Annotated in this window: 222 protein-coding genes, 23 tRNA genes, 3 rRNA genes, 3 pseudogenes, 1 riboswitch and 3 other annotated features (2 of these 255 cut by a window edge); of the genes and pseudogenes, 32 read left to right on the top strand and 219 right to left on the bottom strand. The window is 47.2% G+C overall.

What is annotated here, in order from left to right:
• From rseP to KZE55_RS04400, 9 genes are all read right to left on the bottom strand, one after another.
• Window positions 1–348 carry the 5' end (the start) of an RIP metalloprotease RseP gene (gene rseP / locus KZE55_RS04440; protein ID WP_222259586.1) on the bottom strand. The gene continues 927 nt to the left of window position 1, outside the view, so only the first 348 of its 1,275 coding nucleotides appear in the window; it begins with the start codon at window positions 346–348; the stop codon falls past the left edge of the window.
• A gap of 12 nt (window positions 349–360) precedes the next feature.
• Window positions 361–1,146, bottom strand: a complete 786-nt coding sequence (locus KZE55_RS04435) for a phosphatidate cytidylyltransferase (RefSeq protein ID WP_047769130.1) — start codon at window positions 1,144–1,146, stop codon at window positions 361–363.
• Window positions 1,147–1,162: 16 nt separating this feature from the next.
• Window positions 1,163–1,927, bottom strand: coding sequence for an isoprenyl transferase (locus KZE55_RS04430; protein WP_222259584.1), 765 nt, complete (start codon window positions 1,925–1,927; stop codon window positions 1,163–1,165).
• A gap of 164 nt (window positions 1,928–2,091) precedes the next feature.
• A complete protein-coding gene (frr, locus tag KZE55_RS04425; protein ID WP_222259582.1) occupies window positions 2,092–2,652 on the bottom strand; it encodes a ribosome recycling factor in 561 nt (186 codons plus the stop codon).
• A 3-nt stretch (window positions 2,653–2,655) separates the two neighbouring features.
• Window positions 2,656–3,378, bottom strand: coding sequence for a UMP kinase (pyrH, locus tag KZE55_RS04420; RefSeq protein WP_222259580.1), 723 nt, complete (start codon window positions 3,376–3,378; stop codon window positions 2,656–2,658).
• Between the two features lie 73 nt (window positions 3,379–3,451).
• Entirely contained in the window at window positions 3,452–4,327 is an 876-nt protein-coding gene (tsf, locus tag KZE55_RS04415) for a translation elongation factor Ts (protein WP_222259578.1), read from the bottom strand.
• Between the two features lie 111 nt (window positions 4,328–4,438).
• A complete protein-coding gene (rpsB, locus tag KZE55_RS04410; protein ID WP_222259577.1) occupies window positions 4,439–5,227 on the bottom strand; it encodes a 30S ribosomal protein S2 in 789 nt (262 codons plus the stop codon).
• A 150-nt stretch (window positions 5,228–5,377) separates the two neighbouring features.
• Window positions 5,378–5,698 (bottom strand): GIY-YIG nuclease family protein, encoded by a 321-nt coding sequence (locus tag KZE55_RS04405; protein ID WP_047769119.1) that lies wholly within the window; start codon window positions 5,696–5,698, stop codon window positions 5,378–5,380.
• Complete coding sequence (locus KZE55_RS04400; RefSeq protein ID WP_047769117.1) at window positions 5,685–6,446, bottom strand: tRNA1(Val) (adenine(37)-N6)-methyltransferase; 762 nt, start codon at window positions 6,444–6,446, stop codon at window positions 5,685–5,687. The genes KZE55_RS04405 and KZE55_RS04400 overlap by 14 nt, the downstream gene beginning before the upstream one ends.
• Window positions 6,447–6,536: 90 nt before the next feature.
• On the opposite strand from KZE55_RS04400, the gene KZE55_RS04395 reads away from it, so the two are divergent.
• A complete protein-coding gene (locus tag KZE55_RS04395) occupies window positions 6,537–7,175 on the top strand; it encodes a lysophospholipid acyltransferase family protein (protein WP_222259575.1) in 639 nt (212 codons plus the stop codon).
• 230 nt (window positions 7,176–7,405) lie between these two features.
• Here the strand turns inward: KZE55_RS04395 and KZE55_RS04390 are convergent, their stop codons facing one another.
• Together KZE55_RS04390 and KZE55_RS04385 are read right to left on the bottom strand one after the other, a co-directional pair.
• Window positions 7,406–7,630, bottom strand: coding sequence for a YneF family protein (locus KZE55_RS04390; RefSeq protein WP_222259573.1), 225 nt, complete (start codon window positions 7,628–7,630; stop codon window positions 7,406–7,408).
• A gap of 74 nt (window positions 7,631–7,704) precedes the next feature.
• Window positions 7,705–7,956: a DUF896 domain-containing protein gene (locus tag KZE55_RS04385; RefSeq protein WP_047769113.1), complete on the bottom strand. Its 252-nt coding sequence runs from the start codon at window positions 7,954–7,956 to the stop codon at window positions 7,705–7,707.
• A 136-nt stretch (window positions 7,957–8,092) separates the two neighbouring features.
• Here KZE55_RS04385 and lexA point away from each other — a divergent pair, with 136 nt between their 5' ends.
• Window positions 8,093–8,719, top strand: coding sequence for a transcriptional repressor LexA (gene lexA / locus KZE55_RS04380; RefSeq protein WP_047769108.1), 627 nt, complete (start codon window positions 8,093–8,095; stop codon window positions 8,717–8,719).
• A gap of 58 nt (window positions 8,720–8,777) precedes the next feature.
• Here lexA and KZE55_RS04375 read toward each other — a convergent pair whose 3' ends face one another.
• The 10 genes from KZE55_RS04375 to uvrC form a co-directional block, all read right to left on the bottom strand.
• The gene (locus KZE55_RS04375) at window positions 8,778–9,935 is read right to left on the bottom strand and encodes a hydroxymethylglutaryl-CoA synthase (protein WP_222259571.1); all 1,158 of its coding nucleotides are present in this window, start codon (window positions 9,933–9,935) and stop codon (window positions 8,778–8,780) included.
• A 4-nt stretch (window positions 9,936–9,939) separates the two neighbouring features.
• Window positions 9,940–10,647 carry a ribonuclease H family protein gene (locus tag KZE55_RS04370; protein WP_222259569.1) on the bottom strand — a complete coding sequence of 236 codons (708 nt, stop codon included), beginning with the start codon at window positions 10,645–10,647 and terminating at the stop codon, window positions 9,940–9,942.
• Between the two features lie 269 nt (window positions 10,648–10,916).
• A tRNA-Ser gene (locus tag KZE55_RS04365) sits at window positions 10,917–11,005 on the bottom strand.
• Between the two features lie 72 nt (window positions 11,006–11,077).
• Window positions 11,078–11,674, bottom strand: a complete 597-nt coding sequence (locus tag KZE55_RS04360) for a membrane protein (RefSeq protein ID WP_047769102.1) — start codon at window positions 11,672–11,674, stop codon at window positions 11,078–11,080.
• 70 nt (window positions 11,675–11,744) lie between these two features.
• A complete protein-coding gene (locus KZE55_RS04355) occupies window positions 11,745–12,263 on the bottom strand; it encodes an adenine phosphoribosyltransferase (RefSeq protein ID WP_222259567.1) in 519 nt (172 codons plus the stop codon).
• Between the two features lie 18 nt (window positions 12,264–12,281).
• Window positions 12,282–14,591: a single-stranded-DNA-specific exonuclease RecJ gene (gene recJ / locus KZE55_RS04350; RefSeq protein ID WP_222259565.1), complete on the bottom strand. Its 2,310-nt coding sequence runs from the start codon at window positions 14,589–14,591 to the stop codon at window positions 12,282–12,284.
• Window positions 14,592–14,707: 116 nt separating this feature from the next.
• A complete protein-coding gene (locus tag KZE55_RS04345) occupies window positions 14,708–15,541 on the bottom strand; it encodes an SDR family NAD(P)-dependent oxidoreductase (protein ID WP_222259563.1) in 834 nt (277 codons plus the stop codon).
• Between the two features lie 13 nt (window positions 15,542–15,554).
• Entirely contained in the window at window positions 15,555–16,484 is a 930-nt protein-coding gene (gene rnz, locus KZE55_RS04340) for a ribonuclease Z (protein ID WP_222259561.1), read from the bottom strand.
• Between the two features lie 27 nt (window positions 16,485–16,511).
• Complete coding sequence (gene obgE, locus KZE55_RS04335) at window positions 16,512–17,834, bottom strand: GTPase ObgE (protein WP_222259560.1); 1,323 nt, start codon at window positions 17,832–17,834, stop codon at window positions 16,512–16,514.
• Window positions 17,835–17,900: 66 nt separating this feature from the next.
• A complete protein-coding gene (gene uvrC / locus KZE55_RS04330; protein ID WP_222259558.1) occupies window positions 17,901–19,712 on the bottom strand; it encodes an excinuclease ABC subunit UvrC in 1,812 nt (603 codons plus the stop codon).
• Between the two features lie 141 nt (window positions 19,713–19,853).
• On the opposite strand from uvrC, the gene KZE55_RS10230 reads away from it, so the two are divergent.
• A complete protein-coding gene (locus KZE55_RS10230) occupies window positions 19,854–19,991 on the top strand; it encodes an SPJ_0845 family protein (protein ID WP_261313315.1) in 138 nt (45 codons plus the stop codon).
• Between the two features lie 244 nt (window positions 19,992–20,235).
• Here the strand turns inward: KZE55_RS10230 and KZE55_RS04320 are convergent, their stop codons facing one another.
• The 8 genes and pseudogenes from KZE55_RS04320 to rpsO form a co-directional block, all read right to left on the bottom strand.
• A complete protein-coding gene (locus KZE55_RS04320) occupies window positions 20,236–20,541 on the bottom strand; it encodes a nucleoside triphosphate pyrophosphohydrolase family protein (RefSeq protein ID WP_222259556.1) in 306 nt (101 codons plus the stop codon).
• Entirely contained in the window at window positions 20,538–21,134 is a 597-nt protein-coding gene (gene yihA / locus KZE55_RS04315) for a ribosome biogenesis GTP-binding protein YihA/YsxC (protein WP_222259554.1), read from the bottom strand. Before yihA ends, KZE55_RS04320 begins: the two co-directional genes overlap by 4 nt.
• Window positions 21,135–21,154: 20 nt before the next feature.
• Window positions 21,155–22,405, bottom strand: coding sequence for an ATP-dependent Clp protease ATP-binding subunit ClpX (gene clpX, locus KZE55_RS04310; RefSeq protein ID WP_222259552.1), 1,251 nt, complete (start codon window positions 22,403–22,405; stop codon window positions 21,155–21,157).
• Window positions 22,406–22,610: 205 nt separating this feature from the next.
• The gene (gene tig / locus KZE55_RS04305; RefSeq protein WP_222259550.1) at window positions 22,611–23,924 is read right to left on the bottom strand and encodes a trigger factor; all 1,314 of its coding nucleotides are present in this window, start codon (window positions 23,922–23,924) and stop codon (window positions 22,611–22,613) included.
• 187 nt (window positions 23,925–24,111) lie between these two features.
• Entirely contained in the window at window positions 24,112–25,302 is a 1,191-nt protein-coding gene (gene tuf / locus KZE55_RS04300) for an elongation factor Tu (protein WP_222259548.1), read from the bottom strand.
• Between the two features lie 180 nt (window positions 25,303–25,482).
• A complete protein-coding gene (locus KZE55_RS04295) occupies window positions 25,483–26,391 on the bottom strand; it encodes a hypothetical protein (RefSeq protein ID WP_222259546.1) in 909 nt (302 codons plus the stop codon).
• A gap of 149 nt (window positions 26,392–26,540) precedes the next feature.
• A pseudogene (locus tag KZE55_RS04290) lies at window positions 26,541–28,341 on the bottom strand (ribonuclease J).
• A 172-nt stretch (window positions 28,342–28,513) separates the two neighbouring features.
• Complete coding sequence (rpsO, locus tag KZE55_RS04285) at window positions 28,514–28,783, bottom strand: 30S ribosomal protein S15 (RefSeq protein ID WP_003711721.1); 270 nt, start codon at window positions 28,781–28,783, stop codon at window positions 28,514–28,516.
• Window positions 28,784–29,035: 252 nt separating this feature from the next.
• On the opposite strand from rpsO, the gene rpsT reads away from it, so the two are divergent.
• The gene (gene rpsT, locus KZE55_RS04280) at window positions 29,036–29,290 is read left to right on the top strand and encodes a 30S ribosomal protein S20 (protein WP_222259544.1); all 255 of its coding nucleotides are present in this window, start codon (window positions 29,036–29,038) and stop codon (window positions 29,288–29,290) included.
• A 110-nt stretch (window positions 29,291–29,400) separates the two neighbouring features.
• Here the strand turns inward: rpsT and holA are convergent, their stop codons facing one another.
• The 16 genes from holA to pdhA all read right to left on the bottom strand — a co-directional run bounded on the left by holA (window position 29,401) and on the right by pdhA (window position 45,694).
• Window positions 29,401–30,420, bottom strand: coding sequence for a DNA polymerase III subunit delta (gene holA, locus KZE55_RS04275; RefSeq protein WP_222259542.1), 1,020 nt, complete (start codon window positions 30,418–30,420; stop codon window positions 29,401–29,403).
• Window positions 30,390–32,633: a DNA internalization-related competence protein ComEC/Rec2 gene (locus KZE55_RS04270; protein ID WP_222259540.1), complete on the bottom strand. Its 2,244-nt coding sequence runs from the start codon at window positions 32,631–32,633 to the stop codon at window positions 30,390–30,392. The genes holA and KZE55_RS04270 overlap by 31 nt, the downstream gene beginning before the upstream one ends.
• A 27-nt stretch (window positions 32,634–32,660) precedes the next feature.
• Complete coding sequence (locus tag KZE55_RS04265; protein WP_222259538.1) at window positions 32,661–33,152, bottom strand: ComE operon protein 2; 492 nt, start codon at window positions 33,150–33,152, stop codon at window positions 32,661–32,663.
• A 58-nt stretch (window positions 33,153–33,210) separates the two neighbouring features.
• Window positions 33,211–33,834 carry a helix-hairpin-helix domain-containing protein gene (locus KZE55_RS04260; protein ID WP_222259537.1) on the bottom strand — a complete coding sequence of 208 codons (624 nt, stop codon included), beginning with the start codon at window positions 33,832–33,834 and terminating at the stop codon, window positions 33,211–33,213.
• An 81-nt stretch (window positions 33,835–33,915) separates the two neighbouring features.
• Window positions 33,916–34,965 (bottom strand): SepM family pheromone-processing serine protease, encoded by a 1,050-nt coding sequence (locus KZE55_RS04255; RefSeq protein WP_222259535.1) that lies wholly within the window; start codon window positions 34,963–34,965, stop codon window positions 33,916–33,918.
• Complete coding sequence (gene coaD, locus KZE55_RS04250) at window positions 34,949–35,470, bottom strand: pantetheine-phosphate adenylyltransferase (protein WP_222259533.1); 522 nt, start codon at window positions 35,468–35,470, stop codon at window positions 34,949–34,951. The genes KZE55_RS04255 and coaD overlap by 17 nt, the downstream gene beginning before the upstream one ends.
• 4 nt (window positions 35,471–35,474) lie before the next feature.
• Window positions 35,475–36,038 carry a 16S rRNA (guanine(966)-N(2))-methyltransferase RsmD gene (gene rsmD, locus KZE55_RS04245; RefSeq protein ID WP_222259531.1) on the bottom strand — a complete coding sequence of 188 codons (564 nt, stop codon included), beginning with the start codon at window positions 36,036–36,038 and terminating at the stop codon, window positions 35,475–35,477.
• Entirely contained in the window at window positions 36,035–36,319 is a 285-nt protein-coding gene (locus tag KZE55_RS04240; RefSeq protein WP_222259529.1) for a YlbG family protein, read from the bottom strand. Before KZE55_RS04240 ends, rsmD begins: the two co-directional genes overlap by 4 nt.
• Entirely contained in the window at window positions 36,319–37,539 is a 1,221-nt protein-coding gene (locus KZE55_RS04235; RefSeq protein ID WP_396442466.1) for an FtsW/RodA/SpoVE family cell cycle protein, read from the bottom strand. The genes KZE55_RS04240 and KZE55_RS04235 overlap by 1 nt, the downstream gene beginning before the upstream one ends.
• Before the next feature lie 147 nt (window positions 37,540–37,686).
• Window positions 37,687–39,531 carry a translational GTPase TypA gene (gene typA / locus KZE55_RS04230; RefSeq protein ID WP_222259527.1) on the bottom strand — a complete coding sequence of 615 codons (1,845 nt, stop codon included), beginning with the start codon at window positions 39,529–39,531 and terminating at the stop codon, window positions 37,687–37,689.
• Window positions 39,532–39,636: 105 nt separating this feature from the next.
• Window positions 39,637–40,404: an inositol monophosphatase family protein gene (locus KZE55_RS04225; protein ID WP_222259525.1), complete on the bottom strand. Its 768-nt coding sequence runs from the start codon at window positions 40,402–40,404 to the stop codon at window positions 39,637–39,639.
• A complete protein-coding gene (locus KZE55_RS04220) occupies window positions 40,404–40,688 on the bottom strand; it encodes a UPF0223 family protein (protein WP_222259523.1) in 285 nt (94 codons plus the stop codon). Before KZE55_RS04220 ends, KZE55_RS04225 begins: the two co-directional genes overlap by 1 nt.
• 124 nt (window positions 40,689–40,812) lie before the next feature.
• The gene (gene lpdA / locus KZE55_RS04215) at window positions 40,813–42,240 is read right to left on the bottom strand and encodes a dihydrolipoyl dehydrogenase (protein WP_222259521.1); all 1,428 of its coding nucleotides are present in this window, start codon (window positions 42,238–42,240) and stop codon (window positions 40,813–40,815) included.
• 6 nt (window positions 42,241–42,246) lie between these two features.
• Window positions 42,247–43,563 carry a 2-oxo acid dehydrogenase subunit E2 gene (locus tag KZE55_RS04210; protein WP_222259519.1) on the bottom strand — a complete coding sequence of 439 codons (1,317 nt, stop codon included), beginning with the start codon at window positions 43,561–43,563 and terminating at the stop codon, window positions 42,247–42,249.
• A gap of 44 nt (window positions 43,564–43,607) precedes the next feature.
• Entirely contained in the window at window positions 43,608–44,585 is a 978-nt protein-coding gene (locus tag KZE55_RS04205) for an alpha-ketoacid dehydrogenase subunit beta (RefSeq protein WP_222259517.1), read from the bottom strand.
• Between the two features lie 2 nt (window positions 44,586–44,587).
• Entirely contained in the window at window positions 44,588–45,694 is a 1,107-nt protein-coding gene (pdhA, locus tag KZE55_RS04200) for a pyruvate dehydrogenase (acetyl-transferring) E1 component subunit alpha (protein ID WP_222259515.1), read from the bottom strand.
• A 252-nt stretch (window positions 45,695–45,946) separates the two neighbouring features.
• Between pdhA and def the strand changes: the two genes are divergently transcribed.
• Entirely contained in the window at window positions 45,947–46,507 is a 561-nt protein-coding gene (gene def, locus KZE55_RS04195) for a peptide deformylase (protein WP_222259513.1), read from the top strand.
• A gap of 54 nt (window positions 46,508–46,561) precedes the next feature.
• Here def and KZE55_RS04190 read toward each other — a convergent pair whose 3' ends face one another.
• Complete coding sequence (locus tag KZE55_RS04190; protein WP_222259512.1) at window positions 46,562–47,032, bottom strand: hypothetical protein; 471 nt, start codon at window positions 47,030–47,032, stop codon at window positions 46,562–46,564.
• A 137-nt stretch (window positions 47,033–47,169) separates the two neighbouring features.
• Here KZE55_RS04190 and KZE55_RS04185 point away from each other — a divergent pair, with 137 nt between their 5' ends.
• Together KZE55_RS04185 and KZE55_RS04180 are read left to right on the top strand one after the other, a co-directional pair.
• Window positions 47,170–47,382 (top strand): DNA-directed RNA polymerase subunit epsilon, encoded by a 213-nt coding sequence (locus KZE55_RS04185; RefSeq protein ID WP_047769047.1) that lies wholly within the window; start codon window positions 47,170–47,172, stop codon window positions 47,380–47,382.
• A 180-nt stretch (window positions 47,383–47,562) separates the two neighbouring features.
• Window positions 47,563–48,507, top strand: coding sequence for a diacylglycerol/lipid kinase family protein (locus KZE55_RS04180; RefSeq protein ID WP_222259510.1), 945 nt, complete (start codon window positions 47,563–47,565; stop codon window positions 48,505–48,507).
• 76 nt (window positions 48,508–48,583) lie between these two features.
• On the opposite strand, the gene KZE55_RS04175 is transcribed toward KZE55_RS04180, so the two are convergent.
• The 8 genes from KZE55_RS04175 to lysA all read right to left on the bottom strand — a co-directional run bounded on the left by KZE55_RS04175 (window position 48,584) and on the right by lysA (window position 56,638).
• Window positions 48,584–48,790, bottom strand: coding sequence for a hypothetical protein (locus KZE55_RS04175; RefSeq protein WP_222259508.1), 207 nt, complete (start codon window positions 48,788–48,790; stop codon window positions 48,584–48,586).
• Between the two features lie 136 nt (window positions 48,791–48,926).
• On the bottom strand, window positions 48,927–50,336 hold the full coding sequence (locus KZE55_RS04170) for a C40 family peptidase (RefSeq protein ID WP_222259506.1): 1,410 nt from the start codon (window positions 50,334–50,336) through the stop codon (window positions 48,927–48,929).
• 184 nt (window positions 50,337–50,520) lie between these two features.
• Window positions 50,521–51,702: an aminotransferase class I/II-fold pyridoxal phosphate-dependent enzyme gene (locus KZE55_RS04165; protein ID WP_222259504.1), complete on the bottom strand. Its 1,182-nt coding sequence runs from the start codon at window positions 51,700–51,702 to the stop codon at window positions 50,521–50,523.
• 11 nt (window positions 51,703–51,713) lie between these two features.
• Window positions 51,714–52,493, bottom strand: coding sequence for a 4-hydroxy-tetrahydrodipicolinate reductase (gene dapB, locus KZE55_RS04160; RefSeq protein WP_222259502.1), 780 nt, complete (start codon window positions 52,491–52,493; stop codon window positions 51,714–51,716).
• Window positions 52,494–52,497: 4 nt separating this feature from the next.
• The gene (gene dapA / locus KZE55_RS04155) at window positions 52,498–53,418 is read right to left on the bottom strand and encodes a 4-hydroxy-tetrahydrodipicolinate synthase (RefSeq protein ID WP_222259500.1); all 921 of its coding nucleotides are present in this window, start codon (window positions 53,416–53,418) and stop codon (window positions 52,498–52,500) included.
• Between the two features lie 13 nt (window positions 53,419–53,431).
• Window positions 53,432–54,580, bottom strand: a complete 1,149-nt coding sequence (locus KZE55_RS04150; RefSeq protein WP_222259498.1) for an N-acetyldiaminopimelate deacetylase — start codon at window positions 54,578–54,580, stop codon at window positions 53,432–53,434.
• Between the two features lie 2 nt (window positions 54,581–54,582).
• The gene (gene dapD, locus KZE55_RS04145; protein ID WP_222259497.1) at window positions 54,583–55,293 is read right to left on the bottom strand and encodes a 2,3,4,5-tetrahydropyridine-2,6-dicarboxylate N-acetyltransferase; all 711 of its coding nucleotides are present in this window, start codon (window positions 55,291–55,293) and stop codon (window positions 54,583–54,585) included.
• 37 nt (window positions 55,294–55,330) lie between these two features.
• Window positions 55,331–56,638 (bottom strand): diaminopimelate decarboxylase, encoded by a 1,308-nt coding sequence (lysA, locus tag KZE55_RS04140; protein WP_222259495.1) that lies wholly within the window; start codon window positions 56,636–56,638, stop codon window positions 55,331–55,333.
• A gap of 92 nt (window positions 56,639–56,730) precedes the next feature.
• Window positions 56,731–56,915: riboswitch (Lysine riboswitch) on the bottom strand.
• 210 nt (window positions 56,916–57,125) lie between these two features.
• Between lysA and KZE55_RS04135 the strand changes: the two genes are divergently transcribed.
• Window positions 57,126–58,484: an aspartate kinase gene (locus KZE55_RS04135; RefSeq protein ID WP_222259493.1), complete on the top strand. Its 1,359-nt coding sequence runs from the start codon at window positions 57,126–57,128 to the stop codon at window positions 58,482–58,484.
• A gap of 14 nt (window positions 58,485–58,498) precedes the next feature.
• Complete coding sequence (gene dapF / locus KZE55_RS04130) at window positions 58,499–59,506, top strand: diaminopimelate epimerase (RefSeq protein ID WP_222259491.1); 1,008 nt, start codon at window positions 58,499–58,501, stop codon at window positions 59,504–59,506.
• A gap of 36 nt (window positions 59,507–59,542) precedes the next feature.
• Here dapF and KZE55_RS04125 read toward each other — a convergent pair whose 3' ends face one another.
• The 27 genes from KZE55_RS04125 to KZE55_RS03995 all read right to left on the bottom strand — a co-directional run bounded on the left by KZE55_RS04125 (window position 59,543) and on the right by KZE55_RS03995 (window position 86,076).
• Window positions 59,543–60,517 carry a ribose-phosphate diphosphokinase gene (locus KZE55_RS04125; protein ID WP_222259489.1) on the bottom strand — a complete coding sequence of 325 codons (975 nt, stop codon included), beginning with the start codon at window positions 60,515–60,517 and terminating at the stop codon, window positions 59,543–59,545.
• A gap of 75 nt (window positions 60,518–60,592) precedes the next feature.
• Window positions 60,593–62,986 carry an SF1B family DNA helicase RecD2 gene (recD2, locus tag KZE55_RS04120; protein ID WP_222259487.1) on the bottom strand — a complete coding sequence of 798 codons (2,394 nt, stop codon included), beginning with the start codon at window positions 62,984–62,986 and terminating at the stop codon, window positions 60,593–60,595.
• A 20-nt stretch (window positions 62,987–63,006) separates the two neighbouring features.
• Window positions 63,007–63,696 (bottom strand): tetratricopeptide repeat protein, encoded by a 690-nt coding sequence (locus KZE55_RS04115; protein WP_222259485.1) that lies wholly within the window; start codon window positions 63,694–63,696, stop codon window positions 63,007–63,009.
• Window positions 63,697–63,711: 15 nt separating this feature from the next.
• Complete coding sequence (locus KZE55_RS04110; RefSeq protein WP_222259483.1) at window positions 63,712–64,368, bottom strand: histidine phosphatase family protein; 657 nt, start codon at window positions 64,366–64,368, stop codon at window positions 63,712–63,714.
• Between the two features lie 121 nt (window positions 64,369–64,489).
• Window positions 64,490–65,623 (bottom strand): tRNA 2-thiouridine(34) synthase MnmA, encoded by a 1,134-nt coding sequence (gene mnmA / locus KZE55_RS04105; protein ID WP_222259892.1) that lies wholly within the window; start codon window positions 65,621–65,623, stop codon window positions 64,490–64,492.
• A gap of 102 nt (window positions 65,624–65,725) precedes the next feature.
• Complete coding sequence (locus tag KZE55_RS04100; protein WP_222259481.1) at window positions 65,726–66,076, bottom strand: DUF1831 domain-containing protein; 351 nt, start codon at window positions 66,074–66,076, stop codon at window positions 65,726–65,728.
• Window position 66,077: 1 nt separating this feature from the next.
• Window positions 66,078–67,244, bottom strand: a complete 1,167-nt coding sequence (locus tag KZE55_RS04095) for a cysteine desulfurase family protein (RefSeq protein ID WP_222259479.1) — start codon at window positions 67,242–67,244, stop codon at window positions 66,078–66,080.
• Window positions 67,245–67,258: 14 nt separating this feature from the next.
• Window positions 67,259–67,957: a 5'-methylthioadenosine/adenosylhomocysteine nucleosidase gene (locus KZE55_RS04090; protein ID WP_222259477.1), complete on the bottom strand. Its 699-nt coding sequence runs from the start codon at window positions 67,955–67,957 to the stop codon at window positions 67,259–67,261.
• A gap of 14 nt (window positions 67,958–67,971) precedes the next feature.
• Window positions 67,972–68,226: a hypothetical protein gene (locus KZE55_RS04085; protein WP_222259475.1), complete on the bottom strand. Its 255-nt coding sequence runs from the start codon at window positions 68,224–68,226 to the stop codon at window positions 67,972–67,974.
• Window positions 68,219–68,770, bottom strand: coding sequence for an NUDIX hydrolase (locus KZE55_RS04080; protein ID WP_222259473.1), 552 nt, complete (start codon window positions 68,768–68,770; stop codon window positions 68,219–68,221). The genes KZE55_RS04085 and KZE55_RS04080 overlap by 8 nt, the downstream gene beginning before the upstream one ends.
• A 10-nt stretch (window positions 68,771–68,780) precedes the next feature.
• Window positions 68,781–68,984, bottom strand: coding sequence for a cold-shock protein (locus KZE55_RS04075; RefSeq protein ID WP_222259471.1), 204 nt, complete (start codon window positions 68,982–68,984; stop codon window positions 68,781–68,783).
• Window positions 68,985–69,191: 207 nt separating this feature from the next.
• Window positions 69,192–71,987, bottom strand: coding sequence for an isoleucine--tRNA ligase (gene ileS, locus KZE55_RS04070; protein WP_222259469.1), 2,796 nt, complete (start codon window positions 71,985–71,987; stop codon window positions 69,192–69,194).
• Window positions 71,988–72,041: 54 nt separating this feature from the next.
• Window positions 72,042–72,255, bottom strand: a binding site (T-box leader).
• Between the two features lie 24 nt (window positions 72,256–72,279).
• Window positions 72,280–73,044 (bottom strand): DivIVA domain-containing protein, encoded by a 765-nt coding sequence (locus KZE55_RS04065; RefSeq protein ID WP_222259467.1) that lies wholly within the window; start codon window positions 73,042–73,044, stop codon window positions 72,280–72,282.
• Between the two features lie 18 nt (window positions 73,045–73,062).
• Entirely contained in the window at window positions 73,063–73,854 is a 792-nt protein-coding gene (locus tag KZE55_RS04060; RefSeq protein WP_222259465.1) for a YlmH family RNA-binding protein, read from the bottom strand.
• Between the two features lie 4 nt (window positions 73,855–73,858).
• Entirely contained in the window at window positions 73,859–74,122 is a 264-nt protein-coding gene (locus KZE55_RS04055; protein ID WP_047767500.1) for a YggT family protein, read from the bottom strand.
• Window positions 74,123–74,133: 11 nt separating this feature from the next.
• Entirely contained in the window at window positions 74,134–74,556 is a 423-nt protein-coding gene (locus tag KZE55_RS04050; protein WP_222259463.1) for a cell division protein SepF, read from the bottom strand.
• Window positions 74,557–74,632: 76 nt separating this feature from the next.
• A complete protein-coding gene (ftsZ, locus tag KZE55_RS04045; RefSeq protein WP_222259461.1) occupies window positions 74,633–75,892 on the bottom strand; it encodes a cell division protein FtsZ in 1,260 nt (419 codons plus the stop codon).
• 19 nt (window positions 75,893–75,911) lie between these two features.
• On the bottom strand, window positions 75,912–77,279 hold the full coding sequence (ftsA, locus tag KZE55_RS04040; RefSeq protein ID WP_222259459.1) for a cell division protein FtsA: 1,368 nt from the start codon (window positions 77,277–77,279) through the stop codon (window positions 75,912–75,914).
• Between the two features lie 126 nt (window positions 77,280–77,405).
• A complete protein-coding gene (locus KZE55_RS04035; protein WP_261313303.1) occupies window positions 77,406–78,242 on the bottom strand; it encodes a cell division protein FtsQ/DivIB in 837 nt (278 codons plus the stop codon).
• Between the two features lie 16 nt (window positions 78,243–78,258).
• Window positions 78,259–79,365 (bottom strand): undecaprenyldiphospho-muramoylpentapeptide beta-N-acetylglucosaminyltransferase, encoded by a 1,107-nt coding sequence (gene murG, locus KZE55_RS04030; protein WP_222259455.1) that lies wholly within the window; start codon window positions 79,363–79,365, stop codon window positions 78,259–78,261.
• Window positions 79,365–80,741 (bottom strand): UDP-N-acetylmuramoyl-L-alanine--D-glutamate ligase, encoded by a 1,377-nt coding sequence (gene murD, locus KZE55_RS04025; RefSeq protein WP_222259454.1) that lies wholly within the window; start codon window positions 80,739–80,741, stop codon window positions 79,365–79,367. The genes murG and murD overlap by 1 nt, the downstream gene beginning before the upstream one ends.
• A 25-nt stretch (window positions 80,742–80,766) precedes the next feature.
• On the bottom strand, window positions 80,767–81,738 hold the full coding sequence (gene mraY, locus KZE55_RS04020) for a phospho-N-acetylmuramoyl-pentapeptide-transferase (protein ID WP_222259452.1): 972 nt from the start codon (window positions 81,736–81,738) through the stop codon (window positions 80,767–80,769).
• Between the two features lie 12 nt (window positions 81,739–81,750).
• On the bottom strand, window positions 81,751–83,886 hold the full coding sequence (locus KZE55_RS04015) for a penicillin-binding transpeptidase domain-containing protein (RefSeq protein ID WP_222259450.1): 2,136 nt from the start codon (window positions 83,884–83,886) through the stop codon (window positions 81,751–81,753).
• A complete protein-coding gene (locus KZE55_RS04010; RefSeq protein ID WP_222259448.1) occupies window positions 83,886–84,239 on the bottom strand; it encodes a cell division protein FtsL in 354 nt (117 codons plus the stop codon). The genes KZE55_RS04015 and KZE55_RS04010 overlap by 1 nt, the downstream gene beginning before the upstream one ends.
• A 14-nt stretch (window positions 84,240–84,253) precedes the next feature.
• A complete protein-coding gene (rsmH, locus tag KZE55_RS04005) occupies window positions 84,254–85,204 on the bottom strand; it encodes a 16S rRNA (cytosine(1402)-N(4))-methyltransferase RsmH (protein ID WP_222259446.1) in 951 nt (316 codons plus the stop codon).
• A 15-nt stretch (window positions 85,205–85,219) separates the two neighbouring features.
• Window positions 85,220–85,648: a division/cell wall cluster transcriptional repressor MraZ gene (gene mraZ, locus KZE55_RS04000; RefSeq protein WP_222259444.1), complete on the bottom strand. Its 429-nt coding sequence runs from the start codon at window positions 85,646–85,648 to the stop codon at window positions 85,220–85,222.
• Between the two features lie 128 nt (window positions 85,649–85,776).
• Entirely contained in the window at window positions 85,777–86,076 is a 300-nt protein-coding gene (locus KZE55_RS03995) for a hypothetical protein (protein WP_261313302.1), read from the bottom strand.
• 183 nt (window positions 86,077–86,259) lie between these two features.
• Here KZE55_RS03995 and KZE55_RS03990 point away from each other — a divergent pair, with 183 nt between their 5' ends.
• Window positions 86,260–86,379, top strand: a complete 120-nt coding sequence (locus KZE55_RS03990; protein ID WP_222259441.1) for a DUF4044 domain-containing protein — start codon at window positions 86,260–86,262, stop codon at window positions 86,377–86,379.
• Window positions 86,380–86,480: 101 nt separating this feature from the next.
• Here KZE55_RS03990 and KZE55_RS03985 read toward each other — a convergent pair whose 3' ends face one another.
• The 5 genes from KZE55_RS03985 to KZE55_RS03965 form a co-directional block, all read right to left on the bottom strand.
• Window positions 86,481–88,091, bottom strand: a complete 1,611-nt coding sequence (locus tag KZE55_RS03985) for an IS1182 family transposase (RefSeq protein WP_222259439.1) — start codon at window positions 88,089–88,091, stop codon at window positions 86,481–86,483.
• 151 nt (window positions 88,092–88,242) lie between these two features.
• Entirely contained in the window at window positions 88,243–89,622 is a 1,380-nt protein-coding gene (gene ltrA, locus KZE55_RS03980; RefSeq protein WP_181578162.1) for a group II intron reverse transcriptase/maturase, read from the bottom strand.
• A 533-nt stretch (window positions 89,623–90,155) separates the two neighbouring features.
• The gene (locus tag KZE55_RS03975; RefSeq protein ID WP_222259437.1) at window positions 90,156–92,465 is read right to left on the bottom strand and encodes an FtsK/SpoIIIE family DNA translocase; all 2,310 of its coding nucleotides are present in this window, start codon (window positions 92,463–92,465) and stop codon (window positions 90,156–90,158) included.
• A 15-nt stretch (window positions 92,466–92,480) separates the two neighbouring features.
• Window positions 92,481–92,990, bottom strand: a complete 510-nt coding sequence (locus tag KZE55_RS03970) for a tRNA (cytidine(34)-2'-O)-methyltransferase (protein ID WP_222259436.1) — start codon at window positions 92,988–92,990, stop codon at window positions 92,481–92,483.
• A 168-nt stretch (window positions 92,991–93,158) separates the two neighbouring features.
• Window positions 93,159–94,016, bottom strand: a complete 858-nt coding sequence (locus tag KZE55_RS03965) for a methyltransferase domain-containing protein (protein ID WP_222259434.1) — start codon at window positions 94,014–94,016, stop codon at window positions 93,159–93,161.
• Window positions 94,017–94,129: 113 nt separating this feature from the next.
• On the opposite strand from KZE55_RS03965, the gene KZE55_RS03960 reads away from it, so the two are divergent.
• On the top strand, window positions 94,130–95,155 hold the full coding sequence (locus tag KZE55_RS03960; protein ID WP_222259432.1) for a lactonase family protein: 1,026 nt from the start codon (window positions 94,130–94,132) through the stop codon (window positions 95,153–95,155).
• A 72-nt stretch (window positions 95,156–95,227) separates the two neighbouring features.
• Here the strand turns inward: KZE55_RS03960 and KZE55_RS03955 are convergent, their stop codons facing one another.
• Genes KZE55_RS03955 through yjbM form a run of 3 tightly spaced genes read right to left on the bottom strand, consistent with a single transcriptional unit; the run spans window position 95,228 to window position 97,600 of the window.
• Window positions 95,228–96,115, bottom strand: coding sequence for an RluA family pseudouridine synthase (locus tag KZE55_RS03955; RefSeq protein ID WP_222259429.1), 888 nt, complete (start codon window positions 96,113–96,115; stop codon window positions 95,228–95,230).
• Window positions 96,115–96,930 carry an NAD kinase gene (locus KZE55_RS03950; RefSeq protein ID WP_222259427.1) on the bottom strand — a complete coding sequence of 272 codons (816 nt, stop codon included), beginning with the start codon at window positions 96,928–96,930 and terminating at the stop codon, window positions 96,115–96,117. Before KZE55_RS03950 ends, KZE55_RS03955 begins: the two co-directional genes overlap by 1 nt.
• Entirely contained in the window at window positions 96,911–97,600 is a 690-nt protein-coding gene (gene yjbM / locus KZE55_RS03945) for a GTP diphosphokinase (protein WP_222259425.1), read from the bottom strand. The genes KZE55_RS03950 and yjbM overlap by 20 nt, the downstream gene beginning before the upstream one ends.
• Before the next feature lie 155 nt (window positions 97,601–97,755).
• On the opposite strand from yjbM, the gene KZE55_RS03940 reads away from it, so the two are divergent.
• On the top strand, window positions 97,756–98,391 hold the full coding sequence (locus tag KZE55_RS03940; protein ID WP_222259423.1) for a DsbA family protein: 636 nt from the start codon (window positions 97,756–97,758) through the stop codon (window positions 98,389–98,391).
• Between the two features lie 120 nt (window positions 98,392–98,511).
• Here KZE55_RS03940 and KZE55_RS03935 read toward each other — a convergent pair whose 3' ends face one another.
• The 3 genes from KZE55_RS03935 to spxA all read right to left on the bottom strand — a co-directional run bounded on the left by KZE55_RS03935 (window position 98,512) and on the right by spxA (window position 100,777).
• A complete protein-coding gene (locus tag KZE55_RS03935; RefSeq protein ID WP_222259421.1) occupies window positions 98,512–99,531 on the bottom strand; it encodes a competence protein CoiA in 1,020 nt (339 codons plus the stop codon).
• A 41-nt stretch (window positions 99,532–99,572) separates the two neighbouring features.
• Window positions 99,573–100,250 carry an adaptor protein MecA gene (locus tag KZE55_RS03930; RefSeq protein WP_222259419.1) on the bottom strand — a complete coding sequence of 226 codons (678 nt, stop codon included), beginning with the start codon at window positions 100,248–100,250 and terminating at the stop codon, window positions 99,573–99,575.
• A 125-nt stretch (window positions 100,251–100,375) separates the two neighbouring features.
• Window positions 100,376–100,777 carry a transcriptional regulator SpxA gene (gene spxA / locus KZE55_RS03925; protein WP_222259417.1) on the bottom strand — a complete coding sequence of 134 codons (402 nt, stop codon included), beginning with the start codon at window positions 100,775–100,777 and terminating at the stop codon, window positions 100,376–100,378.
• A gap of 196 nt (window positions 100,778–100,973) precedes the next feature.
• On the opposite strand from spxA, the gene KZE55_RS03920 reads away from it, so the two are divergent.
• Window positions 100,974–101,468: an antibiotic biosynthesis monooxygenase family protein gene (locus tag KZE55_RS03920; protein WP_222259415.1), complete on the top strand. Its 495-nt coding sequence runs from the start codon at window positions 100,974–100,976 to the stop codon at window positions 101,466–101,468.
• A 91-nt stretch (window positions 101,469–101,559) separates the two neighbouring features.
• Here the strand turns inward: KZE55_RS03920 and KZE55_RS03915 are convergent.
• From KZE55_RS03915 to KZE55_RS03805, 23 genes are all read right to left on the bottom strand, one after another.
• Window positions 101,560–101,634: transfer RNA gene (locus KZE55_RS03915), tRNA-Asp, on the bottom strand.
• Window positions 101,635–101,639: 5 nt separating this feature from the next.
• Window positions 101,640–101,713: transfer RNA gene (locus tag KZE55_RS03910), tRNA-Met, on the bottom strand.
• 42 nt (window positions 101,714–101,755) lie between these two features.
• Window positions 101,756–101,843 (bottom strand) — tRNA-Ser (locus KZE55_RS03905).
• A gap of 35 nt (window positions 101,844–101,878) precedes the next feature.
• Window positions 101,879–101,950 (bottom strand) — tRNA-Glu (locus tag KZE55_RS03900).
• A gap of 6 nt (window positions 101,951–101,956) precedes the next feature.
• A tRNA-Ser gene (locus KZE55_RS03895) sits at window positions 101,957–102,044 on the bottom strand.
• Window positions 102,045–102,046: 2 nt separating this feature from the next.
• Window positions 102,047–102,121 (bottom strand) — tRNA-Ile (locus tag KZE55_RS03890).
• Window positions 102,122–102,129: 8 nt separating this feature from the next.
• A tRNA-Gly gene (locus KZE55_RS03885) sits at window positions 102,130–102,200 on the bottom strand.
• A 9-nt stretch (window positions 102,201–102,209) separates the two neighbouring features.
• Window positions 102,210–102,282, bottom strand: a tRNA-Phe gene (locus tag KZE55_RS03880).
• A gap of 5 nt (window positions 102,283–102,287) precedes the next feature.
• Window positions 102,288–102,362 (bottom strand) — tRNA-Asp (locus KZE55_RS03875).
• A 5-nt stretch (window positions 102,363–102,367) separates the two neighbouring features.
• Window positions 102,368–102,441: transfer RNA gene (locus KZE55_RS03870), tRNA-Met, on the bottom strand.
• Window positions 102,442–102,449: 8 nt separating this feature from the next.
• Window positions 102,450–102,537: transfer RNA gene (locus KZE55_RS03865), tRNA-Ser, on the bottom strand.
• A 40-nt stretch (window positions 102,538–102,577) separates the two neighbouring features.
• Window positions 102,578–102,651 (bottom strand) — tRNA-Ile (locus tag KZE55_RS03860).
• A 16-nt stretch (window positions 102,652–102,667) separates the two neighbouring features.
• Window positions 102,668–102,741 (bottom strand) — tRNA-Met (locus tag KZE55_RS03855).
• Between the two features lie 25 nt (window positions 102,742–102,766).
• Window positions 102,767–102,840 (bottom strand) — tRNA-Pro (locus KZE55_RS03850).
• Window positions 102,841–102,846: 6 nt separating this feature from the next.
• Window positions 102,847–102,920: transfer RNA gene (locus KZE55_RS03845), tRNA-Arg, on the bottom strand.
• 8 nt (window positions 102,921–102,928) lie between these two features.
• A tRNA-Leu gene (locus tag KZE55_RS03840) sits at window positions 102,929–103,014 on the bottom strand.
• 16 nt (window positions 103,015–103,030) lie between these two features.
• Window positions 103,031–103,102: transfer RNA gene (locus KZE55_RS03835), tRNA-Gly, on the bottom strand.
• 10 nt (window positions 103,103–103,112) lie between these two features.
• Window positions 103,113–103,185, bottom strand: a tRNA-Thr gene (locus KZE55_RS03830).
• A 42-nt stretch (window positions 103,186–103,227) separates the two neighbouring features.
• Window positions 103,228–103,300: transfer RNA gene (locus tag KZE55_RS03825), tRNA-Lys, on the bottom strand.
• A gap of 18 nt (window positions 103,301–103,318) precedes the next feature.
• A tRNA-Val gene (locus KZE55_RS03820) sits at window positions 103,319–103,391 on the bottom strand.
• 6 nt (window positions 103,392–103,397) lie between these two features.
• A 5S ribosomal RNA gene (gene rrf, locus KZE55_RS03815) occupies window positions 103,398–103,514 on the bottom strand.
• An 81-nt stretch (window positions 103,515–103,595) separates the two neighbouring features.
• Window positions 103,596–106,519: ribosomal RNA gene (locus KZE55_RS03810) — 23S ribosomal RNA — on the bottom strand.
• 207 nt (window positions 106,520–106,726) lie between these two features.
• A 16S ribosomal RNA gene (locus tag KZE55_RS03805) occupies window positions 106,727–108,302 on the bottom strand.
• The 16S, 23S and 5S rRNA genes sit together here with 20 tRNA genes alongside, the layout of an rRNA operon.
• A gap of 642 nt (window positions 108,303–108,944) precedes the next feature.
• Between KZE55_RS03805 and KZE55_RS03800 the strand changes: the two genes are divergently transcribed.
• Window positions 108,945–109,634, top strand: a complete 690-nt coding sequence (locus KZE55_RS03800; protein ID WP_222259413.1) for a VTT domain-containing protein — start codon at window positions 108,945–108,947, stop codon at window positions 109,632–109,634.
• Here the strand turns inward: KZE55_RS03800 and KZE55_RS03795 are convergent.
• The 17 genes from KZE55_RS03795 to KZE55_RS03715 all read right to left on the bottom strand — a co-directional run bounded on the left by KZE55_RS03795 (window position 109,566) and on the right by KZE55_RS03715 (window position 121,862).
• A complete protein-coding gene (locus tag KZE55_RS03795; protein ID WP_222259412.1) occupies window positions 109,566–110,195 on the bottom strand; it encodes a TIGR01906 family membrane protein in 630 nt (209 codons plus the stop codon). The two genes, KZE55_RS03800 and KZE55_RS03795, sit on opposite strands and share 69 nt — an antisense overlap.
• Window positions 110,173–110,952 (bottom strand): TIGR01457 family HAD-type hydrolase, encoded by a 780-nt coding sequence (locus KZE55_RS03790; protein ID WP_222259410.1) that lies wholly within the window; start codon window positions 110,950–110,952, stop codon window positions 110,173–110,175. The genes KZE55_RS03795 and KZE55_RS03790 overlap by 23 nt, the downstream gene beginning before the upstream one ends.
• Window positions 110,949–111,512 (bottom strand): YutD family protein, encoded by a 564-nt coding sequence (locus KZE55_RS03785; RefSeq protein WP_222259408.1) that lies wholly within the window; start codon window positions 111,510–111,512, stop codon window positions 110,949–110,951. Before KZE55_RS03785 ends, KZE55_RS03790 begins: the two co-directional genes overlap by 4 nt.
• 51 nt (window positions 111,513–111,563) lie before the next feature.
• Window positions 111,564–112,172, bottom strand: coding sequence for a metallophosphoesterase family protein (locus KZE55_RS03780; RefSeq protein ID WP_222259406.1), 609 nt, complete (start codon window positions 112,170–112,172; stop codon window positions 111,564–111,566).
• A gap of 67 nt (window positions 112,173–112,239) precedes the next feature.
• Window positions 112,240–113,439, bottom strand: coding sequence for an acetate/propionate family kinase (locus KZE55_RS03775; protein ID WP_222259404.1), 1,200 nt, complete (start codon window positions 113,437–113,439; stop codon window positions 112,240–112,242).
• A 15-nt stretch (window positions 113,440–113,454) separates the two neighbouring features.
• Entirely contained in the window at window positions 113,455–114,438 is a 984-nt protein-coding gene (locus tag KZE55_RS03770; RefSeq protein WP_396442465.1) for a class I SAM-dependent methyltransferase, read from the bottom strand.
• Window positions 114,439–114,713: 275 nt separating this feature from the next.
• Entirely contained in the window at window positions 114,714–115,148 is a 435-nt protein-coding gene (locus KZE55_RS03765) for a competence type IV pilus minor pilin ComGF (RefSeq protein WP_222259402.1), read from the bottom strand.
• Window positions 115,145–115,405 carry a hypothetical protein gene (locus tag KZE55_RS03760; protein WP_222259400.1) on the bottom strand — a complete coding sequence of 87 codons (261 nt, stop codon included), beginning with the start codon at window positions 115,403–115,405 and terminating at the stop codon, window positions 115,145–115,147. The genes KZE55_RS03765 and KZE55_RS03760 overlap by 4 nt, the downstream gene beginning before the upstream one ends.
• On the bottom strand, window positions 115,395–115,835 hold the full coding sequence (locus KZE55_RS03755; protein ID WP_047769655.1) for a hypothetical protein: 441 nt from the start codon (window positions 115,833–115,835) through the stop codon (window positions 115,395–115,397). Before KZE55_RS03755 ends, KZE55_RS03760 begins: the two co-directional genes overlap by 11 nt.
• On the bottom strand, window positions 115,832–116,146 hold the full coding sequence (comGC, locus tag KZE55_RS03750; RefSeq protein WP_047769657.1) for a competence type IV pilus major pilin ComGC: 315 nt from the start codon (window positions 116,144–116,146) through the stop codon (window positions 115,832–115,834). The genes KZE55_RS03755 and comGC overlap by 4 nt, the downstream gene beginning before the upstream one ends.
• Window position 116,147: 1 nt before the next feature.
• Complete coding sequence (comGB, locus tag KZE55_RS03745) at window positions 116,148–117,227, bottom strand: competence type IV pilus assembly protein ComGB (RefSeq protein WP_261313301.1); 1,080 nt, start codon at window positions 117,225–117,227, stop codon at window positions 116,148–116,150.
• Entirely contained in the window at window positions 117,145–118,122 is a 978-nt protein-coding gene (gene comGA, locus KZE55_RS03740; protein WP_222259398.1) for a competence type IV pilus ATPase ComGA, read from the bottom strand. Before comGA ends, comGB begins: the two co-directional genes overlap by 83 nt.
• A gap of 98 nt (window positions 118,123–118,220) precedes the next feature.
• Entirely contained in the window at window positions 118,221–118,958 is a 738-nt protein-coding gene (locus KZE55_RS03735) for a YebC/PmpR family DNA-binding transcriptional regulator (protein ID WP_047769662.1), read from the bottom strand.
• Window positions 118,959–119,039: 81 nt separating this feature from the next.
• On the bottom strand, window positions 119,040–119,864 hold the full coding sequence (locus KZE55_RS03730) for a hypothetical protein (RefSeq protein WP_222259396.1): 825 nt from the start codon (window positions 119,862–119,864) through the stop codon (window positions 119,040–119,042).
• Window positions 119,865–119,876: 12 nt separating this feature from the next.
• The gene (gene ccpA, locus KZE55_RS03725; RefSeq protein WP_222259394.1) at window positions 119,877–120,878 is read right to left on the bottom strand and encodes a catabolite control protein A; all 1,002 of its coding nucleotides are present in this window, start codon (window positions 120,876–120,878) and stop codon (window positions 119,877–119,879) included.
• 161 nt (window positions 120,879–121,039) lie between these two features.
• Window positions 121,040–121,429 carry a hypothetical protein gene (locus KZE55_RS03720; protein ID WP_222259392.1) on the bottom strand — a complete coding sequence of 130 codons (390 nt, stop codon included), beginning with the start codon at window positions 121,427–121,429 and terminating at the stop codon, window positions 121,040–121,042.
• Entirely contained in the window at window positions 121,422–121,862 is a 441-nt protein-coding gene (locus KZE55_RS03715; protein WP_047769665.1) for a DUF948 domain-containing protein, read from the bottom strand. Before KZE55_RS03715 ends, KZE55_RS03720 begins: the two co-directional genes overlap by 8 nt.
• A 136-nt stretch (window positions 121,863–121,998) precedes the next feature.
• Here KZE55_RS03715 and KZE55_RS03710 point away from each other — a divergent pair, with 136 nt between their 5' ends.
• Window positions 121,999–122,877 (top strand): mechanosensitive ion channel family protein, encoded by an 879-nt coding sequence (locus KZE55_RS03710; RefSeq protein WP_222259390.1) that lies wholly within the window; start codon window positions 121,999–122,001, stop codon window positions 122,875–122,877.
• Entirely contained in the window at window positions 122,867–123,700 is an 834-nt protein-coding gene (locus KZE55_RS03705) for an HAD hydrolase family protein (RefSeq protein ID WP_222259388.1), read from the top strand. Before KZE55_RS03710 ends, KZE55_RS03705 begins: the two co-directional genes overlap by 11 nt.
• A gap of 102 nt (window positions 123,701–123,802) precedes the next feature.
• Here KZE55_RS03705 and KZE55_RS03700 read toward each other — a convergent pair whose 3' ends face one another.
• From KZE55_RS03700 to murI, 3 genes are read right to left on the bottom strand one after another with little or no spacing between them, the layout of a single operon-like run.
• On the bottom strand, window positions 123,803–124,321 hold the full coding sequence (locus KZE55_RS03700; RefSeq protein WP_222259386.1) for a YfcE family phosphodiesterase: 519 nt from the start codon (window positions 124,319–124,321) through the stop codon (window positions 123,803–123,805).
• Window positions 124,321–124,914 (bottom strand): XTP/dITP diphosphatase, encoded by a 594-nt coding sequence (locus KZE55_RS03695; protein ID WP_222259384.1) that lies wholly within the window; start codon window positions 124,912–124,914, stop codon window positions 124,321–124,323. The genes KZE55_RS03700 and KZE55_RS03695 overlap by 1 nt, the downstream gene beginning before the upstream one ends.
• A complete protein-coding gene (murI, locus tag KZE55_RS03690) occupies window positions 124,911–125,717 on the bottom strand; it encodes a glutamate racemase (protein WP_222259382.1) in 807 nt (268 codons plus the stop codon). Before murI ends, KZE55_RS03695 begins: the two co-directional genes overlap by 4 nt.
• A 142-nt stretch (window positions 125,718–125,859) precedes the next feature.
• Here murI and KZE55_RS03685 point away from each other — a divergent pair, with 142 nt between their 5' ends.
• Window positions 125,860–126,429 (top strand): DUF2507 domain-containing protein, encoded by a 570-nt coding sequence (locus KZE55_RS03685; RefSeq protein ID WP_222259380.1) that lies wholly within the window; start codon window positions 125,860–125,862, stop codon window positions 126,427–126,429.
• Between the two features lie 90 nt (window positions 126,430–126,519).
• Here KZE55_RS03685 and trxA read toward each other — a convergent pair whose 3' ends face one another.
• The 35 genes from trxA to ezrA form a co-directional block, all read right to left on the bottom strand.
• Window positions 126,520–126,834 (bottom strand): thioredoxin, encoded by a 315-nt coding sequence (gene trxA, locus KZE55_RS03680; RefSeq protein ID WP_222259378.1) that lies wholly within the window; start codon window positions 126,832–126,834, stop codon window positions 126,520–126,522.
• Window positions 126,835–126,910: 76 nt separating this feature from the next.
• Window positions 126,911–129,283, bottom strand: coding sequence for an endonuclease MutS2 (locus KZE55_RS03675; protein ID WP_222259376.1), 2,373 nt, complete (start codon window positions 129,281–129,283; stop codon window positions 126,911–126,913).
• A 13-nt stretch (window positions 129,284–129,296) separates the two neighbouring features.
• Window positions 129,297–129,824, bottom strand: a complete 528-nt coding sequence (locus KZE55_RS03670; RefSeq protein WP_222259374.1) for a CvpA family protein — start codon at window positions 129,822–129,824, stop codon at window positions 129,297–129,299.
• Between the two features lie 114 nt (window positions 129,825–129,938).
• Complete coding sequence (locus tag KZE55_RS03665) at window positions 129,939–130,247, bottom strand: DUF1292 domain-containing protein (protein ID WP_047770305.1); 309 nt, start codon at window positions 130,245–130,247, stop codon at window positions 129,939–129,941.
• 3 nt (window positions 130,248–130,250) lie between these two features.
• Window positions 130,251–130,694 (bottom strand): Holliday junction resolvase RuvX, encoded by a 444-nt coding sequence (gene ruvX / locus KZE55_RS03660; protein ID WP_222259372.1) that lies wholly within the window; start codon window positions 130,692–130,694, stop codon window positions 130,251–130,253.
• Window positions 130,691–130,960 carry an IreB family regulatory phosphoprotein gene (locus KZE55_RS03655; protein WP_047770297.1) on the bottom strand — a complete coding sequence of 90 codons (270 nt, stop codon included), beginning with the start codon at window positions 130,958–130,960 and terminating at the stop codon, window positions 130,691–130,693. The genes ruvX and KZE55_RS03655 overlap by 4 nt, the downstream gene beginning before the upstream one ends.
• Window positions 130,961–131,185: 225 nt before the next feature.
• Window positions 131,186–133,840, bottom strand: coding sequence for an alanine--tRNA ligase (gene alaS, locus KZE55_RS03650; RefSeq protein WP_222259370.1), 2,655 nt, complete (start codon window positions 133,838–133,840; stop codon window positions 131,186–131,188).
• A 257-nt stretch (window positions 133,841–134,097) separates the two neighbouring features.
• Window positions 134,098–135,471: a DEAD/DEAH box helicase gene (locus tag KZE55_RS03645; protein WP_222259368.1), complete on the bottom strand. Its 1,374-nt coding sequence runs from the start codon at window positions 135,469–135,471 to the stop codon at window positions 134,098–134,100.
• Between the two features lie 13 nt (window positions 135,472–135,484).
• Window positions 135,485–136,435: a DHH family phosphoesterase gene (locus KZE55_RS03640; protein ID WP_222259366.1), complete on the bottom strand. Its 951-nt coding sequence runs from the start codon at window positions 136,433–136,435 to the stop codon at window positions 135,485–135,487.
• Window positions 136,436–136,597: 162 nt separating this feature from the next.
• Window positions 136,598–137,497 (bottom strand): phosphogluconate dehydrogenase (NAD(+)-dependent, decarboxylating), encoded by a 900-nt coding sequence (gene gnd, locus KZE55_RS03635; protein WP_222259364.1) that lies wholly within the window; start codon window positions 137,495–137,497, stop codon window positions 136,598–136,600.
• Between the two features lie 145 nt (window positions 137,498–137,642).
• Window positions 137,643–138,095 (bottom strand): preprotein translocase subunit YajC, encoded by a 453-nt coding sequence (yajC, locus tag KZE55_RS03630; RefSeq protein ID WP_222259362.1) that lies wholly within the window; start codon window positions 138,093–138,095, stop codon window positions 137,643–137,645.
• Between the two features lie 50 nt (window positions 138,096–138,145).
• Complete coding sequence (locus KZE55_RS03625; protein ID WP_261313300.1) at window positions 138,146–139,222, bottom strand: queuine tRNA-ribosyltransferase family protein; 1,077 nt, start codon at window positions 139,220–139,222, stop codon at window positions 138,146–138,148.
• Window positions 139,222–140,250, bottom strand: a complete 1,029-nt coding sequence (gene ruvB, locus KZE55_RS03620; protein WP_222259358.1) for a Holliday junction branch migration DNA helicase RuvB — start codon at window positions 140,248–140,250, stop codon at window positions 139,222–139,224. The genes KZE55_RS03625 and ruvB overlap by 1 nt, the downstream gene beginning before the upstream one ends.
• A 12-nt stretch (window positions 140,251–140,262) precedes the next feature.
• The gene (ruvA, locus tag KZE55_RS03615; protein ID WP_222259356.1) at window positions 140,263–140,859 is read right to left on the bottom strand and encodes a Holliday junction branch migration protein RuvA; all 597 of its coding nucleotides are present in this window, start codon (window positions 140,857–140,859) and stop codon (window positions 140,263–140,265) included.
• Window positions 140,860–140,878: 19 nt separating this feature from the next.
• A complete protein-coding gene (mutL, locus tag KZE55_RS03610) occupies window positions 140,879–142,909 on the bottom strand; it encodes a DNA mismatch repair endonuclease MutL (protein ID WP_222259354.1) in 2,031 nt (676 codons plus the stop codon).
• Window positions 142,910–142,919: 10 nt separating this feature from the next.
• Entirely contained in the window at window positions 142,920–145,538 is a 2,619-nt protein-coding gene (gene mutS / locus KZE55_RS03605; RefSeq protein WP_222259352.1) for a DNA mismatch repair protein MutS, read from the bottom strand.
• Window positions 145,539–145,711: 173 nt separating this feature from the next.
• A complete protein-coding gene (rny, locus tag KZE55_RS03600; RefSeq protein WP_396442468.1) occupies window positions 145,712–147,235 on the bottom strand; it encodes a ribonuclease Y in 1,524 nt (507 codons plus the stop codon).
• Window positions 147,236–147,630: 395 nt separating this feature from the next.
• The gene (recA, locus tag KZE55_RS03595; RefSeq protein WP_047769753.1) at window positions 147,631–148,701 is read right to left on the bottom strand and encodes a recombinase RecA; all 1,071 of its coding nucleotides are present in this window, start codon (window positions 148,699–148,701) and stop codon (window positions 147,631–147,633) included.
• Between the two features lie 90 nt (window positions 148,702–148,791).
• Window positions 148,792–150,039, bottom strand: a complete 1,248-nt coding sequence (locus tag KZE55_RS03590; RefSeq protein ID WP_222259348.1) for a competence/damage-inducible protein A — start codon at window positions 150,037–150,039, stop codon at window positions 148,792–148,794.
• Window positions 150,040–150,163: 124 nt separating this feature from the next.
• Complete coding sequence (pgsA, locus tag KZE55_RS03585) at window positions 150,164–150,748, bottom strand: CDP-diacylglycerol--glycerol-3-phosphate 3-phosphatidyltransferase (RefSeq protein WP_222259346.1); 585 nt, start codon at window positions 150,746–150,748, stop codon at window positions 150,164–150,166.
• Between the two features lie 18 nt (window positions 150,749–150,766).
• Window positions 150,767–151,858, bottom strand: a complete 1,092-nt coding sequence (locus KZE55_RS03580) for a helix-turn-helix domain-containing protein (RefSeq protein ID WP_222259344.1) — start codon at window positions 151,856–151,858, stop codon at window positions 150,767–150,769.
• An 84-nt stretch (window positions 151,859–151,942) separates the two neighbouring features.
• Window positions 151,943–153,241 (bottom strand): EF-P 5-aminopentanol modification-associated protein YfmH, encoded by a 1,299-nt coding sequence (gene yfmH, locus KZE55_RS03575; protein WP_222259342.1) that lies wholly within the window; start codon window positions 153,239–153,241, stop codon window positions 151,943–151,945.
• A 5-nt stretch (window positions 153,242–153,246) separates the two neighbouring features.
• A complete protein-coding gene (yfmF, locus tag KZE55_RS03570) occupies window positions 153,247–154,494 on the bottom strand; it encodes an EF-P 5-aminopentanol modification-associated protein YfmF (protein WP_222259340.1) in 1,248 nt (415 codons plus the stop codon).
• Window positions 154,495–154,635: 141 nt separating this feature from the next.
• The gene (locus KZE55_RS03565) at window positions 154,636–155,490 is read right to left on the bottom strand and encodes an amino acid ABC transporter substrate-binding protein (RefSeq protein WP_222259338.1); all 855 of its coding nucleotides are present in this window, start codon (window positions 155,488–155,490) and stop codon (window positions 154,636–154,638) included.
• Window positions 155,491–155,511: 21 nt separating this feature from the next.
• Window positions 155,512–156,189 carry an amino acid ABC transporter ATP-binding protein gene (locus tag KZE55_RS03560; RefSeq protein WP_047769768.1) on the bottom strand — a complete coding sequence of 226 codons (678 nt, stop codon included), beginning with the start codon at window positions 156,187–156,189 and terminating at the stop codon, window positions 155,512–155,514.
• Window positions 156,190–156,201: 12 nt separating this feature from the next.
• A complete protein-coding gene (locus KZE55_RS03555) occupies window positions 156,202–156,849 on the bottom strand; it encodes an amino acid ABC transporter permease (RefSeq protein WP_047769770.1) in 648 nt (215 codons plus the stop codon).
• 75 nt (window positions 156,850–156,924) lie between these two features.
• Window positions 156,925–157,274: a binding site (T-box leader), on the bottom strand.
• Window positions 157,275–157,326: 52 nt separating this feature from the next.
• Complete coding sequence (gene mreD, locus KZE55_RS03550) at window positions 157,327–157,863, bottom strand: rod shape-determining protein MreD (RefSeq protein ID WP_056962133.1); 537 nt, start codon at window positions 157,861–157,863, stop codon at window positions 157,327–157,329.
• Between the two features lie 6 nt (window positions 157,864–157,869).
• Entirely contained in the window at window positions 157,870–158,727 is an 858-nt protein-coding gene (mreC, locus tag KZE55_RS03545; protein ID WP_222259336.1) for a rod shape-determining protein MreC, read from the bottom strand.
• Between the two features lie 146 nt (window positions 158,728–158,873).
• Window positions 158,874–159,878, bottom strand: a complete 1,005-nt coding sequence (locus KZE55_RS03540; RefSeq protein WP_222259334.1) for a rod shape-determining protein — start codon at window positions 159,876–159,878, stop codon at window positions 158,874–158,876.
• A gap of 152 nt (window positions 159,879–160,030) precedes the next feature.
• Window positions 160,031–160,657, bottom strand: coding sequence for a JAB domain-containing protein (locus KZE55_RS03535; RefSeq protein ID WP_047769778.1), 627 nt, complete (start codon window positions 160,655–160,657; stop codon window positions 160,031–160,033).
• A 48-nt stretch (window positions 160,658–160,705) separates the two neighbouring features.
• The gene (locus KZE55_RS03530; protein WP_222259332.1) at window positions 160,706–162,022 is read right to left on the bottom strand and encodes a bifunctional folylpolyglutamate synthase/dihydrofolate synthase; all 1,317 of its coding nucleotides are present in this window, start codon (window positions 162,020–162,022) and stop codon (window positions 160,706–160,708) included.
• Between the two features lie 78 nt (window positions 162,023–162,100).
• Entirely contained in the window at window positions 162,101–164,758 is a 2,658-nt protein-coding gene (locus KZE55_RS03525; RefSeq protein ID WP_222259330.1) for a valine--tRNA ligase, read from the bottom strand.
• Between the two features lie 76 nt (window positions 164,759–164,834).
• Window positions 164,835–165,050, bottom strand: a binding site (T-box leader).
• 44 nt (window positions 165,051–165,094) lie between these two features.
• The gene (thiI, locus tag KZE55_RS03520; protein ID WP_222259328.1) at window positions 165,095–166,315 is read right to left on the bottom strand and encodes a tRNA uracil 4-sulfurtransferase ThiI; all 1,221 of its coding nucleotides are present in this window, start codon (window positions 166,313–166,315) and stop codon (window positions 165,095–165,097) included.
• Window positions 166,316–166,333: 18 nt separating this feature from the next.
• Window positions 166,334–167,482 carry a cysteine desulfurase family protein gene (locus KZE55_RS03515; protein ID WP_222259326.1) on the bottom strand — a complete coding sequence of 383 codons (1,149 nt, stop codon included), beginning with the start codon at window positions 167,480–167,482 and terminating at the stop codon, window positions 166,334–166,336.
• 144 nt (window positions 167,483–167,626) lie between these two features.
• Window positions 167,627–169,321 (bottom strand): septation ring formation regulator EzrA, encoded by a 1,695-nt coding sequence (ezrA, locus tag KZE55_RS03510; protein ID WP_261313299.1) that lies wholly within the window; start codon window positions 169,319–169,321, stop codon window positions 167,627–167,629.
• A 125-nt stretch (window positions 169,322–169,446) separates the two neighbouring features.
• On the opposite strand from ezrA, the gene KZE55_RS03505 reads away from it, so the two are divergent.
• Both KZE55_RS03505 and rpsD read left to right on the top strand, forming a co-directional pair.
• Window positions 169,447–169,902: a GAF domain-containing protein gene (locus tag KZE55_RS03505; protein WP_222259323.1), complete on the top strand. Its 456-nt coding sequence runs from the start codon at window positions 169,447–169,449 to the stop codon at window positions 169,900–169,902.
• Between the two features lie 196 nt (window positions 169,903–170,098).
• Window positions 170,099–170,704 (top strand): 30S ribosomal protein S4, encoded by a 606-nt coding sequence (gene rpsD / locus KZE55_RS03500; protein ID WP_047769789.1) that lies wholly within the window; start codon window positions 170,099–170,101, stop codon window positions 170,702–170,704.
• 141 nt (window positions 170,705–170,845) lie between these two features.
• Here rpsD and ltrA (KZE55_RS03495) read toward each other — a convergent pair whose 3' ends face one another.
• From ltrA (KZE55_RS03495) to yaaA, 5 genes are all read right to left on the bottom strand, one after another.
• Window positions 170,846–172,228 carry a group II intron reverse transcriptase/maturase gene (gene ltrA / locus KZE55_RS03495; RefSeq protein WP_222259321.1) on the bottom strand — a complete coding sequence of 461 codons (1,383 nt, stop codon included), beginning with the start codon at window positions 172,226–172,228 and terminating at the stop codon, window positions 170,846–170,848.
• A gap of 543 nt (window positions 172,229–172,771) precedes the next feature.
• Window positions 172,772–174,187: an NAD(P)(+) transhydrogenase (Re/Si-specific) subunit beta gene (locus KZE55_RS03490; RefSeq protein WP_222259320.1), complete on the bottom strand. Its 1,416-nt coding sequence runs from the start codon at window positions 174,185–174,187 to the stop codon at window positions 172,772–172,774.
• Window positions 174,187–174,519: an NAD(P) transhydrogenase subunit alpha part 2 gene (locus KZE55_RS03485; RefSeq protein WP_047769794.1), complete on the bottom strand. Its 333-nt coding sequence runs from the start codon at window positions 174,517–174,519 to the stop codon at window positions 174,187–174,189. The genes KZE55_RS03490 and KZE55_RS03485 overlap by 1 nt, the downstream gene beginning before the upstream one ends.
• Before the next feature lie 17 nt (window positions 174,520–174,536).
• Complete coding sequence (locus KZE55_RS03480) at window positions 174,537–175,742, bottom strand: NAD(P) transhydrogenase subunit alpha (RefSeq protein ID WP_222259318.1); 1,206 nt, start codon at window positions 175,740–175,742, stop codon at window positions 174,537–174,539.
• Between the two features lie 156 nt (window positions 175,743–175,898).
• Window positions 175,899–176,651 carry a peroxide stress protein YaaA gene (yaaA, locus tag KZE55_RS03475; RefSeq protein ID WP_222259316.1) on the bottom strand — a complete coding sequence of 251 codons (753 nt, stop codon included), beginning with the start codon at window positions 176,649–176,651 and terminating at the stop codon, window positions 175,899–175,901.
• An 87-nt stretch (window positions 176,652–176,738) separates the two neighbouring features.
• Here yaaA and KZE55_RS03470 point away from each other — a divergent pair, with 87 nt between their 5' ends.
• From KZE55_RS03470 to KZE55_RS03455, 4 genes are all read left to right on the top strand, one after another.
• Window positions 176,739–177,215 carry a YueI family protein gene (locus KZE55_RS03470; RefSeq protein WP_222259314.1) on the top strand — a complete coding sequence of 159 codons (477 nt, stop codon included), beginning with the start codon at window positions 176,739–176,741 and terminating at the stop codon, window positions 177,213–177,215.
• Complete coding sequence (locus KZE55_RS03465) at window positions 177,216–178,517, top strand: replication-associated recombination protein A (RefSeq protein WP_222259313.1); 1,302 nt, start codon at window positions 177,216–177,218, stop codon at window positions 178,515–178,517. It abuts the gene before it with no gap.
• A gap of 463 nt (window positions 178,518–178,980) precedes the next feature.
• Window positions 178,981–179,274 carry a hypothetical protein gene (locus KZE55_RS03460; RefSeq protein WP_222259311.1) on the top strand — a complete coding sequence of 98 codons (294 nt, stop codon included), beginning with the start codon at window positions 178,981–178,983 and terminating at the stop codon, window positions 179,272–179,274.
• 65 nt (window positions 179,275–179,339) lie between these two features.
• The gene (locus tag KZE55_RS03455) at window positions 179,340–179,831 is read left to right on the top strand and encodes a universal stress protein (protein ID WP_222259309.1); all 492 of its coding nucleotides are present in this window, start codon (window positions 179,340–179,342) and stop codon (window positions 179,829–179,831) included.
• Window positions 179,832–180,167: 336 nt separating this feature from the next.
• On the opposite strand, the gene KZE55_RS03450 is transcribed toward KZE55_RS03455, so the two are convergent.
• From KZE55_RS03450 to KZE55_RS03435, 4 genes are all read right to left on the bottom strand, one after another.
• Window positions 180,168–180,920, bottom strand: coding sequence for a hypothetical protein (locus KZE55_RS03450; RefSeq protein ID WP_222259307.1), 753 nt, complete (start codon window positions 180,918–180,920; stop codon window positions 180,168–180,170).
• Complete coding sequence (locus KZE55_RS03445) at window positions 180,905–181,204, bottom strand: hypothetical protein (protein WP_222259305.1); 300 nt, start codon at window positions 181,202–181,204, stop codon at window positions 180,905–180,907. The genes KZE55_RS03450 and KZE55_RS03445 overlap by 16 nt, the downstream gene beginning before the upstream one ends.
• 62 nt (window positions 181,205–181,266) lie before the next feature.
• The gene (locus tag KZE55_RS03440) at window positions 181,267–182,154 is read right to left on the bottom strand and encodes a 3-hydroxyacyl-CoA dehydrogenase (RefSeq protein ID WP_222259303.1); all 888 of its coding nucleotides are present in this window, start codon (window positions 182,152–182,154) and stop codon (window positions 181,267–181,269) included.
• A gap of 117 nt (window positions 182,155–182,271) precedes the next feature.
• On the bottom strand, window positions 182,272–183,114 hold the full coding sequence (locus KZE55_RS03435) for a helix-turn-helix domain-containing protein (protein WP_222259301.1): 843 nt from the start codon (window positions 183,112–183,114) through the stop codon (window positions 182,272–182,274).
• Window positions 183,115–183,312: 198 nt separating this feature from the next.
• Between KZE55_RS03435 and KZE55_RS03430 the strand changes: the two are divergent.
• A pseudogene (locus tag KZE55_RS03430) lies at window positions 183,313–184,350 on the top strand (IS30 family transposase).
• A 165-nt stretch (window positions 184,351–184,515) separates the two neighbouring features.
• Here KZE55_RS03430 and KZE55_RS03425 read toward each other — a convergent pair.
• From KZE55_RS03425 to KZE55_RS03310, 24 genes are all read right to left on the bottom strand, one after another.
• Window positions 184,516–185,649 carry a D-alanine--D-alanine ligase family protein gene (locus tag KZE55_RS03425; protein WP_222259299.1) on the bottom strand — a complete coding sequence of 378 codons (1,134 nt, stop codon included), beginning with the start codon at window positions 185,647–185,649 and terminating at the stop codon, window positions 184,516–184,518.
• A 120-nt stretch (window positions 185,650–185,769) separates the two neighbouring features.
• A complete protein-coding gene (locus tag KZE55_RS03420; RefSeq protein WP_222259297.1) occupies window positions 185,770–186,069 on the bottom strand; it encodes a glycine cleavage system H family protein in 300 nt (99 codons plus the stop codon).
• Between the two features lie 12 nt (window positions 186,070–186,081).
• Window positions 186,082–187,275 (bottom strand): FtsW/RodA/SpoVE family cell cycle protein, encoded by a 1,194-nt coding sequence (locus tag KZE55_RS03415; RefSeq protein ID WP_222259295.1) that lies wholly within the window; start codon window positions 187,273–187,275, stop codon window positions 186,082–186,084.
• A 55-nt stretch (window positions 187,276–187,330) separates the two neighbouring features.
• Window positions 187,331–187,555, bottom strand: coding sequence for a DUF2969 domain-containing protein (locus tag KZE55_RS03410; protein WP_222259293.1), 225 nt, complete (start codon window positions 187,553–187,555; stop codon window positions 187,331–187,333).
• Window positions 187,525–187,809, bottom strand: a complete 285-nt coding sequence (gene yidD, locus KZE55_RS03405) for a membrane protein insertion efficiency factor YidD (RefSeq protein WP_222259886.1) — start codon at window positions 187,807–187,809, stop codon at window positions 187,525–187,527. The genes KZE55_RS03410 and yidD overlap by 31 nt, the downstream gene beginning before the upstream one ends.
• A 6-nt stretch (window positions 187,810–187,815) precedes the next feature.
• On the bottom strand, window positions 187,816–188,805 hold the full coding sequence (gene mreB, locus KZE55_RS03400; protein ID WP_222259291.1) for a rod shape-determining protein: 990 nt from the start codon (window positions 188,803–188,805) through the stop codon (window positions 187,816–187,818).
• Between the two features lie 119 nt (window positions 188,806–188,924).
• A complete protein-coding gene (gene murA, locus KZE55_RS03395; protein WP_222259289.1) occupies window positions 188,925–190,226 on the bottom strand; it encodes a UDP-N-acetylglucosamine 1-carboxyvinyltransferase in 1,302 nt (433 codons plus the stop codon).
• 17 nt (window positions 190,227–190,243) lie between these two features.
• Entirely contained in the window at window positions 190,244–190,474 is a 231-nt protein-coding gene (locus KZE55_RS03390; RefSeq protein ID WP_222259287.1) for a DUF1146 family protein, read from the bottom strand.
• A gap of 194 nt (window positions 190,475–190,668) precedes the next feature.
• On the bottom strand, window positions 190,669–191,103 hold the full coding sequence (locus tag KZE55_RS03385; protein ID WP_222259285.1) for a F0F1 ATP synthase subunit epsilon: 435 nt from the start codon (window positions 191,101–191,103) through the stop codon (window positions 190,669–190,671).
• Window positions 191,104–191,115: 12 nt separating this feature from the next.
• Complete coding sequence (gene atpD / locus KZE55_RS03380; RefSeq protein ID WP_047768008.1) at window positions 191,116–192,543, bottom strand: F0F1 ATP synthase subunit beta; 1,428 nt, start codon at window positions 192,541–192,543, stop codon at window positions 191,116–191,118.
• Window positions 192,544–192,566: 23 nt separating this feature from the next.
• Window positions 192,567–193,523: a F0F1 ATP synthase subunit gamma gene (locus KZE55_RS03375; RefSeq protein ID WP_222259283.1), complete on the bottom strand. Its 957-nt coding sequence runs from the start codon at window positions 193,521–193,523 to the stop codon at window positions 192,567–192,569.
• A gap of 34 nt (window positions 193,524–193,557) precedes the next feature.
• Window positions 193,558–195,090 carry a F0F1 ATP synthase subunit alpha gene (gene atpA / locus KZE55_RS03370; RefSeq protein ID WP_222259281.1) on the bottom strand — a complete coding sequence of 511 codons (1,533 nt, stop codon included), beginning with the start codon at window positions 195,088–195,090 and terminating at the stop codon, window positions 193,558–193,560.
• Between the two features lie 32 nt (window positions 195,091–195,122).
• Window positions 195,123–195,665 carry an ATP synthase F1 subunit delta gene (gene atpH / locus KZE55_RS03365; protein ID WP_222259279.1) on the bottom strand — a complete coding sequence of 181 codons (543 nt, stop codon included), beginning with the start codon at window positions 195,663–195,665 and terminating at the stop codon, window positions 195,123–195,125.
• Window positions 195,655–196,173: a F0F1 ATP synthase subunit B gene (atpF, locus tag KZE55_RS03360; protein ID WP_047767999.1), complete on the bottom strand. Its 519-nt coding sequence runs from the start codon at window positions 196,171–196,173 to the stop codon at window positions 195,655–195,657. Before atpF ends, atpH begins: the two co-directional genes overlap by 11 nt.
• Before the next feature lie 43 nt (window positions 196,174–196,216).
• Window positions 196,217–196,435, bottom strand: coding sequence for a F0F1 ATP synthase subunit C (atpE, locus tag KZE55_RS03355; RefSeq protein ID WP_047767997.1), 219 nt, complete (start codon window positions 196,433–196,435; stop codon window positions 196,217–196,219).
• Between the two features lie 24 nt (window positions 196,436–196,459).
• Window positions 196,460–197,167: a F0F1 ATP synthase subunit A gene (gene atpB / locus KZE55_RS03350; protein WP_047767991.1), complete on the bottom strand. Its 708-nt coding sequence runs from the start codon at window positions 197,165–197,167 to the stop codon at window positions 196,460–196,462.
• 416 nt (window positions 197,168–197,583) lie between these two features.
• Window positions 197,584–198,612, bottom strand: coding sequence for an IS30 family transposase (locus KZE55_RS03345; protein WP_222259277.1), 1,029 nt, complete (start codon window positions 198,610–198,612; stop codon window positions 197,584–197,586).
• Window positions 198,613–198,736: 124 nt separating this feature from the next.
• A complete protein-coding gene (locus KZE55_RS03340) occupies window positions 198,737–199,504 on the bottom strand; it encodes a YibE/F family protein (protein ID WP_222259275.1) in 768 nt (255 codons plus the stop codon).
• Window positions 199,501–200,556, bottom strand: coding sequence for a YibE/F family protein (locus tag KZE55_RS03335; RefSeq protein WP_222259884.1), 1,056 nt, complete (start codon window positions 200,554–200,556; stop codon window positions 199,501–199,503). The genes KZE55_RS03340 and KZE55_RS03335 overlap by 4 nt, the downstream gene beginning before the upstream one ends.
• A 175-nt stretch (window positions 200,557–200,731) precedes the next feature.
• Entirely contained in the window at window positions 200,732–201,367 is a 636-nt protein-coding gene (upp, locus tag KZE55_RS03330) for a uracil phosphoribosyltransferase (RefSeq protein WP_047767987.1), read from the bottom strand.
• Window positions 201,368–201,458: 91 nt separating this feature from the next.
• Window positions 201,459–202,487, bottom strand: a complete 1,029-nt coding sequence (locus tag KZE55_RS03325) for an L-threonylcarbamoyladenylate synthase (RefSeq protein ID WP_222259273.1) — start codon at window positions 202,485–202,487, stop codon at window positions 201,459–201,461.
• Between the two features lie 5 nt (window positions 202,488–202,492).
• The gene (prmC, locus tag KZE55_RS03320; RefSeq protein ID WP_222259271.1) at window positions 202,493–203,362 is read right to left on the bottom strand and encodes a peptide chain release factor N(5)-glutamine methyltransferase; all 870 of its coding nucleotides are present in this window, start codon (window positions 203,360–203,362) and stop codon (window positions 202,493–202,495) included.
• Window positions 203,355–204,443, bottom strand: coding sequence for a peptide chain release factor 1 (gene prfA / locus KZE55_RS03315; protein ID WP_222259269.1), 1,089 nt, complete (start codon window positions 204,441–204,443; stop codon window positions 203,355–203,357). Before prfA ends, prmC begins: the two co-directional genes overlap by 8 nt.
• 2 nt (window positions 204,444–204,445) lie before the next feature.
• Window positions 204,446–205,033, bottom strand: a complete 588-nt coding sequence (locus tag KZE55_RS03310; RefSeq protein WP_222259267.1) for a thymidine kinase — start codon at window positions 205,031–205,033, stop codon at window positions 204,446–204,448.
• Between the two features lie 186 nt (window positions 205,034–205,219).
• Here KZE55_RS03310 and KZE55_RS03305 point away from each other — a divergent pair, with 186 nt between their 5' ends.
• Genes KZE55_RS03305 through KZE55_RS03295 form a run of 3 tightly spaced genes read left to right on the top strand, consistent with a single transcriptional unit; the run spans window position 205,220 to window position 207,574 of the window.
• On the top strand, window positions 205,220–206,566 hold the full coding sequence (locus KZE55_RS03305; RefSeq protein ID WP_222259265.1) for a Mur ligase family protein: 1,347 nt from the start codon (window positions 205,220–205,222) through the stop codon (window positions 206,564–206,566).
• Entirely contained in the window at window positions 206,559–207,266 is a 708-nt protein-coding gene (locus tag KZE55_RS03300; protein WP_222259263.1) for a type 1 glutamine amidotransferase, read from the top strand. Before KZE55_RS03305 ends, KZE55_RS03300 begins: the two co-directional genes overlap by 8 nt.
• 11 nt (window positions 207,267–207,277) lie before the next feature.
• The gene (locus KZE55_RS03295) at window positions 207,278–207,574 is read left to right on the top strand and encodes a hypothetical protein (RefSeq protein ID WP_222259261.1); all 297 of its coding nucleotides are present in this window, start codon (window positions 207,278–207,280) and stop codon (window positions 207,572–207,574) included.
• 57 nt (window positions 207,575–207,631) lie between these two features.
• On the opposite strand, the gene KZE55_RS03290 is transcribed toward KZE55_RS03295, so the two are convergent.
• The 6 genes and pseudogenes from KZE55_RS03290 to KZE55_RS03265 form a co-directional block, all read right to left on the bottom strand.
• A complete protein-coding gene (locus KZE55_RS03290; protein WP_222259259.1) occupies window positions 207,632–208,702 on the bottom strand; it encodes an NAD(P)-dependent alcohol dehydrogenase in 1,071 nt (356 codons plus the stop codon).
• Window positions 208,703–208,796: 94 nt separating this feature from the next.
• Complete coding sequence (locus KZE55_RS03285) at window positions 208,797–209,255, bottom strand: arginine repressor (RefSeq protein WP_222259257.1); 459 nt, start codon at window positions 209,253–209,255, stop codon at window positions 208,797–208,799.
• Between the two features lie 157 nt (window positions 209,256–209,412).
• Complete coding sequence (locus tag KZE55_RS03280; protein ID WP_222259255.1) at window positions 209,413–210,429, bottom strand: serine hydrolase domain-containing protein; 1,017 nt, start codon at window positions 210,427–210,429, stop codon at window positions 209,413–209,415.
• A 68-nt stretch (window positions 210,430–210,497) separates the two neighbouring features.
• A pseudogene (locus KZE55_RS03275) lies at window positions 210,498–212,343 on the bottom strand (ABC transporter ATP-binding protein).
• Window positions 212,309–214,069, bottom strand: a complete 1,761-nt coding sequence (locus KZE55_RS03270) for an ABC transporter ATP-binding protein (RefSeq protein WP_222259254.1) — start codon at window positions 214,067–214,069, stop codon at window positions 212,309–212,311. The pseudogene KZE55_RS03275 and the gene KZE55_RS03270 overlap by 35 nt, the downstream one beginning before the upstream one ends.
• The gene (locus KZE55_RS03265) at window positions 214,062–214,538 is read right to left on the bottom strand and encodes a MarR family winged helix-turn-helix transcriptional regulator (protein WP_222259252.1); all 477 of its coding nucleotides are present in this window, start codon (window positions 214,536–214,538) and stop codon (window positions 214,062–214,064) included. Before KZE55_RS03265 ends, KZE55_RS03270 begins: the two co-directional genes overlap by 8 nt.
• 209 nt (window positions 214,539–214,747) lie before the next feature.
• Here KZE55_RS03265 and KZE55_RS03260 point away from each other — a divergent pair, with 209 nt between their 5' ends.
• The gene (locus KZE55_RS03260; RefSeq protein ID WP_222259250.1) at window positions 214,748–215,275 is read left to right on the top strand and encodes a hypothetical protein; all 528 of its coding nucleotides are present in this window, start codon (window positions 214,748–214,750) and stop codon (window positions 215,273–215,275) included.
• 678 nt (window positions 215,276–215,953) lie between these two features.
• Here KZE55_RS03260 and KZE55_RS03255 read toward each other — a convergent pair.
• The 5 genes from KZE55_RS03255 to KZE55_RS03235 all read right to left on the bottom strand — a co-directional run bounded on the left by KZE55_RS03255 (window position 215,954) and on the right by KZE55_RS03235 (window position 218,091).
• Window positions 215,954–216,026, bottom strand: a tRNA-Glu gene (locus KZE55_RS03255).
• 73 nt (window positions 216,027–216,099) lie between these two features.
• Complete coding sequence (locus KZE55_RS03250) at window positions 216,100–216,429, bottom strand: hypothetical protein (protein ID WP_222259248.1); 330 nt, start codon at window positions 216,427–216,429, stop codon at window positions 216,100–216,102.
• Between the two features lie 57 nt (window positions 216,430–216,486).
• Window positions 216,487–217,350, bottom strand: coding sequence for an NAD(P)-dependent oxidoreductase (locus tag KZE55_RS03245; protein ID WP_222259246.1), 864 nt, complete (start codon window positions 217,348–217,350; stop codon window positions 216,487–216,489).
• 121 nt (window positions 217,351–217,471) lie between these two features.
• Window positions 217,472–217,544: transfer RNA gene (locus tag KZE55_RS03240), tRNA-Gln, on the bottom strand.
• Between the two features lie 67 nt (window positions 217,545–217,611).
• The gene (locus tag KZE55_RS03235) at window positions 217,612–218,091 is read right to left on the bottom strand and encodes a DUF7679 family protein (protein WP_222259244.1); all 480 of its coding nucleotides are present in this window, start codon (window positions 218,089–218,091) and stop codon (window positions 217,612–217,614) included.
• A gap of 140 nt (window positions 218,092–218,231) precedes the next feature.
• Here KZE55_RS03235 and KZE55_RS03230 point away from each other — a divergent pair, with 140 nt between their 5' ends.
• Together KZE55_RS03230 and KZE55_RS03225 are read left to right on the top strand one after the other, a co-directional pair.
• On the top strand, window positions 218,232–218,963 hold the full coding sequence (locus KZE55_RS03230; protein WP_222259242.1) for a matrixin family metalloprotease: 732 nt from the start codon (window positions 218,232–218,234) through the stop codon (window positions 218,961–218,963).
• Between the two features lie 93 nt (window positions 218,964–219,056).
• Entirely contained in the window at window positions 219,057–219,968 is a 912-nt protein-coding gene (locus KZE55_RS03225) for an EamA family transporter (RefSeq protein WP_222259240.1), read from the top strand.
• Window positions 219,969–220,068: 100 nt separating this feature from the next.
• On the opposite strand, the gene KZE55_RS03220 is transcribed toward KZE55_RS03225, so the two are convergent.
• Window positions 220,069–222,276, bottom strand: a complete 2,208-nt coding sequence (locus KZE55_RS03220) for a glycoside hydrolase family 3 C-terminal domain-containing protein (protein ID WP_222259238.1) — start codon at window positions 222,274–222,276, stop codon at window positions 220,069–220,071.
• Window positions 222,277–222,434: 158 nt separating this feature from the next.
• Between KZE55_RS03220 and KZE55_RS03215 the strand changes: the two genes are divergently transcribed.
• On the top strand, window positions 222,435–222,932 hold the full coding sequence (locus KZE55_RS03215; RefSeq protein ID WP_222259236.1) for a DUF1440 domain-containing protein: 498 nt from the start codon (window positions 222,435–222,437) through the stop codon (window positions 222,930–222,932).
• 43 nt (window positions 222,933–222,975) lie between these two features.
• Here KZE55_RS03215 and xylB read toward each other — a convergent pair whose 3' ends face one another.
• A complete protein-coding gene (gene xylB / locus KZE55_RS03210) occupies window positions 222,976–224,484 on the bottom strand; it encodes a xylulokinase (RefSeq protein WP_222259234.1) in 1,509 nt (502 codons plus the stop codon).
• Window positions 224,485–224,663: 179 nt separating this feature from the next.
• Window positions 224,664–226,013 carry a xylose isomerase gene (gene xylA, locus KZE55_RS03205; RefSeq protein ID WP_222259232.1) on the bottom strand — a complete coding sequence of 450 codons (1,350 nt, stop codon included), beginning with the start codon at window positions 226,011–226,013 and terminating at the stop codon, window positions 224,664–224,666.
• 216 nt (window positions 226,014–226,229) lie between these two features.
• On the opposite strand from xylA, the gene KZE55_RS03200 reads away from it, so the two are divergent.
• Window positions 226,230–227,384 (top strand): ROK family transcriptional regulator, encoded by a 1,155-nt coding sequence (locus tag KZE55_RS03200; RefSeq protein WP_222259230.1) that lies wholly within the window; start codon window positions 226,230–226,232, stop codon window positions 227,382–227,384.
• A gap of 65 nt (window positions 227,385–227,449) precedes the next feature.
• On the opposite strand, the gene KZE55_RS03195 is transcribed toward KZE55_RS03200, so the two are convergent.
• Together KZE55_RS03195 and KZE55_RS03190 are read right to left on the bottom strand one after the other, a co-directional pair.
• Window positions 227,450–229,492 (bottom strand): right-handed parallel beta-helix repeat-containing protein, encoded by a 2,043-nt coding sequence (locus tag KZE55_RS03195; RefSeq protein WP_222259229.1) that lies wholly within the window; start codon window positions 229,490–229,492, stop codon window positions 227,450–227,452.
• Between the two features lie 31 nt (window positions 229,493–229,523).
• Window positions 229,524–230,686, bottom strand: partial view of an MFS transporter gene (locus KZE55_RS03190; RefSeq protein ID WP_222259227.1) — the 3' portion only. 304 nt of this gene lie beyond the right edge of the window; only the last 1,163 of its 1,467 coding nucleotides appear in the window; the start codon falls outside the window, past its right edge; the stop codon is at window positions 229,524–229,526.

Raw genomic sequence — 230,686 nt, 5'->3', positions numbered from 1 at the left:
GTCCACTAGCTGAAGGGGGATACCCTGAAACAGGGTCGACTTCGAACTAGTGTTGATGGTGACAACCTTATTTTGGCCGTTTAATTGTAAAGTGAGTGGGGTCCCTGGTCGCATCTCCTCTTCGTCTTCATCGTCATTTCCCGCCAGGCGAACATAGCCACCAACCGGAAGAATGCGGACGGTATAGGTCGTACCATTTTTTCTCTTCCACCAAATTTTGGGGCCCATCCCGATTGAGAATTCACGAACCAGGATACCAGCCCGTTTGGCAAAGTAGTAGTGGCCAAATTCGTGAACAAGCACGAGAACCCCAAAAACGATGATAAACGTAATAATTGTTATTATCACAGAATCCCTTCCTTAAATAATACCAACCATGTGCAGAAGTGGCATGACGATTAACATACTGTCAAAACGGTCCAGTATTCCTCCATGACCGGGTAGAATCTTCCCGGAATCCTTAACGCCATAGTATCGTTTTAATGACGATTCAATCAGGTCACCCAATTGCCCCATAATTGACAGGATCAGTGTCAGGATAATCATGGTAACAAAGCCATCACCAACCGGGAACAGGTAAAGGTAGATTGCCAAAATAATGGTTGCCGAAATGGTCCCACCAATCGACCCTTCCAAAGTCTTGTTGGGACTAATCTTCGGTGCTAGCTTATTTCTCCCGAGCTTTCTACCAATCAGGTAAGCGCCACTATCAGTAATCCAGACAATCAGCATCCCGTACAACAGGGTCTGGAAATTAATCGCCCGGGCGGCTACAAAGTAGTGGAATCCCATCCCAATGTACAACATTGCCAATGTAATTACTCCCGCATCGTCAAAGGTAAAGCGTTGCTTTCGCAAGACGGTGTGGAGAAGTAATAAAACGACCAACAAATAGAAGCCAAACCAGCGGGTAGCCACACTAGGTAAGAAATCCAGCCAGTTATCTGGCAAGATTAATAGGGCTACTCCCAGGTAGCTAACAATCGCCTCAAAAGAAATTACAAACATCCGCTTCATTACAAGTACTTCTGACATTGCAATGATTCCTAACACAACTGCAGCAATCGTTAACGGCCAACCACCATAAATTATCAGTGGGATAAAGATGGCTAGGGCAATCACCGCCGTGATAATTCTCGTCTTCACTTTTAAAACATCCTCCCTATTGGTTCTCTAATCCGCCAAAGCGACGGTGACGTCCTTGAAACTCTACAATAGCCTGCTTTAATGATTCAGCATTAAAGTCTGGCCAGTGTTTTGGCACAAATTCAAGTTCACTATAAGCGATTTGCCATAGCATAAAGTTACTAATTCGTTCTTCGCCACTGGTTCGAATCAAGAGATCGGGGTCGGCAAGTGATCCCAGGCTGCCAGACATAAGATGGCGGCTAATTGTTTCTTCGTTAATATCATCTGGTGAAAGTTGGCCTTCTTTTACCTCACCGGCAATCTGGCACATGGCCCGCGTAATTTCATCACGACTCCCATAGTTTAAGGCAAAGTTAAGCACCATCCCATCACATTTGGCGGTGTCCCTAATGGCATTGCGGACCGCTTGCTGGGTCTGAACAGGCAGCTTACTTGTATCGCCCATCACCATTACCTGGACGTTGTTTTTAATCAGGTCCGGAACAAAGGTTGAGAAAAAGCGAATCGGCAGTTGCATCAGGTAATTGACTTCACTGCTCGGCCGCTTCCAATTCTCGGTAGAAAAAGCATATAGGGATAAGACCTTGACTCCTAATTTACTAGCCGCAATAGCAACAGTCTTGACGGTCTGCATTCCCTGCTTATGACCGGCAACCCGGGGCAGGTGCCGTTTTTGGGCCCACCGTCCATTGCCGTCCATGATGATCGCAATATGTTGTGGAACACGCTGCGGGTCTAATTCTGGCTCATCACCAGCGGTTTTTCTTTTAGAAAACAAATTTCTCCCTCCATACTATGGCAAATGAATATTTTTAAACAAAGCGCTAATTAATTATAAAGCTCCCGTCGATGAATTATCAACTCACGGCCGCTTTTTAGCAAAAATTTATATCTAATAACAAAAAAAGGGACAGCGCGGGCCATCCCCTAGCAGGTAAATGTTTATTGGAGCAATTCCTTTTCCTTATCTGCGGCAATTGATTCCAGGTTATTAATTCCAGCGTCCGTTTCGTCCTGGACCTTCTTTTCTAGGTCGTGGAATTCGTCATCATTGAAGTCACCATTCTTGTTGCCCTTCTTCAGGTCATCCATGGCTTCACGACGAACATTACGAACCGCTACCTTAGACTTTTCCAACTCCGCTTTAACGTCCTTAACCAGTTCCTTGCGCCGGTCTTCAGTTAATTGCGGAATAATCAAACGAATCGCACTGCCGTCGTTTTGTGGCGTCAGGCCAAGGTTAGAGGCATAGATTGCCCGCTCAATTTCCTCCAAAATGCTTTCGTCGTACGGGGTAATCAGTAACTGCCGTGCTTCCGGAATCGTGATCGAAGCAACTTGGTTCAGTGGCGTTTCTGCCCCATAGTATTCGACCTTAACAGAGTTCAAGAGGCTGGCATTGGCTTGCCCCGCCCGGATATTAGCTAGGGTTCTTTGTAATGCTTCCCCTGACTTCTTCATCTTTGTTTTTGCGTCATTTAAGATTTCTTTACTCGATGCCATAATTTAGTCTCCCTCAATAGTTGTTCCAACTTGCTGGCCAGTAACAACCTTCATAATATTTCCGGCCGTGTTCAAATTAAAGACGACGATTGGAATGTGATTGTCCATCGACAGCGAACTAGCGGTGGTGTCCATCACGTGCAGGTTCTTTTCAATCAGGTCCATGTGGGTCAAGTGGTCAAATTTAACCGCGCTACTATCCTTATTCGGATCTGCGGAGTAAACACCATCGACCCCATTCTTCCCCATCAAAATTGCGTCAGCATTGATTTCTGCCGCCCGCAATGCTGCAGTCGTGTCGGTTGAGAAATAAGGGCTCCCGGTTCCACCGGCGAAAATTACAATCCGGTCCTTTTCCAGGTGCCGAATGGCCTTCCGCCGGATGTAAGGTTCAGCGATTTGCCGCATTTCAATTGACGTTTGCACCCGGGTTGGCACATCAATTGACTCAAGGGCGTCCTGTAAAGACAGGGCGTTCATGATTGTTGCCAGCATCCCAATGTAGTCTGCTTGGGCACGTTCCATACCGAGCTGGGCACCGGTAACGCCCCGCCACATATTTCCACCGCCGACAACGATAGCAATCTGGACTCCCTTATCGTGAACTGCCTTTAATTCTTTAGCAACATTCTTGAGCACCGGCGGGTTAATACCGAACCCCTTTTCGCCGGCAAGTGCTTCTCCACTGAGCTTCAAGATAACTCGATTATACTTAATATCAGCCATCATGTTCCTCCTTATCAACCTTGTAAAAAAGGACGCACTTAATATAAGTACGTCCTTTTCGCCAATCGAACGCTTAGTTCATTTGGTCCTTAACTTCTTTAGCAAAGTCGTCTTGCTTCTTTTCGATTCCCTCACCGACTTCGTAACGGATGAAGGACTTCAGTTCACCGTTGTTAGCCTTAACGTATTCGGCAACGGTCTTGTCAGAATCCTTAACGAATTCCTGGTCAGCCAAGCAGATTTGGGACAGGAACTTGTTCAAACGACCTTCAACGATCTTGTCAACGATCTTAGCAGGTTTTCCTTCGTTCAACGTTTCTTCCTTGAAGACAGCGCGTTCGTGGTCAAGACGTTCCTTGGAAACATCGTCACGAGTCATGAATTCAGGATTGATGGCAGCAACGTGCATTGCAACATTCTTAGCAGTAGCTTCATCAGCACCCTTCAGAACAACTAAGGCTGCAATTTGACCACCTTGGTGGAGGTAAGCACCGAAGGAATCCCCATCGTCCTTTTCAACGACTTCAAAACGCCGCAGACTAACCTTTTCACCAGTCTTTTGGGTGGTACTAATGATATCATCCTTCAGGGTACCATTATCGGTCTTAATTGCCAAAGCTTCGTCAACATTGGCAGGCTTGTTTTCACTAATTAACTTAGTAATCTTCTTCAGCAGGTCCTTGAATGGGTCACTGGCAGCAACGAAGTCCGTTTCGGAGTTCAGTTCAACGATTGCGGCCGTGTTGCCGTTAACTGCGATATCTGCTAAACCTTCAGCAGCAACCCGGCTGCTCTTCTTAGCAGCCTTGGCGATTCCCTTTTCACGAAGGTAATCCATTGCCTTATCCATGTCACCATCACTTGCAACCAATGCCTTCTTGGCATCCATGATTCCGGCACCGGACTTCTTTCGTAATTCCATAACTTGAGCAGCTTTAATTTCAGCCATGACAGAGTCTCTCCTTTAACAGTTAATAAGTTTTACAAAAAAGGACTGTTTGTACTCAGGGCCACAATGGTCCATAACACAAAACAGCCCAAGTATTAATCGTTTTTTAAATTACTTGCCTTCAACACTGTTCTTAAGGTTCTTCAGAGAATCTTCACTAACAGTAGTGTCTTCAGCAGTTTCTTCGGCATCCGCATCTGCTTGTTGAGCTTCATCTTGACCTTGCTTACCTTCAACAATTGCGTCGGCCATCTTAGAAGTAATCAGACGAACGGCACGAATTGCGTCATCGTTAGAAGGAATTATGTAGTCGATGTCATCTGGGTCGGTGTTAGTATCAACCATGGCAACGATTGGAATGTGCAGCTTTTGTGCTTCCTTAACAGCGATTTGTTCCTTGTGTGGGTCAACGATGAACAGTACGTCTGGAATCCGTGGGATGTCTTCGATACCGCCAAGGAATCGTTCCAGCTTTTCACGTTGCTTAGTCAGAACAGCAACTTCCTTCTTTGGCAGAACATCAAAAGTGCCATCTTCAGACATCTTCTTCAATTCCTTCAGACGAGCGATCCGGGATTGGATAGTCTTCCAGTTGGTCAAAGTACCACCTAACCAACGGTGATTAACATAGAATTGGCCTGCACGGGTAGCTTCTTCTTCAATGGAGTCTTGCGCTTGCTTCTTGGTGCCGACAAAGAGAACAACCCCACCATCAGCGGCAACGTTCTTCATGTAGTCGTAAGCAGTATCGATCAGCTTAACAGTCTTTTGTAAGTCAATGATGTAAATACCGTTACGTTCAGTGAAGATGTATTGTTCCATCTTTGGGTTCCAACGACGAGTTTGGTGACCGAAGTGGACACCTGCTTCAAGCAATTGCTTCATAGTAACAACAGACATAAAAATACCTCCAAATTGTTTTTCCTCCCCATGAGTCGTCTAAGAATGGGAACCACTATTGGCACATCCCTTCTTATCGTCACAGGTGTGTTATATGTTATTAAACACCGTTTAATAGTATACAAAAAAGCTTGTCTAATGACAAGCTTTTTAACCTTTTCTTTTGGCGCTTTGATGGTTTAAGGCAAAATAGTGTGCCACGTCGATTCCATGCGCCTTCAAGAACCGATCCTTTTTCCACCGGGGCTGGTGCTTAAAATGGTATTCCGCACTGAGGGCAGCGTTCTTACTGTTGAATTTTTGATGGTAAATCAGTCGGAGGGGGTGACGGCTCTTTACACGGGTGTACTTAGCCCCCTTATAAGCCTGGTGCTGGTCAAAGCGCCGTTGGACATTGTCGGTGAAGCCACAGTAAAGGCTGTCGTCGGCACAGTATAAGACGTAGATATAGTAAGGTTTATTCTTTGCCATATAAAAGCTTCCTCACTGCCGGAAGGTATTCCCCATCGTCCCCGTTGACAATAATTGGCGGGACGACCTTCATCCCCCCCGGCTTTCCATCTTTGATCACTTCAATCAGCATCATATTCGCTTCTCGTCCGGGCTTTGGATAAATAAAACGCAACCGTTTGGGAACCAGGCGATGTTCCTGAAGGGTCGTCATGATTTCTGTTAATCGGTCTGGACGGTGAACCAGGTATCCGTGCCCGTTCATTTTCAACAGGCCACTCATTTGTTTTGCGACCATCATGAAGTTCGTCTTAATCTCGTGGCGGGCAATTGCAAGGTAGCGGTTGGGGTTACGTTGACTCTTTTCTGTAACGGGAAAATAAGGTGGGTTGCAGAGGACCACATCGACGGAATCCTTCGGCACCTGGTTAAAGACATCAGCAATGTCCATATTCAAAACGCGGTAACGATCATCAAGTTGGTTGAGTTGAATACTGCGGGCGGCCATATCCGCTAGACGCTCCTGGATTTCCACTTCAGTAAAGGTCCCGCCCAACTTGTTATGAAGAAAGAGGCCCACTGCCCCATTACCGGCGCACAAGTCGACTGTCTTCAGGAGGTGGCGGTGATTGGGTCGGACAAAGTCGGCCAGTAAAACTGCATCGAGGGAAAAGGCAAAGCAAGTCGGACTCTGAATAATTTTGACATCCTGACTATATAGTTGGTCAATTCGCTCGTCGCCACGTAATAATTTCGTTGGTTCATTCATCGCTATTTCCCCTTTTCTCCTTGCAAGTTAGTCTTTTTTTAGTCATACTTTAGCTTTGAAGTATCATTTAAACAGATTGGAAGAATAAAAATGCTCTACACATTCTTAGTAAAAATCGTCAATCCATTTTTAACGTTAATTAACGGGCGTACCCGTATCTATAATCGGGAAAACCTCCCCGATGGTAACTACATTATTGTAGCACCCCACCGGACATGGATGGACCCCGTTTTATTGGCCCTTGCCGTCTGGCCAAAGGAATTTAGTTTTATGGCCAAAAAAGAGTTATTTAAAAACCCGATTGCGGGTCGGTTTTTGAGGTCCCTAAATGCCTACCCGGTAGACAGAAAGCACCCCGGCCCATCAGCCATTAAAACACCGGTGAAGTTTTTACGAAACGGTAACCTTTCCACAATTATTTTCCCTAGTGGCTCCCGTTACTCAGCCAAGCTCAAGGGAGGTGCAACCCTGATTGCTAAATTGGCGAACGTGCCCCTCGTTCCGGCAGTCTACCAGGGGCCCCTCAAGTTTGGGCAACTCTTTACCCGGAAGCCACGTCAGATTGCTTTTGGCAAGCCGATTTACGTTGACCGGAAGAAAAAGCTAAATGAAGAGTATGAGGCTGAACTGGAAAAAAAGATGCAGGAAGCCTTTGATGACCTCGACAAGCAAATTGACCCCAACTTCGTTTACGTTATGCCCCCTAAGCCCAAAGACGATGATTTTTAACTAAAAATATAGGGGCTCTGACGACATAAGTCTCCTATATAGTTGAAAATGCTGCAGTACAGTACACAAAGGGACTCTAGTGTACGGAAATCCGCACACTAGAGTCCCTTTGTGCTTTCTAAAGACTTGCTTCGACGGGGTGGTCCCTACAGGCTAGCTTTGCGTCGAAAAACGAACTAGCAAGCTAGTTCTGTCGCACTCCCATTCTTTTATATAAGTCACCCGACCAATTACTTATTAGCCTTTCGTGCTTGTGCCTTCATCGTTTGCATCATTTGATGTAACTTCCGGCTGGATGGCTTCTGCCCCATCTGGAGCATCATTGTCCGCAACATTTCCTCAGAAATCGGGGGATTATTACGAAGATAGTTTTCCATGTACTTACGAGCACCGAAGAAGCCGATTAATAAACCAATCAGCAGCGCCAGAATGACAAATAAAATCGTCATACCCAAGATTGCTTCCTCCTTTGTTAAGTTACCTTTTCATCTTACACGAATGTTTAACACTTGAAAAGTAGCAAATTAAATTAATCGTCGCGGAGACCTTTCTTTCGCTGAATCTCCTTCACCTTTTCAGGCGTAACTTCCTTGCCCTCATCATTGTAGATCCGCATCATCTCAATGTTGCTCCGCATGGTCTCGCGGAAGTTCTTGATGTATTCACGGCGCAGGCGTTCGCGTTCTCGTGTTTCGGCCTCAGTAAGGCCTTCCTTCTTATTTTTGTGGGCAAGCTCATTGATCCGCTTTAATAGCTTTTCCTGTTCCTTTGATTCTGTCATTAAGCTGACCTCCAGTCCTTTAATTCACAATATCATTTTAGATTAATCACTTTTTTTGTCAATCACGAACGTACGTTTGAAATTCCGGTAAGCCTATGATATCCTTAAAATAATAATATATTAATGAGGTGCTATAATGGCAAAACCGGCAAAAAATAAACAAATGGCTGTTCTGAGCTTTATTCACAAGCAGGTCACTGACCACGGTTACCCACCAACCGTTCGTGAGATTTGTAGTGCGGTCGGTCTTTCATCAACTTCAACCGTCCACGGTCACATTAACCGTCTAATTGAAGGAGGCTTTTTGGAAAAGGACCCTGCTAAACCACGGGCACTGGAAATCACGCCGAAAGGGCTGGACCTCCTGGGGGTAAAGCCACGACAGACGAAGATTCCCCTGTTAGGGGTGGTTACGGCGGGCCAACCAATTCTTGCCGTAGAAGACGCCACGGATTTCTTCCCAATTCCACCTTCCATCCAGGATAATAATGACTTGTTCATGTTGACCATTCGGGGAACTAGTATGATCAAGGCCGGCATCTTAAACGGTGACCAAGTAATCGTCCGTAAACAGTCTACCGCCAAGAACGGTGATATTGTCATCGCAATGAACGATGATAACGAGGCAACCTGCAAGCGATTCTTTAAGGAAAAGAACCGCTTTCGCCTCCAACCCGAAAATGACACCATGGACCCGATTTTTCTTAAGAACGTTAAGATTCTGGGAAAGGTTGTCGGTCTCTTCCGCGATAATATTTTCTAACAACTTAGCGTTTAAAGAGCGTCAAGACTCGTAGATACGAGTGCTGGCGCTCTTTTTATTATTGTCGTTTATAGATTCGCTGGTGGTTTTTTTGCCCAGCGAGAACAAAGGGGGCATGGTCATTGCTGAGGTCAAATTCTACGTCCTGCTCATCCATTCCCAGCTGGTGGTTAAACATGTCCTCATACTCCGTAATCGAGACCTGGTGCCGCTTTTGAAGCATTGCTTGGACATCATTAGTGTGGTCCAAGAAGTGCGGTTGAACGATTCCCGTGTAAAACTCACCTTCGGCACCAGAACCATAACTAAACAACCCTAGCCGGTCGCCAGCATTGACCTGCCCATTTTGCAGAAATGAAAGGAGGGCGAGATAGAGTGAACCAGTATACACGTTGCCGACCTGGCGGCAGTACAATTGACTGGCGGTAAGTGCCGTGCGCAACCGAGTTGCCACTTGATCATGCCGGTCACCGAGGGCCCCTTCTAAGGCTTTCTTCCCCATTTTGGTGAATGGTAGGTGAAAAATTAGGCCCGTAAAATCATTGAACTGGCGACCAGTCATCATTTGATAACGGGTAAATACCTGTTTGAAGAAGTCAACGTAAACGTTGGTTGAGTATTTACCATCCACCATTGCCTCAGTGGCGTACAGGGGACGCCAGAAGTCCATCACGTCTTTTGTCAGGTTCACGCTGGTCGGTTCAATTGCTAGAATGTGGGGGTTTGCGCTAATCAGCATGGCGACGGCACCTGCTCCCTGGGTAACCTCCCCCGCCGTTTGCAAACCATAACGGGCGATATCGGTAGCAATGACTAGCACTGTCTCTTGGGGGTGTAGCGCTACCAGGCCGCGGGCAAATTGAATTCCCGCCGTCCCAGCGTAACAAGCCTCCTTAAGTTCAACCGCCCGTACATAGTCGTTGAGGCCTAGCAATTCTTTGATGTTAATCGCACTTGCCTTAGAGTTGTCGACCCCCGATTCAGTAGCCACGATAATTGTCGAGAGGTGGTCGCCAACCTGCTTGGTCATAAGCTTCCGGGCAGCGGCTGCTCCTAACGTGACAATGTCTTGAGTGGGCGGAACGACGGCCTGCTGGTCTTGGCCAATTCCAATTGTGTACTTATTAGGATCAACACCCCGCACCTTAGCTAATTTGCGGAGGTCAATATATTCATTTGTCGTGGCGAAAGCCATCCGGTCAATACCAATCTTCATACAATTATTCCCCCATTTTATCCATCGTTTTGTTTAGTAATTCATCAACCGTGTTGTTACCAGAGTTGTTGGCGTGCCCCTTCGTCCAGGTAAAGTGCAGCGCAGAGAAACGCGGTAACAGGCCTAAGATTTCCTGCCATAATTGCTGATTTGCGACTGGTTTGCCCGTTGAGGTCCGCCAGTTACGGCGCCGCCAACCGTTTAACCACCCCTTCATGATGGGGTCCAAGACGTAATGTGAGTCGAGGGTTGCCACAATCTTTTTATCCTGCCAACTAAGTTCAAGAAGTCTGTTTAGGGCATTAATTAGCCCCAGTAACTCCATCCGGTTATTGGTACTGCCCCACTCACCACCAGTTCCAGTAAGCCGGCGACCAGCGCCCTCAATGAGGTAAGCCCAGGCAGCCTTGTCAGTTTGCTTGACGTGCTGACCAAGTTTGTTTCCGTGGTTACGTGAGCCACCATCTGAGTACAAGCGGACTTCAGGCTGGTCGGTAGTTTCTTGTTGGTCCCCCAACGCTAACTGCATCTGTTCAGGTTGCCGCATTGACCGTTTAGATGGGGCCGCGAGCCAAGCCTGCGCTTCACTTAAAGTCGAAAAGCCCCGGTAAACTGCACCAGCGTAGCCACTTACTTGTTTTTGACACGCCGGCCATGAATTGTATATTCCCGGCTGACGACCTTCTTTTACGACGTAATATTTTTTTGCCATAGTGCTCCTGCTTTTGATTTGATCTAAGAATAACCGTACCGTAACGCTACTACCATGACTAATATCTATTACAGAATAGTAACTGTTAAGGTTCTGAAAGCCTTCAAACTACATAAGTTAGTAGCATTTTGATGTACGATTTAAGTAAATTTGCCCATTCCGTGCACCAACTTTATCTTTATAATGTTTCTTCATACCTAATAAAAAGCACGAACCCTTAATATTAAAAGGTTCGTGTTTTTCTGTGTTTCCACATTTTTTATATATAAAGGAGAGTACAGGATTTGAACCTGCGCGCCCGCTCTACACGGGTTCGCCGGATTTCGAGTCCGGTGCATTACCACTCTGCCAACTCTCCATCGTCAACTTCTATATTGTATCAGATAAGCCCTGAAAGGTAAAGTGGTCTCCTTAAAAATCCCGTGTCTAGTTAATTATCTGCAATATTATAGGTGGTCTTACCATTTTTGGCACTATAAACCGCCTGGTCAGTGTTGTCTGGGTTAACAATTCGAATCGTGTAATCACCATTCAAAGCAGTCGAAACCTGGCTGGAATTCTTCTTGATCGAATTGGTCAAGTTTGACCACCCCATCTGACTAGCCTGGCTAGGGTCACTTACGATTGCCTTGACGGCTTGAACCGTATTGTCCGCCGTTGGTTTGATCGTATAAGTATTGTTCTCCTTGTTAAACGAAACCGTTCCTAACTTGGAATACCCTTTTTGAAGCTGACGCAAAACAGCCATTTGGTGGTTAGGACTCCCCTGCTGACCACCATTGATTGTGCTGAAGCCATTCGAAAAACTGCTCTGACTAACCTGTTGACTTGAAGAACTAGATTGGTTTGAAACCTGTTGATGCCCCTTAAAGACCGGCAGATTAATTGTCCCAAAAATCACGGCAATTAGACTCAAAACAACAATAACCGTTCCCGACTTCCATTCACGGTAACGTTGCCATGAGTTTGCTAAATAGAAGCCACCGAGAATCAACATCAGGCCGCCAAAAATAACCAAAAAGATCATTGTTAAACTCCTTTTCAAATATCCTTGATATAAAAATAAGGGTGTGACTGTGATGCCTCACCCTCTATTTTTAAAATTCCATCAGTGCCTTAACGTCGTAGTCCTTAACCTTTTCACGTCCATGAAGAGCTTTCAACTCAATCAAGAAAGCACAGCCAACGACAATTCCGCCCATTTCTTCAACCATCTTGATTGTCGCGGAAATAGTCCCACCAGTCGCCAGCAGGTCATCGACAACGAGAACCCGTTGTCCTGGTTTAATTGAATCGTATTCCATCTGCAAGGTTGCACTTCCGTACTCCAAGGTGTAACTAGCACTGATTGCTTTGCGAGGTAGCTTCCCCTTCTTCCGTGCCGGTGCAAAACCAACACCTAATTCACGGGCAATTGGGCAACCAACGATAAAGCCACGGGCCTCAGGGCCTACGACCATATCAACATTCTTATTTTTGGCGTAATCAACCAACTCATCAGTTGCTTGCTTGTACGCTTCACCATTTGCCATCAACGGTAAAATATCCCGGTAGATAATCCCCTTTTCTGGATAATCTGGGATACTGGCAACGTATTTATAAAGGTCTAAAGTCATAACCAGAAAATATCTCCTTTAATCTTCCTTCAGGCACTGTAAAACCCATTTGGCGAGTGCTCCGGCATTACTGTAAAGGAGCGTCTGTTCAGCCTGGTAACGGGCAAGCTGCGCCTGATAGTGGTCCGTTTGTTTTAAATCGGCCTTTTGCGTATTCTTGGCAAGGTTTAAAACACCATTACTAATTGTAACAAATCCTACCTCAGAAAACACATTAATCATCAAATTTAACCGAACTTCATTAATTCTTAAATAACGACTAACCGCTGTCCGCTGGCCTGGCCACTGGATATTTGCCTGTCGAGCCAGAAAACGGTAAAGGGCGGCAAAGTCATCCCGGGTGGGGAGCCCGGCAAGATAAACACTGTTGTTTTCAAACAGTAATAGGCGAACCAGGGCGGGGCTTGCGCTATCCTTTTCGAAGATCTTGGTAAAGGCCGCTAAGCTCTTTGGGCAATCAACAACCGTCACTGCCTTACCAGCAAAGTCAGTCGTGGCCGCCTGGTCAATCGATAGGGCTTTTCCGTCCCCAACGTGAGGTGCAATGTTTTCCCGTAACCGAGTATCTTCGACAACATAGAAGCCCGCTTGGCCAAAATGGTTAGCGGTCAGGTGGCTTGTCCGCTGGTCGAGGATAACTGTCCCCCGGACACGGATATCGGTGAGTAGTAGCTGGACTGTCCGCTTCCCCTGCCATTCATTAACACTCAGCTTAGCAACCAGGTCAACTTGGCCGCCTTGGCCCTCGAGGATTGGTGCCAGTTTTCCCTGGTTAAAGGCAACAACGGTCACCTGACCGTTTAGGGAAAACTTAAGGTGGTCATTGTTTTTTCCCATCGTGCGAACGTCACTGGGCTGGACATCATTAAATTCGAAAATGGGTTCCTCATTACCAGGGCCAAAGGGGCCGAGTTTTTGAATTTCCTGGTACAGTTGCTCATTAACATCCCCTGCCCGCAGCTGGGCATCAACCACCAACGGAATTTGTTTATGGCTATCAAATTGCTGCTTTTGCGCCTCCGCAAGCAACGCCGCCCGCAGTTCGTCAGTCTTACTTAATTCAAAGGATAAGCCACAAGCAGCGGGGTGCCCCCCAAAAGTCGTTAAGAGGTCACGATGAGGATCAAGGGCATCAAAGAGGTTAAAGCCAGCGATACTACGCCCGGAAGCCTTGGCCACTTCACTCCCGTCATTAGCACTGGCAACAATGGTTGGCTTCCCCGTCTGGTCCATGATTCGACTAGCAACAATCCCTAAGACGCCTTGATGCCAGTTATGACCAACCAAGAGAAGGACCGGCTGATCTAGTGCATGGGCTGCCTGCGCACTTGCTTCCCCCATAATTTGGTCAACCAGTTCGCGTCGTTTCTGATTCGCCGCTTCAACCTGCTGGGCAAGCCGGCTACCTGTTTGCTCGTCAACGGTTGTCAGTAGTTCGACCCCGGCATTAGCATCGGCAATACGGCCCAGCGCATTAAGACGGGGGGCAATCGTAAAACCAATGTCGGTGGAGGTCAGCTGTGCTTCATTCACCCCTGCCGCTTGCAGGAGGGCGTGAATGCCGGGACGCATCCCCTGACGCAGAAGTTGGATACCGGCCCCAATCAGGGCCCGGTTTTCATCGGTCACGCTCACAACGTCGGCAATTTCACCAATTGCCAAAAGGTCCAGCATTTCTTCCGGAAATTCATCCTGCAAGGCCCAAACCACTTTAAAGGCCACTCCCACTCCCGATAGGTCAGGAAAGGGGTAATTGCTCCCGGGATAGCGGGGATGGACGATGGCGACCGCGTTTGGTAGTTCCCTCGGGAGCTCGTGGTGGTCAGTCACCACCACATCAACCCCCTGGACCATTGCGTTGTCGATCACGTCTTTTCCACTGACCCCATTGTCAACCGTGATAATGAGCTTTGTGCCAGCCGTAATGATGCGTTGGTAGGCGTCTGCATTGGGCCCGTAACCATCCTTAAAGCGATCCGGAATATAGTAGTCAACGTTTGCCCCAATTTCGTTTAAGGCTTCGTACATGACCGCGGTACTTGTTATCCCATCAGCATCATAGTCGCCGTAAACGGTTATCTTTTCGTTTGCCGCAATCGCCTGTTCAATCCGCTCAACCGCCTTGTCCATGTCATGCAACTGGTGGGAATCGTGAACCGTCTGCAGGTCGGGCTGAAGAAAGGCCTGTGCAGCATCAGCTTCTTTTAGGCCCCGGTTAGCAAGTAACTGCGCCATGGTCGGCGAAACATGTAGCTGACTGCTTAAATCATGGCGGACCTTCTCATCCGCCACTGGCTGAAGTTGCCAAGCATAATGTGAATTAATCATTTCTATCCCTCACATCTATCCAGAAAATAATAAAAGGCGGTGTTCTTCCACTGCCTTTGTCCTTTCCCTTCACGTCTCAGGCAGTTGCACCGCCATCGTCCGCATCCGGGTATTAATTACAGCTCTTGCTTGTTTTGTTGGAAATCAAAGAACTTCTTAATTGCCCAGTCGCCTAGGCCAGGGAAGACTTGGTATGCCCAGCCAAGGTAGGAAACATAGCTGGGAACATTGATTTCTCGCGTCTTGTATCCGACGTTGTTCCATACCCGCCGGGCAAGCTCATCCGCCGAAATAAACATCCACTTTGGTAAGTGACTACGGTAGTTGCCATTGTGGTCTGCCTTATCAAAGAACGGCGTATTAACCGGTCCAGGATTAACCGTCAGAACCTGAACGCCGTAGTCAGCCACTTCCATCCGCAAGACATTATCAAACTGAATAACCCCAGCCTTAGTAGCGGAGTATACCGCACTGTTGGGCGTCGGGATCTTACCGTCCGCCGATCCTAAGTTAATAATGGCTCCATAACCCTGGTTCATCATCTGCTTGGCAACACAGCGACTGATGTACATCAAAGCCAGCAGGTTAACTTCGTTCATTCCCTTCAACGTCTTGTAGGACTGACTAGCAGCCGGAGCGAACTTCCCCAATCCGGCTGAGTTGACCAAGACGTCGATGCCCCCAATTTGGTGGGAGATTTTATTAAGGACCGCATCGATTTCATCGGGCGAAGTCACGTCCATTTGGTAGGCAAATGCCGGCCGACCAGAGAGTAGGAGACACTGTTTGGCAACCGCGGAAACCCTTTCCTTATTGCGGGCAGTTACTACCACAATTGCTCCCCGCTGGGCGGCTTCTAATGCCAACGCCTTGCCAATTCCACTGGAACCTCCGGTGATTAAAACCACCTCGTTTCTTAGGAAACGTAAAGTTTTCACTCTTCTCATCATTGCAACCGCCCCTTTATTTATTAAATGGAATGTCGATGATATCAAAATCGTTGACTACTCGTGTATTCGGGAATACATCCCGGACCTGGTAGGCCAGCTGGTAGGCCGCTTTGCCGGTGTAGCGGGCCGAAATATGGTTCAACAGCAACCGCTTTGCCCCTGCCTTTTTGGCGATTTCCGCTGCTTGGAGACTGGTCGAATGGTAGTAGTTTTTAGCCATTTTGTCCTCCCCCTTGGCAAACGTGCTCTCGTGGACCAGAACATCAGCATCTTGAGCAAGGGTCACCGCGTTAGCTGTCTTCCGCGTATCACCAAGGATAGCAACAATTCTGCCCTTTTGAGGGTTACCGATGAAATCATGGCCATCAAGAATACGCCCATCATCTAGGGTAACCGTCTTGCCGGCCTTCAACTGACCGTAGATTGGACCAGATGGAATGTTCATCTCCCGCAGTTTAGCAACCTGAAGTTCGCCGGGATGGTTCTTTTCAACAACCCGGTAGCCATAGCAGGCAACTTTATGGTCCAACTTTTTTGCAATCACTTTAAAACTACCGTCGTTAAAGACTTCCCCTTCGTGGTCAATTTCCACAAAGTGAAGGGGGTAGCTTAGCCGCGATTCACTGACCTGTAATGCCGTCACCACAAAACGCTTAATCCCCACTGGCCCATAAACGGTCAAGGGCTCGTGCCCTCCTTGAAAGGAGCGCGAACTCAATAAACCAGGAAGGCCAAAGATATGGTCACCATGCAGGTGGGTGATAAAGATTTTCTCAATCTTCCGTGGGCGAATCGTTGTTGACAGGATTTGGTGCTGGGTGGCCTCACCACAGTCGAATAACCATATTGCGTTGCGTTCTTCCAGTAGCCGTAGTGCCACACTAGATACATTCCGCTGTTTACTTGGCGATCCCGCGCCAGTTCCTAAAAATTCAAGTTGCATTATATTCCCTACCTTCTGAACACACAATTACTGAATAAATTCAAAGACAAACTTTCTGATCCTTACCAGGTCGCCATCCTTAACCCCACGTTCACGGAGGGCATCGTCAACCCCCATCTGCCGCATTTGCCGGGCAAACCGTAGCTGACTTTGCTCGTGATTAAGGTCCGTCATATCAAAGAGATGGAGTAACTTAGTACCACCAAGGACCCAGGTGCCGTCTTCGTCCCGACTGATCGTGAAGGCTGGCTCCTTATCTTCTTTGTACTCCTTCCCGGCCGCTTCATACTTAGGAGTAAGTTTTTCATCATGACTCTCGCTGTCAAATGCCGGCGTCTGGTCTAAGAGGTCGGCCGTCAGTTGCATCAGCTGTTGGATCCCCTGGTGCTTAACCGCCGAAATTGGAAAGACCCGGGGAGTTTCTTCCAGCGTATCGTCCGTTGCTAACTGAGCCTTAAAATGTGCCAAGTTCTTTTCCGCGTTTGGCATATCCATCTTGGTAGCGACCACGATCTGGGGACGCTTTAACAGTTCTGGATCATAGTTAGCCAGCTCGTGGTTAATTTGGCGGAAGCGAGCAATTCCCTGATCCGCGTCCTCGCTACTCATGTCAACCAGGTGCAGAAGGACCCGCGTCCGTTCAATATGCCTTAAGAACTGGAGTCCCAAGCCAATCCCCTTTGAAGCGCCCTCAATTAGTCCGGGCATATCAGCCATAGCGAAGTCCCGACCATCAGGCAGCATAACCATTCCCAGGTTCGGGACCAGGGTGGTAAATTCATAGGACGCAATTTTGGGCTTTGCACCAGTAACTACCGATAAGAGGGTCGATTTACCAACGGATGGAAAGCCAATCAAGCCTACGTCGGCCAGCATCTTCAGTTCCAATTCCAGGTAGCGGTCCTCACCGGGTTCACCGTTTTCGGCAATCTCCGGTGCGGGATTCTTGGCACTAGCGAAGTGGATATTACCGCGACCGCCACGACCGCCCTTGGCAATTACCAATTCTTGACCCTTTTCCACCAGGTCACCAATGATTTCCCCAGTATCAAGGTCCCGAACAGTCGTCCCCTGAGGTACAGCAATGACCGTATTTTCAGCGCTTGGCCCCGTCATCTGCTTATTCATCCCGTTACCGCCATTTTTGGCTTTAAAAATCCGGTGGTAACGAAAGTCCATCAGGGTCCGTAACCCCTCGTCGACTTTTAAAATAATACTTCCGCCGCGACCGCCGTCACCACCGGCTGGGCCACCATTAGGAACGTACTTTTCCCGGCGGAAGGCTACCATTCCGTCGCCACCCTTACCGGCATGTGCTTCAATCTTGATTTGATCTACAAAGGTATTCATGTTTATTTCTCCGATCTGTAATCTATATACTACCTAGTATATTTTAAAAATGAGGGACCGTCAAAATCAATTGTGACTGCTTCCCTTCGCCACTTCTGCGTTCTTTTGAAGGGAAACCTTAATCAGTTGGGCGGTCGGCCGGTTAATACCCAGAGAATGAATCTCATCAACTGAAGCCTGGGCAATTTTGGTCACCGAACCGTATTTCTTTAACAACTTCGTTCGGGTCCGCGGGCCAACCCCCTTAATCTCGTCCAAACGAGAACTCAAGGAGTGCTTGGTATGAACATTTCGGTGGAAGGTAATTGCGAACCGGTGGACTTCATCTTGAATCCGCTGAACCAGGTAAAAGCCCTGACTTCGGGGGTCCAGGTTGACATGCTGGTCCTCATCACCAAACAAGAGGTCCGCGGTCTTGTGCTTGTCGTTTTTGACCATTCCCACAACCGGAATATCCAGGTCAAGTTCGTTTTCTAAGACGTCCTTAACAGCGTTCATTTGGATATCGCCACCATCCATGAAGATCATATCCGGCATTGGCTTATTTTCACGCAAAAGGCGACTGTAGCGCCGCCTGATTACTTCCCGGGTACTAGCGGCCTCATCCGCATGGTTAATGACCGTCTTGAGCTTATACTTACGATAGAGCTTCTTTGCCGGTTCCCCGTCGATGAATACAACCATCGCACTCACTGGGTCGGCTCCTTGGATGTGGGAGTGGTCAAAGGCCTCAATCTTGTGGCCAACCGGTAACCCGAGGGCGTCAGTAATCTCTTTCATGGCGCCCGTCGTCTTCCCCTTATCCATTTCTAAAAGGCGGAATTTTTCGTCAAGGACCAGGCGGGCGTTCTCTGCCGCCATCGCCATTAGGTCACGTTTTTCGCCCCGCTTGGGGGTCCGGACCGGCACCCCGAGGATTTCACTGATTTCCTTATTGGGGAGGCCCTTGGGAAGGAGAATTTCCTTAGGCAAGATATTATTTCGCCGGTTATAAAACTGAAGGATGAAGCTGGTCATTTCTTCAATCGCCGTATCGACCACGGGAAAGAGCCGCTTTTCCCGCTTCATCAACCGCGCCTGACGAATGAAGAAGACCTGAATCGATAGCCACCCCTTATCCATGTAAAAGTTAAATAGGTCCCGCGGAGTCTTGTCGTTGGAAATAATCTTCTGTTTTTCAACTGTGACTTCAATGTAGTGAATTTGGTCGCGGATTTCCGCTGCCCGCTCAAATTCGAGGGCTGCCGCAGCCTTATCCATCTTTTCCGTCAACTGCCGTTTGACTGTCGCGGTGTTACCGTTCAAGAAGGACTTAATCTTCTTGATTTGCCGGTCGTACTCTTCTTGGGGAACCTTTTTAAAGCAGGCCCCGAGGCACTGCCCCATATGGTAGTACAGGCACGGCCGTCCTTGGTAGCCGTTACACCGCCGCAGCGGGTAGACCTTTTGGATAAAATTAACCGTTTCTTCCGCTGCATAGACGTTAGGGTAAGGTCCGAAGTAGTAGGCCCCGTCCTTCTTGATTTTGCTGACGATTTTAACCTGGGGGTCGCGCTCATTGGTAATTTTAATGTATGGGTACCCCGTCCCCCGTTTAAGTTTGATATTGAAATAGGGTTGGTGTTTTTGAATCAGGGTAATTTCCAGCAGGAAAGATTCTTTATTGGTCGATGTAATAATGGTTTCAAAGTCGGCAACTTCAGAAACCATTTTAGCAACCTTACCCGTGTGGCTACTTTTAAAATAGGAGCGAACCCGATTTTTCAGATTCTTGGCCTTGCCAACGTAAATAATCTGTCCATTGATGTTCTTCATCAAATAACAGCCGGGCTTATCCGGCAGTAATGCTAATTTGTGTTCAAGATAATCGCTTGCCATCATAACCCTCCGTAAGAAATGCTAGTATAATATTATAATTGAAGAGACTAGCAGATGGCAAAAATTGTGACTGCTTCCCGGTCATTTATTTGCAGATTTAATCTTGCCTATGCTATGATACACAAAAAAGGAGCGAGTAGAATGGGTTTAGTTACCAGACGAAGTGAGCAACTGGACCGACTTTTCGACCAGTTTGCCATTGATCCGAAGAAGAAACTTCCTAAGGATAAAAAATCTAAAGAAGACCAAGAAAAAGAAAACAAGGTTGAGAAAAAGTAACTATATTTAACAAAAGGGTGAGACCAAACTAGCTTGTTAGTTTGTTTTTCGACGCGAAGCAAGTCTTTAGAAAGCAAAAAGAGGGCTCTAGTGTTCGGACCTTTCCGAACGCTAGAGTCCTTTTGTGTACTGTGCTGTAGCATTTTCAACTATATAGGAGGCCTATGTCACAACAATCTTTTCTGTTCTCAGGTGTTATGCAGCCATTGAAAAGAGTGTGCTCTTACCGGCGCCTTCCCTGCTTCTATTCGTTAACCTGCTTTTTGAAACCAGTAGGATACCGCTTATTTAATTCAGCGATATTTTCGCTCGCCACTTCGTCAAACGGGATATCGGCCCACTCAGCAATTTGTGACAGGTACCACAAAACATCACCCATCTCGTGAATAAGCTCCTGGCGGTCGAGCTTCTGTCCCCGAAAGGCATAGTTCTTAACTAAATCCACCACTTGCCCTGACTCACCTGCTAAACCAAGGGCACAGTTCGTCAAGACCTGCTCATTACCATAAAGCGTTCGTTTGGCTGCATTTTGGTATTCGTTAAAGTTCACTTCTCGCTCACCCCCGTTTGCTTTTCTATCCACTCCCAGACGGCCACTTGGCCATGTTTCTTTACCGCTGAAAAAAGAATCAAGGGTGTTTGTTTATCTAAGCCTAATGTCTTCTTAACCAAGCTTTCCTGCCGGTTCCAGGCGTTGCCCTTGACTTTATCAATTTTTGTGGCCACCACCAGAGTTGGGACATTGTAGTACTGGAGCCACTGGTACATACTGATATCATCATCAGTTGGGGCGTGCCGACCATCAACTAGAAGAATTGTTCCCCGTAACTGTTCCCGCTGGGTCAAGTATTCCTCAATCATTTGGCCAAACCGCTCCCGCTCCTTTTTAGAAACCTTTGCGTAACCGTAGCCCGGAACGTCAACAAAGTAGAGCTGGTCCTCAACATTATAGAAATTCAGTGTCTGGGTTTTACCTGGCTGGCTGGAAGTGTGGGCAAAATTACGCCGGTTAATTAATACGTTCGTCAGTGACGATTTGCCGACATTGGAACGACCAACCAGGGCAATCTCCGGGTAATTGGTCTGCGGATACTGGGCCGGTCGAACCGCACTGATCGTCAAGTCTACATTGTGAACCTCCATCGTTGGTTGCCCTCCTTTACTTACGAGGCTTGTTCGTTTTTCATAATGTACTTGGGCTCAGTGTGGTGCGTAACACAACGCTTGTCAATCACCACTTTGGCCACGTCACTACGACTTGGCAGGGCAAACATAACGTCCTGCATCACGTCTTCAATGATTGATCGTAGTCCCCGGGCACCGGTATTCCGTGCAATCGCCAGTTTAGCCATTGCACGAAGGGCACCTTCCGTAAAGCTTAATTCACTGCCATCAAGGCGAATCAGTTCTTGGTACTGCTTTACCAGTGCATTCTTAGGTTCAGTTAAAATCCGGACGAGATCATCTTCATCAAGCTTTTGTAATGCCGTCATAACCGGCAGGCGGCCAATAAACTCCGGAATCAGGCCGAATTTTAACAGGTCCTCTGGAATAACGTGCTGCAAAATGTTCTTTTCAGTAATGTTATCCCGCTCTGCGGAGCTGGTCCCAAAACCAATCGTTTTTTCACCGACCCGTTCCTTAACAATGTTTTCGATTCCGTCAAAAGCTCCACCAACGATAAAGAGAATATTGCTCGTATCAACCTGGATAAATTCCTGTTGGGGGTGCTTCCGACCACCCTGAGGCGGAACATTAGCGATCGTTCCTTCAAGAATCTTTAGCAGGGCTTGCTGAACCCCTTCACCGGAAACATCTCTGGTAATTGAGACGTTTTCGCTTTTCTTAGCAATCTTATCAATTTCATCAATGTAAATAATGCCCTTTTCGGTACGATCAACATCAAAGTCCGCCGCCTGGAGAAGCTTCAAGATGATATTTTCAACGTCCTCACCAACGTATCCGGCTTCGGTTAAGGTTGTCGCATCCGCAATAGCAAATGGAACATTCAGGATCCGAGCCAGGGATTGGGCTAAGTAGGTTTTTCCCGAACCAGTTGGGCCAATCACGGCAATATTACTTTTTTGTAGTTCCGTATCGTTATTATCACCGGTGACCATTGCATTAACCCGCTTATAGTGGTTATAAACGGCAACCGCTAGTGTCTTCTTAGCATCACTTTGGCCGATTACGTAGTCGTCAAGTTCCTTAACAATCTCTGCCGGTGTTGGGACGCGAAAAGTGTTCTTAGCACCATCTTCGGCTAATTCTTGCGTGATGATTTGCTTGCACAAGTCAACACATTCGTTACAAATATAAACGCCTGGTCCAGCTACAATTTTTTTAACTTCATCCTGTGACTTACCACAGAAGGAGCAGTGAATTGAATCCATATCACTGGTATCTTCAAACATTTATAAACCTCCTCTAAAACTTATGAAACCATCATACCAAAATTTTACCGCGAATTCGAATATTCTGTTCGCTATTGTGAAATCCGCTTAAAAATAAAAAGGTTCCCAACATTCGATAGTTCGAACACTAGGAACCCTTTTACAAGAAGTATTGATAATCTACCAATGGATATTACTCCACCAGTTAGTTACCCTACTTGTCGGCCTACTTGTCGGCCTTCTTATCATCTGTCTTAACTTGCTTTGCGGAGTCCGCAACCAAGTCAACGGCCTTCTTAATCTTGATATCATGACTCAGCATGTCCTTAGACAATGCTTTTTCAACAGCATCTTCTTCCATGCCGTATTGCTTTGCCAAGTCTTTGATTTCATCCTTAATTTCGTCGTCGCTGGCTTCAATCTTAGCATCATTAACGATTGCTTCCAGAACCAGGTTAGTCTTAACCCGTTGTTCAGCATCCTTAGCGAATTGCTTCTTCAGGTCTTCTTCCTTAGTACCAGTGATTTGGAAGTACATCTTAGGGCTAATTCCCTGTTGTTGCATACCGGCAAGGTATTGTTGCATTTGCCGATTGGTATCTTCATCCAGCATTGCTTGTGGGATGTCTTCAATTTCGGCATTGGCAACCGCCTTTTCAATAGCAGCGTCTTCGATGGCGCCCTTAGCTTGGTTGTCCTTTTGTTCTTGAAGTTGCTTTCTGGTCTTGTCCTTTAGTTCATCCAAAGTATCCACGTCTTCGTCAACATCCTTGGCAAAGTCGTCGTCCAAGTCTGGCAGTTGCTTTTCCTTGATTTCGTGAACCTTAACCTTGAAGGTTGCGTCCTTACCAGCTAAGTTCTTTGCATGGTAATCCTTTGGGAAGGTGACCTTAACATCAACATCGTCACCGGTGTTGTGACCAATCAATTGGTCTTCGAATCCTGGGATAAAGGAACCGGAACCTAATTCAAGGGAGTAGTTATCGGCAGAACCACCGTCAAATTTCTTGCCATCAACAGTTCCTTCGTAGTCGATAACAACGGTGTCGCCCTTAGCAGCTGGCTTATCTTCCTTAAGAACCAATTCAGCTTGTTGTTGACGCTTCTTCTCAATTTCAGAGTCAACATCAGCATCAGAAACAGTCGTGTCTTGTTCAGGTACTTCCATCCCCTTGTAATCGCCAAGCTTAACTTCTGGTTCAACCGCCACTTCAGCAGTTAAAGTCCAAGGTTGACCCTTTTCCATGCTCTTAATATCAATCTTTGGTTGATCAACCGGCTTGATTCCAGTTTCTTTAACAGCATCACTGTAGGCAGCAGGCAATACCTTGTTTAAAGCATCTTGGTACAAGGATTCTTCACCGTACATTTGGTTAAAGATTTGACGAGGAACACGGCCCTTCCGGAAACCAGGAACCGTAATCTTCTTCCGGGTTTCATTAAATGCTTCGTCAATTCCCTTGTTAATAGTATCGACATCAATTTCAAAAGTCAATGTCCCCTTGCTGGCATCGCTATCGCGTTCCCATTTCGCTGACATTTTATTTCCTCCAATAACAATCAATTTGACCATTACTCTATCAAGTTGGTCTTTACATACTTTATTAGTTTACCGTACGGCTGGTACAATTGCAACTAAATGGGCGTTTTCCGGCCCTGATTTCCCATAAAATTTAAAAGAAAAAAGATCCGGATAAACCGGACCCTTTAATTAGCCTGACTAAAAATTAGTCTAAGACTTCGGCTACCACACCGGCACCAACAGTGTGTCCACCTTCACGGATGGTGAACTTCAGACCCTTTTCAAGGGCAACTGGCTTTTGAAGGTTAACAGTGAAGGTAACGTTATCACCAGGCATAACCATTTCAACGCCATCTGGCAATTCAATCGTACCAGTAACATCAGTAGTGTGGAAGTAGAATTGTGGACGGTAGTTGGAGAAGAATGGAGTGTGACGGCCCCCTTCTTCCTTGGTCATAACATAAACTTCACCCTTGAAGTTCTTGTGGGTTTGGATCGAACCTGGTTCTGCCAGAACTTGACCACGTTGTACTTGATCGTGAGAAATACCACGAAGAAGGATACCAACGTTGTCCCCAGCTTCACCAAGGTCAAGAGTCTTGTGGAACATTTCCAAACCAGTAACAGTTGACTTCAGAACATCTTCAGTCAGACCAACGATTTCAACTTCGTCACCGATCTTAACAGTACCACGGTCGATACGACCAGAAGCAACAGTACCACGACCAGTGATAGTGAAGACGTCTTCGACAGGCATCATGAATGGCTTGTCAGTAGGACGCTTTGGAGTTGGGATGTAATCATCAACAACATCCATCAAGTGAAGGATAACCTTTTCTTGTTCTGGGTCACCTTCAAGAGCCTTGAGGGCAGAACCACGAACAACCGGAATATCATCACCAGGGAAATCGTATTCGTTAAGAAGGTCCCGAACTTCCATTTCAACCAAGTCAACCAATTCATCATCGTCAACTAAGTCGGTCTTGTTCAGGAATACAACGATGTACTTAACACCAACCTGACGAGCAAGAAGAATGTGTTCACGGGTTTGTGGCATAGGACCATCGGTAGCAGCGACAACCAAGATAGCACCATCCATTTGGGCAGCACCAGTGATCATGTTCTTAACGTAGTCGGCGTGACCTGGAGCATCGATGTGTGCGTAGTGACGCTTTTCAGTTTCGTATTCAACGTGAGCAGTGTTGATAGTGATACCACGTTCCTTTTCTTCTGGAGCGGCATCGATATCAGCGTAATCTTCTTCCTTTGCCAGACCCTTAGCTGCCAGTACCTTAGTGATAGCAGCAGTTAAAGTAGTCTTCCCATGGTCAACGTGGCCAATAGTACCAATGTTTACATGGGGCTTTGTACGTTCATAATGTTCTTTTTCAGCCATTAATGAAAACCTCCTGATAATTTACAAGTATAATGCCAGCTGTTTCTTTACGAAATAACTGACACACCCTTATGTGTATTGTACTACTTCTTTTCGCCAATTGAAAGCTTTTGTATCAAAGGCTTGAAGAAGAATTCTTAAATATCATATCAACTATCTAACGATTTGTAAATAATATTGTTAATGTTTTTCACTTAAATCATCAATTATCTTTGTCAAGCTGTCTTGGAGCCGAGCTAGCGGGGTCTTTTCGCCCTCCTCATTTCCGGAAATCGTATCAATCAGGTAGTTAATCCATTCAGCTGGTGAAGTTATTTTCTCATCGATCAATGGGTAAAGAATCATTAGTTGTAACTGTAGCTCTTGGCTTGCTAGTTGAAACTGGGTAGGATTCTTACTCCCCAGCCGTCTGTTAAGCTCCTGACGGAGTTCCTTGACAGTTAAAAGATCATCAATTGCTTGCAACCGGCTGGGGTTAATTTGGTAATCCCGTTTGTCAATCCACCGTAAGGTAACTACTTTATTGACCGCCGCCTGGCGCAGGGTATCAATTATCGACGCCTTGATCAGTTCATGGGTAAACGGGTCACGCAAGAGAAACTGAGCACCAATGAGGTAGTCGTTGAGCGGTAGCTGCTGTGCTTCACTAAGCCGCTCCTGCTGCTCACTCAAGGAGCAATCACCAAGGTGATAAAAGGAACGAAGAAGTGTGTGAATCGTTGCCCGATACTTTTGGCCGGCAACCATCTCCGTTTCTTCAACATCCCTTCGTAAAGTGTTTTGCCAAGTGGTTGGCAATTCGACAATGAATTGACGAGCCGCCATATATGATTGGTTGTGCAACATTAAACGCACCGCCAAACGGGCTTCGTTAAACGTCTCCGTGAAAGCTAATGGCTGCTCAATAAAGTACACAAATGCCCGTTGGTACTGTCTTGCTTCATAGAAGGCACGGACCAAGTGGCGACTTACATCATCGTTTGGTAATTCATTAATCAGGTCTTCTAGGATAGTAGCGCCATCTAGCCACTTTTCTTCCGTCATCAAATGAAGTGCCTTCTGATATTTCTCACTTTGTTCTTTATTCATTGTTTCCTCCTTAGTCCCTCAAAGGAGCACTTTTTCTTCTTCAAGGCAACAAATGAATGTATTTACCTTTCCCTAATAAAGTAGGAAAGACTGAGAAAAAGCGAAAGTTCTTCTCAGTCTCCAACATATATTTAAGTGTTTATTCACTACTACTTTGGGTGGTTCTTATTTTCATTTGCCGCCTGATGTTTGCGCCCACGACCCCGACCGCGGTGTTGTTTTTTCTTTGTGGCCAGCTTTTTCTTTCTTCCCCTTATTTTCAGGTGTTTTTTTAGCCTTTTTCTTGGCATGCTGGTTGATTTCCATGATTACCGGCAGAATCACCGGGTGTCGTTTGGTCTGATCAAATAAGAAGCGGTTGAGTTTCTCACGAACATCTTGTTTAAGGTGTCCCCAGTCAAACTCCTTCTTGTCCAAATTATCTTGAACAACTTTTTCAACCAAGTCGGCACTTTGCTTCATCAATTGCCGGTTAGTCTTTACAAAGACAAATCCGCGGGAAGTAATCTGTGGCCGGGCAACGATTTTCTTCTTCTTTCGATCAATAGTGGCCACAACCACGAAAATCCCGTCTTCAGAAAGAACCCGCCGATCACGGAGAACAATATTACCAATATCGCCGATACCGGTACCATCAATCATGGTGTTACCCACATCAATGTGTTCACCCACGTGGAATTCACCGTTCTTGTAATCGAGGACATCCCCCTTATTAGTAATGAAGATGTGGTCGGCAGGAACACCGACTTCTTCAGCTAGTTGGGCATGCCGGTCAAGCAAGCGGTATTCTCCCTGGATGGGGATAAAGTACTGCGGCTTCATGAAGTTTAACATCAACTGTTGATCATTTTGGTTAGCGTGGCCGGACGGGTTAAGGTCATCCGAAATAAACTTTACCTCAGCCCCGGTCCGGTAAATCATGTCCTTAGTCTTTTGAACTTCCGTTTCCTGAGCATAAGATGGGGTTGTCGTCACGAAGACCAGGTCACTATCGCTCAGCTTGATCTTAGGATTATCACCATTGGCAATCTGTTGCAGGGACTTAATTGGTTCACCCATCTTCCCCGTTTCCAAAATTACTACTTGGTTCGGCTCAAGCTGGTCGGCCTCCTTCATACTGATTAACAGGTCCTTAGGTAGCTTCAGCTTGCCTAAGTTCATCGCCGTGTCAATAATCTGCTCAATGTCACTTCCGGACAAAACTAGCTTCCGATTAACCGCTACGGCAGAGTTAATAATTTGCTGAACCCGCAAGATATTAGAAGCGACACTGGCAACGATAATTCGACCATCCTGGTATTTAAAAGTCTCTTTGATATATTCACCAATATCTTTCTCCCGGGTTGAGGCACCGGTAATCCCTGCGCCTGCTGAATCACTTAGGAGCGCAAGGACACCCTGGGAACCCACTTCCGCCAGCCGGGCCAAGTCGGTTTGATAGCCCTTTGTAGCCGTTTGATCAAACTTGAAGTCACCGGTATAAACAATGTTGCCTTCATCAGTACCCACAACAATTCCAAGGGTTTCGGGAATCGTATGAGTTGTCTGGAAGAACGAAACGGTAACATCATCAAAGTCAATTGCTGTTGCTTCATCAACAACGTGAAAGTCGCTAAAATTTTTAACTTCTTTATGCTTTTTAACGGCAAGCTTAGCCAAGGCAATTGTCATCTCGCTCCCAAATACAGGAACATTAAAGTCCATTAAGAAGTATGGTAAAGCACCGATTGAATCGGCGTGACCATGGGTCAGAAACGCCCCCACAATCTTATCTTTATGCTTACGAAGATATTCCCAATCAGGGATCACGACATCAATCCCCATCAGTTCATTTTCCGGGTACTTCAAGCCAGTATCTAAAATGAAGATTTGGTCATTAACTTCAACAGCATACATATTCTTACCATTTTCACGTACCCCACCAAATGGGATAATTTTAATTCTACTCATTAACTAATATGGCTCCTTTATTTAATTGTGTCTCACTGCTTAATTGGCAACGAGAATTTATTTCGATCCTAAATAACTATTAATATCTTACCACATTCAATGTTAACTATGGGAACCAAAGCAATTTAAACTAAAAAAGCACCCCATAAATGGGGCACCCTTAAAACTGAAATTACCGACGTAATCCCAATTCCTTAATCAACTCACGGTAAGCAGGAAGGTCAGTCCGCCGCAAGTAAGCCAAGAGGTTACGACGGTGACCAATCTTCTTCATCAGACCACGTTGTGAGTGGTAATCGTGCTTGTGAGTGCGAAGGTGTTCGTTCAGTTCGTTAATATCAGCGGTTAGTACTGCTACTTGAACTTGGGTAGAACCAGTATCGCCTTCGTGTGTTGCAAATTGCTTAATGATTTGATCCTTACGTTCTTTAGAAAGAGCCATGATCAATTTCCCACCTTTCAAAATTATATATGCCTAGTTCTAAGTACGACGTCGGTGAGGATCGTCAAACTGAGAAGAGGCAGGACACTAAACGTCTTTAATACTATACGTCATTTACCCGATGTTTGCAACTTTTTTCGTCAATTGCCGTGCTATTACCGGTAAACTATTGCAATAAGGCCCAGTCTTTTGTATAATGACAAATGTTGAAAATTCTGGTCAACTGAATACCGGTTATCGGAGGTGAATCTCATGCCAATTATTAAATCAGCGATCGAACGTGTTAAGACTAGTGAAAAGGCCGAAGCACGTAACGCTTCCCAACTAAGCCACATGCGGACCGCTATCAAGAAGTTCGACAAGGCCAAACTTGCTGGCGAAGGTGACCTTGATCAATTATACAGGGACGCTATTTCAGCAATTGACCGTGCCCACTCAAAGGGTCTTATCAAGGCTAATAAAGCAGCTCGGGATAAGTCCCGTCTCTCTGCTCGTTACAACAAGTAGTGAGTTTTTTGTTAAGGCAACTTGTGTGAAGTTGCCTTTTTTCTTTCTTCAACATACACCAAAAGGCCAACAGGTTTCTGCTGGCCTTTTTTCTATACCTTAAATTCTGATTAGCGTTGACTATACTTTAACATAAAAAGTTGGAAGAGAAGCTCGGGATCGCGTTGGGTAGTCTTTAATGATCGCTCAATATTAATTAAGCCAAGATAGGCATTCTCTAATGCCGTCATCGAAAACTGTCGAACAGTTCTTAGGCCCAATTTTACCCGGTATGGGTGAACATTTAGTTGACTCGCCATACTCCCCTGACTCAGGCCCCGATGAGCAAGAACCTTAAGCTGAATCAGCAGGCGGAATTGGCTTACCAGCACGGCATTTATTTGCAACGGTTGCTGTTGTCCCGCCAGCAGCTGCTGGTAGAGACTTAAAGACCGTGGTTGGTCGTGCCTTAATACCGCCGTAACCAGGTCAAACACGTTTTCATCAAGGGACTGTGGCACTAAATTCTGTACCATCGCCGAATCAATATGCTTCTCTTGGTAAGCAAGGATCTTTAATTTTTCCACATTTGCTTTCATTAGTCCGTAGTCCGCATTGGTCCGTTGGACAAGCTCATCCATTGCCGCCTGGCCGATGCTGAACCCCGCCGCTTTTAACTCGCGGACGATTTGCTGTCGTGCCTTTCGTTCATCTAATGGCGCAGCGTCAACCACTACCGCACTTTTTTTCAGTTCCTTTACAATTTTCTTTCGTCCATCGAGTTTCTCATATGGTGCCAGAAACACTAACGTTGTCGACGGCTCAGGATGTTGAAGGTACGCTAAAAGGCCGGGAATATCATGGTCAATTTTCCCCTTTCCCCTTTCGTTAGTTAAAAAGAAAGGTTTATTGACTAACACTAGGCGCCGCTTCCCAAAGAAGGGCGCCGCCATTGCATCATCAAGCGCCGTTGCGATTGGAGTTGTTTCCATGTCGTAGCGGCCAACATTCATGACCCGTTGTTCAGGTGGAACCAGCTTAATGAACTGCCGGACCGCTTCATCTAAGAGAACTTGTTGGGTTCCTAATACCAGGTACACCATCGCCGGTGTTTTCGTTTTTAATTGCTTAGTGAGTTCGGCAACGTCCATTTTAGCTCGTCTCCCCTTAATTTAGTCTGCCACTTTCCACTTTGGCCGCGATAATTGTATTTTATCATCCCATACTGCTGGGTGGAAAGTGGTCTTATACTTCTGCACTTTAATTCTTCAACAACATCGTCATTGGGGTGGTGATATCGGTTGAACCGACCAGCGGAAATGATCCCAATTTGGGGACGCAGGGCATCTAAGAACTGAGGGGCACTAGCGGTCCGACTCCCATGGTGCCCTAATTTAAGGACGCCAATCCGCAAATCAGGATAGCGTTGTAAAACAGCTTGTTCACCCTGACGATCTAAATCGCCGGTAAAAATAAATGACTGTCCACCAAAGTTACCGGTTAAGACCATTGAGTCCTCATTCTTACCCGCTCCCCGATTAAAGGGGTGAAGTATTTTCAGCTCTGGGTCCACTTGGTCATGGTCAGTAACTCCCCGAAGCTGTCCCGTGAAGTGACCATCATTCAACCGTTTAATTAGCTGTGTCTGCCCTTCCATTCCCGCTGGAACAGCGATCTTACGCACCCCCATTTCTTTTAGGAAAGTCGGCAAATAGCCAATATGATCCGCATCATGATGGCTAAGGTAAATCGTGTCAATGGTTGTAATTCCCTTACTTTTCAAATAACTGATTGTTGCCCTTTTAGCACCATCACTACGCGTCTTCATTCGTGCCCATTGCGGCTCTTTAAAATTCAATTTTCCCCCGGTATCAATCAGCATCACCCGCCGATTAAAGGGGGTCCGAACTAAGATACTATCACCTTGACCAATATCAACAAAGGTAACTTCCCCCGTGAGCGGAAGATGAATTGTCATGAAGCATACCGTGTAGGCGACAAGTAAGCACCCATATTTCTTGAACGATGGTCGTTCAAGAAGCCAGAGTGTCAAAATAAAAAGGATAAGGGCCCAGACTAGCGATGGTTTCCCAAAAGGGATCATCCCCGGAAAGTGTCCAACAGTACTTAAAAATTGCTGAAAAATGATCAGTACCTCGTTAGTAAACTGTCCAATCAGGGGGAAGCAGCCATAGGTAACTGCGCTGACCACCACCAGCGGAAAAATAACGACAGAAAAGAATGGGATCATAACGAAACTTGCAAAAAAGCTTAACCAGTGTACCTCATAGACATTCGCTAATATCGACGGTAAGCTCACGAGACTAAGCCACCAACACCGCTTAAAACTACTTACCCGGGGATTAATCACGTGAAGAACTAATGATAATAAATATGTCAGTTGCCCACCCAGGTCTAACAGTAAATAGGGGTTCCAAGCCATACCAATAAGAAGACTGATTGCCCACCCGTCCAAGGAGTCGATTTTTAGCATTCGGTGGCCAAGAATAAGCTCCATCATAATTACCGCCCGAATAAGGCTGACTGAGCCTCCACCAATTATTAAATAAGCTGGTAAGAAAAATAATAAACACCGGTTAACCATTTCCAGGTCGAGCCACAAGTAAGTTGCGGCCATTCGCACCAACGTAACCAATAGGACAACGTGCATTCCAGAGATACAGAAAAGGTGAATAATTCCCAGCCGTTTTGCATTTTCCATCAACTCCCCATTGTCCTGGGTTTGCTCGCCAATTACCAACTGTTGACAATAACTGGCGAGTGGTCCGGGCATCCGGTTAAAAAACGTAATTAGTTGCCGACGGATGACGTGGCAGGTAACTGCAACGTTATTCCGGCGCAACGGTTGAATCGTTTTAACCTCTTTGATACGAAGTTCATTGCAAATTCGTCGCTGATTATAGTAGCGCTGGGGATCAAATTGGTTATCATTGGTCGCTGGAATAATGGGTTGCCGGTCACCCGCTACCTGCCAAACCGTTGGTAGTTTTGAACCAGTAAAACGAGATAACTCTTCTGGCGTCCGTGCCCGAACCATTGCGGCATCCTTTTGCTGCGTGTCAGGATAGCGAGCCGTTAAAAAGACTAAACTCCCATTATGCCTAACCTCGTCTGGATAGACGACTATCCGCCAGGTTCCTGTTTGCACATCATGAAGTGTATGGGTACCAACCCAGTAGTTAAAGTATCCCGTTAAAAGGACTAGTCCAAGAGCGACCAGAGTGCTTATCACAAGAACCCGTCGTTTACGTAATTTAAAAATACGCCAGAAAAGATAACCAGTTATCAGAAGAAGCCACTTATTTTCTGCCGCAATTGCCGTTGCTAAAGTTCCCGCCAACATTGCCGGGAAAACCCAGTAATGACGGATTTACTTTTCTCCAGTACCCGGATCGATGTACTGGTCCAGGTGTACTTCATCAAGAATATTGGTGTCTAATTTAATTTGGCGTAATTTGACATTCTTCATCTTTATTAACTTCATCGCATAATCATCGTTGTGGTAGTTACGAATGTAGTTAATCTCCTTAATACCCGCCTGGAGGAGGCTCTTCGTACATTGCAAGCAGGGAAAATCAGTGACGTACAGGCTGGCACCATCCATTGACATGCCAAACTTAGCACATTGAAGTAAGGCATTCATCTCGGCATGAATCGTCCGAACACAGTGCCCCGCGCGGAGGTAACACCCTTTGTCAATGCAGTGGTCATCACCGGAAACAGACCCATTATAACCACCAGCAATGATTCTTTTATCACGAACAAGTACTGCCCCCACCGAAAGCCGTGTGCAGGTGCTTCGTGAGGCGAGTAAAGCCGCTTGGATCATAAAATACTGATCCCAGTCAATCCGTTTTTTCACTTTATCACTCCCTTAATTTAAGTTTAGTATAGCAAAAAATGTTCATTAGCCAAAAAAATTAGACAGATAATTGATCTTTTATTTTAGCAACGGTTTTCTCACCAAATCCCGAGACTTGGTTCAACTCATCAACACTCTTAAATTGGCCATGCTGTTGGCGGTACTCCAAAATCAAATCCGCTTTCTTATCACCGATCCCCGAAATTTGACAAAGCTGCTCCTTACTAGCTGAATTAAGATTGACGATTGGCTTGTTATCGTTACTTCCGCTGGCGGCGGTGCTACTTTCTGCCGCCAATTCTGCTGGTACCTTCTCACCCTGGGTTGGCACATAAATTGCTTGTTGGTCAGCAAGTTCCTTTGCCAAATTAACCTGGCGCATGTCCGCCGTGGGCAATGGTCCGCCAGCGGCACGGAGCGCTTCATCGACCCGTGCACCCCCGGCCAAGCGATAGACGCCGGGACGCTTGACCGCACCTTTTACATCAACGCAAACACGACCGGTGTGCAGCGAACTAGTGCTTATTGATGACGTACTAGCAGGCGTTGTGAATTTTTGATCAGTACTTGCTTCGCGACTAGTTACCGAACGGCTAACAAAAAAGAGGAAGAGGAGAACAACAATTGCTCCACCAATTAGCTGACTGCGGTAGTTCATCCATAGTTCTTTTATTCTTTCCATTTCATCCCCTCCCCCTAATAAATACGGTAATAAACAAAAAAGAAACGAAAAAACTTAATTTTCCGTTTCTTTTTAAAATCGTTAACGGTGACTTTCCAGGTAGTTAACCGCCTGCTTAAAGCTGGTCACCGGAATAACTTTCATGTTTGGTGCGTATTTTTTGGCCGTCTTCTTAGCCATCTGGTAATTCGTCTGATGACCCTCCTCATACTTTAAGAGTAACTTAGAAGGCTTAACATATGGTGCAAAAAAGGTCGTTGCCCCGGCACGGTGTGCAGCGATAACCTTTTTATCGATTCCGCCAATTTCGCCGACCTGACCAGCAGAGTCAATTGTCCCGGTACCAGCAATCTTACGCCCCCGTTGCAGGTCTTGACCACTAATCTGCTGATAAATCTGCAAAGTAAACATCAGTCCACCAGAGGGCCCACCCAGTTGTCCCGGATTAACCTTGACAGCCGGTTTCGTGTGAACCTTCATATTATTGGTCAACATGATTCCAATTCCGGCCCGCTTTCTGGTTAACCGGACGAGTTTCCTCGTTGCAGTATGTTCTTCCCCGTCCCGTTTGAAAGTCACCTTCAACGGACTACCCACTTTTTGCCGACCAATGTACTTTTGGTAGCCCTGGGCCGTGTTGAAATGCCGGCCATTTACCTTGGTAATCGTGTCACCAACGTGAATAACCTTTTTAAACTTTGAAGATGGTTGAACCTGCAAAACGTAAATTCCTAGGTACTTCCTACTTACCGGATAGTGAGCGGCCTTATAGGCAACCGCAATGGCTTCATTTATTGAGCTCTCCATATAAAACCTCTGCACCCGGTCAAAGGTTGCGTTATTTTGTCCGCCCGTGACGTCATCGGCACTCTCAATCGATAAATAAGGGACCATTTTTGCCATGAGGTAGGTTGCTGGTCGCGCTTGCTGGAGGGCAACTGAAGTGATCATAAAGCTTCCTTTCCCCGGGTCCGGATGTCCCTTAATTTTTACAAACGAGCGGAGATTACTGGCGTTGCCGGGCGCCTCAATGTAGGAGTTGAGTGGCCACAGAAGCGACCACGCAACGAAGAGAACGGCAACCAAGACAACGCCAATCCACCGTAGGACCTTTTTATCTTGTCTTTTCATTGTTTTCCTTCACCTGCATCAGTTGGCGTTCTTCAAGACGTTTTTTCAATGCTGTATTAATATTGGCAGGGAGGTAGGCTGAAATATCACCGCCAGCCGCGGTAACTTCCTTCAGTAAACTACTCGACAGGTGCTGGTATTCCGGCTTTGCCAAGAAGAAGACCGTTTCACACTGGTCATCAAGGTAGTTATTCATCGCTGAAATATCACGTTCATAGCGAAAGTCTTCGGTGTTTCGTAGTCCCCGCATCAAGTAATCTGCCCCAATTTTATTCATTAGGTCAACTGTCAATCCCTGAGCAGTGATGACGGATACATTAGCGAGCCCGCTAACCGCTTCTTTCACTTGGGTGACACGTTCATCAACGGTAAATAGTGGTTTCTTACTCTCGTTGGTCATTACCGCCACCGCGAGTTGGTCAAATAGAGCGCTCCCTCGCCTAATGAGGTCCAAGTGGCCCAGCGTCAGGGGGTCAAAGGTTCCCGGAAATAATGCAATTTTCATATTCCTACTGCTCCTTTTCGTATTGGTAAATTGTTAAGACGGTGATCCCATAGGACTGCCGTTTGCAGAACTTAAAATGATCCCAGTCCTGGTCAGGCAACTTGGCTTCCTGATTTGTCTCGGCAACAATAACTGCTCCCTCTGCCAATAAGTCATTTTCCACCATCAGCGACATATCCTTAACGATTTGCTGCTTGGCGTATGGGGGATCAAGAAAGACCAGGTTAAAAACCTGCCCTTTTTTACCTAAGAGCTTAAGAGCCTTGTGAGCGTCCATCTTGTAGACTTTGAACTGGGCCGTGTGCCTAGTGGTCGCAATGTTCTTTTTAATCGTTTTAACAGCTTGGTATTGACGGTCAACCAGTACCGCCATATCGATCCCCCGGGAAACTGCCTCGATGCTCAGGCCTCCACTCCCGCCAAACAAGTCCAAGCTCTGTCCACCATCAAAGTAGGGGCCAATAACGTTAAACAGGGCTTCCTTGACTTTGTCAGTAGTCGGCCGGGTCGCCATCCCCGGGACCGCACTAAGCCGGCGACCACCAAATTCTCCTGCAACTACTCTCATTCTTTATCATCCTCATCATGTATTTTATATATTCCCGTCATTTCTAGATCGGTAAGGGTTGGGTCAAGGTCTGGCCGATAGGACTGCTCAATTCTACGGACTGCCCGCAGCTTCTTTAGCCTGTCAGTGACAGCTGTTATTTGGTCTTGATCGACGTACAGGACAACGTAGTGCATTCGACGCGAGACATAACGAACCATTCCATAGTGGCGGAGAGTCCGAATAACACGGCTACCATTAATGTAAATAATTAGAGCGCGCCGTGCGGTTAATTTGAACATTAATAATTACCCCTTTCATTCGCCACAAACGGCCTTCCCATTTGGAGGCGACCCTTATTTTGTTGGATACTGATGTTCATGATGATCCCCACTGCGCTGGATAACACTAACATACTAGATCCCCCGTAACTGATGAAGGGAAAAGTAACCCCGGTGATTGGGAGAAGGCCCAAGACACCACCAATGTTAAAGGCTGTTTCAATGATCATGAATGTCGTTGTTCCGTAACAAATCAATGTTTGGTAAAGGGAATCACTCCGCACACCGACCAGGATAATTCGACAAATCAGGCATAGCAGAAGACCCAGAATAACCGTTACCCCGACCAGTCCTAACTCCTCACTCACGATTGACATGATGAAGTCGGTATTCGGCTCGGGAAGATATCCCATCTTTTGAATACTGTTACCAAGGCCTACACCAAAAATTCCCCCATTACTAATGGCATAATAGGAATTAACTAGTTGGCTCCCCGAGCCACTGGCATTACCAAAGGGGTTCATAAAGGCAATGAATCGTTGAGCTCGGTAACCACCGTGAAAGAGTCCCGATTCAATCGCCTTTTCCAAAAGAAAGTAGCATACAGTTGGCACACCAACGATGAGGCCGATACCGAAACCCCAGCGGAAGTCACAGGCAAGCAGCATCACCGCAATAATTGCAAAGTTGATCGCAAAGCCCCCGGTATCGGGCTGGACGAGGATTAGTACCAAAAACACGCCCGCAAACAATAAGGGACCAGCGGCAGCACCCGAGTCTAAAAAGTGGGACCCACTCTGTCGCGCCCGAGCCATGCGGTCGGCGAGGTATAAAATTAAGTACAGCTTACAAAATTCTGCTGGCTGAATATTAATTGGTCCTAAGGAGATCCACCCCTTGGCCCCGTTAACTGCCCGACCGACGACCAAGACAAATAGCAGCAAGAAAAGCATTATAAAGGTCGAATCGCGCAGAAAGCGACGTGTTCGTAATCGTTTCATCGACAGGTTAGCGAAGAAGAAAACACAAGTCATCCCCAATATAGCGTAGACTGATTGTTTTATTAAGTAGCCTTGTGGACTCCCCCCATTTTGCATCTCAATACCCGCACTGGAAGAATAAACCATGATTATTCCGGCCAAGCAAAGTACTAGGAACGGAATAAGTAAGTAGTAATCCCAGTAGCGCATGTCATGCCATGCGCTTTTCAGTGGAAGCCGCCGGAGTCGTAATTTTCTCATTTTAATTAACTGCCACCTACCTAACCAATAAAATACAGATTTAATTATAACATCAATCGCCAATCGTAAACTTAGAAAAGCCCCCGTGGAGAAAAAAGGAACTGAGCAAGGACTAATGTCCTTTCCAGTTCCCTCCGTAATTAGTAACTATTTCCGGGAAGCAGCACGACGACGCTTTGCTTCCTTTTCACGTGCATTGGTATTCAAGATCTTCTTCCGTAAACGGATGTTTTCTGGAGTAACTTCACAGTATTCATCCTCATTCAAGAATTCAAGCGATTCTTCAAGGGAGAAGTGGGTTGGGGTCTTGATGTGGGCCATTTCATCAGAACCAGCTGCCCGAACGTTAGTCAAGTTCTTACCCTTGGTGATGTTAACAGTAATGTCATTTTCACGACTGTTCTCACCAACGATCATTCCTTCATAAACTTCCGTACCGGGGTCGATTAAGAGGCGGCCACGACTTTCAATTCCCATCATTGCGTAAGTCGTTGCCTTGCCGGCATTCATTGAAACCAGTGTTCCCTTTTGCCGACCAGGATTCCAGTTCTTAATAACTGGAGCATACTTTTCAAAGGTATGGCTCATGATTCCGTATCCCCGAGTAAGAGTCATGAATTCAGTGGAGTAACCAATCAAGCCCCGTGAAGGTGCAAGGAAAATCAAGCGTGTCTGGCCATTTTCACCGGGTTCCATATTCTGCATTTCACCCTTACGCTTGGATAAGCTGTCGATAACGCCACCGGTGTATTCATCAGGAGTATCAATCTGGACTTCTTCAAATGGTTCGCACATTGTTCCATCAACTTCACGGTAAATAACTTCTGGCCGTGAAACAGACAATTCATAACCCTCACGCCGCAAGGTTTCAATCAGAATCGAAAGGTGCAGTTCACCACGACCAGAAACAGTCCAGGCACCTGGATCATCCGTATCTTCAACCTTCAGCGAAACATCCGTCTGCATTTCACGCTTCAAGCGGGTTTCCAGCTGACGGGCAGTAACAAACTTACCCTCCCGACCAGCAAATGGTGAATCGTTGGTCCGGAAAGTCATCCGCAATGTCGGTGGATCAATCCGTAGTGGCGTAAGTGCTTCTGGGTGGTTAGGGTCAGCAACCGTTTCACCAACGTTGATGTCTTCCATCCCGGAAACAGCAATTAAGTCCCCGGCTTTGGCTTCCTTGATTTCCAACCGCTTAAGGCCGAAGAACCCAAACAACTTAGTAACCCGGAAGTTCTTCTTAGAACCATCAAGCTTCAAGAGGGTAACATTATCGCCGACCCTGATAGTGCCCCGGAATACCCGACCAATACCAATCCGCCCAACGAAGTCATTGTAGTCAAGGATGGCAACTTGGAATTGGAGTGGTTCATCGGAGTTATCAACGGGTGCCGGAATGGTCTTGATAATTGTATCAAACAGTGGCTTCATAGTGTGCTTCTGCGTAGAAATGTCAGAATCGTAACTAGAAGTCCCATTCATGGCAGAGGTGTAAACAACTGGGAAGTCGAGTTGGTCTTCATCGGCCCCTAATTCAATAAAGAGGTCCAGAACTTCGTCAACTACTTCTTCCGGACGAGCACCCTTACGATCAACCTTGTTAATAACAACAATTGGTGTTAAGTGTTGTTCCAATGCCTTCTTTAAAACAAAGCGGGTCTGTGGCATCGTCCCTTCAAAGGCATCAACAACCAGTAGGACACCGTCAACCATCTTCATAACCCGTTCAACTTCACCACCGAAGTCGGCGTGTCCTGGGGTGTCCAGAATGTTAATTTGGTACTTGCCATACTTAACAGCAGTGTTCTTGGACAGAATAGTGATTCCCCGTTCACGTTCGATTGCATTAGTATCCATCGCACGGTCTTCGATTGAGAAGTGTTCTGGTAAAGTATCTGATTGCTTCAGCATTTCGTTAACCAGGGTCGTCTTACCGTGGTCAACATGGGCAATGATCGCAATGTTACGAATGTCGTCACGTCTTTTCATTGCTTGGTTCTTCCTTTCATTTAAACAATTATTCCTGGATAAGTATACACTTTTCCAGCTTCGATTTCACAAAAAAACTGTGACAATTTAGTCACAGCTTAACAGCTAACCAGTAATCTTTGCAATATCCTCACTGGCTTGTGTTGTAGCTACCAATACAAGGTTAGATGATAGCACATCCGGCGTAGTGCCGTCAATTGATTTAACAACGAGGCCCAATTCTTCGGCTAAAACACGTCCTGCGGCCAGGTCCCACGGCCGTAAGTGCGAAATATAGCCTACTAGCTCACCACTTAAGACACCAATCATTTCTTTGGCAGCACTGCCGTACATCCTAAGGCCACTAGCCGCCTGAGCAACAGCTGGCAAGTGGTCAACGTCAGCTAAGATTAGGGGACTGCTAATCGCCACCAGACCATGATGGAGGTCTAAATTAAGCGGTGAGTCGATTCGTTTTTCATTAACATAGACACCCTGTCCCCTGCCACCATGGTACAGGCGACGGTTAACACAGTCCATGATATATCCCAAAGTCGGTTGCCCATCAACATAAAGGGCTAACATAATGCCAAAATTATCATGCTGACGAACAAAATTGAGTGTGCCATCAATTGGGTCCACAATCCAAACATGACCATTAAGACTAGACAGATTATGAGTACCAAATCCTTCTTCACTTAGGATCTGACAGCCTGGATCAATTATTTTTAGTTGTTGGTCAATAAAGCGTTCGTTTTCCTTATCAACAGTGGTTACCAGGTCATTATAATTGGTCTTCTCAGCAATATGATAGGGCTCGTTCATTCGCTTTAGAGTCATTTCGTTAACGTCCTGAATCAACTTAATAACCGCCACATTGATTTTTTCAATCATTAATCATTTGCCACCTTAATCATTTTCTTTTGACTCGTTGATGCAAGTTTCACAACAGTGTAGAGCTGATAGCCAGAACTCTTGGCAAATTGCCGCCCTAGTTGTTTCTCCCCTGCTTTACTTCTGACGACCTTTTTAAATGCTCGGTATTTTTCTAAGATTTTGCCCCGGGGAGCGCCAATTTCATATGCATCCTCAACCGTCCGTAAAAAAGCAATCACCGTCTCCATCTCATCCGTTGTCCAGTCAGGATCAAGTGGATATGAGTAATTTTGCTGCCTCATGAATCTTCCTCCCCCTTCAGCGTTAACTGGCTATATTATAACCTGCCTACCAAAAGATGGCGAGACAAAAAAAGGAGTTACAACATTTGTCATAACTCCTTGTTCGTTTATATTAAACATAGCTTTAGATGTGGGTTGGTAAGCCAAGCGCAACATCAGCAGCTTCTTGGATTGGCTCATTAAGGGTTGGGTGTGGATGAATTGTCAAAGCAACATCTTCAACATTCATACCACAGTTAACAATTAATGACAATTCACCTGCAAGTGTACTTGCTTCAGGTCCAACGCACTGAGCTCCAATAACGTTTTTATCATCTTTCGTGTAAACAAAGCGTACGAAACCATCTGGTTCATCGAGCGATACCGCACGAGCATTACCGGCGAATGGGAACTGTGCAGTAGCAACTTTGATTCCCTTTTCCTTGGCTTGATCAGCAGTCATGCCAACTTCTGCCATTTCAGGATCGGTGAAGCAGACAGCAGGAACACCTACCCAGTCGTTAGCAGTGTTCTTTCCGGCAATCGCACCAGCAGCTGTCTTACCCTCAAAGAAGGCTTTATGAGCCAGAGCAGGGCCCGGTACAATATCACCAACAGCCCAGATACCATCAACGTTTGTCCGACCTTGTTGGTCAACAATAACTTGATTGTGGTCATTAAGCTTGACACTTGTCATATCAAGGCCGAAGTTGTCGGTGTTTGGCTTCCGACCAACGGAGACCATGCAGTAGTCAGCCTTAATGGTGTGTTCCTTACCATCAACTTCATAAGTAACGGTAACACTGTTGTCGTCTTGTTCTGAGTTCTTAGCCATTGCACCCGTAACGATGTCAATACCCTTCTTCTTCATATGCTTCTCGACAACCTTAACCATATCTTTGTCAAAGCCGTTCAGAATTGAAGGAAGGCCTTCAATAATTGTAACATGAGAACCAAGGTTAGCGTATGCACCAGCTAATTCAGAACCGATGTACCCACCACCGATAACAACAAGTTCTTTAGGAATTTCCGGTAAGTTCAGACCACCAGTAGAGTCGATAACCCGCCCTTCAAACTTGAAGTTAGGAATTTCAATTGGACGGGAACCAGTTGCTAAGATAAGGTTCTTCCAGGTAATGGTCCGACCAGCATCGTTGTCCATGAACTGCTTTGGGCCAGGCTTAACAACTCGAAGTTGATGGTCATTGTCCATGATGGCTTCACCATTAATAACTTCGACTTTATGCTTCTTCAAAAGCATTTGAACCCCACGGGTCATCCGGTCAACAACCTTCTTTTGCTTCCATTCCTGGGTCTTCTTAAAGTCAATTGTGGCGTCGGTCTTGGAAATACCATAAGTTGAAGAGTCCTTCGCTTCTTGAAGGCGTAATCCAGCCGCAATTAATGCCTTCGATGGGACACACCCAATGTTTAGACATACACCACCTAAGCCTGGGTCACCCTTTTCAATTAAAGTAACCTTTTGACCTAATTCTGAAGCCCGAAATGCGGCAACATATCCACCTGGGCCTCCCCCAACAATAACCGTATCCTTTTGTTCAACATCTGCCATATTCTATTAACCCTCCATCATAATTAATTCCGGATCATGAAGCATCCGCTTCAGGTAATTCATTGCGTTTTGGGCAAGTCCACCATCAATCAAACGATGATCAACGGTTAACGATAACTTCATCATGTGGCCAACAACGATTTCACCCTTATCATTAACGACTGGCTCAGTGGCAATCGTACCAACACCCAAGATAGCAACTTCTGGTTGGTTAATGATTGGAGTAAACCACTTACCACGCATTGAACCAACATTTGAAATGGTGATGCTACCACCGGTCATCGAAGAGGGACTCAACTTGTCATCCTCAGCGGCTTGAGCATTATCAGCAATCTCCTTGGCAATTTCAAACATGCCTTTCTTATCAGCATCCTTGATGTTAGGGTTGTACAGGCCATGATCAGTGTTCGTAGCAATACCAATGTTGTAGTAGTGCTTTTGAACAAGTTCTTGAGTGCTATCATCAATGGAACAGTTTAGTTCAGGGAACTTCTTCATAGTAGCAATTAAAGCTTTAACAACGTAAGGAAGGAAGGTTAAGTGAATACCCTGTTCCGCAGCAACAGCTTTGTATCGTTTACGTTGTGCCATCAGCTTAGAAACTTCAACGTCATCAAACATTGTAACCATTGGACTAATGTCAACAGAGTCACGCATGTTCTTGGCAATAATCTTCCGCATGTTAGAAAGTGGTTCCCGGGTTTCAGCATCTTCACCAGCGCCCTTGTAAGGCTTAATGGTGTTACCAGCGGCCTTAGCTGGAGCAGCGGCAGCGGCTGGTGCAGCACCCTTAGCTGGTGCAGCAGCACCATTGAAGTTGTCAATATCTTCCTTCAGAACTTGACCGTGCTTACCACTTGGTTGAACAAGTGAAATGTCAACGCCCTTGTCACGAGCGTATTGACGAACGGAAGGCATAGCCATAACAAGCTTGTTAGGTTCAGCCAGTGGTGCTACACCACCCTTGGCAGGAGCAGCGCTTTCCTTAGGAGCCTCTTCCTTCGGTGCTTCCTCTTCTGCTGGAGCTTCGTCTGCATCATCGTCGCCGCCGTCTTCGGCTTCAACGTTGGTGCTTACCCCGTCCTTACCATCATCAATTAAGAGTAGGTCATCACCCTTTTCAACGTGGTCATCTTCCTTAACGTTGAGGGTCTTAACGGTCCCGTCAACTGGTGATACCAATTGAGTAGTTGACTTATCAGTTTGAATTTCAATTAATGGGTCGTCGGCCTTAATTTGGTCGCCTTCCTTTACCAACCAAGAAGCGACATCCCCTTCGGTCAGACCTTCACCCATTTCTGGTAATCTAAATTTGTATGCCATATCGAATTAACTTCCTTTCATAACCAATAGCAATCTCGCTATGATTAATAATTAACTGTGTCGCGCGCAGCTTCTTCAATGTCGTTAGCAGTTGGGAGCCAAACATTTTCTGCTTGTGGGAATGGGTAAACAGAGTTTGGTGCAGCTACCCGGCTAACTGGTGCGTCGAGGTACATAATTGCACCTTCAGAAATGGCAGAAGCAACTTGTGCACCAACACCAGCTTGCTTCTGAGCTTCTTGAACAATGACAACGTGGTGCGTCTTCTTGATAGAAGCAAAGATTGTGTCAGTGTCAAGTGGGTAAAGCGAACGAAGGTCAATAATTTCAGCAGAGATATTGTCCTTAGCCAACTTCTTCACAGCCTTTTGAGCTTCCGATACTTCACCACCGTAAGCAATGATAGTGACATCCTTACCTTCTTGAACAACGTTAGCCTTGTCCAACGGAACGGTGTACTTGTCATCAGGAACTTCACCCTTAACTGAACGGTAAAGACGCAGGTTTTCAAGAAAGACAACCGGGTCGTTGTTTTCAATGGCAGAAATAATCAGGCCCTTAGCATCGTAGGCAGAACTTGGGGTAACAACCCGCAGCCCTGGTACACCAACGAAGAAGTTTTCAAAGTCATCCCCGTGGAGTTCGGCGGTGTGAGTACCACCACCGTATGGAGTCCGGATTGTAATTGGCGCATTCTTGGTGCCATTGTATTGGAAACGAATCCGTGACATTTGGGCAACGATTGAGTCTAAGGCTTCAAAAATGAAACCAGAGAACTGAATTTCAGGAACTGGACGCCAGCCAGTAACCGCTAAACCAATTGACATCCCAAGGATACCAGATTCAGCCAATGGGGTACTGAATACCCGGTCAGCACCGTACTTCTTTTGTAAACCGTTAGTGGCACGGAAGACCCCACCGTTTTTACCAACATCTTCACCGAAAACGAGGGTCTTAGGATCTTCAGCTAAAGCAATGTCAATACCTTCAGTAATAGCTTTGATATAAGTCTTTTTAGCCATGATTACTTCGACTCCTTTGCTTCGTACTTCTTAATTTGTTCTTTAATATCAGGGGTTGGTACTTCAAAGGTCCGCTTCAGCATATCTGTAACCTTTTCAGGCTCTACAGCGTCTGCTTCCTTCATGGCCTTCTTGAAGTCGTCCTTGCATTCATCAGCGTACTTCTTTTCTTCGTCTTCTGACCAGAGGCCCTTGTCAGTCAAATACTTGCGGAGACGAATCAGTGGGTCCTTGTCGAACCATGGCTTTTCTTCTTCCTTAGTCCGGTAACGACTAGGGTCGTCACCAGCGGAACTGTGGGCACCGAACCGGTAAGTCAAGGTTTCAATCAAAACTGGACCGTTACCAGCAGCAGCAAATTCACGAGCTTCCTTGGCAACTTCGTAACATGCCAGAACATCCATCCCATCAACTTGGACAGCTGGAATACCAGCAGCAACACCCTTTTGGGCAATTGTTTCAGCATGAGTCTGCTTCTTACGTGGGTAAGAGATAGCCCAACCGTTGTTTTGAATAATGAAGACAGCAGGTGATTGGAAGGCACCGGCAAAGTTCATTCCTTCGTAGGTGTCACCTTGTGAACTACCACCTTCACCGGTGTATGCGAATGCAACGGTATCCCTTTCCTTGTTCTTCTTAATACCTAAAGCAGCACCGGCCATTTCAACCATTTGTGCACCAATGATAATTTGTGGACGAAGAGCACGAGCATCGAACAGGTTACCCTTAACGTGACCTTTTGACCATAAGTACATTTGAGCAACAGTAGCACCGTGTTGAATCAGTTGTGGTAAGTCACGGTATGCTGGGAACATAAAGTCTTGCTTCTTAAATGCGGATACTGTCCCCATTTCGGATGCTTCTTCACCCCAGGTAGGAGCATAGAATCCTAAACGACCTTGTTGTGAGAATGACATGGTTTGTTCGTGAAGTGCACGTTCCCATACCATCTTCTTCATCAGGTCGACTAATTGGTCATCAGTAAAATTAGCCATTAAATCCTTGTTAACGACTTTACCATCGTTATCAAGAATTTGAACGGGCTTTGCAAATGCAGCGCCTTCTTCGGCTTTAATCTTAGCAAAGTCTACAGCTTTGGCTTCGGCCATTATAAACATCCCTTTCCAAATCCAATTAACATCATATATAAGCGATTGCCTACTTACAGTTTCTAGTATAACTAATTCTGGACATAATACAAGCGCTTTCATAGACTTTTTTATTACGTTTTGACTAGAAGTTGCACATGTGAAAACGCTAACTTAATAATTTTGTATAATTAATGGGCTTAATTTTGGGCGTTGTCATCGATAGGCATTATGATAGACTAGAATTAATAAATACTAATGGAGGCGGAAAAAGTGTATTTAATGAAGGATATTGTTCGTGATGGCGACCCGGTATTAAGAAAACGGGCTGCCAAGGTTGAATTCCCTCTCTCAGAGGAAGACCAACAGTTAGCGAAAAAAATGATGGAATATTTAGAAGTTAGCCAGGATCCCAAGCTTTGTGAAAAATATAAATTACGCGCCGGCGTTGGTTTAGCTGCACCACAAGTTGGCGTTTCAAAACAAATGGCTGCTGTTTTAGTTCCACCACTAGAAAAGGATGGTCAGCCAGAATTTAAGGATGTCATTATTAACCCAGTAATTGTCAGCGAATCTGTCCAGTATGGGGCATTAACTGAGGGCGAAGGTTGTCTCTCCGTTGATAAGGATGTGCCCGGCTACGTTCCGCGACACGACCGGATTACTCTTCGTTACCAGGATACGGACGGCAAGAAGCACCAGGTTCGGTTAAAGAATTACCCAGCGATTGTTTGCCAGCACGAAATTGACCACCTCCACGGCGTCTTATTCTACGACCACATTAATAAACAGGCCCCATTTGAGGCCCCTGCTGATACAGTGATGATCAGCTAAATGTTTAAAAGCGACTTTTGACATCCGCTATCATGGATGCCAAAAGTCGCTTTTCTATTTACTGTGTTGCTTAAGTTTCTTCAGGTCAGCAACATACTCCGCCGTGGCTTCATTTAAAATATAGGCAACATCAATATGAAGAACACCTTCATATTGCCACCAGTCCGTAACCCTAAACACGCTGAAACTTTTGTTGACCGCTGTTAACTGGTGGGCATTAGCATACTTGCCTAGTTGTTCATTGAGATTCTGGGGCGTCAGTTTGGTATCCCGCTTTTCATTTCCATCAAAATGATATTCAAAGGCTAAGACGCCCTTACCCCAGACATCGGCAACTAGCTGTGAGTTCAGGAACCGGTCCCATCCTAACAGTTTCTGCAGACTAGCATTAACAGCAGCATCAGTCGTTTCTTGAGCACGACGACGTAGCATTATTGTTGCCCGGTTAATCAGGATGCGGTGAACAACTGTATATAGGCACGCCACCACCACCACGGCAATTATACAAATTATAATTATCTTCATCTCGTCACCCCCATGAGAACCTCTTTATTAAATTAATCATACCATGTTGCTAATTCTGAGGACAGTTAAACTTAGATGTGCTAAAATGGATAAGGTAAAAAACTGAAAATAACATCTTCTAAGGAGTTTTTAGTAGAATGATCTTTAAAGTATATTATCAACCAGATAGTACCAAGCGTCCCGTTCGCGAAAATACGAAATCGCTTTATATCGAAGCTGACTCCGAACCAGAGGCTCTTTTAATGGTTGAACATAACACCGACTACAGTATCGAATACGTCGAACAACTCGATGAAAAGGCGCTTGCTTACGAAAAGCAAAATCCAAACTTCAAGATGACGAGTTTCTAATTTTCAGATCAGGGGTCAATGGGTGTCCCACATAATGATGTTGAATATCAATGAGGTCCAACATTCGGATGAACCGAACGCTGGACCTCATTGCATTTATACAAAACAGAGCTCATTTTGAAGATTATTTAACTTCTTTATCCTGTTATATAGCTATTAAGATCAAGAAGGAAGACCACTATGCATTACTCAATCATCCTTAACCCAGCTGCCGGTAACGGTAAAGCGCAAAAAGAATGGCAACTAATTGAGCCCCAACTAATCCAAGCGCAAGTTAGCTTCGATGTCCACATAACTAAGAACCGTTCTAGTGCTGAATATTTTGCAACCCGTTTTGTCCAAAGGCGCAAAGGGGATATTGTTATGGTGATTGGTGGTGATGGGACCCTTCACCAAGTCTTAAACAGCCTTATTAAAGAAAGTCACCGTCTCCACACTAATCCCCTCCCACTAGCCTTCATTCCAGCAGGTATTAATAATGATTTTGCCCGTGCTTTTGGAGTACCATTTCAGCCGCTTGACGCCCTGCAACAAATTCTAAATACCACGACATTAACTAGTGTTAATGTCGGCCACTACCATGAGGCCATTAAGGGCGAAGAAGGCTACTTCCTAAATAATATTGGGATCGGTTTTGATGCCGCAATTATTAGTCGGGTCAGCGGAAAAAGCGCTAAAAAACAGTCTACCGCATTCCATCTTTGGCACCCTGATTACCTTCGTCAGGCTTTAGGGGTCGTTTATAACCAGCAGCCCTTCCAGCTAATGGTCCAACAAGGTAGCTCACGGAACTTTTATCCCCGGGCATACATTGTCCTGCTAGTCAACCATCCCTTCATTGGCGGCGGCGTCAAAGTTGCTCCCACAAGCAGCCTGGAACAACCACAATTAGGCCTGCTTGTAGCGGAACAAAAGGGCTGGCCAATCACCTTTTGGCAACTAATTCAGTTTTCCCGAGGGAAGCTGCCAAATTCCCGTTTTGCTAAGCATTTAACGGGGGCCCGCTTTCATTACACAACTACCTCCCTTGAATTTGGGCAAAGTGATGGTGAGCCGTTGGGCAACCGCTTTGTTGACCTCAGTACAGACGTTACCCAGTACCCATTCTGGCAAACGACTAAATAAAACAACTCCCGCACACTCGACAATTCTCAAGTGTGCGGGAGTTTTGTCTTAAAATTAGAAAACTTTGCCAATCAAGCTAATCCTCAGAAGCTTCCATTGCCTCGAGAATTATCCGCAATTGGCTGCATTCATCCCGTAATTTTTGCATTTCATCGCCACAAGTTGGCTGAATTGTAACCGTCTGCCCATCAGTGGCATCTGTCACGTTTTCTGACCGACAAAGGTTCGCCAATCGATCCTCTGCTCGGCGTAAATCAGTTTCGATCTCATTCTTATTGCTCACTTTAAACACCCCTCATACATGGTAAATATTTAAAGCAATTTCAATAATTGCATACTGACAAAATATCATGAAACTGACCAAAAGTTAACCCTTTGAGTGATTACATCTCGGTTACTTTATGATGAAAATTCTCTAATCACTTCACAGTCCCGGCAAAGCTTGGTGCAAAATAAGGGCTTAAGGTGTAGATTGACACGTTCGTTCCCGGTTGCGCTGCCGCTGCGTACCGGTTGTTACCAGTGTAAATTGCAACGTGGTAAGAACTACCATGCTGACCCCAGAAAAGAATATCACCTGGTTGAGCCTGGCTAACAGCATGCTGGTTTACACAGCTCTCCAACGCAACTGAATTATGTGGCAATTGTTTATTTTCAGCGTGAGCGTATACATAGTCCACAAATCCAGAACAATCCATCCCACTCAGTGAATTACCGCCCCAGACATAAGGAACACTGTTAGAGTTAGCAACCTTAACTGCCAGGCTGACAACAGAGCCAGACTGCAAGTCAGTCGTTGAAGTAGCCTGATTATTGGTTGCTGGCTGTTGCGTCGCTGCCTGACTAGCAGGCTGTTGAGGCTGACTAGCGTTAACAGGAGCAGTCGAAGCAGTTGATTGTGCAACCGAGCCAGCAGGGGTAGCCTGACTTTGAACTGCTACCGCTGATGAAGTAACCGGAGCCGGCTGTTGACTAACGGGAGTAACGTAAACTTGCTGTTGACTGGACTGGACGGCCTGGCCAGTAGCGGTTTGACCAGCACTTCCTTGCGTCGTAACCGTATTTGCCACTGTTGTTGGTTTGCTAACAGCTACTTGAGAAGTATTGATAGCAGAAGTCGATACTGGCTGCTGAACATTAGTAGAAACGGTCGGTACTGTCGCAGCTAGGGCTTCACTAGTTTGCACGGTTTCACCACTAGCTGTTGACTGGATGCTTGTCTGATTAGTGGTATTAGCCGACGACCGAACACTAGTCTGGTTAGTAACTGGTTGGGTAACCTGCTCCGGCATACCTGTATTAACCACTTGTGGCTGGGTTGACTCAACTGGAGCTGCACTAACGGAACTAGTAGTGCCCACTGCTGTGGTGGTGTTAGTTGCCGATTGGTTGGCCCCGTTAACTGTTAAGTGCTGACCGACATAAATTTGTGGCGTTGTCAGATTATTCCAGGCAACAATCTGGTTAACACTCACATTAAAATGCTGGGCAATACTATTCAGGGTATCACCGTTATTAACGGTATACATTCCTGCCACCGAATGGGCCGCAGTTTGAGTAGTCTGGCCATCCGGTAAGGTTAGCTTTTGCCCCACCTGAATCAGGTCAACGGTATTGCTGATCTTCTTAATCGTGGTTGGGTTGGCCTGTTCAATTGACTGGACCGTCAACTGGTGCTGTTGGGCAATCCCCCAAACGGTATCACCTGATTTAACTGTGATTTGACTTGCTGAGGCAAGCTGCGACGTAATCGCCAAGAACCCAAACGCACTTAAGGTTCCCGTTACGGCATGCCGTAAGTGGTGACTCTGGTAATGCTTCTTAGTCATGCTGAATAAACACCTTCTCAATAATCATACAACATCATAATAAATACAGCGCTTCGTCAAGAATGCGCTCTCATGCTCCTTATTTTACCATTATTTTTATAATTGGTATAGCGAACATTTGGTTGGCCCGGATAAAAAAGGGCTGTCCAGCACCGTTAAGGTAACAAGGCAGCCTAATTTCAGCCTAATTTTTCTCCATAAAGGTGGTCAAACGTTCAATTGCCTGATCAATGCTCGAATCAGCAGCCGCGTAGGAAAGGCGAACATGCCCTTCTCCACCAGCGCCAAAAGCACGGCCGGGAATCACGCCGACCTTGGCCTCATGTGCTAACCGACGCGCAAAGGCAAAGTCATCACTGCCAAATCGTTCTGGAAGCTTTACAAACAGGTAAAAGGCACCGTCTGGGGCAGCAAAAGAGAAGCCCATCTTCTGCAAAGCATTCGCTAACTTATCCCGCCGCTTTTGGTAATGAGAACGGAAGGCAACGGGATCTGCCGAACCATTCGTCAAGGCCTCAAGAGCTGCGGCCTGAGCGGTATCATTAGCGGCAGTAACCATGAACGAATGCATTTTCGAAATCTGCTTGATAGCATCACCCGGCGCCGCAACGTAACCCAAGCGGTAGCCAGTCATCGCGTGCGATTTTGAAAGGCCATCGATCAGAATCGTTTGGTCAGGTAGCAAACTGGCCAACGAGGTAAAGGGCTGGTCGTAAATCAGTTCACTGTATATCTCATCAACAATTGCGAGCAGGTGGTGCTTCTTGATAACCGCCGCCAGTGCCGTTAGCTCCTCCTTGGAATAGCAACGGCCTGTAGGGTTATTGGGGTAGTTAAGAATTACCGCCTTAACCGCAGGACCACCCTTTTCAATTTCTGCTTCCAGGCGGTCAGCCGTTAATAGGAAGTTATCGTTAACGGTATTTACCGAGACCGGTTCCGCCCCTGTCAAGGCAACACTTGGAAAGTAAAGCGAGAAGATTGGCGTCGGGATGATTACCTTATCACCAGGGTTGAGCAGGGCGAATGTCGTGGCCGTAATTGCCTCCGTGGCCCCCACCGTCACAATTAGTTCTGATGCGGGATCATAGTTAACCTGGCGGGTCTGCTTAAGATAATTACTAATTGCCTGCCGCAGGGCGATTGTTCCCCGACTGGCAGAATAATGGGAATCATTCTCCTGAATGCTTCGCACTGCTGCTTGCTTGACATGGTCAGGAACATTAAAGTCCGGTTCGCCAAGAGTTAACTTGACGATTCCCGGAATCGCGGATATTTCGTCGTCGAACGCCCGAATCTGTGCCGGTGGAAGGGCAGCCACCCGGTGGTTAACAATTGTTTTCATTTCACTTGGTAAGGTCGGCATCTTGTCACTTCCTATAAAATATTCTCGAGTCCAACTACTAACTTGTCAAGGTCCAGCACCTTTTCTAAGGCAACTTTGACCCCACTCATGAACGATTGACGATCAAAGGAATCCTGCCGAATCGTTAGTGCTTCACCCGCGCTCCCAAAGAGGACTTGTTCGTGGGCAACGTAGCCCGGCAAGCGAACTGAATGGATTTTAATCCCGTGGTAGTCGCCACCACGGACATTATCCAGGGTGCTGACCTCATCGGGGCTACTCTCATGTGCTGGCCGCACCTGGTCAATCAGCTTGGCGGTGCTCAATGCCGTGCCCGATGGAGCGTCCTTCTTGTCAGCATGGTGCATTTCAATAATTTCAACATCCGGGAAGTATTGCGCAGCCTCCTTAGCGAACTTCATCAACAGGACTGCCGACATCCCAAAGTTAGGCGCAATCAGCCCCCCTTGGTGACGCGCAGCGCTGGTCTTAATTAATTCATCCTCCTGGTCATCCGTTAACCCCGTGGTCCCCACAACCGGTGCGAAGCCGTGATCGATGGCAAATTTGACGTTGTCGTACACGACTGCTGGAATCGTAAAGTCAACCCAGATATTGGCCGCGCCTTCAGGGACCTCATTTAATGAGTGATAAATCTGCACTTCAGGTCCAAGGTGAAACTTAGCACGTTGGTCATCGGCCATGTGCGGGGCCAGGACGGCGGTCAATTCAACATCATCCATCCCGTTTACCAGGGCAACGGCTTTTTGGCCCATTGCTCCGGCAGCGCCGGCAATTAAAACTTTTTTCATCTTATTATTCCCCCAAGTTCAATGGTAGTTGCTTATTTAATAACTTATCGCTCGGCAAGCCGAGAGCGTTTGCCAAAGCCTTCTTCTCGTCATCGTTAAGTGGCAAAATCGGCAAACGGCAACTACCCGTGCTAAATCCCTGGGCGTTAAGGAGCGTCTTAACTGGTGATGGTGACGGGTACATGAATAGCGCTGCCATCTTTGGGGTAAGCCACCGTTGCAGCTTTCCGGCCGCCTGGTAGTCACCCTTGTAGAGTGCGTCATACATTGCCCGCATCTGGGAAGCGTAGCTGTGGGAGGCAACCGAGATGACCCCGTTAGCCCCGAGAACACGAGCGGTCAGAGCCTGCGCATCTTCACCAGTGAAGACGGCAAAGTCCTTGTTCTTTCCTTCAACAATTTCTTCAAGTTCCTCCAGGGAAGCACACTGCTTAACGGCTGCAATGTTTGGGTTTGCGGAAAGTTTAATGATTGTTTCTGCCGCCATCTTAACTCCTGTTCGACCAGGAATGTTGTACATCACAATTGGTATCTTAACCTGGTCCGCAACTGCAGTAAAGTGGGCAACCATCCCCCGCTGGTTAGGCTTATTGTATGGCGGAACAACTACCAGGGCATAGTCAATGCCTGGGATTTTTGCCACCTCATTGGTAAAGGCAATCGTTTCGGCGGTGTTATTGCTCCCTGTCCCGGCAATTACCGGAACCCGACCATTAACGATCTTACCGAATTCTTGGTAAAGACTAATTTTCTCGTCGTGACTAAGTGTCGGGGTCTCACCGGTTGTCCCACCGATTACAAAACCATTACTACCCTGGTCAATTAGGTAGTTCGTTAACTTCTTCAAGCTTGCAAAGTCAATCTGCCCCTTATCATCAAAGGGAGTGACAATTGCTGTTAAGAGATCTGCATCTGCTAATTTCATTTTAATTCCTCCATTACTTTGCCATCCGCGCATTCATAAAGCCAGTGATTGCATCAACGCCCCGCTTAATTGCCGCCTCATCAGGTGTTAGAGTCGCGGAGTGGAGCTGCGAATCATCATCAACGCCAAGCCAGAACATCGTCCCCGGAAACTTCGCCAGTAAAAAGCCAAAGTCTTCGCCGGTCATTGCCGGTGCGGTTTCAATAAAGTTGACGTCGGGGGTCTTTTGCATGTAGTCAATAAAGAACTTCGTTAATTGCGGGTTGTTTTCAACTGGCCAGTAACCACCCTGGTTGAGGCCCAGCTTAACATCCATATTAAAGGAGCGCCCAACTCCTTCACAGATATCCTGAAGACGACCATCAATCTTTTTAATCATCTTCTGAGTCAGGCCGCGAATGGTTCCTTCGATCCGGGTATGGCCAGCAATTACGTTGCGAATACTGCCCCCGCGAATTTTGCCAAGGGTGATAACGCCGCTATGAATCGGGTCAATACTCCGGGAGATAACCGTCTGCACTTGCATTATTAATGCTGCAGCCGCAACGACCGTGTCATTGGCATCTTGGGGGTAGGCAGCGTGCCCACCCTTCCCATTTAAATCAATGTTAACTTCTGTGGTCCCCGCAAACAGCGTTCCCATCCGGCAGCCAATTGCCCCAGCGGGAAGGTCCGGATTATCATGAAGACCATAAAACTCGTCCGGACACCACTTACCGGAAAACAAACCGGCTTCATAGGCCCGCTTACCACCATAATCACTCTCTTCTGCCGGTTGGAAGAAGAAGAGCAAGTTGTCCTTGGGCTGGTTTTCAGCAAAGTAGTTGAGCACGCCAAGGGCGACCGTCATGTGGATATCATGGCCACACGCGTGCATAACACCCGGGTGTTGGGACTTGAATGGTAGTCCCGTCTTTTCCTCTACCGGTAAAGCGTCAATGTCTGTCCGGTAACCAATCGTCCGTTGGGGGTTACTCCCCTTAACAAGGACAAACAATGCCGTCGGTAGTTCTGGTGTCTCACGAATTTCGAGGAACTGTTGGTTAAAGCCCTTGATTACTGAAAGGAGGTACTCATGGGTCTGCGTTTCATGAAGGGCCAACTCCGGAATCTGGTGGAGGTGGCGACGGATTTGAATAAGTTGCTCGTTTGTTAATGTCATGATCACAACTTCCTCAAGTCACCCTGCAGGGCCGTCTTGTCACTAGTCTGTTGGTCAACGTTCTTAATAAACTTGGCTGGTACCCCGGCCACCATCGTATGGGGAGCAACATCGTGGGTAACAATTGCCCCGGCAGCTACGACGGCACCCTCACCAACGTGGACACCTTCAATTACAACAGCGTTTGCCCCAATTAAAACGTTGTCATCAATCCGCACTGGTCGGGCACTTGCCGGTTCAACTACACCTGCTAAGACGGTTCCTGCACCGATGTGGCAATGCTTACCAACAATGGCACGGCCACCGAGGACCGCTCCCATGTCAATCATCGAGTCAGCACCGATCTCAGCACCAATGTTGATAATTGCCCCCATCATAATAACGGCATTATCACCGATTAGGACCTTCTCACGAATGATTGCCCCTGGTTCGATTCGGGCGTTAATCTCCTTCAAATTGAGTAATGGTACGGCTGAATTACGGGCGTCATTTTCAATATGGTAGTCGGTAACCTTCTCCTTATTTTCTTCTAGGAAAGGCTTAACATCAGCCCAGTCACCAAATAGCGTGGCGGTCTGTTTTTCCGGAAATACCTGCAGGCTCTCTGGAAAAGTTAGTCCGTCAATATCTCCCTTTAGAATCACCTTCACTGGGGTTTTCTTGGGAGCATTACCAATGTAGTTAATGATTGCTTGTGCATCTAGTTTTGCCATTTTTTATTCCTCTTTCTTCCTATATAATGGATTAATTTTATTCGTAAGGTTGGTCCAGGTGAGTTAGGTCCGCAAAAGATTCTCTTTTAATAACCACCTGCGAATGACCGTTTTCCGCAAAAACTACGGCCGGACGTGGGTTCCGATTATAGTTTGAGGCCATTGAATAACCGTAAGCACCCGTATCTAGCATGGCCAGAATATCACCCGGTTTAGTTTTCGGCAGAGCTTGGTCTTGACATAGGATATCGCCAGATTCACAGTACTTGCCGGCTAAGCGCACGTGCTCAGTAAGTGGTGCTTGCGGATCACTGGCCAGAACCGTTTCATACTTGGCCTGGTAGAGAGCTGGACGAATGTTATCACCCATTCCTCCATCAACCGTGACGTACGATTTCAGTCCGGGGAGGTCCTTCCTTGACCCCACCGTGTAAAGGTTATAACCGGCTGGCCCAACGATTGACCGTCCCGGTTCAATCCAGATCGCTGGTTTTCCCAAGTTTGTTGGCTTAACAGCCTTCTTAATTGCCTTGATGATGGCATCAACAAATTGCTCAGGACGGAGGGGCTGGTCATCCTTAACGTAGCGAATTCCAAAGCCACCACCCACATTGATTACCTTTGCCTGGTAGCCAAACTTCTTTTGCCAGTGGTCAGCAACCTTAACCAGCTTATTCGCCACCCCTTCAAAGCCCGCGACTTCAAAAATCTGCGATCCAATATGAGCGTGCAGGCCAATGAGGTCCATCCGCGAATTAGCTAATACCCTTTGCAGGGCTTCATCCGCTTGACCAGAAGCAAGGTCAAAACCAAACTTACTGTCGACTTGGCCGGTCTGAATGTACTTATTAGTGTGGGCAGAGATACCAGGCGTGATTCGAATCATTACCTTTGTCCGAGCACCCAGCTCGTTTAAAACCTGACTTAGGAGGTCAATTTCGTGAAAGTTGTCAACGACGATTACCCCCACGTGGTTCTTAACCGCCATCACCAGTTCATCATATGACTTGTTATTGCCGTGAAAGCTAGCCCGTTCCATGGGGAAACCAGCCTGAATAGCGGTATACATTTCACCACCAGAGACCACGTCAATGTGAGCGCCCTCCTGGTTAACCACCTGGTACATCGCGACGGCGGCAAAGGCCTTGCTAGCGTAAGAAACCGCGTATGAAACATCGTTTTCTTCAAAGACTCGTTTAAAGGCGCGAATCTGTTGGCGAATCTGGCTAACATCATAAACGACCAGCGGTGTCTGATACTCATGAGCTAACTCAATCGCATCACAGCCCCCGATTAGCAAGTGCCCTCTTTCATTGAGCTGATCAGCAGTAATCTGTTCATTCATAATCAATTCCTCCAATTCATGTTGCCGGGGAAGTCGACCAATAAAAAATCCACTGTTTGCGCAGAACAAACAGTGGACTAAGTTCCATTCTCATTTGTCGATAGCGCAACGCAGGCTGATATTCGTCCTGCGACAGTCCATGGCTTATTCAACCACGCCCCAGTTAACCTGGCTCCTGTCAAGTCAAGCACTTCGGCAACCGCCCTGTTGAGGTAACTTCACTGCCCGACAGTGGCTCCATTACCCTACTTGTGTTGGCTGCACCTCTTCGATTTGTATTAAGCTTATAAAAAAATAATGAGAAAGTCAATAGGGATAATGAGGTCTGGAAAGGATCTCCTCATTTTCATCATTTAGTAAAACGTTTAATCATCATCATGCCAAAATTATTTTACTTGCATGTTTGGCGAAACATGTTAGAATTCGATTAAAATTGTTTACGGAAAATTAGCATTTACTAGCGTTTTCCAGAAGGAGTTCTTAAGAAATGAAAGTTGTAAAGTTTGGTGGCAGTTCGCTCGCTGATGGCGAACACTTTACCCAGGCAATTAATATTATCACTGCTGACCCCCAGCGCCGTGTCATCGTTACTTCTGCCCCCGGAAAGCGAAATAGCAAGGATACGAAGGTTACCGACCTTTTAATTCAGTACGCTAATCAAGTCCTAAACAATAAGCCATACCAGCAAACGGTTGGCCAAATTATCAATCGCTACGTTGAAATTGCAAACTACTTTAACGTTCCCAAAGAAAAACTGACGTCCATCATTGACCGCTTAAAGGAGTTGCCAAGCTGGCACTTTCCCAACCATAATTACCTGATGGCAACGTTTAAAGCCCATGGCGAACGGTCGAATGCCGAATTGATGGCCCTGATCCTTCAACAACAGGGGTACGAAGCCCGTTTTGTCACCCCTACAGAGGCTGGTATCCGGGTTACGGGGACGCCAAATAACGCATCCGTGATGCCCGAAACCTACTCTTTATTGGACCACTTCTCTTTTAACGACAGCGAGCTCCTTGTTTTCCCTGGCTTTTATGGCATCACCCTGGCTGGTCACATTGCGACCTTCTCCCGGGGGGGTTCAGATATCACGGGAGCCATCCTTGCCCGGGGCTTGCACGCAACAATGTACGAGAACTTCACCGATGTTGATGCTATTTATGCGGCTAATCCCGCCGTCGTTGACCACCCACAGGCAATTGCTAAGATGACTTACCGGGAAATGCGAGAATTGTCTTACGCGGGCTTCTCCGTCTTTCACGATGAGGCTCTGATCCCTGCTATCCAGGGTAATATTCCGATTAACGTCAAGAATACCCAGCACCCGGAAAAACCGGGAACTTTAATTGTTCCCGACAAAGGCTTCCAACCGGCTGACATCGTTACCGGGGTCGTTAGTGGTAAGCACTTTGCTGCACTCTACCTGCATAAGTACCTCCTGAATAAGGAAGCCGGATTTACTCTCCGGATTCTGAACATTCTCGCCCGGCATGGTATTTCGTACGAGCATATGCCATCCGGGATTGATGACATCACCCTGATCCTAGACCGAAACCAGCTAGATGACGAATTGGTCGACGTTATTTGTAACGAAATTCAAGAAGAGATTAACCCCGACCAGCTGGAGTGGATTGATAACTACGCCATTACGATGGTGGTCGGTGAGGGGATGCGCAACCGAACTGGCGTTATCAACGACATCCTAACGCCCCTAACGAAGGAAAACATCCCCGTCCCAATGATCAATCAGGGGGCATCCCGCATTTCAATTATGATTGGTACCTATGACCGCGACGCTGATAAGGCAGTCCGGGCAATATACCACCGCTTCTTTGCAAACTAGGAGGAGATTAACAAATGGCAAACTTAATAAAAGTCCACGGATCACAAAATAGTTTCTTCATCTTGGACCAAACCAAATTAAAGACGGTATTAACTGATGATCAACTGCGTAAGCTTGCTCAGCACCTTACCGACCACCAAACGGGACTCCTTGGTGGGGCTGATGGCCTCTTGGTCGTTAATAAACCGACCCGGTCTGGTGCCCTTGCCCAAATGCGGGTAATCAACGCAGACGGTAGTGAAGCCTCAATGTGCGGTAATGGCCTCCGGACCGTTGCCCGTTACCTTGCAGAACGAGACCAAAAGAAGTCCTTTAAGGTGGACACCATGAACGCAAGTCTCCAGGTGCGCCGTGAAAAAGACTTCGCTCCAAATGTTCCGGCCTTCGCCGTGGAAATATCACCCGTTCGTTTTAACAAGGAAGCCCTCCCTTTTGACAATCTTGGTCACGATCGCCTTTTGGGAACCCCAGTACCGGAGCTTGCTCCGCAGCTGACTTTCTCCGCAATTGCGATTCCTAACCCTCACCTAATCTCGTTCGTGAGTCAGAAAGTAATTGAGGGCCCGCTTCTCGGTGAATTGGGGCCCTACTTAAACGGTGATAACCCCTACTTCAGCGATGGTGTGAACGTCAATTTTGCCCATATTCTAGGTCCAAACCGCCTCTTTGTTCGGACCTATGAACGAGGTGTCGGGTTCACCAATGCTTGCGGGACTGGGATGTCTGCCACTAGCTTAGCCTTTGTTCTTTTGCACGGTGATCAAGGAGCCTTTGATGAACCAATTACTGTTTATAATCCGGGCGGAATGGTCAAGACGGTTGTCCACTACCAGGAGCGTCGTTACTGGGTCGAACTGGTCGGTAACGCCACTTTCACCCACCATATCGAGGTTAAAGAAACAGACCTCCACCAGGCAAGTGTAAACGCGGAAAACTGTACGATTACAGCAACCGGCGAGCAAGGTGCTTATGAGCAGTTCATTAATTGCCTGCCAAAGTTTAATTTGAGTCAAAGAAACTAAAAAAGACGCGGAAATGAATTCCGCGTCCTTTTTAGTTTACCGGTTAAACAGCGTATCAATTGATTGGTGGTTATGAATCCGCACAACTGCTTCCTTCAATAGGTCTGCAACTGATAACTGAACCAATTTATCAAATTTCTTCTTCTCGGGAAGATGAATCGTATCAGTCACGACTAACTTCTCAAGTTGAGAATTCTGCAAGGTTTGAACCGCATTACCAGAAAGGACCGCGTGGGTGGCAACGCCGTAAACGTCTTTTGCCCCGAACTTCTTCAGTGCTTGAGCAGAAAGTTTCATCCGTACCCCGGTGTCGACAATGTCGTCAACAACCAGGGCCGTCTTACCCTTAACATCACCAATGACGTATTCGGGAACTTCCTGAACTGTCTGTTCCCGAACTTCATCGGCCCGGTTATCGATAATTGCAATTGGGGCCTTAATTCTTTCCGCAAACTTACGAGCAAAGCTGACACCAGCGTGGTCGGGAGCAACAACAACGGTGTCATCGTTAACTAGCCCCTGTTTGTCAAAGTAATTGGCAAACAAACTCGTTGCTTGCAAGTGGTCGACCGGAATATCAAAGAATCCTTGCACCTGAGCAGCGTGGAGGTCAATCGTAACCAGCCGGTCAATTTTGTCCATCTCCAGCAAATTAGCAACCAGCTTAGCGGTGATTGGTTCCCGGCCGCGCGCTTTGCGGTCCTGACGCGCGTACCCATAGTAAGGCATGACCACATTGATTTTAGCGGCACTTGCCCGGCGAAGAGCATCCACCATGATCAATAGCTCCATTAGATTGGTGTTAACGGGATCGGATACGGACTGAATTACGTATACCTCACACCCCCGCACACTTTCGTCAATTGTAATCTTGATTTCCCCATCCGCAAAGTGGCTATCAGAAGCCTTACTCAGGGGTAGGCCAACCTTCTCGGCAATGGCCTCTGCCAGCGGGTAATTTGAATTTAGTGCAAACAAACGGACATTTTGAGCATTCTTGATTTGCGTCATTATTGTACTCCCTTTGATTTTCTAGCTATTTAAATCTTATTATCGCAACAAATGGTGGCGCAATCAAGCCTTAGTTTAAAGGTCAGACGGACGGAGCCCATCCATGCCAATCAGCGGGTCAATCGTGCCTTGCTCAATTAGTGCCGGTGTTAAGACCGTTTCTCCGCTAGTCGTTGGTGAAGTTGATTGAACATCCCCTGCCGTTGGCTGTTTATGCCACTTTTCATTTAACCGTTGCAGCAGGGTCGTTTGGCGATTAGTACCAACATTGCGGACCGCCATTGCCATTGCTTGGGCCTCACCCATCATGATCAGCTTATCAGCCGCCCGTGTAATCGCGGTGTAAATCAGGTTTCGCTGTAACATCCGGCTGAACTGACGCACCACCGGTAACAGAACCATCTTAAACTGGCTCCCCTGCGACTTATGAATTGAAATTGCGTAAGCTAACTGTAGCTGGTTCCATTCCATCCGGGAATATTTAACCTCGTTCCCGTCAAAGTCAATCGTCATATTCGGGTTCTTTTGCCCCTTTTCCGTGCCTTCAATGGCAACAATCTTACCAATATCCCCGTTAAAAACATTGTTCTCTGGACTATTGACCAGTTGCAAGACCTTGTCACCAACCCGGAAGGTCTGCCCCCGGTACTCAACCGATTGTTTAGATTGACTAGCGGGATTATAGACATCCTGAGCAAGCTCATTTAAGTTATCCACACCAGCCATCCCCCGATACATTGGTGCCAAGATCTGCACATCTGCAGATGAATAGCCCCGTTCCTCACTCTTTTCAATAATCTGATGAACGACGTCCGGAACCTGACCCGCACGGCAGGGAATGAAGGACCGGTCCGCCTTCTTGGCCATCAAATCAGCGGGTAAGTGTCCTTCCTTAATTGCGTGAGCAAGTGGAATGATTGTCGAATCGGCCGCTTGGCGGTGAATATCGACCAGCTCAATCTTGGGTAACTCCTTAAAGGACAGGAGGTCATGGAATACCTGTCCCGGGCCCACTGACGGTAGCTGGTCCTTATCACCCACTAGGACAACGTGCATCGCGGTTGGAACCGCTTGAATTAACGTTTTAAACAGGAGGGTGTCCACCATCGACATCTCGTCAACAATCAGCAAGGAACCCTTCAAATCACGGGCACTGATATCCGTTGGCATTTCCCGACCATTCAATCCCAGCAACCGGTGAATTGTACTTGCCGGCAGGTCGGTAGTATCACTCATCCGCTTAGCAGCACGGCCAGTCGGTGCGGCAAGAAGGATGGGAAAGACCTTTCCCTTGTAATCATTGACCTCCAAAGACAGTTGGTGAACCTTGGCATAGCATTCAACGATTGCCCGGATAATGGTCGTCTTTCCTGTACCTGGGCCTCCGGTCAACAACATGACCTTATTGTTTAGGGCGGTCTCCACGGCCTGGACCTGGACCCGGTCATATTTGATGCCCGTTTCCTCCTCGGTCCGTTTCAGCGTTGCCATGATTGTCTCATCGGCAATCCGTTCTTCACCCGTGCCCATCAAGCGCTGTAAGTGATCAGCAATCTGGTATTCAGCCCGGTAGAGACTAGTCGGGTACAGGTGGTCATCCTCATAGTTAATTTGGTGCTTTTTCTCCATTGCAACAATCTGATCAGCAACGATATTACTGTCCGCCGACCGACCATCTCCATTGAGGAGCTGAAGGCTGTTAGCGAGAAGGGGCTTGATACTGGTGTAAGTGTCTCCCGTGGCCATCGTGAGGTCGTCTAAGGACTGGACAACCGCTGCGTTGATTCGGCGGGGGTCGTTGCCGGCAATCCCTAATTTGGCAGCAACTTGGTCAGCCCGCTTGAAGCTGATTCCATCAATATCCGCCGCAAGCTGGTAGGGATTCTCCTTAATCACCTGGAGGGCATCCTCACCATAGCGATCGACAATAGAAGAAATCAGGTTGCTTCCGAAGCCAAAGTCATTAAGGCCAATTATTACTTGGTCAAGCCCCTGGTTTGCCTGGAGGTTTTCAACCAGTGAATCACGGACAGCCTTGCGAAGGTTTAGGGGATCTAAGACATGGGGATCAGCGTTAATCTTGTCAATGGCGTTAGTACCCAGGGCGTCGACCACTTTTTCGGCCGTCTTTTGTCCGACACCCGGGAACTGCTTGCTGGCCAGAAATTCCACCAGGCCCCCTCGACTGGTCGGCCGGTTAACGTGGTAAGACTTAGCCTGAAACTGCCAACCATAACGGGGATGTTCAACAAGTTGGCCCTCAAAACGATAAGTCTGGTCATCACTCAGGTCACCGAAGCTCCCCGTTACCGTGATCTCGTTTTCGTCCCAATCAAAGTTAGCGTCTTCCACAGAGACCGCCAACACTTTATAAAAAGAATCCGGGCTAGTAAAAATCTCGGATTGAACCTGACCAACAAAAAAAGACGGCTCCTGTGGCGTCTTAAATAAATCCATTTCTGTTGCCATTGAAGTCATCCTTTCCAGCACTATTTATTCTTTTTTGATTGTGTTTTTTGGAGCGTCTTTTCAATATCCGCTAACCGTTGTTCACTCTTTTGGTAATAAGTTGGGTTTAACTGTTTAGCCTGCGTTAAGTAGTCCGTGTAAGGTTCGCCCAGCACCATTGCGACCAGTCCCCGGTTGAACTGGGTATCTGCACGGCCAGGATGACGTTTCAAAATGGCGTCATAGTATTTTTTAGCCTCCGCAAATTCACCAAGGGCCAATAGGGAATCACCAATGACCTGGTTGATTTCCGGATCCTGAGCCCGTAACTCATGAGCCGTTAAGCCGTAAGCAACTGCCTGCTTATGCTGCCCCTTTTTCATATAACTTTGCGCAAGCATCAGGTATGAGTCCGCCTTTAGCTTGTCATCATCGATCTTATTGTAAAGCTTAATCGCCGCATTTGGCTTTCCCACTTCGTAGTAAAGGTTACCAAGTCCGTAGTTTAACAGGTTGATTGCGGACTGATCCTTTTTAGCCTCAAAAATCCCAAGGGCCTTCATAAACAGTTCTTCAGCCTGTTCATAGTCATTTAAGCGGGTCAGTAAAGAACCGAGATCATAGTAGTTATTTACCTTTTCTGGATGTTCATCAATTGCTTGAATCAGTTTGTGGACTAACTTTTCCGTTTCCCGTTTTTCACTTTGCTTTAACTCATTCTTCTCTGTCATCACTGCCACCCCTTACTAGATTGTATCAGTTGGATCGACCTTGGTCTTATGCAGATAAGTTGTATCATTCCACTTCTCAAGTGTGAAGTGTTCGGCATCATCCGTCTTTAAAATAGTTGTTGAGGTATTACTCAACCCACCCCGATCCTTTAAATGCGGAAGGGGGGTCCCAATCAAGGCGTTTATTGTGGCGTTCAATGCGGCCCCGTGTGAAACAATTAGGATGTTGGCTTCCGGATTAACACGACAAAACTCTTTAACAGCTGAGCCCACCCGGTCTATCACCTGCTGGAAACTTTCACTGCCCGTGACTGCTTCATTATAACGGTCAGGATGATGGCGGAAATTATTTAGCTCGTCTGGCCACTTCTTAGCAACGTCATCGAAGTGCATTCCTTCCATTTTTCCCAGATTAAACTCCATCAGGCGGCTATCAATCGTTAACGGAATTGGTTGATCAAGGTGACTAATTAATTTTTGTGCGGTTACCCGTGCCCGCCGTAAGGGGCTCGCATATGCATGGGCAAAGGCCACCTTCTTTAGGGATTGGGCAAGCAGTTCAATTTCCTGGTAACTTGTCTTTAAAAGTGGTGAATCGCCATGGCCCCCCTGGTAGCGGGATTCAAGATTCCATTCTGTTTTTCCATGTCGAATTAGATAAACTTTTGTCATTGTTAATCGCGGACCTTTTTTATATATTATCTTACCAAAAATATTATGAATGTTCACATTGATTGTGAAATATGTATAAGCAGGCAATAAGGATGCCCGCTTGGATTAAATCCTATGTTAATTAAACGTACTGTAACTGCCGTTCATTGTTGTATGCCCGGTCAATAATAGCGCTCCCCAGACACTCTTGACCATCATAGAAGACAACCGCTTGTCCCGGGGTGATTGCCCGCGCTGGGTCATCAAATTCAACCGTCACATGCTGGCCATCTTCAGCGATGTGGGCAGTTACGCCGACATCTTTTTGCCGGTAGCGAAACTTTGCCGTGCAGTGGAAGTCATGTCCATAACGGCTGACAACATCGTCAACCCAGTGGATATCACTGGCTTCCAGGTGGGTGGCATAGAGGTGCTCATTGTGGTAGCCCTGACCGACGTAGAGGATATTCTTCTTAATATCCTTGCCAATCACAAACCAAGGCTCGTTGCTCTTCTTATTACCCCCCAGGCCGAGGCCCCGGCGTTGACCAATCGTGTAGTACATTAATCCCATGTGTTGGCCAACAACTTGGCCATCAACGGTCTCCATGTTTCCTGGCTGGGCGGGAATATACTGACTCAAGAACTCACGGAAATGGCCGTCTTCACCAATGAAGCAGATTCCAACGGAGTCCTTTTTATCCGCCGTGGCCAGGCCGGCTTCCTTGGCAATCTGACGAATCTCCGGCTTAGTGTAATTAGCCAGGGGAAACATCACCTTATCCAGTTGGTGGTAGTCCAGCTGACTTAAGAAGTAGGTCTGATCCTTATGCTGGTCCTTTGCCCGCATCAAGTGCATCCGTCCATCGGCATCCCGCTTTAAATCGGCATAGTGACCGGTAGCCACGTAGTCTGCACCCAACTGGTTAGCATAGTCGATGAAGGCCTTGAACTTGATCTCCTTGTTGCAAATAACGTCTGGATTGGGCGTCCGTCCCTTTTTGTATTCTGCGATGAAGTACTTAAAGACCCGGTCCCAATATTCCTTCTCGAAGTTAACCGAGTAGTAAGGAATACCAATCTTGGCCGCTACCTTGGCGACGTCCTTATAGTCTTCAGTCGCGGTACAGACACCGTTTTCGTCCGTATCGTCCCAGTTTTTCATGAAAACGCCAACGACATCATAGCCTTGCCGCTTTAACAACAGCGCGGTCACTGAAGAGTCGACACCCCCACTCATCCCGACAACGACACGAGTATGACTGTGGTCAGTCATCATTAATCACCATCATTTCAAATAGATTCTGGAATAATCTACGATTGAAGGTCGCATGCATCCAGTATCGTACATTGTACCAAAGTCCTTTCGGGACTGCACCTATTTTTGTCCCTCACTTTTAAATACGTTTCTTTTGAGCATTTCATCTAAAATAAAGTGATATTGCTCAACAAATTCTGCTGACCGTTGGTGGTTAAAGATATTGATTCTCCGTGCCCCGTTACCAGTAACGGTTTCCATCTTGAACCCCGTCAGTTCGACATTAATTAAAATTCGAAGCCGGGCCACCGGCTTAAAGGGGTTATCAGTATCAAGACTCCCCTTGTACTCGAAGTTACCCCGCTTGGTTTCTTCAAACCCGAGGTCAATCAGGGTGTACCGCTTGACTTCTGGGCTTAACGAATACGTTGTCTGGTCCCCCGGTACCTTAACCCTTTTAGCAAAATCCACTTTAATTTGCCCCCTTATCAAGCTTGTTAAGCTTATGAACAATTTTGACAATTGCTGCAATTAGCTTATCAATATCCTCATCCGTGTTCAGTGCCCCAAAACTAATCCGGATTGATTCACTAATCCGCGGACTATCAGGGCCAAACATTGCTGTCAAGACATGGGACGGTTCGATGCTCCCCGCCGTACATGCAGACCCACCGGAGACCGCAATGCCATCCAAATCCAAGTCAGTCTGCATGACGTAGGTCGAGATGCCCTTGAACCAGATATTCAGGACGTGGTTTAGATTATCCGGACTGATTTGGCCATTTACGGCAAAGGGGATGTGGTTATCCTTAAGTCCCTGCACGATTTTCTTTTTGAAGTGGTAATAGCGTGTCTGCCGGGCTTGTTTTTCATCTGGGGTATCGATTGCCACTGCCTTGGCAAAAGCCGCAATTGCAGGAACGTTTTCGGTCCCTGCACGACGCTTAGTTTCCTGGTCCCCGCCCTTGATGAAGCTTGGAAAACTGATTCCCTCGCGGCGGTACAGGAAGCCCATCATTTTCGGCCCGTTTAACTTGTGAGCAGAGGTTGATAAGAGGTCAATGTGGTCCTTTTTTACGTCAATCGGTAACAGGCCATAAGCCTGAACGGCATCGGTGTGGAACCATGCCTGGTGGTTCTTTAAAATCTCACCAATTTCATGAATTGGCAACCGACTACCAACCTCATTGTTCCCCATCATGACTGTAACGAGAATCGTGTCATCGCGAAGCGCCGCTTTAAAATCATTCAGGGAAATATTACCATCCTCATCAACGGGAAGGTAGGTTACCTCAAAGCCGTGTTGTTCAAGAAAATGCAATGGCTTGAGAACTGCCTCATGTTCAATAGCCGTTGTGATGATGTGTTTTCCCAGTTTTTGTCGCGCAAAGGCGGTCTGAATGATGGCGGTATTGTCACTTTCCGTTCCCCCGCTGGTAAACACGATTTCGTTATCATCGGCGTTAATGCTCTGGGCAATTACATGGCGACTGTTTTCCATCACTAACTTAGCGTGCCGGCCGTAGGAGTATCCAGTTGACGCATTCCCCCATGATTCCTTCATCTGTCTAGTCATTTCATCGATGACTTCCGGAGTCATCGGCGTCGTTGCCGCATTATCGAGGTAAATTTCGTTCACGACCAACCTTCCTTTCACTGTGCAGCCCGGTCAGCAAACAATTGCAAAAGCATCTTGGCTGACCGCTTCCCTGCGTCAACAATAAAGTCATCAAAGCTGACGCCGGCATCCTCATCGCCAGTATCAGACATTGCCCGGACGACAACGTACGGGACGTCATGGTCAGTAGCAACTTGACCGACCGCAGCCCCTTCCATTTCACTGGAGAGGGCATCGGGGAAGTGGGTAAGGATTTGGTCAATTGCTTTTTTACTGGCGATGAACTGGTCGCCGGAAACAATCAAGCCTTGCTTGACATTCAAGCCAGTCTTTTGACCGGCTCCCTTCAGTGCTGCCCCCCACTCTTTTGAGGCTATAAAGCGGGGTTCCTTACCCGGAAGCTGGCCGTACTTGTAGTTAAACGCCGTGGCGTCAACATCATGGTAGGCGGTTGCCGTAGAAATCACAACATCCCCCACGTGGAGCCCCTGGCCGATTCCACCGGCAGAGCCTGAGTTGATCACCACGTCAGCATGGCAGTCCGTAATTAGGTGTTCAGTTGTAATTCCGGCCTCAACCTTACCAATTCCGGATTCTACAAGAACAACATCTTGACCGCTAATCTGTCCCATGAAGTAATCCTTGCCACCGATTCTTTTGGCAACACCACCAACCAACTGGGCCTTTAATTCCTTGATTTCCTCTGGCATCGCACAGATAATTCCAAAACGCATTTTAAATAACTCCTTTACCCGACAAAAAATAAAACTAAATAGACGGCAATGATTGCCACGATGAGTCCAACAATTGCAATGTTAAGTTTCCGCTTCAGAACAGCTGTTTTGTCTTCACTGCTTTGTTCCTCCTGATCTTCTACGGTGCGCTGGCGGGTTTGTTCTCCGCCTTCTTGTTCCTGTCCAGCAGCCCTGGTGCGTGCAATCTGCTCACGGTACTGCTTTCGCGAAAGTTTTTCTTCAGAAAACGGCGACTTTTGATTATCCATTGGACTTCATTCCCTGCCAATAATAAATGGCCATAATTGTCTTAGCATCTTCAATTTCACCGGAAGCAATCATCGCTTGTGCTTCATCCAAACTAACTTTTCTTACCACTAACTCTTCGTCTTGATCTTTGGGAAGGGCGTTTACAACTGGTGACAGTTCGGTTGCCAAATACAGGGTCATGTATTCGTCCATGCACCCAACCGAAGTATAGAAGCTAGAAAGCTTCTCTAGTTTACCGGCCTGAAGACGGGTTTCTTCGTTCAATTCCCGTCTTGCAGCATGGTCCGCACTTGCCTGGTCCCGGAAATCAACCTTCCCAGCCGGAATTTCCAAGGTTGTCTTCCCAATCGGGGCCCGCCACTGTTTTTCCAACAACATCTTATTATCACTAGTGATAGCCAAAATAGCCACAGCTGGTGCGTGGTGAACAATTTCTCGTTGGGCGATGTTGCCCTCAGGGGTTTTTACCTGTTGAACTTCAACGTTGATCAGGTGGCCGTTAAATACCTCTTTGCTACTAAGCGGTTTTTCCGTAAAATCCATCGTATTCCTCCTAGCTAATTACTTTAATGTGGGCGGCTTGCGGGCCCTTATGTCCCTGAACAATCACCAGTGAAACATCTTCACCGGCCTGAAGGACCCGGCGCCTGGTACCCTCAATACCACTGTAATGAACAAAGATATCTCCTTCGTGGGGGACGGTAATGAATCCCCACCCCTTTTGTTCATCAAAACTTTTGACTTTTCCTTTAAGCATATTTTCACCTGCCAATAAAAATAGGAGTTGTGGTAATTTCCCGCAACCCCTATTAAAAATAAGTCTGATTGATATATCACTACTCAAGTAACCTTGCGGGGTTAAGATACGAAAGGTCGCCCTTTTTCATTATCTCTTCCCATTTTACACCGCAAGAAAATCAATGTCACCGTTTGGCTTCTTGAGCAAGAAATTATATCACTTTTTTTACTTTTCCAGTCCGGTCTCCACTGTCTCAGGGAAGTTCGTCCGGACAATCTTGGCACACCGTGCACAAAGCATTGGGTAAGCATCATCGGTACCCACATCTGCCTTGACCATCCGACAACGTGCACAGGTTTCACCCGTTGCTGGTGAAACCTTAACAGCAACCCCGTCTTCGTACTTGTCAGCATCCACCGGTGCTTCGTCAAATGGGTGCAGGTGCAAGGCAGAGACCCCAAGCAAGAGCGCAACGTTTTCGTTTAAGCTATCAACCAGCTTTTGTTGGTTGGCGTCTAGGTAAAGATCGACCGCTGCTTCAAGGGACTTACCAATCTGCTTGTCATTCCGGGCTTCTTCTAGTCCCTTCAGGACATGAGAACGGACCTCCATGAACTGTTCCCACTTGTCCAGTAGTTCAGTCTCATTAGCAAAAGACCGGGCATCAGGAATTTCCGTCAGCTGGGCAAACTGTTCCGGTTCGTCCATGTATTCCCAAACCTCTTCAGTGGTGTGGGGAAGAATTGGTGTCAAGAGCTTGACCATCGTCAGCAAGATGTTGTAGAAGACCGTCTGCATTGACCGCCGTGCGTGTGAATCGGCTGGTTCAATGTACAGGACGTCCTTCGCCAGGTTCATGTAGAAGGCGGAAAGGTCATTGTTGACGAAGTTGATGAGCAACTTGTAGGCATCCAGGAAGTCATACTCGTCAAAGTAGTCCCGCATTTTCTTCAAGAAGTGGTTCAGCTTGACCATCATGTACTGGTCGACACTGGCCATCTTCTCATAGGAGACTGTGTTTTCTGCTGGTTTAAAGTCACCCGTGTTGGCTAACAGGAAGCGGAAGGTATTCCGCAACTTCCGGTAAGCCTCGGAAATCTGCTGGAAGGTTCCCATTGAAACCCGGACATCGGCAGAGGTATCAGCAGACATTACCCACAGACGGATAATTTCGGCCCCCATCTGCTTGACGACCTTGTTCGGGTCAATAACATTCCCCATTGACTTTGACATCTTCTTACCCTTTTTATCAAGAGTAAAGCCTTGGGAAACAATGCCCTTATAAGGGGCCTTACCAGAGCAAACCACGCTGGTAATCAGACTAGAGTTGAACCAACCCCGGTACTGGTCAGAACCTTCCAGGTACAGGTCAGCAGGGTAGGTCAGATAGTCCCGTTCTGCCAGAACACCCTGGTGAGAAGAACCGGAATCGAACCAAACATCCATGATGTCCGTTTCCTTAGTAAACTTACCGTGTGGTGAATGTTCATTAGTGTAGCCATCTGGAAGCAAGTCCTTAGCATCCCGGTCAAACCAGACGTTGGAGCCATACTTGGCAAACAAGTCAGCAACGTGATTAATAGTCTCTTCTTCCATGATTGGCGTCCCATCTTCAGCGTAGAAGATTGGCAATGGAACACCCCAAACCCGTTGCCGGGAAATTACCCAGTCGCCACGATCCTTGATCATGTTTCTGAGACGAACCTTCCCCCAGGATGGCTTGTATTCAACATCTTCCAGGGCGTTCAGGATATCCTGACGCATCTTGTCAATGGAAACAAACCACTGGTCGGTGGCCCGGAAGATGATTGGCTTCTTAGTCCGCCAATCGAATGGGTAGGAGTGCTTCAATGGCTCTTCAAGCAGGAGGGCACCATTTTCTTCCAGTTTCTTCAAAGAAACATCATCCGCATCCTGGTAGAAGACACCATCAAAGTCGGCGCCATTTTCCTTAGTCAGGACCCCTTGGTCATTAATTGGGGCAAAGATTGGTAAGTTGTGTTCCAAGCCGAAGTGGTAGTCATCGTCACCATAGCCAGGAGCCGTGTGAACCAAACCGGTACCAGCATCAGCAGTAACGTAGTCAGCCGTCCCTACCAGGATGTCGCGGTCGAGGTAAGGATGCTTGGTAACCATGCCATCAAGATCTGTTCCGGCAAGGTGTTTAACAACCTCATAGTCCTTCCAGCCGAGCTTTTCAGCAACGCCATCGAGTAATTCAGTGCCAATTACAAATTGACGGTCATCATCAGCTGGCTTCACAACCGAGTAGTCAAACTTGCCATTGACCGCCACGGCTTCAGAAGCGGGAACGGTCCACGGCGTCGTCGTCCAAACTACCAAGTAGGCATTGTCATCAAGAATGCCTTTACCATCCTTTACCTGCTCAGCAAAGAAGGCTGTCTTAGCAACAACATCGTGGTATTCAACTTCGGCTTCCGCCAGTGCTGATTCTGAAGACCAGGACCAATAAACGGGTTTTTTAGCTTGGTAGAGTAAGCCCTTCTTGGCGAACTCACCGAAGACCCGAACCTGCGCAGCTTCAAATTCCTTATCCAGGGTCAAGTACGGGTGATCCCATTCGCCACTAACCCCCAGTCGTTTGAAGTCGGTCCGCTGCTTGTCAACCTGCTCTAAGGCGTACTTGCGACATAGGTCCCGGAATTCGGATGTGGACATTTTTTTACGGTCATAGCCGGACTTAGTCAGTTGGTGTTCGATTGGCAGCCCGTGAGTATCCCAACCAGGAACATAGGGTGCCCGATAGCCAGTCATTGACTTGTAACGAACAATGAAATCCTTGGAAATTTTGTTCATGGCGTGGCCAATGTGAATATTACCATTGGCATACGGTGGGCCATCGTGAAGCACAAAGGTTGGCTTCCCCTCATTCAATTTTTGTCGTAATTGGTAAACTTTATTTTCTTCCCAAAGCTGTTCACGCTTAGCTTCGGTCACCGGCAACTTACCCCGCATGGGGAACTTAGTCCGGCCAAGATTTAACGTATCTTTAACCCGCATAACAACTACTCCTTTCTCTTTTCTAGTGAACTGAAATAAAAAAGCTCCATCCCTAAAAGGGACGAAGCTATCGTGGTACCACCCATTTTCAAGGCCAATTTTGGCCTCCTCTTGTCATTGATAACGGTCATGAACCGGTCGTACCTACTACAAGTTGAGTACAACACTCAGAGTCGATCAGGACTAAACACCGATCATCAGTCTCACACCAAAACTACTGACTCGCTGGGGTCGGGTGGTAAAATCCACTTCTCTTCAACGTTTTTATTTAAGTTCACTAGTTAATTTATCCCTAGTTCTTTTCCTCGTCGCTGTCTGGGAAGACAACTACCGTTTCCCCTGAATCAGCGGGAACAACTGGCTGCTCACTCGCCGCAGGTTGTTTTGCTGGCTCTGGGCCGGTTGGTGCAGATGATTCAGGCTCAACAGCTGGTTGGTCAGCGAAGTTCTCATCTGCTGGGGATGCGGAACTAATTGCTGTTGATTCTACACTTTCCGATGAATTCTTGTCAAGGTCATTTCCAAACATCTTTTGAATTTCATCATATTGTTCTGGATTATCATCCGCCAGTAGTTTGTCCCACTCATCACTTTTAACAACCTCAAGCTGAGATTCAAGCATAACCTGTAACCGTTGTCGGAAGATTCGGGTCTGCTTCTTCAAATCATTGGTTTCGGTCGTCAGTTTCCGAGCTTCTTCAGTCGTGTGGTCAATAACTTGGTTGGACTTTTCGTTTGCTTCAGAAACGATATCAGTAGCTTGCTTCTGCGCTTCACGGACCATGATGTCTGCTTCCCGCTTAGCATTGCTCTTTACCTTGTCAGCCGCTTCTTGGGCAACCAGGATTGACTTGTTAAGGGAGTCCTTTAATTCACTAAAGTATTTCAACTTTTCCTCGTCCGCCTTAACGGTCTCTTTCAATGCATGATTTTCTTCAGTTAATTCTTGAACCGTTTGGGAAACTTCTTGAATGAAGTTCGTAACTTCCTCCTGGTTGAAGCCCCGCATTTTAGTTGAAAAGTTTTGTTTATTAATTTGTTCCACAGTTAAAGCCATTTTTATTTCCTCCAAATACTATGCATGCACAACTGACAGTCTAATTTTATCTTTACCCTTCCGTGTCTTGCCATCATCTTCATCTAGCCGTATGCGACCAGCATGGCGGACCGAGATTAGGTCATGGACAACGACCTGCTCATCCGGCCGGGTAATGTCCTCCCAATTAAGCCGGACCATGCCGTGCTCAATCAACGTCTTCGCCCGGTTACGAGAGTAATTAAAGCCGGCCGCCACGATGCTATCCAGGCGTAAAGAGGTTACAGTGGTCGTCACCGCTTCCCAATCTTCAACGGGAGTTAACACCGCTGCCAAATCGGTTACCGGTAGCCACTTAACTTTTGTCCGGCCAACATGGTGCACACTTGTCCGTAAATACTGGGCCATGGAAGTTGTCACCACAACTTGCCATCGTCCCTGGTCGCCTAAAATATCGCCAAAAGCATTACGCGCCATTCCTTCGCCGATTAACGTTCCCATAATCTGCCGATGGTTAAGTTCCACAAACTTAGTCGGATAGTTAACCTCTAAAACTTGAAGATCAAAGTCACTATCCTGGGGCTTGTAATAGGGCGGATAAAACAGGAGTCGTTGCATTTCGGCACCGCTCCAACCACCATTACTAGTCACTCTGACCTGATCATCGTGACGATTGGCAATCGTTTGTGCGATGTAACGTTGTCGGGGGTTTAAAAAGGAAGTGAGGACCGGTCGGTACTGGGCAATTGCCGTGCTGATCCAGTCCGCTACTTGATCGATAAAGGGTCCTTCGTTCGGTCGAAAATGCTGCTTAATATTTTCTTCTTTCATTTTACTAACCAAACATTCCTGCTAAGGCAGAAAGACCTGACTGTGCGAGGTAAAGGACAAAAATCGCCACGACCGGTGAAAAACTAATTCCGCCCAGTGGTGGAATAAAGTTAAACCAGCTCATGTACGGTTCGACCAAGCGGTCAATGATTTCACCTAGGCGTGTCCCCCGTGCATTGGGAAACCATGATAGGAGACACCAAATCACGATTACCCAAATATAAGCATCAATTAAGCTGTTTAAGACCCAAAAAATAAAGCCAAGCATGCTTTTTCTCCTTAATTATTAAAATTATCTGTCTCCGCCTTTAAGTTACTGGACAGATTTCCCGAAAGTTCAAAATTATTCGGGGCACAAAGGAAGATTTCCTTTCCAATCCGTTTCATCTCGCCGTTGATGGCGTATACCGCCCCATTTAGGAAATCAACCATCCGAGCCGCCGCCTTGCTGTCCATTTGGGTAAAATTGACAACGATTGCGCGTCCCGCTAGTAGCTGGGAAGCAATTTGTTTTACATCTGCATACATCCGCGGCTCGTACAGAGAAATTTGACTGATGTTCTGACTGCCCCGTTTGGCGCGATTTTCGTTAAAGGAAACAACCTTATTATTTTCCTTTTCTGATGCCGCAGACGCATTATCATAGTATTCTTCTTCAATTCCATCATCGCCAAAAAGGCTTTTGAGAAATTTTGCAGCCATTATAAGACCTCCTTATTAAATACTAAAAAGAGGTGCAATCTAACTCGCTCGTTAAACCACTCCTCCTTAGTTTTAACTATTTACGACGATTTTTAAAGAATGGTGGCGTCGATAAATTAGTGTCATCGTTATCATCGGAATTAGCTGTATCATCATTAAAAACATTAAACTCCGGCTTATCAACATGTGAAAATTGGTTATCACTGTTTTCCCGTTGGTCATCGGCAGTTGCCGTTGGGTCATTCCAACCATCAAACGGGTCACTGTTCTCCTCTTGGTCACCATTACTTTGGTTGGCAGGCCGATCAGTGGTAGCCGGACGACTTGGCCGGTTGAGCGGTTGAGCCTGCTTAACTTGCGGCTGACTCTTCTTTGGTTTGTCAATTCCAGTAGCAATGACTGTAACCCGTACTTCATCACCCATATTCTTGTCCAAGGACATCCCAAAGGAAATGTCAACGTTGGTACCAGCAGCCTGTTTGATTACATCAGAAGCTTCCTGAGCTTCGTACATGGCCATGTCTTCACTACCAGTGATGTCCATTAAGACGTGCTGTGCTCCGTCAATGGAGAGTTCTAGGAGGGGAGAGGAAATTGCCTTCTTAGTTGCCTCAGTAGCTCGATTTTCACCAGTGGAAGACCCAACCCCCATCAGCGCTGCTCCTTGATTAGACATCAGCGTCTTAATGTCGGCAAAGTCCAAATTAATGTACCCGGGAGTAACAATCAGGTCCGAAATCCCTTGGACACCTTGACGCAGAACATTATCTGCTTCCTTAAAGGCTTCCATCATTGGTGTCTTCTTATCAATCATTTCTAGCAAACGATTGTTAGCAACAATAATCAGGGTGTCAACATTAGATTTCAATTTTTCCAGTCCTTCAACCGCAAACTTGCCCCGCCGTGGGCCTTCAAAAGAGAACGGCCGGGTAACAACGCCGACGGTTAAAGCACCACTGTCCTTGGCAAGCTTAGCGACAACCGGCGCCGCACCGGTCCCGGTTCCACCGCCCATACCAGCGGTGATGAATACCATGTCTGCACCTTCAAGGACCTTTTTAATTGCCTCTTCACTTTCTTGGGCTGCCTTTTCACCGACTTCTGGATTAGATCCCGCACCAAGTCCCTTGGTAAGTTTAGGTCCTAATTGAATCTTCGTGGAAGCCTTAGAACTATTAAGAGCCTGAAGGTCAGTGTTGGCAACAATAAAGTCAACCCCTTGAACCTTTTCGGTGATCATGCGGTTAACGGCGTTTCCACCACCGCCACCGACACCGATGACCTTAATACGTGCCCCAGCAAATTCGTTTTCCGTTGTGCTTGTATCGTTATCCATTTAATTCTCCTCCGTGATTTTAATCAAATAGGTTATCAAACATACCCTTTAGCCGGTTACCAAACGTATGCTTAGTCTTTTTTGGCGTTGACCGTTTTTCTTGCCGCAAATGGTTAGCTTCGCGTACTGGCTGAGCCTGCTTGTTTGACCACTGGTGAACCATTTGGCGCCCACCACTGGTTGACTGCTCGTCTTCCTGTGGGCTTTCTATTATATCAGGTTGCTGGATTGTCTGCTTGATAAGTTTATCAACATCCGACAGCTGGTTTTCGTACATCGCCAGTGCCAACCCGGCAGCATAGCCGGGGTGACGAATTCCCATCTGCTCGGGTGCATAAATCTTGATGCGACCCGCAAAGTATTGCTGGGCCAACTCCTTTATGCCGGGCATTGCTGCACCGCCACCAATAATCGTGACGCCACCTGGCAGTTCTGGAGCATGAATGCTTTGGAGACGCTGGTGAATTCGTTCGAAGATTTGCCTCATCCGGGCCTCGATTACTTCGGCCAGATATTCTTCAGTAAACTGAACGGGTTCATTCTTGCCGACAACATTAACATTGATCTCTGCCTCTTCGTCAGCAAGTGTGTGGTCAGCATAACCATGGTTAAGTTTTAACTGTTCGGCATTCTTTAATGAAGTATTTAGAACCGTTGAAATATCCTTAGTAACGTACTGACCACCTTCCAGATCAACGAATGTATACTTCAACTGGTGATCATGAATGATACTGGTAGTTGTTTGACCACCACCAAGATCAATCACAACCGTGCCAAAGTCCTGCTCACCGTCATTAAGAAGGTTGAAGTCCGTTGCAATTGGTTCAATCACAAAGTCTTTAATTTCATAACCAGCTCTTTGAACCGCCTTTTTGGTGTTATGAATAATGGTTTTAGGACCGGTGTAAAGTGTTGCTTTCATTTCCAAGCGGACACTAACCATTCCTCGTGGATCCTTAATCCCGCCGAAGCCATCAACAGAAAACTCAGTAGGAATCAAATCTAAAACTGTCCGCTCTGGTGGAATATTTTGCGTTAAGGTTTCTCTGGCAACATCATTGACATCACTGTTCACAATCTCACGTGACTGTCCTTGTGATCCAATGGTAATCATTCCATGAACCTTCTGCATTTGTAAGTAGTTGGCTGGGAGACCAACAATAAGTTTTTTGATACTAAGATTGGATTTTTCCTCTGCTTTAGCAACCGCTTGTGAGATAGCGTGGGCGGTCTTATTGATATCAACGATTACGCCATGGTTAAGTCCGGTGGAAGGAGCAATTCCCACCCCGACAACTTTTAATTGCCCTTTAACACTCTCGCATACTAATGCCTTAATCGAGGTGGTTCCAATATCCAATCCAACAAATACTTCTGAATTATCCATCTGAACGGCACCTTCCTAAAACTATTAAATATACTCATTAAAAATTTTGTATTTTAAATTATACCTAAATAAGATTTTACCACATCTTATTCACTTCAAAAATGTTTTCCCCAATCTTTTCTAAAATCATTTGTCATGGGACCCGTAGCTATACGAATAAGCACCCACTTGAAGGTCAATGATCCCAGGATCTTTCATTGTCGCCGCAATTCCAGGGTAATAGGCCAATTTCTTACCGACCGTCTTATAGTCTGCATATACGGTATTGCCATCCCGCATGTAAATAACTAACCGCCGTGGCGATACCTTATTAGGGCGATACGCGATTGCTGAAATACCATTCCGAATCACCGGTTTGACTTTACCTATCTGCACCGCGGTCTTCCTTAACGCTGTACGATCCTTATAAAAGCCCTGGTACGTGATCTTACTCTTATCGCTCTTCGCCGCTTGCAGCTGTCCATTTGCCAAGACGTCATAATCGCGCTGCTTGATCTCAACTATCCCGACAACCGGATTTTCCTGAACGGTAATCTTAACCGCTTGCGGTCCGGTGACACGCACCCGAATGCTTTTAACCTGGGGGTTCTTATTGTGTGCACTTTGACTAAGGGCATTCCGGTTGGCGTAGACCCCCCAAATGTAACGTCCCGGGTGAATCTGCGTTGCTTCTTCAATTTGACGGATGCCTAATTCACTATTACCCGTCACTTGGACCTGTTTTATCTTGCTCAACGGTGAAAGAACGTAAAGGGCGAGCAGGAGGACCCCACCAAACAAGCAAGCTAGCTTGGCAACTCGTTCACCATTCGTGAAGTAACGATACCACTTAATTTTATGAACTTTATGGCCAATTTTTTTGCCACCCTTATGGGGATGGTCAGCTTGGGCACGACGTTCTTCAATGGCCGTTAAACGCTGTGCATATTGTTGGTGCTCTGGGATAAAATGGGATTTATCCAAGCTAACCTCCTCCTTACTATTTTTGGTGGTCATTGATTGCCTTATGCAGGACCTTAATTAAGTGGTCAGCAGCATCTGGCTTCCCTAGTTTCCGCGAAGCTGCTGCCATCTCGTTACGCAAGTCAGCATTCTCCATGATTTTATCCGCCTGAACCATCAAAGAGCGGGCATCAAGGTTATCTTCCGTAATCATTACGGCAGCGTTTTTACGGACCAGAGCCTGGGCATTTTTAACCTGGTGGTTAGCCGTAACATAGGGGCTCGGGATTAAAATCGTTGGAACGCCAAGGGCAGTAACTTCTGCAATTGTTGTTGCCCCTGCCCGTGATACCAGTGCCGCCACCTTTGGCATTTTTGCCGGCATATCCTTAATGTAAGGAACAACCTTCACGTTATCCGCAATCTGAACGTCTTTAAGCAGTTCCTTTACCTGGTCATAGCGCTTTTGACCGGTGGCAAAAATGACCTGGTATTCCCGCTCATTAAACTGCGGAATGGCGTCAACCACTGTCTTATTAATTTTCGGTGCTCCCTGGCTCCCCCCGAAGATCATCAGGGTCGGAACATCGTCTTTAAGGCCGTAACTCGTCCAGGAAAACTGGCTATCCGTTTGCGAAACCACTTGTTGGGCCCGGGGATTACCAACCATTGTTACCTTTCCTTTAGGAAACTGGCTTCGTGCCGCCGCAAAGGCGATCGCAATCTCGTCAACATAACGACTCAAAAACTTATTAGTGACTCCGACAACACTGTTTTGCTCGTGAATAACCGTCGGGATATGGTGCTTGGCTGCCGCGTATAAAACGGCTCCGCTAACGTAACCACCGGTTCCCAAAACAACGTCGGGTTTAAAATCCCTGATGATCGATTTAGCATGGTGAACCGACTTCAAGAAGAGGTAGATGGTCTTAAAGTTTTCCAAGGAGAGCGACCGCTTAAAGCCCTGCATCTTCATCGTTTCCAGCTTAATTCCCGCATCTGGAACAATCTTATTTTCTAAGCCACGGGTCGTTCCCACGTACAGAACCTCGGTTCCCGGTTCAACCTGTTTAAGACGCTCAATTAATGCAAGGGCCGGATAAATGTGACCACCTGTTCCGCCTCCAGAAACTAGTAAACGCATCAGTTATTCTCCTTTCGTCCTGTCAACTTTTCAACCGCCTCAATGAAGCGGTCCCCCCGCACTTCAAAGCTCGGGAACTGATCCCAGCTGGCGTTGGCCGGTGAAAGAAGGATCACATCCCCCGGTTCACTAACCTTCCAGGCTGCGGGCACCGCCGTAATGGCATTCTCACTTTCCAGGATTGTTGGGATGCCAGCTTGTTCAGCCGCGTCCTTCATCTTATCCTTACACTGTCCAAATACGATAATTGCTTTAACGTGTTTCTTAAAGTAAGGTACAAGCCGTTCAAAAGTATACCCCCGGTCTAAACCACCAGCTAACAGGATTACCGGCTGCTCAAAGCCCTGCAAGGCAACCTCGGTGGCCTCAATATCGGTGGATTTTGAATCGTTATAGAAGCGCCGTCCCTTGTAATCAAGCACGTACTGAAGACGGTGACGGACCCCACTGAAGGTTGTTAGAACACTGACAATGTCCTCGTTGGAAACCCCGCTTAACTTGGCAGCCGCAATCGCTGCCAGCGCGTTTTCAACGTTTTGCGGGCCAATCAGGCGGATATCCTTTGCTGCCATGATTCGTTCACCCCGCCAGTAAATATCACCATTTTCTTCGTACGAACCCTTATGACTCTTGTCTTGCCGTGAGAATGGGACAATGGTGGCCTGGCTACGGCGGGCAATTTCTTGCCACTCGTCACGGTCCCAGTTCATGATCAAGAAGTCGTCCTTGGTCTGGTTCCGGGTAATATTTAATTTAGCATTAATGTAGTTCTCACGGGTCTTATGATAGTCCAGGTGATTAGAAAAAATATTAGTAATAATCGCGATATGGGGATGGATTGTCGGCGTCCCCAACAGTTGGAAACTAGAGAGTTCCGTGACCAAGGTATCGTCAGGCCCTAATTCTTCGGCCACCTTACTGAAGGAAACCCCGATATTTCCGGCATATTTCACCTTATGGGTGGAACTTTTGGCCAGCATCAGTTGTGTTAAGGTCGTCGTTGTCGTCTTACCATTACTTCCAGTGACACTCACCAGATGTCCGTCAAAGATTTCCCAGCCTAACTCGGCTTCAGTGATGATTGGCGTTTTTTTCTCAACGAACTTAGCAACCAGGGGATTATCATATGGAATCCCCGGGTTCTTAACCACCAGGTCAAAGTCCTGATTAGCTAAAGACAGGGGGTTACTCCCGGTGATAACGGTAATACCGTCCGCTTTCAAGTCAGTAACCACTTGCGGATCCTGTGGTGTCTTCATGTCATTTGCCGTTACCTGAGCACCGAGCTTAACAAGTAAGTGGGCGGCGTTTAATCCACTAATTCCAAAGCCAATTACGAGGACCATTTTCCCTTGATAATCTTTAATCTCTTTCATCGTAACTCATTCTCCCGTTTTAAGTTTAACCAACTAATAAAATCGTGCTGACAGCAATAACTGCCCCAATTAACCCAACAATCCAAAAGACAATATCAATTTTCCATTCACTCCACCCACACATTTCAAAGTGGTGGTGGATTGGACTCATCTTGAAGATCCGCTTACCGGTTAACTTAAAGGAAGCTACCTGGAGGATCACACTTGCCGTCTCACAAACATAAACAATTCCGATGACCAGCAGGGACCATTCGTGGTGAAGAAGTAAAGAAACAGCTGCCAAAGAAGCACCAATCGCTAATGACCCCATATCACCCATGAAAATCTTAGCCGGCTTGTGGTTATAAGGGAAGAAGCCTAGCAAAGTCCCAATCATGGCCAGACAGAAAAGGGCAATTTCCGGATAGCCCGGTTGGTTCAAGTTAACCAGGGCAATTACCAGGTAAGCCAAGAAAGAAATGATTGACAGACCACTAACCAAGCCATCCAAACCATCGGTCAGGTTAACGGCATTAGAGAAGCCGACAATCCAGAAGATAATGAAAAGGCCATACAGCCATCCGTACTGATCAGTTCCAAACCCCATCTGAAAGCCTTCGTGCTGATAGATCACAGTAAAGACCATTGCCGCAATCACCTGACACAGAGCCTTTTGCCATGCTTTAAAACCTTCGTTTTGGTGGTGGAAAATCTTAATACTATCGTCCCACATTCCAATTAAACCGTAGACAACAAGAATTAATAGGAGGGCCCAGAGGGTATTGTCAACCAACCCCTGCCAAACGGCCACCCAGAGAATCGTAATCACTGCCGAAATGATAAAGAGGAGCCCTCCCATTGTTGGAGTTCCTGCTTTCTTGGCGTGCCAAGTTGGACCCTCTTTTCTAATCTGTTGGCCTTCCTTCTTGGACCGAAAATATCGAATTAACGACGGCATTAGTAGAAAAGTAATTAAAAACGCACTGATGAGCGTTAAAACACCACTTAATAGATTCATATTGTCCTCCTATTACTGCTTATTTTGGTACTCAACGGTAAGGGTTTGATGATCGCTAACCTTACTGTTGGCTTTGATGCTTTGCTTACTTACGTAGCCACTTCCGTGCTCAACCAGCTTAACATTTAATTCTTTGGCCAGTTGCTGAACATCGGCCGCACTCCAACCACTTATATCAGGCATTTGGTACTTACCACCCGTGTTAAGGATCACGCGTTGATTCTTGAGTACCTGTTTACCTGGCACTATGGACTGGTGGTGAACCTTCTTGCCATTGCCAATCACTACCGGCTGAACATGAAGCTTATTCAAGCGGTCGGATGCCGCATCGGGCGCTTGACCAACCACGTTGATCATCTTAATAACACTGGAACTAGCCTCCTTATCTTCGAGCAAGCTCTTTATTACCGGTTTAAAGATCGATGCCATCTGCTTTGTTGCCGGCTGGCTCAGGTTCTTTGGTTGCCGTAATGTGATGTATATGACGTAACGTGGATGTTTTGCAGGCGCCATCCCCGCAAAGGAGTAAAGATAATTGGTATCCCCATTGCTGTACCCGTTGGCTCCCCCAATTTGGGCGGTCCCGGTCTTACCAGCAATCCGGTGGCCCTTTAACTGGAAGTCATGTCCCAATCCTTTCTGGTCATAGACGACACCTTCCATGTAACCACGAACCTGTTTAGCCGTTGACGCCTTAATGGGGTGGCCAACAACCTGGGGCTTGACACTCTTAACGACCTTACCATCAGCATTAACAATCTTCTTGACAATGTATGGCCGCATCATCTTACCATTATTGCTGACCGCACTAAACGCTTGTAACATTTGCATCTGGTTAACCGTAATCCCCTGACCAAAGGCGGTGTTTGCCTGTTCAAGAATCCCTTTGAACTGAGTAAAGCCAGAAACCTCATTCCCCATTCCCAACACGTTGACCTGCTTAAGAAGGCCAAAGCGTCGGATATACTTCATCCATGTCTTCGCTCCCATGTTTTGTTCAATGTGAGCAAAGCCAACATTGCTGGACATATCAAAGGCATCCTTAAAGGAAATCATCCCCCATCCACTAGAGGACCAATCAACAATTTTTCCACCGCCCATGGCCCAGGTTCCGGAGTTAAAGGTGGCATTCGGATCAAAGTGCCCTGAGTCGATTGCTGCACTTAAGGCTAGAATCTTCATTGTTGATCCTGGTTCATAGGCATCCTGAACGAACATATTTCGCCATACCGGGTTCTTCGAGCGGAGGGTTGGCCGCTGGGTTGCGGCAACAATTCTCCCCGTCCTAGCATCCATCACAATCGCGGTGACGGCGTTCGGGTTAGCAGTCTTATATACATTGTTGACCTTACTCTCTAGCAGGTGCTGGGCCTGAGCGTCAATGGTAGTATAAATATCTTTACCATTAACAGCTTGCCGGGTAACTCCCTTCGAGTTAGCCAGCCGGTAACCGTAAACATCCCGCTTATCTTGACGCATCCCGTTTTTTCCAGTCAGTTCCTTGTTGAAATAACCCTCGAGACCTAACTGACCAGAAAGGGTCGTCTGCCCGGTCTGACTATTGACCTTGGGGCCTGCCATTCCAATAATTTGGGAGGCAAATTCGCCTTCTGGATATTGGCGAGCAGGAGTCGCGACAAAGTTAATTCCCGGCAAGTGTTCTTGCTTAATTTTTTCCATTGTCGCCACTGATAAATTATTACCGGCCGAGCCAAACTCAACTTGGTAGGGCTGATTTTTGGCATCCAGATGTTCCTCAATTTGCTTGGAAGTCAGGTTTAAGTACTTGGCTAACACCCTGGCAGTTTTGGCCTTATTCGTAACATAGAGCGGCTTTCCCTTTGAGGACCGTTGGTTATGGTCCAGAACCGCATAGATTGTGTATTTGCTTGTATCCGTTGCAATAGCAGTCCCCTTGCTATCGTAAATATTTCCCCGCTTAGCCTGGATCACTTGCCGCTGAGTGTAGATCTGCTCTGCTTGTGATTTAAGGTTAACGTGCTGGACATCTTTATTAATCGCAATGTAAGCAAAACGAACGAAAAATAAGGAAAATAATCCAATCGTGATTAGGAAAAGCCATTTCCCAAAGTTCCCCTGATTGCTATTATTTTTCTTATTCCTCGTTCGCTGTGGCTCTTTATTCATTATTTATTAATGTTCCTTACGTTTGAATTTTTATCAGATAAACCGTACTTGTGAGCGGCCCGCTTCAGGCTGGACTGACTAGTTAAAGCAGCAATTTCTTGACGGTCACTCGAATTACTGTTCTTTACTCGCGAAATACGGGCCTGCAGATCCTGCAAGTTGTGCTGACGATTATTAATAGAAATTTTAGTTGAAAGTAAGGTAATTATTAACAGCAGGCTAATGGCACCACCCACAACCATCAGGGCCCGTTCTAACCGGTTCCACCTTTTCGGTTGCTGCCGTAAGACCGGTATCTGCCTAACCTGCTTACCCTGTTGACTTTCGTATTTACGTGCTGCATTCGAAACCATTGTATCCACTGTCCTTAATCTTTAATTTTTTTAATAATGCGCAACTTGGCACTGTGTGCCCGATGATTCTTAGCTAACTCCTGCACACTAGGTAGAATTGGCTTCTTATTAACTAGTTTAAATTTCGGCGTCATCCCGGCCGGAATAACCGGTAGGCCTTGCGGAAGATTGGCAGCTAAAGACGACTTCTCGCGAAACATTGTCTTTACCAACCGGTCCTCAAGTGACTGGAAGGTGATTACGCTAATCCGGCCCCCGACATTCAAAATATCAAAGGCTTGTTCAAGTGACTCCTCCAGTGCACCGAGTTCATCGTTAACCGCGATCCGAATTGCCTGAAAGCTTTTCTTCGCTGGATGCCCACCGTGGCGCCGCGCCGCCGCTGGAATTCCCTCTTTAATGACGTCAACCAGCTCAAAGGTCGTCCGAATCGGTTGATGACTGCGTCGCTGTTCAATTTTACGAGCAATCTGCTTGGCAAAGCGCTCTTCACCATACCGGTAAAGAATGCGCACCAGCTTTTCATATGGCCAGTCATTCACCACTTCCATTGCCGATAGCTCCTGATCCTGGTTCATTCGCATATCCAGGGGGGCATCCAGCTTATAACTAAAGCCCCGCTGGGCATCATCAAACTGGGGTGAAGATACCCCCAGATCATACAGGACCCCATCAACTTTAGTGACCCCCTGTTTAGCCATCGCCCTCTTGAGGTGGCGGAAATTATCCTCGACTAGGGTTAGTTTTCCCGCGTTAATCTGGTCAGCAAGTGCTGTCTTGTTATAGTCAATGGCGGTTCTATCCTGGTCAAACGAAAAAAGGTGGCCAGAATTAAGTTGTTTTAAGATTGCGCTGGTATGACCGCCCCCACCGAGGGTCGCATCAACATACTTTCCGGCTGGGTTAATATTTAATCCAGCAACGGCTTCTTTTCGTAGAACCGTTATATGTTTGAACTCGGCCATTTAATCCACCTCATCTTAAAAATCAATCTCTAAGTCCTCAGCAATTTCATCAAAGTTTTCGGCCGTATCACCAGAGTAACTTTGCCAACGAGTCGCACTCCAAATTTCAAAGCGGTTTGATACCCCAATAATCACGCAATCCTTCGTCAGATCAGCATGCTTACGTAATACTGGTGGGATATTCACCCGCCCCTGCTTATCAAGAACACATTCTGTAGCCGCTGAATAAAGGAAACGCACAAATGCCCGCGCATCCCGCTTCGTTAGTGGTAACATCTTTAACTTGGCCTCTAAATTCTGCCATTCGGTTTGGGGGTAACCAAAAAGACAACCGTCTAATCCCCTTGTGATGACAAACGGTGTCCCTAATTGATCACGAAATTTAGCAGGAATAATCAAGCGCCCTTTTGAGTCAATAACATGCTCGTATTCACCCATTAGCACGGTAATCCCTCCTAAAACCACTTTATAGGAACAGTCTACCACATTCCCCCACTTCTCACCATGGTATTTTCACAAATAAAAAAAGCAACTAGCAGATTTTACCAGTTGCTAAAATAAAAATTTAATTATCAAACTAATGGTAGTGCACCGGCAAACAACGATAAGGCAAACGTAACCACCGCGATTACCATTGATGAATACCAGAACGGCGGCCAGAAACGACGGTACAAGAATTCATGGTTATGAACGACCTGAAGGATAATCAAAATCAGCGACCACAGCATCCAAACGGCAATGGGAAAAGCAATCCAGTAGTATCCCAGGTTCCAACACGCCAAGGCCCAAAAGAGAATTACCGTACAGATTCGCCATTCTTGACGGTGACGCTGGGCATGAAAGATCCGCCGTGCTAAATATCTTACACCCACATAAATTAAGATTATAAGAACTTGTAAGAATACCTTACGATAATTAATAAACAACCCTACTTGATCCTTTCCAGCGATGAGATAATTCAAGTTTACCATAAAAGGACCGTCTAGAGTTTGAAATCTATCTTCAACTTGCGTTAAACTACATACAGTCAACAAAGCTGAAAGGCAGGAATATATATGCAACGGAAAAAGAAAAGGCGCTTCCAAAAAATTACCATGGTTGCAATCTGGTTAATGCTCATTGCTATGCTGGGCTCGCTTATCTTCGGCGCCATTGCTTCACTGAACCTGATTTAAATCATTAGAAATGATTAAAGAAACAGAGGCTGGGAATTAACTATTAATTCTTGGTTCTCTAACAGTAAAATCCGGACTATAATTTTTGATCGATTCAAAAATCATAGTCCGGATTTTAAATTATTTATAAAATTAGTCGCCAATCGACTAATTGATTGACCAAATTTCGTTAGATTTAATGCCATCAAGGCTAGCCCAATGTCATTTTCCACAGCCCGTTGTCCGCGTAGATGAGTTCGGCGTATGCCAAAATCCCTCTTCATGTGACCAAAGACTGGCTCAACGTCGAACTTTCGTCGACGATAAATTGCCTTGCCTTCGTCACTTGAGAGGGTTGCTTTTACTTTAGCCTTGTAATAATTCCACGTTGGGTTAACCTGCATATAGCGTTGCCGACCACTTGGTGTTTTTGCCAACTCATCCAATTGTTCTGACAGTTGGTGCTTATCCGCTCGGTAGAGTTTGAAATCACGTTCGAAACCATATTTATCGGTTCGCCTACTATACCGATAAAAGCTAAAGCGAACTCCTAAATGATCGATGTAGTAATCATCTTCGGCATTATACTGCCAATTTTGTGATTTAGTTGGATCGTTTTTAAATTTATGTTTCTGTTCCTTTTGATAAGTTGTGTATGGAATAACAGGCTGCTTTTCAAACTGATCAAGAATCATTGTGTAATTGTACTCACTACCATAACCGGCATCGGCAACGATATGCTTAAAGAAATCTAAAGCATGAAACTGGGGAAGGAATGGCACTAAGGTCCTGGTGTCAGTTGGATTTGAAAAGAGCCCGTAATCAAGGACAAATTGCTTATGTGTAGCGATTTGCAGGTTATAGCCGGGCTTTAACTCCCGATTCATCATCGGATCTTCCTTCATACACATAAAAGTCGCATCATGATCAGTCTTGGAATAGCTATTACGACCTTGGAAGATATCTTCGGCACGTTCATACTTTTTGGCACGCGGAATTAGGTCGTTGCTTAATTGATGGCGAAGTTTTTTTAGAAAACGACGGCGCCGTTTTCTAACTGAACCACCTTTGATGATTTTTGGTTCTTGCTTAATCTCTTCATCTAACTTAGTGATTTTCTCCGCAAGTTCTTGTTCCATTACTTCCATGCCTTCGGCAGAAGTAACCAGCTCGGGTGCCATTTCTTGCACCACTTGTTTTTCTACTAGTTCCTCATAAAGCTTACTCGTCTTTTCTCTTAACTTAGCGTGATACTTTTCAACTGCCCGTCGCCAAGTAAATGAATATTTATTGGCATCGGCTTCTACCTTGGTCCCATCGATAAAAACTGCATCATTTTGAATTAGTCCGTGATCTTTCAAAGCCATGGTAAAGTAAACAAAGGCATGTTTAATTAGCTTACTAGCGTGCTGACTGCGTCGAAAGTTATTAATGGTATGGTAGCTATAAGCATAATCATGAGCTAACCAACGCATTGGCAGGTTCTCATCCAACATCATTTCAATCTTTCTTCCAGAATAAGTTTGACGTGCGTAGGCAAACAAGAGAATCTTAAGCATAATTGCTGGATGCGATGAAGGGCGGCCGGTAGCCGCTCCTGAATCTTCTAATAGCACATTTTGTGGAATCGAGTCGACAAAATCACTAATTAGCCGCGCAATATGATTTTGTGGTAAATCATAGTTATAGCTTAGTACGAATTCGGTTTGTCCTATGGTATAATTTTGATACATGAAAATCGCTCCTTTGGGTTGTTTTGTGGTAATTACATCATATCAGGAACGATTTCCTGTGTAATCGAGTAGGAGGTAATTGATTAGTTCAATTACCGACCTCTCACACCACCGTACGTACGGTTCCGTATACGGCGGTTCGACAATTTAATCACTTTTGAATTAACTGGAGCGTCTTGGACATATTTATTAGTCCAAGGTGCTCCAGTTTTCTATTTGTTAGAGAATAATTTAGTGTCTTACTGTGTGCAGTTCGCCAGTAACCCTTTCGGGTACTAGCGAAGACGAACGCATCATGATAAGACAAACCTAACTTCTGTAGGTGTACAACTTTAGTTTTGAATTTCTTCCATTGCTTCCAGATATATTGTCTTATTCGTGCTCTTAACCATTGATCAAGGCGGTGAATAAAATTGGCTAACTTCCCAATTGAGTAATACTGAAGCCAGCCACGCATCTTTTGGTGGATTTCTTCAAACATCTTGGTAAGAGAAACACCCCGATTACGCTTAGTTAGAAGCCTCAATGCTTGTTTTACTCGTTGTTGTGATTGTTTGGCTGGTCGGGCATAGGCACCATTACGGTCTACACCGAGTGAGAAGCCAAGAAACTTCAACCTCAAGGGACTACCAATTTTGGTTTTATCTGGATTAACTTTAACTTTCAATCGCTTTTCAAGAAACTGAGTAATACTACGCATTACTCGTTCTCCGGCCCGCTGACTTTTAACATAGATGTTACAATCGTCCGCGTAGCGCACAAAGTGGTGACCACGTCTGGTCAGCTCTTTATCCAACTCATTTAAATAGATATTCGCTAGCAGTGGCGATAGTGGTCCTCCTTGCGGAGTTCCTTTGTCGCTCCTAACGAACAGCCCGTGGTCCAAGATTCCGCTAGTCAAAAACTTACGGATAAGTCTTAGTGTCCATGGGTCATCAATATATTGTTGGAGGTATTTAATCATCAAATCATGGTTGACATTATCAAAATAGGCCTTAAGGTCTAAATCAACTACCCGTCGATAACCTTGATTATATAGCTTAACTACCTTTGCGATTGCGTCTTGGGCTCCACGATGAGGGCGGAAACCAAAACTATTGTCAGAGAAAACTCGCTCAAAGATGGGCGTGAGTACCTGGGCAACTGCTTGTTGGACCAGGCGGTCCACTACCGTTGGTATCCCTAGTTTTCTCACTCCACCGTTGGGCTTGGGAATTTCCACTCGTTTAACCGGTGCTGGCTTATAATTGCCCTCACGTAGGTTGGTGATTAATTCCGTTTTATTTTCCCTGAGGTAGGGCAGAAGGTCATTGACAGTCATATCGTCAATACCCGCCGCTCCTTTATTTCTCTTAACTCGCAAATAAGCCTGATTAAGGTTATTGCGATCCAAGACTAAGTCTTGGATAGTGACACTCATACCTTTACCTTCACCATAATCGGTACTACGCGCCCTTGTGTACTTTCGGTTTTCCAAACCTATCCTCGACAAGCGGTCAGCTTGTGTTTCTGTTTTCTGCGATTGTCGCACCTGATTACACCTCCGATATAATTTATGAGTTATTGTCGTTCAGTCCTTCGTCTGACTAATCAGACTACTATGACCTCGGCTGACTTCTGACTTACTCAACACCACATCACTGTCGTGCTTGTTTCTGTGGAATTTCATTTATTCCTCTTGTCGGAAACGTGTAAGCCAGACCTCCCCGGGTAAGAATATTAACTTTCGTACCATGTCACCGTTAGCTTTACTGAAAGCAACTTCGAGTAGTATTGGACTTTAGTTTGTATGGCAACCTTATCCAGTTACTCTCAGCCTTATAGCTACTTCTTGTTCATCGGTGCAGTACTTTGCCTTAGACTTCCTTCAGATTCCACCTCACAGTGGACACCCTTGTCGTCAGCTCATGGTTCCGACTACTACGGCCCATAGTGGACTTTCACCGCCTAGTTAATACCCATGCCGGGCGCACCATAAAAACCGGATGATGAATTGTTCAAAAAATTCATCATCCGGTTTTTGCTTTGGACTAGGAGTTTTTTCCCAGCCTCTGTTTCTTTTCATTATTGCTTATCCGTATTCTCACTGTCGTCTTGCTTAAACACTTCACGCGGCTTAGACCCGTTGGCCGGGCCAATATAGCCCCGCTGTTCCATATCATCAATTATCCGCGCAGCACGGTTGTAACCAATCCGGAAGCGCCGCTGAATTAAGGAGGTCGAGGCCTTCTGTTCCTGAACCACAAACTTAAGGGCATCAGGGAAGAGGTCGTCTTCTTCCTCGTGTTCCTCCTCGTTTTCAATTTCCTGATCCGTAACCACCATATTCTCGTCGTACTCAGCCGGCTGTTCCTTTTTAATAAAGTCCACAACCGCTTCGACGTCCTGATCAGAAATGAAGGCCCCCTGAACCCTCGTCGGCTTATTCTGATCTATCGGCTCAAACAGCATGTCCCCGCGGCCAAGTAGCTTTTCCGCACCGTTCGTGTCAATGATCGTTCGCGAATCAATTCCACTAGAGACCGCAAAGGCAATCCGGGACGGCACGTTGGCCTTAATCAGCCCCGTGATAACGTCTACCGATGGCCGCTGCGTGGCAAGAATCATGTGAATACCGGCAGCCCGTCCCATTTGGGCAATCCGGACAATGGAATCTTCAACATCATTTGACACGGTCATCATCAGGTCCGCTAGTTCGTCGACAACAACCAGCACTAGCGGGAGGGTTGGCTGTTCGTCGTTTTCCTCTTGGGCATTATTATTTCGAACAAGCTTATTGTACCCTTTAAGGTTGCGGACACCAAACTTAGCGAATAGTTCATACCGCCGTTCCATTTCTGCGACAACCTTAGCAAGGGCCCGGGCCGCTTTTTTCGGTTCAGAAACGACAGGGCTCAACAGGTGAGGAATACCATTATAGACACTCAGTTCAACTTTTTTGGGGTCAATCAATAATAGTTTAACCTGGTGGGGCTTAGCCTTGAGCAAAATACTGGTCAAAATAACGTTGATTGCTACTGACTTACCGGACCCGGTAGCACCGGCGATCAAAAGGTGGGGCATCTTTGTAAGGTCCGCCATCTCAACATCCCCCGTAACGGTTCGGCCAAGGGGAACATTTAATGGACGGTCGTCACTAGGAGCCGCCTCAAACATATCACGGAAGCCAACCGTTGCCACCTGCTTGTTGGGGACTTCAATTCCGATTAACGACTTGCCCGGAATGGGAGCCTCAATCCGGATGTCCTTTGCAGCGAGGGCGAGGGCCAAGTCATCTGCCAAGTGGGTGATTCGACTTACTTTCACCCCAACCGCCGGCCGCAGCTCATACTTCGTTACCGAAGGGCCCAGGTTGACGTTTTCAACTGTTGCATCCACCCCAAACGACTGCAGTGTTGTTTGCAAGGTATGGGTATTCTTCTTGATGTTTTTGAGGTCGGCCTGTTGGTCAGCAGCCTTCACCTTGGTTAGCAAGTCAAGGGGCGGTAGCTGGTAATCCTTATCTTCCTGGGCGACAACCCCGGTAAGGGGCATTGGTTCGTCCTCCTTTTCCGTGACTGGTTGGCTGTCTGCTGCCGTCTGCTTACTGCTAGCAACAGTAATTGTGGGATCTGGTTGGGCAGCAACACTTTTTGCCGCTGTCTTCTCTTTTGCCGTGGTTGGTGGCACTGCTGATTTCATCAGTGCTGGATCTTTTTCTGGCTCCTGACTACTCAAGTGGGGGCTAACAGCCGGTTGGTCAACGTATTTGTGAAGACGCTGACCCGCGCCTCTTACCCGGTTTTCCGCCTTCTTCAAGCCAATCCCAACGGCCGCCAAGAATTTCCGCCATGGTAAGGCAAAAAAAATAACGATCCCGAGAATCATCAGTACCCAGGAGAGGATTGCAGTCCCAATGTGGGCAATTAGGAGGTTACTAGCGTTGTATAGGTAGGCACCCATCATTCCCCCACCAATAGGAACTGTTGTATCCCCATTAAAGATGACCTTACCAAGGTTACTCCAAGTTACCTGAATAAACTTAGCGTGAACTCCTTGCTGGTTGACCATTAGGACATGCAGCCACACCAGCAGGCCCAGGTAAAAGACTATAAAGCCGGTTATCCACCGGCCCTTCAGACGTGGCCAGTGGGCAAAGAAGGTAAAGGACAAGGAAAAAATCATCACCACGATGATTGCAACCTGATAACTTGTTCCACAGAGAATTCGAAAACCATTCGCGATGACCGTCCCCAAAACGCCTAAGTTTGTTAACCCCAGAAGCATCAAAAGCGTCACAATTAGGCCCAGGAGGTTATTGATAAGCTGGTCATCCTTCTTACTACTTCCCCGCTTCTTTGCTTTACGTGTTGCCGGGCGCCTTTTTCTTGCCATCCTTAATCCTCCTTGTTACTTTAATTTATCAAAGTGGTAGGTATGAACCCGGGCAAGATTCGGAAAGCTTTGCTGCCGCAGGGCTTCATAAATCACAATTGCCGCACTATTGGACAGGTTTAGTGCCCGAATATTATCATCATTTTGGGGAATTCTGATTGCGTTATCAGGATACTTACGCATGAACTGTCCCGGTAACCCCGTCGTTTCCTTACCGAAGAGGAAGTAGTGGTCCCCTTCCCCAGTATAATCGACGTCCGTATAGTCATGGTTGGCGAACTTGGAAACGATGTAAAGTTTACTCATATCTGGAATTGTGGCAACGAATGACGGCAGATCATCATGGTAGGTAATTTTTACCTTATTCCAGTAATCCAGTCCGGCCCGCTTCATGTGTTTATCATCAGTTGAAAAGCCCAGGGGCTTAATCAGGTGCAACTCGGTATTGGTCCCCGCACAGGTCCGGGCAATATTCCCGGTATTGGCAGGAAAGAGCGGTTCAAAAAGTGCAATGTGGTTTGTCATCTTACTATATCTCCTAAGATAAATAAAAAAGCAGGGTCTCGGTGTGGGCACGGCGAAACGCTGCTTTAGTGAAGTACTCCTTAGCAATTACTAACGACACTGTTCGATATCAATTGCTAAACGATTTCTGCAATATAATTTAGCACGATTTTTTAAAAAGTGCAAACATTATTCTGATTTTTTGGCAATTAATAAACTGACGTCAACCGTCACTTGGCCTAACTTTGCATAGTCAGCGGCGGTTAACTGGCGTACCCCCCGTCCCCAGTGTAAAGGCGTCATTTCCACCAGGGCCTGTTTCATATCCTGGGGAACAGTGAATTGGTAGTGAATCGTTTGCTGCTGGCAGTCAGGATAGTGCTGCTTAAAAAGGTCAAGGACCCGGTGATTGTCGTAGCTCGACTTTTGCTGGTGGTCCCCATACAAAAGCTGCCGCACTTCTTTAAGGTAACCAGCGTCAGGAACAACTTTTATCAGGTAACCGCCCGGTGCCAAAACCCGGTTAAACTCAGCGTAATCAGACGGTGAGAATAGCTCTATCAGGGTATCAAATGATTCCCCGTTAAACGGCAACTGTCTTAAGTCAGCAACGCAGAAAAACGCTGTTATCGGTAGTTGGGTTGCCAAGGTAACGCCTGCTTTAGCGATGTCAAAGCCCACTAATGTATCGGCAGGTGATTGCCGAATCTTGGCCAACTGCGCTAAAGGGGTTCCCTCTCCGGTACCAACGTCCAAAATCCGTAACGGTTGCTCCGGTAGGTTTTGGCTCACCGCTTCAATGATTGGCTTAAAGAGCCCAGCAGATAATAACCGCCGTCTGGCAACAAACATTTCCCGCCCGTACTCGGTATCCGCAGCTCCATTTAAGAAATGAAGGTAGCCGTGGCGGTTAAAGTCAATCCGGTGCCCCCGCCAGCAAATAATACTATTCTGCGCGACCTTTTCCATTGGTGCTTTACACACCGGGCAACGAAACAGGCCAATGTGTTCTTGAACAAATTGACGCTGACGTTCACTTTTCTTCATTTTTGATCTTCCCCTCGCATTTCTGATAATAGTTTAACATACGCTAGAATTAATCATGGTGAATTGTTATATTAATAGGGTAAGCATTTTCAGAAGGAGGAAAATGATTAACCATGACTGAACAATTTTTAATTGGTACATATACATTGAAAGATAGCAAGGGAATCTACAAGGTAACCCTTGATACTGATGAAGGAAAGCTAACCGATGTTAGTCTCGCTGTCCCTTCTCAAAAGCCAGCTTACCTACAGGTTGGTAGCGACAAACGCATTTATGCGGTTAAGCAAGATGGCGATTCTGCCGGCGTTGCTGACTACTCCCTTGCAGACGGCACTGCCAAAACCCTGAGTACCGTTCTCGCCACTGGTCCCGCACCAGCATATGTTGGCTTGGACGAAAAGCGACACCTCCTGTACAGTGCCAACTACCACACTGCCAATGTGGAAGTATTTAAGATTAAAGATGACGGCCAGCTGGTCGAAACCGATAAAGTTACTCATCAGGGTGAAACCGGTCCTGAACCAGAGCAAGAAGCACCGCACGTTCACTATGCCGACCTGACACCCGACCAACGGTTGATCGTTTGTGACCTGGGGATGGACCTAATCGTGGTTTACAACGTTAGCGATGACGGAAAGCTGACGGCCGTTTCCCGTTACCAGTTCGAACCGGGCTTTGGGACCCGTCACCTAATCTTCCACCCGAACGGCAAATACGTCTACGTTTTAGGGGAATTGTCCAGTAAGCTGGCTGTCCTCAAGTACAACGCTAATGATACCAGCTTCACTCACTTGCAGACACTGAAGACCATTCCGGCCGATTGGACCGCCCACAACGGTGCTGCCGCCATCCGGATGTCTAAGGACGGTAAGTACATCTACACCTCCAACCGTGGTGAAAACACTATTGCAGTCTTCGCCGTCCAACCTGACTTCACCGTCAAGCACATTCAGTCGATTTCAACTGAGGGCGACTTCCCCCGTGACTTCAACCTCAGTGCGGACGAGTCGTACCTGCTTGCTTCAAACCAAAATACCGATAACCTCACCCTCTACAAGCGCGACTCAGCGACTGGTAAGCTGACCCTGCTACAAAAGAATGTAACCTGCCCCGAACCGGTCTGCGTAATGCGGTTCTAGGTTCTGGACAACAGTAAAAAAACAAGCGCCACCACTTGAATTCAGCCAAGTGGTGACGCTTATTTTTGTTGTTTATTTAATATGCAAAACCTGGCGAAAGTCAGCAGGTAACGGCGCTTCAACAGTGATTAATTTCTCCTTAAAAGGACTGTAAAATTGGATCCAGTAACAATGTAAAGCCTGACGACCAATCAAATCAGTTGACCGACCATACATTGCATCCCCGATTAGTGGGTGGTGAAGGAATGTGAAGTGAACCCTAATCTGGTGCGTCCGTCCCGTGTGTAAACGGATCTTTACCAGCGACCAGTTCGGGCGTTGTTCTTTCAACCAGTATTCAGTCACTGACGCCTTCCCCCCTGGCGCTACCTCACGCTTAACAAATGATTCTGGATTCCGCCGAATGGGCGCATCAACGTAACCATGTGCTGTTCGCAATTGACCGCTGACCAGGGCCAGGTAATTTTTCTTAACCTCATGGCGTTTTAACTGCCGGTCCAAGACGGCGTGGGCAAAGCGGTGCTTAGGAAAGATTACTAAGCCGCTGGTGTCCTTGTCTAGGCGGGTAGCAACGTGGGTCACCTGGTTTTCGTAACCTTGGTGGTGGTAATAGTATTTAACACGGTTGACCAGGCTATCTGCCATGGTAACGTTATGGGCGGGAACCGTGGCAACACCCGCCGGCTTATTCAGGACAAGGAAATCCCGGTCCTCATATGCGATGTTGATTGGTGCCGTGCTTTCGTCAACCTGGTCATTCGCCATTTCCGGTGGGAGAACCAGCGAATAGGAATCACCGTTATGGACCATGTCAACTGCCCACTTTTCCTGACCATTGATGAGCATCTTGCCACCATGATAAATAGCCACCTTCATAAGGGTCGAAGTAACCCCACTCATTTTAAGGGCCGAACGTAATTTGCGTGGTGTCTGATGATTGTACTGCCAGGTAAACTGCATTATTTTGCGCCACCAATGAACGAGTCCTTGACCCGGTTCCAGAAGTTGCTGTGCCGGTACCGTGCAAAGTAGATTTTCTTTTGGGAAACTTGGAACGACAGCTCCATTAGGTACCGGCTCCCCTTTTTAACCTTCAGGCGGAGTTTTTCACGGTCACAGGTCATTACGTGATCATTAACATCCCTTAAGCGCAGCATCAATTTGGTCTGGGCGCCGAAGATAATTGGTGAACCCAGTGTCCGAAAAACCCGGTTATTTAGTGAAGCCATCTCTGCTAACTGGAAGCCAATACTATTCGGGTCCATAATTGCCCCACCAACGGACTTGTTATAGGCCGTCGATCCAGTAGGAGTCGAGATACAGAGTCCATCTCCCCGGAAGTTTTCGAACAGTTGGTTGTTGATGTACACATCACACACCATTGTCCTGATAATATTACGAATTGTGGCTTCGTTAAGGGCAATGTACTTGTCAACCGTTCCATCCGAATAGATTGCCGCCATATCGAGCAACGGGTAGGAGACGGATTGCCCACTATCTTGAACGAGGCTATCGACAAGGTCATCAATTTCGAAGTTGCGCCAGTCAGTGTAAAATCCGAGGTGACCAGTGTGAATCCCCACAAAGCGAATCTGGTCAAGCTTATCGACGTAGTGATGGAAAGCAGAAAGGAGGGTCCCATCACCGCCGATGGTAATTACCACTTCCGGATGGGCAGCATCGTATTCCAGCCCCACTCGGTCAATTTCTGCCCGGAGAAGCTTAGTAACCCGCTGGGACTCATTAGTTTCATTATTAAATATTGCGACTTTCACTTTCTTCCTCCTCTGGTCGGCGGCCTTCAGCACTGGTCGTACCTTGTTCAGCATTCTTCTTATACGAAAAGAGGGTCTGGGCCTCCTTGATTTCTTCACGAATCTCCGACATTTCATTATCAAGTTTGAAGGCTGCCTCCGCCGCACGCTGCAGACGGGCTGATAGCTCTTCGGGGAAAGCACCCTTGTACTTGTAGTTCAGCGAGTGTTCAATCGTTGCCCAGAAGTTCATCGCCAGCGTTCGAATCTGAATCTCAGCGAGTATCTTCTTTTCACCAGTCACTAACTGAACCGGGTACTCAATCACGATATGGTAAGACCGGTACCCACTCGGCTTAACGTTTGAAATGTAATCCCGTTCTTCGAGGATTGTCATATCACTCCGCTGGCGCAGCAGGTCAACAACCTTATAGATATCCTCAACGAATTGGCACATGATTCGCAATCCAGCAATGTCTTGCATGTCCTGTTCGAGACGGTCCTCCTGAACGTGACGACGAACCATCTTCTCCTTAATACTCTCGACCGGTTTTACCCGACCCGTGACAAATTCAATCGGTGAATGCTGTTTTTGGTCTTGATATTGTTTGCGCATCCCCCGTAATTTAACTTTCAGTTCATTTACGGCTTGTTGATATGGCAATAAAAAGTGCTGCCAATTTTCAATCATAATCTAGCCTCCTGTTAAATCTCGCTCTTATTTTAGCATACTTTAAAACATTCTCGAATGCTTTTATCTCGGAAACAAATTACTTTACAAAGGCCGGGCAATTTGTCACAATAACAAATGTTAATGTTACTATTTCTTGATCGGAGGGGCAGTTAATGCTTGAGATTCATCTATTTGTCAATCCTTTGGGAATGCGTTGCTTTCGGTGTGAAAATGACGTCTTACGGGTTGATCATGATTTGAATACAAAGATTAGTTACCAATTTATTCCGCTCTTTAACATGCAGACGATTACGGATACAATTGATCTTTACCATCTCGATGCGTGCAGTCTTAAAGTTCGTCAGGAAGTCAGTACCACTCTCAGTCAGACAATTTTAGATTATAAAGCAGCACTTTTTCAGGGTGGCCGGCGTGGTCGCCAATACCTCTTGCGTTTGCAAGACGTAATGACCAAAAAAGGGTGGCATTATTCTGACCACCTTGCCAAAAGGGTGGCGGAAAAGAGCCAGCTAGATTTGGAAATGTTTATGGAGGACCGACATTCCGCAATCGCCAAGCAGGCCTTCAAAAAAGACCAGGCAATTGCCAACTCGTTAGGCATTACAACCACGGCCACTGCCGTTATTTATGATTCAACAGAACCGGACTACGGTTATTTGATTCCCCAGTTTGATTACGAGACCCTGATTGAGTCATATCGTAACCATACCTTAAACCCTGAGCAGTCTGTCCAGGATTTTGCTGTCCAGTACCATTCCTGCCCACTCAGGATTATTAAAAGTAATTGATGAATAAGGAGTTTCATTATTCGTGTGTTGAATAGTGAAACTCCTTTTATTTTAAAAAGTATTTGCCGTCAGTTTAACTAGTACCTCGTTGCTAATGAGGAATGTTATTACAAGCGACTATTAACTAACTAAAATCTTATCGCTGACCCGTTCAAACCATTGGGGATGCTTGATTAATACATACTGGTGATCGACCGGGACGATAATCCTCCACTGGCAAAGTTCCCGCGTAAAGGCAGTAATCACCTGCTGACGAATTAAACCGTCATTCACTAAACACGGGAAACTTAACCATTCCCCCCGACCAATCTTTGCCAAACAAGCACCCCAATCATTATACGACCAGGCTGTAAAGAGCGGTTGGCAATCGAGCCAATCAACAACCTTAATTCGCCAATAAATAATCGGCTGTCTCGTAACGGGCCAAGTGGGATTAACATCGTGGCAAACCAGTGGGCAACAATTCAGTGGAACCTGGTGACGCTGCCAGACTCGTGCGGCCAGCTGGCTAGCCGGTGACCGCTGGCTAGTAATGAACATGAGCTTTTGCACCTGGTCATTTATTATTGCCCTTGTCCCCCTAATGCGGCGTGTCAATGAGCAATGATAGTGATTAAAGTCAGCCTTTAGTCGACCCTGTTTGGTATCCCAGTACCAGATTCCGGGCTGTCCATTAATTAACTGCGTGAACTGTGCTACCTTCTCGTTGCCTAAACGGCGTTGATAAGGACTGCCAAGGTACCAGTAAGGATGGATTCCCAAAGAATGATACCCCTGATTACGTTCGCTTATTCGCTGAATACTTAACGGACTGCACTGAAATTCTATTACGACTGGTTGTCGTCGCCACTGGAACATGATGTCTGGACGTTGGGCAATTTTAGGTAAGTAGTACTCCACCTGGACTTGAATTCCCCGCTGGGCCAGCCATTGATAAATTTGCACTTTTCCTAGCAGGTGTTCTTCGGTCTCCCCTTCGCCGTAGGAACACCCTGCACCCCGACAGTGGGCAAAGTGAGCAACCTTGATTTGTCCCCGGCGAAGGCGAACCTCTTGATCACAAATTGGACAAGAGTACTTCAGGCCGGGGTCCGCTATATTGGCCATCACTAACTGACCATTATGTTTTGCAACCAACAAAAAAAATCCCCCACTTTTTAAAAACGGGAGATCTCTGAAAATTAATTAAAATAGTGATGAATAGTATCCAAAGCTGAACCCGACATAATCTTTTTCGCGTGTTCGCTAAGGAAGTCAATTGTCGTAGCTGTCGGATTACCGTACTCGTAAGCCACCGCCAAATTATCCTTAACCACATTATCGTTTGCCAAATCTTGGTTATAGCGCAGAGCAAGGTAATAATGGTAGTTGTACTTATAAAGCTCACTAGCAACGTCAGAATCCTCGGGAATGCGGGCAAAATCAACTAAGTCTTCAAATGAAGGGAAATCAATAATCTGCCAGCGAACAGTTGGCGAGGCTGGTACCGCTTCGGATTTCCCCTGGACATTAGTACGCGGCCGTCCGGAACTTTCACCTTGCTTGCGGTGCGCTTCCATCACACGCTTTTGAATATATTTGGCAACCTGTTGACTATCGCCTACGTTTTCTTTACCATCCGAATTATTTTTGCTGATAAAGAGTTCTAAACCATTTCCCGTCGGCATCACCTGAAAAGTTACGGAGTCATTGTCAGCAAATTGGTGGTCAGTGTCTACTTCTCTCAAGATGCTGTAAAAGAAATCTTCAATCTGCTGGTGGTCACCAAGCAAGTCGAGAATTGTTATTCCCCGGGCATCTAGATCTTCATTACTGATTAACACCCGGATGGTATTCTCATTGATTCTTTCCATTTCCATTCTGCAGCACCTCCTTAATTACAAATACTTACTATTATTCTAAATGTTTTCAACTAAATGTAAAGCCGGGTAATCTACCGGTGGAAAAAAGAAAAAGCCGAGAATCATTCCCAGCTCTTATTATTTTAGATTAAATCAGCTTTGCGTTGTGCTTCGGCTAGTTCAATTTCGCGAACTTTCCGGGGCAGGAAACGCCGAATTTCATCCTCATTGTACCCAACCTGCAGTCGCTTGTCATCCATAATAATTGGCCGGCGGAGCAGACCCGGATTTTCACTAATTAATTGATATAGTTTTTTCATCGGTAAAGCGTTTAAATCAACTTTTAGATTGTGGTAAGCTTTTGAGCGCTTGGAGATAATGTCTTCGGTTCCGTCTTCTGTCATCCGTAAAATATTTTTAATTTCATCAACGGACAGTGGATCGGAGAAGACGTTTCGTTCCTTATAAGGAATGTTGTGTTCTTGCAACCAAGCGCGAGCTTTCCGACAAGAGGTACAACTTGGAGACGTATAAAGAATAACCATTAAGTAAAGCCTCCCTCTTAAATTACAACCACATTCATCAATACAACTAGTATTATACTATGTATTATAGGCTGATAAAAGGGTTCCCAACAATTTTTCTTAACTTTTTGTAAGTAGCATGACTAAAAAATACTTTTAATGGGGATTTAATTATGTACTATAATTAAAGAGACAATTATTATGAGGAGGAATTTCAGTGTTAACGAAACTCAGTTTTACATTTGGGTCACATCAAATCCTGCAGGGAATTATGAGTAAGCACCCAGATCGGAAGTTTAAACTAATGCAGGCATCTACCCACAGTAACAAGTTAGCTCTCTTTGACCTTTCAAGCCAGGAGACCATATTTAAGACTCCCGTTATTTTAAACGTCCTTGACGAAACGATGAACAGTAATTACAATGGCCTTTTTTACTACCAATCCTTTGAGGTAAACGGTGACCGTCAACAGGTTCTTTACAACAGTTTACAGAAGGTTGTTAATGATAAAACAGGCAATATGAATGCCGGGTTAATGATGTCAGTCGCTAACAAGGCAGAAAGTGCTACCCTTATATTGCTGACTGTCTGGGATAGCTTCGAAGACCTGACTGCTTGGAAGAACAGTGATTCTTTTGCAGCACTGACTAACTTCACCAGCATGGGATCAGACAACTACTACTATGACGAAACTTATCGTCCAATTGCATAAAGGTAAATACTTAAAATGCCCTAGAGCTTCATATAGTTCTAGAGCATTTTTGATTCAATAAAAAAAGCAGTTCAACCAGAACTGCCAACGACGGTCCGTACGAGACTCGAACTCGTGATCTCATCCGTGACAGGGATGCGTCCTAAACCAACTAGACCAACGGACCAAAAATTGCGGGGGCTGGATTTGAACCAACGACCTCCGGGTTATGAGCCCGACGAGCTACCAGACTGCTCTACCCCGCGATAATATTATAAGACACTGTTGAGATATCTCAATGTGCCAAACGGAGAATGAGGGATTTGAACCCTCGCGCCGCTTTCGCGACCTACACCCTTAGCAGGGGTGCCTCTTCAGCCACTTGAGTAATTCTCCATAAACAAAAACGATAATACTAACCTACAAAAAGATGACCCGTGCGGGATTTGAACCCACGATACCAGCGTGAAAGGCTGGTGTCTTAACCACTTGACTAACGGGTCATAAAACGGAGAATGAGGGATTTGAACCCTCGCGCCGCTTTCGCGACCTACACCCTTAGCAGGGGCGCCTCTTCAGCCACTTGAGTAATTCTCCAATGGGCCTAAATGGACTTGAACCATCGACCTCACGCTTATCAGGCGTGCGCTCTAAACCAGCTGAGCTATAGGCCCAAAACAAAAGCGGGTAACGAGAATCGAACTCGCGACAACAGCTTGGAAGGCTGTGGTTTTACCACTAAACTATACCCGCATTTATTTATGGCGCGGGACGGAATCGAACCGCCGACACACGGAGCTTCAATCCGTTGCTCTACCAACTGAGCTACCGAGCCAATTACGGTCCGTACGAGACTCGAACTCGTGATCTCATCCGTGACAGGGATGCGTCCTAAACCAACTAGACCAACGGACCAAAAATTGCGGGGGCTGGATTTGAACCAACGACCTCCGGGTTATGAGCCCGACGAGCTACCAGACTGCTCTACCCCGCGATAATAAAAGGAGGATGAGGGATTCGAACCCTCGCGTCGTTCTCACGGCCTAGCGGTTTTCAAGACCGCCCCCTTCAGCCACTTGGGTAATCCTCCATGATAAGAATGTTATGATTCATCAAGGCATAACGCCTGATGGACCTTGTAGGACTCGAACCTACGACCGGGCGGTTATGAGCCGCTTGCTCTAACCAACTGAGCTAAAGGTCCAAAACAGCCAGCCAAATCGCGGCGGGGGGGATCGAACCCTCGACCTCCCGGGTATGAACCGGACGCTCTAGCCAGCTGAGCTACACCGCGAATGCTAATATTATTATATTAGAAATCGGGAAAACAGGATTCGAACCTGCGACCCCCTGGTCCCAAACCAGGTGCTCTACCAAGCTGAGCTATTTCCCGAAAAAGTGCACCCAGAAGGAGTCGAACCTTCAACCTTCTGATTCGTAGTCAGACACTCTATCCAATTGCGCTATGGGTGCATAACAAGTGCCGAGGACCGGGATCGAACCGGTACGGTTATCACTAACCGCGGGATTTTAAGTCCCGTGCGTCTGCCAATTCCGCCACCCCGGCATTATAGAATTGACAAAGCGGAAGACGGGATTCGAACCCGCGACCCCCACCATGGCAAGGTGATGTTCTACCACTGAACTACTTCCGCATCATACAAGTGCCGACTAGAGGAGTCGAACCTCCGACCTTCTGTTTACAAGACAGATGCTCTACCAGCTGAGCTAAGTCGGCATGCACAACAATTATTATACCAAACCATTAGTCATTTAGCAATGAGCCGTGTGGGGGTCGAACCCACGACCCTCTGATTAAAAGTCAGATGCTCTACCAACTGAGCTAACGGCTCATGAGCATTTGTGCTCAATGGAGGATACAGGGCTCGAACCTGTGACCCTCTGCTTGTAAGGCAGACGCTCTCCCAACTGAGCTAATCCTCCATGGATGCGTGGCAACGTCCTATCCTCGCAGGGAGCGATCCCCCAACTACTTTCGGCGTGTTGAAGCTTAACTTCTGTGTTCGGCATGGGAACAGGTGTATCCTTCAAGCCATCATCACCACACTTCGTCTCTTCTGAGACGAGAGCTTGCGCTCTCAAAACTAAACAATATCTAACCTCACCAACAAACCTAACCGCTCTTCCTTGGTTAAGTCCTCGACCGATTAGTAATGGTCCGCTCCATGCATCACTGCACTTCCACTTCCATCCTATCTACCACATCATCTTTGTGGGGTCTTACTTCCCCGAAGGGAATGGGAAATCTCATCTCGAGGCGAGTTTCACACTTAGATGCTTTCAGCGTTTATCTCGTCCATACATAGCTACCCAGCCGTGCTCCTGGCGGAACAACTGGTACACCAGCGGTATGTCCATCCCGGTCCTCTCGTACTAAGGACAGCTCCTCTCAAATTTCCTACGCCCGCGACGGATAGGGACCGAACTGTCTCACGACGTTCTGAACCCAGCTCGCGTACCGCTTTAATGGGCGAACAGCCCAACCCTTGGGACCGACTACAGCCCCAGGATGCGATGAGCCGACATCGAGGTGCCAAACCTCCCCGTCGATGTGGACTCTTGGGGGAGATAAGCCTGTTATCCCCAGGGTAGCTTTTATCCGTTGAGCGATGGCCCTTCCATACGGAACCACCGGATCACTAAGCCCGACTTTCGTCCCTGCTCGACCTGTCTGTCTCGCAGTCAAGCTCGCTTGTGCCTTTACACTCTGCGAATGATTTCCAACCATTCTGAGCGAACCTTTGGGCGCCTCCGTTACCTTTTGGGAGGCGACCGCCCCAGTCAAACTGCCCACCTGACACTGTCTCCCAGCACGTTCAGTGCTGCGGGTTAGAGTGGTCATAATGCAAGGGTAGTATCCCACCAGCGCCTCCAGCGAAACTAGCGTTCCGCTTTCTATGGCTCCTACCTATCCTGTACAAGCAGTACAAACACTCAATATCAAGCTACAGTAAAGCTCCATGGGGTCTTTCCGTCCTGTCGCGGGTACCCTGCATCTTCACAGGGATTTCAATTTCACCGAGTCTCTCGTTGAGACAGTGCCCAGATCGTTACGCCTTTCGTGCGGGTCGGAACTTACCCGACAAGGAATTTCGCTACCTTAGGACCGTTATAGTTACGGCCGCCGTTTACTGGGGCTTCAATTCTGAGCTTCGCTTACGCTAACCCATCCTTTTAACCTTCCAGCACCGGGCAGGCGTCAGCCCCTATACTTCATCTTACGATTTTGCAGAAACCTGTGTTTTTGATAAACAGTCGCCTGGGCCTTTTCACTGCGGCTGGCCTTGCGGCCAGCACCCCTTCTTCCGAAGTTACGGGGTCATTTTGCCGAGTTCCTTAACGAGAGTTCTCTCGCTCACCTTAGGATTCTCTCCTCGACTACCTGTGTCGGTTTGCGGTACGGGCAGTTGAATACTCACTAGAAGTTTTTCTCGGCAGTGTGACATCAGCGACTTCGTTACTATAATTTCACTCCCCATCACAACTCGTCAACCCGCAACTAAGCATTTGACTCAGTTACTGACTCGTTGCTTGGCCGCACTCTTCCAATCATGCGGTTCGCTTAGCCTCCTGCGTCCCTCCATCATTCAAACGCATTCAACTGGTACAGGAATCTCAACCTGTTATCCATCGCCTACGCCTCTCGGCCTCAGCTTAGGTCCCGACTTACCCTGGGAGGACGAGCCTTCCCCAGGAAACCTTAGTCATTCGGTGGACAGGATTCTCACCTGTCTTTCGCTACTCATACCGGCATTCTCACTTCTAAGCGCTCCACCAGTCCTCACGGTCTGACTTCGCCGCCCTTAGAACGCTCTCCTACCACGTGCACGTAGTGCACATCCACAGTTTCGGTAATATGCTTAGCCCCGGTACATTTTCGGCGCAGAATCACTCGACTAGTGAGCTATTACGCACTCTTTAAATGGTGGCTGCTTCTGAGCCAACATCCTAGTTGTCTATGCAACTCCACATCCTTTTCCACTTAGCATATATTTAGGGACCTTAACTGGTGATCTGGGCTGTTCCCCTTTCGACGGTGGATCTTATCACTCATCGTCTGACTCCTGAGGATAAATCGATGGCATTCGGAGTTTATCTGAAGTTGGTAACCCATGACGGGCCCCTTGTCCAAACAGTAGCTCTACCTCCACGATTCTTTTCCTCAAGGCTCCCCCTAAAGAGATTTCGGAGAGAACCAGCTATCTCCAAGTTCGTTTGGAATTTCACCGCTACCCACACCTCATCCCAGCCATTTTCAACTGACACGGGTTCGGTCCTCCAGTGCGCTTTACCGCACCTTCAACCTGGACATGGGTAGGTCACCTGGTTTCGGGTCTATAACTACATACTTCATACGCCCATTTAAGACTCGCTTTCGCTACGGCTCCGGTTTTCCTACCTTAACCTTGCATGCAATCATAACTCGCCGGTTCATTCTGCAAGAGGCACGCCGTCACCCATTAACGGGCTCCGACTGCTTGTAGGCACATGGTTTCAGGAACTATTTCACTCCCCTTCCGGGGTGCTTTTCACCTTTCCCTCACGGTACTGGTTCACTATCGGTCACTAGGTAGTATTTAGCCTTGCGAGATGGTTCTCGCAGCTTCCGACGGGGTTTCACGTGTCCCGCCGTACTCAGGATCCTGAACGGAGAATGTGACGTTTCGTCTACGGGGCTATCACCCTCTCTGGCACAGCTTCCCAGCTGTTGCGACTACGTCGCATTTTGGTAACTCCATTGTTCAGTCCTACAACCCCAGTAAGCAAGCTCACTGGTTTGGGCTCTTCCCCTTTCGCTCGCCGCTACTCAGGGAATCGATTTTTCTTTCTCTTCCTGCAGCTACTGAGATGTTTCAGTTCACTGCGTCTTCCTTCTGCTAGCTATGAATTCACTAGTCAGATAACCAACGACTAAGTTGGTTGGGTTTCCCCATTCGGAAATCTCCGGATCAAAGTGTACTTACCACTCCCCGAAGCATATCGGTGTTTGTCCCGTCCTTCATCGGCTCCTAGTACCAAGGCATTCACCATGCGCCCTTCATAACTTAACCTTGATGATCACTTCGTGATCACCTTGATTAATTGAGTTAGCGATTATTTCGTTAATAAAACTCAAATAACGCGGTGTTCTCGGTTTATTGTTTTGATTAATAAAGAAATTAGATATTATTTAGTTTTCAAAGTACAAGCTCTGAGGGTAAACCCCTCAAAACTAAACAAAGTTTCAACTAATGTGTAGGTTCCGTTTTATTCCTTAGAAAGGAGGTGATCCAGCCGCAGGTTCTCCTACGGCTACCTTGTTACGACTTCACCCCAGTCATCTGCCCTGCCTTAGGCAGCTCCCTCCAAAATGGTTAGGCCACTGACTTTGGGCATTGCAAACTTCCATGGTGTGACGGGCGGTGTGTACAAGGCCCGGGAACGTATTCACCGCGGCATGCTGATCCGCGATTACTAGCGATTCCGACTTCGTGCAGTCGAGTTGCAGACTGCAGTCCGAACTGAGACCGGCTTTAAGAGATTTGCACACCCTCGCGGGTTAGCTGCTCGTTGTACCGGCCATTGTAGCACGTGTGTAGCCCAGGTCATAAGGGGCATGATGATCTGACGTCGTCCCCACCTTCCTCCGGTTTGTCACCGGCAGTCTCACTAGAGTGCCCAACTGAATGCTGGCAACTAGTAACAAGGGTTGCGCTCGTTGCGGGACTTAACCCAACATCTCACGACACGAGCTGACGACGACCATGCACCACCTGTCATTGCGTCCCCGAAGGGAACGCCTAATCTCTTAGGTTAGCGCAAGATGTCAAGACCTGGTAAGGTTCTTCGCGTAGCTTCGAATTAAACCACATGCTCCACCGCTTGTGCGGGCCCCCGTCAATTCCTTTGAGTTTCAACCTTGCGGTCGTACTCCCCAGGCGGAGTGCTTAATGCGTTAGCTGCGGCACTGAAGGGCGGAAACCCTCCAACACCTAGCACTCATCGTTTACGGCATGGACTACCAGGGTATCTAATCCTGTTCGCTACCCATGCTTTCGAGCCTCAGCGTCAGTTGCAGACCAGACAGCCGCCTTCGCCACTGGTGTTCTTCCATATATCTACGCATTCCACCGCTACACATGGAGTTCCACTGTCCTCTTCTGCACTCAAGTTGCCCGGTTTCCGATGCACTTCTTCGGTTAAGCCGAAGGCTTTCACATCAGACCTAAGCAACCGCCTGCGCTCGCTTTACGCCCAATAAATCCGGATAACGCTTGCCACCTACGTATTACCGCGGCTGCTGGCACGTAGTTAGCCGTGACTTCCTGGTTGAATACCGTCACTGCATGAACAGTTACTCTCATGCACGTTCTTCTTCAACAACAGAGTTTTACGAGCCGAAACCCTTCTTCACTCACGCGGTGTTGCTCCATCAGGCTTGCGCCCATTGTGGAAGATTCCCTACTGCTGCCTCCCGTAGGAGTATGGACCGTGTCTCAGTTCCATTGTGGCCGATCAGTCTCTCAACTCGGCTATGCATCATTGCCTTGGTAGGCCGTTACCCTACCAACTAGCTAATGCACCGCGGGCCCATCCTAAAGTGATAGCCGAAACCATCTTTGATACGAAAACCATGTGGTTTTCGTAGTTATGCGGTATTAGCACCTGTTTCCAAATGTTATCCCCCGCTTTAGGGCAGGTTGCCCACGTGTTACTCACCCGTCCGCCGCTCACTGGTAATCCATCGTCAAATCAATGCAAGCACGTCATATCAGTTGGGCCAGTGCGCTCGACTTGCATGTATTAGGCACACCGCCGGCGTTCATCCTGAGCCAGGATCAAACTCTCATATAAAATATAAGAACTTGAATAGCTCTAATTCAAATTAATTAAGCGAATTGACTTCGCAAATGTTTTGCTCCAATCACCAAAGTGATTAGAGACCCTACACATTTGATTCGTCGAAACTTTGTTCAGTTTTCAAAGGTCTACCAGTTAGTTAACTAAGTAGTCAACTAACGTTTAATATTTTATCAAATTTGTCCATCAAAGTCAACAATTAATTTTAATTAATTAAGTCAACTTATTAGCAAACAGCTTTTATAATATATCATGTTGTCAAGAAGCTGTCAATCACTATTTTGATTCAATCAACTTGCAAGAAGTAATCAAACTCTTGCTGACAACGTTAACTACTATACAAGACTTAGTATTAAGTGTCAACAACAAATTAACAGCAATATATCCCCTAAAATCGTATAAATGAACATTGTTGCTAAAGAATATCGATCAGTTTGATGTATTCACCAAATTTCTCAGTTACACTACCTTATTCTGATGGAAGCAACACCTAAATTACGAACTATCACTCGAATTGTTTTATACAGTAAATATTACATTTATACTAATTTTGCCTTTACTATCTTAACAAACACATTATTACTTGCTAAACTTCATCATTGTTATACAAATATCTACAACTAAAGGAGAATTTAAGTGGCAACTTTAATCGATTTCATACTGCATATCGACGTCCACATTGTACAGATTGTCAATCAATTTGGTGGATGGACCTACTTAATACTACTGGCAATCGTATTTATTGAAACAGGAGCCGTCGTCCTACCCTTCCTACCTGGTGACTCCCTCCTCTTTGCGGCAAGTGCAATTGCAGCGGACCCTAGGTACCATTTGAACATATGGATCTTCAGCATCCTATTTTTCTTTGCTTGCCTCGCTGGTGACTCACTCAACTTCTTAATCGGTCATAAAATTGGCAAGGGATTAACAAATCACTCCCTATTTGGCCGTTTAATAAATAAGGAAAACCTGGCTAAATCGGAAGCCTTCTTTGAAAAGCATGGTGCTTTGGCAATTATTTTGGCTCGCTTTATGCCGATAATTAGAACATTTGCTCCATTTGCAGCAGCCGGTTCTGGTTTCGCCTACCATCGTTTTATTCCATATAGCTTAATCGGTTGCTTTTCATGGGTGCTCCTCTGTTGCGCATCAGGTTACTTCTTTGGAAACCTTCCCTTCGTGCAAGAACACTTTTCTTTAATTATTCTGGCAATTATATTTGTAACTCTACTGCCAGCAATCATCGGTTTCTGCCGCTCAAGGTTTCAAAAAACGCAGGGACATATAAATCCCACTCCACAATACGAGGAGAAGAGTAAAGAATAACCCGCCCCATAAAAGAAATGCCTGAGTAAAGAAGCTTAGCGGAAGCATTAGGATAATCGGATCAGTATTAGTTTTAAAAACCCAATCATGATTAGCAAAAATTAGATAATGAAATCTGACGAAAAGCGTTGAAAAATTAACGAGCACCATCGAAAAGCTAATTATCAACACGGTCATAATTATTTCCAACGGTTTTAATAGTTGCCAGGCCATCTTACGCCGGCAAATTTCCTTTAAAAGGATAGACACTAAGCTACCACTAACGATTATCACAGTTTCATTCAGTATCATGATTAACCGAACGTCTTTAAAATGACGGTAGCCAACTTTTGAAAGGGGAACGTGATGTAACAACAATTGATGGTTACCCGGATCTTGGAGATACCAGAGCAAGCGCAAGTAGTCATTACGTGTTGCAGCAACGCTGATGTTCCAGTGCGGATAATGAATAAGTAAAACGGATAGGTTAAGGGTAAGGAAAAGAGCAACACTCATTGCCATTATGGTGTAAACCGCAATGGTAAGAATTGCTCTTTTTTTACTCATATATTTTCCACTCATCAAGTGACCTCACAGAATACGTTGGCTGAATTGCCTCACAACCAACATCTGCTGGCTTCGAAAGGCCAGTATAGACCAACAAGCTATCCATTCCAACATTGATTGCAGCTTTAATATCAGTGTGATAGTTATCACCAACCATCACCACTTCCGTACGACTTAAACCGACCCTTTGTAGTGCCATCTCCATTATTATTTTTTCCGGTTTACCAATCATTAGCGGTTTCTGTTGGGTTGCATATTCTACTAACTTAACAATTGAACCTGCCCCGGGGACCATCCCCCGTTCGTTTGGTAAATTACTGTCCGCATTCGTCCCAATGAACTTGGCCCCATCCCTAATGAGTAACACGGCAGTTTCCAGCTTAGCGTAGGTGACCTGCGAGTCAAGGCCAACAACCACAAAATCAGGCTGCTGGTCGGTAATTTCAAAGCCACACGCTGCTAGCGCATCTCGCAACCCACTTTCACCAACAACGTAAACCTTTCTCCTCTTACCGGCAATTCCATCGAGGTAGTCTGCGGTTGCCAGAGCCGTTGTATAAACATTTTCTGGTTTAACATCAATGTTATGGTTTTCCCGTAGGTTATTGGCAACAAACTCTGGGGACCGTGTGCTGTTATTAGTAACAAATAGGATTGTCTTACCGGCCGCCTTTAATCGCTTAATAAACCGTGCGGCCGCCGGTATTTGCTCTTTTCCCTTATAAGTTGTCCCGTCTAAGTCGATGAAATATCCTCGGTAGTTCTTACTCATTTGTGCTTCTTTACTCCTTGTTTACGTTGACGAATAACAAACTTTTGTTGGTGCTTACCAGTTTTTACCCGTTCCGCATGCTGATTTTTACGGTGCCGGACACTTGGCTGTTTAACTTTACGTCGTCGTTCTTTTATTACTGGCCCCTTTTTGCCAGAATGGTTACGCCGTCTTCTGCGATGGTGTGGGTGCCCTACCTTAACATCTTCATTATGGATAATGAAATAGGCACAACCAAAGTTACAATCCTCAAAAAGATAATCTTCAATCGTTTCAACACTCTTCTCAGGGGTAAAGCCCGGATTTTCTTTTACATAGAATCCCTTAAGCCTTAACTGGTCGTATCCCCAGTCACCAACAATATAGTCATACTTACTCAATACCGAGCTGAAGCGCTTAGCTAATTCTGCTGGATTAAAGCCATCGCGATAATCTTTGACCAATTCATAGGGGTGACCATTTAACCGAAAATGATTCTCGTCGTCACGCTCAATATGGTAGAGGTCTGCCCGCTGTTCTTCACGTTGATCAATATAATCTTGAATTTTCGCTCGATTCATTCACTCGCCTCCATGAAAAGCTGGTCTTAATCATCATAACATACATTAACCCTATTTTTGCTTAGCAAGGGCGGCTGTCTTTGCCGTAATTATTTCTTCCACCTCAGAGAAACTAATCGGGGTCCCAAAGGCAGGTTGAGGACGGAGAAACGCCATTTCAGGCGCATCAACACCAACATTAATGTTTTCCTTAGTTGGCACAGAGTAATGGTGAATGTGACCGTGGAGGTTAACAATCTGGGGAGCACTCCCCAGCATCATTGGATAGTGAGTCAAATAGTATTGACGGTGATCATATTTTAGTAAAATGCCCACATCATGAAAGGTAAACTTGGGGTGCCCATCTACCATGAAATTATGGGCGGCCAGATACTTAAATAAGGCCCGACTGTCATGATTACCCTTCACTAACTCCAGTCGGCCATTGAGTTGGCAGAGCACTTTGTAAACCGCTTCGTATGATTTTCGTGGTGGTCGAGTAAAGTACAGAGCAATGTCGCCAAGATGGTAGACAATATCATGCTCACCTACCCGGTTGTTCCAGTTATCAATAATGGTCTGGTTCATCGTTGCCACATCCGGAAAGGGCCGTGGGGCGAACTTATCAATCCCTAATAGGTCACTGTGGAAGAAATGGGTATCTGAGGTTACAAATTGCATTGATTATCCTCCTTTCAAAAAAGAGGAACCGCATCCCCGGTTCCTCTCCTATTATATTTTTTAACGATTAGTTTGCTTGTTCTTTCTTTAACCGTTCAATATCACGAACAATCATCAGCTCTTCGTTAGTTGGAATTAACAAGGTCTTGACCTTCGCATCAGGAGCTGACAAGTCACGTTGGACACCATGGCACTTATTCTTTTCTTGGTCAATCTTAATGCCGAAGCAATCCATGTTATCGGTAATTAGTTTCCGTACTGGAATACTGTTTTCACCAACACCAGCAGTGAAGACAATGGCATCAACACCATCCATTTCAGCAATGTAAGCACCGAGATAACGTTTGATTCGGTTAACATAAATATCAAGTGCCAATTGGGCCCTTTCATTCCCCTTATCAGCAGCATCCAGAATATCCCGCATATCAGGTGAAAGTTCTGAAATACCTAGCAGACCAGACTTGTGGTTTAAGGTATCAATCATTTCGTCAGAAGACATCCCCGTCTTCTCCTCAACAAAGGCAACCAGTGATGGATCAACATCCCCGGAACGCGTTGCCATTGTGATCCCAGCTAATGGTGTGAAGCCCATTGAAGTATCGTAAGACTTACCATTCTTAATTGCGGTGATTGAAGCACCGGCCCCAATGTGCATCGTGATTAACTTAAGGTCTTCTAGTGGCTTGCCCAGCATCTTGGCTGCTTGTGCAGCAACATATCGGTGACTAGTACCGTGGGCACCGTACTTCCGAGCACCGTACTTTTCATACCATTCGTAAGGAATACTGTAAAGGGCATTCTTCTTTGGCATGTTAGCATGGAAGGAAGTGTCAAAGACAGCAACAGCAAATGCATTTGGCAGAGCCTTCTTGAAGGCCTTGATGCCCAGTAATTCGGCCGGGTCGTGCAGTGGTGCATATTCGGCGAGGGAATCGATCTTCTTAATAACGTCATCAGTGATCACTGCGGAATCCTTGAAGTATTCACCACCCGCAACAACACGGTGACCAACCGCCGTAATTTCGTCGTAGCTCTTAACAATTCCCAGGGCAATCAGCTGGTCTAATAAGTACTTAATTGCTGCCCCGTGGTCAGCAAATGGCTTTTCATCTTCATGCTTGTGACCATCATACTTGATCTTAGCGTGGCCCATTTTTTCGCCAATCCGTTCGATGGTTCCTTCTGCAACCACGTTCTCACTTGGCATATCGAAAAGCTTAAACTTTAATGTTGAACTACCGGCATTAACTGCAATTGACTTTGACATAACAATGTCTCCTTTTTAACCTAGATTTGTCTTAACCCATTGATCAATTTCTTGCATGAATGCACCAAATTCCTTTGGCTGCTTGAACGATGGGAATTCACCTAATAACACTTTCACCGCTTGCTTACTATTTCCACCATGACGCTGCAAAAGCAAAATTGCTTTCTGCGCATTTGGGTTAGCAAATAATTCACTGGGGAGGTTAATCAACCCCTGAAGGTACGCAACTGACTGAATCCATTTAACAAAAGACTGTGACTCCTTTGTTTGGAAAATGTTGCTCGGAACCAAGAACACACCAAAGCCCCCCGGTCTAAGATAGTTCATTGCTTGCTCAACCAGTAAATGATGAACATACGAATGCCCCTTTTCGGCCCGCGTTTGGTAGTTCTTAGTATTTTCATCCAACGGATAATAACCAATTGGTAAGTCGGCAACCGCAATATCACACTCTGGAATGTCCAAAGCATTGATAGAGTCTTGGTGGAAAAGATCAACATCCAGCCTTTGAAGGGCAACACTGGCACTAGCTACCTCCAGCATTGCCTGGTCGTTGTCAATCCCATAGCCCTTTACTGATTGCGAGTTACTTTTTTTTAGTTGATTAATAACCGTCGTCAGTAAGTTACCTGTCCCCACGGCAGGGTCAAAGATCGAATACGGCCGCTTGAGATTAACGATTTTTTCAATCAGGTAGGCCATCAAAAAGCCAATTGTGTCAGGTGTCATTTGATGATTAGCCTGAATTGCATCCTTTCGAATGACCTTAAGGAAACTGAGCTGAATCACTTGACGAATCGTCTCGGCATCTGCATCCTTCAGTTTCAACTCTCGATAGAGCTTTTGCAGCTTATCAACAGTCTCCTTATCTGGGACACCGTCCTCAACAGCTACCTGATCATCAATGATGTTTTCAGCGTTCTCCAGCATGGCATCTAAATAAGAACTCCGCAATGCCGACTGCAGGATTTCTGTTCCTTGATCAAAAACTTCGAACAATTCTTGTGGTGTTCGACTTGACGTAGTCGTCGCCTCCTAACGGTGTAAATATTACAGTATTAGTTTACCGATTATCGCTACTAAATTCAAGATAACGCTTACTAGAATCATTAGCTGATTGTAAATTATTCTGCGTCTGCTGGACCATTTCACTTGTTAGCCGCTGTTCAATCGTTCTCTGTCGACCATAATAGTGGTACTGAAAAACAATTACCAAACAAATACAGGATAAGATTACCATACTGGTCCCCAACACATACCCTGCTGACCTCTTCTTAACTATCTTTTCTAAAACACAAAAATCCCGTAAGTACTTCACCATTAGTTCGCTCCACCTTTATGTATACCCGTTGCTGATCTAGTTGCTTAAATACCGTTTTTTGATCGCGAATGTCGCTAAATACGGGCATATAACCACCATCCTTTTTTGCACGAAGATAAAGGCGCTTTTGGGCACATAATTCATATAGCCGGTCCGTATGTTGATCCCGCAAAACGACTGCATTACTTTCGACATTAACTAAGGCGTAGGCATGGCGTGGTGACTCTAGTTCCTGTAAACAGATTATCCAGTCAATTGGCTGATCCAACGACTGGCGGGTTACTGACCGTAAACTGTTAATCGTCATCCCGGCGAGGACGATAACGACCGTGGTCACCAGTAGGGCCGCAACACACTCGATGAGGGTAAAAGCTAATCTTTTTTTCATCCTGTAATCCTTAAAATCCTATCCTGTTGAAAAGTCACTTCGGCGTACCCCTTTCTGGCTACTGCAACATAAGGTCCCCGCTTAATTGTTGTCAATCGGTGAGTACAGCGGTAACCAGCACTGGCCTCCTTTGCCAAACGGGCCGCAGTTAATTTAACTATTAACTGCCGTTGCTGCTGGTGCAGCTGGATCTCACAAACGCTGAAGGAGAAGATCCCCAAACTAATTATTGCCAGCGCCACCATACTATCCGCCATTACAAACGCACCTTTCCCTTTTAACATCATACTCCCCCCGTGCCATCTGAATTGTTAGACGGTAGTCGCAGTGTTCCGTAGCCGAATGAAATACCTTTGTCTGCGGACAGACATAACCGTCAGCCTTGATTTCAATATCATCAAAGTCCATTACCTGAATCGTTGCTGGTATCTTTACCAGTCGTTGGCGATAGTTACATATGAATGAGATTGCCCCTTTTTCCTTCGCATAATGAATATCAGTTCCATAGTGGTTTACCTGGGTTTGAACCTGAGCATAGCGCCACTCCTGGCGAAACTGCCGCCAGAACTGTTGCTCATTAATACGGTTTCGACTGGTGGTCATCATCGGCGTAACCAAACAAAAGATAAGCGCTGTTAGCCCCAGGACAATGATCATCTCCAGAGCTGTAAAACCATCCCTCTTCATCGTTGACACGCTTTGCCGTTAACGATCACGATATGTTCATTCCGCGCCTTTTGTACCTGTGACTTGGTGAGGTAGTTTCCGGCCTGAAGCTCCTCAAAGTTGGCAGAATCAACCCCATTGTCGTTTTCGTAAGCGTCGACTTGTGTCTGGACAACCGCAACCATTGCGTTGCCGTGAACCTTGTTGGCATGCTTCCTTTGCTGGGCAAGGTTGGGAATTACAATCAGAATCAAGAGACTGATAATGAAGAGGACAATCGACATTTCAAGCAGTGTGAACGCCGAACGTGGCGGCAATAATTTCTTATTCATTTTAATAGACCCCCTGTAACGAGTGGTAAATTGGTAAGAGAATACTGAGGTATAGGCCCACAATAACTGCGGCAATCACAATAAAAATGACGGGTTGGACCAACGAAAACAGCTGTTCCAGGCGGGCCAAAAGGTGCTTAAATTGGATTTGGGAGAAGGCTGTCAGATCCTTACCTAATTCCTTAGGAGTCGCACCCTTACTGATAAAAATCATTAGTTCGTCTGGCAAGAAAATGGTCCGTTTGATAAAGTTATCCAACTGACCGCCAGCAGCAAGGTTATTCTGGACTTCTGCTCCCAGTTGATACAGCATCGTCCGATCAGAAAATTTTTCAATGGTCGTCATCATTTCTTTAAGAGGCATCCCCGCACGAAGAAGGACGGCAAGGGCACTCGTAATGTAGTAGGCATAGTAGAGGCGGTAACATTCACCAACAAGCGGTAAGCGACACAGGCGCTGGACCTGCTGCAGCTTGGTAAGGTGGCGCCAAGTAATTAACTTACAAATCCCGCCAGCGCTAAAAATTAGTGAGCCGAACACGAGCGTCCACTTGAGGTATGGCAAGAACTGGGGAACTTGCTGGCGACCATTACTAGCTTGCCATGACGCCAACTGGGGAAACACGAATGTGGCTAAGCCGACCATCATCACCCCCAGGAGACAAAGCAAAATCAATGGGTACTGGAGCAGTTGTCTCAGCTTTTGCACCTGTCGTTGACGGGTCACCAATAACTGACCAGTTTCAGCAAGGACCTCAACCAGGTCACCATGCTTTTCTGCTAATAAGAGCTGATAATATAAGTCGACCTTAATAAAGGGTCGGACACTATTGGCAAAGGTATTCCCCGCCAACAAGTTGGTCCGCACCTTAGATAAGACGCCAGCTTCTTTAGCCATCGTAGTTGTTGTAAAGTCAACAGCCCGCTGGAGGGAGAAGCCAACTCTTAAAAGGTCACTCAGCAGCAAGAACCACTTTGCCTGCGCTCTTGGATTAAACTTAACCTTCCCAGAACGCTTCCTTGACCTGGGCAGATATTTTCCCCACCGCCACTGCTTTTGATAGTTGCTTCCCCCATTCATCTGTCATCCCTCCCTTTTCCCCGTTTTCAATGGCCCTATTAAGGTCATCACCACGCAACGAATCAAACAACACTGCCTGGCCCCCGCCCATTACTGGTAACAGCCGCTGGTAGCACACGCCCGTAAGTGTCTGCGCTAGGTAGTATTCCGCAACCCCCAGCTGCCTGAGCCGGGCAACCGCGCCATAGGCATTTTGGGCATGAATTGTCCCCAGCACAAGGTGGCCACTCAGCGCTGCTTGCACCGTCATCTTTGCCGTTTCCGGGTCACGAATCTCACCAATAATAAAGATGTCTGGACGGTGGCGCAGACCAAGGCGCAAGAGAGCCTGGTAATCCATCCCCGCCAATTCGTTCACCTGAAGCTGGATAAAGGCCGGTTCATGAATTTCAACCGGGTCCTCAATCGCCATGACAACCTTCTCGTCCGCTAGTTCCCGGACAAGCTGGTACATCGTCGTCGTCTTTCCCGAACCCATCGGGCCCGCAAAAAGGTGCAGGCCCCGCCTCTTGAGAATTTGCTTCAAGGCTTGCCATTGGTTAGGAAAGAGTAAGTGGTAATTTTGGCTCGTCAAGTGGTAGATAAACCGGACAACCAGCGACTCGCGGCCTTGATAGTCACCGACACTGGATAGGCGGAGATTAACCACTTCGGGCCCATATTGCCACTTCATTGCACCCAACTGAGGCCGGCGGTGCTCACTGACGGCCATGTCAGCCTGATATTTCAGATATGAAATCAGTCGTTCCGCATAATCACTGGGCACCTCTTTTATCTGCTGTAATGACCCCTGGCGCGTTACCAACAGGCGGTAATATTTTTTAAATGGCAAAATGTATAGGTCTGCGGCGCGCATTCCAATGGCAACCGCAATTTCTTTCTCAAAATTCTTCATAACGACAAAACCCCCTTTACCTAAATAAGACGGTAAAAGGGAGCGTTTAAACTAAAAAACTAGGAAAATCCTAGCTTTTTATTACGAATATTTAAATGTTAATCTTCGTCATCTGGCAGGATACCAGTTTCGTAGATGTCGGCAACATCATCGTTTGCGGTCAATTCATCGATTAAATGACGGTATTGCTTAGCCTTGTCTTCTGGAACTGCTGTCCGGTTTTGTGGGATCATCGTTACTTCAGCAGTGTCCAAGTCGTAGCCCTTGCCTTGCAAAGCATCACGAACAGTCGTTAAACTGCTTGGATCAGTGAAGATTTGGAACTTCTCATCGGTTGCTTTCATGTCGTCCGCACCGGCATCCAAAGCATCCATTAACATGTCGTCTTCACTCTTGTCAAGACCGTCCCGGAGGATTTCAATTAATCCCTTCCGGTCAAACATGTATGAAACAGAACCACTCGCACCTAACGAACCACCTGCATGGGTGAAGGCGGAACGAACGGCAGAGGCCGTCCGGTTCTTGTTATCGGTTAAGGCGGAAACCATTACGGCCACCCCACCTGGAGCGTACCCTTCGTAAGTAACTTCTTCGAACTTTGCACCACCGATACCAGAAGCCTTAGCAATGGCCCGGTCGATGTTCTTCTTTGGCATGTTAGCTGCGTGCGCCTTATCAATTACCAAACGTAACTGGGCGTTGTTAGCTGGATCAGGATCACCTGCTTTAGCTGCTTGGTATAAATCACGGGAAATCTTTTGGAAGATCTTTCCACGCTTAGCATCTTGGGCGTTTTTACGTCCCTGAATGTTATGCCATTTTGAATGTCCTGACATTACTGACTCCTCTTTTCTTTACTTAATGTGATAAACAGATAAAGTTTAGCAAAAAAACATTATTAATTCAAGGTGAATACACTACTTAAACCTCTTAAATCCCCGGATGGCCCAGCAAATAACTGCTAAAATCCCCGTAACAGCAATCACGGGCATTGCGGTTTGACCAAAATCACCCGCGCACTGAACCGCAAATGTGCTGTAGTCAGGGTAGGGTTGTACTAATTGTGGGATAACTGCCCGAACCACTTCAATAATCAGCCAACTAATCACCGTACCAAAAAGGAATATCCAACTGAAGCTGGTTGCAAAATGACGCCTAAGAATGGCAAGGACAATTAGGACAAGCAAGCCGCAAGCACTGACAATTAGACAGATATTTGTGGCTACCCGGGCAACCTGAAGGCCATTAATGACCGCCGTTACTTCTGGTGTATTGATTTGTGAATTAACCGTGCTGTTTACCTGACTAGCTACCGCTGATGGTGTACCTGACGGCAAAATGTCGGTTGAAAGGCCAAACTTTGATAGCTCATCATTGGCCTGATTCTCCACGTTATTCGTGATTGGACTAAGATCAAGCTTAAGCCGCTGACCGGCAAAGGCCTGGTTAACAACCGTCCGCACAATATGGTCAGTATCCGCTTTAGTGACGGCACTAGTCGGGATTCCATACTGCTGTAGTCCATCATCAACTTCATCTAAAATTGTTGATTCCAGTGCCGATGACGTAACTTCATGCATGATAAAAGACTTATTTAAAATCGTCCGCTCAACAATAAAACTGATGGTTAAAACCGTTAACAAAACCACCCCTAAGATTTGCAAACCGATATGGTGGCTTACCGTTTCCCGGGGCTTCTCATCAGTACTTGCTTGATGGTAAAGCTCACTTCTTGTTGGCAATAGTCAAATCCCCTACTTACGAGTAGACTGACGAGCCTCAAAGCCATGGTCTAAGATAACATCGTTTTTTTCATCATCATTGTCTTCCATAAGTTTTGTTAACAGCCGCATCGATACCGCACCGATATCGTAAAGGGGTTGGGTGATGGAAGAAAGGGTTGGCCGGCATAACCGGGTGTAAGTAGTGTCATTAGAAGAAATAATTTCAAAGGCTTCTGGGACCTTAATCTCGTTATCTCCTAAACCGTTTAATAAACCAACGGCAAGGTGGTCGTTAGTAACGTACGCAGCTTTGACACCATTTTGGGCAATTTCTTTAGCCCGTTCGTAAATTTGCTTGTAACTACCATCAGTTTCAATTACCAGGTCACTACTGTATTGAATACCCTTTTCACTTAGCGCTTCCTTGTAACCAGCTAGCCGCGCCTGGTTGATTGCGTAGCCCAGTGAGCTGGTTACCAAGGCAACATTCCCATTGTTGTGTTCCAAAAGCTTTAGGGTTGCTTCCTTTGCTGCCTTTTGATAATCAATCCGGACGGTTGCCAGGCCTTTGTCATCAACAACTGAACCGGCAACAACCACCGGCGTGTTGGCGCTCTTAAATTCCGCCTGCAAGTCCGCCGAGATATCGTAACCCATGAAGATAATCCCGTCGACTTGCTTAGCAAGGAGGTTACGAACAACCTTTAAGATCTTGTCATTATCATAGTCGGAGTTAGCCAGAATAATATTGTACTTGTACATCGAGGCAATGTCGTCAATTCCCAGTGCCAACTCAGCAAAGTAAGGATTTGTAATGTTAGGGATAACAACCCCCACGGTCGTTGTCCGCTTAGATGCTAGGCCCCGGGCCACCGCATTTGGACGGTAGTTAAGACGTTTAATGACGTCAAGAACTTTTTGACGGGTTGCTGGTTTAACATTCGGATTACCATTAACAACCCGAGAAACAGTTGCCATGGAAACGCGTGCTTCACGAGCAACCGTGTAAATAGTGACTGCTTGTTTTTCCATAAGATAGCCCTTTCTTTATTGATATATCAGTTTTTCATAATTTTTCATAACTATACTAATATAGCAAATTTCCCAAGACATATCAATAATTTTAGTTATTAAAAATGCCTGGTAGACAGTTTTTAGTGGACTGTCTATCAAGCATTCTTTTAACTGTAAACTTACTCTTCATGCGTTGCGTCGATAACAATGTCATCGTCTGCATCGTTCTCTTTTTCGTGAGCCTTAGCCAACTTCTTGCGGATTGCAGCGGTTTGCTTGTCAAATTCGTCGTTTGTCAAGTGGTCTAGTACCTGGTCCTTTGTCTTTTTGACCTTCTCGGTGGCCGCTTTGACGTTATCAGTCACGCCATTATCATCCATTTCGGCCAACTTTTTGTCAACAATATCAAGAGCATTCAGTGCGTAGTCGGTGACGTAATCAGCAATGTCACCCATCTTAGCGTTTGCCCTTTCCTTTAGCAATTGGCGTTTCCTTTCTGGAATGAGCGCCCAACTGGCTGCGGTGGCTGCTCCGCCTAAAATAATTCCGGCAAATAACTTCTTACTCATTACTGTTAACTCCTTTCTTATTAGCCCGGTGTGTTCGATAACGACCAACAGCACCAATAATTGCCGCCTTTCCGGCACTCTTCAGCAAACTAATCCCCAACTTATTTTTCTCCCGTTGGGCATTTGCCTTATCAACCATGGTGTGCAGGTGGTCATTAATGTCAACCACACTTTGGCTCACATCCGCCACAGCCTGAACTGCCGGGTTGAGCTTATTGGACTTTTTATTAATGTCCTCTAACAGTGAGTTCGTGTTACCGAGAACTTCTTCAACTTCCTTACTCAGGTTATCCATATCGCGGGTCAGCAGGGAGATACTGTGGTTGGTCTCCTTCATGGTCTTACTCAGTTGGTTAACCAGGATGCACAGAAAAACAACCAAGATCAAAAAAGCAATTGCCGCAATCAACCCTGCCAATTCACCAAACGTCATTAAGTGCCGCCTCCTTTAATTTCTTTACTTAATGACTAGAATAGCACAACTGACCGTTAAACGACAATTCCCCTATCGACATTAATACCCAGAAGTTGTTACAATTGAGTGGATTCATTTAAAGGGGGAAATTCTTATGATTGTTGGTGCGGGTAACGCCCAATTCAATAAACAGCTGGAACAGGTTCGCCGAGCGTTTACCGACCTGTCCTGGGAACAGATTTCGCGGCAGATTCTCAACAAGCTGCTCCTTATCTTCATTACTGCCGCCTTATTCTTCATTATCTTGTGGTTAGGGCGCGTAATTATCAACCACCTGTTTCGTGAGTCCAATAAATATCAACTGCTAAGAAACAAGAACCGCCTGGCAACTATTCGGGCCCTGACCCTTAACATCTATCGTTACACTTGCTACTTCTTTTTCCTGTACGCCATTCTTTCTGAAATTGGTGTCCCCGTGGGTACCCTCATTGCCGGAGCCGGTATTTTCAGCATTGCTCTTGGCCTTGGGGCCCAGGGCTTCGTCAGCGACGTTGTTAACGGCTTTTTTATCTTGCTAGAACAGCAACTTGATGTTGGTGATACCGTTGAACTGGGGCAAATAAAAGGAACCGTAACCGCCCTTGGTATCCGCACAACCCAGATCACCAGTGCGGACGGGACTTTAAACTTCATCCCCAACCGACAAATTACCATTGTCCGCAACTTTTCCCGCAATGATGTGGTCACCAATGTCGACATTTTTATTGCTCCTAACGCCAAGATCGACCAGGTGAAGGCTATTGTTGACCGGGTTAACACCCAATTAATCGACACCACCCCCGACCTGCAGACGGAACCAGTAGTTGTTGGTCCCGTCACTGTCAATGCACAACTTGTCTTCCGGGTGACAATTACCGTCACAAGCGGTACCCAATCAAAGGTTTCCAGTAAGTTTCTCGCTGCTTACCTGCGCGAACTTCATGCTGCCAACGTGCCCCTTTCCTGGGAAGGGAGGGGACACCATGAAAATTAAGATGATTGCAACCGACCTCGACGGAACATTTCTGCGTGACAACCACACTTATAACCACCGCCTCTTCAAGAAGGTCTTTCGCCAACTACAAAAAAGGGGGATTCGCTTCGTTGCCGCTAGCGGTTCTAGCTACCCCCGTTTAAAACGTGAATTTGCCCCCTACGTTGACCAGATGGGCTTTGTCTCCCAAAACGGTTCCGTAATCCACCTGGGCGATAAATTGATTCAGGACTACCCAATTGACTCTCGGGCCCTGGCACGGGTAATGCACGTGCTGGACCGCTACTACGGTCCTCGTGACATCAACCAGTTAGTAGTTTCGGGGCCCATTCATTCCTATGTCGACCAGACGATGGACGACCATAATTTTAAAATCGTAAAAACCTTTTACGAAGAGGTTCACCGGGTTCCAGACATTCGCCACATCTTTGTAAGCTCCCCTGATGAGGAGTTCACCAAAATTTCCATCAACTTTGCTAACCATGTCAACCTGGCACGGGTGGCGGCTACCCTGGATAACTTTCTCCCGGCATCGCTTATCATTGAAAATTCTGGATTTAACACCGACCTGATTGGTAATGCCCACGGGACAGAGCGCAACGGACTCGCCCTGTTGCAGGACTACTTTGCTTGTGCCCCTAGTGAAATCGTGACCTTTGGTGATAACGAAAACGATCTCGGGATGTTGGCAATGACCGCCCAGAGTTACGCAATGCAAAATGCCCACCAAGTTATTCGGATGCAGGCTGGTCACGTTACCACTGCTGATAACAACCATGATGGGGTTCTAAAAACAATTCAACAGATTCTTAAAAATAATTAGCTGCTATGGTGAGGTATCCCCAATCCGCCAGTAAACGTAAACGGCCTTCAGTGTTTGAAAACCCAAACACTGAAGGCCGTTTTCTATCTTCCTGGATGATTTCTAACGCGAAAACTCAACATGTAAGTCGGGAACGCGGTGCATCTGCCGATCGTAAAAATCAACTACAAACGCATGCGGGTCAGCATCGATGACTGCAAAGGTTCCACCAATGTCACGATACGGTCCCCGCGGCAGCGAAATACTCCCGGGGTTAATAACCAGCATTCCGTGGTCAACCATGGCCCCCAACTGGTGGGTGTGACCATAACAGATTACGTCCGCCCCAGTTGATGCTCCCTTTAGCATCAACGGAGTCATAGTAAAGTTGACCCGGTAGTGGTGACCATGGGTAATAAAAAAGTGCTGTCCTGCCTTTTCAATAACCTGGTCTCCCGGATAGCCGAGGTGCCAATCATTATTTCCCGCCACCCCAACAAAATTTTTCATCAATGAGTCAGTTGAATCAATTTCTGAATCCCCACAGTGAATCATCAGGTCTACCTGCCCCTGCCACTCATTGACAATCTGGGAAAGGATCTGTCGATCACCGTGATTATCACTTACTACTAACGCCTTCATTATGCCTGCCACCATTCTGCAAACTGGTCCATAAAAACCCGGAGTGCCCGGCCACGGTGACTGATTTGGTTCTTTTGATCAGCGGTCAATTCCGCCATTGAACAGTCGTAACCGTCCGGCATAAATAAGGGATCATACCCAAAGCCGTTGTTGCCGCGTGCCTTTTGGAGAATTTTACCGTCAACTCGGCCCTCCGTCACCAGCTTTGCCCCGTCCGGCTTGAGGGCCAGAATTGTGGTATGAAAATGAGCCGTCCGTTGTTCACCTGGAACATTGGCTAACTCACGTAGTAATTTGGCGTTATTAGCGGCATCGTCATGGTCACCTGCATAGCGGGCAGAATGAACTCCTGGAGCGCCATTTAAAGCGTCTACCACTAGGCCGGAGTCATCGGCCATCACGGGCAAATTAAGGGCTGCTACGGCTGTCTGGGCCTTAATCAAGGCATTTTCTGCAAAGGTTTGCCCATCTTCATTAATCGTAATTGGCGGAAAATCGGCAAGCGTCTTGATTTCAACATCAAAGGGGGCAAACATCTTTCGGTATTCACGGGCCTTACCGGCATTTTTCGTCGCCACTACTAACATCTTCATCTCGTTACCTCCAAATCAATGTGACTGCAGGAATCGTACTGACCGCCGAGCCATAACTGAGCCCCGTTAACCAGGTCCGTGGTCTTACCGGTCGTGTACAATTCAACGACTGGTGCGCGGCCAGTATTCTCACCATCACTAACCTTCAACGCTGTCTGGACATGCTTAACAGTTTCAAAGGCCGGATCAACCAGTTTTACTGCTGGACCAAGGGTGTGTTCAATCTCTTTTCTCAGAAACGGGAAATGCGTACACCCCAGGATCAAGGTTTGAACGCCCTTTCCCTTAAGTGGTGCTAACTCTTGATCAACCGTCCGTTGAGCCGTCGTGGTCCCCGTTTGACCATGTTCAACGATTGAAACTAGTGGCTGGGCTGCCTGACTGACAACCCGGATATTTGCCGCCGTCAAGCCCTTGATGGCATGGTCATACGCGCCATTTTTAATGGTCGATTCGGTCCCGATAACACCAATTGTCTGGGCCCCACTTGCTAATGCCGCCTGGGCGCCCGGCTTAATGACCCCAATCACGGGAATTGACAACTGCTTTTGAAGGGTTGGCAATGCCGCTGCCGTTGCTGTATTGCAAGCAATCACCATCATCTTCGCACCCTTTTCCTGTAAAAAGCGGCCAATCGCTGATGCCAACTGCCGGATTTCTGCCTGACTTTTGGTTCCGTAGGGAAAGTGCCCCTGGTCACCAACAAAAATCAACGACTCACCTGGCATCTCCCTTTGTAATACCCGGAGAACCGATAAACCGCCTAAGCCAGAATCCATCATTCCGATGGGTCGTTTATCCATTTCTGCCACCTCACTGTTTTATTTAGAAATACTTGAAACTACATTATCGGTTTAATTTGTAAGTTTTGCAAGTTAAGGCTGCTAAGGTCCCGGTTTTTAAGTATAATAGTAACTGATTTTAAAAAAGGAGCAAAACGAGATAATGAGTCAAAAACTTTACGACCAACTAATTAACAGCCCCCAGGGCTTGAATACAGGAACGTTTCGTGACGTCATCCTTCCCGCCATTCTGGGGAAAGAGACCGATGAGATGCTCTACTGGATTGGTAAGGACCTGGCACGGCAATACCCCGTAGCCACAACTAACGACCTTATCACTTTGACCCGGCAGCTCGCCTTTGGTGACCTTACCCTGGTAAAGAAAACCACTACTAGTCAAATTTGGCGACTTGGTGGTCCGGTGATCGTCAACCGGATCAGTCGTGATGACGAAGAAACCTCCTTCGGTTTAGAATGCGGTTTCCTCGCCCAGGAGGTTGAATTTCAGCTGAATACAATTGTTGAGGCTAAGGTTAACGACCGTCACCATGACTATGTTGAAATTCTCCTGGAAAACGACCCCCAAACTAAGAGTAGTTCTGAACGAAACGAGTTAGTCACCTTTATCCAACTCCAGGGCGCCCCAGCAGAAAAGCAGTCCGGGGACGAAAAAGAAAAGCCATCCCGTCTGCAACGGTTAAAGCATGGTAAGAAAAAGTCAAAGGAAAAGTAGGACACCCTGAAAATAAACGAAACGGTCCTGACCGTCTGGCAGATGCCAAATGGCTAGAACCGTTTTTTGTATCGTATTTAAGATAAATTACTAGTCAGCGTATTGTTGCAAAATCTGTTTGAGTTGTTCTGCCGGGTGATAGCCGACAATTTGGTCAACAACCTGACCGTCTTTTTTAACCATCAGTGTTGGAATACTCATGATTTGGAAGTGGCGGGCAGTTTCCGGGTTTTGGTCAACGTCCATCTTAAAGAAGTTGATGTTCGTCATATCCTCTGATAAAGCTTCGACAACTGGTGACTGCATTCGGCATGGTCCACACCAAGTTGCCCAAAAATCAATTAGCACAACTCCATTTGCCGTATCTTTTTCAAATGTTTGATCGGTTGTAACGTTTACTGCCATTTTGTTAACTCCTCTCGTTTTCTATACACCTATTCTACCAGAGCTCATTTTTAAAGTCACCACATTTGCTTACTTATTATAAGTTAACAATAGTGGCGCCGTCACCACCATTATTTGGTGAGGCATACGAAAAAGACTTAACACGGGGGTTGCTCTGCAGGTATTGCTGGGTCCCCTTTCGCAAGGCCCCTGTACCTTTACCGTGAATAATCGTTACTGAGGACAGATTATTCAAGAGGGCGTGGTCGATGAAGTTACTTAATTCACCCATTGCTTCCTCATAACGATGACCCCGGAGGTCAAGCCGGGCAGAAGTCCGCCGCGTTTGGGTTGTCCGCACCGCTGGCTTTTGCGGCTGCGTCGTCTTATCCTTAGGCAGGTCTTTTTTAGCAACCTTCTCAAGGTCTCGTTCATCAATCTCCATCTTCAGGATTCCAATCTGAACTTCCCACTTATGGTTTCCCCGCCGGTTAAGCAGTTCGCCATACTGGCCATATGACTTTACAAGGACACTGTCGCCCTTGTGAAGGTCATGCTTGGCCTTCGCCCGTTTAAGGACGGAATTATTTTTTAGCCGGGGATTCTCCTGGTGGAGGGCGTTAAGGGCCCCCTGGGCGTCAATTAATTGGTTCTCCTTGACGTTGGCCCCTTGCTGAACCTCTAACTGGCGGAGGTGGTGAATGATCCGGTTAGCCTTGCGTTTAGCCATTGATACCTGGTGGTTAGCCTTTGAGCGTGCTTGGTCAAACAGCTTGTCACGTTGTTCATTGAAGCGATCAAGTTTCGCGGTTAATTCCTTTTCCTTTGCCTGGTTTTGGGCAACTAGCTTAGTCAACCGCTCGTTTTCTTCCCGGGCCGCACGCCGTTGTTCGACCAAGTCACCAATCATCTTATTCAAATCCTGACTGTCATCACTGACCAGTGACCGGGCCTCATCGATGATTGTCGTTGAGATACCAAGCCGTTGGGCAATTTCCAGTCCGTTTGACCGTCCCGGAATGCCAAGCAGGAGGCGGTAAGTTGGCTTCAACGTTTCCTGGTCAAACTCCATGCTGGCGTTAATTGTCTTGGCCCGGTCATAACCATAGACCTTGAGTTCTGGATAGTGGGTAGTGATTACCACCATGCTCCCCTTGGCCCCAATGGCATCGAGAATGGACATTGCTAGTGCCGCCCCTTCTTTCGGGTCCGTCCCGGCACCTAGTTCATCCAAGAGGACCAGGCTGCGGTTGGTGATTCGGTCAAGAATTGCCTTCACATTATCCATGTGCCCGGAAAAGGTACTCAGATTTTGTTCCAAGGATTGTTCATCCCCGATATCGGCAAAGATATTGTCGAACACGGCAATCGTACTCCCCTCTTCGGTCGGAATAAACAATCCCGACTGACCCATCAGCTGAATGATTCCCAAGGTCTTTAGAGTAATAGTCTTACCACCGGTATTGGGCCCCGTGATGATAATCACCTGGTAGTCTTCACCAATCTTAATGTCATTAGCGACCACCTTATCACGGGCAATCAGGGGGTGACGGGCCTTACGAAGGTTAACCACGTTATCTCGTGAGAGTAACGGTAGGCTAGCCTTCATCTGGTGGGCCAAGGCGGCCTTCGCATTTACGAAGTCCAGGTGACCCAGCAGTTGCTCGTTATTTAAGATGTCATGCCGGTAGGGTGTGATGAGCGCCGACAGCTCGGCGAGGACTCGCAGAACTTCCTGCTTTTCCTCAATCTGAGCCTGCCGCAAGCGGTTATTATCCTCCATCACTGCCCCCGGCTCAATGTAGAGGGTCTGGCCACTCGCACTCTGGTCATGCACCACCCCACCGAACTTATTCCGGTAACGGGCGAGGACGGGAATAACGAACCGGTCATTACGTACCGTCACGATTGGCTCGCTCAAATACTTAGCGTTCCTCCCGGTGGTGTAGTGGTCCATTTGCTGGCGAATCTCATCTTCTGTCTTCGTAATCAGCTGACGGATACCGTGTAGTTTGGGGGAGGCTTCATCCGTAATTCGCCCGTCCGGGTCAACCGATTGAATTAGCCGCCGTGTTACGGAAGGAATGGTTACGAGACGGTCGACAACCCCTTCAAGGACCCGTAGTTTAATCTTCTTCTCCCGCATCTGGTCAAAGAAGTTCTGCACACTCATGCTGGCTTGAAGGACCCTTGTCACCTGTGCTAATTCGGTCCCGTTTAGGTTGGCACCAATCCGCAACCGCTTCATTTGTGGCTTAACATCTGCTAATTTAGGAAGGGGGATCCCACCTTCTAGACGCAAGATATCGGCCCCATCGGTGGTTTCTTCCAGCATCTGGTGAACCGTGTCAAAATCCGTTGCCGGCATTAATGCTGCCAGTTCCTGCCGGCCCGCTGCGGAAACCAGGTAGTTGGCAAGTGACGCCTTGATCTGATTAAACTCAAGTGTTTCAATAATTTTGTGATTCATACTTAACTTCCTTTTAGCCAATTGTCTGTAATAATAAATGAGCTAAAACTGGTGTCTGGTTAATAATCAACCGGGCCAAGCCGGAGTTAGCAATCTGCATTTGCCACCACCCTGCTGGCCACAACTGGGTAACCGCCAGAACCAGGAAAATAATGATGTAACCAATTACCAGGGACAGAACCCCACCGGCGAGGCGGTCCACCGTCCCAATAATGGGTACCCGCTTAATCCAGCGCAGTTGGCGGATCCCCCAGTGACAAATGATGGAAACTGCGGTAAACACCAGGAGAAAGGCGATCCCCCGGCTGAAAAAGGCACTCGTATCGACCGCCGAAAGAATTGCGCTTGAATAAGAGGCCTCATCCGTAACATTTGGCAAGAGGTGGCTTAACCATGCCCCGAGCATTGGTGCGACCGTCTTGGCAGCAAGCCAACTGACAATATATGTCCCGGTATACAGGACCATCATGATTAAACCCTTGCGGTGTCCATTTATAAAACAACCAATCAAAATTAAGATAATTAACGTGGTTAAAATCATTTTCCTGCCCCACTAATCCGTGGGAGAATCCTCCCACAAGTATAAAGAGGCTTCTAGTGTTCGACGGTGCCGAGCGCTAGGAGCCCTTCTTTATTCTTTATTATCACCATAAATTTATGCGTTGAAGTTACCGTCATCGTCAAGGAAGGTATTCAAGACCTGCTCAACCATATCCCATTCTTTGTCGTCTTCAATTGGAACAAGGTCTTGGCCGTCGCCATCTTTGTTATCAGCAACAATGTAGGCCTGGATATCCACTGAGTCATCATTTTCCTGTTCTGCTGGGTAAATAAAGATATAGGACTTGCCATAATCATCCGAATCGAAGGTGAACAGTTCCTTAAAGAGTTGTTCGTTACCATCCTCATCGATCAAGGTAATCAGGTTATCGTCGTTATTTTGCTTTTTACTCACTCTAATCATCCTTTATTTTAGTTTTTGTACTAGTCGGCCGTGACGATCAAGGTAACTCTGCAGGATAAAGGTTGCGGCAACCTCGTCAATAACTTTTTTTTGCTTTGCCCGTGAGATATCAGCTTCCTCAACTAGCATCCGGTGGGCTTCAACCGTCGTTAAGCGTTCATCCTGGTAGTCAACAGGGATATCTGGGAAACGTTTCTTTAATAGGTCACCGTAATGCTTAGAAGCATCTACCCGGGGGCCTTCCGTATTATTCATATTCTTTGGCAGACCGAGAACAAAACCAGCGACCTGTTCCCTGCTGACTAACTCAGCAACCCGGTCAATACCAAAGACCTCTTCATCCTCATTAATGGGGATGATTTCCACCGCTTGTGCTGTCCAGCCCAAAGGATCACTAACGGCAATTCCAACAGTCTTTGAACCAACGTCTAACCCCATTAACCTCATTTAGTCTCACCGTTATTCTTCAGGTACGACCGAACTAATTCCTCAATAATTTCATCACGTTCATGTTGACGAATTAGGTTCCGCGCATCATTTAACCGCGGAATGTATGCTGGGTCTCCAGATAGCAGGTAACCAACGATTTGGTTAATCGGGTTGTAACCCTTCTCCTCTAAAGACTCGTAAACCGTCTTTAGCGTCTGCTTAATATCTTCTTGACGTTCTTGGCCGAAGTCAAAGAACATCGTCTTATCATTATTGGTAGTCATCAATCGTCACCTCCACGTAGTCTCTTAAATGAATATTTTACTATAATAACCCATAAAGCACAATTATAGTGTTTATTGGAAATTAGCTTTCTCCCGTTCAGCCCGACTAATTTAGGGGACCACTTATATAAAGCTTTCAGCGGGCAAAAAAGTTCCTTAAGAAGCGCGAAGAGGTCTTTAGTATTCAGAATTTCCGAATGCTAAAGACCTTTCGCATACTGTAATTTACTTGTTCAAATATTCCTTAGCCAGCTTAAGGGCGTCTTGAATTCCTTCTGGCTTCTTACCACCAGCTTGGGCGAGGTTTGGTCGACCACCGCCGCCACCGTTAATTGCCTTGGCAATAGCTTTGATCAGGTCACCGGCCTTTAAGCCAGCCTTAACCCTATCATCACTGACCGCAACCAGTAGGTTAGCCTTACCGTCGTTTGCGGTCCCTAAGACAAGGACGTCGGAAAGCTTCTTTGCCCGCCAAGAATCAGCCAGTTGCCGTAACTGGCCCATTCCAGCAACCTTGACTTCGGCAGCAATCAGTGTACCACCCTTTGTTTCCTCAACGTTATCAAAGACGCTGTTGGCTTGCTGGGCAGCAATCTTGGCTTGCAGAGCTTCAACCTGCTTATTAGCCTGCTTTAACTCGTTCTGCAAACTAGCAACCTGGTGAGGGACTTCCTTAATTTGGGCCACCTTCAAATCACTAGCGACTTTTTCCAGCATTGTGTTCCGCTTTTGTAAGAAATCGTAGGCGTCACTTGAAGTAACTGCTTCAATCCGCCGAATACCGGCACCAACGCCCCCTTCAGAAACAATCTTAAAGAGGCCCAGTTCGTTGGTGTTCTTGACGTGGTCACCACCACAGAACTCGGTGTTGTAATCACCAATCTTAACAACCCGGACCTTATCACCGTACTTGTCGGAGAAGAGAGCAATAGCGCCCATTTCCTTGGCAGAGTCAATATCAGTTTCAATGGTCTTAACTGGAATCTCCTTAAAGATCTGCTCGTTAACCATCTTTTCCACCGCGGCCAAGTCCTTGGCTGTAACCTGGCCAAAGTGGTTGAAGTCAAAGCGGAGGTAGTGCTCTTCAACTAAGGAGCCGGCCTGCTGAGTATGCCCACCGAGGACATTCCGCAATGCTTGGTCCAACAGGTGGGTTGCCGTATGGTTCTTTTCAATCTTCAAGTGACGAAGACGGTCCACAACCAGCTTGTAGCGGGCACCCTTCTTTAGTGGGGACTTCAGCTCAATTCGATGCAGGTTTTGCTGGTTTGGTGCGTGCTGAACATCGACAACCCGACCAACCGTGTTTCCGTAGTTATCAATAATGTCACCAGTATCGGCAACCTGACCACCCATCTCGGCGTAGAATGGGGTCTTGTCAAAGATAACTTCGATATCATTGTCACCTGGTTGGGCGCTGTCGGCCTGCTTGCCGTCATGGGCTAGGCCAATCACCTTGGCATCATTGACCGTCAAGTCAGTGTAACCAACGTATTCGCTAGGGTCCTTAAATTCTGTCCACAGGTCGGTCTGAACACCCATCCCGTTATCCATGTCACGAGCATTTCGCGCCCGGTTTTGCTGTTCAGTCATTGCGGCTTCGAAGCCCTTCTGGTCAACGGTGAGGCCTTCATCGGCAGCGTATTCCTTCGTCAACTCAATTGGGAAGCCATAAGTATCGTAAAGTTTGAAGGCGGTCCGCCCATCGATTTCGTTCGTCCCATCCTTTTTGGCCTGCTCGATAACGTTATTCAACAGGTTGAGTCCACCATTCAAGGTCGCACTGAAGCGGTCTTCCTCAGACTTGATGACAGAGGAAATGTAGTCAGCGTTCTTCAATACTTCTGGGTAATAGTCCTGCATAATCTTACCAACGGTTGGGACCATCTTAGCCAAGAATGGCTTATCGATACCCAGCTTCTTGCCGGCAACAACTGCCCGCCGTAACAACCGCCGGATGACGTAACCCCGTCCCATATTGGATGGCAGGGCCCCATCACCGATTGCAAAGGTAATCGTCCGAATGTGGTCCGCAATGATCTTGAATTGGATATCGTCAGCCTTATTGGCCCCGTACTTCTTACCAGCGGAGAAGTCTTCCGTCTGCTTGATCAGCGGCATAAACAAGTCGGTCTCAAAGTTGGTTGGGGCGTTTTCAAAGATTGAAACGACCCGTTCTAGCCCCATCCCAGTATCAATGTTTTTGTGCGGCAGTGGTTCGTAAGTGTTTTCTGGCGTGTGGTTGAACTGACTGAAGACAATGTTCCAGATTTCCAGGTAGCGTTCGTTTTCACCACCAGGATAGTTTTCGGGATCATCATCTGCTAAGTTATTGAATTCCTGCCCCCGGTCATAAAAGATTTCCGTATCTGGACCAGAAGGACCCTGACCAATATCCCAGAAGTTATCTTCGTCCGGAATCAGGTGGTCCTTTGCAGCACCAACTTCACGCCACTTGTTATAAGCATCGTGATCCTTTGGGTAGTAAGTAATATAAAGACGTTCAGGGTCAAAGCCAAACCACTTGTCACTGGTCAGCAGTTCCCAGGCCCAGGGAATAACTTCATTCTTGAAGTAATCACCTACTGAGAAGTTCCCCAGCATTTCAAACATGGTGTGGTGCCGCGCCGTCTTACCCACGTTTTCAATATCGTTAGTCCGAATACTCTTTTGTGAAGACGTCATCCGCGGATTTTCCGGAACGACCTTCCCATCGAAGTACTTCTTCATCGTGGCGACCCCAGAGTTGATCCATAGCAAGGTTGGGTCATTAACTGGCACCAAGGATTGACTTGGCATAATCTTGTGACCATGTTCCTTAAAGAATTCCAGATACATGCGCCGTACTTGCGCACTGTTAAGCTTCTTTAGCTTTTTCACTGTCCTCTTCCTTTCCAAAAACAAAATCCACCCTTGCTAACAGAGACGCCCAACTGACGCGGTACCACTCTGCTTGCAACGATGGATTTCGTTTACCTCTTTAATCCCGGTTAAACCGGGTTATATTCAAATTATTAAGAATGGGGAGCACCACCACAATACTCTCGACTGTCACAGCACCCCAGTCGTTTCTGAAAGTAGTATTTGTAATGGCATATCCCAAACGAACCATATTATAGCGAACCCGGCAGAAAAAATCAACGGCCGTTTCGCTCCCGGCGGTGTTGACGTTGTCGCTGCCGTTTAACCTTCCGCATCTTGTGACGCATCTCAAGCTTCCGCTTTTGCTGTTCATCCTCTTTGATTGCCCGCTTGATCCGTTTCTTGTAGCCCGGCTTGACTTTCCGCTTGGCCTTCTTGACATAGCTCTTCATGGACGGATCAAGTTCTTCTTTCCGGTGCTTAAACTTTTTGCGCCGGTTCCGGTCGTGGGTCGTGACAATGCGACCACCCTTTAATTCTTTAGGAACAAAGGTGATCCCACGATCTTCCAGCTTAGCAATTAGGTCGTCTTCGGCGGGCTCGTAAAGGGTAATTGCGATTCCCTTCATCCCGTTTCGGCCCGTCCGGCCAACCCGGTGAACAAAGTACTCTAGATCAGTTGGCAGGTCGTCATTGATCACCAAGGAGACCCCGTCAATATCGATTCCGCGGGCCGCCAGGTCGGTCGCCACAACATACTGGAAGTCGAGGTTACGAATCTGTCGCATGGTCCGCTTTCGCCGTCGGGGCTCAAGGCCCCCATGAATCATTGCCACCTTTAGGCCCTGCTCACTCAGGTACCGGGTTAATTCTTCCACCCGTTCCTTCGTGTTAGCAAATACCAGCGCCAGATAAGGTTCACCAAGGGTCAAGAGACGATAGATCAGCTGGTTCTTATTCTTTCCCTTGGTAGACATTAACCAGTTCTCAACATCGGGATTGATCACCGTCGCGGTCGGAATTTCTTCCATCACTGGATTTTTCATGTACTTTTTCAAAAATGGCCGTAGCTTTTGGGGAATCGTTGCCGAAAAGACCATCATCTGGAGGTCTTCTGGAAAGTGACTAGCAATTTGGTCAACCGGCTCCAAGAATCCCATATCAAGGGTCATATCAGCTTCATCAACCACGAACATCGTCGCTGTGTGGATATCAAGGAACTGGGACTTAATCAGGTCAAGTATCCGACCTGGCGTCCCAATCACTAGTTGTGGTTGCTTACGCTCCAATTGGTCAATCTGGTGCTGCTTATCCGTACCCCCAACATAGTTGTGAATTGTCAACGGCTGGTCAGCAAACTTATTTAGCTGCTTGGCGGCATTGTAGATCTGGTAAGCTAACTCACGACTAGGGGTGGTGATCACTGCCTGGACACTTTGGTCGCCTTCTTGAATCCGTGAAAAGATCGGCAAGAGAAAGGCGTGAGTTTTCCCGCTCCCGGTCGCCGACTGACCGACGACACTCTTCCCCTTCATAATTTCCGGGATCACCCGTTCCTGAACAGTTGTCGGGGTATGAAAATTAATAGCCGTAACGGCCATGACCAGGTAGGGTTTCAAATTAAAGTCGTTAAATGTTTTATCTGACATTGGTAATCCTCTCTTACTTTTGGGTTTGGGTCAACTGGTCCAGTTCCGCAATTACCTGCTTAATCTCTGCCTCATCCTTTGCCTTGGCCCCACTGGCAAGCGGGTGGCCACCACCATCATGATGCTTAGCTAGCTCATTGATAACCGGTCCCTTTGACCGTAGGCGGATTCGGTAGTGGTCGTCCTCCTGCTGGACAAAGACTGCCCAGGCACTAACGCTTTTAACCCGGCCCGGTAACGAAACCACGGCAGACGTTCCTGCCTCAGTCAAACCAAACTTTTTCAAGATTTCATCCGTCAAGACAACATAGGCCGCCCCGTGGTCGAGGATTGTTAAGTGCTCATAAACGTAGGCCGATAAACGGGCAACTGGCAAACTAATCTCGTCCTCGCGCCGGCTGATAGCTGCTGCATCAGCCCCGGCAGCCATCAGGGCACCAGCCACTAACATCGTCCGCGGGGTCGTTGCCGGGTACAAGAAGCGTCCAGTATCACCAATGATTCCCGCATAAAGGGCGTGAGCCGCCTTCTTCGGTAAGGTCAATTCGTCAGCAAAGCGCTGGTAAAAGTCGTAAATCATCTCTGAACAACTGGATGCTGCCGGCTGAACCCACATTAAATCACCGAATGGTTCATCATTCGGGTGGTGGTCGATCTTGATCAACTTATCCCCGTTATTAAAGCGGCGGTCATCGATTCGCGGTGCATTAGCGGTATCCGTGACAATCACTAGAGCGTCATCAAAGGTGGCACTGCTGATGTCGTCCATCGTCCCAATCCAGTCAAATCCCGGGATGTGTTTACCAACTAGGTAAACTTGCTTGTAGGGAAACGATGCCTTGAGGATTTCTCCCAAGCCGACCTGGGAGCCAATTGCGTCCGGATCGGGGCGCTGGTGACGGTGAATAATGATTTTGTTGTACTTCTTGATTTGCTTAAAAATTTCGCCAAGTTGATCAGCCATGGTTATTTCTGCTCCTTAAATTTGAAATATCTAACAATTAAGTATACCAAAAAAAGACTGTTAACCAAAATCTGATGGTGTAAAGAAAACCCGCTTCATTCGAATCGACCGAACAAAGCGGGTTATTTTCGTCAAGCACTGGTGCTTAACAATATTAAATTACTAATTCTTATCAACAGCGTGACCACCGAAACCGTTCCGCAGAGCGGCAACGACCTTACCATCAAAGGTGTCTTCTTGCATTGACTTGAAACGTGCACAGAGGGCTTCATAGATAACTGGTGTTGGAACGCTGTGGTCCATGGCGTCGGCAATCGTCCAGTGCGCTTCACCAGAACTGTGCATCCGACCTTGAATCTTATCCAGGTGCGGGTCCTTTTCAAAGGCATCTTGAGCCAGTTCCATCAGCCAAGAACGAATTACGGAACCGTGGTTCCAAAGCTTGGCAACGGCAGCGTTATCGTAATTGAAGTCAGAAGCTTCCAGAATTTCGAAGCCTTCACCGATGGCTTCCATCATCCCGTATTCAACACCGTTGTGAACCATCTTCAGGTAGTGACCAGAACCAGCCTTACCAGTGTAAAGGTAACCATCCTTTTGAGAAATACCTTCAAAGAGTGGGCGAATCCGTTCAAAGACATCCTTGTCATCGCCACCGATCATGAAGTTACCACCTTCAAGGGCACCACGCCAGCCACCTGAAGAACCACAGTCAAAGTAGTGGATCCCCTTTTCAGTCAGCATCCGGTTGTGCTTCAAGGAGTCCTTCCAGAAAGTATTCCCCCCGTCGATGACAACGTCGTCAGCGGAAAGCTTAGCGGCAAGTTGTTCCATCGTTGCATCCGTTGGCTTACCAGCTGGAACCATCACCCAGATTGTCCGTGGAGTGGCTAACTTTTCAACCATTTCGTCAAGGGTGGAGGCAGTTTGGGCACCGTAAGAACCGGCTTCCTTAACTGCGTCCTTGTTGAGGTCAAAAGCAACGACATCGTTGTCATTACGCAACATATTTTGAGCAAGGTGAATACCCATCTTACCCAAACCAATCAATCCAATTTGCATCTAAAATTCCCTCCTGTGATTTAACAGTCTTGTCAAAGAAATGCTGGCTTTGACAAGTGTAAAGAAACTAAAGGGCTTTCAAAAGAAAAGCCCTCAACTAATCAACAGTTAAGAGTTTCGCACGTTTTCACAAATTAGTCAATTATTATTTTGCTTGCTCACCAGCATCGCTGTCGTCAGCCGGCTTGCTGTCAGCTTTTTCTTCCTCAGCAGGTTTTTCAGCAGCCTTTTCTGCGGCAGAATCTTCACTTGCAGTCTTCTTTTCAGCGGGCGCAGCGGTTGAGCTCTTTACCACCCGGGCAATTGCAACCATGTCGAAGGTCAAGTAAATTCCTTCACAATCTAAAGTAACTGTGCGGTCTTCCTTGTTGATGCTGTCGATCTTACCATGGAGACGACCGATGGTGACAACTTCGTCCCCCTTGTGCATGTCATTCATCATTTCTTGGTGTTGCTTCCGTTGCTTCTGTTGTGGCCGAATCATGAAGAAGTACATTAACGCAATCATCAGGATGATCAGGATAAAGCTGGAGAAGGTAGCACTAGAAGAAGATGCCCCCAACGTTAAGAAGTCTAAAATGTTCACGATTATTTCCATTCCCTTCAAAAATTTTCATATTCAACTGTAACAAACTTTCAGTAAAAAAGCTACTCTAGCTCGTCAATCGCCCATTTAGCAGCCAGATCATGGACCACGTCAGCGCTGATCGCCTGTCGAGCTGCACTCGCAAGTTGGTTCAGGGTATAGAGGTTATGGACCATCAAGAGGCGGTCACCAAGAGCTGCCCCCTGGCCACAAAGCTGGTGAAGGTAGGACCGGCTATAGCCTGCCTGGCAAACTGGGCACTGACAACTGGCATCAATTGGTCGCTGATCAGTGACAAAGTGCTGTTTGTCAAGATGGAGTCGTTTAGTCTGCACAAAGGCAACATGGTGGCGGGCCTCTACTACGGCACAGTCACTATCAACCAGGTCGTATCCCGCCAGCATCGCGATTAGGGTGCCCTCCAGCGAGTTGTTTCCGGTCAAGTAATGAAGCCCCTGCTCCGGCAGCATGGTTAGTACCTCTTGCAATAGGCGAACCTGTTCGCGCAGCTTCACGTTGTTACCAATTCCTTTCACTGCGTACCCAGCACACGACTGACGACTAGCAGCCTGGGCACTTATCATTCGGACCCGCTTTAATCCGCCACCAACAACCGACGCCAAAATGCCATCTGTTGGCTTCCCCAGCCAGGAAGCCGTCTGTGTTGCTGCCGCTTTTAAATCATCCACCGGCGCATAGTAGTCACTCCAGCGATCAAAGCTTGTCACAAAGTCACAACCCAGCTCTTTTTGCCATTCTAGCGCCGCTTCAGGCGTGTAAAACTTTAACTGCCCTAATTGGGGGTCATGAAAACGTACTCCATCCTTCTTTTTGCCCCGTGGTTTGGCCCATTGGTAGGCCTGGCTAGTCCCCGGGTCACCGATAATTAGTCCCGACCAGTGCAAGCGCTGGTGGAGGTCACCAAACTCAGCGGCCTTCGTCCCACTTAACCAGTAGTCAAAGGCCTCCTGCTTAATTGCCTGACCACCGAGTTTGGCAATTTCTTGGGCCAAAAGGCTTTTCACTGTCAGCCCGGCATGAACCACCAGCGGTGTCTGCAGCGCCTGACACCTAACCTGCAGCTGTCCCGTGCGGCCCATCCTAGCCCGGTGTTTAATCGTAAAATTAATTTTTTCCATCATCCCTCCCCCTTTGAATCAGGGTAGTTGATTCTCAAGTGCGCGTAGGCCGCTGGCGTAACCATCCGTCCTCGCGGTGTGCGACTGATAAAACCAATCTGTAAGAGGTAGGGCTCATACATCTCCTCGATGGTGCTCGTCTCTTCACCAATGTTAGCCGCAATCGTCTTTAGGCCAACCGGTCCTCCGTGATAGTAGTTGATCATTGTCAAAAGCATTTTGCGGTCAACCTCGTCCAAGCCGTGGCTATCAACTTGCAGCAAGTCAAGGGCCTGTTTAACCGTTGCCGAATCAATACTAGGCTTTTTGGCTACTTGTGCGAAGTCACGGACCCGTTTTAAAAGGCGGTTAGCGATCCGGGGCGTTCCCCGTGACCGCAGAGCCAACTCGTGGGCACCGGCCTCCTCGATCTTGCTGTTAAAAATCTTGGCAGACCGGAAAATAATCTGTTTTAGCTCGTCCTGGTTATAGTAGTTCATATGTTCAACAATTCCAAAGCGATCACGTAGCGGTGCGGACAACATCCCCGCTCTTGTGGTAGCCCCAATCAGGGTAAATGGTGGCAGGGGGAAGTGCACCGGGTGGGCGGTCGGTCCCTCGCCGACCACGATGTCAATGTAGTAGTCCTCCATTGCCGAATAGAGCATTTCCTCAACCACCTTGGGGAGGCGGTGAATTTCGTCAATAAAAAGAACATCCCCCGGTTGTAGCTCGTTAAGCAGGGCAACCAGGTCCCCCGGCTTCTCAATCGCCGGGCCACTGGTGGTCTTAATGTTGACGTGCATCTCGTGGGCAATTACCATCGCCAACGTGGTTTTCCCCAGGCCGGGTGGGCCATAAAGTAAGACGTGGTCAAGCGCTTCTTCCCGCTCCCGGGCAGCCTCGATATATACCCGGAGCTTTCCTTTTACCTGCTCTTGACCAATATAGTCATCCAGGTTTTGGGGACGGAGGGTCAATTCCATCTGCTCCTCGGCCTCGTCTTGGGCATGGTCAGATAAAACTTTATTTTTATTATCTTCGCTCACAGCAAAATCTCCTTAGTTGAGTAATCGTAAGGCACTCCGTAAGTACTCATCCGTTGTTTTCTGCTTATCTTGCAGGTGTTTTTTAACTTTCTTTACATCCCGCTCCTTGTATCCCAAGGCCTTCAGGGCGGCTAAGGCATCGGCAAGGGCAGGATTTTCATCAGCCACTTCCTGGTCATCAGTCGCAAAGAGCGGCCCAGTGGTTGCCACCGCCGTAATCTTGTCCTTCAGGTCGAGGACAATCTGAGAAGCGGTTTTCTTCCCGATTCCCGGGAACTTAGTTAGGTAGCCGATGTTGTTATTAGCAATCGCATCAATTAGCCCCTGGTGGTCCGGATTGGCCAGGATCGCTAGGGCACTCTTAGGGCCAATTCCGGAAACGTTAATTAGCTGCATAAACAGTTGCTTTTCGTCCTGGTCATTAAAGCCAAAGAGGGAGATATCATCGTCGCGGACAGCCTGATAAACGTAGACCCGAACCTGCTTTTGGGGGTCTTCATTAAAGCGATAAGGGTTGGCAACAAGCAGCTTGTATCCTACCCCGTTAACGTCAATTACGATGTATTGGGGGGCCACGATACTAACCACCCCGGTTAAATATTCATACACTGAAACTATTCTCCTTTAGTTAAAAGTCGTGATCATCAAAATCATCCGCATACGGAACGTGCGATTCCTGAATTCGTTTAAACATCTTCTCTAAGTCCCGGTCATTGAAGTGAACCGTCACTGGCCGACCATGGGGGCAGTTGAAGGGATTCTCGCACTGGGGCAAGCGCCTTAATAGGGCCCGCGCTTCCCGGTCATCCAAGTGGTGGTTAGCCTTAATGGCCCGCTTACAGCTCATCATGATCGCCGTCTTCATACGGAATTGACGAACCGTTAACTTCCCATCCTTGAGCAACCAGTCAATCATTTCCTTGACCGTATCCTCTTCTTGCCCCTCCTTAAACCAGGTCGGGTGGGAGCGAAGAATGAAGCTGTTCTGACCAAAGGATTCCAGGTGGAGACCGACACTAGCCAAAAGGTCAATGTGGTTATTGATGCTCATCGCATCGACCGTTGAATAGTTCAAGACCAGGGGGACCAGGAACGTCTGCTGGTCCGGACTCACCTGACCAATCTCCTTTCGGTACCGCTCGTAGTTGATCCGTTCCTGGGCTGCGTGCTGGTCCACAATGTAGAGACCGTCACTAGCCTGAGCTAATAGAAAAGTCCCCTGAAGCTGACCAATATACTGAAGGTCGGGAAAGCGTCCCTGTGCTCGGTCACTCTTATCGTGAACGTCCAGTTCCATGTTTTCGGCCTTAGCTGACGGTGTCGGTTGGGGTTGCGGGTCGGTTTCACCAAATGGGACGGCTGCACCTTCGTTTTGGTAGCGCGCATCAAACTCCCTCATTGGAGCGGAATTTAATTCTCCGGCCTTATGAATGATCACCGGGGCGCTAACTTCCCCATCGGTATCTTCGGCATGGGCAACCGCAGCCTTACCATCATCCATACTGGGCGCTTCCTCGCGGAGGGCAGGTTGCGAAACAGTAGCCGTACTTGTCGATCGCGGTTGGGTAACGTTGTAGGGATGGGCGGCCTCTTTTAAGCGGCGCTGCAAATCACTAACCACGTCTTTGACTGGCGGCGTGAAGGCCTGGGCGTCGACATCGGGAATCAGATTCTCGGTCGCAATCCGGTTACGAATTGTTTGTGAAATCAGTTTGGTGAGTTGGGGCTCCTTACTAAGACGTACCTCCCGTTTAGCGGGGTGAACGTTGACATCGACGAGGACTGGATCTAAATCAACGTTAACAACCACAACTGGATAACGCCCCACCATCAGCTTTGATTCGTATCCCTGAATAATTGCCTTGGTGAGTTCAAAATTCCGAATATAGCGGTGGTTAATTGTAATGGTGATGTACTGGCGTGAAGCCCGGGTCAGCTCCGGAAGGGAGACATAGCCCGTCACCTTAAAGTCATCATCTTCCCCACTGATTGGTAGCATCTTTCTTCCGGCCTGAATACCATAGATTGCAGCAACTACCTGTTGGAGGTTCCCGTTGCCGGCAGAACGAAAAATTTCCTTTCCGTTATGGGTAAAACTGAAGGCCACGCCGGAATTTGCCAGCGCCAGTCGGTTGATAATGTCAGTAATTCGGGCTAGTTCAGTATGGGGAGACTTTAGATACTTTAAGCGGGCGGGCGTGTTGTAAAAGAGGTCGGTAACCCGGACGTCCGTTCCCCGCCGGGCTGGGGCAGGCTTATTAGCGAGCGTTTCCCCACCCCGGATGTGGATCATCGCCCCCGCATTTTCCCCTTCCTGGGCGGTTGTTAATTCAACGTCTGCTACCGAAGCAATGCTGGGCAATGCCTCACCACGAAAGCCCATCGTCTGCACGCGAAAGAGGTCCTTGCGGCTGCTGATTTTACTGGTAGCGTGCCGCCGAAAGGCCAGCGGCACGTCATCTTTTGCGATTCCAATTCCGTCATCGATCACCCGGATACTATCGAGACCGGCGTTTTCAACAATAATGTCAATCCGCTTGCTGTCGGCATCCAGTGAGTTTTCAACTAGTTCCTTAACAATTGAGGCCGGGCGTTCAATGACCTCCCCGGCAGCAATCTGGTCCGCTAAGACACTATTTAATTCGTGAATCTGGCCCATTTTATCCACCTCACTTTAGCTTTTGCTGCCACTCATAGAGCTGGTTCATAACTTCCATCGGCGTCATCCCCATCAAGTTCAGTTCCTTTAACTGGTGAAGAATCTTTTGCCCCTTGCTATTAGTTTTACGGGTAGGTTGCGGTTGGAAAAGCTCTAGCTGACCATTAGCTTCTACCGCTGGTGCCACGGGGTTTTCTTGGGCTGGGGCTTCCTTGACCTGGCCTTTATGATCGGCCTTTTTAACCGTCAACTGAACATCCTGGTGTTCTAGCCCCTTCAGAATCTCATCGGCACGGTTCAACAAAGTTGGTGGCATACCCGCAAGCTTGGCAACGTGGATCCCGTATGATTTATCAGCCGGGCCCGCACTAACCTTATGCAAGAAGACAAGCTCACCATTTTTCTCGGTTGCCCCAACATGGACGTTCTTTAACCGTGGCAGGGTCTTTTCCAAACTAGTCAATTCATGGTAGTGGGTCGAAAAGAGGGTCTTGGCGCGAACGCGCTCATGCAGGTATTCAATAATTGCCTGAGCGAGGGCCATCCCATCGTAGGTAGCGGTCCCCCGGCCAATCTCATCGAAGAGGATTAGGCTGCGGTCGGTCGCGTGACTGAGGGCATTATTAGCTTCCATCATTTCCACCATGAAGGTACTTTCCCCGGAGATTAGGTCATCAGCCGCCCCAATCCGGGTAAAAATCTGGTCAAAGATTGGTAATTCTGCCCGGCTAGCGGGCACGAAGCAACCAATCTGGGCCATTACCGCAGTTAACGCCAACTGGCGCATGTAGGTGCTCTTCCCGGACATATTAGGGCCCGTAATGAGTAAAACGTCCGTCTTGTCATCCATTTTAACGTCGTTGGGTACGTACTCCTGGTGCCCCATAAACTTTTCAACGACTGGGTGACGGCCATCCTTAATCTGCAAATTATGGCCAGTGTTCATCTGTGGGCGAACAAAGTGGTAGTCTTCACTAACAACCGCAAAGCTCTGTAAGACGTCCAACTCAGAAAGAGCCCTGGCGAGTTTCTGGAGCCGCTTGATCTGCCCCTTGACCTGTTCACGAATTTTGACAAAAAGATCGTATTCCAGGGCTACCGACTTCTCTTGAGCGCCTAAGATGAGGGCTTCCTTTTCTTTTAATTCTGGGGTTGAGAATCGTTCAGCATTAACCAAGGTCTGTTTACGCTCGTAACGGTCTCGCGGAATCTTATCAAGGTTAACCTTGGTGACTTCGATATAGTAGCCGAAGACATGGTTATACCCAATCTTCAGGTTATTAATACCGGTAATTTGCCGTTCTTGAGTCTGCAAATCGGCAATCCACTGCTTGCCATTATTCATGGCGTCCCGGTATTTATCAAGTTGCTCGTTATAACCATCCTTAATCACTCCACCGTCAGTAACCGCAATTGGTGGTTCTTCCACAATCGCCTGATCAATCAGACCGGCGATATCACTCAAAGGGTCCAAACGGGTGGTCAAATTTTCAAAGACCGGCAAATCCAAGGTTTCAAGGACATATTTAATCTTGGGGACCTGCTGTAAAGAAGTCTTTAGCTGAATCAAATCCCGACCATTGACACTCCCATAAGCAACCCGACCGGCAAGCCGTTCAAGGTCATAAACCTTGATTAGTTCCTGCTGGATATTGCTCCGCTCAAAGTAGTGGTTTAACAGTTCCTCAACCTTATCCTGCCGTTTAGCAATTTCCTGGGGGTCAATTAATGGACGGTCAATCCACTGTTTCAAAAGTCGGCTCCCCATGGCAGTCTTCGTTTCGTCAAGTAGCCACGACAGGGTCCCCTGACGCTTCCCGCTACGCATATTCGTCATTAATTCCAGGTTAGTTTTGGAATAGTGGTCAATCTTCATGAAGGCGTTCGCACGGTAGGAAATTGCTCGTTGCATGTGCGCAAGCGACCGCTTTTGGGTTGTTAGCAAGTAAGACACGAGGAGGCTGACAACGTATTTCTGCCCCGCATCCTGAAGGTCCTGAATCAGATAACTGATCTCCGATTGTTTGAGGATTTCTTCCTGTTTGGACAAGAGAATGTGGCGCTTCTTGAAAGCTGCGAGCAGTTCATCCGGTAGTTCACCAGCGCTGACAACTTCCTTACTCTGCAAATTGATCAACTCGTTGAGGACCCCGTTGACGCTATCAAAGGTGGTCGTCTTCAGCTCCCCCGTCGAAAGGTCCGTATAGGCCAGGCTAAACTGACCATCTTTTTTGCTAATTGCCGTCAGGTAGTTATTATTACGGGCCTGGTCACCGTTCAAATCCATCTGGGTTCCAGGAGTCACCAGCCGGGTTACGGCCCGTTTTACCATTCCCTTAGCCTTCTTAGGGTCCTCCATTTGTTCACAAATGGCCACCTTATAACCCTTGTCAATTAAGATATCAACATAACTGTCAACCGCCCGGTGCGGGACCCCGCACATGGGGATCGGGTTCTTCGCGCTGTGGTTCCGGGTGGTCAGCGTTAATTCTAATAGCTGGGCTCCCTTAACCGCATCATCGTTAAAAAGCTCGTAAAAGTCCCCGAGACGGTAAAAAAGGAAGGCGTCCGGGTACTGGTCCTTCACTTTTTGGTACTGCTCCATCATCGGTGTTAATTTTTTGACCACAAAGGTTCACCTCATTAATGTATTTTACTCGTTCGTTCATATTCACACAGTCTAATTATATTTTTTGACCCTGACCAGTGCAAGCATCCGCAGACAAACTGCCCTTATTTTAAACTCAAAAGAGGCTGGGGAAAGTCCACAACCTCTTTTCAGTCTGCATAACGGGTACAGCCCTATTTAGCATAATCAATTGCCCGTACTTCACGAATAACGGTCACCTTGATGTGACCAGGATATTCTAGTTGCTGTTCAATTTTCTGCTTAATATCGTGGGCCAAAGTCGTTGCCTGAAGGTCCGAGATTTTCTTAGGCTTAACAATTACCCGTAATTCACGACCAGCTTGAATTGCAAAACTATGGTCGACACCGTCATAACTATTAGCTATGCCTTCCAGCTTCTTCAACCGCTGGATATATTGCTCCAGGGACTCGCTCCGTGCTCCTGGCCGGGCACCAGAAATAGCATCGGCGGCTTGAACAAGGACCGCAATTACTGAACCCGCTGGAACATCACCGTGGTGGGATGCAATCGTATTGATTACAACCTTGTTTTCCTTATACTTCCGGGCTAACTCGACCCCCAACTCAACGTGGGAGCCATCGACTTCGTGGTCAATTGCTTTTCCAATATCGTGAAGGAGTCCGGCCCGTTTGGCAAGGGCAGCATCCTCACCAAGCTCACTTGCCATAATTCCCGCAAGTTTAGCAACTTCAATCGAGTGGTCCAGGACATTCTGACCGTAACTGGTCCGGTACTTCATCCGGCCAACCGTTTTAATCAGGTCCGGATGCATCGAATGGATTCCGAGGTCAAAGAGGGCCTGCTCACCAGTCTCCCGAAGCTGGCTATCCATCTGCTTTTGCGCCTTTTCAACCGCCTCTTCAATCCGTGCTGGATGAATCCGGCCATCCTGAATTAGCTTTTCCAATGCAATCTTGGCAATTTCACGCCGGACAGGATCAAAACCACTGAGGACCACTGCTTCCGGAGTATCATCAATGATCAAGTCAATCCCGGTTAAGGTTTCTAGAGTCCGGATGTTCCGGCCTTCCCGACCGATTATCCGGCCCTTCATGTCATCATTTGGCAAGTTGACGACTGAAACTGTCGCCTCAGACACAACATCCGCAGCGCTCCGCTGAATTGCTTCCACAATCAGTTTCTTAGCGTTCCGGTCAGCAGTCATCTCTGCCTGCTGTTCACTGTCCCTAATCATGACCTCACGTTCAGTCTTCAACTTATCCTTCATCTCATCCAAGAGTTGTTGCTTGGCATCGTCGTGAGACATTTGCGCAACTTTTTCCAATTCCACCTGCCGTTGGTCGACTAAATCGTCGGCGGCCTGTTGTTGACGGTGAAGTTTTTCCGTCAACTGGTCAACCTTGTGTTCTCGGTTGCCAAGTGCGGTCTCCCGCTTTTCCAAGGCGATATCCTTATGGTCAAGGCTGGTCTCACGCTGGAGCAAGCGGTCTTCTTGCCGTTGGATTTCGTTCCGTCGTTGCTTTAGTTCATTTTCAACGCTTTCACGGTAGCGGTGACTCTCGTCCTTTGCTTCCAGGATTGATTCCTTTTTCGCCGTTTCCGCTTTCGTCTTGGCTGTAGAAATAATTTCTTCAGCAGTCTGGTGTGCTGCCGCCAGCTTCTTTTCATAACTGGCTTTACGAACAATATAGCCAATAATAAGACCGACAACCATAGAAAGCGCGGCGAAAATTAATAACTGCACTATTTCACCCCCGCTTCAACTATTTTGTTGTTGGTTGGTTAATTAATTTCACCGTGTCGTGCAAAAATTACACCACACAGAATAAATTTTAAGCTTGCAGAAGAGTAATTGTCAACTACTTAACATTAATAAGCCGTCAAAAAATAAGTTTCATGCCAGCCGGGATGCCAAACTTAAAACGCTGATTGACACCGAAAGTAGCAGTCGTAGTTCGTATTCAGCCAACTTACTACATGACATACATTTCCCCGTAACCAGGTTGCATTCTCTAGAAAGCAAAAGTGGCTAGCGAGAAAATATCGTTTTCTCTCAGCCACTTAAATTCGCGCGTTCTAACTAGTTTGCCAACTGCTTACTGGTCCTAGTTAGTTTTTACTGGCTTTTTCAATTGTTTCCTGCTGGTTAGAGCCCTTAGTATCCTCACCATCAGTATTCTGATCATCCAGTGGCTTCATTCCGTAAGCAACCCGGACCTTATTCATAAGTTTATTCATACTTTCTGGGTGGTCTGCTAGCCACTTTTTGGCGTTTTCACGTCCCTGACCAATCCGCTCGTTGCCGTATGAGTACCATGCACCACTCTTGTTGACAAGGTCCTTTTCTACGGCCATGTCGAGGAGTTCCCCGGTCTTGGAAATCCCTTCACCGTACATAATATCAACTTCGCACCGCTTGAACGGGGGCGCAACCTTGTTCTTAACGATCTTTACTCGGGCTTTGTTACCAATAACGTCTGTCCCGTTCTTAATCTGTTCGGCACGCCGAATCTCCATCCGGATGGTGGAGTAGAACTTCAGGGCCCGTCCACCAGTTGTCGTTTCCGGATTACCAAACATTACGCCGACCTTTTCACGGATTTGGTTGATGAAGATTGCAATTGTCTTCGTCTTGTTAATCTCACCCGACAGTTTCCGCAGGGCTTGTGACATTAACCGTGCCTGCAAGCCGACATGGGCATCTCCCATATCACCGTCAATTTCAGCCTGGGGAACAAGGGCCGCAACCGAGTCAATAACGACCAAGTCAACCGCCCCACTGGCAATCAGAGCATCCGCAATTGCTAACCCCTCTTCACCGGTATCTGGTTGTGACAATAATAGGTTATCTACATCAACACCCAATGCTTCGGCGTATTGTGGGTCAAGGGCATTCTCGGCATCAATGTAAGCTGCCGTGCCCCCCTGCCGCTGGACTTCCGCCACCGCGTGCAGAGCAACCGTTGTCTTCCCCGAACTTTCGGGACCGTAGATTTCAACAATTCGACCACGGGGGTAACCACCAACACCAAGGGCCTTATCAATGGCTAAAGAGCCACTAGAGATTGTGGCAATCTTCATGTCGGCGGCATCACCCATGCGCATGATTGAACCTTTTCCAAAGTTCTTTTCAATTTTTTTCAGTGCAACATCCAATGCTGCCTTACGCTGGTCTGCCAAATTAAATTCCTCCTTTACAAGGTCTTATCTGTCAATTAACAATACCAGTTTTTGGGCTAAAAAACAAGAAAAATGCGAACAGCGGTTCGATTATTCTCGTAACTGTTGGTAAATCATCTGTAGTCCGTACTGAACACTAAGATTTCGAATCTCCTGCCGGCCACTGTATTCAGGTAGGTGCAAAAGCTTGGTTTGCGTTTGTTGCCCCCGAACCGCCAGGCCGAGCCAAACCGTTCCTGCTACTTGGCCTTCAAGCGCATCGGGGCCAGCAACGCCCGTGAAGGCCAGTCCAAAGTCCGCATCAAGCTTTTCCCGACTATTTTCGGCCATTGCCTGGGCCGTTTCAGCACTAACAACCCCGTGTTGGTTGATGATTTCCGATGCAATGCCGAGCAATTTCTCCTTAGCACTAGCTGCATAAGTAACAAAGCCCCCGTTAAAGACATTCGATGCGCCGGGAACGGAACAGATTGTGCTTTGGAACATCCCCCCAGTCAGACTCTCCGCCCCCGTAATCGTTTTCCCCTGTTTTTTGAGGAGACTGACAACTTGGTTGACCAACGAACAATTATCACCAAAGCCGAAGAAGTATTGGCGATCAACTTTCAGGATAGCGTCCGCCGTTGCCCCCAACACCCGCTCGGCTTCACTGGCAGATAAATCAGGAACTGTCAATCGGACCTGAATCCGACTCGGCTGGACATAGGAAGTCACGGTAACCTGGCTAAACTTCTTTGTTGCTTCGCCAATTTCTTCCATCAGGGTCGATTCCGGCCGACCAAGAAAATTCATCGTCCGGCTAGCAATCCGCTGACCGCTACCAAAGGTTGCAACCAGGCGCGGTTCAACGCTCTTTTCCAGCATCGCCTTAAACTCTGCCGGTGGCCCGGGCAAAACTACCACGACACGGCCATCAGTTGAGTACCAGCTACCTAACGCTAGACCAGCAGGATTTGCCAGCGGCTGGCCACCGGTTAAGTAACGGGCCTGCTGAATATTTTCATTAAGCAACTTAATCTGCCGTCTCTTAAAGACCTGCTTAATCCACTGCCAGTGTTTTTGATCCGTCGTCAGACTCGTATTAAGGGCAGCTGCAGTACTTTTTAGCGTCACATCGTCAGCCGTTGGTCCTAGGCCCCCACATACAAAGATCAAGTCGGCCCGACGCCAGGCCGCCTCAATTGCGTCTTCAATTTGCTGGCGCTCATCCTTGATTGTCACCTGGTATGGAGCAGCAATATCAAGTTTTGCCAGTGTCTTAGCTAATAGGGGGACATTCGTGTTGACAACTTGCCCCAGTACCAGTTCCGTTCCCACAGAAATAATCTCGGCATTCATTTTTTAACCTCCTAAATATTAAATACGCAAGCGGGTTGCTTTCTCACCAATAATTGTCAAACAGCATGAATCAAAAAAGGGACTGGAGAAAGAATCACTTCCCCAGTCACCTCCAAAAATACGTTTATTTAAATCCGTCAGAAAAGACATCCCGCCCCTGGATGAAGTAATCAACACCCGAGTAAACGGTGAAGAACAAGCAGATGTAGAGCATGATTTGACCAAACGGGATATTCCAAATAGCAAAAATCACGTTATTTAAGAGCAAGAAGATAATTGCTATAAATTGGGTGGTCGTCTTGATTTTCCCCGGCATCTTAGCGGCCAAGACTATTCCGTCCTGTTCAACCAGCAACAATCGGAGACCCGTAACCGCAAGTTCTCGCCAGATGATGATTGACGTTACCCAGGCAGGGACGACCTGGTTCCCTGTTAAGACAATAAAGGCAGTCATTACCAGGAGCTTGTCAGCCAAGGGATCGGTGAACTTTCCAAAGTTAGTAACCAGGTGGTTCTTTCTGGCAATCCGGCCGTCCAGGTTATCAGTAATTGTCGCCGCAATAAAGAGGATTGCCGCAATTAACTGCGCCAACGGTATTGTTGCTCCCAAAAATGTGACGCTCCCCCAGGAAAGGGGCAGGACCATCAACAACAGGAAAAACGGGATAATTATCAAACGGACAACAGTTAACTTATTAGGTAAATTCAATTTTATTCCTCCATAATTTTAACGCGTGGTCGTTGTCGTAGTGGCTGCCGGCTGCTGGGGCTGTCTAGTCGTAGTGTTCGTTGTTGACCGGGTCGTTGCCGGTGCCGCATTAGTTGTTTGCTGTTGACGGTTGCCAGTATTGACTGATGAGGCACCAGTACTAGTCGTGTTAGTCGTCCGGTTATTTGTTACCACACTACCAGTCCGGCTAGCCGTACTTGACGAACTACTGCTCGTTGATTGCTTACCAAAGTTAATCGTAATCGTCCGGACATTTTGGTTACGGCCACTGTTAGTAAAGTTAATTGTTTGATTCCCAATCTTGATCTTAGTAGCTGCGGGGTTAGTAACGGTAATCACTAAGGAGTTCGTATCGCGGTTAACGGCAACACTAGCCTTCCCGTTAGTGTTTAATGTCCGGTTCAGAACGGTATTGTTATTATCCAAAACCCGGACAACTGAGCTAGCGTTAGTCTGGAACTGCAGGTTAACCTTGCTCTTCAGCTTATTAGCGTTATAGACAACACTCGTTGCGGTCCGACTAGTTTCTTTAAGCTTAATCGACGCACTGGTCTTCTTTGGTGCCGCCTTCTTCTTAACGGAAGAAGAGTGTTTCTTACTTTCGCCGGAAACGGAAACTGAGCTGTTGTCAATCCGCGTTGAGTTATCACGGTGACTACGAGCAATGGCGGTTACCCAGATTGCCGCGAGGACAACAATAATCACACAGGCAATAATGACGGTCGGCAAATACTGGCGCGCCTTGCTAACACCGTTACTGACGGTTTTGCGCTGGCTGGCCCGCGTTTCGACGGCTTGCGAAATATGGTCAGAGTATTCGGCCGTCTTTGTCTTTGGCAGGTCATCGTCATATTCACGAAGCAATTCATCGCCGTTTAACCCCACAGTATTAGCATACTGCTTGATGAATGCACGGACGTAGAAGTCGCCTGGCAGTTCATCAAATTTTTCGTCTTCAATCGCAATTAAGTACCGCTTTTGAATTTTAGTAATTTGCTGCAGGTCATCTAGTGTGTAACCCTTTGCTTGACGAGCACTCTGCAGCTTTTTACCAATTTTTACTTGTTGTTTGCTGTCATTTTCACTCATTATCTTATCTCCAATTAAAAACAGTTTTTACCTCATTGGACATTATATCATGATGGTCCAAATGTAAAAGTTAAGAAAAATATATTATTGGTGCTGGGGCATGATTTGGTAAACCGACATGCCATCTGGATTAATGAAGTCAGCAGCGGCCGCCTTTAAATCGTCAAGGGTAATTGCCCGCATTATTCGGACCTCATCCATCACGTTAGCCCCATCAAATAACCGACCGGCATAACGGTTGCCAATTTCCTCCGGTGAATCGAGCAGGCCAATCAGTCGTCCCAATTCACCCCGTTTGACCCCTTCAAAACGTGCTGCGGCCTGGTCAACCTGCTGGTCGGCGTCCTCCAGAATCCGCATGACCTCATCGGCAAACTTCTCCGTCTGGTCCGTATTCGTGCTGAAGTACGCGAAGTAAAACGCCCTTTGCATGTCCAGGTTATAGCTAAACGAGTCGTCAATAACCCCTTCATCATAGAGGCGCAAATAGTTATCGGACGTGTCATCCAGCAGGACATCCAAAAGTAGGTCAACCGCCAGCTTATACTTTAACCGGGCCCGCCCATCGTCAAAGGATTTCAGCCCGCGAATGCCGACCATCACCTTAGGCCGGTTAACATTCATCGTTAAGGAACGAAAGGGAATTACATCCTTACCGGTCGGGTCGTTGAGTTTAAACCGCCGGTCCGGCTTTTCCTGGGGAGCAAAGTCCTTTTTCTCCTGGTTAGCCACTACCCACTTAATCGTCTCCTCCGGATCTAAGTTACCAACCAGTAGTAAGGTCATGTTGCTGGGCTGGTAGAAAGTCCGGTAATTCTCCATCAAGATTTCCGGTGTAATTTTACTAATGGACTCCACGGTCCCGGCAATGTCAATGTGCATCGGGTCATGGGGGTAAAGGTTGCCCAACATCCCCAGGTAAAGTCGCCAGTTTGGATCATCATCATACATCTGAATCTCCTGGCCGATAATCCCCTGCTCTTTTTGGACCGTCTGGGCAGTAAAGTAGGGCTGCTGAACAAAGTCGAGGAGAATATCAATGTTTTCATGGAGGTGGCTAGTCGTGGAGAATAGGTAACTAGTCTGGGTAAAGCTCGTAAAAGCGTTCGAGTCCGCGCCGAGTTTGCCGAACAGGTCAAAGGCGTCGTAATCCTTCTTTTCAAAAAGCTTATGTTCAAGAAAATGTGCCACCCCATCGGGAACGTGGATGGGTTCCTGACCACTATAAGGGACAAAACAGTTATCAATTGAGCCGAAGTTGGTCGTCATCATTGCGTAGGTTTTGTTAAAACCAGGCATCGGCATTAGGACAACGTTTAACCCGTTTGCTAACTGCTGGTGGTAGGTTGACCGATTAAAGTCTTGATAAAAATACTTTTCCATATAACTTAATTTTCACCACTTAATAAATATACTGCTTGTTGCTTCAGTGACCGGGCGACCCGTTGGATTTCTGCCCGGGTAACGGCGTTAAACGCTGCCGGAATATCGGCCTGCTGAACACCCAGGAGGTTGCGAACTAGTTGGCGCTCCAGGAGGTTACCGGCAAGGTCATTACCGGAACGGTACTGGTTGATGAGCCCCGCTTTAACTTCGTTGAGTCGTTGGTCACTATAATTATCTTCTTGAACCTCTTTGAGTTGCGCATTGATCAGTTCCTCAACCCGGCGGGCGTCGCTAGACTTAATCCCCGTTTGTACCGTCAGTAAACCATTGAAAGGCATCAACCGACTTGAGGCATAGTAAGCAAGACTTGCCTTTTCACGAACATTTGTAAACAACTTTGAGTACGGGCTGCCCCCGAAAAGGCCGTTAAATACCAGGCCGGCGTAATACAGGGCGTGCCCATAATGAATCGGTAGCTGGTAACCAAGATTTAGCTTGGCCTGGCTCAGCTGCTGATACTCAACCTGACGCTGGATTTGGCGATAAGGACGCTGGTCATAAATAATCTGACCGAGGTCAATTTGACGATCGTTAAATGGCAGCTGCTGGATGGCCCTGATAACCTCCTGTTCGTCAAGGTCCCCAATGATCAAGATATCAACCCGGTCATCCTCAATCATTGACTGGTAAACCGGGTAGAGGTTTTGCGCCGTCAGCCCAGCAATCTCACTAGCCTTACCGAAACTCGGTGTTTGCATTACCGAATCATCGGCGTAGTAAAGGTCCAGCAAGCGACGGGCTGCCCAAAATTGCTTGTCATCATAGTAGCTGTTGATGGTGGCACCCAGGTTATGGGCCTGCCGCGCAAAGGTTGCTTGGTCAAAGGCCCCATCGGATGCTAGGGGGTTAAATAAAATTTCACGGATTAGGGCGATCACCTGGTCGAACAGGTTAGTGTGGGCCAACTGGTCATTAATAAAGCCGGCCTTCAAGCGAACCGTGTGAAGTAGGCCAACCCGGCCAACCCCCATGCTGATGTATGTCCCATACTGTTGGGCGAGGCGACGGGCAAGGGCCGTCTGAGTCGGGTACTTCTTGCTACTTGTCTCCAGCACGTTGGCCACGAGGCTACGGGCGGTGGCATTAGTGTGCGTCTGGGGCGTCGTAAAATTAATGAGAATCTGATTTGCCTTAAACTGTTTCGTCGGGATAACGTCAAGGTTAACCCCACGAGCGAGATTATAATGCACGAGTATCGTTCCCCCTTTATTAAAGCTCGTTTGCATACTGAATAATGATACGTTAAATGGCCACAAATTACAAACGAAGTCAGCACTAATAAAAAAGGCCCCCGCACAAGATGAATCACCTTGTGCCAAGCGCCGATTTCGTTACTGCCGATAATTGTCTGGCCCTAAGAAATTACTGTCTCGTCCAAACCACTTTTCATTAATCTTCCGTAACTGGCCATCCTTTTGCAGGTTTCCCAGCCCCCGGTTGATCTTATTACGGAGGGTCTTGTCACCCTTCCGCATCCCAACGCCGAAGTATTCTACCGGCAACTTCTTGCTGACGTATACCTTGTAGGCGTTCCTGTTCTTTTGGTGTTGAACATAGTAGTCTGCGTAAACCTCATCCATGAGGATTCCTTGAATTCGGTTGGCGTTCAGGTCAATGAAGGCGTCCGGGAAAGTATCGTACAGGACCGCACTCTTCCCCTTTATCTTATCCTTTAACAGCCGTGGCTTCTCATCCAAAACCGCCGCCCCGGTTGAACCATTCTGGACACCGAGGGCCTTACCGGTCATTCCGCTCAGGCCATTGATGTGACTACTACGCTTGGTAACCAGGACCTGGCGGTTAGCAAGGTACGGGCGACTAAATGCAACCTTCTTTTCTCGGCTGGAATTAATCGAATAGCCGTTCCATAAAAGATCGATGGTACCGTTCTTCAACTCGGTCTCTTTCATTGACCAGTCAATCGTCTGAAAGTCTGCCTTAATTCCGTACTGCTTAAATACCGCCTTAGCAAGGTCAATATCATAGCCAACCAGCTTACCGTTCTTTTGCCGGTAACCCATCGGGACAAAGCTATCGTCTAGCCCAATGACAACCCTTTTTCGTCGCTGGATTCGTGACCAGGTGTCCTGCGTATTGGCCCGTGTTGTTACACTTTCACAACCGCCGAGAAGAAACAGCGGAACAATGAGAAGCATCAGCAACCAGATTGTTTTAACCTTCTTCATATGCTTCTTCCTCTCTATTTCCTAATTCTTTTCCTGGTCAAGGTCTTGCACCTGCTTGAATGAGTCATCCAAGGCCTTTACTTTCAAAATGTCATCGGCAATCTTATTGGCAAAGTCAAAATCGTGGGTAACAACCAATTGGGTCATCCCGTCCTTTTTCAGGCCTAGGATAATCTTCGCAACTTCTTGCCGCATCGTCGGGTCCAAAGCGGAGGTTGGTTCATCATAGCAGAGGATTTTCGGCTTCATCGCCAGGGCCCGGGCAATTGCCACCCGTTGCTTTTGTCCCCCGGATAGCTGGTAGGGGTAAAGGTCGCCCTTATCGTCCAAGCCCAGCTCATCTAACAAATTCTTAGCAATCTTTTGTGCAGTCGCCTTATCCTTCTTCAGGACCATCACCGGCGCCAGGGTAATATTTTCCATCACGGACAAGTTAGGAAACAGGTTATAGTCTTGGAAGACAACGCCAATCACCCGGTCTGATTCCGCCGTTCCCTGGGGGTCAAATGGCTGCCCATCGATTAGGAACTGGCCACTATCCGCCGTTTCCAAACCGGTAATGCATCGGAGCAGGGTTGTTTTCCCCGCCCCAGAGGGACCAACAATACTTAAGATCTCGCCATCCTTAACTGTCAGGTTGACGTTGTCGAGAATTACCCGACTGCCAAAACTCTTTCGTAAATTTTTAACTTCTAACATATTCGACCCCTCCTACTTGAAGTATGCGTATCGCTGTTCAACTTTCCGCAATACCAACGTGCAAATGCCAACTAAAATCAAGTAAATCAGACCAACCAGCAATAGTGGGACAAGGGTGACGTCCCTTGACGTTGCAACGTTTCCGGCCCGTAGTAAGTCGCCAAGCCCGATGACGTAAACTAATGAAGAATCCTTAACCAGGTTGATGACTTCGTTCCCAATTGATGGGATAACGATCTTGACCACTTGGGGGATTACAATCTTACGAAGGGTCTGCCAGTAACTTAACCGCAGCACCCGGGCAGCTTCAAACTGACCCTCGTCAATTGCTTGAAAACCACCGCGGAAGATTTCTGCAAAGTAGGCCGCGTAGTTAAGGATGAAGGCAACCAGGGCCGCGTCATAACGTTGGAAGACGATCCCAATGATTGGTAAACCGTAGAAAACAAAGATCAACTGTAGCAGCAGTGGTGTCCCCCGCATCAGCCAAACGTAAATTTCCAGAATCCATTTCAAAGGCTTGATTTTGGAGATCAGCCCCAAACTAACTAGGATTCCCAGTGGTAACGAACCAATTAGCGTCCAAAAGAAGATCTGGAGGGTTAACGACGCCCCCTGGAATAGTGATGGTAAAATTTCTGAAACGTAGTGCAAAGACATATTATAATTCCTCCTTCTCCACTGTCGCAAACGGCACTAAACAAAAAATCCTCTAGAACTACCAAGCAGGTAATTCTAGAGGACGAATCATTCGTGGTGCCACCTCATTTCGTAGTTGCCTCACAGCAACTACCTCACTAAGTTCATTTGTTGAACCCCGCTAAACAAAAAACACCCCCGAGCCATAATGGCTACGAGGGCGTTTCCGCGGTTCCACCTCATCTTACCAACTTTCTCGCAAAAGCTGGCCTCAGTGAGTTCAATAAATAAACTCTGTGCTGTAACGGGCGACCCCGGACCTTCCTACTTTGGTTTCAGAAGGTCAACTCACAGATGTGATTCAAGTATTTTAATAGGTTCCTTCCCATCAACCGGAACTCGCTTAGCTATTAAAGATGCTTTACTAGTCTGTTCATTGTCATTCGCTTGATTGATTGTTAGTATACTACAATCACTTTTCTCCTTTGTCAAGGGTAATTAAACTTTATTTTCAGTCGTTGCCCAATTGAATAAGGACTGAATCGGCCAGTATAAAACCACAAAGTAAACCAGGTTGAGGGCCAGTGTAGGCGCCAAAGAAAAGGCCAAGAAGTCACCAAAATTAGTATTTGTGACTCCTACCATGTAGTAGGCCCAGTAGTTAATCGTAGCAAACGCAACGACGTCAACAAAGAAAATCATAATCATTGATAAAAATGACCCACTGAAATACTTTGCCAGAAGCTGGGTCAAAGCGACAATGCATGGATAAAGAACCATGTATAAGCCTAAGATCCCAGAAGAGTACATATCGGCAACTACTCCCGCCGCAATGGCAAAAGGAATTAGCGGAATATCAATCCCATTTTCAAAGAAATAGGCCAATACTAACCACAGCAAAGCCAACTCACTCATCATCGAATATGGGTACCGGAAAAACAGGGGCGCCCAGACGTGACTCAAAGCCCCATCAAGAAAGAGACTTACAAATAGGCCGAGCGGGAAAACGTATTTTAATCGTGATAATCGATACATAAACGGTCACTCCTGAGAAGCACTCTCTGCAACCGTAACAATGTTAATGTCGTTAAAGTTAGCTGCAGGGGTAATGTAAACCTTTTGCGCCAGGCCATAATCGTCTTTGCCAATCCGTGATACCTTACCAACATAGAGACCCTTGGGGGTGATACCACCCATTCCGCTGGTAATCACTTTGGTACCGACCTTGATTTTTGCCTTTGAGCTGACCTGTCCCATTATTATTTCATTGCGGTTTGCGTTATAGCCGGTAACGATTCCATTGACAACTTGGTCCCCCTTATTGCCAATGGAAATGGCAAACCGGCTGGAAGCCTCATTGGTATCACTCAGCAACTCAACTTTGCTGTTGGTCTTATTAACTTCAATGATCCGACCAATTAAGCCCCCGTCACTCATTACCGGCATGTTCTTTTTAATTCCACTTGACTGTCCCTTGTTGATAACTAACTGTTGCTGCCAAGAAGATGGTGTCCGCATCAAAACGGCGGCCGTGACCGTATCATAATCCGTCATTGATTTACCAAGTTTCAATTCCTGTTTTAACTGTTTGTTCTCGTGAGCAAGGGTTTGGTCCCGCACCTTTGTCTGGGCCAGTTCGGTCACTTGTTGTTTTAACTCCCGATTTTCCGAATAAGTATTCATCAAGTCATTAACGGAACTGAAACTGGTCTGCAACCAATTAACCGGCAAGGCGACTGCACTATCTGCGAAGCCGACAATGTCATTACCGAATTGTTGAATCAACGGTGGCGTGTTCCGCCGATTCCGCAATGAAATCGACCCTGCCATCAAGCCAAAGCAAACGACCAGAATTATCACAATGATAACCAACTGACGATTGGAAAAAAACTTGTGCATGATAATCCTCCATTATAGGCAAGATAATAAAAGGGGGCTAGACAAAACAAATCGTTTTGCGACCAGCCCCGCCTATCACTAGCCAATTCTAATGATACGTATTTTCCGCTGCAATATGCAGCTAGTCAATACTCATTTCTCTTTTCTTACTTTTTCTTCATAACATCGATACTCTTCAAGGACTCCCCTGTCCCGATAGCTACACAGTCTAACGGGTCATTGGCAATAAATACTGGTACTTTAGTAGCATCAGCAATTACGTCTGGCAAGTTCTTCAGAAGGGCACCGCCACCGGTTAAGACAATCCCGTGGTCGATAACATCAGCAGCAATTTCTGGTGATGTTTCTTCCAGGGTCCCCTTAATAGCGTTGATGATGTTTTCAACAACGTCTTGCAAGGCGGTCGAAACATCCTTAGCAGAAACCTGCATCGTCTTTGGCAACCCGGTTACCAGGTCCCGACCACGAACATCGGTCGTTCCCATTTCTTCAGCTGCCGTAACGGAGGCAGAACCAACATCCCACTTAAGTTTTTCTGCTGTTCTTTCCCCAATCAAGAGGTTCATATTTTGCCGTACGTATTGGACGATGGCATTATTCATCTTGTCACCAGCCATCCGGATGGAACGACTTGAGACAATGCCTCCTAAGGAAATGGTAGCAACATCTGTGGTTCCCCCACCAATGTCAACAACCATACTCCCGGTAGGATCCATGACCGGCAGGCCCGCACCAATTGCGGCCGCAAATGGTTCTTCGATGACATAAGCATCCCGGGCACCAGCAACACGGGTAGCGTCAATAACTGCCCGCTTTTCAACTTCAGTGATACCACTTGGAACACATACCATGACGTAAGGTTTGCCGTTACTGTTCCCCAGCGCCTTGTTGATGTAGTACTTCATCATTGCCACGGTCGTGTCGTAGTCAGCAATTACACCGTCCTTCATTGGACGAATAGCAACGATACTCTCTGGCGTCCGGCCAATCATGTCCCGTGCGTCGCTACCAACTGAAATCACTTCGTTTGTTTTAGTATTCCGAGCGACAACTGATGGTTCACGGAGAACGATGCCCTTACCTTCGAGGTAGACAATCGTGTTGGCGGTTCCCAGATCGATTCCAAGATTTTTGGTTCCGATTCCTAGCAATCTGCTTCTTCCCTTCGTTTTTAGACTAATAATCAATTTTAATCAATATCGTGGATATTATACCATAGCCACGCGTCACATACGAACTTTAATATACATTATTAGCCTTCCCGGGCACAATTTTAGTTCACATATTTACCTTTTCTTTACTTTTAGGGATGAACCTGCTGCTTTTCCCGCCAACTGTAGTAACGGTCCCGTCCAACAATTATGAAGTCAAGCAGACGGAGTCCTAACAAGCGGCTCCCCCGGTCAAGCCGTTTTGCAAATGCTAGGTCCTGTGCGGACGGGTGCACATCCCCAGACGGGTGGTTGTGGATCATGATAATTCCACTAGCCGACCGCCGTAGGGCATAGCTGAAGATCCGGTCGGGGTATAATACACACTCGCTCTGCCCACCGACAAAAAGGGTCTTCAAGTCAATGATCTCATTGTGGACATCAGTACACGCCAGAGTGACCCCTTCCTGGTCCTCACCCAAAAAGTAGTCAATCATTTCCCGTCCTAAAGCCATGCTGGAATAGGCGTGGCCCAAAATTTCACGGTGCCCTTTTAGTACCAGCTGACCAAGCTCCATCGCTGCAAGTAAGCATCGCATCTCTGGTCCCCAGGATAGGACCGCCCGCCGCTCATCATCAGTCATATTTTTGATGCTCGTTAACGTTGGAAACATCTCCCAAAACTTCATCACGAGTTCCTGATTGCGTTCCGGCGTATTGGCACAAATCCCCTTCGCCAACAGGTCTAAGTAATGGTCATTGTGTATTACTTCTAACATATCTACTCAGCTCCTTAAGTGTCTTACTGAATAAATACGGAAAGGGAACTAATTGTCACTAAATAAGTGCCGAACTTCAGAAATAAAGTAGAGCGACCCCGTAACAATCATCACGTCATCCTCACTGAGCCCTTGTGCGACCTGCTGAAAGGCAAGTGGCCACTCTTTGGTAACCTTAATTGGGTACCGGCTTTTAATCTTCTTCGCGACCGCCGCCAAGTCCGCACTCGGCCGCTTGGGACCGGGGCCCGCAAAGTTGGTGACGGTAATATGGACATTGCCGAGACTCGCTAACTCGCCCATCATCAGCTCGTACTGTTTGTCAGCTAAAATTGCGACCAAAAGGTAGACATCCCGACCGGCGAAGTCACCCTGGATTGTTTTAACCAGGGCCTGAATTCCGGGAAGGTTGTGGGCCCCATCCAAGAGGACCAGGGGCTGGGGATTAACTACCTCCAGTCTCCCCGGCCAGTTAACCGTTGTCAGTCCCTTAATGACGGCGGACCGGTCAAGCGGTGAGACCTGCTCTTTCATGAAAAGTTGAAGAGCAGTAATAGCAATCGCGGCATTTTCTACCTGGTAGTCGCCCCCGAGACCGAGTTGACACTTAAGGTGGCGAAGCTGGAGTCCCTGGTAATCAACCTTAGCAAAAAAGTGGTGGTCATCAGCCTTCTGGATAGTAAAGTCAGTTCCCAGCTTATAGAGGGGGGCCTTTTTACCAGCCGCATCCTCGATAATTGCCGCCTCCGCGCTTGATGGCAACTTCCCAATCACCACCGGAACATGGTCCTTGATGATTCCCGCCTTTTGCTGGGCAATCTCTTTAAGGGTGTTGCCGAGGTACTTCATATGGTCCCAGCCAACCGTAGTAATGACACTGACTGCCGGGACAATGACGTTTGTGGAATCAAACAGGCCGCCAATTCCGACCTCCAGCAAGACAACGTCCGGCTGCTTTTCTGCCATGTAGCAAAACATGATGGCAGTATCGATCTCAAACTCGGTTGGTCCCCCCATGGGAAGCTCCTGGTCCAACTTAGCGACAACCTTGCTGACCCGGTTGGTTAACCGGACTAAATCGGCGTCACTTATCTGCTGGGCGTTGTATTCGATGCGTTCATTGAACCGGGTGATGAACGGGGACGTAAAGCTGCCGACGCTCAGGCCACTCGCCAACAGCATCGACCGCAGCATTGCTACTGTCGACCCCTTACCATTGGTCCCCGTCACGTGAATATACTTCAGTCCTTTTTGGGGGTTACCAAGTTCATCGAGAAACCGACGCATTCGTTTTAGTGTCGGCACCTTTTTAAACTTGGTCCGCCCGTGAATGAAGTTCAGAGCCTCTTCATAAGTTGAAATCATCTTTCCATCCCCTTAGCTAAACAAAGAGCCCCCGTGTCCGGTAATTCCGGATACTAAGGACCCTCTTTCTAAATTACACTATGCATTTTCGAGGGAAGCAAGCCGGTCCTTAGCAGCGGCCAGTTTTTGCTGCCATTCAACGGCCTTTTGCTTCTCAGCTTCAACAACCTTTTCAGGTGCGTTTTCAACAAACTTCTTGTTACCAAGCTTCTTTGAAGAACGGTTGACTTCCTTCTCCAACTTGGCAATTTCTTTTTGCATCTTCGCCTTTTCTTCATCCAGGTCCACCAGTTCGGCCATTGGGATGAAGACTTCCGCGCCGGCAAGGATACTTGACATGGCCAGCTTTGGTGCGACCACATCGGCACCAATTTGCAACTCAGCCGGATGACAGAAGCGGTCGATGTAGTCACGGTTATTCTCCAGCATCCCCTTCAGGTGGTCGTTCTTGGTCTTAACCAGGATGTCCACCGGTTTAGACATTGGGGCGTTGGCCTCGTTTCTGATACTCCGCACCGCCTTGATCATTTCAATCAAGCTGTCCATCTGTTCCGTGGCGTCCTCATCATCAAGGTCAGCGTTAACCGTTGGGTATGGTGCGACCATGATTGACTTACCCGTGTGCGGCATTGATAGCCACAGCTTTTCAGTAACAAACGGCATGATTGGGTGCAAGAGCTTCAAGGTTTGGTCCAGGACATAACCCAGGATGTTCTTGGTATTCGTCTTTTCCTCGTCCGTCCCGTTATTCAACTTTTCCTTGGTCATTTCAATGTACCAGTCACAGAAATCATTCCAGATAAAGTTGTAAAGGGCCCGGCCGACTTCACCGAATTCAAACTTCTCGGACATTTCGGTAACCTGCTTGACCGTGGCGTTTAACCGGCTTAAGATCCAGCGGTCGGCCAGGTCCCATTTATCCTGTGCGGGCAGGACTGGTGCCGGCATTTCGCCCAGATTCATGATGACATATCGGCTGGCGTTCCAAATCTTGTTGATAAAGTTCCAGGCAGCGTCCATCTTGGTGTAAGAGAAACGAATGTCTTGACCCGGCGTGGAACCATTGATGAGGAACCACCGTAAGGCATCGACCCCGTACTTCTTGATGACGTCCATTGGGTCAATCCCGTTCCCCAAAGACTTACTCATCTTCCGTCCCTGCTCATCACGAATCAAACCGTGTAACAAGACGTTCTTGAACGGTGCCCGACCAGTAAATTCAAGTGACTGGAAGATCATCCGCGAAACCCAGAAGAAGATGATGTCGTAACCGGTAACCAGGGTATTAGTTGGGAAGTAGCGCTTAAAGTCCGCGGAATCGGTATCCGGCCAGCCCATCGTGGAGAATGGCCATAGGGCACTAGAGAACCAAGTATCAAGGACATCCTTGTCTTGCTCCCAGTTTTCCGCATCCTTTGGTGCTTCCATTCCAACGTAGACTTCCCCAGTCTGCTTGTTGTACCAAGCAGGAATCCGGTGACCCCACCAGAGTTGCCGGGAAATAACCCAGTCATGAATATTTTCCATCCACTGGGTGAAGGTGTGTTCGAACCGTTCCGGAATGAAGTTGACCCGGTCGGCCGTCTTTTGGTTCTTCAATGCCATTTCAGCAAGTGGCTTCATCTTGACAAACCACTGGGTCGAAAGCCGGGCCTCCACTTGGACCCCGGTCCGTTCGGAGTGACCAACGGAGTGGACAATTGGGACTACCTTTAACATGTAGCCCTGGTCCTTCAAGTCAGCAACAATGGCTTTCCGGGCCTCAAAGCGGTCCATTCCCTTGTACTTACCGGCGTTCTCGTTCATCGAAGCGTCTTCGTTCATGGTGTTCAATTCCGGCAAGTTGTGCCGCTTACCAACCTTAAAGTCGTTCGGGTCGTGAGCCGGTGTGATCTTAACCATCCCAGTTCCGAAGTCCGGCGTTACGTAGTCATCAGCGATGATCTCGATTTCCCGGTTAACGAGCGGTACCATGACTTTCTTGCCGACTAATTCCTTGTAACGGTCGTCATTTGGATTAACGGCAACCGCTTCATCACCAAACATGGTTTCTGGTCGGGTAGTGGCAATTTCAATATAGTCCTTACCGTTGAAGGTAGTGCCATCAGTAAATGGATACTTAACGTGGTAAAAGGCACCCTTATCATCCTTGTGAATGACTTCGATATCAGAAAGGGCCGTCCGTGCTTGTGGGTCCCAGTTGATAATGTAAGTTCCCCGGTAAATGAGGCCTTTCTTGTAGAGGTCAACGAAGACCTTCCGCACCGCCTTGTTCAACCCCTTATCAAGGGTAAAGCGTTCTCGATCATAGTCGACGGAAATTCCCATCTTTGCCCATTGCTTATGAATGATGTCGGCGTATTCGTCCTTCCAGTCCCAAACCTGTTGAACGAACTTTTCCCGACCAAGGTCATAACGGGAAATTCCCTGCTTCTGCAAGCGGGCTTCGACCTTCGCCTGGGTAGCAATCCCTGCGTGGTCCATCCCCGGAATCCATAGAACATCGTAACCCTGCATCCGCTTTTGACGAATAAGGATATCCTGCAGGGTGGTATCCCAGGCGTGGCCCAGGTGCAACTTACCAGTTACGTTCGGCGGCGGAATAACAATTGAATATGGGTGGGCCTTCTTATCACCACTCGGCTTGAACAGGCCCTGATCAATCCACCATTGGTAGCGGCCCTTTTCGACTGCTGCGGGATCATACTTAGTTGACATCTCTTTTTCAGTGTTCATCGTACAATCGCTCCCTTCATGCTTCATAAAATAAAATCAATTAAATTGACCTAAATAAAAAATCGCCCTATCAAACAGATAGGACGATTAGCTCGCGGTACCACCTAAATTGAACAGTCCAATCGACTGCTCCACTCAACATTAGGTAACGGTAATGAACCGGATGCGCTTACTATTGGTTCAGCTCATCAGCTCCCGAGCTACATTCGTGAACCGGTGATCAGGCCTTCACACCTCCGGGCCCTCGCTGGTGGTCTGCCGCGTTCATTACTATTTCGGTCAATGCTTATTATGCTTATATCATAGCTAAATAATTCCTGGCCGTCAAGGACTGTTTTACAGTAATTCCGCAAAGACGTCCTCGTTTTGGTTCAAGAAATCCTCACCAGGATGAATATCAGTGATCTTCACCCCATCTAGTGAACGTTGAATTAAGCCATCAATGTCTAAGTGCTGCTCGTACTTACGAGCCTTCTTAACACTTGGCTTCGTCTTGGGCGACGGTGGCGTGAAAACGGTACAGCAGTCTTCGTACGGCAAGATTGACAGGTCATAAGTATCAATTTCTTTAGCAATCTTGATAATTTCGGTCTTATCAAAAGACAGGACTGGTCGCAATACTGGATAATTAGTCACGTCCTCAATTGCCAGCATACTCTCCATTGTCTGGGAGGCCACCTGCCCTAGCGACTCACCGTTAAAGATTGCGAGGCCGTGTCGTTTCTCCATTAAGGCCGTTGCCAAGCGAAGCATCATCCGCCGCTGGATGGTCATTAGGTATCCCTCCGGCACCTTCTCCTTGACCGTTTCCTGAATCTCGGTAAACGGCACTTGGATAAACTTGATGTGGCCACAGTACTTAGCCAGCTTTTCCGTTAGCTGCTTGGCCTTGGCCAGAGCTTGGGGACTAGTGTACGGCGGACTGAAGAAGTGAACCATCTCCATGGAAACGCCCCGCTTCATGCCAAGGTAGGCCGCTACTGGGGAGTCAATCCCACCGGAAAGCATCATCATACCCTTTCCGGCCGTACCGACTGGTAAGCCACCGGCCCCCTTGATGGTTTCACTGGACAGGAAAATACCGTTCAAGCGAATCTCGACACGGATAGTGAGGCCGGGATGGTGAACATCAACCTTCAACTTGTCGGGGAACTTATGCAAGAGGTCCCCACCAAGTTTATCGTTCATTTCAAAGGTATCGATTGGGAAGTGGTGGTCAGACCGCCGGGTTTCAATCTTAAAGGTGATTGGGTGGTCAACCTGCTCTTCTACCATCTCCTCAGCGGCTTTGGCAACCGCGGCAAAGTCCTTTGCCACCTTGATTGATGGGGAGAAGGTTTGGATACCGAAAACATTCTTTAACTGCTTCATTACCTGGTCATAGTCGGCCCCATTCAGTTGAACGTGCAAGCGATCTTGCTGAGCGTGAACCTTGACCTGGTCAAATTGGTGGAGGGCATGACGAACGTTCGTCCCGAGACGGTCAATAAAGGACTTTTTGTTGCGTCCCTTGGTGGACAGTTCCCCATACCGAACCATAATTTCTGTGTACTGCACTTAATCTCCTCCTTCCTACTAGTCAATAATCTTCTTGAAGCCGGCATAAAGGTTGTCAAAGACCTGGTTGAATTTGTCAGCTTCTTCGATGGTATTTTGGTCACCAAGACTGATGCGGACCGCACTCGTTGCCTCGTTTTCCGGCGCCTTCATTGCGGCTAGTGTCCCCGCCTCTGCATGCTTCTTGGAAGAACAAGCGCTGGTCGTGGAAATGTAGATACCTTGTTCCTCAAAGGCGTGAACAATCGTTTCTCCCCGGACACCGACAATCGCAAAGCAGAGAATGTGGGGGGCAAAGCCCTGGTCACGGCCAGAAAAAATCTTAACATGATCAAACTTCTTCAGGTGGTCGTAGATCCGCTCTTTGATTGCCTGCTCTTGCTGAACCGCCCGTTGCTCGTTTTCCTTTACAAGACGGATGGCCCGGGCCATTGCAACGTCACCCGGGGTATTCTCTGTTCCACTCCGTAGGGTCCGTTCCTGGCCCCCACCGGAGATCAACGGCGCAATTTTTCGGCCACTCTTCATGTAAACAAAGCCAGTGCCCCGGGGCGCATGGAACTTATGCCCGGAGAAGGTGGCAAAGTCCACCCGGTCACTGAAAATCGCACTGTCGAGGCCCTTGCCGATTGCCTGCACCGCATCAACCATGTAGTGGACGTTAGGATAGTCCTTCAGAATCTCACCAACTTCTTTAATTGGCTGAACCGTCCCAATCTCATTGTTGACGGCCATGATTGATACTAGGATTGTATCTGGACGAAGGGCGGCCTTCACATCTGCCGGATTAATCCGTCCTTCACTATCAACTGGCAAGTAGGTCACATTGAAGCCCAGCTCTTCTAATTGGGCCATTGAGTTCCGTACCGCCGCGTGCTCCACTGCCGTTGTGATAATATGCTTACCAAAACGACGCTTGGCAAAGGCCGTCCCCTTAATCACCCAGTTATCGCCCTCAGAGCCACCGCTGGTAAAAATAATCTCGCTCGTCTTGACTCCAAAGAGCTTGGCCACTTGCTGACGGGCTTGTTCAAGCAGATTCCAGGCTTCTTCACCAAAATTATGCAAACTGCTTGGGTTACCCCAAATCTTTTGACTAACTGTATCGTACGTTGCTAAGACTTCCGGAGAAATCTTCGTCGTTGCACTATTATCGAAATAGATCATCACTCTGCTCCTCTGACAATATAATCTGATGGTCAGTAGCCAGCAAATAATCGCTGACAGGTTGGTTCGACACTTTCTTAAAGCAACTTTATATTATAGCAAAAAAAGACCAGAGGCAAAATCTTTTGTCCCTGGTCCAATCAATTAATTATTTTCACTGTAATAGCTGTCCTCAATCCGCTTGAACGAACCCGGCTCAACTTTCTCAAGGGCCGTACCGATGGCCTCAAGGCTCTTGGTATATTCATACTTGCTAAAGAACTTTTGTGATTTTTCCGCTGCCTTTTCAATCTCCTCATTATCAGAGAAGCGGTTAGCATACTGAAGAAGCCGTTCCGTTAATTCTGCACTATCACGTAAGTCGTTGGTCTTCACTTGAAGGCTTTCCAAGTCGGACTCAACCATGATCAGTTGCTTAGTGACATCATCCATATTGATCTTGTACTCATGCAATTCGGCGTTTAGCTTTTTAACCTCATCGCTAACGCCCATAAAGTAGTCCACGTAGTCCTGGGAAACGCCCGGCAAATTCAACTGCTCAACTTGGCGCTTAATTGTCCGCAGGTCTACTGAATATTTCTGCAACATCTTGCGTGCCCGCTGTTCATCAGTTTGCAGTTTGGCAACCTCGTCGTTAATTTTTTTCTGCTTCTCCTCAACCGTCGTGAGTTCCTTTTGGTTAGCCTTTTGCCGGTCAACAACCTGACTATAAATCACGGTCTGATCAGCAAAAGCCTTCTGGTCCTCTTGGAACTGCTTGTTGATGGTCTTAATCTGCTCATTTAATTGCCGGGCCGCTTCAATCTCATTGTTGTTAAAAGTATAACTGAGGTTTAATCGCCGCAGCTCAGCAATTAATTCTTCATTCTGGTGTTGAGCATGGGGGATAAATTGGCCCATCACATCCATCAGGTGCTTGGCTTCCGGCTGAGCATCAATTTCCTTTTGCATTACCCCATAGAGACTATCAATTTCGTCAGCCAGATCCTTATTTGACTGGGTAACGATATCAATTTCTAAGTCATTCAGCTGGACAACCGTTTGCTTCAATTTTTCCTGTAGCTGTTCAATCTTAATATCCAGCTTCTGCTCAGTGAAGTTAAAGTGGTCCTTCTTTAAGGTAGCGTAACCCTTTTGCAATTCATCCAGTTGGTCTGGAAACTCGGTGACCAATGGCTTATATAGTTTGGGAACTGTCTTTAAAAGGTGATCAAACTTTTGGTTATCGTTTTGTAATTCAGAGAGAATTTCCTGGGCCGCTTCCAAGTCTCCTTTATTAGTAAGATCAACAAACTTCGCAAACCGTTGTTCCAGGTCATTAAGTTGCTGGCTCAGTTTCTTAATGGTATCCCCGTATTCAAAGTTCTTTTCATCCAGCTGCTGGTGAAAATGACGGTACTGCCGACGCAGGTGATCAATTGCCTGGTGGTGCCGCTGTTCTTGTTGTTGAAGGTCCTGTAAGGTCTTTTGAATTTTTTGTGCTTCATTACTGATCCGGCCAACCAGGGTCCGGTAATCGTTGATTGCTGAATTGATGGTAAGCAGTTGGCTGGTCTTAACCGCAGCCTGTAATTCCTTGCCGCGTGTCTCTACCTGCTTAAGCTGTGGGATCAGCTCCTCTTGGTACTTTTTCTCTAGCCTATTAAAGGTTTCCTTAGCATCACCAATCAGTTGCATCTTTTTTCCCTGCGCCAATTGACTAGCAAGGTCTTCCTTCTTCAAGTGGTCACCAACGGCCTGCAACTCCTTGATTTGGCTAATTGCCCGGTGTTGAAACCAGCTAATTCCAATCAATAATACTAAGATGACAACTAAAACTGCGATTAAAATTTGAAACATCAATTTCCCCACCTAATTATTTGGTCAAAATTGACAAATTCGCCATTTTGGCCATAAACTTCTAGCTAAAATTATACCATAATCACTATTGATTGCTGGCAGTAATTACAAAGGAGTTATAAGCATTGACAGATTTTAAACTAATTTTGCAACAATTATCAGCCCTGTTAGCTGGTGAACACCAGTCAATCACTGTCATGGCCAATACCAGCGCCCTGGTTAACCAAGTAGTTTCCCAGCTTAACTGGGTGGGATTCTACCTTTACGACCATGATAAAGATGACCTCTTTCTCGGACCGTTTCAGGGTAACGTTGCTTGCATGCACATTAAGCCGGGCCATGGGGTATGCGGAACCGCTGCTCAGCATCGCCACATGGTTAACGTTGAAGACGTCAGTAGGTTCCCTGGTTACATCTCTTGTGATGCCGATTCGCAGTCTGAACTCGTTGTTCCCCTCGTTATGGATGGTAAACTGATTGGTGTCTTTGACATTGATGCCCCGGTCAAGGGCCGTTTTGATGACGACCTGACCAAATTTCTTATTGATGTAGCCGCAATTGTGGTCAAAAGCATTGACTAGCGGTGGTCAGACATGGTAAACTATTCTTTGTGTAAAATAATGCAGCAGTGAGGAGCAAGCTCGTCAACAGACTGGTGCCCAACGGCGTTTTTAGTAACCCAGCTGCAAGGGTGAAAAATTCAAATCAGCCTGCACGAATGTCAAGCTCACAATCGGATTATTTTACTCCAAGAAAATTTATTGGAGGAATTTATTTATGTCTCGTTATACTGGTCCAAGTTGGCGTGTATCACGTCGCCTTGGCGTTTCACTTTCAGGTACTGGTAAGGAATTAGCTCGTCGTCCATACGCTCCTGGCGACCACGGTCGTGACCGTCACGGTAAGCTTTCTGAATATGGTACGCAACTTCGTGAAAAGCAAAAGCTTCGTTTCATGTACGGAATGACTGAACGTCAATTCTACAACCTCTTCTTACGTGCCGGTAAGATCAAGGAAGGTACCCACGGTGCTAACTTCATGGCATTGCTGGAACGTCGTCTTGACAACATGGTTTACCGTCTTGGTTTGGCTACTACTCGTCGTCAAGCTCGTCAATTGGTTAACCACGGCCACATCACTGTTGATGGCAAGCGGGTTGACATTCCTTCTTATGAAGTTGATGTTAACCAAGTAATCGCCGTTCGTGAAAAGTCCAAGAACCTGGACATCATCAAGAACGCGGTTGATGCGGTTGTTTCTCGTCCTTCTTACGTTGACTTTGATGCCGATAAGCTGGAAGGTAAGTTAAACCGGATTCCTGCCCGTGAAGACATGGATGCTGATATCGACGAAGCCCTTATCGTTGAATTCTACAACAAGTAATCTTTAATGGTTGCTTATACGAAAAGCACTGCTTTGGCGGTGCTTTTCGCTTGTGCAATCGAGTAGGAGATAATTGATTAGTTCAATTATCGACCTCTCACACCACCGTACGTACGGTTCCGTATACGGCGGTTCGACAACTTAATCACATTGAATTGACTGGAGCGTCTTGGACATATTCATAAGTCCGAGTTGTTCCAGTTTTCTATTAGTTAGAGAATAGCTCAAGGTCTTACTATGTGCAGTTCGCCAGTAGCCCTTTCGGGTACTAGCGAAGACATATGCATCATGCTGGAACAGCCCCAACTTCTGTAAGTTAGTTACCTTAGTTTTAAACTTTTTCCATTGCTTCCAAATATACTGCCTTATTCGGACCCTCAACCACTTGTCAAGGCGTTGAATAAAGTTAGTTAGTTTCCCAATTGAGTAGTACTGAAGCCACCCACGCATTTTTCGGTGAATTTCTTCAAACATTCTTGTCAGAGATATTCCACGATTACGTTTAGTTAATAACTTCAGTGCTTTCTTTACTCGTTGTTGCGATTGTTTAGCTGGACGGGCGTAGGCCCCATTGTGGTCTACACCCAACGAAAAGCCAAGAAACTTCAACCGTAGCGGGCTACCGACTTTGGTTTTATCTGGGTTCACTTTAACTTTCAAGCGCTTTTCTAGAAACTGGGTAATGCTTCGCATTACTCGTTCTCCGGCTCGTTGACTTTTAACATAGATGTTACAATCATCCGCATAGCGCACAAAGTGGTGACCACGTCTAGTCAACTCTTTGTCCAACTCATTTAGATAGATGTTCGCCAGTAGTGGTGACAATGGCCCTCCTTGTGGGGTTCCTTTTTCACTCTTAGCGAAAAGCCCATGGTCTAAGACTCCGCTAGTTAGAAACTTACGAATGAGTCTTAGTGTCCATGGGTCATCAATATATTGTTGGAGATACTTAATCATCAAGTCATGATTAACGTTATCAAAATAGGCTTTTAGGTCTAAGTCGACAACTCTTCGATAACCTTGATTATAAAGATCTACTACTTTTGAAATAGCGTCATGGGCCCCACGGTGGGGACGGAAGCCAAAGCTATTATCAGAGAAAACACGCTCAAAGATAGGCGTAAGAATTTGGGCTACAGCTTGTTGAACCATTCGGTCCACCACCGTTGGTATTCCAAGTCTTCTTACTCCACCATTAGGCTTCGGAATTTCTACCCGTTTGACTGGAGCTGGTTTATACTTGCCCTCACGCAAACTAGCGATCAGTTCCGTCTTATTTTCTCTGAGATATGGCAGAAGGTCATTGACTGTCATATCGTCAACACCTGCTGCTCCTTTATTTCTCTTAACTCGCAAATAAGCCTGATTAAGGTTATTGCGATCCAAGACCAGGTCTTGGATAGTGACACTCATACCTTTACCTTCACCATAACCGGTACTACGCGCCCTTGTGTACTTTCGGTTTTCCAAACCTATCCTCGACAAGCGGTCAGCTTGTTGTTCTGTTTTCTGCGATTGTCGCACCTGATTACACCTCCGATATAAGTTACAAGTTATTGTCGTTCAGTCCTTCATCTGATTATTCAAACTACTATGACCTCGGCTGACTTCTGGCTTACTCAACACTGCATCACTGTACCGCTTGTTTCTGTGGGAATTAAACTTATTCCTCTTGTCGGAAACGTGTAGGCCAGATCTCCCCGGGTAAGAATATTAGCTTTCGTACCATGTCATCGTTAGCTTTACTGAGACCAACTTCGAGTAGTATTGGACTTCAACTTGTCTAGCAGCCTTATCCAGTTAATTTCAGCCTTATAGCTACTTCTTGTTCATCGATGCAGTACTTTGCCTTAGACTTCCTTCAGATTCCACCTCACGGTGGACACCCTTGTCCTCAGCTCATGGTTCCGACTACTACGGCCCATAGCGGACTTTCACCACCTAGCTAATACCCATGCCGGGCGCACTAGAAAAGCGGCTGGTGAGGAAATCTTGTTTCCTCACCAGCCGCTTTTTTGTACAAAAAATGAAGCCATCCGATAGATAGCTTCATTTTATGCTTATCAACTATTCATCCAAGTATTCCTTGGTAGCTGCAATGATGTCCTTCAACCCCTTCTTAGCATCGGCGAAGAACATGTGGGTCTGGTCGGCACTAAACAGTGGGTTAGCAATCCCGGCATAACCAGGGTGCATGGACCGCTTAATGACAACAACGGACTTCGACTTATCAACGTCTAGAATTGGCATCCCAGAAATGGCGTTACCGGACTTCCGGGCCATTGGGTTGGTAACATCGTTAGCACCAATAACCAATGAAACATCAGTGTTTTCAAACATTGAGTTAGCTTCATCCATTTGCTTCATTTGTTCGTAAGGAACGTTAACATCGGCCAGCAAAACATTCATGTGACCAGGCATCCGTCCGGCAACCGGGTGGATAGCGTAGTTAACATTAATCCCATGGTCAGTGAGGAGCTTAGCCAGTTCCGCAACTTCATGCTGGGCCTGGGCAGCAGCCAAACCATAACCAGGAACGATCATAACATTGTGAGCGTAAGCTAATTGCAGGCCAACATCATCAGCAGAAGTTTCCTTAACATTAACCGGAATATCATCAGAAGCACCAGAATCGCTGGCACCACCGCCGAAACCACCGGCAAGGATGTTAGCAACAGACCGGTTCATTGCTTCGGCCATTTGCAGGGTTAAAATCGTCCCAGCAGAACCAACAAGGGCACCGGCGATAATCAAAACTTGGTTATCAATAACGAACCCGGCAAAGGCAACCGCTAAACCGGTGAAGGCGTTCAAAAGAGAAACAACAACTGGCATGTCGGCACCACCAATTGGCAAGGTCATTAACAGACCGAATACCAAGGCAGCAACTAATTCCAGAACAAGTGCCCAATAATTTTGTGGGTAACCGATCATCCAAACGGCACCAACAATCATGGCAATAATTGCCAAGCCATTGCAAAGTCGGCTGCCGGGGAAGGTAATTGGCTTACCTGGAACGTGACCAGCCAGCTTACCAGCGGCAATCAAAGAACCTGAGAAAGTCGTACCCCCAATGATAACGTCGAGGACAACTGGAATTGACAAGATCAGTTGAAGACGGGTACCCGCCGCAACTTGTAAGTAGTCAAAAACACCAATTGTTGCGGCAGCACCACCACCGACGGCGTTAAACAGCGATACCAGTTGTGGCACATCGGTCATCTTAACCTTACGAGCCTTAACGACCCCGTAACAAATCCCGATTGCTAGACCGGCAACAAGGGCAATCCAACCGGCAGCGTCGATTTTACCACCAACGATAATCGTGATGATAATCATAATCACAGCAAGAGCCATCCCGACACAGGAGAGGCCGTTACCTTTCCGGGCCGTCTTTGGTGACCGCATCAAGTGGACACCGACAACGTAGCAGATAGCTGAAATCAGGTAAATCAAAGAAGAACATGTTTGTAAGGCACTCATTATTGTTCGCCTCCATCCTGCTTATTATCTTTTGCAGGTGCTTTACCACCCTTAGGACGGTCAAACATCCCCAGCATCCGGTCAGTTACGGTGTAGCCACCGGCAACGTTAACTGCGGCAAAGAAGGCACACAGGAATGCCAGGATATAAAATCCCCAATTATTAGCTTCCGCGGCAACAACGAAGGCACCAACGACAACAACACCGTGAATGGCGTTCGCACCAGACATCATTGGCGTTTGCAGGGTTGCTGGAATCTTGCTCATAACTTCAAAGCCAACGAGGAGACTTAAAACAAAAATTGCTAAATTAGAATATAATTGTTGACTCATATGATCGCTCCCCTTCTCTACTTTTGCGCCTTAGCATCAGGCTTAGCAGCTTCTTCATCCTTTTGTGGTTCTGGCTTCTTAATCTCAGGCAGACCCATTTGTGAACGAAGCCGACCGGAAATAATCTTGCCTTGGTAAGTAGCAACCAATTCGGACATAACATCATCTGTCGTGTCAATCTTGATGTTACCTTCCTTATCAAGGAGGGCCTTAATAACTGCTTGAATGTTCTTTGAGTACATTTCAGAAGCACTCGTGGCCAGTTCACTTGGCAGGTTATCGGCACCGACGATCTTGGCCCCGTTGTCAGTCGTAACGACTTCGCCCGGCTTAGAACCAGCAACGTTACCGCCGAGTTCACTGGCCGCAATATCGATAAAGATTGAGCCCGGCTTAGCGTTTTGAACCGACTTTTCAGTTACTAACATTGGCGGCTTCTTACCAGGAACCCGAGCCGTTGTGATCACAATGTCACTGTCCGCAATGAAGCCAGCAAGTTCATCTTGCTGCTTTTGCTGTTCTTCCTTCGTCAGTTGACGAGCATAACCACCCTTACCGGCAGCAGATACAGAACTCGTCAGGAACTTAGCACCCAAGGATTCAACTTCACCCCGTGATGCCGGACGAACATCGTAACCAGAAACGATTGCACCAAGTCGCTTGGCAGTACCAATAGCTTGCAGGCCAGCAACCCCGGTCCCTAAGACAAGGACCTTAGCTGGCTTGGCGGTCCCGGCCGCCGTGATCATCATTGGGAAGTAACGCATGAAGTGGTCGGCAGCAACCAATGCAGCCTTGTAACCAGAAACAGAAGACTGTGAACTCAAGGCATCCATTGTCTGGGCCCGTGAAACAGTTCGCGGCAGTAGTTCAAATGACAATGCCGTGACCCTTGCATCGGCTAACTTCTTCGCAACATCATGATCAACTGACAAGGACAAAAGTCCTAAAAGCATTTGGTCAGCCTTCAGCTTACCTAAAGTGTCATCGTCCGGACGGTTAACAACCGTAACGATGTTTGCCTGATCAATTGCCGCTTGCCGGTCAACGACCTGCGCACCAGCATCAACATACTGCTGATCAGCGAAGTTGGCTTTTGCACCGGCGCCTTTTTCAATTAAGACCTTATTGCCTTGCTTGACAAGTCTCTTAACGACACTCGGTACCAAAGAAACCCGGTGTTCACCATCGGCCTCCTTCAGCGCTGCAATTACAATTGCCATAATTATTCCTCCTTACTATTCACTTAACCGCTTTCACTCTTTATCATAGTCTAATTTGTGTTTTAAATCACATCTTTTTGGACATTTTTTTAAATTTAAGTCTTTTTGCAATGCAGAAATAAGCATTAGCTACTACTCTGCTAAGCTTTTAGGACGTTATAATTTTTTAAGAGCAAAAGCTAGGACCTCATTACTGGACAACTCCGGGTAGTAGTGAAAACCACCAACCTGGAATTGTTTGACACCCGCTAAATCAGTAATCTGATTTTCCGCAATGTAGCGAACCATCGTCCCCCGAGCCATTTTCACCTGAGTAGTCTTTTGTTTAATTCGACCATCAATAACTTCGCCGAAACGGCACTTAACGAAGTGACGGTTATTATTTAAATACGGCAAAATGGCCTTTTCGTATTCTGCTGAGGCCAAATCCAAGACTAAATTATCGTTGGTAAACAGGTCGTTAGCAAGCGTCTCACCCCAAAACTGGTAAAGGTTCTTAGTTCCTGCAACATGGGCACAATCACCCATCCCCAATCGGTAGGGCACAATTCCATCAAACGGCCGAAGTAGGCCATAAAAACCGGACAAAATTCGTAGGTGTTGTTGGATATATTCCAAACCCGCATCAGTAAAAACGTCCGGTGCCATGTGCTGGTACTGAAGTCCCGTAAAAGCGATGATGGCCGGGGTAAGGTGCTGCCTTAGGTCCATTTTCTGCAGCCACTGGTAGTTCTTATCCGCTAAACGAGTACTACAATTCCACCACAGCTGGTGAAGTTGATCATAGCTAAGACTCCGCATCCACTCAAGAATCTTGGTCGTTTTGGCCAAGTACTTTGGAAGGTCCTGGTAGGAAAATGAATCCTCGTCAACAGTTATCGTTCGTGCTGGTGAAATTACAATCTGCATTTTGCTTACCCTCCTGATTCATTGTTTAAGCTTCTCACTGTGTTAATGGTACAATAATAACAATATCCTTTTTAAGGAGGAATTTTAGTGGTAGAAGAAAAAAAGTCTGCTGTCCAACAACGACTCGATAACGGCATCTATGGGGCCAAAAAGATCAAGCCAGACGAACAGCGCAAATACCTAGGTACCTTTCGTGAACGAGTCTGCTTAACTATTTCCGTTGCCGAACTCCACGAAAAAAATTGGCAACCTGAACTAGCAGCTGAACTAGCGAAAGGGATTGGTAACCTTGTATCTGTTAACGGCAACCTCCCCCACGAAATGGTTCACGGCTACATCCAGACCGCAGCCAAGGCGGGCGCTGAGTTTACGATGAAGACCGACCCAGAATATAGAGTTGAGCCCGCATCCTTAGCGATTGTTGTTGCCGCTAAAAAGGCGGTTTTCCAGTCACCCGTTGACGTTAAAAAGCGTTACCCCCAACAGGATAATAACCAGCAAGAATCAAATAAAAAGGAGGACGGGGGCTTTTTCCACCGTCTCTTTCACCGGGAGGGTCGTTAAATGCAACCACTAGCATACCGAATGCGTCCCCGAACGCTCGATGAAGTAGTGGGCCAACAGCACCTCGTCGGTCCCGGCAAGATTATCTACCGGATGGTCAAGGCCAGAATGCTTTCGTCAATGATTCTCTATGGGCCACCGGGCACAGGAAAAACTAGTATTGCCAGTGCCATTGCCGGGTCAACCAAGTACGCTTTCCGCAAGCTAAACGCCGCCACCGATAGTAAAAAGGACCTTCAAGTGGTTGCCGAAGAAGCCAAAATGAGTGGGACCGTCATCCTATTACTCGATGAAATTCACCGCCTCGACAAGGCGAAGCAGGACTTCCTCCTTCCCCACCTGGAAAATGGCCGAATCATTCTCATCGGGGCGACAACGGAAAACCCTTACATCAGTATTAACCCGGCCATCCGCAGTCGGGCCCAGATTTTTCCGGTCCACCCCTTGAGTCCTAACGACATCAAAGTAGCGATTGGTCGGGCATTGACGGACAAGGAGCGCGGGCTTGGCAAAATGCCTATCGTCCTCGCGGCCAATGCAGAAGAGGAATTGTCTCAGGCAACTAATGGCGACCTGCGAAGCGTCCTAAATGGTCTTGAACTTGCCGCCAAGTCAACCGACCCGGGCTCCGACGGTAAAATTCACCTGACCCTGCCCATCATCGAAGAGAGCGTGCAGAAGAAGGCCCTCAGCGCAGACAAGAACGGTGATGGTCACTATGACGTTATCTCCGCCTTTCAGAAGTCCATTCGGGGGTCCGACGTTGATGCGGCTCTCCACTACCTGGCTCGGCTAGTTGAGGCCGGTGACCTGACATCGATCGTTCGCCGACTGATGGTTACCGCCTATGAAGACATCGGGTTGGCTAACATGCCAGCGGTCCAGCGGGCGGTAACAGCCGCCCAGGTGGCCCAACAAGTTGGTCTTCCGGAAGCGCGAATTCCCCTTGCCGACGTGGTGATTGAACTTTGCCTATCACCGAAATCGAATTCGGGAATTAGTGCTATTGACGAGGCCCTCGCCCAGGTAAAGGAAGGCGGCTTCGGCGATATCCCACCCTATCTCAAGGATGCCCACTACAAGGGCGCCGTAAAGCTTGGTCACGGGGTTGATTACCAATTTCCCCATGACCATCCCCAAGACTGGGTCGCTCAGCAGTACCTTCCTGACCGAATTAAGGGGGCCCAGTACTACCAGCCAAAACAAAATGGCCGGTTCGAGCAGGCACTTGGTAACCAGTACTGGCAGCTGAAGCGCGCCCAGCGCCAAGGACTAAAAGGTCACCACCACCCCACGAACTGATTGCCTATTTGACCAAATGATGCTAAGATAATAGTGAAAATTCTGTAGTGTACGCGTTGTCTAAACGCAGGTTTGCCTTACAGTCTTTTTACTTTGGGACTAGTGTCTTGTCCTTTTTACAACATGCCTTTTCACTTGGTAGTTGGCGACTGGACAGCCATGCCCCACCTGTTTAACATACAGGTCAACACTGAATGACAATTAACGGCACCAACGGAGTTTTCGTACATAGTCAAAATTAGAGGGTGAGAAAAAGCTACATTTTTCTCACCCTCCTTTCAGTCTTCAAATATTACACAATAATCGTGGAAAAACCACAGGTTAGTGTCTAGCGCCGCGCAGCAAGCCCATCGATTACGAAGAATCTCCGGCTTGTACCGTATCCTATACTAGCCAAGGATGTACTCCGATGCTTCTTCTAAGTTTTTCTCACAAATTCTACACTGATAAGGAGAATTTCATAATGCTTTTACCGCTTTTTGTGACCCTCTTTGGCCTGATTGCCCTCTTTGAAGGGGCCTTCTTTTTAACCCACCTCCATAAGCCCTTTATGATCTTCGACCCCCTGAAGAGTAAGTTTGTCGCTAGTCAGCTTAAAATCTGGGGGATCATCATGACTATAATTGGTATCGTTACCGTCGTAGCGGCCTGGACTAATAGTGTCACGTTCATTGTCATAATGGTAGTGATTGGTTGCATTTTAGAGACCCAGATGGCTTTTTCAATCACCAGCGAATTCCGCGCAAAGTATCGCTAGATTGCTTTACCCCCCTAGTCTGAAAAGTGTATAATAAAGGTAAACAAGCTTAAGGAGGCACTATTATGGCACAAACATACAAACACATCTTGGTTCCAGTTGATGGATCTGCGGAAGCTGAATTAGCCTTCAAGAAGGCCGTTGCCGTTGCTAAGCGGAACGGGGAAGATGCCGAACTGCGTCTATTGCACGTTGTCGACACCCGGGCTTTCCAAAACATTTCAAGCTTCGATACTTCAATGGTTGAACAGGTTACCGACACCGCCAAGAAGACCCTTGACCAATACATTGAATACGCCAAGAAGCAAGGTGTTAAGAACGTCAGCTACTCCATTGAATATGGTGCACCAAAGGCCATCATTGCCCGTGATGTCCCAAAGGAAATGGGTGCTGACCTAATCATGATCGGGGCTACCGGTCTAAATGCGGTTGAACGGATTCTGATTGGTTCCGTTACCGAATACGTTACTCGGACTGCCCTCTGCGATGTCCTGGTTGTTCGGACCGACTTGGAAAACAAGCCCGTTGTCAACCCAAAGAAGCGGAACAAGCGTTAAAATAAAAATCTTAAAATAAACAACGAGGCTGGGAGAAAACGAAATTTTCTTCCAGCCTCCTTTTCAGTTTTCAAATATTACACAATAATTGCGGAAAACACGGACTAGCTTCGGGTCGAAGTGTGCCCCACGTGTCTAGCGCCGCGCATCATGATCATGATATTGATGGACCCGTGCCGTACCGATGATTGGTCCTATACTAGCCAAAGGTACACCCCAATGTTTTTCCCACGTTACTTTTCTAAGTCACACATCAATTACGAAAATAATTAAATATCTATGCAACTTCACACAATGAGTGAGAATTTCCCGCAACCGACTAGCAAAATTATTTAACTAAACTAACGGTAACATCGTCGGTTGATCAAGAACGTGCTGGTAGCCTGCGGGGGCTTCAACACACTGGGGGATGACATCAACACTTGGTGCCGCACTCGTGACGTAACTTTCCTCTAGTGGGATCATGTTCTGGACCTCAACATCAATGGTTGGAATACCAGCAATATAGATATGATTATCAATTGCTGGTTTCTTAACAATATCGTTGCAAATCTTGTGGACGTAAATCAGGCTAACCTTCTTCTCACCACCAACATAACCACTCATGGTGAAGCGGTGCCCCATCATTGTCCCCTTCTTAATCAATCCAAATGCCTTTGGATGAAGATCCTGGGGAGCGGTAAATACCTCGTGCGTAACTTTAACATCATCAAACTTGAGTCCCAACCGGTCGCCCATCTCGTAAACGGCAGCAATGTAATAAGCGGCAATGCCGGCCTTTAACTTATCCTGAGGGAATTTAGCAGGATCCATCCCGTAACCAAAGACCTTAACCCAAGAAGAAGTGTTGTTCTGATCGTCCTCACCAGACTGAACGGTGAGCTGGTCAACATGGTCAACCAAGTTACAAAGGTACAATGGCAGGTGTGAAGCATAGAAGCCCGGCAGTAAACCACTCGGCATGAAGGTGACACCATTCTTTGCAGCGGCATCGTTAATCATTTTGTACAGGTCCGGAGTGGTGACTTGTGAGTAGTAAAGCGGAATGGTCGTGATACAGTTTTTCTTAGCGTTTAAGACCTTAACCATGTCCTCCGCACTTGGTGTAAAGGCCCCCCCGTCTTTGGCTCGTGACGAAGCGGCGTGTATACTAAGACTACATCGGCATCCAGCTTCAGCGCTGCATCGATATAATCCGTGACCTTAACACCAACGTCCGGAAAGCCAAATAGCCCGGCAGCATCTTTACCAACCTTCTCCGGGTCATTATCAACCGCAGCAACCAACTTCACTGACTGGCGTTCACCAATCATTCGCACGGCAGCGCGACCGACATTTCCAAGTCCCCAAATAATAACACGATACTGTTTCATAGAAACTACTCCCTTTCTAGGTGCATGGGTAACCACTGGTGCAGAGCTATTTTCAATCTTAGTTACTTAAAAAAGTCCGGATTCTTATACTCGGGATTAGGGTAATGGTAGAATCCCTGCCCCGCTTCGACACCCGTATGACCGGCATCAATCATTGACTTCAGTTTGTCGGCAATCTTTTTAAATAGTTCATTATTCGTTTGCTGGTACTGGTTCAGAACTACGGCATAGGTCGTCCGGAGACCCACAATATCCTGAATCATGAACGGACCAAGTGGGGACCCGTTGGAAATCATCCAGTCCTTATCGATGGTGTGCGGGTCAGCAACCCCGTTTGCCCATAGTGCCATCCCCGCATTCAATAGTGGGACCAGTAAGGCATTCATAATGTAACCGTGCTGCTCCTTTTTCAGGACCACTGGTACCATCTTAATTGACCGGGCAAAGGTAGTCAGGTCTTCAATAACTGCTGGGTCGGTCTTCGGATTACCGACGATTTCAGCAACGTTATGCTTCCAAATGTGGTTGGCAAAGTGTAAGTGGGCAAACTTGCTTGGCCGGTCAGTAAAGCCAACCAGTTCACTCGGAATGAAGGTAGATGAATTACTCGTTAAAATCGTTTTCTCCGGGAGAAGCGGGCAAAGTTCCTCATAGAAGGCCTTTTTGATCTCGACCGACTCAGAAACAGATTCAATTACCAAGTCTGCATCAGCCACGGTCGCCTTTAAATCGTTACTAATATCAACAATGTTGTCCATTGCGGCCTGGTAATCAGTCGCGGATGCCTTCATCTCCTTCATGAACGGATCCTTAATTACGGCCAACCGCCGTTCTGCCCGATCAATGTGCCGGTTCCAGATTTTGGCCTGGTAACCACACCGGGCTGCTTGAAATGCAATTTGACTGCCGAGCACCCCTGCTCCAGCAACCACAACGTTTTTTATTTCCATAACAACGCCTCCTCATAATTCTCTGCACATTTTAATTTTATCATATTTTGGCAGCGCTTTCAGACCAAGAGAAAATAAAACCCACCCCCTAATTAGAGGTGGATTGGTGCCTTGTTACTATTGCAGTTTTTCCAAGTCCTTAACAATACTCTTCTCCATTACATTCCCGTGACGGGCGATGGACAAGCTCTTAGCAACTTCCAAATTTTCCTTGGCTTTCTCCTTATCACCAAGTTCAATGTAGCTCCGGCCGACATACATGTAAAGTTGGTCAAGCAAAAAAAGTGATTCCCGTTCCCGGCAAAGCTTGATCCCCCGCTCAGCACATTCAATTGCTTTCTCAGGTTCACCTAGCCGCCAATAGAGTTCGGCAGTCTGGCAGTTAATCGAGGCCCACTGGTGGAGGCTGCCGATTAGTTTCTTGTTATCAATCAACTTCACTGACCGGTTAGTCAGCCGTACTGCCCGCTCACGATCATTACGCTTGAGGTAAGCAAGCGCCATCCCCGCCGTTGTCATTGCCAGGTAGATATTGGCACTGGTGGTAGCAAACTGGGTCAGGACTAGCTCAAAGTTAAAGATGGCATCGTCAATATTGCCGTCCTTAATCTGGACCATTCCTAAGAGGTAATAGTAGCGCTGCTTATCAAAGTCGCTGTTTAAATCCTTAACCCGAATCTTGTCAATTAACTTCTTTGCTTTATCAAGTTCCTGATCCGTTAGCGCATCAATAATCTGGTTGAAATTATCATTAATTCCACTAACTTCTTTTTCAATAATTCGGTCCGGCTGGATATTCAGCCGCTCACAAATGGCAGTCAAAATATCCATCTTTGGTAGGCGATCCTGCTTTTCCATTAGACTAATCGTTGCTTGAGTGCAGATTCCTTCAGCCAATGCTGTTTGCGATAAACCTCGCTTGCGGCGAATCTTTTTTAAAACATCTCCACGGAGTTTCATTGGTTATCATCCTCAATTTATTACTAATAATTTATTCCGTTATAAAATCCCTTTTACTCAGTTTTTTATTATAACACTAATTATGAAATTTTTTCTAAAATTGCCGGATTTACAATCTAAGTGCAACATCATAAATTAAACAAAAAGGCCATGAAGACCTAAACTTAAATTGACCAAAAAATAAGAAAGGTGATCTTCATGACTCAGATTGATTCTAACATTCCTCGTCACTACCATCAACTAACTAGTGAGCAGCGTAGACAGATTGAGGCACTACATGATCTGAACTGGTCTAATGCCGCGATCGCCAGAAAGCTTCACTGTCATCGGTCAACGATTGGTCGTGAGCTTAAACGTGGTCGTGTCTTACAGCGTAACTCAGATTACTTCCTTTACCATCACTACTATGGTGAAACGGCGCCAGCCAAGCATGAACAGCGGCGGCTGAAATGTCATTGTCATTCCTTGCTTAAACGGGGCCATTTCTTCTTTAAGCTCCTAACCAAACAGCTGGGCAGCCAATTTAACGCGATGAGTGTGGACGAGTTTATTGGCTAGTTCAAGTTAAAGTTTCCTGACCAGTTTTGTCCGTCAACGCCAACTGTTTACCGCTATATTGACCAGGGACGGTTAGCCATTAAGAATCTTGATTTACCACAGAAGCTAAGTCGGCATCTAAAAAAGCACCATCGTTCCCACTCTCGGCAAGCAGTGAAGCGGCCGGGAGTTTCAATTGAAAAACGCCCGCAAAAGATTAATCAGCGCCAACGTCCTTTTGATTGGGAGGGGGATTTAGTCAAGGGGGTTCGGCGGAAGAATCAACCAGCCCTGATGACTCTAACAGAACGCTTAACGCGCTTTGAGATTGTCATTAAGATTCCCAATTACCGAGCAGGAACCTGTCGTCAAGAGCTTCAGAAGGTGATTAATTACCATCCAAACTGGTTTAACTCGATCACTTTTGATAATGGTGCCGAATTCTCTACATTGGCTAAAATTAGACATGCCAAGATTTACTTCGCTCACCCGTACTCACCTTGGGAACGCGGAAGCAATGAAAACAATAATGGACTGCTTCGTCAATTCTATCCCAAGGGCCAACCCATTAAGCAATCCCTTCTCTACCTCCACCAAGCAGTCCAAGCTATCAATACCAAGCCCCGCAAGCTTCTTCACTACCACACCGCTCAACAATGTTTTCATCAATATTTAGCTTCACAGCCATGTTGCACTTGAGTTGACAATTCGGGTTTTTCTAAAATTGCTCATTAAATCTTTTAATTCACTTTTCATAGATAAACGTTTGTTACCATAAAAAAAGGGCTGCAAAACGGTTACAGTCCCACTTATCGATTAATATATTAATAGCCAAAGTCCTTGTTGATCTATAGCTAAAAGGATTTATTCGTTGTACTTCTTCTGACCAACGTGTTCTTGTCCCAGTTCGCGAAAATCATACTTAATTTGACTATTTCGCTTAAACTCATCTAAGCCAAGTTGAATCAGGCAATCAATCAAATCAGAATAAGAGATTCCAGAGACCTCCCACATTTGCGGATAAAGACTGATGTTAGTGAATCCTGGCAAGGTATTGGGCTCACTCAGATATGGAACATTATTGGAATCAACCAAAAAGTCAATCCGGGCCAGTCCCTTCATATCCAGTACCTTGTATGCCTTCAGGGCCATATCAGTAATCTCATCGGTTAAATACTGCGGTAGTTTAACTGGTAATTCGAATACGACCCCACTAGCGTCGACAAACTTATTTTCATAATCATAGAATGGATCGCCCTTCGGTACCCGGACCGCACCAAGCTTGGAAGCAATTGGGTGCTCATTACCCAAAATGGAGATTTCCACTTCTTGCGGGTGATCAACCCCTTGTTCAGCCAGGACCTTAAAGTCGTACTTGAATGCATCCTTAAGTGCTGCCGCGTACTCCTTAGCGTTAGTAACCCGGTGGATTCCCACTGAGGACCCCTGCTTAGCCGGCTTGATAAAGATCAAGTCACCCAGGTCTTCTTCCAAGCGATTCCAAGGATAATCGGCTTGGTTTTCAGGCGTCAGCAGGACGTATGGGGTATTGCGAATCCCCGCTTCGTTCAACATCTTCTTGGTTAGGTCCTTGTCAAAGGAAAGGGCGCTTGCCGCGATGTTCGAACCCACATAAGGTTTGTTGAGTAGCTTGAACAGGCCCTGAACTGTCCCGTCTTCTCCCAGGTTACCGTGAATAACCGGGTAGAAGAAGTCAATCCCGGACAGCTCATTTAGGGCCATGATTGGTGCCAGGGGCTTAGTCAAGTCCATCTTTTGGTAAGCATCCTTGACGACCTTATCTTCTTGTTCCCCGTCAAAGATCCGCTGCGAATCTTCATTGTTTAACAAGATTCCGTCTTTAGTGAACATAAATAAACTAACGTCGTACTTGTCCTTGTCCATCGCGTCATAAATGTTGTGCGCCGAGCGCTTGGAGACATCATGTTCAGATGAATTTCCACCAAACAACAATGCAACACGCAGCTTCTTAGTCATTAGAAATACCACCTTTTCTTTTATTTAAACCGAATTCTCAGAACCTTAAGAATATCATAAAAATAAGTGTTTATCAACAATCAAAAAAAGGGCACCACATAGGGGTACCCTTTTAATTTACTACTTAACATCAATGATCCAGTTCTTTTGTTCATCATCACTGGACAAGTCCTCTGGACTGTCTGCCAGCTTATCATTGACCGCCACAATCTTCCCAGTAACCGGACTTTCCAAGTCAGTAACGGCCTTCTCCGCTTCCACAGAGAGAAACTTACCGCCTTCGGTTAACTCGGTCCCCGTTTCTGGAAGGTCGATAAAGCTCACTTCACCAAGATCGTCGCGCCCCTGATCGTTCAAGCCAATCCGGGTCGTTCCGTCAGCTACCCGCTTTGTCCAAAAATAGTTATTCTTTGTTGCCATATTCGCACCTCATTATCTAAACTCACGATTGCTGCTAAACATGTATGAGTGGTGGTGATAACGCATTGACATTATCATCCCAATCCCAATTAAATTCCCAATCAAGGATGACCCCCCGGCACTGATGAATGGTAACGGAATACCGGTCAGTGGTAGGAGGCCAATATTCATCCCAATGTTTTCAAAGATGTGAAAGAGGATCATCATGATGACTCCAGTTGAGATGTACGCGTAAAATTCGTTTCGCGTATCAAAAGTTACCCGAATCATCAGGTAAATCAGCAGGAGGTAAACCAGGATCAACAGGGCACTGCCCACAAAGCCAAAGTTTTCCCCAATTACTGAAAAAATCATATCCGATTCACGAACGGGTACATAGACCTTGGAATTATTGAACCCGGTCCCCGTGATTCCACCGGAACCAACGGCCTTAATACTCTGCCAGAGCTGGTAACCCTGGTTGGTCGTATCCTGTTCCGGATGCAGCCAGGTGTCAACCCGGTCGAATTGGTAGGCCTGAAAGCCAATGTGTTCCAGGATAGTCCGCCCCACGGAACTCGTCACCATGGCTAGTGCGGACCCGCCGACAACAGCTAAGGCGCCGGCTGCAGGTGCCAAGATCTGCCAGGTTACCCCGGAAACCAGGACCATCCCACAGAAGATGGCAAAAAAGACCAGGGCCGTCCCAAAGTCATTTTGAAAGTGTAGGGAAATCAAGACTGGCAAAAGCCACAAAAACATTGTTCCGATTAAGTGCCAGTCACTCCGCACCGTATGAACCGGGTAGCGGTTATTGTGGGTCGTGATGACCCGCCCCATCATTAAAATATACGCGGGTTTCATTATTTCGGACGGCTGGAACGTAAACGGCCCGATTGCAAACCAACTCTTTGCCCCCGTATTAACGTAATACGAGCGGCTATAGAATACCAGGATGGCAAACATCAGAAAGATGCTAGCCCAGTAAACAATCGGGGCAATCTTCCATAGCTGCTCCGCATCAAACTGCATAATTACGACCACCAGGATAATCCCCACGGCGTACCACACCAACTGGGTAATTACCTGACGAGCAACACTAACAGATTGACGGTCATGGCTTGCCGCAACGTAAATTGACGCTAAACCAATTAACGCCAGCAGCAAAACACAAAAAATGATTCCCCAATCAATCCGACTCTCTTCATCATTTTGCAAATGTTGCATTACCTAACTCCTTTATGCCATATTTTGACAAGAAGAATTGGCCACCACAAGCGGTTTAGTGTTGGTGCAAGTGGTATTGCTGCAGAACAATTTCCAGCCCTTCTTCTTGCGAGCGAGCGTTAAACTCACTTTGATCCGCCGTCAGCAAGGCTTTAAAGCGATCATTATCGGTGATTACCTCCCCAATAAGGCGGCCACCAATAAAGATCTGTTGGACAGGTTGATGCCGACGTTCAATATCCTTAACACTTACTTCAATTTTTTTATCCTTTTTTGACACGTTTTCACCCTTAAATTATTTTGTTGACGTTGAAAAGTAAAATGCTGGGGCACCGGGTCATAGCCGCCCTTAACAAAAGGGTGGCAACGCAGAATCCGGACAATTCCCAGCAGTGCGCCCTTGGTACCAAACCGTTGCAGGGCCTGAATCATATACTCTGAACACGCGGGGTAATAGCGGCAAACCCGGTAAGGACGACGCGCGGAAATTCCCCGTTGGTACCCTCGTATTAAGCGACACAAAAAGTGCACCATCACTTATTACTTCTTATCAGCCTTTTGCATTCGTTCCAACATCTCACCGGCACCCTTGGCCACGTTATCCAACGGATCCTGGGAAACGACCACTGGGACCTTCAGGCGGGAGCTGAAGAGCTGGTCAATCCCGTTCAACAGGGAGGTTCCTCCAGTCAGCATAATTCCCCGGTCAATGATGTCACTAGCTAATTCTGGTGGAATCGTCTCTAAGACGTTAATGGTAGCAGTGACGATTTGCTCCAGGGTATCGTGGAGTGCTTCTTCAATTTCATTTTGGTTAACAGTGACCTGTTTTGGCATCCCGCTAGCCACGTCCCGACCACGAACATCCATTTCCTTAGGTTCATCTACCTTGAGAGCGGTCCCAATTTCCATCTTGATGTTTTCGGCAGTATGTTCACCAATCACCAGGCCGTCCTTATCCTTGATGTAGGCAGCGATGTCGTTATTCATCTTGTCCCCGGCCATCCGAATTGATTGGCTAGCAACAATATCACCAAGTGACAAGATAGCGATATCACTAGTACCACCACCCATGTCGATTACCATGCTTCCGCGGGGCTTAAAGATATCCAGCCCGGCACCAATGGCAGCAACTTTTGGTTCGTATTCCAGGTAAACTTTGCCCCCACCGGACTGTTCGGCGGCTTGAATAATTGCTTTCCGTTCAATTTCCGTGATGTTAGTTGGAGCACAGATCATGATGTTTGGCTTAGACATGAAGCCCTTAACGCTCAACTTACCGATGAAGTAGGAAAGCATTTCCTGGGTAACATCGAAGTCTGAAATGACCCCGTTCTTCAGTGGCCGAATTGCCCGGATGTTGCTTGGGGTCCGGCCCACCATTCGGTAAGCTTCAGACCCCACTGCCAAAACTTTGTTGGTTTGAGTATCGATTGCCACAACAGAAGGTTCATTCAGGACAATCCCCTTGCCCTGCACATAGATAAGGACGTTGGCAGTCCCTAAATCGATTCCGATATCTTTAGCCATTCAACTTATCTCCTTTTCGCTTGATGCGGATTTCCTGCTAATCAAAGCGCTTATTTTTAAGTTAATATCGTTCGTATTATACCACATCTCAGGTGGTTACTCCTCGTTACTTCCCCGATTTACCCCGGGTTGTTCATGGGGGTCAGTTTAAACTGGTCTTCGATGTCGCTCCGGTCAATCTGGGCCCCTAGCTTCTGTAGCTTCTGGTAGAAATGAAAGTATCCGCGGTCCAAACAGTCTGGCCGCCTTACCTGAGTAATACCCTTGGCAACCAAGCCAGCCAGGACCAAGGCAGCACCCGCGCGGAGGTCAGTGGCTGCCACTTCAGCCCCACTAAAGCGACTCGGGCCCAGCAGGGTAGCCACTGAACCGTTGATTTGGAAGTGGGCGTTCATTCGTCTTAGTTCTTCTAAGTGCATGAAACGCTTCTCAAAGATGTGCTCTTCCATTGTACTGGTCCCATTAGCAAGGAGCTGAAGAACAGTCATCTGCGGTTGCAGGTCGGTCGAAAAGCCCGGATACGGCATCGTTTTGACCGCAGCCGGTAGCAGTATGGACGTCCCGAGGACCCGGATTCCGTTTGCCTGCTTAATCACGGTGACCCCCATCTCTTCTAACTTAGCAATGAGTGAGACACTGTATTCTGGGACCGCCCCGTTGACGATTACGTCACCGTTGGTAATGGCCGCGGCAATCATGAAGGTCCCGGCCTCAATTCTGTCCGGCATTACCGTGTATTCTGCACCGTGGAGGAAGTAGACCCCCTGGATACGGATAACCTTACTTCCGGCCCCATGGACCCGGGCACCCATCTTATTGAGGAGGTTTGCTAGTTCCACAACTTCGGGCTCACAGGCAGCGTTTTCAATCGTCGTAATTCCCTCAGCCATGGTTGCGGCCATCATAATATTTTCCGTTGCCCCAGCGCTGGGAAAATCAAGGGGAATTCGGGTACCGACCAGGTGGTTACAAGAGGCCTCAATGAAGCCCGCATCCTGCTTAATCGCAGCTCCCAGCATTTCCATCCCCTTCAGGTAGAGGTCAATTGGCCGGGCCCCGATTGAACAGCCCCCCGGTAAGGCAATTCGGACGTAGCCGGTCCGGGCTAATAGCGGTCCCATTACTAACAAGGAAGCCCGCATCTTACCTACATAATCGTATGTTGCCTCTGATGATAAGGGGGAACTGCCGTTGATGACTAACTGGCGTTCCTTTTCTCCATACGCGGTTTTGAGGTTCAAGAACTGCAAAAGCCGGTCCATAACCTGCACATCAGTCACTGGCGGAACATTGTTTAAAATAACCGTTCCCTGAACGGCAAGAATCGCCGCCGCCTGCATTGGCAAGACTGCGTTTTTGGAACCTTCCACCGCAACCTTACCCTTTAAGGGGTGACCACCCTTGATAATTATCTTTTCCATAACAAACCTCCCCAGCACTAACGAACTAAGTATGTAAGGTTACCAATCGCTGTGATGATTCCGAGAAAGAAATTAGCACAGAGGTAACCAATGGCTGTTGCCAATAAAACAATCATCAACGGCAGGGTGCGTGGCGGGCGTTTGAAGAGGCACTCAATATGAAATCCCTGGATAGCCGTAAAGGCCAGCCAGATGAAGAGAAATTGAACGATAATTTCAAATAGTGCGTGTATTCCCGTTACTTGCATTCCAAAACCTCCTAGCAGCCATTTTGTATCATATCATAACATTTCTAATAATGAACCGTTAACCAAAAAGTTTAACCATTAATTAAAAGGTCTGCCCCTTTAAACGGCAAATGGCCGTCCATATCTACAGAGATATGGGCGACCATGGATGAACAAGAAAGGGACCAGTTAGCCCTGCCCCCTTCTTGGACAAATTATTGTAGTTTTTTGCTGTACTTTGATGCTTTCAAACGGTTAATTGCCCGCTTAAGGTGAACTTCAGCCCGGGCCAAGTCATCCTTATTGTGACTCTTCTTAGCTGCTTCAATCGCCTTTTCGGACCGTTCCTTCGCATGTTGAGCACGTTCAACGTCAATCCGTTCTGGCAGTTCGGCACTGTCAGCCGCAATTAGCGCTTCATGGCCATCAAATTGCATGATCCCACCGTTAACTGCGGCAACTTCGTCCTCACCGTCATCATGTTTGACGCGAACAACACTGATCTTCAGAGAAGCAATCAGAGGCACGTGGTTAGCCATGATTCCCATTTGTCCACCAGCGGTGTTCATGACAATCATAGTTGCCTCGTCATTATCATAGATAGTGCCATCAGGAGTAATAATGGTGACCTTAAATTTACTATCAGCCATAAATTATCCCTCCTAATCTTCTGCGTTTTCTTGGTCAGTCTCAGCCTTCATTTTCTTTGCTTTTTCTACAGCATCGTCGATTGTCCCAACCAGTCGGAATGCTTCTTCCGGAAGGTCATCATACTTACCCTCAAGAATTCCCTTGAAGCCCTTGATGGTGTCCTTCAGTGGAACATATTTACCTGGCGTACCAGTAAATTGTTCGGCAACACTGAAACTTTGGGAAAGGAAGTTTTGAATCCGCCGTGCACGAGCAACGATTGTCTTTTCTTCATCGGACAATTCATCCATCCCGAGAATAGAAATGATGTCTTGTAATTCATGGTACCGTTGAAGAACGTGTTGAACTTGGGTAGCGACTTCGTAGTGTTCCTTACCAACAATTTCAGGAGTTAATGCCGTTGAAGTTGATTCCAGTGGGTCCACGGCTGGGTAAATACCAATTTGGGTCAGACGACGTTCAAGGTTGGTAGTTGCATCCAGGTGGGCAAAAGTCGTGGCTGGTGCAGGATCGGTGTAGTCATCGGCAGGAACATAAACGGCTTGAATAGACGTAATGGAACCCTTCTTGGTTGAAGTAATCCGTTCCTGCAACTGACCCATTTCAGTAGCCAGTGTTGGCTGGTAACCAACGGCTGAAGGAATCCGCCCTAACAGGGCAGAAACTTCTGAACCGGCCTGGGTAAACCGGAAAATGTTGTCGATGAACAGAAGCACGTCTTGACCCTTAACATCACGGAAGTATTCCGCAATCGTCAGACCAGTTAAGGCAACCCGCATCCGGGCACCAGGTGGTTCGTTCATCTGACCATAGACCATGGCGGTCTTTTCAAGAACCCCGGAGGCCTTCATTTCGTAGTACATATCGTTACCTTCACGGGTCCGTTCACCAACACCTGTGAAGACAGAAATACCATTGTGACCTTGGGCGATATTGTGAATCAATTCCTGAATCAAAACGGTCTTACCAACACCGGCACCACCGAACAGACCAATCTTACCACCACGAACATATGGGGCCAGCAGGTCAATAACCTTAATACCAGTTTCCAAAATTTCCGTGTTGTTGTTTAATTCGTCGTACTTTGGTGCATCACGGTGAATTGGCATCCGCTTTGCGTCAGGGCCAAATTTCGGTCCGTTATCAACAGGTTCACCTAAGACGTTAAATACTCGTCCCAGAGTATCGTCACCAACTGGCACACTAATTGATGCACCAGTGTTTTCAACTTCCATTCCCCGCTGAAGACCGTCGGTTCCGTCCATGGCAATCGTCCGAACAACCCCGTCACCCAGTTCAAGGGCAACTTCAGTCGTCAAAGTCTTGTCATCACTTTCCTTGATCTTCAAAGCATCGTTAATTTCAGGAAGCTTACCGTCTAAGGGGAATTCAACATCGACAACTGGTCCGATAACTTGTACAACTTTACCAGAACTCATGTTGTTTCCTCCTACGTTAGAAATTATTCTTGTGCTGTCATCCCACCGGTAATTTCAGTGATTTCCGTAGTGATAGCAGCCTGCCGCGCACGGTTATACTGCAATTCCAATGTTGAAATAATATCATCAGCATTGTCAGTTGCAGACCGCATGGCATTCGCACTTGAGGAGTGTTCAGATGTCTTAGCATCCAAAATAGCTCCATATAATAAACTTTCTGCATATTGGGCAACCAATGCAGAAACAATCACCGTATCCGATGGCTCAAATTCATACTCAGCCGAAACATGGGCCGCAGTTACATCACTATTGTCAAGTGGTGTCTTGCCCTTATCTTTTTCAGGCATACTTCCCTCATCGTCAAGTAATGAATGTTCCGTAATTGGCAGAATATCATGGGCAATGACATGGGAAGTAATCCGGTTAACGTAGTGGCTAAATACCAAATACATTTCGTCGAATACTTGGTCATTGTACATTTGAACCGCCGTCCGGACAATCGGGAGAACCTCACGGAACAACGGAACATCGCTAACACCAGAATACTGGTAAATAATGTTCATGTCCTGTTTCTTCAAGAATTCGGTCCCCGTCTTACCAACCGTCAGGAAAACAGTGTTGTCTTTATTAAGATTGTGCTCCTTCATCAGGGCCATCGTTTGCTTGAGAATATTACTGTTGTAACTTCCCACTAGGCCCCGATCTGATGTAATTACGAGTATTCCAGTCTTCTTTACTGGACGCTTTTTAAATAGTGCAGCGTAAACATCATCCTGTGAAGCAGCAGATGTTGCACTGTGAGATTTAACCAGATCAGCCAACATTTGCTTAACCTTCTCAGCATAGACCTCGTAGGTTTGAGTGTGGTGTTGAATTTGATTCAGTTTAGCAGTTGAAACCATCTGCATGGCAGAGGTAATCTGCCGCGTACTCTTCGTTGATTCAATTTTATGTTTAACTGCAGCAAGTGAAGCTGGCACTAAATCTCACCGTCCTTTCGACTAGTATTATTCATTACTTTTGTGTAGCTTTCTTCTTGTCATCACTAGTTTGGAATGACTTTGTGAAGTCCGCAACGGCATTGTGCAGGCCGTCGCCTTCTGGCAACTTACCTGACTTTTGAATACTATCGTAAAGGTCTTGGTGATTTGCGTGCATGTAAGCAGCTAATTCACTCTCGTAACGTTGAACATCATCCAACGGAATCTTATCAATGAATCCCTTCGACAGGGCATACAGGGTCACAACCTGTTGAGAAACAGTTTGTGGTTCGTGCAGGCCCTGCTTCAGAACTTCCATCGTCCGTTGACCACGGGACAACTTGGCTTGGGTCGCTTCATCCAGGTCAGAACCGAATTGGGCAAATGATGCCAATTCGTTATAGGAAGCAATATCCAACCGTAAGGTCCCAGCAACCTTCTTCATAGCCTTAACTTGGGCGTCACCACCAACCCGGGAAACAGAGGTACCGGCATCAATGGCTGGACGTTGGCCGGCGTAAAATTCATCAGAATCCAGGAAGATCTGACCGTCAGTAATGGAAATAACGTTAGTTGGAATATATGCAGAAACGTCCCCGGCCTGGGTTTGAATAATTGGCAAAGCAGTCATTGAACCACCACCAAGGTCATCAGACAACCGGGCAGCCCGTTCCAGTAACCGTGAGTGGGTGTAGAAAATATCACCTGGGTATGCTTCACGGCCCGGTGGACGACGCAGAATCAATGAAAGTTCACGGTAAGCATCAGCCTGCTTTGAAAGGTCATCATAAACAATCAAAACATCTTTGCCACCGAACATGAACTCTTCACCCATTGCGGCACCGGCATATGGTGCGATGTACAGCATTGGTGCTGGGTTTGAAGCACTAGCTGAAACAACGATGGTGTAGTCTAAGGCACCGTAACGACGAAGGGTTTCGACGTTCGCCTTAACGGTTGATTCCTTTTGACCAATGGCAACGTAAATACAAATTACGTTTTGGTCCTTCTGGTTAATGATCGTGTCAAGGGCGATAGCAGTCTTACCAGTCTTCCGGTCACCAATAATCAACTCACGCTGACCACGACCAATTGGAACTAAGGCATCAATCACCTTAATACCAGTTTGAAGAGGCACACTAACACTCTTCCGCTCCATAACCCCAGGAGCCTTCCGTTCAATTGGACGCGTCTTGGTCGTCTTGATCTCACCAAGGCCATCCAGTGGACGACCTAATGGGTCAACAACCCGTCCTAATAATTCATCACCGACGGGTACTTCCATGATTCGACCCGTCCGTTTAACGGTGTCACCTTCGCGGATACCACTAAAGTCACCTAAAATAACGATACCGACATCGTTACTTTCGAGGTTTTGGGCCATCCCGTAAACACCGTTGCTAAATTCGAGCAACTCACCAGCCATGGCATTTTCCAAGCCATCGGCACGAGCAACACCATCACCAACGTAGGTTACCGTCCCGGTTTCTTCAACAGAAACTTGGTTTTGGTAGTTGGCAAGTTGCTTCTTGATGAGTGAACTGATTTCCTCAGTTTTAATGCTCATAAAGGTCTCACCTCTTTAACAAAAGATCTATTTTATCTAACTAGTAAACGACGAATTTGCTTAATCTTTGAGCTGAGGCTACCATCAAGCGTCTTATGGTCAGCATGAACAATAACCCCACCTAAAATTTCAGGATCTACACTTTCGTTTAATACAACCTCGTTAGCACCAAAACGCTTTGCCAGGTTGGCCGAAAGTTGGTCCCGTTGTTGTTTATCGAGTTGGATCGCTGTAACAACGTCAGCATGCATCCGCTTATTCTTAGCGTCATACCGCCGTTCAAACTCATCAATAATCGCGACCATACAATCCATGCGGCCGTAATCAAAAAGCATTTGAATCAGGTTCTTAACATACTGGGAAGCACCCTGCTGCAAGTCACTGACCAACGCTTTTTTATCATCGAGGGACATTTGAACCCCTGCCAAAGCAGATTCCAGTCCTTCGTTGTCCTCAAAGACTTGGCGTAATGCAATTAGTTCTTGATAAGTTTGATCGACTTCGTTGTCTGCATCGACCAATTCAAACAGTGCCCGTGCATAACGGCGAGCAACCGTCTTCTTATCAAGACTCATAATCTACCAACCCTTCGATGTAGGAGTCGATCAATTCCTTTTGATCGTCTGCCTTTAATTCTTTTTGGATGAGCTTGGAAGCAATCTCAATAGATAAGTTTGCAACGTCATCCTTAGCACCGTTCAAGGCGTCACGACGTGCTTGTTCAGCATCTTGTTGTGCCTGTTGCTTAAGTGCTTGAGCATCATTTTGTGCTGCTTCAACAATTTGTGCTCGTTGTGTTTCGGCTGACTTCTTGGCATTGTTAACAATGTCAGCAGCTTCTTGACGTGAATTTTGCAGTTCAGCTTGACGCTTAGCAGCCATCTTTTCGGCATTTTCACGGGACTTAGCAGCATTGTCAATGTCACTGGCAATCTTATCTGCCCGTTTCTTCATCATGTTAGTAACCGGGCCCCAAGCAAAGTGCTTGACCAGCAACATCAGGATAATGAAGGTGACAATGTAGAAAATCAAGTCGCCAACGTATAAACTGTTCGATTCAGCTAACACATTGTTCACAAACATCTATTGACACCTCCTTGTCTAAAAATAAAAGTGATTACAACAATTACTTGTTCATAACAAGGAAGCCGATAACAATAGCAATAATAGGCATGGCTTCAATCAAACCAACACCAATGAACATCGTTGCTTGTAAACGACCTTGTAATTCTGGTTGACGTGCAATACTGTCAACAGTGTGTCCAATTAAGATACCATCACCGATACCACCACCGATAGCAGCACCCATAGCTGCGATACCTGCAGCAATTGCTCCTAATGCCATTTTTAAATTCCTCCTTAGAGATTATTATTCGGAAACCTTCCGAGAAATATAAACCGTCGTTAATGTTACAAAGACATATGCCTGAATTGAACCAATAAAGATTGAGAATCCTTGCCATGCAAGCTCCAGCAGCAATCCTGGAATAATTGTCAAGACGCCATGAGAGAATGCCATATTAGCAATTAAACTCATCAACAGTTCACCGGCAAAAATGTTACCAAAGATACGGAGACCCAGCGTTAAGAAGTTAGCAAAGTCTTCAATGATGTTAATAGGCAGCATCAGGGTAAATGGCTTCGTGTAGTTCTTCAGGTAACCACCAAGGCCATTATGAGCGACTCCCGCAAAGTGTGCGAGTGCCATTACCATCAGTGAGAATGTTAACGTAACAACGGGGTCCGCCGTAGGACTTCTAAGCACTTCGGCACCATTCCAATGGAATTGGAACAGCAAGCCGAACTGGTTGGCGAAGAAGATGAAGACAAACAGAACAAAGGCAAAGAAACTATAGTGTCCCCGCTCTGAAGCTGGCATCTGGCTCCGCACAATCCCATTCGTGAAGTCAATCAGCCACTCAAGAACGTTTTGAGCACCCTTTGGCTTCATTTGAATCTTTCGTGACATCCCGTAAAGAGTGAAGAACACGATTGCGTAGATAATCAGTCCAGAGACTATGTTCGTTGTATTGAACGTCAGTCCGAAAAGCTTAAAAGTTAAAGCATCACCGCCCATTCATATTCCACCTCTTTCCTTATAACAATAATTTGGCTGTAAATTGGAAAACGTCGCAAAGAAAAACGAATTAGCCCAAGTTACGTTAGTAATATTATCATCATTCAGGGCAAATATCAAAAAACATTAGATAAATGGAACAATTTCCAACAACTGTTCTTCCCCGTCATTAAGCGCTTTCGTGAATTTAATTGAGACAATTGAAATTAGTTTATTATTAATACTAACCGAATTTTAATTCTTTTCTTTATCAGCATTTAATTCTTTGCATCCGGATAAATCTCCTGAAAGAAAAATGACGGAGGAATCCCCTTCGTCATTAATATTTTAAATTCAGTTTATTAAAATTAGGAATCTCCTCAATTGTCAAGTTAAGTGCAACACTAATGGCCTATTCTTATAATTGGTCTAGAAAGTTAAACCAGTTGTGGCATAACATCCGCTGGACAACTATAGCTTAAACAGCGGCGGGGACGGTGATTCAGCGTGTCTTGAACCAACTGCAGATCCACTAATGAGAGGTTTTTAAAGGAATGCCCCTTTGGGAAGAACTCTCTTAATTGACCATTCACATTCTCATTAGTGCCCCGTTCCCAGGGAGAATATGGATGGGCAAAGTAGATTTCCGTTCCTTGAACCTGATTTAAACTAGCGAATTCCGAGCCGTTGTCAAACGTGATCGTCCGAAAGTTTTCTGCACCGTAATCATCAATCGTATCTTGGAGGGCTTGCCGGCAAGTCTCTGCCCGGTAATCAGGCAATTTAACGATAATTTCCATCCGGCTAACTCGCTCGGTTAACGTCATTAAAGCTGGCTCGGACTCAACCCGTTTGGCTTTCACTAAGTCGCCTTCCCAATGGCCCAACTCCTGACGTTTCCGAACCACTGCGGGCCGGTCTTCAATGGACTGTCCAAGCCGTTTTTTATTCAGGCGGGCATGTCGGTGATTCGGGCGTTTAACGCGGCGACGTAGCTTCATGGGTAAATCATAGTTGTGAAGCTCCGGGAGCTTGCCAGCCTCGATATACCGATAGACCGTAGCCGTTGATGGGCAGGGAAAGCCCGGGTAATGAGCTTTGAAATAGTGGACATACGTATCGACACTGAAAACTCGTGGCTTAGCTTTTAAAGCTTTCGGCAGGGACTTGAAGAACACGGCAGCCCGCTGCAGTAAACCTTTGGGGTGACACTTGGCCCGCTGTTCTCGATAGTAAGCCGCCCCGCGCTCGGTAAAGTAGCCCTGATATGACCGATGTTTCTGGGAATCAATCTGGGTGGTTAACCCGCGTTTTAATTCGCGAGAAATGGTGCTGGGACTCCGGTGAAGCCGGCTAGCGATCTGACGAACGCCAAATCCTAATCGAGTCAGGGACTCAATTTGACCGCGTTCAAAAGATTGGAGTTGTTGGTAATGCTTAGGCATGATATTCTTAGTTTGGGTCATGAAGACACCTATCCTTATCTGTTGATTTTGTCGTTAATAATAAGAATAGGCCTTCATGGCCTTTTAAGCTAGTCTAATTGGTCTAGTTATCAAGTGTTGCACTTCAATTTTAAATCGGGGAAAATTAGGAATCTTGTTTATCAGCAATTTTATGTCGCCGCCTCGTCATTATCCAGGCCGTCGTGGGGACCGTCAGTAGAACGCCGACAAATGAAATTAGGATTTCAATCATCTCCGCCACGAAGATTTTATTATTCATGATTGTTCCCAACGAGTAGTTGAGGCCGGCAAACCAGATGAAGAGGGCCAAGAAGCCACCGAAGAAGCCGAAGAACAGGGTGTTAAATGTTGTTCCGATGATCTGGCGGCCAATTGTCATCCCACTGACCATCAGCTGGCGGTTACCAACTTCCGGATGGGCCTGGAGGATTTCGGTTAAGCCCGCTGCGATTGCCATCGCCGCTTCCGCAATTGCCCCCAGCGTACTGAGGGTGGTGACCGTTACCGTAACCTTGAAGTAGCTGATCCCGATCAGAATCGACATCCCCTCCAGGTCATCGCTATCCTCGGTCCCGAAGCCCTGGACCATCGCCCAGTGTTCAACCACAAAGATAAGGACAATCAAAATTGCGGTAACGATTAGTGCGGCATAGAAGGCAGTGACCGTTGTCCGCAGGTCGTCCTCCCCCATAAAGATGGTAATGGCCAGGATGATAATTCCCGTTGTGATCGTCACAAAGAGCGGCGGCACATGAAAGGCAATCAGAACAATTGCAAAGTACAAGAAGCCAAAATTTAGAATCAAACTTAGAAAAGCCGTCCACCCCTGCTTGCCGCCGACCGCAACCATTAGGATCAAGAGGACAATGCCCAATGCAGTAATGGTTGTCATTTTTTCTGCCTCCCCAGAAGTAACGCACCGAATCCACTAACGAGCGGTACGGCCAGGACAATGCCAATCCCGCTGACCAAGCTCTGGACCGTCCCCAGACTCATGTTCATGGCAAAGGTGTAGCCCCAGGAATTACCGTTCTTAATATAAAGGAGGCTAGACGTAAAGGTCTCGGTCATAAAGATCAAAAACAGGACGTTAATCAGTGGCCCCATGATGGACTTACCGACGTTTCGCCCTGACATGAAGAGCGCACCCCGGCCAATCCGCGGGTTCAGCTGTTTAAGTTCAAACAGGGTCGCAATAATATCACTCGACTCATCCATCACTGCCCCCAGGGAGCCCAGCAGGGTTTCCGCAACAAACAGCGGCCGCGGAACCTGAGTTACATACTGCATCGATTCGTAGTAAATTCCCCGTTCGTGGGTCCAGGAAAAGACAAGGAGGCTTAACCCCAGGGCGAGGAAGGTCCCCAGCAGCGTCGCCGCTACGGTTGCCAACATTTTCATGGTGGGCCCCAGAATCAGTAAGAGGCTGACGACGGTAAAGATAACCGCCAGGGTACCAAAGATTAGCAGGACATGTTGGCCATTGTTCTTAAGGTCAATTTCAATTGCAATAATAAAGAGTAGGGAGTTAACAACGACACTCGCCAGGGCCAGCGAACCAGCTCGCCCCATCATCATTATCAGCATCAGGCAGACTAGCCAGCTCAAGAAGACGACCACGGTGTCACGCTTGTAGCCCGCCAGGTTAGCACTCAGTTGGTGGTGTCTCTTCCGTAACTGGGTCAAGAAAATCTGGTCACCGACATGGTAGCGCTGGTCCATCGGCTGGGAATCACTATAAGTGTTGCTGACCTGCAGCCGTTGACCCCGGTAACGCGTATTCATCAAACGGACAGTCAGTGTCTGGTTATGCTCATGATCAATGTTTTTAAACTGGTCGCTTGTTCGCTGGACTGTCCCCGCTTTAACCGCCTCCACCCGGGCAATTGGCCGCCGGTAGAAGCGCTGATTATGGCTCGTAAAGAGGAGGGCAACCGCACCCATCACCAGCAAAATGATGAACAAGGGCAGCCGTCTGCTTATCCAACCGTGACTCACAATTTTTCATCCCTTCACAATAAACTAGCTGTCATTGTACCCCTCAAACAAAACAAAAAAAACCACCGTCCAAAAACTTTACGTTTTCGTAACGGTTGGCTTTCCCTTTAATTGTTACTAATTACTTCGTACCGAAGAGCCGGTCACCGGCATCACCAAGGCCGGGCACAATGTAACCATCTTCGTTCAGGTGGTCATCTAAGGCAGCGGCGTAAAGGTCAACGTCTGGGTAAGCTTCCCGGACGGCCTTAACACCTTCAGGAGCAGCAACCAAGCAGGCAAACTTCATGTTCTTTTCTTGGCAGCCACGCTTCTTCAAGGCCTCAATTGCCATCATTGCAGACCCCCCAGTGGCAAGCATTGGGTCAACGATGAACAATTGCCGTTCAGTGATATCATTTGGCAGCTTTACAAAGTATTCGTGAGGCTTCAGTGTTTCTTCGTCACGGTACATGCCGATAAAGCCAATCTTGGCAGCGGGAATCAAGTCAGTCATCCCATCAACCATTCCAAGACCAGCCCGCAGGATTGGGATAATGGCAACTTTTTTACCAGCCAATTCCTTCTTGGTGGTCTTAGCAATTGGCGTTTCAACTTCCACGTCCTTCAGTGGCATGTCCCGTGCAACTTCATAGGCCATCAGGGTTGAAATTTCCTTAACTGTTTCCCGGAAAAACTTCGTCCCTACATTCTTGTCCCGAATCATTGTCAACTTGTGTTGAATCAGTGGGTGATCCATAACTTCAAATTTACCCATGCCAAATACACTCCTTTGAATTTCTCCCCTATTTTACCAAAAAAAAGGAGAAGTTGTTAGCTTCTCACCTTAATTTTTAAAACTTTGCTCATTATTTTACTTGCTGGGAATCAAAATGGACACCACCAGCAGATTTGTTCAGTCGGTTCATGTAAGCACCACCGAGGTCGTGGGCAGGGAACGCTTGGGTGACGATTGCCTTAACGTTTGGCTGGTCATCAAATTCCCGCAAACCATCAAAAAGGCGGGCACTCGCGTCGGTAACGTTCTTACCAAGGGAGAACTGGACGGCATTCATCGGCAGGTTTAAGCCCTTCAAAACATCTTCCGTGGCCATGAAGCCAACATCAAATGGTTGCTCACCGACCCACTTGGCAACCATGGTCCAGTCGGTCCCATCATCAACAATGTAAACCTGGGCGCTCGGGGCGTAGTGCTTGTACTTCATTCCCGGGGCCTTCGGAATCTCGTTCTTGCCAACCTTATGGTGGTTCAGGTCAATTGACCCAATGACACTCTCAATGTCTTTCTTGGTAACGGCACCTGGTCGGAGAATGACCGGGGTATCCGTCGACATGTCCAGGACCGTTGACTCAACCCCGACCCGGGTCGGTCCATTATCCAGGATTCCAGTAATCTTACCGTTCAGGTCGTGGTAAACATGTTGTGCAGTGGTTGGACTCGGCTTTCCTGATGTGTTGGCGGAAGGCCCCACCATTGGGACACCAGCCTTGCCAATCAGATCTAGCGTCGGTTGGCAGTCTGGAAAACGGAAGGCAACTGTATCCAAGCCTCCAGTAACCGTCTTCGAGAGGGCCCCCTTCTTGATCTTAAGGATAATTGTTAGCGAGCCCGGCCAGAAGGCCTTCATCAGCTTCCGAGCGTTATCCGGAATCTCAGCCGCGTACTTTTCAACCATGGCCACCGAGTTAACATGGACAATCAACGGGTTATCGCTTGGCCGGCCTTTGGCCAAGTAAACGTTCTTCACCGCGGCCTCATTGGTGGCATCAGCCCCTAAGCCGTAGACGGTTTCGGTTGGAAAGGCCACTAATTCACCATGTTTCAGGGCGGCGGCCGCCTCGTCAATCTGGTTTAATTGATAAATTTTCGTGTTCATTCTTACTAATTTCCTCCTGCGCCAGAAAAATCCCATGCATGCATCATCCTCATCTTACCAGCCACATCATGGCGAACCGTGATTGTGGCATTTTTATCACATCTTTTAAGAAGCTCCTGAATACTGTCCTCCTGGTCGTAACTGGTCTCGGCAAAGACTTGCCCGTCAGCCGTCAGGTGAGCACCCACCTGGGTAAACAGGCGGTGGTAGAAGCCCAGGCCATGTTCGTCAGCAAACAGGGCCAGCGGTGGTTCGTATTTTAGTACGGCCCGGTCCATCTTATCCTTAGCAGCCGAATCAATGTAAGGTGGGTTGGTGACAATCAGGTCAAAGCGGGCACCCACCAACTGGTCAAATAAGTCACTGGTAACCGTTTGAACCTTAGCCCCCAGATAATCAGCATTTTCCCGCGCAACTGTCAGGGCCGCAGGGGAAACATCCGACAAGGTGACCCGCCAGTTAGGCCGCTCCATGGCCAAGGTAATTCCAATCACCCCGCTACCGGTCCCAAGATCCAAGACCTCCAGGGGAGTAGTCGTCTTAACCATCGCCAGGACCCAGTCAACCAGTTCAGCTGTCTCCGGTTCAGGAATCAAGACATCCCTAGTAACCCGGAAAGGCCGGCCGTAAAAAGTGGTCTTGCCAACGATGTACTGGGCAGGCACGTTCTTTAATAGCTGCTTGACCGCTGCTTCAAACCACTCCTGCTCGTCTGCTGGCATCAGGTCACGGTTATGCAACAAAAGGTGGGTCGTGTCCCAACCATGGCGCTGCTCAAGCAGGAACTGGGGAGCACCCGGGTCGACTGGACTGTCCTGCAGTGCTTTTTGCGCCCACCGCTGGGCCGCAAAGTAGGTCCAGGCAGCCCTATTCATTGCGCAGTTGCTCCAACTTCTTCGTCTGGTCAGCCACAATCAACGCTTCAATAATCTCGTCAAGGTCCCCAGACATAACCTTATCCAGCTTGTTCAAAGTCAGACCAATCCGGTGGTCAGTAACCCGGTTTTGGGGGTAGTTATAGGTCCGAATCCGTTCCGAACGGTCCCCGGTTCCAATGGCATTCTTCCGCTTTTCATCGTAAGCATTCTGTTCCTTTTGTTGGTAGTAGTCGTAGACCCGGGACTTCAAAATCCGCATGGCCTTAGCCCGGTTTTGCTGCTGGGAACGTTCATCCTGCATGGCAACCACGATCCCGGTTGGTAAGTGGGTCATCCGGACCGCGGAAGATGTCTTGTTGACGTGTTGTCCACCGGCACCACTGGACCGGTAAACATCAACCCGGATATCCTTGGGGTCAATGTCCACGTCGACGTCCTCGGCTTCTGGCATGACGCCGACAGTGGCGGTTGAGGTGTGCACCCGGCCGGCGGATTCAGTAACGGGAACCCGTTGAACCCGGTGGGCGCCATTTTCAAACTTTAGCTTGGAGTACACCTTGTCACCAGTAATCGTTAGGGCAATTTCCTTAAAGCCCCCGACTTCGGTTTCGTTCTTATCAACGACTTCGACCTTCCACCCCTGCTTTTCTGCGTAATGCAGGTACATGTTATAAAGGTCGGCCGCAAACAGGCTGGCTTCATCCCCACCAGCGGCACCCCGGATTTCCATAATGATGTTCTTATCGTCATTCGGGTCCTTCGGGATTAAGAGAACTTCCAGCTCCTTTTCCAACTTAGCCTGCTGGTCACGGGACGTGGACAGCTCGTCCTTGGTCATGGCCGTCAGATCTGGGTCGTCGGTCTCCCGCAGCATCTCTTCGTCATCTTTAATCGTCTTGGTGACCTTCTTATATTCGTTGTACTTTTCAACGGTTTCCCGTAAACTCCCCTCTTCCTTGGAGAGTTTCATAAACCGTTGGGAGTCGGCAATTACTTCTGGATCACTAATCAGTTCGTTTAATTCATCATAGCGGTCCGCAACTGCTTGCAGCTTATCAAAGATTTCTGAAATTTCCATTATCAATTCTCCTCTTTTTTATTTAATAAAGGGTGAAAGTAGTGTTTTCGGCAGACCGGGTAGTAGGATTCGTTACCACCAATCTGAACCTGTTCACCCTCATAGACCGGTTTGCCATCATGAATACGCAGGTTCATCGTCGCCTTGTGTGGACAGAACCAACAAATCGTCTTCATTTCCTCAATTTTATCAGCGTAGATTAGGAGGTACTTGGTGCCTTCAAACAGTTCGTTACGAAAATCGTTTTTGAGGCCAAAGGTCATTACCGGAATATTCAGCTCGTCAACAATCTTAATTAATTGTAAAACATGCCGCTTTTTAAGGAACTGCGCCTCATCAATCAAAACACAGTATACCTTGTGGTCAACCGACCTCACATAGTCATAGATATTAGTGTCATCCATCACCGGTTTGACTTTCCGCTTCAAACCAATCCGGCTGGCGATGATTCCCTCACCAGAACGGGTATCGACCCCGCTCGTCATTAAGACAACCGGCTTTCCTTGTTCCTCATAATTGTGGGCAACCTTGAGAATATCAATCGACTTTCCCGAATTCATTGCCCCATATTTGAAAAATAGCTGTGCCACTTTATAACTGCCCCTTTTTTTCATAGTCCTTTTAATTATATCGGAAAGCAGTCGGCTTTTAAACTATTCAAGCCGGGCGAAGGGTAAATGATAAGTTAAGGTTAAGGTTCTTTCTTTTTATTCCCATAAAGCTTAAAATAAGGAGTATTTATCTGGAGAGATCAAAATTGAAAGGAGTAGTTGACAATGTCAGTTCGAAGTTCATTTGCTGAACTTGCTGGCCGTTCCAGTTACCGGTTCCTGCACCATTTTTTTAACGGGGGGAGCTCACTGCCGGGAAAATTAACGCTCAAGCTAGACCCAAACATTTTACAGGCCTTTAGCAAACGGTATGACCTGGTAATTGTCACTGGAACAAATGGCAAGACATTAACCACTGCCTTAAGCGTCCGGGTACTACGTGAAAAGTACGACCAGGTCCTCACCAACCCCACGGGGTCAAACATGGAACAGGGAATCGTGACGACCTTTATCACTGCCCCCCGGTCTAAGAAAAGGGGGCTGGCCGTCCTCGAAGTCGACGAAGCAAACGTGGTAAAAGTCACCAAGTACATCACCCCCATCGCCTTTGTTTTCACAAACATTTTCCGGGACCAGATGGACCGCTACGGGGAAATCTACACAACCTATGCTAAAATTCTTAAGGGTGTTAAGCTGGCACCGCACGCGACAATCATTGCTAACGGTGATGAACAGCTTTTTCATAGTAAGGACCTGCCCAACCCAGTAATCTATTACGGCTTTAACCACGAGTACCGTCCGGCCTTCCATGCCCCGGCAAACACCGATGGCCTACTGTGCCCGAAGTGCCAGCACATTCTGCAGTATCACATGCGGACCTACGCCGGGTTAGGTGACTATTTCTGTCCCCACTGCGGTTTTCACCGGCCAAGGCTGACTTACGCAGTGAACAAGTTGGGAAAGATGACACCGACCCAGTCGTCATTTGAAATTGATGGACAACCGTTCACCATTAAGATTGGGGGGCTTTATAACATTTATAATGCCCTGGCCGCTTATACTCTCGGCCGCTTTCTAAATGTATCGCCGGTCCAGATTAAGCACGCCTTTGAGGCTGACGAAAAGGTCTTTGGCCGCCAGGAGGTCATCAATGTTGAGGGCAAGGCCGTCACATTGATTTTGGTGAAGAACCCGGTGGGCTTAAACCAGGTTCTTGATATGATTGAAACCGACCCTAAGCCGTTCAGTTTTGTCTTCCTGCTCAATGCCAAGTATGCTGACGGGATCGACACTAGTTGGATTTGGGACGGTAACTTCGAAAAGCTGGCTCGATCAGACATCCGGCAGTACATGACCGGTGGGGAACGCTATAAAGACATCACCACCCGGCTGACAATGGCGGGGATCGATAATGTCTGGCACGAGCCTAATTTGGAAAAGGTACTGGGCAAAATCAAGCAGCTGCCAAGCCAGCACGTCTACGTTCTGGCCACTTACACGGCCGTCCTACAATTCCGCAAGCTGCTCAGTGAAAAGGGCTATTTTAAAAAAGGAGGAAAGCACAATGGCTAAGTTCCACCTCAAGCTCGCCCACCTTTATGGTGACTTGCTTAATACATATAGTGACATTGGTAATATCATTGCCCTCCAATACTATGGTAAGATGATGGACGCTGAGATTGAAAGCCAGGTTATCAGCATTGACGACCAATTCAATCCGGAGGCCTTTGATCTGGCCCTCTTTGGTGGGGGCCAGGACTATGAACAACTAGTGGTTTCTCGCGACCTGCCAAACAAGAAGACCGCCCTGACGAAGTTTATTAATGAGGGGAAGCCCCTCCTCGCTATCTGTGGCGGTTACCAGCTCCTCGGCAAGTACTATATTGGGGCCAACGGTGAGAAAATTCCTGGCCTGGGGATTCTCAATCATTACACCCTCAGCCAGGACAATAACCGCTTCATCGGCAATATCACCATCAAGAATGAGGAGACCGGTGAGGAGTACCATGGTTTTGAAAACCACAACGGGCGGACCTTCCTAGGGGATGGCGAACGACCACTAGGCAAGGTTATCACCGGGCACGGCAATAATGGTGAAGACGGGACCGAGGGGGCCATCTACAAGGCAACCTATTGTTCCTACTTCCATGGTCCGATTCTGACCCGAAACGGGGAAATCGCTAAGCACCTATTACTTATTGCCCTTCACAACAAGTACCCGGACGCCGACTTGAGTAGACAAAAAGCCCTCAAGATTGTCTCAACATTCTAGGGGTGATACTAATGGAAAATGGCTACTGTTTCCTCCTTGCCGCAGTCTTCTTGATTGAAAGCTTCTATGAAGTGCGCTTGTATGCTTTCCTACAGGTGGCGATCCACCACCCCCGTGCACAAGGCAAGCAGGAACAAATCAAACGGGTAATTTATTGGGAACGCCGTTGGAACTGGGGATCTTGGATCCTGATTATCCTCCTCCTCTTTGCTCCAGGGCGCTACAACACATTGCTCATGGCGGTCATCACCCTAATTGAGACGATCGTCGTCTACCGGATGGACCGGATTAAACAACAACTGATTTAAAATATTAAGGGAGTTGGAAAAGCCAGCAAAGCTTTTTCCAACTCCCCTTTTGTTTGTTTAGTCGATGTCATCACAGTAAACAACTGGCTTGATTAGGTCAGCAGGCTTATTGTGCATCAGTTCCAAGGCATCCGGAATCTTTTCGAAGCCGTGGAACTTGTGGGTAATCATCAGTGAAGGATCCAGCCGGCCGTTGGTAATCAGGCTTGCCAGCTTTTCCATTCGCAGACGGCCACCCGGCATCAGGCCACCATCGATGGTGATGTTGGACATTCCAACACCCCAGTCACCAGCCTTAATTTCAATTGTGTGGTTACCATTCAGGTAAGCAACGTTACCAATTGATCCACCCGGCTTCGTCATCCGGGCTGCCTGGTCAAAGGTATGTTCAGTGTCACCACCGGCAATCAGAACTCGGTCAACTCCCTTGTTATCGGTCAACTTGAGGATTTGATCAGCAATATCACCGTTGTGGTAGTCAATAATGTCCGTGGCGCCATACTTCTTGGCCACTTCAACTGTCTTGGGCCGGGAACCAACGGCAAAAATTCGGCCGGCCCCATGTAGAACCGCACCACGTAGGGCCATCAAGCCAACCGGGCCAATCCCGATAACGGCAACGGTATCACCAAATTCAACGTGGGCCATCTCGTCAGCATGGAAACCAGTTGGAATCATGTCAGACAGCATGCAGGCAACACCGGGGTCCATTCCTTCTGGCATATGGGCCAGGTTACCGTCAGCATCGTTAACATGGAAGCGGGTTGCGAAAACCCCGTCCTTGAAGTTTGAGAACTTCCAGCCGGCCAACATCCCACCAGAGTGAGAAGCAAAGCCTGCTTGTGAGTTCAGGTCAGACCAGTCAGGGGTAACTGCTGGTACCAAGACCTTGTCACCCACTTTAAAGTCCTTAACTTCGTCACCAACCGCGACAATCTCTCCACATGCTTCGTGCCCTAAAATCATGTTATGACGAGGGCCAATGGCATTCTCGTAAACGGTGTGAATGTCAGAGGTACATGGGGCAACGGCAAGTGGCTTAACCAGCGCATCACGGTGATCCAGTTTAGGATCATCCTTTTCGATAAAGCCAGTTTCGTTTGGACCAATCATTGCAAAACCACGCATATTTGGTTCCACCTTTCTAAAAACAAAAGTATCATCCAACAAATTAAAATTAACATGTGGTTGATGCTTTTGCAAGTGTTATCACCGCTCTTAACTAACCAAGGTGGTCCGTTATTAGCTTATTAACAGCCTGGGCATCTTCCGGTGTCTTGCTGATCAGAATAAGGGTATCATTCCCTGCCAGGGTCCCGATCACTTCCGGAACGTCCAACTCGTCAAACATCCCCGCAAGGATAGTGGCGTAACTTGAGTTGGGCTCGGTCTTGACTACGTTTAAGAACTGCACCGTCTCAACGGTCTGCACGTTGTTATGAATGCCCAGGTACAGGCGGTCATAGTTATGGGCTGGATCCTTTTGCAGTTGAACATAGTAGGTGTGGCCAGTCCCATCACTTGCCTTAACAATATTTAGCATATGGATATCACGTGAAATGGTTGCCTGCGTGGTCTCAATTCCGGCATCATTGAGCAGCCTTAAAAGTTCGTCCTGGGTCTCGATTTTGCGTTCACTCACGAGCTGCTCGATATATTTACGTCGTGCCTTACGATCCATTCGGCTCCCCCCTTTTAGTAATTTTTATTCATTTCCTCAGATATTTATTAATAATCATAAACAATTACCACTAAATTGTCAACGGAAGGCGGGCTTAATTTAACAGTGTTTATTCATGATTTTAATTTTATGGAGGCCGAATGAATAAAAATTAATTTCAAGCCATTTCACGAAGGTAGGTCGCGAAAATCTGGTCGCGGCAGTCAAGGTAACTCTGGTCGCGCGCCGTCGGATGGACGCGATTGGTCAAAACGACCATCCCCTGGTCAGTCTGCCGGTCGAGAATCATCCAGGTACCGGTAAAGCCGGTGTGGCTGATCAAGTAGTGGCGGTCAGCCTGCCGTGAGTGCAGGAGCTTCCACCCCAGAGACCGGCTATGTTCACCGGGAATCGGCGTCTGGTCAGTGAAGAACATGTCAACCGTCTTACCATCCAACAAATCAGCCAAGTTGTTTTCAATTAGTGCCCGGCCGTAGATTTCGAGGTCAGTTAGATTAGCAAACATCCCCGCACACCCACAGTGCTTCCCCAGGATGTATCCCTTAGGATCGTGGACCTGCCCGCGAATAAGGCCCCGCTTGGGCTGAATCTCAGTAGGTACACAGTTTGCTGGGTCAGGAGTAAAGGTCGCTCCAGTCATCTTCAGTGGCTTGAGCACCCGGGCGGTGATGACGTCCTGGACGGGCTGCTGGCAGATTTCTTCAATGATCCATCCGAGGTACAAGAAGTTAACGTCCGCGTACCGAATCTGGCGGTCAAGGGAGCTATCGACGTGCAGTGCCGTCAAGAAGGCCCGCTTCAGTGCTGCCGGCGCCAGTTCGTTACGGTGGGGAATATAGCCGGTGATCCCCGAGGTATGGGTCAAGAGGTTACGAATTGTCGGTCGGGGGTCCGTAAAATCTGGTAGGTACTCCTTTACCGAATCATCAAGGGCCAACTTCCCTTCTTGCAATAATTGGGCAACCACGGGGACCGTTCCGACGACCTTGGTCAACGAAGCGAGGTCGTATTGCATCCCCTCCCTTAACGGTTCCGGAAAGGGCCTCGTTTGGGCTAGTCCCCGCACCTGCTTGATTTCTTCCGGCCCATCAAAAATCAGGTAACTGATCCCGGGAACAATGCCGTCATGGACCAGCTGGTCTAACTGTTGAGTCGTTTGCTGATAGGATTTCATGATTTACCTTCTTTAAAATAAAACTGCTGTCGTAGACCCCTATTCTACCACAGCAGTTTTCTAGTTATTTAGATGTTATTACCTAAAAATTGACTGTTGTACAGGTCGGCATAGAAGCCGTTCTTGGCCATCAGCTGGTCATGATTCCCAGTCTCAATGATGTGTCCGTGGTTAACCACGATGATCTGCTCGGCATTCCGGATGGTTGAGAGCCGGTGAGCAACCACAAAGCTCGTCCGGTTCTTCTGCAGGTCATTCATTGCTGACTGGATAAGGGCCTCTGCCCTGGTATCTACCGAACTGGTGGCCTCATCCAGGATCAGAATCTCCGGGTTGGCGAGGAAGGCCCGGGCAATTGTCAGCAACTGTCGCTGTCCCTGGGAGATATTCGACGCTGACTCGTTCAGAACCGTTTGGTAGCCATCAGGCAGCTCCCGGATGCTCCCGGATGAAGCTGTCTGCGTGGGCCATTCTGGCCGCCTGGTGGACCTCCTCTGCGGTGGCGTCTTCACGACCATACTTGATGTTGTCATAGATGGTTCCCGTGAAGAGCCAGGTATCCTGGAGGACCATCCCAATGTGACTCCGTAAGTCGTCCCGGGTCATTGAACGCGTGTCATGGCCATCGAGGTAGATATGGCCGCCCTTAATTTCGTAAAAACGTTCTAGGAGGTTGATTATGGTCGTCTTTCCAGCCCCCGTTGGCCCAACGATGGCGACCATATGGTTCCGGGGTGCTTTGAGGTTAAAGTTCTCAATCAGCGGTTCGTCCCCATAACTAAAGCGGACGTCTTTAAACTCGACTTTTGGTACCGGCTGCTCCGTTCGGGACTGGTCTGGAACTAGGTTTTCGTCCATCTCGGGAGCGTCCAGGATCTCAAAGATCCGCTCCGCCGAGGCGACCGTCTGTTGGATAGTGCTACTGAGGTTAGCCACCTGGGTAATCGGTTGGGAGAACTGGTTGGTGTATTGCAGGAACGCCTGGACGTTCCCCAAGGTAATCCGTCCGTTAATGACGGCAAAGGCCCCCGCTACCGCTACCAGGAGGTAACCAAGGTTCCGGATAAAGTTCATCATGGGGAAGATCAGGACAGAAAAGAACTGGGCCTTCCAGGCGGCCTGGTAGTACTCGTGGTTCTTCTTAGCAAACTGCTTTTCTTCATCCGATTCCTTGTTGAAGGTCCTAACGATGGTGTGCCCGGCGTAGGTTTCTTCGACTTGACCGTTGATTTTCCCCAGGGCCGCCTGCTGCCGACTGAACAGCCGCTGGGCGGTTGGGGCAACAAAGGTCACGACCATCAGGCTCAGGGGAATCATCACGAAAGCCACCAGGGTCAGCTTCCAACTAATAGTAAGCATCAAAACGAGAACCCCGATAAAGGTGATTGAACTTGTGATTATTTGAATCAGACTTTGCTGGAGGGTCCCGGCAATATTATCCATATCATTAACCATTCGGCTCATGATGTCCCCGTTGCTGTGGGTATCGTAAAATTTAACCGGAACACGGCTCATCTTCTCCTTCAGGTCCTGGCGAAGGTTATAGACCACCTTCTGCGAGATCCGGGTCATGATAATCTGTTGAATAAAGGAGAAGAGTCCGGAGAGAACATACAGGAAAGCCACGGTCACACCAATCTCAAAGATGCGGTGAAAGTCAATCGGCAAACTGGTCAAGTGGTGACCGGCATGGATCTCTCGGTACCCTTTCATGACCCCATCGTAGATAATCGTGGTTGCCTCCCCTAAAATCTTCGGGGAAATAATGGAGAAGATCACCGAGGCAATTGCCAGGAGGATGGCAATGATTACCCCGTACTCCCATGGCTGCAGATAGGCAACCAACCGTTCTGTTGTTGGCCAGAAGTGTTTGGGTTTATCAATCTTTCTTGGTCCGCGATGCACGTTCTTCATCCCCCTTCTGAATTTGTGAGTCAACAATCTGCTGGTAGGTCTTGTTTTCGGCTTTTAGTTGAGCATGGGTACCCTGGCCAACGACCTCTCCTTCATCGAGGACGATGATCAGATCCGCATCGGCCACTGTGGAAACCCGCTGGGCAACAATTACCGTAACCGCCTGTTGAATCTGGGGATCCTTCCGCAGGGCCAGCCGGAGTTCAGCATCGGTCTTAAAGTCCAACGCGGAGAAGGAGTCATCAAAGATATAGACGGATGCCGGCTTGATGATTGTCCGGGCAATCGCCAGCCGCTGCCGTTGACCCCCGGAAAAGTTGGTCCCGTTTTGTTCAACTGGAGCGTCCAGCCCGCCCGCTTCCTTGACGAAGTCGGCCGCTTGGGCAATTTCTAGGGCGTGCCACATCTCGTCATCAGTGGCGTCCTCATTTCCAAATTGCAAGTTCGACCGAATCGTTCCCGTGAACAGGACCGCCTTCTGCTGGGTAATTGAGATTAACTTGTGGAGATCATGCTGACTGAGTTTCTTGATTGGCTGACCGTTAATGGTGATCTGACCACTCTCGACGTCAAACAGTCGCGGGATAAGATTTACCAGGGTTGATTTACAGGATCCAGTTCCCCCGATGATTGCCAAAGTTTGACCGGCGTGGACCTTGAAGTTGAGATTGTGAAGGGCCAACTTTTCAGCCCCCTGGTAGTGGAAGTTAACCTTATTGAAATCTAAAGATGCTGGGGCGTAGGGATCAATCTTGACCTGGTCATCCTGCGACACGTCAGCAACCGAGATGGACTTCTCCAAGACAGCGTTGACCCGGGCAGCGGACGCCGAGGCCCGGGGAACGAAGACGAAGACCATCGACAGCATCATAAAGCTGATCATAATTTGGGTTGCGTAGGTCATGAAGGCAATCAGGTTCCCCACCTGCATCGTCATGTTGGCAATCAGCTGACTGCCAAGCAGGATAATGCCGACATTCGTCAGGCTCAAGATTAATGTCATGACAGGTAAAAGAAAGGAAACCAAGGTGAAGGCCTTAATACCGGTTTGGGTGTAGTCCCGGTTGGCCCGCTTGAACCGCTCCTGTTCGCGGTCTTCTTCACGAAAGGCCCGGATAACCCGAACACCAGTCAGACCTTCACGAAAAATAAGGTTAATTCGGTCAGTCTTCTTCTGAATGCTCTTAAACAGTGGGACAGCAAAATACATTACGATCATTACCACCACTGCTAAGATCGGCAGGCTGATCAAAAAGACCCGGGTCAAGCGTGGTTCACGGATACAGGCCAAAACACAGGCCGCCACTAGCATGATTGGCGACTGCAGCATCATTCGGAGGACCTGAACCATCACGTTTTGAATCTGGACAATGTCGTTAGTTGACCGGGTAATCAAGGAAGAATCACCAAAGTCGTTGATCTCCTTACTCGAAAAACGGAGGACCCGATGGTAAACCTGCCTACGGAGCTTTTCACCAACCTGCATCGCCTGGGTCGAAGCGAAGTAAACATTCCCCGCCGCTGCGAGCAGGCCGATTGCGGCCACGACCAGCATGTAGGCACCATCATGCCAGATGGTTGACAGGTCTTTGAGCACAATCCCCTTATCCACTAGGTCAGAAGTAATCGTTGGTAGGTAAAGGTCACAGGCGACCTGAATGAGCATGAAAAGGACCGCTAGTGTCGTCGCCCAAGCGGTTAAGTTTTTGCGCGCAATTTTAATCATCCGTGCCACACCCCTTTCTTCCCTTTGGTAACAGGTCACCATAGTTGCAATTTAATTGTTCCTGCATCTTAGTAATCACCGTTAAAAAGGTCTGCTTTTCTTTTTTTGTTACATTTTGTAACATTTCTCTTTCAAACTGCCGGCGCTTCTCGGCGAGCTCGTGGTAAAGTTGTTCTCCCTTATCCGTCAACTTGACCCGGACGATCCGCCGGTCATTCCGGTCCCGCCAGCGGGTAATCATCTTGTTCTTGGCCAGCCGTTCAAGGACCTCACTGACGGAGCCCGGCTTTACTTTGGCAAGGTTTGCAATCTCGCGTTGTGATAAGCCGCCGTGGTGGGCAAGAAGGTGAATAATCTGGCCCTGACCACGGAAACTAGCCGGGTTATCAGGCTGTTTCATTGCCAACTGATGGACTTCCCAGATGAAATAAAACAACTGCTGAAAGAACTGATCGTCGCTCGTTGTCATTTGCTATGCCTCCCTCATTCTGATTGTTCGGTACATAATCGTTAGGTACATAACGATTATGTAGTCTACGCTCTTTAAGCAAAATTGTAAGAAAAATAATTTAAAATAACGAAACTATTACATTGTTGTTTCAAAAGTATTACAATAAAGGTGTAAAGAAATTATTACCTAACATTATTCAAATCAAAAGAGAGTAGGGGGTTGTAGCAATGACGACAAAAATGACAAAGAAAATCTTGGGTGGTGCCCTGGTAGCATTAATGACAGTTGGTTTAGCTGGTTGTGCAGAAAGCACGACACCCGCAACCAAGACGAATCATCCACAAACAGCTAAGGTTACGCAAGCGCCAAGTGCCAAGAAGGCAGGTCACGCAACGAGTGTTAAGGCCAACACTGAAACCAAGCAAGCAGCTAGTCAACCTGCTAGTCAGGTTACAACTAACCAGACTAGTGCTAGCTACACTGCTCAGCACAACGTAACTCCGCAACAAAATGTCACCCCTCGTCAAGCCGAACAAGTTGCTAACCAGTTCACGCAGGTCAGCGGCATCAAGCAACAAGCGGGTCAGACATATACAATTACCCAACCAAATGCCAAGGAAGGCTACCAAATCGATGTTCGTGACAACAACGGTGACCCGAACGTATCCCACTTGGAAGGTATCTACAAGTTCAATCCGCAAACCAACACTGTTCAACAAATGAACCCAATGACCGGTAAATTTGAAGATAAGTAGTCGAAAAGTAAAATTTCAGAATGTAGAAGGCAACTCATGATGGGTTGCCTTTTCGTTTGGATTGAAAAGAAACGCTACAACATATCAATGATATTGAGAATTGTCTGGTGTGCCTCCCTCTATATGTGAGAATAATTTACGCTATTCAATATGTAATGTTGCCTATGGATTTACTGATTGCATTGAACCTTCGTGTGACCGCTTCAAGGTCCCCGAAGATATTATTCCTAACTTGCATGTATATATTGACGATACAGAAAAACCGCCCAGCCGAAGCTAGACGGTCGTCCAAGTCGCTAAACCATGCTATAATATAGTCAATCGTAAAATATATTATATTCAACAATTAGGCTGATAGCTTAACGGTAGCGCTCTTGTTCTGGTGTACTGCAATACACCACCAGCCAAGCGCGACAAAGAACGTCGCCCAAAAGGGTCAGTCCTTTCATATTGAACTTGTGCATTGGTGGTAGCCAGTGCACTTTTTTATTATAGCAAAATTTAAAATAAAAAAACCATCACATTTTGTTGTGGTGGCCAACGCGTCGACGAGAAATTTTAGCTCAATTTTAGCTCAATTTCCTATAAAAATATATTATAAGCAGTTTCAACTAAGTTTTGAAATGCCTTTATATCAACTATTTAGCACTGTTTACGATTAAATGAAACTATTGAAAATCACCCGCACGGGGATCGAACCCGTAACTCCGCCTTGAGAGGGCGACGTCTTAACCAATTTGACCAGCGGGCAATAACGTACAAATGGAATTATACGTTATCCAATACGATCTTGTCAACATTTTTCTAAAAAGAACTAACCGATGTTACTCAAACGAGAGTTCCAGCAAATAGACATGCTTTTTCGGCAGGTGTGACGTTGTAATCCAGGCGTCATGGTAAGACTTCGCATTCCCGCCAATTTTTTGGAAGTAATAATCTAATAGGTCACCGTTCTTGGCCACGAACTCGTTAGCCAGACGGTTAACCATCAAGCGCATATTGGGGAAGTAAAAGCCGCTGTCCGCAATCTTGAGTTTATCCGAAAAGAGGATAAAGACCGTGTTAGTATACCGTGGTTCACAAAGCTTGATCAGCTCTGGATGGTGTTTCAGTTTTGTCAACACATAATAGATAGAATCAGAATTACTAGCCATTTTCTTTCTCCTTACTCGACCTATTGTATCAGGAAACGATAGGCCCGTAAAACGGTATTATTTCCACCACAGCTTAATTAACGCCTGGGTGCCATCACTACCCAATCTATCCTTATCTACTAATTTTTCATACAGGCGCTTGGCCTCTTTGGTTGCCGGCAGCTCCAGGTTCATTTTATCGGCCTCTTCCAGCGCAATCCGCAGGTCCTTAAGGAAGTGTTTAGCAAAGAATCCCGGGGTGTAATCACCCTCCAAAACCCGGGGTCCATAGTTGCTCAAGCTCCAGTTTGCTGCGGCCCCGCCGCCAACAGTCTTAATAACTTCATTTGAGTCCAGACCAGCCTGCTTTGCGTATACCAGCATCTCGGTCATCCCCGTCATCGTCCCGGCAATCATGATCTGGTTAGCGGCCTTGGCGTGCTGTCCACTCCCTGCCGGGCCAAAGTAGTGCCGCGACGCACTGAACTGGTCGAGAACGGGCGCAATCGCATCAACGTCCGTACGTTGACCACCCAGCATTACCGTCAGGGTCCCGTTTTTAGCGCCAACATCGCCACCGGAAACCGGTGCATCAATAACGCGGGCCCCCTTCTTTCCACCATCGTTCGCAATCCGCTGGGCAAGTGACGGTCGGCTGGTGGTCATGTCAACCAGGTACTGACCGGACTGGGCCACCGCCAGGACCCCATCTTTGCCATAGTAGACTTCTTCAACGTCCTGAGGGAAACCCACCATCGTAAAGACAACCTGGTTCCCGGTGGTTGCTGCCGCCGGCGTGGTAGCCCACTTTGCTCCCTGGTCAAGGACAGCCTGGGCGTGTGCCTTGGTCCGGTTATAAACCGTTACGTCATTACCATGTTTTAAGAGGTTGTTGATGATTCCAGTCCCCATCACACCAGTACCGATAAAGCCAATTTTCATTTTCCTCAGCCCTTCCTGCTTCTAATTATTTCCTATCATACACCATATCGAAATGTCCCGGGAAATAAAAAAGCCTTGTGAGGACAAACATTATCCTTACAAGGCTTCATAAATAAAAAGATTGGGCATACTGGTCTCGAACCAGTAAATTATGGATTCAGAGTCCACTGCCTTACCAGTTTGGCGAATGCCCAATTACGTTGCTTAACAACAGTAATTACTATACTAAGAAATACCGAACTAGTCAATAGTTTTTTTAATTTATTTTTTAGCCGCGGCGTATTCCTGCTCCTGCTTGGCAATCCGGGCCTTCGTCTTTGCTACAACAGCTGGCGTCTGCGTACCGTTCTTCCAGTAAGCAACGTCCGCCTTAATCTGTTCCTGGGTCTCTGGAACATAGTCGTGACGTAAGTAGTTATAGTCCGCGTTCTCATCCTGCTTTTGCCATACCGCTGCCATGATAAACTGGCTCCGTGTCCGCTGCAGGTCTACAACAGCCGGATCGGTGTCGTCAACGGCCCGTACACTAATTACCTTGGCTGTTGCCATCGGTGGTAGAACCGTGTTATCTGGTAGGTACGGGGCTACGGGGACATTGATCAAGGCGTCAACCATCACTTCTTGCCAGTTTTCTCTTGTCGCCAGGCGGTGTGCCAGCCCCGGCTCAACATCATTTGCTACTAAGTAATCTTTTTCTGGTCCCCAACTCAACTTAACATGGACTTCAAACACGGTCGCCATTACAAACCCTCCCTTAAAATTTCAGTGATATTATACCGCAGCTTGTCCCTTCATGCCGTACTTTTTTAATAATTTGTAAAAAGCTATGCAAACCGATAGACTAATTGTCAGTTCTTTCATAAAATGTCAGCGTTAAGGAGATGAACACAATCAAGAGGCCACACTTTTTGCTTGTCCTGCTCTACTTAATCCTCTTCACCTGGATGATTAGCGTTTACCAGAGCAGTCCCGCATTTCAAACAGCGTTGAACATTGGTACCCAGCAGACTGAGGTCTTTATTCAAAATGGTATTAACCGCCTCATGGGTAAAAAGCCAATCGCCGTCACTAAACCGATTGACCAGGAGAAGGAAAGCGATACCCTGGTAAACGGTGCCCGGTGGACCCAACCAAGCGCCACCGTCTATGTTGACTTATCAAATCCGGTCCTCCGCAGTGCCACCGAAAGCGCAATTAGCCAGTGGAATCAGACCGGCGCCTTTACCTTCCACCAAACAAATAACAAGAATGAAGCGGACATCGTCGTCACCGCGATCAGTGAGCAAAGCGACGGTGCCGCTGGACTAACCGACACCAAGATGGACGCTACGACCGGTTATATCCTCCATGCGGACGTTAACCTCAACGCCGGTTACCTCTTGAACCCGACCTACGGCTACTCTCAGCAACGAATTATTAATACCGCTGAACACGAACTGGGCCATGCTATCGGGCTCCAACACTCGGACGCCGCTTCGGTCATGCAGCCAGCGGGCTCCTTCTACTCAATTCAGCCCCGCGACGTACAGGCAGTTAAAAAACTCTATTCTGACCGTCCACAGCCCCAAAACTCAGCACCAAACAATAACGAAACTACTAAAAACTTTCAATAATTAACCGTAGCAAGCCTTTTTCAGGGCTCTGCTGCTTTTTTAGTATGTTAAAATAATCAATGTGTGAAATTTTTAGTAGAAAGTGGATTTGCAATGAGAAATAAAAAAGTTTTGGGGATTGCAATGGTGATCACCGCCTGTACATTTTGGGGAATCTCCGGTCTGTTTGCCAAGGGAATCTTCAACGCTTCCAGTTCGGTGACCTCCCTTTGGCTAACCCAAAGTCGGATGACCGCCGCAGGAATAATTCTTATCCTGTTCAGCCAGCTTCACGGCGATCATCCCTTCCAGATATTTAAACACCCCCACGACGCCTGGGTCATCTTTTCATACGGCATCTTTGGCCTCCTACCGGTCCAGTTCTGTTACTTCATGGTAGTCCAGTACGGAAACGCATCGATTGCCACCATCCTGCAATTTGTGGGGCCCTTCTTTATTATCGCCTACCAGGCGCTTTTTAGACACATTCCACCACGGCGAATCGAAGTCATCTGCGCGGTGATTGCCTTTTTAGGGGTCCTCACCATCGCTACCCACGGACACTTCAACCAACTGGCGGTTACCCCAATGATCCTTTTCTGGGGGCTCCTGTCCGCAGTCGGAGTTGCCACTAACACCCTGATTCCGCAGAACATGTTACGGACTAACCGGGTACCTTCCTTGGTCATCACCGGTTGGGGGCTCCTTTTTGCCGGTATTGTCCTGCTGGCTATCCACCCTGCCCAGCCACATATTCCTGACATGCCAGTGATCTGGATCTGCTGGCTAGGAGTTCTGATTATCGGGACCCTAATCCCTTTCCAGCTTGCCAACAACGCCCTCAAGTATATTGACGCCACAACGTTTAGCTTGATGGACGCCTTCGAGCCGCTCTCCGCGACGATTGGATCTGTCTTGATTTTTAACCTCCATATGACTGGTGCGGATATTATCGGCTCAGTACTCGTTATCGTTGCTGTCCTTGCCCTTAATATCCGTATTCCGCTCTGGCATGGCAATAAGTAAACATCACGAAGGAGTAGCCGTAAAGGCATGAAAATTGATTGTACAAAAAATGATGAAGTTGGATCCCCCCAGCTTCATCCTTTTTGCTTTAGTTAAGGAACTACTTTAGTGCCTTAAAGAAGGCCCTACGGATCTTTTCGTCAATGCCCATTGCGGACAATGACCGCAGAGGAATATTTGCCGAAATGGCAACCCACTTCTCGTCCTTCATCATCGGGGCCAGGATTTCGTACAGTCCCGAATCCTTGAGGGCTTTTTGAACATGTGGATCCTGGTTAGCCCAGAGGTCAACGACGTAAGTATTAACAGTTACCTCACTCGCCAGGTTAGTCCCAATCGTCAACGTGAAGGTCGTTGACAGTCGAATATCGCGTGAAGAAGAACCAACCATGATCTTATATTGACCATTATCAGCTTCCCACTGCTGCTTGGCAACGTTGTAGTAAGCAAATGCCCGCCGTGGAAGTATCAGGGTCACATGTTTACTTTCTCCTGGCTCAAGGGCAACCTTCGTGAATTCACGCAGCTCCTTGACCGGCATTTCAACCCGGCTGACCTGGTTAGCAACGTAGACCTGGGCAATTTCCTTTCCGGCAACCTTGCCAGTATTGGCGAGGTCAAAACCGACCTTAACCGTGTCAGCCCCTTCCTCAATGGTTAGGTTGCTGTAGGCAAAGCTAGTGTAGCTGAGTCCGTGACCAAATGGAAAACGGACGGGCATCTCGTGCAGGTCATAGTAACGGTAACCAACAAAGATTCCCTCATGGTATTCCTCCTCGTCATGGCCCCTGCCAAATGTCCCATAAGTCGGGTTATCCTGCAGACGTAGTGGGAAACTCTCGGATAATTTTCCAGACGGGTTAACCTTCCCCATCAGAATATCCCAGGTTGCTTCACCAACAGCTTCACCCGCCAGGTAGGTTTCAACAATTACTGGCACCTGGTCAGCCCACGGCATCTCAAGAACAGACCCGTTTTCTAGGACAACGGTAACATGACTATTGACCGCAGCAACCTTGGTTAACAGGTCATTTTGGTTAGCGGGGAGTGAGATGGTGTCCTTGTCGAAGCCCTCGGTTTCCATCTCCTCCGGAAAGCCGGCGAAAAAGACAACCTGGTCATTCTTCTTTGCCAGTTCAACTGCCGATGCTGCCAACTGCTCATTTGGTGCCGTTTCCTTTAGGGAATAGCCTTGAGCGTACTGTGCACCTGCTGGCGCAGCATCCAGGGGTGTTACCAATTGGTGGGCGTTAACGTGGGAACTCCCGCCGCCTTCAAACCGGGGCCTTGCTGCCAGCTCACCGATAATTGCTAGCGAATCGGTAGCATTGAGGGGCAACTGATTTTGGTCGTTTTTTAAGAGGACAATGCTATCGTCAGCCATTCGCCGGGCAAATTCGTGCTGCTCCTTTTTATCGTATGCGGCGGCTTTAGTAACCTTCTTCCCCCACTTGGCAACCATCTTGAGGACTCGGAGAGCAGACCGGTTCAGGGTTGATTCCTGGAGACGCCCCTCCTTGACGGCGGCAACAATTTCGTCGACCGATACCTGACCCTTACCAGGCATTTCAAGGTCCAGGCCGGCCTTAATCGCCGCGACATGGTCGGCCACGGCTCCCCAATCAGACATGACTAATCCCGAAAACCCCCACTCGTTCCGTAAGATATCGGTTAACAGGCGCTGGTTTTGAGAGTTCAGGGTCCCGTTAAGGCGGTTGTAAGAGCACATCAAGGTTGCCGGGTGGGCCTGCTTGACGATCCGTTCAAACTGCGCCAGGTAGATTTCTCGGAGAGCCCGCTCGTCGATGTTTGAAGACGAGGTAAAGCGCTGATTCTCCCGGTTATTGGCCGCGAAGTGCTTGACACTGACGCCAACGCCCTGGTCCTGAACCCCCTTAACATATGCGACCCCCATCCGGCCAGCAAGTAACGGGTCTTCAGAAAAGTATTCAAAATTCCGGCCGGCCAGTGGTGACCGCTTAATGTTAACACCGGGACCCAGTAAAATGCCGAGGTGCTCAGCGTTGGCGGCAATTCCCAGGTGGGTGCCAAGCTTATAGAGCATATCATCGTCAAAGGAGCTGGCAGTCAGAGCTGACGATGGAAAGCAGACCGCATCCACGGAGTCGTTGATGTCGGCTGGCGATGCATCGATGTTTTGCTTCCGTAGTCCCGAGGGCCCGTCGGACATCATCATCCGGTCAACCCCTGGGACCTTAGCGGTGAACCAAAAGTCCTTTCCAGAAACCAGGTCTGCCCGCTCTTCAAGGCTCAAGCCTTCAACAAAGTCTAAATCAATTGTTACCATTATTATTTTCATTCCTTTCGTGCGAGTTAAGCGCTTACTTAGAGCATATCATGATTGAATGCTGGGGAACAGTTTCGCTAGCTTTACTGAGTATATTTATTTCCTGGGAAATACTTCCCTGCTATAATTTAGTGGAAAACCACAGAGGAGTGACAAATATGCAAAAACTAAATTTGAAACACGTCTTAATTGCCGGTGGTGCGGCAGGATTGATCTCCGGCCTGGTCAAATTGGGCTGGGAAAATGTCTTACCACCACGGACCGCTGCCCGAAACAAGGTTAATCCGCCCCAAAAGCTGCTCCAACAGTTAGGTGTCCCCGCAAAGTTAACCCAGGCCAGCTATCACTACTCTGGGGAAAGCCTTCCATGGGTTAGTTACCTGGTCCACTTCGGTTTCTCGGTTAGTTTTGCAACTGCCTACGCCGCCCTCCTGGACAAGAAGGTTAAGGTCCTAACCTTAGGCAAAGGAGTCCCGTTTGGCATCGCGGTCTGGGTTGCCTTCCACCTAGTAATCATGCCGGCAATGAAGACTGTTCCGAGCGTTCATGATCAGCCGTGGGAAGAACACCTGTCGGAAAGCCTAGGCCACGCAATTTGGATGTGGACTAATCATGAAATTGCTAGTGAAGTATTGCGTCAGTTTAAAACAGACTAATCAAAAAAAGGCTCTGCCGAAAGTTGGCTAGAGCCTTTTAAAATTAATCCCAATTATTCCGGAGCTCCATCAGTTGGTGACTGAGGCCCTTAGTCTGGTCGTAAACTTGGTGGTAGACCTTATACAGATCATTGTACTTAGCAACGGCAGCAGCTTGCGGTTCGTAAGTCTTGCCAAAGTGGACAAACTTCTTTGCGCAGTCCTGCAGTGAATCGTACCAGCCAAGGCCAACGGCAGCCAGCATGGCGGCACCGAGACCTGGTCCTTGCTCATTAGTCAAGGAAACAACCTTCTTGTTGAAGACGTTGGCCTGGAGCTGAAGCCAGAAATCACTCTTGGCACCCCCACCGATGGCAACCACGGTGTCGAAGTCCTGACCGTGTTGGTCATAGATGTTCAGAATGTCCCGGAAACTGAAGGTGATTCCTTCAATAACCGCCCGGACAAAGTCATACTTGTTTTGCATGCTGTCAACGCCAATAAAGCTTCCCCGAATGTCCGCGTCAGCATACGGTGTCCGTTCACCGACGACGTATGGGGTGAAAAGGAGACCGTTAGCGCCCAGTGGTCGTTCGGCAGCCTTGTTAACCATTGCCGTAAAGTCCTCGTCTGCAGCAAATGTGTGTTTGAACCAGTTCAGTGAGTGTCCGGCCGCTAAAGTAACCCCCATCGAGTAGTAAGTATCAGGAATGGCGTGACATTCGTACTGGAGGGCTCCATGGTAGTTGACGTTAGCATCTGGTTCGTATTTCAAGACGACCCCTGAGGTCCCGATACTGGACATCACCATATTTGGTTGGAGAATACCGGCACCAACGGCCCCACAGGCGTTGTCACCACCGCCACCGAAGACGCGGGTGTACTTCTTCAGGCCGGAAAACATCGAATAGTAGTCCGTTACCGTCCCGGCCTCGTCGATTGATCGCATCAATGGTGGGCACATTGACATCGGAATATCAAAGGCATCACAGATTTCCTTGCTCCAAGTCCCCTTCTTAATGTCGTAGAGGACGGTCCCAGTTGCATCAGAATAATCAATCGCTTGTTTGCCGGTCATAATGAAGCGCACGTAGTCCTTGGGTAAAAGGAAGCTCTTAGCCTTGGCCCAAATCTCCGGCTGGTTCTCCTTGACCCACAATAGCTTCGGCAAGGTAAATCCTTCCAGGGCCCGGTTACCGGTGATGTCGATAAACTTATCACCGAGCTTCTCCTTTATTTCTTCACACTGCTTGGTGGTCCGGGTGTCGTTCCACAGCATTGCCGGACGAAGGACCTGGCCATTCTCGTCCAGTAGTACCAGGCCGTGCATTTGTCCGGAGAAGGAAATCCCCTTGATTTCTTCCGCCTTTAAACCATCACGGAGAATCAGACGGTCAATGGCAATGGTCGTCCCATACAGCCAGTCACGGGGATCCTGTTCACTGTAACCCGGGTGCGGTTGGTGGAGTTCATAGCCATAGCTTTCCTGAGCGGCAATTTGACCTTCCGGGTCCATTGCGGAAACCTTAACCGCACTAGTGCCGAGGTCAACACCGATTACGTATTCTTTCATTTCATTTCAGTCCTTTCAATGATAAAAGGGTCGGGGCAAAGTTGATTGCCTCGGCCCTTTTATTATAAGACACTACATATAAATAATGATCTTCACGGAAATTTTACATAGATTAATTGATAGGTAGCTGCTGTTATTAGTATTCGAGCCTCAATTACTTAAGTTCAAAAGAGGGGTCATTATTTAGCAAGTGTTTCAATCATGTAGTGGTTGATAGTATCCTTGATTTCTTCAAGGTGGTCAGATTGAGTTGCAGCACGGAGTTCGGATTGTGGAGTATCGATAACAGTCTTTTCGATGCTCTTGAAGTCTTCCTTGCCTTCTTCGATCCGCTTACCAAGACCTTCGTCCCAGCTAGCGTAACGCTTCTTCAGGATGTCGTCTAAGAAGCCGTCTTCCTTCATGGCAGCGGCAACCCGCAGACCAGCGGCAAAGCTATCCATGCCGACAATGTGACCGTAGAACAGGTCTTCTGGCTTGAATGAAGTCCGCCGTGGCTTGGCATCAAAGTTCAGACCACCGCGAGGTCCAATGCTACCGTTTTCGATAACTTCCCACATAGCAGCAGTGGTTTCGTACAGGTTGGATGGGTATTCATCAATATCCCAACCAATCAGCTTGTCACCTTGGTTGGCATCAAGAGAACCAAGCAGACCAGCTTCACGAGCAACCCGAATTTCGTGTTGGTAAGTGTGACCAGCCAAGTTAGCGTGGTTACCTTCAAGGTTAAGCTTGAAGTCCTTGTCCAGGCCGTATTCACGCATGAAGTTGATGGTTGTAGCGGCATCAAAGTCGTATTGGTGAGTAGTTGGTTCCTTTGGCTTTGGTTCAAGAAGCATTTGGGCATCGAAGCCGATTTCGTTAGCGTAGTCCTTAGCCATGTGGAAGAACTTAGCGATGTGTGATTGTTCACGCTTCATTTCAGTGTTCCAAAGTGATTCGTAACCTTCACGGCCACCCCAGAAGACATAGTTTTCGGAGCCAACCCGCTTACCGATTTCCAGGCTGTGCTTCAATTGGGCACAAGCGTAAGCGTAAATCTTAGCGGATGGAGCAGTACCAGCACCTTCAAGGAACCGTGGGTTAGTGAAGAGGTTAGAAGTATTCCAAAGGACCTTCATGCCAGTGGACTTTTGATATTCAACAATCTTGTCAACGATCTTATCCAAGTTCTTGTTGGTTTCACGAAGGGTATCACCTTCTGGAGCAAGGTCACGGTCGTGGAAGCAAAGGAAGTTAACGCCTAACTTCTTGTAAAATTCAAATGCGTAGTCAACCTTAGCTAAGGCTTGGTCCATTGGGTCAGTGTACTTGTCGTAAGGACGCATTGCAGTACCATCACCAAATGGGTCGACCAGGCGTTGGTCAAATGTGTGCCAGTAGGCAACGGCAAACCGCAGCCAATCCTTCATCTTCTTGCCCAGGATTACTTCATCTGGGTTGTAGTATTGATAGAACAAACCGGACTTAACACTCTTGTGTGGTCCTTCGTACTTAATGTCGCCAATGTTTTTCCATAAATCAGCCATATCGATAGCCTCCTGAAATATTTAGTTTGTATAAACAACTAACTTACAATTCTTAATATACACTCCGCGCCCGACTTTGTAAACCCTTTCTCAAAAGAAATTTTACTTTGGACCAAATTTGAAGCCGCCCCGCAGGAGGAATCCCTTGTCTCGTGGGCCTGAACAGATATAAAATAAACATTAGCTTTATCAATTAAATTATGGGGAGTTTTTTCTATGGAGCGGGACCTTACCCGACTAAATAACATCAAACGCGTTAAACAGCAGCTCTTTAACAATGCTGCCATTTCACGAGCGGACATCGCCCGTAATACGGGACTGCATAAGTCCACAATCTCATCAATCTTTGCGGAACTAGACCAGCAAGGTTACATCGCCCACCTCGGCCGGGGAAATTCGACTGAAGGTGGTGGGCGGAAGCCAGAGCTCTTTACCATTAATAGTCATTTTGGTTATGTCGCCTGCTTCAACATAACTTATGATTCGTTATTTGTGATGTTTCTCTACGCCGATGGTCAGGAAATCTCCTTCCAACGTTTCCCTTCGCATAATCACGATATCCTTCAAATAATGGACCTGATCAACCGTGAACTCGCTACGGTGGCCAAGAATAATGATACCGAGCACGGCCTGCTAGGAATCAGCTTTTCAATTCACGCCGTTGTCGACCAGAACAAGATCATACATTCTCCCTACTACGCCACTAAGGGGATCGACCTCCAACAATACTTTGCCGACCGCTACCAGGTTCCCGTGATGATTGGAAACGAAGCCAACCTGGCGGCTATTTATGAGCGGGACTACGCCAACCAGGACAGTCTCGCCAACTTGGTTGTTTTAAGTATCCACCGGGGGCCCGGGATTGGGGTCATTGCTAACCATAAGTTATTCAGTGGCTTTCACGGGATGGTCGGTGAACTCGGTAGTGTCATTATCCCCAATACCCGTGGGGAACTCCAGGAGGTTGGTGACTACATCTCCGTCGATGACCTGGTCAAACGGGTCAGTCAGACGATTGGGCACCACTTTTCTTCATTAAAAGAGTTTTACCAAGTATGTACCGAACCAACGGCGATGGTTCAACAGGTACTCGACGTTTTCGCTGACACTGTTGCCCAAACTCTTTTCAACCTCCAAATGCTTTACGGTCCCGAAAGGCTCTTTATTAACTCCCCATTGACCGAAAATATCCCCGGCCTGACAAAGCAAATTAAAGCCGCCGCGAAAAAGCGGAAGGTTCAAATACCAATCACCCCAATCAGTGGTTCCAAGTACGTCTCCCTCCTTGGTGCCGGTGCCCTTATGATCAGAAAAGTAATTAACCTAGCAGAGGTCAACCTCCAGTTCCAGTGGTCACGAGGAGTTGGCTAAACACATAAGGGCGAAAAAGCCGCTGAGCGCATTTTCACGCTCAGCGGCTTTTTCAGTCCTTAAATTTAGAAGAGCTTATTGTTAACTCCCTTTTCACTTGCAAATGGTCCAGCAGTTACCTTAACACCGTCGCGGTGATTACCGAAGAAGTCGTGGTTAAAGGTAATTGGCGTGCCATCTGGGTTTTCGTACTTTTCTTCCGGTTCGAAGGCCATCGCAATCTTCTTGGTGGAGATTACGCTATCGGTCTTTTCAGGAACAAAGTCGTAAAGGTTGGTCTTCAAATAAAGGCCATCTTCCCGTTCTTCAAGGGCTAATTCAACCTGATCCTTGCTGTCTACGTAAGGGTTCTTTTCCTTCGCCGTTGCTTGGGCGCCATTCAGGTAAACATTCCCGACAGCCCAAACTGGCAAGTGGTTGTAGTAGTGGTCACTGTTTGGTGCGTAAATACCACAGTAACCGTCAAACTGCTTGTCCCATTCCTCGAAAGTCGGGTAATCAGTAAATGGCTTCGTTCCAACTTCAAAGTTGTAGTCGTCCCAGTCATCTGGCTTGTCCTTCATTGCATCAGCAATCTTTTGCATTTCAGGACGCAGGTGTTGTTGAACGAAGATATTGTTGTAGAACTTATTGTCCCCGTGCTGAATCGTCATGAAGCCCATTACCTTCGTACCGTGAATTTCATGATATGGCGTGAACCGGTTCGATGGCAGGTTGACTGAGTTATTGTCGGTCCCCCGACCAGTAGCGGTAAAACTACCAGCAATCAGGTTGTGGACAAAGGCAACCCCTTGGGCAGCAAAACGAATCGAACGGTCAGATAAGAAGAGGTTGTTATCAATCAGCGTTGGACCAAAGGAAACTTCAATCCAGATATCTTCACCCAGTCCGCTCAGCAAGTCGCCAAGGTTGTCCTTAGTGGTCTTGAAGTCGTTTGGCAGACTGTTATGGTCAAAGATGTTCTGGGTAACCCTGGTCCCTTGGGCCTGCCAGTCTAGCCATAATCCCCGTGTACAGTGGTGGATGTGGTTGTGCCGGTAGGTAACGTCAATTGCGGCGTGCATCTTGATTCCACCGATTTCGGCCCCCGCTAGGTTTTGACGGACGTTAATGTCGTGAATATCGTTATCTTCAATTGTAGAGAAGACACCGCCCAGGTGCCCAACAATCCCCGTTTGACCGCAGTCATGAATGTGGTTACGGCGAATGATGTGGGAGCCCACGTGCTCTTTATCCCAACCTTCGTAGGAAGCTTGGCAAATGGCGTCCCGTTCGGTTTGGGTACCATCCTTGTACTTCCACTTAGACCACTTGTTATTGTTATTTGGTTGCAAGTACTTCCCTAAAGAAATCCCTGAACACTTGGAGTGGGAAACATCACAGTCTTCAATGATCCAACCCTTAGACCAGTGGGGCCCAATCATTCCTTCTTGGTAGGCTGTCGGCGGTGCCCACTGGGTAGCTGCTTTCGTTACCCCAAAACCAGCTAAGGTAATGTAGCCAATTCCCTCTTGTTGAGGATAGAAGCAGTTTTCCCGGACGTTGATTTCAACGTTCTCCTTATTAGGATCCTTGCCTTGGAAGTTGGCGTAGATGATGGTCGTATCGGCCTCTTCATCCTGTTCAGCGTACCAGGTATACAGGGTCCGTTCTGGATACCATGACTTTTCGTTCTTGACCGGTTGCTTGACCTCATCCAAGCTGTTGACTTCGTACAAAGCAACGTCGTTCAGGTATACTTCACCGGTGTGAGCAACGATCCGCGCGTCGAACCAGTCCCCAGCAACCCGGGTAGTGTATGGATTATAGTCCCCAAAGATGCTGTTAGGAACTGCAACCTTCCAAACGTCACCGGCAACGTTTTCCCAGTTATCTACCTTTTCAGCACCAGAAATAACGGCACCCAATGGAACAGTAGATTTGTAAGTAATCCGAGCATCCTTAGTTCCGGCATGCTTAGGATCAACGTTTTCCCGGTAAGTCCCAGGAGCGACTAAGACTGTATCCCCCGGTTGAGCAATGTCGGCAGCGGCTTGAATTGAACGGAAAGGATAGTCTTTTGAACCTTCCCCAGAAAACGGCGCGTTGATGTCAACGTAAATATTCATAGAAATCTTCCTTCCTAATTATCCAAAATAACTAGTTGTTTGCTTGTTGTTTCCGCTTATTTTCAATTTCGTGGTTAATCTTGTCAACTTCAGGGTCACTCAATGGGTACTTACTCATAATCCACATTGCAACAAGGGCAAGAACGATTGGAATCCAAATCATTGAGATTGAAATACCAGTCAAAGCTGACTTTGGTTGAGTAGCGTTATTACCGTTAAAGTGACAGAAGGCGTTGATGTAACCTGGGATGATCCCCCCAAGGGCCAGTCCAATCTTGAAGAACAGACCCATGATAGAGTTAATGATTCCGGCAACCCGTTTCTTAGAATGCCACTCTCCGTAAGAAATAACTTCTGGAACCAGTGACCACATGTAACCAGTTGCAGCGGTAATCCCCCATTGCATAATGAAACGACCGATGTAACCAAGGGCAATGTTGTTCTTGAAAGCAGGGAATGACCATACCCACAGTATCAATTGACCGATAATAAAGAGGATTAAGAAGAGGTAGAAGAAGCCCTTCTTACCAATCTTCTTCCGGATGATTGGCCATAAGAATACCAAGAAGATTCCTGGAATCGACCCAATCAAGTTGATTGAAGCCATCCATTCGGAGTGACCAATGTTATATTGAACGAAGAATGGCCATACGGTGTTCCCAAAGAACATGAAGGTAAAGCCAATCAGGAAGAACCAGCCCAAGATTTGCAATGGCTTGTTATCAATCAATTCGTTCCACAAGTCAGAAAACTTAACAGAAGCGGTTTCTTCAGCGGTTGGCAAAACCCGTTCCTTAACACCAAAGTAAGTACATAATAACATGATGAAACCAATGATCATGTAGATAGCCATAACCTTAAAGTAAGCACCAGCAGCATGTGGAGAAGCGTAGTTACCTAAGTTCAGCTTGATACCGAACATCCCGATACCCTTCAGCTGCTTTTCTGGGGAAGCCAGTTGAACAAATAATGGTAAGAATGTGTAAACCAGCAGGTTACCAATGTTGGCCTCAGTCATCCGGACAGTTGTTAAAGTGGAAACCTCATCGTTATCACGGGTCAATGATGCATTCAAGGAACCGTATGGAATGTTAACGAATGAGTAGATCAAGGCTGTTGCCAGGTACGATACGAAAGCGTAAATAACGTTGCCCCGGACAGCTTGAATTGGCAAGAACACTAAGGCACAGCAGA

Source organism: Limosilactobacillus panis (assembly GCF_019797825.1).
Taxonomy (GTDB): Bacteria; Bacillota; Bacilli; order Lactobacillales; family Lactobacillaceae; genus Limosilactobacillus; species Limosilactobacillus panis_A.
The sequence above is the reverse complement of the archived record's forward strand: the minus strand, read 5'-3'. Positions and strand labels throughout refer to the sequence as shown.

Bases quoted from the DNA above. Each gene is read 5' to 3' on its own strand.
- frr (WP_222259582.1), bottom strand. From the start codon at position 2,652: ATGGCATCGAGTAAAGAAATCTTAAATGACGCAAAAACAAAGATGAAG.
- pyrH (WP_222259580.1), bottom strand. From the start codon at position 3,378: ATGGCTGATATTAAGTATAATCGAGTTATCTTGAAGCTCAGTGGAGAA.
- tsf (WP_222259578.1), bottom strand. From the start codon at position 4,327: ATGGCTGAAATTAAAGCTGCTCAAGTTATGGAATTACGAAAGAAGTCC.
- rpsB (WP_222259577.1), bottom strand. From the start codon at position 5,227: ATGTCTGTTGTTACTATGAAGCAATTGCTTGAAGCAGGTGTCCACTTC.
- KZE55_RS04405 (WP_047769119.1), bottom strand. From the start codon at position 5,698: ATGGCAAAGAATAAACCTTACTATATCTACGTCTTATACTGTGCCGAC.
- KZE55_RS04400 (WP_047769117.1), bottom strand. From the start codon at position 6,446: ATGAATGAACCAACGAAATTATTACGTGGCGACGAGCGAATTGACCAA.
- KZE55_RS04395 (WP_222259575.1), top strand. From the start codon at position 6,537: ATGCTCTACACATTCTTAGTAAAAATCGTCAATCCATTTTTAACGTTA.
- KZE55_RS04385 (WP_047769113.1), bottom strand. From the start codon at position 7,956: ATGACAGAATCAAAGGAACAGGAAAAGCTATTAAAGCGGATCAATGAG.
- lexA (WP_047769108.1), top strand. From the start codon at position 8,093: ATGGCAAAACCGGCAAAAAATAAACAAATGGCTGTTCTGAGCTTTATT.
- KZE55_RS04375 (WP_222259571.1), bottom strand. From the start codon at position 9,935: ATGAAGATTGGTATTGACCGGATGGCTTTCGCCACGACAAATGAATAT.
- KZE55_RS04370 (WP_222259569.1), bottom strand. From the start codon at position 10,647: ATGGCAAAAAAATATTACGTCGTAAAAGAAGGTCGTCAGCCGGGAATA.
- KZE55_RS04360 (WP_047769102.1), bottom strand. From the start codon at position 11,674: ATGATCTTTTTGGTTATTTTTGGCGGCCTGATGTTGATTCTCGGTGGC.
- KZE55_RS04355 (WP_222259567.1), bottom strand. From the start codon at position 12,263: ATGACTTTAGACCTTTATAAATACGTTGCCAGTATCCCAGATTATCCA.
- recJ (WP_222259565.1), bottom strand. From the start codon at position 14,591: ATGATTAATTCACATTATGCTTGGCAACTTCAGCCAGTGGCGGATGAG.
- KZE55_RS04345 (WP_222259563.1), bottom strand. From the start codon at position 15,541: ATGATGAGAAGAGTGAAAACTTTACGTTTCCTAAGAAACGAGGTGGTT.
- rnz (WP_222259561.1), bottom strand. From the start codon at position 16,484: ATGCAACTTGAATTTTTAGGAACTGGCGCGGGATCGCCAAGTAAACAG.
- obgE (WP_222259560.1), bottom strand. From the start codon at position 17,834: ATGAATACCTTTGTAGATCAAATCAAGATTGAAGCACATGCCGGTAAG.
- uvrC (WP_222259558.1), bottom strand. From the start codon at position 19,712: ATGGCAAGCGATTATCTTGAACACAAATTAGCATTACTGCCGGATAAG.
- KZE55_RS10230 (WP_261313315.1), top strand. From the start codon at position 19,854: ATGGGTTTAGTTACCAGACGAAGTGAGCAACTGGACCGACTTTTCGAC.
- yihA (WP_222259554.1), bottom strand. From the start codon at position 21,134: ATGGAGGTTCACAATGTAGACTTGACGATCAGTGCGGTTCGACCGGCC.
- clpX (WP_222259552.1), bottom strand. From the start codon at position 22,405: ATGTTTGAAGATACCAGTGATATGGATTCAATTCACTGCTCCTTCTGT.
- tig (WP_222259550.1), bottom strand. From the start codon at position 23,924: ATGTCAGCGAAATGGGAACGCGATAGCGATGCCAGCAAGGGGACATTG.
- tuf (WP_222259548.1), bottom strand. From the start codon at position 25,302: ATGGCTGAAAAAGAACATTATGAACGTACAAAGCCCCATGTAAACATT.
- KZE55_RS04295 (WP_222259546.1), bottom strand. From the start codon at position 26,391: ATGAATAAAGAACAAAGTGAGAAATATCAGAAGGCACTTCATTTGATG.
- rpsO (WP_003711721.1), bottom strand. From the start codon at position 28,783: ATGGCTCTTTCTAAAGAACGTAAGGATCAAATCATTAAGCAATTTGCA.
- rpsT (WP_222259544.1), top strand. From the start codon at position 29,036: ATGCCAATTATTAAATCAGCGATCGAACGTGTTAAGACTAGTGAAAAG.
- holA (WP_222259542.1), bottom strand. From the start codon at position 30,420: ATGGACGTTGCCGAACTCACTAAGCAATTAAAAACGAAAACACCGGCG.
- KZE55_RS04270 (WP_222259540.1), bottom strand. From the start codon at position 32,633: ATGTTGGCGGGAACTTTAGCAACGGCAATTGCGGCAGAAAATAAGTGG.
- KZE55_RS04260 (WP_222259537.1), bottom strand. From the start codon at position 33,834: ATGGAAAGAATAAAAGAACTATGGATGAACTACCGCAGTCAGCTAATT.
- KZE55_RS04255 (WP_222259535.1), bottom strand. From the start codon at position 34,965: ATGAAAAGACAAGATAAAAAGGTCCTACGGTGGATTGGCGTTGTCTTG.
- coaD (WP_222259533.1), bottom strand. From the start codon at position 35,470: ATGAAAATTGCATTATTTCCGGGAACCTTTGACCCCCTGACGCTGGGC.
- rsmD (WP_222259531.1), bottom strand. From the start codon at position 36,038: ATGAGAGTAGTTGCAGGAGAATTTGGTGGTCGCCGGCTTAGTGCGGTC.
- KZE55_RS04240 (WP_222259529.1), bottom strand. From the start codon at position 36,319: ATGTTCAAATTAACCGCACGGCGCGCTCTAATTATTTACATTAATGGT.
- KZE55_RS04235 (WP_396442466.1), bottom strand. From the start codon at position 37,539: ATGAGAAAATTACGACTCCGGCGGCTTCCACTGAAAAGCGCATGGCAT.
- typA (WP_222259527.1), bottom strand. From the start codon at position 39,531: ATGAAAAGACGTGACGACATTCGTAACATTGCGATCATTGCCCATGTT.
- KZE55_RS04225 (WP_222259525.1), bottom strand. From the start codon at position 40,404: ATGATTGAAAAAATCAATGTGGCGGTTATTAAGTTGATTCAGGACGTT.
- KZE55_RS04220 (WP_222259523.1), bottom strand. From the start codon at position 40,688: ATGAGGCAGCAAAATTACTCATATCCACTTGATCCTGACTGGACAACG.
- lpdA (WP_222259521.1), bottom strand. From the start codon at position 42,240: ATGGCAGATGTTGAACAAAAGGATACGGTTATTGTTGGGGGAGGCCCA.
- KZE55_RS04210 (WP_222259519.1), bottom strand. From the start codon at position 43,563: ATGGCATACAAATTTAGATTACCAGAAATGGGTGAAGGTCTGACCGAA.
- KZE55_RS04205 (WP_222259517.1), bottom strand. From the start codon at position 44,585: ATGGCTAAAAAGACTTATATCAAAGCTATTACTGAAGGTATTGACATT.
- pdhA (WP_222259515.1), bottom strand. From the start codon at position 45,694: ATGGCCGAAGCCAAAGCTGTAGACTTTGCTAAGATTAAAGCCGAAGAA.
- KZE55_RS04190 (WP_222259512.1), bottom strand. From the start codon at position 47,032: ATGAAGATAATTATAATTTGTATAATTGCCGTGGTGGTGGTGGCGTGC.
- KZE55_RS04185 (WP_047769047.1), top strand. From the start codon at position 47,170: ATGATCTTTAAAGTATATTATCAACCAGATAGTACCAAGCGTCCCGTT.
- KZE55_RS04180 (WP_222259510.1), top strand. From the start codon at position 47,563: ATGCATTACTCAATCATCCTTAACCCAGCTGCCGGTAACGGTAAAGCG.
- KZE55_RS04170 (WP_222259506.1), bottom strand. From the start codon at position 50,336: ATGACTAAGAAGCATTACCAGAGTCACCACTTACGGCATGCCGTAACG.
- KZE55_RS04165 (WP_222259504.1), bottom strand. From the start codon at position 51,702: ATGCCGACCTTACCAAGTGAAATGAAAACAATTGTTAACCACCGGGTG.
- dapB (WP_222259502.1), bottom strand. From the start codon at position 52,493: ATGAAAAAAGTTTTAATTGCCGGCGCTGCCGGAGCAATGGGCCAAAAA.
- dapA (WP_222259500.1), bottom strand. From the start codon at position 53,418: ATGAAATTAGCAGATGCAGATCTCTTAACAGCAATTGTCACTCCCTTT.
- KZE55_RS04150 (WP_222259498.1), bottom strand. From the start codon at position 54,580: ATGACATTAACAAACGAGCAACTTATTCAAATCCGTCGCCACCTCCAC.
- dapD (WP_222259497.1), bottom strand. From the start codon at position 55,293: ATGGCAAAACTAGATGCACAAGCAATCATTAACTACATTGGTAATGCT.
- lysA (WP_222259495.1), bottom strand. From the start codon at position 56,638: ATGAATGAACAGATTACTGCTGATCAGCTCAATGAAAGAGGGCACTTG.
- KZE55_RS04135 (WP_222259493.1), top strand. From the start codon at position 57,126: ATGAAAGTTGTAAAGTTTGGTGGCAGTTCGCTCGCTGATGGCGAACAC.
- dapF (WP_222259491.1), top strand. From the start codon at position 58,499: ATGGCAAACTTAATAAAAGTCCACGGATCACAAAATAGTTTCTTCATC.
- KZE55_RS04125 (WP_222259489.1), bottom strand. From the start codon at position 60,517: ATGACGCAAATCAAGAATGCTCAAAATGTCCGTTTGTTTGCACTAAAT.
- recD2 (WP_222259487.1), bottom strand. From the start codon at position 62,986: ATGGCAACAGAAATGGATTTATTTAAGACGCCACAGGAGCCGTCTTTT.
- KZE55_RS04115 (WP_222259485.1), bottom strand. From the start codon at position 63,696: ATGACAGAGAAGAATGAGTTAAAGCAAAGTGAAAAACGGGAAACGGAA.
- KZE55_RS04110 (WP_222259483.1), bottom strand. From the start codon at position 64,368: ATGACAAAAGTTTATCTAATTCGACATGGAAAAACAGAATGGAATCTT.
- mnmA (WP_222259892.1), bottom strand. From the start codon at position 65,623: ATGACTGACCACAGTCATACTCGTGTCGTTGTCGGGATGAGTGGGGGT.
- KZE55_RS04090 (WP_222259477.1), bottom strand. From the start codon at position 67,957: ATGCGTTTTGGAATTATCTGTGCGATGCCAGAGGAAATCAAGGAATTA.
- KZE55_RS04085 (WP_222259475.1), bottom strand. From the start codon at position 68,226: ATGGATAATCAAAAGTCGCCGTTTTCTGAAGAAAAACTTTCGCGAAAG.
- KZE55_RS04080 (WP_222259473.1), bottom strand. From the start codon at position 68,770: ATGGATTTTACGGAAAAACCGCTTAGTAGCAAAGAGGTATTTAACGGC.
- KZE55_RS04075 (WP_222259471.1), bottom strand. From the start codon at position 68,984: ATGCTTAAAGGAAAAGTCAAAAGTTTTGATGAACAAAAGGGGTGGGGA.
- ileS (WP_222259469.1), bottom strand. From the start codon at position 71,987: ATGCGGGTTAAAGATACGTTAAATCTTGGCCGGACTAAGTTCCCCATG.
- KZE55_RS04065 (WP_222259467.1), bottom strand. From the start codon at position 73,044: ATGGCTTTAACTGTGGAACAAATTAATAAACAAAACTTTTCAACTAAA.
- KZE55_RS04060 (WP_222259465.1), bottom strand. From the start codon at position 73,854: ATGAAAGAAGAAAATATTAAGCAGCATTTTCGACCGAACGAAGGACCC.
- KZE55_RS04055 (WP_047767500.1), bottom strand. From the start codon at position 74,122: ATGCTTGGCTTTATTTTTTGGGTCTTAAACAGCTTAATTGATGCTTAT.
- KZE55_RS04050 (WP_222259463.1), bottom strand. From the start codon at position 74,556: ATGGCTGCAAAATTTCTCAAAAGCCTTTTTGGCGATGATGGAATTGAA.
- ftsZ (WP_222259461.1), bottom strand. From the start codon at position 75,892: ATGGATAACGATACAAGCACAACGGAAAACGAATTTGCTGGGGCACGT.
- ftsA (WP_222259459.1), bottom strand. From the start codon at position 77,279: ATGGATAATTCAGAAGTATTTGTTGGATTGGATATTGGAACCACCTCG.
- murG (WP_222259455.1), bottom strand. From the start codon at position 79,365: ATGCGTTTACTAGTTTCTGGAGGCGGAACAGGTGGTCACATTTATCCG.
- murD (WP_222259454.1), bottom strand. From the start codon at position 80,741: ATGAAAGAGATTAAAGATTATCAAGGGAAAATGGTCCTCGTAATTGGC.
- mraY (WP_222259452.1), bottom strand. From the start codon at position 81,738: ATGAATCTATTAAGTGGTGTTTTAACGCTCATCAGTGCGTTTTTAATT.
- KZE55_RS04015 (WP_222259450.1), bottom strand. From the start codon at position 83,886: ATGAATAAAGAGCCACAGCGAACGAGGAATAAGAAAAATAATAGCAAT.
- KZE55_RS04010 (WP_222259448.1), bottom strand. From the start codon at position 84,239: ATGGTTTCGAATGCAGCACGTAAATACGAAAGTCAACAGGGTAAGCAG.
- rsmH (WP_222259446.1), bottom strand. From the start codon at position 85,204: ATGGCCGAGTTCAAACATATAACGGTTCTACGAAAAGAAGCCGTTGCT.
- KZE55_RS03990 (WP_222259441.1), top strand. From the start codon at position 86,260: ATGCAACGGAAAAAGAAAAGGCGCTTCCAAAAAATTACCATGGTTGCA.
- KZE55_RS03985 (WP_222259439.1), bottom strand. From the start codon at position 88,091: ATGTATCAAAATTATACCATAGGACAAACCGAATTCGTACTAAGCTAT.
- KZE55_RS03975 (WP_222259437.1), bottom strand. From the start codon at position 92,465: ATGGCAAGAAAAAGGCGCCCGGCAACACGTAAAGCAAAGAAGCGGGGA.
- KZE55_RS03970 (WP_222259436.1), bottom strand. From the start codon at position 92,990: ATGACAAACCACATTGCACTTTTTGAACCGCTCTTTCCTGCCAATACC.
- KZE55_RS03965 (WP_222259434.1), bottom strand. From the start codon at position 94,016: ATGAAGAAAAGTGAACGTCAGCGTCAATTTGTTCAAGAACACATTGGC.
- KZE55_RS03960 (WP_222259432.1), top strand. From the start codon at position 94,130: ATGACTGAACAATTTTTAATTGGTACATATACATTGAAAGATAGCAAG.
- KZE55_RS03955 (WP_222259429.1), bottom strand. From the start codon at position 96,115: ATGCAGTTTACCTGGCAGTACAATCATCAGACACCACGCAAATTACGT.
- yjbM (WP_222259425.1), bottom strand. From the start codon at position 97,600: ATGATTGAAAATTGGCAGCACTTTTTATTGCCATATCAACAAGCCGTA.
- KZE55_RS03940 (WP_222259423.1), top strand. From the start codon at position 97,756: ATGCTTGAGATTCATCTATTTGTCAATCCTTTGGGAATGCGTTGCTTT.
- KZE55_RS03930 (WP_222259419.1), bottom strand. From the start codon at position 100,250: ATGGAAATGGAAAGAATCAATGAGAATACCATCCGGGTGTTAATCAGT.
- spxA (WP_222259417.1), bottom strand. From the start codon at position 100,777: ATGGTTATTCTTTATACGTCTCCAAGTTGTACCTCTTGTCGGAAAGCT.
- KZE55_RS03795 (WP_222259412.1), bottom strand. From the start codon at position 110,195: ATGAGTGGAAAATATATGAGTAAAAAAAGAGCAATTCTTACCATTGCG.
- KZE55_RS03790 (WP_222259410.1), bottom strand. From the start codon at position 110,952: ATGAGTAAGAACTACCGAGGATATTTCATCGACTTAGACGGGACAACT.
- KZE55_RS03785 (WP_222259408.1), bottom strand. From the start codon at position 111,512: ATGAATCGAGCGAAAATTCAAGATTATATTGATCAACGTGAAGAACAG.
- KZE55_RS03780 (WP_222259406.1), bottom strand. From the start codon at position 112,172: ATGCAATTTGTAACCTCAGATACCCATTTCTTCCACAGTGACCTATTA.
- KZE55_RS03775 (WP_222259404.1), bottom strand. From the start codon at position 113,439: ATGTCAAAGTCAATTGCAGTTAATGCCGGTAGTTCAACATTAAAGTTT.
- KZE55_RS03765 (WP_222259402.1), bottom strand. From the start codon at position 115,148: ATGAAAAAAAGATTAGCTTTTACCCTCATCGAGTGTGTTGCGGCCCTA.
- KZE55_RS03760 (WP_222259400.1), bottom strand. From the start codon at position 115,405: ATGGCGGATAGTATGGTGGCGCTGGCAATAATTAGTTTGGGGATCTTC.
- KZE55_RS03755 (WP_047769655.1), bottom strand. From the start codon at position 115,835: ATGAAGAGGGATGGTTTTACAGCTCTGGAGATGATCATTGTCCTGGGG.
- comGC (WP_047769657.1), bottom strand. From the start codon at position 116,146: ATGAATAAGAAATTATTGCCGCCACGTTCGGCGTTCACACTGCTTGAA.
- comGB (WP_261313301.1), bottom strand. From the start codon at position 117,227: ATGAATGGGGGAAGCAACTATCAAAAGCAGTGGCGGTGGGGAAAATAT.
- comGA (WP_222259398.1), bottom strand. From the start codon at position 118,122: ATGAAGAATTTTGAGAAAGAAATTGCGGTTGCCATTGGAATGCGCGCC.
- KZE55_RS03735 (WP_047769662.1), bottom strand. From the start codon at position 118,958: ATGTCAGGACATTCAAAATGGCATAACATTCAGGGACGTAAAAACGCC.
- ccpA (WP_222259394.1), bottom strand. From the start codon at position 120,878: ATGGAAAAACAAGCAGTCACTATTTACACGGTTGCTCGTGAAGCACGC.
- KZE55_RS03720 (WP_222259392.1), bottom strand. From the start codon at position 121,429: ATGAGTAAGAAGTTATTTGCCGGAATTATTTTAGGCGGAGCAGCCACC.
- KZE55_RS03715 (WP_047769665.1), bottom strand. From the start codon at position 121,862: ATGACGTTTGGTGAATTGGCAGGGTTGATTGCGGCAATTGCTTTTTTG.
- KZE55_RS03710 (WP_222259390.1), top strand. From the start codon at position 121,999: ATGATTGTTGGTGCGGGTAACGCCCAATTCAATAAACAGCTGGAACAG.
- KZE55_RS03705 (WP_222259388.1), top strand. From the start codon at position 122,867: ATGAAAATTAAGATGATTGCAACCGACCTCGACGGAACATTTCTGCGT.
- KZE55_RS03700 (WP_222259386.1), bottom strand. From the start codon at position 124,321: ATGAAGGCGTTAGTAGTAAGTGATAATCACGGTGATCGACAGATCCTT.
- KZE55_RS03695 (WP_222259384.1), bottom strand. From the start codon at position 124,914: ATGAAGATGTTAGTAGTGGCGACGAAAAATGCCGGTAAGGCCCGTGAA.
- murI (WP_222259382.1), bottom strand. From the start codon at position 125,717: ATGGATAAACGACCCATCGGAATGATGGATTCTGGCTTAGGCGGTTTA.
- KZE55_RS03685 (WP_222259380.1), top strand. From the start codon at position 125,860: ATGAGTCAAAAACTTTACGACCAACTAATTAACAGCCCCCAGGGCTTG.
- trxA (WP_222259378.1), bottom strand. From the start codon at position 126,834: ATGGCAGTAAACGTTACAACCGATCAAACATTTGAAAAAGATACGGCA.
- KZE55_RS03675 (WP_222259376.1), bottom strand. From the start codon at position 129,283: ATGAATCACAAAATTATTGAAACACTTGAGTTTAATCAGATCAAGGCG.
- KZE55_RS03670 (WP_222259374.1), bottom strand. From the start codon at position 129,824: ATGATTTTAACCACGTTAATTATCTTAATTTTGATTGGTTGTTTTATA.
- KZE55_RS03665 (WP_047770305.1), bottom strand. From the start codon at position 130,247: ATGATTAGAGTGAGTAAAAAGCAAAATAACGACGATAACCTGATTACC.
- ruvX (WP_222259372.1), bottom strand. From the start codon at position 130,694: ATGAGGTTAATGGGGTTAGACGTTGGTTCAAAGACTGTTGGAATTGCC.
- KZE55_RS03655 (WP_047770297.1), bottom strand. From the start codon at position 130,960: ATGACTACCAATAATGATAAGACGATGTTCTTTGACTTCGGCCAAGAA.
- KZE55_RS03645 (WP_222259368.1), bottom strand. From the start codon at position 135,471: ATGTCAGATAAAACATTTAACGACTTTAATTTGAAACCCTACCTGGTC.
- KZE55_RS03640 (WP_222259366.1), bottom strand. From the start codon at position 136,435: ATGGCTGATCAACTTGGCGAAATTTTTAAGCAAATCAAGAAGTACAAC.
- gnd (WP_222259364.1), bottom strand. From the start codon at position 137,497: ATGCAAATTGGATTGATTGGTTTGGGTAAGATGGGTATTCACCTTGCT.
- yajC (WP_222259362.1), bottom strand. From the start codon at position 138,095: ATGGAAATAATCGTGAACATTTTAGACTTCTTAACGTTGGGGGCATCT.
- KZE55_RS03625 (WP_261313300.1), bottom strand. From the start codon at position 139,222: ATGGAAAAAATTAATTTTACGATTAAACACCGGGCTAGGATGGGCCGC.
- mutL (WP_222259354.1), bottom strand. From the start codon at position 142,909: ATGGGCCAGATTCACGAATTAAATAGTGTCTTAGCGGACCAGATTGCT.
- rny (WP_396442468.1), bottom strand. From the start codon at position 147,235: ATGGTTGTCGGTCTTATTATTGGCTATATTGTTCGTAAAGCCAGTTAT.
- KZE55_RS03590 (WP_222259348.1), bottom strand. From the start codon at position 150,039: ATGAATGCCGAGATTATTTCTGTGGGAACGGAACTGGTACTGGGGCAA.
- KZE55_RS03580 (WP_222259344.1), bottom strand. From the start codon at position 151,858: ATGAGTGAAAATGACAGCAAACAACAAGTAAAAATTGGTAAAAAGCTG.
- yfmH (WP_222259342.1), bottom strand. From the start codon at position 153,241: ATGGAAAAGTATTTTTATCAAGACTTTAATCGGTCAACCTACCACCAG.
- KZE55_RS03565 (WP_222259338.1), bottom strand. From the start codon at position 155,490: ATGAAGAAGGTTAAAACAATCTGGTTGCTGATGCTTCTCATTGTTCCG.
- KZE55_RS03560 (WP_047769768.1), bottom strand. From the start codon at position 156,189: ATGTTAGAAGTTAAAAATTTACGAAAGAGTTTTGGCAGTCGGGTAATT.
- KZE55_RS03555 (WP_047769770.1), bottom strand. From the start codon at position 156,849: ATGTCTTTGCACTACGTTTCAGAAATTTTACCATCACTATTCCAGGGG.
- mreD (WP_056962133.1), bottom strand. From the start codon at position 157,863: ATGTATCGATTATCACGATTAAAATACGTTTTCCCGCTCGGCCTATTT.
- mreC (WP_222259336.1), bottom strand. From the start codon at position 158,727: ATGCACAAGTTTTTTTCCAATCGTCAGTTGGTTATCATTGTGATAATT.
- KZE55_RS03535 (WP_047769778.1), bottom strand. From the start codon at position 160,657: ATGTTAGAAGTAATACACAATGACCATTACTTAGACCTGTTGGCGAAG.
- KZE55_RS03530 (WP_222259332.1), bottom strand. From the start codon at position 162,022: ATGATTTCAACTTATGAAGAGGCTCTGAACTTCATTCACGGGCGGACC.
- KZE55_RS03525 (WP_222259330.1), bottom strand. From the start codon at position 164,758: ATGAACACTGAAAAAGAGATGTCAACTAAGTATGATCCCGCAGCAGTC.
- KZE55_RS03515 (WP_222259326.1), bottom strand. From the start codon at position 167,482: ATGATCTATTTCGATAATAGTGCAACGACGAAGATTTCTCCGGAAGTC.
- ezrA (WP_261313299.1), bottom strand. From the start codon at position 169,321: ATGTTTCAAATTTTAATCGCAGTTTTAGTTGTCATCTTAGTATTATTG.
- rpsD (WP_047769789.1), top strand. From the start codon at position 170,099: ATGTCTCGTTATACTGGTCCAAGTTGGCGTGTATCACGTCGCCTTGGC.
- KZE55_RS03490 (WP_222259320.1), bottom strand. From the start codon at position 174,187: ATGAGTGCCTTACAAACATGTTCTTCTTTGATTTACCTGATTTCAGCT.
- KZE55_RS03485 (WP_047769794.1), bottom strand. From the start codon at position 174,519: ATGAGTCAACAATTATATTCTAATTTAGCAATTTTTGTTTTAAGTCTC.
- KZE55_RS03480 (WP_222259318.1), bottom strand. From the start codon at position 175,742: ATGGCAATTGTAATTGCAGCGCTGAAGGAGGCCGATGGTGAACACCGG.
- yaaA (WP_222259316.1), bottom strand. From the start codon at position 176,651: ATGCAGATTGTAATTTCACCAGCACGAACGATAACTGTTGACGAGGAT.
- KZE55_RS03465 (WP_222259313.1), top strand. From the start codon at position 177,216: ATGCAACCACTAGCATACCGAATGCGTCCCCGAACGCTCGATGAAGTA.
- KZE55_RS03460 (WP_222259311.1), top strand. From the start codon at position 178,981: ATGCTTTTACCGCTTTTTGTGACCCTCTTTGGCCTGATTGCCCTCTTT.
- KZE55_RS03455 (WP_222259309.1), top strand. From the start codon at position 179,340: ATGGCACAAACATACAAACACATCTTGGTTCCAGTTGATGGATCTGCG.
- KZE55_RS03450 (WP_222259307.1), bottom strand. From the start codon at position 180,920: ATGGTTAAGGTCTTAAACGCTAAGAAAAACTGTATCACGACCATTCCG.
- KZE55_RS03445 (WP_222259305.1), bottom strand. From the start codon at position 181,204: ATGAAACAGTATCGTGTTATTATTTGGGGACTTGGAAATGTCGGTCGC.
- KZE55_RS03440 (WP_222259303.1), bottom strand. From the start codon at position 182,154: ATGGAAATAAAAAACGTTGTGGTTGCTGGAGCAGGGGTGCTCGGCAGT.
- KZE55_RS03435 (WP_222259301.1), bottom strand. From the start codon at position 183,114: ATGAAACTCCGTGGAGATGTTTTAAAAAAGATTCGCCGCAAGCGAGGT.
- KZE55_RS03425 (WP_222259299.1), bottom strand. From the start codon at position 185,649: ATGACTAAGAAGCTGCGTGTTGCATTGTTGTTTGGTGGAAATTCATCT.
- KZE55_RS03420 (WP_222259297.1), bottom strand. From the start codon at position 186,069: ATGGCAACAAAGAATAACTATTTTTGGACAAAGCGGGTAGCTGACGGA.
- KZE55_RS03415 (WP_222259295.1), bottom strand. From the start codon at position 187,275: ATGCAACATTTGCAAAATGATGAAGAGAGTCGGATTGATTGGGGAATC.
- yidD (WP_222259886.1), bottom strand. From the start codon at position 187,809: ATGGTGCACTTTTTGTGTCGCTTAATACGAGGGTACCAACGGGGAATT.
- mreB (WP_222259291.1), bottom strand. From the start codon at position 188,805: ATGGCTAAAGATATCGGAATCGATTTAGGGACTGCCAACGTCCTTATC.
- murA (WP_222259289.1), bottom strand. From the start codon at position 190,226: ATGGAAAAGATAATTATCAAGGGTGGTCACCCCTTAAAGGGTAAGGTT.
- KZE55_RS03390 (WP_222259287.1), bottom strand. From the start codon at position 190,474: ATGCAAGTAACGGGAATACACGCACTATTTGAAATTATCGTTCAATTT.
- KZE55_RS03385 (WP_222259285.1), bottom strand. From the start codon at position 191,103: ATGGCTGATAGTAAATTTAAGGTCACCATTATTACTCCTGATGGCACT.
- atpD (WP_047768008.1), bottom strand. From the start codon at position 192,543: ATGAGTTCTGGTAAAGTTGTACAAGTTATCGGACCAGTTGTCGATGTT.
- atpA (WP_222259281.1), bottom strand. From the start codon at position 195,090: ATGAGCATTAAAACTGAGGAAATCAGTTCACTCATCAAGAAGCAACTT.
- atpH (WP_222259279.1), bottom strand. From the start codon at position 195,665: ATGAGTCTTGATAAGAAGACGGTTGCTCGCCGTTATGCACGGGCACTG.
- atpF (WP_047767999.1), bottom strand. From the start codon at position 196,173: ATGTTTGTGAACAATGTGTTAGCTGAATCGAACAGTTTATACGTTGGC.
- atpE (WP_047767997.1), bottom strand. From the start codon at position 196,435: ATGGCATTAGGAGCAATTGCTGCAGGTATCGCAGCTATGGGTGCTGCT.
- atpB (WP_047767991.1), bottom strand. From the start codon at position 197,167: ATGGGCGGTGATGCTTTAACTTTTAAGCTTTTCGGACTGACGTTCAAT.
- KZE55_RS03345 (WP_222259277.1), bottom strand. From the start codon at position 198,612: ATGACCCAAACTAAGAATATCATGCCTAAGCATTACCAACAACTCCAA.
- KZE55_RS03340 (WP_222259275.1), bottom strand. From the start codon at position 199,504: ATGACAACCATTACTGCATTGGGCATTGTCCTCTTGATCCTAATGGTT.
- KZE55_RS03335 (WP_222259884.1), bottom strand. From the start codon at position 200,556: ATGGGTGCGGTTGCCCTCCTCTTTACGAGCCATAATCAGCGCTTCTAC.
- upp (WP_047767987.1), bottom strand. From the start codon at position 201,367: ATGGGTAAATTTGAAGTTATGGATCACCCACTGATTCAACACAAGTTG.
- KZE55_RS03325 (WP_222259273.1), bottom strand. From the start codon at position 202,487: ATGAACACGAAAATTTATCAATTAAACCAGATTGACGAGGCGGCCGCC.
- prmC (WP_222259271.1), bottom strand. From the start codon at position 203,362: ATGAATAGGGCTGCCTGGACCTACTTTGCGGCCCAGCGGTGGGCGCAA.
- prfA (WP_222259269.1), bottom strand. From the start codon at position 204,443: ATGGAAATTTCAGAAATCTTTGATAAGCTGCAAGCAGTTGCGGACCGC.
- KZE55_RS03305 (WP_222259265.1), top strand. From the start codon at position 205,220: ATGTCAGTTCGAAGTTCATTTGCTGAACTTGCTGGCCGTTCCAGTTAC.
- KZE55_RS03300 (WP_222259263.1), top strand. From the start codon at position 206,559: ATGGCTAAGTTCCACCTCAAGCTCGCCCACCTTTATGGTGACTTGCTT.
- KZE55_RS03295 (WP_222259261.1), top strand. From the start codon at position 207,278: ATGGAAAATGGCTACTGTTTCCTCCTTGCCGCAGTCTTCTTGATTGAA.
- KZE55_RS03290 (WP_222259259.1), bottom strand. From the start codon at position 208,702: ATGCGTGGTTTTGCAATGATTGGTCCAAACGAAACTGGCTTTATCGAA.
- KZE55_RS03285 (WP_222259257.1), bottom strand. From the start codon at position 209,255: ATGGATCGTAAGGCACGACGTAAATATATCGAGCAGCTCGTGAGTGAA.
- KZE55_RS03280 (WP_222259255.1), bottom strand. From the start codon at position 210,429: ATGAAATCCTATCAGCAAACGACTCAACAGTTAGACCAGCTGGTCCAT.
- KZE55_RS03270 (WP_222259254.1), bottom strand. From the start codon at position 214,069: ATGATTAAAATTGCGCGCAAAAACTTAACCGCTTGGGCGACGACACTA.
- KZE55_RS03265 (WP_222259252.1), bottom strand. From the start codon at position 214,538: ATGACAACGAGCGACGATCAGTTCTTTCAGCAGTTGTTTTATTTCATC.
- KZE55_RS03260 (WP_222259250.1), top strand. From the start codon at position 214,748: ATGACGACAAAAATGACAAAGAAAATCTTGGGTGGTGCCCTGGTAGCA.
- KZE55_RS03250 (WP_222259248.1), bottom strand. From the start codon at position 216,429: ATGGCTAGTAATTCTGATTCTATCTATTATGTGTTGACAAAACTGAAA.
- KZE55_RS03245 (WP_222259246.1), bottom strand. From the start codon at position 217,350: ATGAAAATTGGCTTTATCGGTACTGGTGTGATGGGGACTGGAATCATC.
- KZE55_RS03235 (WP_222259244.1), bottom strand. From the start codon at position 218,091: ATGGCGACCGTGTTTGAAGTCCATGTTAAGTTGAGTTGGGGACCAGAA.
- KZE55_RS03230 (WP_222259242.1), top strand. From the start codon at position 218,232: ATGAACACAATCAAGAGGCCACACTTTTTGCTTGTCCTGCTCTACTTA.
- KZE55_RS03225 (WP_222259240.1), top strand. From the start codon at position 219,057: ATGAGAAATAAAAAAGTTTTGGGGATTGCAATGGTGATCACCGCCTGT.
- KZE55_RS03220 (WP_222259238.1), bottom strand. From the start codon at position 222,276: ATGGTAACAATTGATTTAGACTTTGTTGAAGGCTTGAGCCTTGAAGAG.
- KZE55_RS03215 (WP_222259236.1), top strand. From the start codon at position 222,435: ATGCAAAAACTAAATTTGAAACACGTCTTAATTGCCGGTGGTGCGGCA.
- xylB (WP_222259234.1), bottom strand. From the start codon at position 224,484: ATGAAAGAATACGTAATCGGTGTTGACCTCGGCACTAGTGCGGTTAAG.
- xylA (WP_222259232.1), bottom strand. From the start codon at position 226,013: ATGGCTGATTTATGGAAAAACATTGGCGACATTAAGTACGAAGGACCA.
- KZE55_RS03200 (WP_222259230.1), top strand. From the start codon at position 226,230: ATGGAGCGGGACCTTACCCGACTAAATAACATCAAACGCGTTAAACAG.
- KZE55_RS03195 (WP_222259229.1), bottom strand. From the start codon at position 229,492: ATGAATATTTACGTTGACATCAACGCGCCGTTTTCTGGGGAAGGTTCA.